The 203032-nt window shown below is 59.9% G+C and carries 195 protein-coding genes and 5 pseudogenes (1 of these 200 running past the window's edge); 86 read left to right on the top strand and 114 right to left on the bottom strand.

Annotated elements, in window-relative coordinates; genetic code table 11:
* The coding region (locus ABIB57_RS10535; protein ID WP_354040594.1) for a GNAT family N-acetyltransferase at positions 1-380 on the top strand (380 nt) is incomplete at its 5' end.
* Between the two features lie 467 nt (positions 381-847).
* On the opposite strand, the gene ABIB57_RS10530 is transcribed toward ABIB57_RS10535, so the two are convergent.
* Positions 848-1969 carry an alkene reductase gene (locus ABIB57_RS10530; RefSeq protein ID WP_354040593.1) on the bottom strand — a complete coding sequence of 374 codons (1122 nt, stop codon included), beginning with the start codon at positions 1967-1969 and terminating at the stop codon, positions 848-850.
* A 152-nt stretch (positions 1970-2121) separates the two neighbouring features.
* Here ABIB57_RS10530 and ABIB57_RS10525 point away from each other — a divergent pair, with 152 nt between their 5' ends.
* A complete protein-coding gene (locus tag ABIB57_RS10525; RefSeq protein ID WP_354040591.1) occupies positions 2122-2481 on the top strand; it encodes a winged helix-turn-helix transcriptional regulator in 360 nt (119 codons plus the stop codon).
* 48 nt (positions 2482-2529) lie between these two features.
* Here the strand turns inward: ABIB57_RS10525 and ABIB57_RS10520 are convergent, their stop codons facing one another.
* From ABIB57_RS10520 to ABIB57_RS10505, 4 genes are all read right to left on the bottom strand, one after another.
* Positions 2530-2814, bottom strand: a complete 285-nt coding sequence (locus ABIB57_RS10520; protein WP_502914368.1) for an RES family NAD+ phosphorylase — start codon at positions 2812-2814, stop codon at positions 2530-2532.
* A 107-nt stretch (positions 2815-2921) separates the two neighbouring features.
* Complete coding sequence (locus tag ABIB57_RS10515; RefSeq protein WP_354040590.1) at positions 2922-3881, bottom strand: zinc-dependent alcohol dehydrogenase family protein; 960 nt, start codon at positions 3879-3881, stop codon at positions 2922-2924.
* Positions 3882-3942: 61 nt separating this feature from the next.
* A complete protein-coding gene (locus tag ABIB57_RS10510) occupies positions 3943-4245 on the bottom strand; it encodes an ArsR/SmtB family transcription factor (protein WP_502914367.1) in 303 nt (100 codons plus the stop codon).
* Between the two features lie 106 nt (positions 4246-4351).
* Positions 4352-4948: a TetR/AcrR family transcriptional regulator gene (locus ABIB57_RS10505; protein WP_354040587.1), complete on the bottom strand. Its 597-nt coding sequence runs from the start codon at positions 4946-4948 to the stop codon at positions 4352-4354.
* Positions 4949-5055: 107 nt separating this feature from the next.
* On the opposite strand from ABIB57_RS10505, the gene ABIB57_RS10500 reads away from it, so the two are divergent.
* Positions 5056-5451: a RidA family protein gene (locus ABIB57_RS10500; protein WP_354040585.1), complete on the top strand. Its 396-nt coding sequence runs from the start codon at positions 5056-5058 to the stop codon at positions 5449-5451.
* Between the two features lie 44 nt (positions 5452-5495).
* Here ABIB57_RS10500 and ABIB57_RS10495 read toward each other — a convergent pair whose 3' ends face one another.
* From ABIB57_RS10495 to ABIB57_RS10475, 5 genes are all read right to left on the bottom strand, one after another.
* Entirely contained in the window at positions 5496-6503 is a 1008-nt protein-coding gene (locus ABIB57_RS10495; RefSeq protein WP_354040583.1) for a Rossmann-fold NAD(P)-binding domain-containing protein, read from the bottom strand.
* A gap of 18 nt (positions 6504-6521) precedes the next feature.
* On the bottom strand, positions 6522-6899 hold the full coding sequence (locus ABIB57_RS10490) for a hypothetical protein (RefSeq protein ID WP_354040581.1): 378 nt from the start codon (positions 6897-6899) through the stop codon (positions 6522-6524).
* A gap of 329 nt (positions 6900-7228) precedes the next feature.
* The gene (locus ABIB57_RS10485) at positions 7229-7885 is read right to left on the bottom strand and encodes an outer membrane protein (protein ID WP_354040579.1); all 657 of its coding nucleotides are present in this window, start codon (positions 7883-7885) and stop codon (positions 7229-7231) included.
* Between the two features lie 136 nt (positions 7886-8021).
* Positions 8022-9383 carry a sensor histidine kinase gene (locus tag ABIB57_RS10480; protein WP_354040577.1) on the bottom strand — a complete coding sequence of 454 codons (1362 nt, stop codon included), beginning with the start codon at positions 9381-9383 and terminating at the stop codon, positions 8022-8024.
* A complete protein-coding gene (locus ABIB57_RS10475; protein WP_354040620.1) occupies positions 9380-10054 on the bottom strand; it encodes a response regulator transcription factor in 675 nt (224 codons plus the stop codon). Before ABIB57_RS10475 ends, ABIB57_RS10480 begins: the two co-directional genes overlap by 4 nt.
* A gap of 303 nt (positions 10055-10357) precedes the next feature.
* On the opposite strand from ABIB57_RS10475, the gene ABIB57_RS10470 reads away from it, so the two are divergent.
* The 6 genes from ABIB57_RS10470 to ABIB57_RS10445 all read left to right on the top strand — a co-directional run bounded on the left by ABIB57_RS10470 (position 10358) and on the right by ABIB57_RS10445 (position 15062).
* The gene (locus ABIB57_RS10470) at positions 10358-12421 is read left to right on the top strand and encodes a prolyl oligopeptidase family serine peptidase (RefSeq protein ID WP_354040575.1); all 2064 of its coding nucleotides are present in this window, start codon (positions 10358-10360) and stop codon (positions 12419-12421) included.
* Between the two features lie 18 nt (positions 12422-12439).
* A complete protein-coding gene (locus ABIB57_RS10465; protein ID WP_354040574.1) occupies positions 12440-12754 on the top strand; it encodes a hypothetical protein in 315 nt (104 codons plus the stop codon).
* 104 nt (positions 12755-12858) lie between these two features.
* Positions 12859-13176: a hypothetical protein gene (locus tag ABIB57_RS10460; RefSeq protein ID WP_354040572.1), complete on the top strand. Its 318-nt coding sequence runs from the start codon at positions 12859-12861 to the stop codon at positions 13174-13176.
* A 514-nt stretch (positions 13177-13690) separates the two neighbouring features.
* The gene (locus tag ABIB57_RS10455; protein ID WP_354040619.1) at positions 13691-14158 is read left to right on the top strand and encodes a serine hydrolase; all 468 of its coding nucleotides are present in this window, start codon (positions 13691-13693) and stop codon (positions 14156-14158) included.
* A gap of 14 nt (positions 14159-14172) precedes the next feature.
* Positions 14173-14691: a hypothetical protein gene (locus ABIB57_RS10450; protein ID WP_354040570.1), complete on the top strand. Its 519-nt coding sequence runs from the start codon at positions 14173-14175 to the stop codon at positions 14689-14691.
* A gap of 95 nt (positions 14692-14786) precedes the next feature.
* Positions 14787-15062 (top strand): MFS transporter, encoded by a 276-nt coding sequence (locus ABIB57_RS10445; protein ID WP_354040568.1) that lies wholly within the window; start codon positions 14787-14789, stop codon positions 15060-15062.
* Between the two features lie 506 nt (positions 15063-15568).
* Here the strand turns inward: ABIB57_RS10445 and ABIB57_RS10440 are convergent.
* Positions 15569-16408: a LysR family transcriptional regulator gene (locus ABIB57_RS10440; protein ID WP_354040566.1), complete on the bottom strand. Its 840-nt coding sequence runs from the start codon at positions 16406-16408 to the stop codon at positions 15569-15571.
* Between the two features lie 88 nt (positions 16409-16496).
* On the opposite strand from ABIB57_RS10440, the gene ABIB57_RS10435 reads away from it, so the two are divergent.
* Positions 16497-17141: an FMN-dependent NADH-azoreductase gene (locus ABIB57_RS10435; protein ID WP_354040564.1), complete on the top strand. Its 645-nt coding sequence runs from the start codon at positions 16497-16499 to the stop codon at positions 17139-17141.
* The gene (locus ABIB57_RS10430; protein ID WP_354040562.1) at positions 17138-17476 is read left to right on the top strand and encodes a DMT family transporter; all 339 of its coding nucleotides are present in this window, start codon (positions 17138-17140) and stop codon (positions 17474-17476) included. Before ABIB57_RS10435 ends, ABIB57_RS10430 begins: the two co-directional genes overlap by 4 nt.
* 198 nt (positions 17477-17674) lie before the next feature.
* Here the strand turns inward: ABIB57_RS10430 and ABIB57_RS10425 are convergent, their stop codons facing one another.
* From ABIB57_RS10425 to ABIB57_RS10400, 6 genes are all read right to left on the bottom strand, one after another.
* Positions 17675-18166, bottom strand: a complete 492-nt coding sequence (locus tag ABIB57_RS10425; protein WP_502914366.1) for a hypothetical protein — start codon at positions 18164-18166, stop codon at positions 17675-17677.
* A 255-nt stretch (positions 18167-18421) separates the two neighbouring features.
* A complete protein-coding gene (locus tag ABIB57_RS10420; protein WP_354040560.1) occupies positions 18422-19276 on the bottom strand; it encodes an NmrA family NAD(P)-binding protein in 855 nt (284 codons plus the stop codon).
* A gap of 57 nt (positions 19277-19333) precedes the next feature.
* Positions 19334-20017 (bottom strand): helix-turn-helix transcriptional regulator, encoded by a 684-nt coding sequence (locus ABIB57_RS10415; RefSeq protein ID WP_354040615.1) that lies wholly within the window; start codon positions 20015-20017, stop codon positions 19334-19336.
* A 212-nt stretch (positions 20018-20229) separates the two neighbouring features.
* Positions 20230-20841 (bottom strand): YciI family protein, encoded by a 612-nt coding sequence (locus ABIB57_RS10410; RefSeq protein ID WP_354040558.1) that lies wholly within the window; start codon positions 20839-20841, stop codon positions 20230-20232.
* Positions 20842-21413: 572 nt separating this feature from the next.
* A complete protein-coding gene (locus ABIB57_RS10405; RefSeq protein ID WP_354040556.1) occupies positions 21414-21872 on the bottom strand; it encodes a hypothetical protein in 459 nt (152 codons plus the stop codon).
* Between the two features lie 87 nt (positions 21873-21959).
* On the bottom strand, positions 21960-22832 hold the full coding sequence (locus ABIB57_RS10400; RefSeq protein ID WP_354040554.1) for a DMT family transporter: 873 nt from the start codon (positions 22830-22832) through the stop codon (positions 21960-21962).
* Positions 22833-22905: 73 nt separating this feature from the next.
* Between ABIB57_RS10400 and ABIB57_RS10395 the strand changes: the two genes are divergently transcribed.
* Positions 22906-23799, top strand: coding sequence for a LysR substrate-binding domain-containing protein (locus ABIB57_RS10395; RefSeq protein ID WP_354040552.1), 894 nt, complete (start codon positions 22906-22908; stop codon positions 23797-23799).
* 81 nt (positions 23800-23880) lie between these two features.
* Here ABIB57_RS10395 and ABIB57_RS10390 read toward each other — a convergent pair whose 3' ends face one another.
* A complete protein-coding gene (locus tag ABIB57_RS10390; protein WP_354040550.1) occupies positions 23881-24486 on the bottom strand; it encodes a YdeI/OmpD-associated family protein in 606 nt (201 codons plus the stop codon).
* A 66-nt stretch (positions 24487-24552) separates the two neighbouring features.
* A complete protein-coding gene (locus tag ABIB57_RS10385; RefSeq protein WP_354040548.1) occupies positions 24553-24999 on the bottom strand; it encodes a VOC family protein in 447 nt (148 codons plus the stop codon).
* Positions 25000-25032: 33 nt separating this feature from the next.
* Here ABIB57_RS10385 and ABIB57_RS10380 point away from each other — a divergent pair, with 33 nt between their 5' ends.
* The 3 genes from ABIB57_RS10380 (at position 25033) to ABIB57_RS10370 (ending at position 27481) form a co-directional block, all read left to right on the top strand.
* Complete coding sequence (locus tag ABIB57_RS10380; protein WP_354040546.1) at positions 25033-25884, top strand: helix-turn-helix domain-containing protein; 852 nt, start codon at positions 25033-25035, stop codon at positions 25882-25884.
* Positions 25885-26123: 239 nt separating this feature from the next.
* Positions 26124-26672 (top strand): putative immunity protein, encoded by a 549-nt coding sequence (locus tag ABIB57_RS10375; RefSeq protein ID WP_354040544.1) that lies wholly within the window; start codon positions 26124-26126, stop codon positions 26670-26672.
* A 581-nt stretch (positions 26673-27253) separates the two neighbouring features.
* Positions 27254-27481, top strand: coding sequence for a hypothetical protein (locus ABIB57_RS10370; protein ID WP_354040542.1), 228 nt, complete (start codon positions 27254-27256; stop codon positions 27479-27481).
* 21 nt (positions 27482-27502) lie between these two features.
* On the opposite strand, the gene ABIB57_RS10365 is transcribed toward ABIB57_RS10370, so the two are convergent.
* Positions 27503-28540, bottom strand: a complete 1038-nt coding sequence (locus ABIB57_RS10365) for a carbohydrate ABC transporter permease (protein ID WP_354040540.1) — start codon at positions 28538-28540, stop codon at positions 27503-27505.
* Between the two features lie 381 nt (positions 28541-28921).
* Between ABIB57_RS10365 and ABIB57_RS10360 the strand changes: the two genes are divergently transcribed.
* Positions 28922-30103 carry an MFS transporter gene (locus ABIB57_RS10360; RefSeq protein ID WP_354040538.1) on the top strand — a complete coding sequence of 394 codons (1182 nt, stop codon included), beginning with the start codon at positions 28922-28924 and terminating at the stop codon, positions 30101-30103.
* Positions 30104-30127: 24 nt separating this feature from the next.
* On the top strand, positions 30128-30781 hold the full coding sequence (locus ABIB57_RS10355; RefSeq protein WP_354040537.1) for an alpha/beta fold hydrolase: 654 nt from the start codon (positions 30128-30130) through the stop codon (positions 30779-30781).
* Between the two features lie 1027 nt (positions 30782-31808).
* Here ABIB57_RS10355 and ABIB57_RS10350 read toward each other — a convergent pair.
* Positions 31809-33224, bottom strand: a complete 1416-nt coding sequence (locus ABIB57_RS10350; RefSeq protein ID WP_354040536.1) for an MFS transporter — start codon at positions 33222-33224, stop codon at positions 31809-31811.
* Positions 33225-33275: 51 nt separating this feature from the next.
* The gene (sigJ, locus tag ABIB57_RS10345; RefSeq protein ID WP_354040535.1) at positions 33276-34175 is read right to left on the bottom strand and encodes an RNA polymerase sigma factor SigJ; all 900 of its coding nucleotides are present in this window, start codon (positions 34173-34175) and stop codon (positions 33276-33278) included.
* A 230-nt stretch (positions 34176-34405) separates the two neighbouring features.
* Here sigJ and ABIB57_RS10340 point away from each other — a divergent pair, with 230 nt between their 5' ends.
* The 3 genes from ABIB57_RS10340 to ABIB57_RS10330 all read left to right on the top strand — a co-directional run bounded on the left by ABIB57_RS10340 (position 34406) and on the right by ABIB57_RS10330 (position 35848).
* On the top strand, positions 34406-34903 hold the full coding sequence (locus ABIB57_RS10340) for a DUF2165 family protein (protein ID WP_354040534.1): 498 nt from the start codon (positions 34406-34408) through the stop codon (positions 34901-34903).
* A 239-nt stretch (positions 34904-35142) separates the two neighbouring features.
* On the top strand, positions 35143-35490 hold the full coding sequence (locus tag ABIB57_RS10335) for an ArsR/SmtB family transcription factor (RefSeq protein ID WP_354040532.1): 348 nt from the start codon (positions 35143-35145) through the stop codon (positions 35488-35490).
* A 139-nt stretch (positions 35491-35629) separates the two neighbouring features.
* Positions 35630-35848 carry an SRPBCC family protein gene (locus ABIB57_RS10330; RefSeq protein WP_354040530.1) on the top strand — a complete coding sequence of 73 codons (219 nt, stop codon included), beginning with the start codon at positions 35630-35632 and terminating at the stop codon, positions 35846-35848.
* On the opposite strand, the gene ABIB57_RS26835 is transcribed toward ABIB57_RS10330, so the two are convergent.
* The 4 genes and pseudogenes from ABIB57_RS26835 to ABIB57_RS10310 all read right to left on the bottom strand — a co-directional run.
* On the bottom strand, positions 35752-36069 hold the full coding sequence (locus ABIB57_RS26835; RefSeq protein WP_502914375.1) for a hypothetical protein: 318 nt from the start codon (positions 36067-36069) through the stop codon (positions 35752-35754). The genes ABIB57_RS10330 and ABIB57_RS26835 overlap by 97 nt on opposite strands.
* Positions 36062-36502, bottom strand: a pseudogene (locus ABIB57_RS10320) (DUF6088 family protein); the annotation flags it as partial. The pseudogene ABIB57_RS10320 and the gene ABIB57_RS26835, both read right to left, overlap by 8 nt.
* Positions 36502-36741, bottom strand: a pseudogene (locus tag ABIB57_RS10315) (IS481 family transposase); the annotation flags it as partial. The pseudogenes ABIB57_RS10320 and ABIB57_RS10315, both read right to left, overlap by 1 nt.
* A gap of 57 nt (positions 36742-36798) precedes the next feature.
* Positions 36799-37014, bottom strand: a pseudogene (locus tag ABIB57_RS10310) (IS3 family transposase); the annotation flags it as partial.
* A 337-nt stretch (positions 37015-37351) separates the two neighbouring features.
* Between ABIB57_RS10310 and ABIB57_RS10305 the strand changes: the two are divergent.
* Positions 37352-39040, top strand: coding sequence for a diguanylate cyclase domain-containing protein (locus ABIB57_RS10305; protein WP_354040529.1), 1689 nt, complete (start codon positions 37352-37354; stop codon positions 39038-39040).
* A gap of 477 nt (positions 39041-39517) precedes the next feature.
* Here the strand turns inward: ABIB57_RS10305 and ABIB57_RS10300 are convergent, their stop codons facing one another.
* From ABIB57_RS10300 to ABIB57_RS10260, 9 genes are all read right to left on the bottom strand, one after another.
* Entirely contained in the window at positions 39518-40357 is an 840-nt protein-coding gene (locus ABIB57_RS10300) for an IclR family transcriptional regulator (RefSeq protein ID WP_502914374.1), read from the bottom strand.
* A 17-nt stretch (positions 40358-40374) separates the two neighbouring features.
* Positions 40375-41571 carry an aminotransferase class V-fold PLP-dependent enzyme gene (locus ABIB57_RS10295; RefSeq protein WP_354040525.1) on the bottom strand — a complete coding sequence of 399 codons (1197 nt, stop codon included), beginning with the start codon at positions 41569-41571 and terminating at the stop codon, positions 40375-40377.
* Positions 41572-41628: 57 nt separating this feature from the next.
* Positions 41629-42120: a RidA family protein gene (locus ABIB57_RS10290; protein WP_354040524.1), complete on the bottom strand. Its 492-nt coding sequence runs from the start codon at positions 42118-42120 to the stop codon at positions 41629-41631.
* A gap of 15 nt (positions 42121-42135) precedes the next feature.
* The gene (locus ABIB57_RS10285) at positions 42136-43095 is read right to left on the bottom strand and encodes an ABC transporter ATP-binding protein (RefSeq protein ID WP_354040522.1); all 960 of its coding nucleotides are present in this window, start codon (positions 43093-43095) and stop codon (positions 42136-42138) included.
* The gene (locus ABIB57_RS10280) at positions 43092-44111 is read right to left on the bottom strand and encodes an ABC transporter ATP-binding protein (RefSeq protein WP_354040520.1); all 1020 of its coding nucleotides are present in this window, start codon (positions 44109-44111) and stop codon (positions 43092-43094) included. Before ABIB57_RS10280 ends, ABIB57_RS10285 begins: the two co-directional genes overlap by 4 nt.
* Positions 44108-45328 (bottom strand): amidohydrolase/deacetylase family metallohydrolase, encoded by a 1221-nt coding sequence (locus tag ABIB57_RS10275; protein WP_354040519.1) that lies wholly within the window; start codon positions 45326-45328, stop codon positions 44108-44110. The genes ABIB57_RS10280 and ABIB57_RS10275 overlap by 4 nt, the downstream gene beginning before the upstream one ends.
* Positions 45328-46191, bottom strand: a complete 864-nt coding sequence (locus ABIB57_RS10270; protein ID WP_354040518.1) for an ABC transporter permease — start codon at positions 46189-46191, stop codon at positions 45328-45330. Before ABIB57_RS10270 ends, ABIB57_RS10275 begins: the two co-directional genes overlap by 1 nt.
* Positions 46191-47132, bottom strand: a complete 942-nt coding sequence (locus tag ABIB57_RS10265) for an ABC transporter permease (protein WP_354040517.1) — start codon at positions 47130-47132, stop codon at positions 46191-46193. Before ABIB57_RS10265 ends, ABIB57_RS10270 begins: the two co-directional genes overlap by 1 nt.
* A gap of 68 nt (positions 47133-47200) precedes the next feature.
* Positions 47201-48736: an ABC transporter substrate-binding protein gene (locus ABIB57_RS10260; protein WP_354040515.1), complete on the bottom strand. Its 1536-nt coding sequence runs from the start codon at positions 48734-48736 to the stop codon at positions 47201-47203.
* Between the two features lie 499 nt (positions 48737-49235).
* On the opposite strand from ABIB57_RS10260, the gene ABIB57_RS10255 reads away from it, so the two are divergent.
* Together ABIB57_RS10255 and ABIB57_RS10250 are read left to right on the top strand one after the other, a co-directional pair.
* The gene (locus tag ABIB57_RS10255; protein WP_354040514.1) at positions 49236-49676 is read left to right on the top strand and encodes a methylated-DNA--[protein]-cysteine S-methyltransferase; all 441 of its coding nucleotides are present in this window, start codon (positions 49236-49238) and stop codon (positions 49674-49676) included.
* A gap of 6 nt (positions 49677-49682) precedes the next feature.
* Positions 49683-49937 (top strand): Lrp/AsnC ligand binding domain-containing protein, encoded by a 255-nt coding sequence (locus tag ABIB57_RS10250; RefSeq protein WP_354040513.1) that lies wholly within the window; start codon positions 49683-49685, stop codon positions 49935-49937.
* A 201-nt stretch (positions 49938-50138) separates the two neighbouring features.
* Here ABIB57_RS10250 and ABIB57_RS10245 read toward each other — a convergent pair whose 3' ends face one another.
* From ABIB57_RS10245 to ABIB57_RS10220, 6 genes are all read right to left on the bottom strand, one after another.
* Complete coding sequence (locus tag ABIB57_RS10245) at positions 50139-50885, bottom strand: SDR family oxidoreductase (protein WP_354040511.1); 747 nt, start codon at positions 50883-50885, stop codon at positions 50139-50141.
* Positions 50886-50916: 31 nt separating this feature from the next.
* The gene (locus ABIB57_RS10240) at positions 50917-51885 is read right to left on the bottom strand and encodes a PfkB family carbohydrate kinase (RefSeq protein ID WP_354040509.1); all 969 of its coding nucleotides are present in this window, start codon (positions 51883-51885) and stop codon (positions 50917-50919) included.
* Positions 51882-52445, bottom strand: a complete 564-nt coding sequence (locus ABIB57_RS10235; RefSeq protein ID WP_354040507.1) for a glucose-6-phosphate isomerase family protein — start codon at positions 52443-52445, stop codon at positions 51882-51884. The genes ABIB57_RS10240 and ABIB57_RS10235 overlap by 4 nt, the downstream gene beginning before the upstream one ends.
* Positions 52446-52460: 15 nt before the next feature.
* The gene (locus ABIB57_RS10230; protein WP_354040505.1) at positions 52461-53264 is read right to left on the bottom strand and encodes an ATP-binding cassette domain-containing protein; all 804 of its coding nucleotides are present in this window, start codon (positions 53262-53264) and stop codon (positions 52461-52463) included.
* On the bottom strand, positions 53240-54316 hold the full coding sequence (locus ABIB57_RS10225; protein ID WP_354040503.1) for an ABC transporter permease: 1077 nt from the start codon (positions 54314-54316) through the stop codon (positions 53240-53242). The genes ABIB57_RS10230 and ABIB57_RS10225 overlap by 25 nt, the downstream gene beginning before the upstream one ends.
* A gap of 75 nt (positions 54317-54391) precedes the next feature.
* Positions 54392-55411: a substrate-binding domain-containing protein gene (locus ABIB57_RS10220; protein WP_354040613.1), complete on the bottom strand. Its 1020-nt coding sequence runs from the start codon at positions 55409-55411 to the stop codon at positions 54392-54394.
* 251 nt (positions 55412-55662) lie between these two features.
* Here ABIB57_RS10220 and ABIB57_RS10215 point away from each other — a divergent pair, with 251 nt between their 5' ends.
* From ABIB57_RS10215 to ABIB57_RS10200, 4 genes are all read left to right on the top strand, one after another.
* Entirely contained in the window at positions 55663-56640 is a 978-nt protein-coding gene (locus tag ABIB57_RS10215) for an ABC transporter substrate-binding protein (protein ID WP_354040501.1), read from the top strand.
* Between the two features lie 60 nt (positions 56641-56700).
* Complete coding sequence (locus ABIB57_RS10210) at positions 56701-57825, top strand: ABC transporter permease (protein ID WP_354040500.1); 1125 nt, start codon at positions 56701-56703, stop codon at positions 57823-57825.
* Positions 57825-58595 (top strand): ATP-binding cassette domain-containing protein, encoded by a 771-nt coding sequence (locus ABIB57_RS10205; RefSeq protein ID WP_354040498.1) that lies wholly within the window; start codon positions 57825-57827, stop codon positions 58593-58595. Before ABIB57_RS10210 ends, ABIB57_RS10205 begins: the two co-directional genes overlap by 1 nt.
* An 87-nt stretch (positions 58596-58682) precedes the next feature.
* The gene (locus ABIB57_RS10200) at positions 58683-59867 is read left to right on the top strand and encodes an ROK family protein (protein WP_354040496.1); all 1185 of its coding nucleotides are present in this window, start codon (positions 58683-58685) and stop codon (positions 59865-59867) included.
* Between the two features lie 64 nt (positions 59868-59931).
* On the opposite strand, the gene ABIB57_RS10195 is transcribed toward ABIB57_RS10200, so the two are convergent.
* Genes ABIB57_RS10195 through ABIB57_RS10185 form a run of 3 tightly spaced genes read right to left on the bottom strand, consistent with a single transcriptional unit; the run spans position 59932 to position 64550 of the window.
* Positions 59932-60936 carry a rhamnose ABC transporter substrate-binding protein gene (locus ABIB57_RS10195; RefSeq protein WP_354040494.1) on the bottom strand — a complete coding sequence of 335 codons (1005 nt, stop codon included), beginning with the start codon at positions 60934-60936 and terminating at the stop codon, positions 59932-59934.
* 45 nt (positions 60937-60981) lie between these two features.
* Positions 60982-61986 carry an ABC transporter permease gene (locus tag ABIB57_RS10190; protein ID WP_354040492.1) on the bottom strand — a complete coding sequence of 335 codons (1005 nt, stop codon included), beginning with the start codon at positions 61984-61986 and terminating at the stop codon, positions 60982-60984.
* Positions 61983-64550, bottom strand: coding sequence for an ATP-binding cassette domain-containing protein (locus ABIB57_RS10185; RefSeq protein ID WP_354040490.1), 2568 nt, complete (start codon positions 64548-64550; stop codon positions 61983-61985). Before ABIB57_RS10185 ends, ABIB57_RS10190 begins: the two co-directional genes overlap by 4 nt.
* Here ABIB57_RS10185 and ABIB57_RS10180 point away from each other — a divergent pair.
* Both ABIB57_RS10180 and ABIB57_RS10175 read left to right on the top strand, forming a co-directional pair.
* Entirely contained in the window at positions 64450-64686 is a 237-nt protein-coding gene (locus tag ABIB57_RS10180; protein WP_354040622.1) for a hypothetical protein, read from the top strand. The genes ABIB57_RS10185 and ABIB57_RS10180 overlap by 101 nt on opposite strands.
* A 59-nt stretch (positions 64687-64745) precedes the next feature.
* Positions 64746-66224, top strand: a complete 1479-nt coding sequence (locus ABIB57_RS10175) for a mannitol dehydrogenase family protein (RefSeq protein WP_354040488.1) — start codon at positions 64746-64748, stop codon at positions 66222-66224.
* On the opposite strand, the gene ABIB57_RS10170 is transcribed toward ABIB57_RS10175, so the two are convergent.
* Positions 66221-67441 carry an ROK family transcriptional regulator gene (locus tag ABIB57_RS10170; protein WP_354040486.1) on the bottom strand — a complete coding sequence of 407 codons (1221 nt, stop codon included), beginning with the start codon at positions 67439-67441 and terminating at the stop codon, positions 66221-66223. The genes ABIB57_RS10175 and ABIB57_RS10170 overlap by 4 nt on opposite strands.
* A gap of 102 nt (positions 67442-67543) precedes the next feature.
* Between ABIB57_RS10170 and ABIB57_RS10165 the strand changes: the two genes are divergently transcribed.
* Positions 67544-68620, top strand: coding sequence for a DUF4432 family protein (locus ABIB57_RS10165; RefSeq protein ID WP_354040484.1), 1077 nt, complete (start codon positions 67544-67546; stop codon positions 68618-68620).
* Here ABIB57_RS10165 and ABIB57_RS10160 read toward each other — a convergent pair whose 3' ends face one another.
* Positions 68621-69802, bottom strand: coding sequence for an ROK family protein (locus tag ABIB57_RS10160; protein WP_354040483.1), 1182 nt, complete (start codon positions 69800-69802; stop codon positions 68621-68623).
* 124 nt (positions 69803-69926) lie between these two features.
* On the opposite strand from ABIB57_RS10160, the gene ABIB57_RS10155 reads away from it, so the two are divergent.
* The 6 genes from ABIB57_RS10155 (at position 69927) to ABIB57_RS10130 (ending at position 75128) form a co-directional block, all read left to right on the top strand.
* Entirely contained in the window at positions 69927-70691 is a 765-nt protein-coding gene (locus ABIB57_RS10155) for an SDR family NAD(P)-dependent oxidoreductase (protein ID WP_354040481.1), read from the top strand.
* Between the two features lie 65 nt (positions 70692-70756).
* Positions 70757-71833 carry a Gfo/Idh/MocA family protein gene (locus ABIB57_RS10150; protein WP_354040479.1) on the top strand — a complete coding sequence of 359 codons (1077 nt, stop codon included), beginning with the start codon at positions 70757-70759 and terminating at the stop codon, positions 71831-71833.
* Complete coding sequence (locus ABIB57_RS10145; protein WP_354040477.1) at positions 71833-72660, top strand: sugar phosphate isomerase/epimerase family protein; 828 nt, start codon at positions 71833-71835, stop codon at positions 72658-72660. The genes ABIB57_RS10150 and ABIB57_RS10145 overlap by 1 nt, the downstream gene beginning before the upstream one ends.
* A 2-nt stretch (positions 72661-72662) precedes the next feature.
* Positions 72663-73472, top strand: a complete 810-nt coding sequence (locus tag ABIB57_RS10140) for an alpha/beta fold hydrolase (protein ID WP_354040476.1) — start codon at positions 72663-72665, stop codon at positions 73470-73472.
* The gene (locus ABIB57_RS10135) at positions 73459-74178 is read left to right on the top strand and encodes a ribulose-phosphate 3-epimerase (protein ID WP_354040475.1); all 720 of its coding nucleotides are present in this window, start codon (positions 73459-73461) and stop codon (positions 74176-74178) included. Before ABIB57_RS10140 ends, ABIB57_RS10135 begins: the two co-directional genes overlap by 14 nt.
* Positions 74178-75128 (top strand): ROK family protein, encoded by a 951-nt coding sequence (locus ABIB57_RS10130; protein ID WP_354040611.1) that lies wholly within the window; start codon positions 74178-74180, stop codon positions 75126-75128. The genes ABIB57_RS10135 and ABIB57_RS10130 overlap by 1 nt, the downstream gene beginning before the upstream one ends.
* A gap of 64 nt (positions 75129-75192) precedes the next feature.
* Here the strand turns inward: ABIB57_RS10130 and ABIB57_RS10125 are convergent, their stop codons facing one another.
* From ABIB57_RS10125 to ABIB57_RS10100, 6 genes are all read right to left on the bottom strand, one after another.
* Positions 75193-75753, bottom strand: a complete 561-nt coding sequence (locus tag ABIB57_RS10125; RefSeq protein WP_354040473.1) for a 5' nucleotidase, NT5C type — start codon at positions 75751-75753, stop codon at positions 75193-75195.
* A gap of 188 nt (positions 75754-75941) precedes the next feature.
* Positions 75942-77045, bottom strand: coding sequence for an ABC transporter ATP-binding protein (locus tag ABIB57_RS10120; RefSeq protein WP_354040471.1), 1104 nt, complete (start codon positions 77043-77045; stop codon positions 75942-75944).
* Positions 77045-78094, bottom strand: a complete 1050-nt coding sequence (locus tag ABIB57_RS10115) for an NAD(P)-dependent alcohol dehydrogenase (RefSeq protein WP_354040469.1) — start codon at positions 78092-78094, stop codon at positions 77045-77047. The genes ABIB57_RS10120 and ABIB57_RS10115 overlap by 1 nt, the downstream gene beginning before the upstream one ends.
* Before the next feature lie 9 nt (positions 78095-78103).
* The gene (locus tag ABIB57_RS10110) at positions 78104-78910 is read right to left on the bottom strand and encodes a carbohydrate ABC transporter permease (RefSeq protein ID WP_354040468.1); all 807 of its coding nucleotides are present in this window, start codon (positions 78908-78910) and stop codon (positions 78104-78106) included.
* Positions 78910-79770, bottom strand: a complete 861-nt coding sequence (locus ABIB57_RS10105) for a carbohydrate ABC transporter permease (protein WP_354040466.1) — start codon at positions 79768-79770, stop codon at positions 78910-78912. The genes ABIB57_RS10110 and ABIB57_RS10105 overlap by 1 nt, the downstream gene beginning before the upstream one ends.
* Before the next feature lie 77 nt (positions 79771-79847).
* On the bottom strand, positions 79848-81119 hold the full coding sequence (locus ABIB57_RS10100; protein ID WP_354040609.1) for an ABC transporter substrate-binding protein: 1272 nt from the start codon (positions 81117-81119) through the stop codon (positions 79848-79850).
* A gap of 171 nt (positions 81120-81290) precedes the next feature.
* On the opposite strand from ABIB57_RS10100, the gene ABIB57_RS10095 reads away from it, so the two are divergent.
* The gene (locus ABIB57_RS10095) at positions 81291-82199 is read left to right on the top strand and encodes a helix-turn-helix domain-containing protein (RefSeq protein WP_354040464.1); all 909 of its coding nucleotides are present in this window, start codon (positions 81291-81293) and stop codon (positions 82197-82199) included.
* A gap of 596 nt (positions 82200-82795) precedes the next feature.
* Positions 82796-82915 (top strand): annotated as a pseudogene (locus ABIB57_RS10090) (transposase); the annotation flags it as partial.
* On the opposite strand, the gene ABIB57_RS10085 reads toward ABIB57_RS10090, so the two are convergent.
* The gene (locus ABIB57_RS10085) at positions 82909-83121 is read right to left on the bottom strand and encodes a TetR/AcrR family transcriptional regulator (RefSeq protein WP_354040462.1); all 213 of its coding nucleotides are present in this window, start codon (positions 83119-83121) and stop codon (positions 82909-82911) included. The pseudogene ABIB57_RS10090 and the gene ABIB57_RS10085 sit on opposite strands and share 7 nt — an antisense overlap.
* A gap of 104 nt (positions 83122-83225) precedes the next feature.
* On the opposite strand from ABIB57_RS10085, the gene ABIB57_RS10080 reads away from it, so the two are divergent.
* A complete protein-coding gene (locus ABIB57_RS10080; RefSeq protein ID WP_354040460.1) occupies positions 83226-83633 on the top strand; it encodes a PfkB family carbohydrate kinase in 408 nt (135 codons plus the stop codon).
* A gap of 60 nt (positions 83634-83693) precedes the next feature.
* Here the strand turns inward: ABIB57_RS10080 and ABIB57_RS10075 are convergent, their stop codons facing one another.
* The 3 genes from ABIB57_RS10075 to ABIB57_RS10065 all read right to left on the bottom strand — a co-directional run bounded on the left by ABIB57_RS10075 (position 83694) and on the right by ABIB57_RS10065 (position 86105).
* Positions 83694-84566 carry an amidohydrolase family protein gene (locus ABIB57_RS10075; protein ID WP_354040458.1) on the bottom strand — a complete coding sequence of 291 codons (873 nt, stop codon included), beginning with the start codon at positions 84564-84566 and terminating at the stop codon, positions 83694-83696.
* Positions 84563-85024, bottom strand: coding sequence for a MaoC/PaaZ C-terminal domain-containing protein (locus tag ABIB57_RS10070; protein WP_354040457.1), 462 nt, complete (start codon positions 85022-85024; stop codon positions 84563-84565). The genes ABIB57_RS10075 and ABIB57_RS10070 overlap by 4 nt, the downstream gene beginning before the upstream one ends.
* A gap of 100 nt (positions 85025-85124) precedes the next feature.
* Positions 85125-86105 (bottom strand): LacI family DNA-binding transcriptional regulator, encoded by a 981-nt coding sequence (locus tag ABIB57_RS10065; protein WP_354040608.1) that lies wholly within the window; start codon positions 86103-86105, stop codon positions 85125-85127.
* A 304-nt stretch (positions 86106-86409) separates the two neighbouring features.
* Between ABIB57_RS10065 and ABIB57_RS10060 the strand changes: the two genes are divergently transcribed.
* The 11 genes from ABIB57_RS10060 to ABIB57_RS10010 all read left to right on the top strand — a co-directional run bounded on the left by ABIB57_RS10060 (position 86410) and on the right by ABIB57_RS10010 (position 98908).
* Complete coding sequence (locus ABIB57_RS10060) at positions 86410-87636, top strand: CaiB/BaiF CoA transferase family protein (RefSeq protein WP_354040455.1); 1227 nt, start codon at positions 86410-86412, stop codon at positions 87634-87636.
* A 2-nt stretch (positions 87637-87638) separates the two neighbouring features.
* The gene (locus tag ABIB57_RS10055) at positions 87639-88655 is read left to right on the top strand and encodes an ABC transporter permease (protein ID WP_354040454.1); all 1017 of its coding nucleotides are present in this window, start codon (positions 87639-87641) and stop codon (positions 88653-88655) included.
* 17 nt (positions 88656-88672) lie between these two features.
* Positions 88673-89650, top strand: coding sequence for a sugar ABC transporter substrate-binding protein (locus tag ABIB57_RS10050; RefSeq protein WP_354040453.1), 978 nt, complete (start codon positions 88673-88675; stop codon positions 89648-89650).
* A gap of 45 nt (positions 89651-89695) precedes the next feature.
* Positions 89696-91138 (top strand): sugar ABC transporter ATP-binding protein, encoded by a 1443-nt coding sequence (locus ABIB57_RS10045; protein ID WP_354040451.1) that lies wholly within the window; start codon positions 89696-89698, stop codon positions 91136-91138.
* A gap of 4 nt (positions 91139-91142) precedes the next feature.
* Complete coding sequence (gene rbsD, locus ABIB57_RS10040; RefSeq protein WP_354040450.1) at positions 91143-91634, top strand: D-ribose pyranase; 492 nt, start codon at positions 91143-91145, stop codon at positions 91632-91634.
* On the top strand, positions 91627-92691 hold the full coding sequence (locus ABIB57_RS10035; RefSeq protein WP_354040448.1) for a Gfo/Idh/MocA family protein: 1065 nt from the start codon (positions 91627-91629) through the stop codon (positions 92689-92691). The genes rbsD and ABIB57_RS10035 overlap by 8 nt, the downstream gene beginning before the upstream one ends.
* A complete protein-coding gene (locus ABIB57_RS10030) occupies positions 92688-93827 on the top strand; it encodes an extracellular solute-binding protein (protein WP_354040446.1) in 1140 nt (379 codons plus the stop codon). The genes ABIB57_RS10035 and ABIB57_RS10030 overlap by 4 nt, the downstream gene beginning before the upstream one ends.
* Entirely contained in the window at positions 93820-95739 is a 1920-nt protein-coding gene (locus ABIB57_RS10025; RefSeq protein WP_354040445.1) for an SUMF1/EgtB/PvdO family nonheme iron enzyme, read from the top strand. Before ABIB57_RS10030 ends, ABIB57_RS10025 begins: the two co-directional genes overlap by 8 nt.
* A 70-nt stretch (positions 95740-95809) precedes the next feature.
* Positions 95810-97054, top strand: a complete 1245-nt coding sequence (locus tag ABIB57_RS10020; RefSeq protein ID WP_354040443.1) for an ABC transporter substrate-binding protein — start codon at positions 95810-95812, stop codon at positions 97052-97054.
* Between the two features lie 76 nt (positions 97055-97130).
* Positions 97131-98060, top strand: a complete 930-nt coding sequence (locus ABIB57_RS10015; RefSeq protein ID WP_354040441.1) for a carbohydrate ABC transporter permease — start codon at positions 97131-97133, stop codon at positions 98058-98060.
* Positions 98061-98113: 53 nt separating this feature from the next.
* Positions 98114-98908 (top strand): carbohydrate ABC transporter permease, encoded by a 795-nt coding sequence (locus tag ABIB57_RS10010; protein ID WP_354040439.1) that lies wholly within the window; start codon positions 98114-98116, stop codon positions 98906-98908.
* Positions 98909-99003: 95 nt separating this feature from the next.
* Here the strand turns inward: ABIB57_RS10010 and ABIB57_RS10005 are convergent, their stop codons facing one another.
* Positions 99004-100179 (bottom strand): hypothetical protein, encoded by a 1176-nt coding sequence (locus ABIB57_RS10005; protein WP_354040437.1) that lies wholly within the window; start codon positions 100177-100179, stop codon positions 99004-99006.
* Positions 100139-101365, bottom strand: coding sequence for an ROK family transcriptional regulator (locus ABIB57_RS10000; RefSeq protein ID WP_354040435.1), 1227 nt, complete (start codon positions 101363-101365; stop codon positions 100139-100141). Before ABIB57_RS10000 ends, ABIB57_RS10005 begins: the two co-directional genes overlap by 41 nt.
* A gap of 119 nt (positions 101366-101484) precedes the next feature.
* Between ABIB57_RS10000 and ABIB57_RS09995 the strand changes: the two genes are divergently transcribed.
* The 10 genes from ABIB57_RS09995 to ABIB57_RS09950 all read left to right on the top strand — a co-directional run bounded on the left by ABIB57_RS09995 (position 101485) and on the right by ABIB57_RS09950 (position 111654).
* Entirely contained in the window at positions 101485-102720 is a 1236-nt protein-coding gene (locus ABIB57_RS09995) for an extracellular solute-binding protein (RefSeq protein WP_354040433.1), read from the top strand.
* A 124-nt stretch (positions 102721-102844) separates the two neighbouring features.
* On the top strand, positions 102845-103690 hold the full coding sequence (locus ABIB57_RS09990) for a carbohydrate ABC transporter permease (protein ID WP_502914373.1): 846 nt from the start codon (positions 102845-102847) through the stop codon (positions 103688-103690).
* Positions 103691-104536 (top strand): carbohydrate ABC transporter permease, encoded by an 846-nt coding sequence (locus ABIB57_RS09985; protein ID WP_354040430.1) that lies wholly within the window; start codon positions 103691-103693, stop codon positions 104534-104536.
* Positions 104537-104560: 24 nt separating this feature from the next.
* Positions 104561-105574 (top strand): SIS domain-containing protein, encoded by a 1014-nt coding sequence (locus ABIB57_RS09980; RefSeq protein WP_354040428.1) that lies wholly within the window; start codon positions 104561-104563, stop codon positions 105572-105574.
* Between the two features lie 3 nt (positions 105575-105577).
* Positions 105578-106501 (top strand): carbohydrate kinase family protein, encoded by a 924-nt coding sequence (locus tag ABIB57_RS09975; protein WP_354040427.1) that lies wholly within the window; start codon positions 105578-105580, stop codon positions 106499-106501.
* Positions 106501-107559, top strand: coding sequence for an ABC transporter ATP-binding protein (locus ABIB57_RS09970; protein WP_354040425.1), 1059 nt, complete (start codon positions 106501-106503; stop codon positions 107557-107559). The genes ABIB57_RS09975 and ABIB57_RS09970 overlap by 1 nt, the downstream gene beginning before the upstream one ends.
* Positions 107560-107822: 263 nt before the next feature.
* Positions 107823-108848, top strand: coding sequence for an ABC transporter substrate-binding protein (locus ABIB57_RS09965; protein ID WP_354040423.1), 1026 nt, complete (start codon positions 107823-107825; stop codon positions 108846-108848).
* A gap of 70 nt (positions 108849-108918) precedes the next feature.
* Positions 108919-110007 carry an ABC transporter ATP-binding protein gene (locus tag ABIB57_RS09960; protein ID WP_354040421.1) on the top strand — a complete coding sequence of 363 codons (1089 nt, stop codon included), beginning with the start codon at positions 108919-108921 and terminating at the stop codon, positions 110005-110007.
* Entirely contained in the window at positions 110000-110854 is an 855-nt protein-coding gene (locus tag ABIB57_RS09955; RefSeq protein WP_354040419.1) for an ABC transporter permease, read from the top strand. The genes ABIB57_RS09960 and ABIB57_RS09955 overlap by 8 nt, the downstream gene beginning before the upstream one ends.
* Positions 110851-111654 (top strand): ABC transporter permease, encoded by an 804-nt coding sequence (locus tag ABIB57_RS09950; protein ID WP_354040418.1) that lies wholly within the window; start codon positions 110851-110853, stop codon positions 111652-111654. The genes ABIB57_RS09955 and ABIB57_RS09950 overlap by 4 nt, the downstream gene beginning before the upstream one ends.
* A gap of 249 nt (positions 111655-111903) precedes the next feature.
* Here ABIB57_RS09950 and ABIB57_RS09945 read toward each other — a convergent pair whose 3' ends face one another.
* Positions 111904-112725 carry a Crp/Fnr family transcriptional regulator gene (locus ABIB57_RS09945; protein WP_354040416.1) on the bottom strand — a complete coding sequence of 274 codons (822 nt, stop codon included), beginning with the start codon at positions 112723-112725 and terminating at the stop codon, positions 111904-111906.
* 721 nt (positions 112726-113446) lie between these two features.
* Between ABIB57_RS09945 and ABIB57_RS09940 the strand changes: the two genes are divergently transcribed.
* Positions 113447-114358: an NmrA family NAD(P)-binding protein gene (locus ABIB57_RS09940; protein WP_354040415.1), complete on the top strand. Its 912-nt coding sequence runs from the start codon at positions 113447-113449 to the stop codon at positions 114356-114358.
* Between the two features lie 163 nt (positions 114359-114521).
* Here ABIB57_RS09940 and ABIB57_RS09935 read toward each other — a convergent pair whose 3' ends face one another.
* From ABIB57_RS09935 to ABIB57_RS09910, 6 genes are all read right to left on the bottom strand, one after another.
* The gene (locus ABIB57_RS09935; protein WP_354040413.1) at positions 114522-115205 is read right to left on the bottom strand and encodes an N-acetylmannosamine-6-phosphate 2-epimerase; all 684 of its coding nucleotides are present in this window, start codon (positions 115203-115205) and stop codon (positions 114522-114524) included.
* 452 nt (positions 115206-115657) lie between these two features.
* Positions 115658-116644 (bottom strand): ABC transporter permease, encoded by a 987-nt coding sequence (locus ABIB57_RS09930; protein ID WP_354040411.1) that lies wholly within the window; start codon positions 116642-116644, stop codon positions 115658-115660.
* Entirely contained in the window at positions 116641-117615 is a 975-nt protein-coding gene (locus tag ABIB57_RS09925; RefSeq protein WP_354040409.1) for an ABC transporter permease, read from the bottom strand. Before ABIB57_RS09925 ends, ABIB57_RS09930 begins: the two co-directional genes overlap by 4 nt.
* Complete coding sequence (locus tag ABIB57_RS09920; protein ID WP_354040606.1) at positions 117612-119144, bottom strand: sugar ABC transporter ATP-binding protein; 1533 nt, start codon at positions 119142-119144, stop codon at positions 117612-117614. The genes ABIB57_RS09925 and ABIB57_RS09920 overlap by 4 nt, the downstream gene beginning before the upstream one ends.
* A gap of 88 nt (positions 119145-119232) precedes the next feature.
* A complete protein-coding gene (locus tag ABIB57_RS09915; RefSeq protein ID WP_354040408.1) occupies positions 119233-120270 on the bottom strand; it encodes a substrate-binding domain-containing protein in 1038 nt (345 codons plus the stop codon).
* Positions 120271-120344: 74 nt separating this feature from the next.
* A complete protein-coding gene (locus ABIB57_RS09910; protein WP_354040406.1) occupies positions 120345-121259 on the bottom strand; it encodes a sugar phosphate isomerase/epimerase family protein in 915 nt (304 codons plus the stop codon).
* A 253-nt stretch (positions 121260-121512) separates the two neighbouring features.
* Here ABIB57_RS09910 and ABIB57_RS09905 point away from each other — a divergent pair, with 253 nt between their 5' ends.
* The 3 genes from ABIB57_RS09905 to ABIB57_RS09895 are packed head-to-tail and all read left to right on the top strand — an operon-like array spanning position 121513 to position 125026.
* Positions 121513-122307 (top strand): SDR family oxidoreductase, encoded by a 795-nt coding sequence (locus ABIB57_RS09905; RefSeq protein WP_354040405.1) that lies wholly within the window; start codon positions 121513-121515, stop codon positions 122305-122307.
* The gene (locus tag ABIB57_RS09900; protein WP_354040403.1) at positions 122304-123824 is read left to right on the top strand and encodes a mannitol dehydrogenase family protein; all 1521 of its coding nucleotides are present in this window, start codon (positions 122304-122306) and stop codon (positions 123822-123824) included. The genes ABIB57_RS09905 and ABIB57_RS09900 overlap by 4 nt, the downstream gene beginning before the upstream one ends.
* 32 nt (positions 123825-123856) lie before the next feature.
* Positions 123857-125026 carry a Gfo/Idh/MocA family protein gene (locus tag ABIB57_RS09895; RefSeq protein WP_354040401.1) on the top strand — a complete coding sequence of 390 codons (1170 nt, stop codon included), beginning with the start codon at positions 123857-123859 and terminating at the stop codon, positions 125024-125026.
* 118 nt (positions 125027-125144) lie between these two features.
* Here the strand turns inward: ABIB57_RS09895 and ABIB57_RS09890 are convergent, their stop codons facing one another.
* From ABIB57_RS09890 to ABIB57_RS09840, 11 genes are all read right to left on the bottom strand, one after another.
* Positions 125145-125957, bottom strand: coding sequence for a MurR/RpiR family transcriptional regulator (locus ABIB57_RS09890; protein WP_354040399.1), 813 nt, complete (start codon positions 125955-125957; stop codon positions 125145-125147).
* 217 nt (positions 125958-126174) lie between these two features.
* Positions 126175-127281, bottom strand: coding sequence for a Gfo/Idh/MocA family protein (locus ABIB57_RS09885; RefSeq protein WP_354040398.1), 1107 nt, complete (start codon positions 127279-127281; stop codon positions 126175-126177).
* The gene (locus ABIB57_RS09880; protein WP_354040396.1) at positions 127278-128354 is read right to left on the bottom strand and encodes a Gfo/Idh/MocA family protein; all 1077 of its coding nucleotides are present in this window, start codon (positions 128352-128354) and stop codon (positions 127278-127280) included. The genes ABIB57_RS09885 and ABIB57_RS09880 overlap by 4 nt, the downstream gene beginning before the upstream one ends.
* Positions 128355-128368: 14 nt before the next feature.
* The gene (locus ABIB57_RS09875) at positions 128369-129118 is read right to left on the bottom strand and encodes an ATP-binding cassette domain-containing protein (RefSeq protein ID WP_354040394.1); all 750 of its coding nucleotides are present in this window, start codon (positions 129116-129118) and stop codon (positions 128369-128371) included.
* A gap of 3 nt (positions 129119-129121) precedes the next feature.
* Positions 129122-130147: an ABC transporter permease gene (locus ABIB57_RS09870; protein ID WP_354040393.1), complete on the bottom strand. Its 1026-nt coding sequence runs from the start codon at positions 130145-130147 to the stop codon at positions 129122-129124.
* Positions 130148-130229: 82 nt separating this feature from the next.
* On the bottom strand, positions 130230-131132 hold the full coding sequence (locus ABIB57_RS09865) for a substrate-binding domain-containing protein (protein ID WP_502914372.1): 903 nt from the start codon (positions 131130-131132) through the stop codon (positions 130230-130232).
* 99 nt (positions 131133-131231) lie between these two features.
* Positions 131232-132002: an enoyl-CoA hydratase/isomerase family protein gene (locus ABIB57_RS09860; RefSeq protein WP_354040389.1), complete on the bottom strand. Its 771-nt coding sequence runs from the start codon at positions 132000-132002 to the stop codon at positions 131232-131234.
* Positions 131999-133144, bottom strand: coding sequence for an extracellular solute-binding protein (locus ABIB57_RS09855; protein ID WP_354040387.1), 1146 nt, complete (start codon positions 133142-133144; stop codon positions 131999-132001). Before ABIB57_RS09855 ends, ABIB57_RS09860 begins: the two co-directional genes overlap by 4 nt.
* Positions 133141-134334: a CaiB/BaiF CoA transferase family protein gene (locus tag ABIB57_RS09850; RefSeq protein WP_354040386.1), complete on the bottom strand. Its 1194-nt coding sequence runs from the start codon at positions 134332-134334 to the stop codon at positions 133141-133143. Before ABIB57_RS09850 ends, ABIB57_RS09855 begins: the two co-directional genes overlap by 4 nt.
* Before the next feature lie 19 nt (positions 134335-134353).
* Complete coding sequence (locus ABIB57_RS09845; RefSeq protein WP_354040384.1) at positions 134354-135124, bottom strand: SDR family NAD(P)-dependent oxidoreductase; 771 nt, start codon at positions 135122-135124, stop codon at positions 134354-134356.
* A complete protein-coding gene (locus ABIB57_RS09840) occupies positions 135121-136302 on the bottom strand; it encodes an aldose 1-epimerase family protein (RefSeq protein ID WP_354040383.1) in 1182 nt (393 codons plus the stop codon). The genes ABIB57_RS09845 and ABIB57_RS09840 overlap by 4 nt, the downstream gene beginning before the upstream one ends.
* Before the next feature lie 319 nt (positions 136303-136621).
* On the opposite strand from ABIB57_RS09840, the gene ABIB57_RS09835 reads away from it, so the two are divergent.
* The gene (locus ABIB57_RS09835; RefSeq protein ID WP_354040381.1) at positions 136622-137638 is read left to right on the top strand and encodes a LacI family DNA-binding transcriptional regulator; all 1017 of its coding nucleotides are present in this window, start codon (positions 136622-136624) and stop codon (positions 137636-137638) included.
* A gap of 159 nt (positions 137639-137797) precedes the next feature.
* Here the strand turns inward: ABIB57_RS09835 and ABIB57_RS09830 are convergent, their stop codons facing one another.
* The 16 genes from ABIB57_RS09830 to ABIB57_RS09755 form a co-directional block, all read right to left on the bottom strand.
* Positions 137798-138079, bottom strand: a complete 282-nt coding sequence (locus ABIB57_RS09830; RefSeq protein WP_354040379.1) for a hypothetical protein — start codon at positions 138077-138079, stop codon at positions 137798-137800.
* On the bottom strand, positions 138073-138411 hold the full coding sequence (locus tag ABIB57_RS09825) for a hypothetical protein (protein WP_354040378.1): 339 nt from the start codon (positions 138409-138411) through the stop codon (positions 138073-138075). The genes ABIB57_RS09830 and ABIB57_RS09825 overlap by 7 nt, the downstream gene beginning before the upstream one ends.
* Positions 138404-138739, bottom strand: coding sequence for a type 2 periplasmic-binding domain-containing protein (locus ABIB57_RS09820; RefSeq protein ID WP_354040376.1), 336 nt, complete (start codon positions 138737-138739; stop codon positions 138404-138406). The genes ABIB57_RS09825 and ABIB57_RS09820 overlap by 8 nt, the downstream gene beginning before the upstream one ends.
* 1046 nt (positions 138740-139785) lie before the next feature.
* Positions 139786-140859: an ABC transporter ATP-binding protein gene (locus ABIB57_RS09815; protein WP_354040375.1), complete on the bottom strand. Its 1074-nt coding sequence runs from the start codon at positions 140857-140859 to the stop codon at positions 139786-139788.
* Positions 140859-143015 carry an ADP-ribosylglycohydrolase family protein gene (locus ABIB57_RS09810; protein ID WP_354040373.1) on the bottom strand — a complete coding sequence of 719 codons (2157 nt, stop codon included), beginning with the start codon at positions 143013-143015 and terminating at the stop codon, positions 140859-140861. Before ABIB57_RS09810 ends, ABIB57_RS09815 begins: the two co-directional genes overlap by 1 nt.
* Positions 143016-143041: 26 nt before the next feature.
* Positions 143042-143875, bottom strand: coding sequence for a carbohydrate ABC transporter permease (locus ABIB57_RS09805; protein WP_354040371.1), 834 nt, complete (start codon positions 143873-143875; stop codon positions 143042-143044).
* Entirely contained in the window at positions 143872-144717 is an 846-nt protein-coding gene (locus ABIB57_RS09800; protein WP_354040369.1) for a carbohydrate ABC transporter permease, read from the bottom strand. Before ABIB57_RS09800 ends, ABIB57_RS09805 begins: the two co-directional genes overlap by 4 nt.
* A 58-nt stretch (positions 144718-144775) precedes the next feature.
* On the bottom strand, positions 144776-146101 hold the full coding sequence (locus tag ABIB57_RS09795; RefSeq protein ID WP_354040368.1) for an ABC transporter substrate-binding protein: 1326 nt from the start codon (positions 146099-146101) through the stop codon (positions 144776-144778).
* Positions 146102-146140: 39 nt separating this feature from the next.
* Complete coding sequence (locus ABIB57_RS09790; RefSeq protein ID WP_354040366.1) at positions 146141-147142, bottom strand: LacI family DNA-binding transcriptional regulator; 1002 nt, start codon at positions 147140-147142, stop codon at positions 146141-146143.
* 181 nt (positions 147143-147323) lie between these two features.
* Complete coding sequence (locus ABIB57_RS09785) at positions 147324-148091, bottom strand: glucose 1-dehydrogenase (RefSeq protein WP_354040364.1); 768 nt, start codon at positions 148089-148091, stop codon at positions 147324-147326.
* On the bottom strand, positions 148091-149353 hold the full coding sequence (locus ABIB57_RS09780) for a CaiB/BaiF CoA transferase family protein (RefSeq protein ID WP_354040362.1): 1263 nt from the start codon (positions 149351-149353) through the stop codon (positions 148091-148093). The genes ABIB57_RS09785 and ABIB57_RS09780 overlap by 1 nt, the downstream gene beginning before the upstream one ends.
* A complete protein-coding gene (locus ABIB57_RS09775; protein ID WP_354040361.1) occupies positions 149354-150142 on the bottom strand; it encodes an enoyl-CoA hydratase/isomerase family protein in 789 nt (262 codons plus the stop codon).
* Positions 150139-151062, bottom strand: a complete 924-nt coding sequence (locus ABIB57_RS09770; protein WP_354040359.1) for a hypothetical protein — start codon at positions 151060-151062, stop codon at positions 150139-150141. Before ABIB57_RS09770 ends, ABIB57_RS09775 begins: the two co-directional genes overlap by 4 nt.
* 7 nt (positions 151063-151069) lie before the next feature.
* Positions 151070-152116: an ABC transporter permease gene (locus tag ABIB57_RS09765; protein ID WP_354040357.1), complete on the bottom strand. Its 1047-nt coding sequence runs from the start codon at positions 152114-152116 to the stop codon at positions 151070-151072.
* A gap of 25 nt (positions 152117-152141) precedes the next feature.
* On the bottom strand, positions 152142-153641 hold the full coding sequence (locus ABIB57_RS09760) for a sugar ABC transporter ATP-binding protein (protein WP_354040356.1): 1500 nt from the start codon (positions 153639-153641) through the stop codon (positions 152142-152144).
* Between the two features lie 74 nt (positions 153642-153715).
* Entirely contained in the window at positions 153716-154696 is a 981-nt protein-coding gene (locus ABIB57_RS09755) for a substrate-binding domain-containing protein (RefSeq protein ID WP_354040354.1), read from the bottom strand.
* Between the two features lie 147 nt (positions 154697-154843).
* On the opposite strand from ABIB57_RS09755, the gene ABIB57_RS09750 reads away from it, so the two are divergent.
* Complete coding sequence (locus ABIB57_RS09750; RefSeq protein WP_354040353.1) at positions 154844-155614, top strand: SDR family oxidoreductase; 771 nt, start codon at positions 154844-154846, stop codon at positions 155612-155614.
* Between the two features lie 11 nt (positions 155615-155625).
* On the top strand, positions 155626-156525 hold the full coding sequence (locus ABIB57_RS09745; protein ID WP_354040351.1) for an SMP-30/gluconolactonase/LRE family protein: 900 nt from the start codon (positions 155626-155628) through the stop codon (positions 156523-156525).
* Between the two features lie 30 nt (positions 156526-156555).
* On the opposite strand, the gene ABIB57_RS09740 is transcribed toward ABIB57_RS09745, so the two are convergent.
* Together ABIB57_RS09740 and ABIB57_RS09735 are read right to left on the bottom strand one after the other, a co-directional pair.
* Entirely contained in the window at positions 156556-157641 is a 1086-nt protein-coding gene (locus tag ABIB57_RS09740; protein WP_354040349.1) for a glycoside hydrolase family 88 protein, read from the bottom strand.
* A gap of 20 nt (positions 157642-157661) precedes the next feature.
* Positions 157662-158453 carry a FadR/GntR family transcriptional regulator gene (locus ABIB57_RS09735; RefSeq protein ID WP_354040348.1) on the bottom strand — a complete coding sequence of 264 codons (792 nt, stop codon included), beginning with the start codon at positions 158451-158453 and terminating at the stop codon, positions 157662-157664.
* A 151-nt stretch (positions 158454-158604) separates the two neighbouring features.
* Between ABIB57_RS09735 and ABIB57_RS09730 the strand changes: the two genes are divergently transcribed.
* Complete coding sequence (locus tag ABIB57_RS09730; RefSeq protein ID WP_354040346.1) at positions 158605-159501, top strand: dihydrodipicolinate synthase family protein; 897 nt, start codon at positions 158605-158607, stop codon at positions 159499-159501.
* Position 159502: 1 nt separating this feature from the next.
* On the opposite strand, the gene dgoD is transcribed toward ABIB57_RS09730, so the two are convergent.
* The gene (gene dgoD / locus ABIB57_RS09725) at positions 159503-160660 is read right to left on the bottom strand and encodes a galactonate dehydratase (protein WP_354040345.1); all 1158 of its coding nucleotides are present in this window, start codon (positions 160658-160660) and stop codon (positions 159503-159505) included.
* Between the two features lie 148 nt (positions 160661-160808).
* Here dgoD and ABIB57_RS09720 point away from each other — a divergent pair, with 148 nt between their 5' ends.
* Complete coding sequence (locus ABIB57_RS09720; RefSeq protein WP_354040343.1) at positions 160809-161855, top strand: Gfo/Idh/MocA family protein; 1047 nt, start codon at positions 160809-160811, stop codon at positions 161853-161855.
* Between the two features lie 3 nt (positions 161856-161858).
* Here the strand turns inward: ABIB57_RS09720 and ABIB57_RS09715 are convergent, their stop codons facing one another.
* Together ABIB57_RS09715 and ABIB57_RS09710 are read right to left on the bottom strand one after the other, a co-directional pair.
* Positions 161859-163007: an ABC transporter substrate-binding protein gene (locus ABIB57_RS09715; RefSeq protein ID WP_354040341.1), complete on the bottom strand. Its 1149-nt coding sequence runs from the start codon at positions 163005-163007 to the stop codon at positions 161859-161861.
* Positions 163007-163765 carry an enoyl-CoA hydratase/isomerase family protein gene (locus ABIB57_RS09710; protein ID WP_354040340.1) on the bottom strand — a complete coding sequence of 253 codons (759 nt, stop codon included), beginning with the start codon at positions 163763-163765 and terminating at the stop codon, positions 163007-163009. Before ABIB57_RS09710 ends, ABIB57_RS09715 begins: the two co-directional genes overlap by 1 nt.
* Before the next feature lie 128 nt (positions 163766-163893).
* Here ABIB57_RS09710 and ABIB57_RS09705 point away from each other — a divergent pair, with 128 nt between their 5' ends.
* On the top strand, positions 163894-164583 hold the full coding sequence (locus ABIB57_RS09705) for a GntR family transcriptional regulator (protein ID WP_354040338.1): 690 nt from the start codon (positions 163894-163896) through the stop codon (positions 164581-164583).
* Positions 164584-164790: 207 nt separating this feature from the next.
* Here the strand turns inward: ABIB57_RS09705 and ABIB57_RS09700 are convergent, their stop codons facing one another.
* The 4 genes from ABIB57_RS09700 to ABIB57_RS09685 form a co-directional block, all read right to left on the bottom strand.
* Entirely contained in the window at positions 164791-166746 is a 1956-nt protein-coding gene (locus ABIB57_RS09700) for a glycoside hydrolase 5 family protein (RefSeq protein ID WP_354040336.1), read from the bottom strand.
* A gap of 270 nt (positions 166747-167016) precedes the next feature.
* On the bottom strand, positions 167017-167190 hold the full coding sequence (locus ABIB57_RS09695) for a hypothetical protein (protein ID WP_354040335.1): 174 nt from the start codon (positions 167188-167190) through the stop codon (positions 167017-167019).
* Between the two features lie 1177 nt (positions 167191-168367).
* Positions 168368-168763 (bottom strand): type II toxin-antitoxin system PemK/MazF family toxin, encoded by a 396-nt coding sequence (locus tag ABIB57_RS09690; protein ID WP_354040334.1) that lies wholly within the window; start codon positions 168761-168763, stop codon positions 168368-168370.
* Positions 168757-169173 carry an AbrB/MazE/SpoVT family DNA-binding domain-containing protein gene (locus tag ABIB57_RS09685; RefSeq protein ID WP_354040332.1) on the bottom strand — a complete coding sequence of 139 codons (417 nt, stop codon included), beginning with the start codon at positions 169171-169173 and terminating at the stop codon, positions 168757-168759. The genes ABIB57_RS09690 and ABIB57_RS09685 overlap by 7 nt, the downstream gene beginning before the upstream one ends.
* 294 nt (positions 169174-169467) lie before the next feature.
* Here ABIB57_RS09685 and ABIB57_RS09680 point away from each other — a divergent pair, with 294 nt between their 5' ends.
* On the top strand, positions 169468-169602 hold the full coding sequence (locus ABIB57_RS09680; RefSeq protein ID WP_354040330.1) for a hypothetical protein: 135 nt from the start codon (positions 169468-169470) through the stop codon (positions 169600-169602).
* Between the two features lie 307 nt (positions 169603-169909).
* Here the strand turns inward: ABIB57_RS09680 and ABIB57_RS09675 are convergent, their stop codons facing one another.
* Complete coding sequence (locus tag ABIB57_RS09675; RefSeq protein WP_354040328.1) at positions 169910-170965, bottom strand: LacI family transcriptional regulator; 1056 nt, start codon at positions 170963-170965, stop codon at positions 169910-169912.
* Positions 170966-171237: 272 nt separating this feature from the next.
* Between ABIB57_RS09675 and ABIB57_RS09670 the strand changes: the two genes are divergently transcribed.
* The 3 genes from ABIB57_RS09670 to ABIB57_RS09660 all read left to right on the top strand — a co-directional run bounded on the left by ABIB57_RS09670 (position 171238) and on the right by ABIB57_RS09660 (position 174116).
* Positions 171238-172215, top strand: a complete 978-nt coding sequence (locus ABIB57_RS09670; protein WP_354040327.1) for an ABC transporter substrate-binding protein — start codon at positions 171238-171240, stop codon at positions 172213-172215.
* 100 nt (positions 172216-172315) lie between these two features.
* Positions 172316-173374, top strand: coding sequence for an ABC transporter permease subunit (locus ABIB57_RS09665; RefSeq protein ID WP_354040325.1), 1059 nt, complete (start codon positions 172316-172318; stop codon positions 173372-173374).
* Complete coding sequence (locus ABIB57_RS09660) at positions 173367-174116, top strand: ATP-binding cassette domain-containing protein (RefSeq protein WP_354040323.1); 750 nt, start codon at positions 173367-173369, stop codon at positions 174114-174116. The genes ABIB57_RS09665 and ABIB57_RS09660 overlap by 8 nt, the downstream gene beginning before the upstream one ends.
* Before the next feature lie 428 nt (positions 174117-174544).
* On the opposite strand, the gene ABIB57_RS09655 is transcribed toward ABIB57_RS09660, so the two are convergent.
* From ABIB57_RS09655 to ABIB57_RS09645, 3 genes are read right to left on the bottom strand one after another with little or no spacing between them, the layout of a single operon-like run.
* Complete coding sequence (locus ABIB57_RS09655; RefSeq protein ID WP_354040321.1) at positions 174545-174682, bottom strand: hypothetical protein; 138 nt, start codon at positions 174680-174682, stop codon at positions 174545-174547.
* Complete coding sequence (locus ABIB57_RS09650; protein ID WP_354040319.1) at positions 174679-176352, bottom strand: trypsin-like serine protease; 1674 nt, start codon at positions 176350-176352, stop codon at positions 174679-174681. The genes ABIB57_RS09655 and ABIB57_RS09650 overlap by 4 nt, the downstream gene beginning before the upstream one ends.
* Complete coding sequence (locus ABIB57_RS09645) at positions 176353-177069, bottom strand: DUF1353 domain-containing protein (protein WP_354040317.1); 717 nt, start codon at positions 177067-177069, stop codon at positions 176353-176355. It abuts the gene before it with no gap.
* A gap of 654 nt (positions 177070-177723) precedes the next feature.
* Between ABIB57_RS09645 and ABIB57_RS09640 the strand changes: the two genes are divergently transcribed.
* On the top strand, positions 177724-177987 hold the full coding sequence (locus ABIB57_RS09640; RefSeq protein WP_354040315.1) for a hypothetical protein: 264 nt from the start codon (positions 177724-177726) through the stop codon (positions 177985-177987).
* Between the two features lie 161 nt (positions 177988-178148).
* On the opposite strand, the gene ABIB57_RS09635 is transcribed toward ABIB57_RS09640, so the two are convergent.
* Complete coding sequence (locus ABIB57_RS09635) at positions 178149-180038, bottom strand: AAA family ATPase (RefSeq protein WP_354040314.1); 1890 nt, start codon at positions 180036-180038, stop codon at positions 178149-178151.
* Positions 180031-180372 carry a DUF6634 family protein gene (locus tag ABIB57_RS09630; RefSeq protein WP_354040313.1) on the bottom strand — a complete coding sequence of 114 codons (342 nt, stop codon included), beginning with the start codon at positions 180370-180372 and terminating at the stop codon, positions 180031-180033. The genes ABIB57_RS09635 and ABIB57_RS09630 overlap by 8 nt, the downstream gene beginning before the upstream one ends.
* Positions 180373-181273: 901 nt before the next feature.
* Here ABIB57_RS09630 and ABIB57_RS09625 point away from each other — a divergent pair.
* The gene (locus tag ABIB57_RS09625) at positions 181274-181525 is read left to right on the top strand and encodes a helix-turn-helix transcriptional regulator (protein ID WP_354040311.1); all 252 of its coding nucleotides are present in this window, start codon (positions 181274-181276) and stop codon (positions 181523-181525) included.
* 585 nt (positions 181526-182110) lie between these two features.
* On the opposite strand, the gene ABIB57_RS09620 is transcribed toward ABIB57_RS09625, so the two are convergent.
* The 4 genes from ABIB57_RS09620 to ABIB57_RS09605 all read right to left on the bottom strand — a co-directional run bounded on the left by ABIB57_RS09620 (position 182111) and on the right by ABIB57_RS09605 (position 186446).
* Positions 182111-184366, bottom strand: a complete 2256-nt coding sequence (locus ABIB57_RS09620; protein WP_354040310.1) for a hypothetical protein — start codon at positions 184364-184366, stop codon at positions 182111-182113.
* Positions 184363-185226, bottom strand: a complete 864-nt coding sequence (locus tag ABIB57_RS09615; protein WP_354040308.1) for a recombinase family protein — start codon at positions 185224-185226, stop codon at positions 184363-184365. The genes ABIB57_RS09620 and ABIB57_RS09615 overlap by 4 nt, the downstream gene beginning before the upstream one ends.
* Positions 185227-185342: 116 nt before the next feature.
* Entirely contained in the window at positions 185343-185750 is a 408-nt protein-coding gene (locus ABIB57_RS09610) for a recombinase family protein (RefSeq protein WP_354040307.1), read from the bottom strand.
* A gap of 303 nt (positions 185751-186053) precedes the next feature.
* On the bottom strand, positions 186054-186446 hold the full coding sequence (locus ABIB57_RS09605) for a hypothetical protein (protein WP_354040306.1): 393 nt from the start codon (positions 186444-186446) through the stop codon (positions 186054-186056).
* Between the two features lie 375 nt (positions 186447-186821).
* Between ABIB57_RS09605 and ABIB57_RS09600 the strand changes: the two genes are divergently transcribed.
* Complete coding sequence (locus ABIB57_RS09600; protein WP_354040304.1) at positions 186822-187775, top strand: helix-turn-helix domain-containing protein; 954 nt, start codon at positions 186822-186824, stop codon at positions 187773-187775.
* A gap of 26 nt (positions 187776-187801) precedes the next feature.
* Positions 187802-188839 (top strand): hypothetical protein, encoded by a 1038-nt coding sequence (locus ABIB57_RS09595; protein WP_354040302.1) that lies wholly within the window; start codon positions 187802-187804, stop codon positions 188837-188839.
* A 253-nt stretch (positions 188840-189092) separates the two neighbouring features.
* Here the strand turns inward: ABIB57_RS09595 and ABIB57_RS09590 are convergent, their stop codons facing one another.
* Complete coding sequence (locus ABIB57_RS09590; protein ID WP_354040604.1) at positions 189093-190487, bottom strand: FGGY family carbohydrate kinase; 1395 nt, start codon at positions 190485-190487, stop codon at positions 189093-189095.
* 21 nt (positions 190488-190508) lie between these two features.
* The gene (locus ABIB57_RS09585) at positions 190509-191294 is read right to left on the bottom strand and encodes a DeoR/GlpR family DNA-binding transcription regulator (RefSeq protein ID WP_354040300.1); all 786 of its coding nucleotides are present in this window, start codon (positions 191292-191294) and stop codon (positions 190509-190511) included.
* 29 nt (positions 191295-191323) lie between these two features.
* On the opposite strand from ABIB57_RS09585, the gene ABIB57_RS09580 reads away from it, so the two are divergent.
* From ABIB57_RS09580 to ABIB57_RS09545, 8 genes and pseudogenes are all read left to right on the top strand, one after another.
* A complete protein-coding gene (locus ABIB57_RS09580) occupies positions 191324-192745 on the top strand; it encodes an NAD(P)/FAD-dependent oxidoreductase (protein ID WP_354040298.1) in 1422 nt (473 codons plus the stop codon).
* A complete protein-coding gene (locus tag ABIB57_RS09575) occupies positions 192742-193959 on the top strand; it encodes an FAD-dependent oxidoreductase (protein ID WP_354040296.1) in 1218 nt (405 codons plus the stop codon). Before ABIB57_RS09580 ends, ABIB57_RS09575 begins: the two co-directional genes overlap by 4 nt.
* Before the next feature lie 31 nt (positions 193960-193990).
* A complete protein-coding gene (locus tag ABIB57_RS09570; RefSeq protein WP_354040294.1) occupies positions 193991-195277 on the top strand; it encodes an ester cyclase in 1287 nt (428 codons plus the stop codon).
* Between the two features lie 434 nt (positions 195278-195711).
* Positions 195712-196176 (top strand): hypothetical protein, encoded by a 465-nt coding sequence (locus ABIB57_RS09565; protein WP_354040293.1) that lies wholly within the window; start codon positions 195712-195714, stop codon positions 196174-196176.
* A 671-nt stretch (positions 196177-196847) separates the two neighbouring features.
* On the top strand, positions 196848-197213 hold the full coding sequence (locus tag ABIB57_RS09560; RefSeq protein WP_502914365.1) for a helix-turn-helix transcriptional regulator: 366 nt from the start codon (positions 196848-196850) through the stop codon (positions 197211-197213).
* 231 nt (positions 197214-197444) lie between these two features.
* Positions 197445-198607, top strand: a pseudogene (locus ABIB57_RS09555) (IS256 family transposase).
* 688 nt (positions 198608-199295) lie between these two features.
* Positions 199296-200276 (top strand): AAA family ATPase, encoded by a 981-nt coding sequence (locus ABIB57_RS09550; protein WP_354040290.1) that lies wholly within the window; start codon positions 199296-199298, stop codon positions 200274-200276.
* A gap of 52 nt (positions 200277-200328) precedes the next feature.
* Positions 200329-202857 carry a S8 family peptidase gene (locus ABIB57_RS09545; protein ID WP_354040289.1) on the top strand — a complete coding sequence of 843 codons (2529 nt, stop codon included), beginning with the start codon at positions 200329-200331 and terminating at the stop codon, positions 202855-202857.
* Between the two features lie 46 nt (positions 202858-202903).
* Here the strand turns inward: ABIB57_RS09545 and ABIB57_RS09540 are convergent, their stop codons facing one another.
* Positions 202904-203032 carry the final stretch of a CHAT domain-containing protein gene (locus ABIB57_RS09540; RefSeq protein ID WP_354040287.1) on the bottom strand. The gene runs 1683 nt beyond the window's last position, so only the last 129 of its 1812 coding nucleotides appear in the window; its start codon lies off the right edge, out of view; the stop codon is at positions 202904-202906.

Here is a 203032-nt window from a genome sequence, read left to right as displayed (position 1 = left end):
TCCCCCGGCAAACAGCCTGGGAACGATCAAAACATGGGTCAAATCTCAGTGAAAATTTACGCCCTCAGAGGGTCAGTTCTCAGTGGCAATCAACAGGAGGCCTTCTCATCGCGACGGCTATGCTGGCCTGCTACGTCGATCTTGAAGTTGGGGAAGTCGCCATAACTGTCAGGTCCGATCACAAAAACCTCGGCATCGGCTGGGAGCTGCTCGGGCACCTCACGAAATATGCCGAGTTAAAAGGCGTCAGACGCCTGCAGTCGCTCGAAAACAGAGCGAACGGCGCGGCGATTCAATCGGAGAAGGAACTGGGGTTCACGTCCGAGATATATCAGGGCGACTCGACCTTGGTCCTGCTCCAGAAGATTCTCGTGCAATAGTCATCCGCTCGATCCAAATGATCGACGTCACCGATGCGCCTCTTGGCCGACCGCCATGAACCAGTCGTCGCCGGTGCAACTCGAAAACTTCCAGCGACTTGATCTCAGCTACGACGTCGGTCTTTCGTGATGATCCCACGAAAAGTCCGTTCGCCCAACAAACCATCCCCCGATTAGTTCTGCTCTGCAGCTCGCGACCGCTTCGATCGGGGCATTCGCCGGCGATCTCGGGCTGTTCGCGCTCCGTCTTGGACCACATTGGCCGATCATGTTCATCGTGTTCCATCGCGATCATCCAGGGATTTTCCACTTTTCAAGTCACTGGTCTATTGGCGGACATGCGCGAAACCAATCCACGTTCCCAGTCGGTAGACGACCCCGGGGTGAGGCTCGACTTTCAGTATTGAGTTGCAACGACGGACCCAAAAGTGCCCGTCGCTGGACGTGGGAAAGGGGATGTGTGCGACCTATAGGCTAACGGCGCTTTTTGCAGCTTTCGGATAGTCTACATAGCCAGCACCGCGGCCGCCATAATACGTGTCGCGATCGCTTGGGCTGAGCGAAAGACCGGTGCTGAAGCGCTCGACCAGGTCGGGGTTCGAGATGAATGGCGCCCCATAGGCGATGGCATCGGCGAACCCATCGCGGACCCGCGCGTTGCCAGTCTCGAAGGTATACCCTCCATTGGCAATCAGAGCCCCGGAATAAAGGGACCGGAAATGCCTGGTGACGTCCTGCCCGAGAACCTCAACGGGTGTCCCCGTCAAATCGTTTATGGGGTTCATCAGTTGGAGATAAGCGAGGTGACGCTTCGACAATTGACCGACCAGATATTCGAAGGTCGGCAAGGTTTCGGCTCCGACGATGAAATTTCCGACACCGGTCAGACCCGGACTGAGTTTGATGCCGACGCGTCCCGGTGACCAGGAGGCGACCACTGCGTCAATGATCTGCAGAGGAAGCCGGGCGCGGTTCTCAACCGAGCCACCATAGTCGTCCGTCCGCTTATTGAGGTTTTCATAGAGGAAGGTGGGGATCAGATAGGTGTTGATGCCATGCAGTTCGACGCCGTCAAAACCGGCTGCCTGTGCCAAGCGGCCGGCCTTGGCATAGTCTTCCACAGTCCGGGCAATATCGCTCAGATCCATCGCCTTGGGAGTCACAGTGTCTTTGAAGCCGTCAGGCGTAAACGCCCGCAAGCCGGGGTTAACCGCCGATGGGGCCAATGGCAAGGCGCCATCGAGCAGATCCGGATGCGATGACGACCCGATATGGCCAAGCTGGACAAAAATGCGCCCGCCCGCTTCGTGCACTGCGTCCGTGACCCGGCGCCACCCGTCCACCTGCTCCGGCGTGTAAAGGCCAGGCACATTGATAAAGCCAACACCCTCGCGGCTTGGCCAGGTCCCCTCGGTGAGGATAAGTCCAGCCGAAGCGCGCTGGGCGTAATATTGCGCCTGCAGCGCATTGGGAACAAAGCCGGGATTGTCCGTTCGGGCACGGGTCATGGATGCCATGATGATGCGGTTGGGTAGATCGATGTCGCCCAGGCGGATTGGATCCAGCAAGGGGTGGTTTGGATTTCTCATGTCTGCTCACGATGTTGGCAGCGCTATCCGCGGGTTCGCGCCTCGATAGTTCAAACGAAGCCCGTCGACATCGTCGTCCAATCCAGATAGGACTGCACATACCAACAATCTAGTACAGACTATTTAGTAAGTATCCGAATTCGGAGATCACAATGACCGAGACGAACTTCCAATGCGGCCTGGAAGCGGTGATCGAGATCCTCGGGGGCAAGTGGAAACCGCTCATCCTCTTTCACTTGACGAGTGGCGCCAAGCGCACCAGTCAACTCCGACGGCTCGTGACCAATGTGAGCGAGAAGATGCTGATCCAGCATCTCAAGGAAATGATGAATGATGGCATCATTCGTCGGATCGACTTCCAGACCGTACCGCCGCACGTTGAGTACGAGCTGACCGATTTTGGTCAAAGCCTGTCCAAAGTGCTCGCCCCATTGTGCGAATGGGGAACACGTCACAGCGCCGAGGTTGCTACGATCGTGCAAAGTCGGAAACGCGGATCAGAAGCGGCATAAAGGCGTAATCGCAGCCTCCGTTAGGTTGGGTACCTCGATCGAAGAGTTTTAAGGACAGTCGCCCGCTTCTGGCGGTTGGGGGTCCGGTGACTCGGCAAAGAACAGTACGCGATAGAAGGTCAGTTCGGCGATCGCCGTTTCGATGGCCTCGGCCCCATAGAATACCCCAAGAGTTCTGCCTGCTCTTCGGAAGCGGGAGCCATGGGGATAGGCAGCGCCGTAGCCGAACGGCGCTGCCAAGAGGTAATCCAGTCCCCGACATCCTGCCGGCACGACAGGTTTGCTCTCGTCGAGGATCTCCTCGAGCAGTTGCTGCTCGGCCAGGCGTTCCACCAACCTCAGCGTCGAAACGCGGCGCTGGGCCTCGACCAGGCGCCAAGCCGTCCCAGAATATGGTCGGGCGCTAGACGAGAGCGCGGCGGGCGTCCAGGTAGGCAAGGCTAGTCAACTGCGATCGCGATTTTTCCCCGGATGCCGTTGTTTAGGCTTTCAAGCCGGGTATGGGCGAAAGGGATGTCAGCGAGGGCATAGACAGCCCCAACGTGCGGCCGCAACTGACCACGCTCTACCAGTGTGCTCAGTTCATCAAGCTTGCCGCGGTTTTGTCTTGTGAAAACGAAGTGAAAACTAGCGTTCTTGCCCCATGCTTCCATGAGGTTCTGTGGCTGCGCTATGTCCACGATCGTGACAACGCGGCCAAGTTGTGCGAGCACATTCGGGCTGCGGGACAACGTGTCGCCACCAACGGTGTCAAACACAACGTCGACTCCCCGGCCACCCGTTTCCCGCATAATAGCGCTGAGATAGTCTCCTTTCCTGTAGTCGATGACTACGTCCGCTCCAAGACTTCGTACAAACTCAAAGTTATCTTCGCGCACAGTCGTGAACACCTTCGCACCTAGGGCTTTCGCTAGCTGGATCGCCACATGACCGACCCCTCCCGCGCCGCCATGGATCAGGATGCTTTCCCCCACTCTTGAAGCTGCACGAACGACTAGGGCCTCCCACGCCGTCCCGCCGACCAGGCTCAGGCTTGCTGCTTCAAGATGGCTTAGCGAGCCGGGTTTCCTGCCGATAATGTTTTCATTCGCTACGTGGTATTCAGCATAACTTCCCGGCCCGGCAAATATTTGCGGGGTGTACCAGACTTCGTCTCCAGGAGAGAACATCGTCACGCCTGGTCCGACTGCTTCGACAACCCCAGACACGTCATGACCGGTAATGGTCGGCAATGGTACCAAGTCACGATAGTCGCCGCGCCGGACCTGGAGATCCAATGGGTTGATCGAAGTAGCATGTACGCGCACCAGGACTTGTCCCGCTTGTGGAGCAGGCGTTGGTACCTCGCAAAGCTCGAACGATTCCGGGCCACCAAAAGAGTTAAGTTTCATCGCATTCATGGCACATCCTCGTTTCGATAAACAGGAATATCGCGAATTGACGATATATCGTGATAAATGATCAGAGTTCTTTTCCTATGATCTCGGCAAGACCACTGATAGTCGCCTCGTTCCGCTTGTAGTAAGTCCATTGACCGATGCGTCTGACTTCCACCAGGCCAGCCCGGTGCAGCGTTGCAAGGTAATCGGACACCGTCGACTGCGACAGTCCAACACCTTCTTGAATGCTACTGACGCAGACCCCCACTATATGAACGTCACCTTCATCCTGCGGGGGAAAGTTGTTCACGGGATCCTTCAAACCCCGCACGATTTCAAGACGTGTACGGTTTGAGAGAGCTTTGAATATCTCGAGCACATCCATAACCAATTCATATCGAGAATAAGCGATATGTCAATACATAGGGATGGCAGCCGGGTCTTTAATTTGATTGAGGGACCAAAGGCGGTGGAACGATCGGCGTGTGACCTCATGGCGTGCTTTTCAGAAGACCTGTCGTCATAGCATGAAATGCGCTGACGGCTTTGGGCAACACCTCCGCTGGATCGTCGCTGGAGGCAATCCAGAGCGCCGCGTTGAGCGCGGCACCGTTTAGCAGCCTTGCAGCGGCCTCGGCATCGATCTCTTTGACGATCCCTTGCGCCATCAGCTTCTCCACGGTTGCTTTCGTCGCCTGGAGACAAGCATTCTGGCTTGGCCATTGCGATGGATCGCCCAGAACCGCTGGTCCGTCCAACAGAACGATGCGCTGCACCTCCGGATCGAGCGCCATCTCGATGTAGGCGACGCCTTCGGCCCGAAGTCCCTCCCAATCGTCCTGCGAGCCGGCGCCGATTTCTTGCGCGCGCGCCGCCATTTCGGCGTCAATCTGATTGACCACGGCGGCCATGAGACCCCGCTTGTCACCAAAATTATGATAGAGCGCGCCACGCGTCAGGCCGGCTTCTGCTGTAAGATCGTCCATCGAGGCTGCCGCATAACCCTTTTCGGCAAATGCTCTCCTCGCAGCTTTGATCAGCTTGGAGCGGTTCTCCTCCATCGTTTCCTGGCGTCGTTTCGCAGCCATGGCCTACCTCTCTACATACGAAGCGTATATGATTTGACATACACACGGTATATGTGCGATGTGACATACGCAACGTATATCAAGGTTGCGTAGAGAAGGAACGAACAATGGCCAAGCGCGAAGCAATTTTTCCTGCCGACCGGCACGCCCTCTATAAGACCCACGGCTACTCGGCTGCGATACGCTCCGGCGATCTCCTGTTCGTCTCCGGACAAGTGGGCAGCCTGGCCGACGGAACGCCCGAACCCGACTTCGGGCGGCAGGTGCAACGTGCCTTTGAAAACCTTGCGTCAACGCTCAAGGCCGCAGGCTGCGACTTCGGCGATATCATCGACGTAACGACCTTCCATACCGACCCAGAAAAGCAGTTCGAGACCATCATGGCGGTCAAGAGCCAGAACTTCGTCCAGCAGCCCGATCCGAACTGGACGGCCATCGGCGTGAACTGGCTCGCTGGCTTCGACTTCGAAATCAAGGTGATCGCGCGCATTCCGGCGAACTGAACGCAGCCCATTGGGTCTGCCGGGATAACGCCGGAGGCGCGAGGTCAGAGCACCTCCAGTTGGAGCACTGTTCCCCCACTTTTCTTGAGGCGGGCGAGATAGGTCGCGGACTCGAGCAGTTGGTAGGGGAAGAAGAGCCCTGCCGGGGTTGCCGGATTGCCATCGAGACCGATGAGCCGTTCCAGAACCATGGCAACCCCGAGCCCCGTCAACGGCATCTGCCCTTGCGGGTGGACGACCGCGTGGCGGGTGCGAAGGGGCCGACCTTCCATATCCTCTCCTGCGAGTTCGATGATGATCTCGGTCGACATCGGCTCGCCGCGGCGGCGCGTTGAACTCATCCCCGTCGCAAGGTTGAATTGAACATTTGGCGCGCCAGTCGCCGTTGCCAAAGCGACCACGTCATACGGCGCAAGGGCGGATGCCTGCATCCTCCTGCCATCAATGGCACGGAACGACGCCTTGGCATCGTCGCCGACACGCCAGACGTAGCGACCGTCGCGACGGGTCAACGCGGCGGGCATCGCCCGCGTCAGGCGCTCGACGTCCACTTCTGACGCCGGTCCGCCAACATCGTGCTCATCGACCAGTGCCCCGATGACGATATCGTCGACCCTACCGTATGCCTTGGCGAACTCGAGGGCTGGAACCGTTGTAGCACCAACGAGCCATTCGGCGCCGAGCACGACCGGGCCCGCATCCGGCTTGTGCATATAGCTCGCCACCTCGGGTCCGATCTCGTGGATGCCCGAAGAGACGCTGATATGGGGCACGCCGCGCGATTGGGCGAACCGAAGTGCTGCAATCGCGTCATCCTTCAGAAGGACTGCGACGGCGCTGACCGCGCGATCGCCAAGACCAAGGTTCTCGGCGTTCAAGTCGAGCGCCATTCCCTCCGCGTTGCCGACCTCTGCTGCGGCTTCGTCGCTCTTCGCGCGATCGCGGCCTCCGATCAGGATCAGCGCATTCGGATGAGCGGCGCGAAGAAATCGTGCCGTCCAGCGACCGATGACGCCTGAACCGCCGATGAGCAGGATGGGATCTGTTTGCATTGAGCACGTCTCCTTTTATCAGGGCCAGAGAGTAAACATGGGTTGGCCGGCCGCGAGCCCCGCGGCCGCATAGCCCACCATGCCGGCAATGCCAGACCAGGCGGTGAAAATCAGAGCCTTCATCATTGGATCAAGGTATAGCCGAGCGAGTTGAGAGCTGCCACCGAGGCCGACGACGGCGGATGCAAGCAGGCCAACCAGGATGTCGGACCAACCCAGGCGGGGCCGTGACTGAGAGGCCGACCACGCTTCCTTTGGCGGCGGCACCTCATAGAGCGGCCCCGCGCCCCATGTCGGCGGCAGATCCAGATCCGCCTGATCCCACAGGGTGTGCCGTACGGTCCGGTATGCATCGCTCTCGACGAGTTCGGAATGCACAGTTCGCATCGCGAGCATCAGCGGCTGGTCCGTCCTTGCCGGAGGCGTACCCACTAAACCCTCGATCCGGCCACACCAGCGACCAGGGACACCGGAACTCTCCGCCGGGGGCCGGGGCAGGTTGATAAAAACAAGCGACCAGTTCGGCCCCGTCCATCTTGAACCTGCGCTCTACAAAAGCGGCGTCGTGCATCTGTCCTATATTCCCGATTTGCTCCAAACGTTCGGGGCGTCGCCGGTGGTGTCGCGGCAGTGAGGACCGGACAGGTCTGGCTCACGGTGATGTCCCCATAAGCGGGGGAGTCGAGCCCTACCTGCCGGATGCTGGGAAAAAAAACGCCTTAGCCTTAGAAGCTGTAGTTCAAGCCAGCGGTCACGGAGTGATTGACGAGATCATCATCACGAGCGACACCCGCCACGCTATCGACGCCGAAGAAACGGGTCTGCAGATACTCGGCGCGCAGGCTGAGGTTGTCGCCGAGCTTATGCTCGACGCCGCCGCCGAACACGGCTCCGGTATGCCAGTCGGCCTGCGAGGACGCCCCGCCTGTGGGCTTGAGTTCGGAAAAAACGGCACCACCCGTGCCATAGATCAACAGATTGCCCAACGCCACGCCTGCCCTGCCCTTGGCGGCGATCGACCAGTCCTGCTCCAATCCGGCGCCGGGGGTTAGGGCATAGTGTAGCTCGTCCGTCCATAGGCCTTGAACTTCAGCGCCCAGCACGAACATGCCAAGCTGCTGGAGATAGCCGATCTGGGCTCCGGCGGTGAGGCCGTAGTCGTGGAAATCAAGATCCAGGTCGCCGGCAGTACGGCCCCCTATGCTTGCGCCGATGTAAGACCCCGACCAGGTGTCGGTGGCGATCGCCAAGCCGGCGTCGCTGTACGACGAGACAGGCATCCGGGCGGAGAAACCGAGATCTGACGCCTGGGTTGCCGCTGCGGAAAAAAGAGCGGCAACACCTGCGAGCAAGGTGGCCAGGGGGAGGCGGCGAGTAGGCATTGAGAAGCTCCTGACATTATGTCGCGAGCCATGCACGGCCCGCATACGGACACCCTGATGGGTACCGTCGAGAGCAAAGATGCTGTGCGAAGCTTGCCTCAGGCTTGCGGACTGAGCTCTGTAACGATTTTTTCTCTCACGCCGATTTCAGCGGCAGATTGATGACGAACATGGCACCGCCCGAGGCAGAATCGCCCAGGGAAAGATGGCCGAGATGGCGTCGGATGATCATATCGACCAAGTTGAGCCCGAGACCGGTTCCACGCGTGGTGTGGGTCACGCGATAGAATGGCTCTAACACCCGATCGCGTTCGTGCTCGGAGATGCCAGGGCCTTCGTCACTGACGGAAATGCTGCCATTGCGATCCACCTGCACCAGGATTTCTCCGCGCTGGCCACCATAGGCGACTGCGTTCTGCACGATATTGGTCAGGGCCCGCACGAGGCTACCAATGTCGCCGTCAACAACCACGCGATCCGCCGCGGCAATGAGCGACAGTTCATAGCCAGCCGCACTGGCCAGCGGCGCGAGATCTCCGACCACTTCGCTCGCAACCTCGTTCAGATCAACAGCGACGAAGCTCGTGCCGGTCAGATCCATGCGTTGCAGGTCCAGCAATTGATCGGCTAGGCTGGATAGTCGAGCCACGTCCACGAGTAGCCGCGTCTGGGCAGGAAAGGGATCCTCCGCCTCTATACGGGTTTGCATGATGGCAATCGGCGTCCGCAATTCATGGGCCGAATCGGCAAGAAAACGCTCACGAGCGACATAGGATTCGTCGAGACGAGACAGCGCGTCATTGACCGATAGCACCAGCGGCGCAACCTCGTCGGGCACGTCGTGAAGGGAAAGGCGGGCGCCACGAGCATGGCTGTGGATCAGTCTTGCCTGGGCGGCAGCTGCCTTGAGGCCGCGCATTTCCCGTCTCACGACGATAGGAATGACCACGGCGCTGACGATGACCACCGTCACGGCAATTCCCGCCCCCAGCGCGCCCAATATCCATCCGATCAGGCTGGCCGCGCTGACCACCGGCCCGTTGCCCGTCATGACGCGTACTGTGCCGACGGGGGATTCTTCGGTTCGTAACCCCATACCGCCGGTGCCGCTGTTCAACGTCCTGGCGTCGAAGCTTTCGAAATCCCAGGATCGCTGAGCAACCTCACGGTAGATCGCGGGCATCTCGCCAATGCTGACCGAGGCGCCCGATTCCGTGCTTGCATGGAACCAGATACGGGGAAATTCGGCGAAGAGCTGCTGCAGCCGGGCGTTCGGGGCCACGACAATGGTGCGTCCATCGGCCGAGCGCAGGCTCTGCGCGAACTGCTCGGCGACGGTGACGTCCAATGTCTTGGCATCGCCGAGTTCGTTGAAGATCGGATAGACCACCAGCGGGAAGACGCACGCGCCGAAGAACAGTAGCAGCGCCAAGATCTGGACCTGGACCATGCGAAACGTGAGCTTGCGCTCCAGCCTGTTGGTTTTCGTCCATTTCATGGCGTGCGCTTCAAGAAATAGCCGACGCCGCGAACCGGCTGGATCGAGACGAGCGCGCCCGCCTCGCTCAATTTTCGACGCAGCCGCGAAATATGGGCTTCAAGGGAATTGGACTGGATTTCGTCGTCGGAGCCATAAACTTCCTCTTCCAGAACGGCCCGCCGCACCGTGCGACCAGCTCTTCGCATTAGGCTTTCCAGCACCAGGTATTCCTTTCGGGGCAGGTCGAGACGCGTGCCCTCGATGAAGACTTCGGCCTGGTTGAGGTCAAAGCTGAGGTTGCCCACTTCAAGGCGCTCGGATGCCATCTGGGTTGGCCGGCGCAATACCGCTCGCAGCCGCGCCACCAGTTCGTTGATGACGAAGGGCTTGGCGATATAATCGTCGGCGCCAAGATTGAGGCCCTCGACCCGATCCGCGGCGGCACCGCGCGCCGACAGGATGACGATCGGCACATTCGGTCGACGCTTGCGGAGATAGGCAATGAGCGTTGCTCCATCGCCATCGCCCAATTGACGGTCCAGCAGGACGAGGTCGTGCGAGATCGTCTCGATGGCTTCGATGGCAATTTCGATGGACGGTGCGCTGTCCGTGACGAAATCGTGCTTCTCCAGGACGCTGCGCAGGAGCGCCGCCATGTCGGGCTCGTCTTCAACCAGCAGCAGTCGCATTTTCACCAGCCTCTCGTGACAAACGGTCTTATGAACGAGAAGGCTTGCCTCAACATTGCGTCGTCATCCCGACGACAGGGCGTTTAGCCGGCTGGTGGCCCGGCCAGTTGCAAGGTTGACGCAAGCTTAGCGGTCTACCCAAGCAGCAGATCGCCGCGCTGTTCGGTGGTCAATGACGGATTTATCTCCGCAGAATTCGAACATCTTGATCGAAGGACAATCATGCAGAACACCGCAGTGCTCGCAATTCTTTCACTCGTTCTATTGGGCACAGCTACCGCCCACGCAGATGAGGCTCAAAACATGGCAACCATTACTTACCCCGAGACCAAGCGCAATGACGTCGAGGAAAACCATTTCGGCCGCACCATCGTCGATCCCTATCGCTGGCTCGAGAACGATATCAGCCAGGATAAGGCGGTGGCTGACTGGGTCGCGGCCCAGAACACGGTCACCCAAGACTACCTGACGACCCTGCCCGGCCGCGACATCTTCCGCGAGCGGCTGGCGGCGATGCTGGACTATGAGCAGGTGACCGCACCAATCAAGCGCGGCAATCGCTATTTCTTCACAAAAAATCCCGGTCAGGACAACCAGCCGACGCTTTTCGTGCGCGATGGCGATAGCAGCAAGGAGCATGTGGTCATCGACCCAAATGCCTGGTCACAGGACAGCGCCGACGCCTTGGCGGATTGGTCGCCCTCCGACAACGGCACCTTGATCGCCTACGCGGTTCAGACGGGCGGTACGGATTGGCGGACAATCAAGGTTCTTAATGTCGATACCGGTGTGGTGCTGCAAGATGAGGTCCAGTGGGCCCGATTTACCTCAATTACGTGGACCAAGGACGGCTCTGGCTTCTTTTATTCGCGCTATCCAGAACCTGAGGGTGGGGCACGGTCCACTGCGGGCATTGCCAATCATGCGATCTATTTCCACGCACTGGGTAAACCCCAAGCCGAGGATCGCCTGATTTATTCCAATACCGAACGGCCCGAACTCCTGAATTTGGCCGACATCTCTGAGGACGGTCACTATCTAATAATCGCATCCACACCTGGTGCAGGCGTCAACGGGCTGGCCGTTGTCGAACTGACCAGCCAGGATTGGACGCCGCGCATCCTGATCGAAACCTTTGATGCCGAATGGTCGGTCATCGGCAGCGAAGGCGAAACGCTTTATGTGCTGACGAGCCATGATGCCGAGCGGCGCAAGATCGTCAGCCTGGATCTGTCGCAGGCCGAACCTAAGGCCGTCGAAATCGTCGCGGAAGACGAAGCGGTCCTCACGACCGCAGCACTCCTTGGAGGGCGTCTGCTGACCACTTACCTAGTCGATGCCAATACCGAAATCCGCCGCTTCCAGACCGACGGCGCGCCTGATGGCATCGTCGAACTTCCTGGCATCGGCAGCGCCGGCGGCTTCAGTGGCGAAGGAAGCGACGACGAGGCCTTTTTCATCTATTCCAGCTTTGACACGCCGATCAGTGTCTATCGCTACAATGTGGCGACCAACGGCTATACGGCTTGGGCCAAGCCAGTGGTTGTCGCCGATCTCGACAGAACCGTAGTCGAGCAGCGCTTCTACCCATCCAAAGACGGAACCAAGATTCCCGTCTTCATCATCCGCCGCAACGACGTCATCGCTCCGGCGCCGACCTTACTCTATGGCTATGGCGGCTTCGGCATCAGCCAGGTCCCCTTCTACAATCCAGCGCACATGGCCTGGGTCGAACAGGGTGGCGTCGTCGCCGTGGCCAATATCAGGGGCGGCGGTGAATATGGCCGTGCCTGGCACCGGGCCGGGCAGCTCGAAAACAAGCAGAACGTCTTAGACGACTTCACCGCTGCCGGCGAATTCCTCAAAGCCGAGGGCATCACAACCGAAGGCGGCTTGGCGGTCCAGGGCGAGTCGAATGGCGGCCTCCTGGTGGGCGCAGTCGTCAATCAGCGCCCCGATCTGTTCGCGGCGGCACTGCCGGGCGTCGGGGTGATGGATATGGTGCGCTATAACCAGTTTACCGGCGGACAGGTATGGATGTCCGATTTCGGCAATCCCGCCGAAGAGCGGCATTTCAACAACCTGCTGAGCTACTCGCCCTACCACAATATTCGTCCTGGCCAGGACTACCCGGCAATTCTGGCGACCACGGCCGACACCGACGACCGTGTCGTTCCCGGGCACAGCTTCAAATATGTGGCCGCCCTTCAGGCCGCTGACCTTGGGACCAAGCCGCGCCTCATCCGTATCGAAACTAGGGCGGGCCACGGCGCGGGCATGCCGCGCGACAAGGTCGTCGCCCTTTACGCCGACATGTGGACCTTCGCCGCCAAGTGGACGGGTCTGACCGTCACACCGGTCGAATAATCATTACATCAAACTGAAATGAACACCATGAATACGCATTTTTTCGCCGGCCGCTCGCGGTCCGCACTGTCGCTCGGTCTTTTTATGGCGCTCAGCACCGCCCTTGCAGGTTGCGCGACAACGCAGGAGCAACTGAGTCAGGACTATGGCACCTGCGAAAGCTTTGGAGCGCAATACGGCTCCTCCGAGTACTCACAATGCATGCTGGTTCAACAGCAGCGCCGCGACAACGAGACCCTGAGATCCTTGGAGGAGGCGCGCCTTGCTACTGAACTCTCCAGAAACAGCCAGGAGATCATCGATAGCCGTCGCAATCGCCAGGACGGCTACTGAGCCACCTAGGCTTGACGCAGAATGAGCGCAGGGCTGCCAGTCTCTGCGCCAGTCATCGTTTCGCTATCATCAGTGACCATTTTTTCTGTTCTAAGGATATTCCCATGCGCGCTCTCGCGATCGCTTTAAGCCTCATGCTCGCAACAACTGCGGCTCACGCCTCCTCCGATGAAGCGCAGGCGCAATTTAGTCTTGCCGTGGCGGAAACGTGCGCAGCGTCCAGCGGGCTCGACCACGCTCGTGTGTCCGAGCTCATCTTGTTCGACGACACGTTGAACAAGGTGGCTACGCTGGTGACCGGCATTTATCCCCAGCCGTTCATGAAGGGCGCTACGGGCAAGGTGCTATGCATCTACGACAAGCTGACGCGAAAAACCTGGATCGATGAAGCCACGGGTTGGAGCGCTCCAGACATGCTGTAGCCACTTGAGACACTACGCCAACAATGACCGCATTCTCGGTCTATCGGCCTGCGTTTGCCCGAGATTGGACGATCATCGGGTCGATCTGATTGCACGAAAGCCGCCCACTTGGCGCGCAAGGACATAGCTCATGGTAAGGAAATTTTCAGTTCTGGCACTGCTTCCCGCGCTCGTCTTCGGTGCCGGCGTGCGATCAGCGCCGACGACCGCATAGCCGACGCAGCCCAGAAAATAGAAGCACGACTGGGCGCGCGGGTCGGCGTGGCGGTCTACATGCCGGCGGGGAACACTTGGTGGCTCCACAATGCCGATCAGCGATTTCCCATGGCCAGTAGTTTCAAAGTTTTGGCCTGCGCGACGCTCCTCGACAGCGATGTCTCTGACACACCGGCTTTGCTGGTACAAAATTTGCAGGACTATTCCCGGTGACCAAGGACCTCGTGGGGCAAATGGTTTCTCCCTACCAGCTTTGCGACGCCACGATGCGCACCAGCGATAATACGGCCGCCAATCTCTGCTGGAGGCGATTGGGGGCCCGCGTGCTGTCCCGCAATTCGTCCGGAGGCTGGGCGACGAGACCACAAGGTTGGATCGTATGGAGCCAGAACTCAATCAGGGCACGCCCAGTGATCCGCGCGATACCACGACGCCAAGGGCGTTCGCGACCACGCTGCACGCCCCAATCTTCGGCGATGCGTTGCCGGCACAAAAAAAGCGAGCAATGTTGACTACGTGGATGCGGTCCAACGAAGTGGGCGGGCCGCTGCTGCGCGCAGGCGTGCCAAAAGATTGGATCGTCGCGGCTCGCACCGGTGCCGGCAGCAACGGCACGCGAGGCATCGTCGCCGTCATGTGGCCTGGGCAACCAGACCCCATCGTGGCGGCCATTTTCCTGACAGAAACCACTGCATCGATGGATCAGCGCAACGCCGCGATCGCGAAGCTGGGCCGAATCATCGCCGAAGCCGTTTCGAAACAGTGACGAGGCGGAAGATCTTGCGCACATTCGCCACCGCCGCTCTTGTTTTCTTTGTGCTGTTTCCTGACGTCAGCGCTGCGCAGGATGACACGGCTCTATCGGCCTGGCAGGCGGAGAAATGCCATGTGTATCGGCAAAGCTGGGAGAAGGCCCTCGGCTTTTTCGACACTGAGAACGTGAGCCAAGCCTTCATTAGCCAGAACGAGACCTTTATGGCGAGTGGCTGCACCGCGCAACCTGTGGTCTGCGCGCAATCGAGACAAGAGCTCGACATCGCAAATGCGCTCACTATCCAGAAGATGAATGCAGGTGCCGCGAGCACCTTCATGCCGTTCCGCTGCCAGAACACTGGGACGTCAACGCCGTTTCCGGCAGCAACCGGCGCCGCCCCAGACTCCCAACTCTGCCGATCGCAACTCGATCCTCTAAGCGCAGGTGAAAAGTTCACGGCGGAGGAAGCCGCCGTCTTTGAAGCGCAGTGCGCCCGCCTTGAGCTGAAGGAACAGGATGGGAAGGACATCGAATGCGCCCTCTAGAGTGCAGCGCTTGGTTGCTTTGCAGCCATCCGAAGCACGGGCCACTGCGTCCGGGTGCTTATGCGATCGCTGCCTTTGGCCTTGGCGGCGCATTCGTGGCGTCGACGACGACGGCGCTATCGCATGTCGAACATCACAAGGCCGGTGTGGTGTCGGGGTTGATCAACACCTTCCATGAGGTGGGCGGCGCACTTGGGGTTGCCGCTGTCTCAGCGATCGCAGCATCAAGTTTGGCTTCGCCCCTTCTCGAGAGCGGCTTCATCCAGGCCCACCGTATCTCCGCCGTGGTCGCGTTGGCAACAGCAGTCACCGGCGCCTTGCTGGTGCCACCGGGCAAGCCTGCGGCGGGCACGCCGCGTTTCGCTCACTAGACGTCGGACGAGGGGAGGACCCTGAAAGGGTACGGCGCCGCTCCCGGAGACGACCAAATATTGTGGGCGAAAATTCAGGGTGGCGGCTACTGGCTGGGCAGCCGCCGTCACGGTCCTTTGGCGAGCGAATTGAGCTCGGCATCCGGGAATTGCGATACACGCGCTTTGAGAAATCGCCGGCAATGGCCGCATCAACCACCTCGCCGAACGCTGTTTGCAGCGCCACCATCATGTCGGAGCGCTTCCCACGCCGGCGCACCGCCGCTGCATTTTCTTGCTCAGTCATCGGGCCGAATCCGTTCTCGCGGAATACTTCCGCGGCACGCCCCAGACTGCAAATCTCATCGGTCCGGGTAATCCCCTTTATCGCGACATCGTAGCTGCCGTGGCGCTGGCAAAAACGGACGAGAGCGTAGTTATGCCGGATACGGTGGCTCGCACGGGGTGGAATGCAAGGCGTGGCAACCCGTCGTACGCACCAGGCCAAACGGTCATTATTTTCTCCGTCAAAAGTCCAGGGACGCGCGCAAGTAGGGAGCGCCAAATCCGAGGAAAGCGCGGATCTTGGAAGTACGTCGAAGATCGGGATGAATCAACATCCAGACCTCTGATTGCAGGACGTCGATCGTTTCGCCACAAGGGACGAGGTCCAGTTCGCGCCCGAGATAGCTGGGGAGTAAAGCCTGTCCCAGCCCGGCGGAGGCCGCCTGCGCCGCCGCCCACATGCTGTCCACGCGTAAGACGATGTCATCGGCATCCACGTTGTCGGTAATCCAGCGTGCTGCCGGAATCGAGGCCACGTTCCCTTCCAGGGCGATCCACCCCCTTGAAACAGGGTGGTCGCCGCTGCGGAACGGCCAGTAGGAGAAGTTGCCTGCTTGCCTTCCCACCAATGCTTCTGGCGGCGTCTTGGTCGGTCGAATGGCGACTTCGGCTTCATAGCGCGTCATATCGGCAAAGCTATTTGACACCGCGAGCGAAAAGCCAATTCGCGGTTGTTGCTCGCGAAAACTGGCCAGAAGGCGCGAGACCAAAGGCACTAAGGAATCTGCGGTGGTTATGGTGATATGCCCATCCAACCGGGCGTCCTCCCCCGCGAGACGACGGTTGGCATCGGCGAGATGAAGGTCGATGGACTCTGATGAAGCAGCAAGAGCTGTTCCGAGTGGTGTCGGCTCGTAGCGACCTTGAACCCTTACGAATAGCTGCTGCCCGGCCAGCAATTCGAGCGATCTAAGTCGGCGATACACGGTCGCTACGTGGGTGTTGAGCGCACGTGCAACACTGCTGGCACTTGAAAACCTTGCCAGGACAGCGATGAACTTCAAGTCGTCGGACGTCAGCATTTCGCACCTATGCGAATCAGATTGGCAAAATTGCACAATTCTTTCGCGCTTCCGCGAAGTACCATGGCTCTCACAATCCGAGGTGTCCATGAAAACGTTGTTGCATGTTGTCGCGTCGCCACGTGGCGAGCGTTCCCACTCGTCCCGCGCGGCTGAGAAGTTTGTCGCCCAACTGGTCGAGCAAAAACCCGGTTTCGGTATCGACCGCCTGGATCTTTGGGAAGTGAGCCTTCCGGCGTTCGACGGAGAGTTGCTGGATGCGAAATATGCTGTGCTCGGGAAAACGAAATTCTCCCCGGAGCAGGAGTTGGCCTGGCAGGCTGTGGAGGCAATGGTGCGCAGATTGGACGCGGCGGACGCGCTGCTGATTTCGACTCCGATGTGGAACATGTCCATTCCCTACCGGCTCAAACACTATTTGGATTTGGTCACACAACCTGGCTTGAGCTTCGCCTTCAATCCCGAAGCCGGTTACCGCCCTCTGCTACGGTCGCGCCCTGCAATCGCAATTATCGCCACATCGGGAGATTTCTCGACCGGCTCGAGTTGGGGACGTCCAAATCTTGCGGGGCCGCACTTGCAGCAGGCTCTCAAGTTCATTGGCTTTTTAGATCCCGAGGTGATGTTGGTCGGCCCCACCGTCGGCGAGCATGAGAAAATATCCAATGGTGTAAGCCGCGTCGAAGCGCGGCTCGCCGAAGTCATGCCCGATATTCGGGGGGCGCTGTCATGACCGCATCGACCGGCTGGCTATTGCTTGTTCTGTCGGGACTGCTCGACGTGGGTTGGGCATTCGCCACCAAGAAGGCCGATGGGTTTGCAAATGTGGGTTGGACTGCTCTATCCATCGCGCTCCTGGCTGCGTTCGTCATCGCCCTGACTAAGGCGCTTTCCGTATTGCCGCTGGGAATGGCCTATGCAGTTTGGACGGGCATTGGTGCTGTCGGTTCAGTAGTTGTCGGCGTTGCAGCCTTTCACGAGCCGCTCGGTGCCCAGAAAATTACTTACCTCGTCATAATCGTATCGGGCATTATCGGGCTGAACCTAGATACTGGCTCCCCCGCTTGATGCCCAATCCAGGCACTCGATACCGGTGAGCTAAGACGCCCCGCAACGGCCCGTTACGAATGACCGTGCTTGCAGGAGGAGTGGGGGTGCGGGGCCGCCCGTCAAAGGTGGGACGCAATCCTGCCCAGTGGGCCCACAGCCAGGGTGGCGCGGAGCTTCGCCAGAAGATCCAACCGCCTCAAGCGTTAGCTCGACCCGTTAATTCCTTATATTTGTTAGAATGTTAAGGGGCACGATTCCGCCGGAACTTTCCGATGCTTCCAGCGCCTCGACGGCAAAAACCCAGTTTCCGTTCGAACTGACAAGCGCAAAAGCCCATGCACTGTTGGCAGGCCCAAAGGACGCGAGGGGAATCTCTGTCCAGCTCGGTTCCTGGCTGAGACGATCGGAGTAGTGGGCCTTAATGGCCTGGGGGGTGATCCGCACGTCGAGATTTCGGGGGAGTATCCGGATGGACTTCTCGCCGAACCGGCTTTCCAATTGGTCGAGCACCGTGACCGTTGCGCGCCAGTCCGCCGCCTGGGTTACCGAGCCAAACGAATATTCTGCGGGCTGGGTGATGCCCGCGGCCTCGGGTGGCAAAACAGGTGGCTCTTCCGACCATGCCGAACAGCCCAGAATCGCCGTCCAAAACAAGTTGATCATGGGCACTGACAAAAATGGCCTGTCGAGACGGACCGCGGAAGTCATACCGGTTCTCCTCACCCAGTTTCAAACAGTCTGGCAGCCTGGCCCGCTTTCATGACATTATTGCGACTTCATAGCATTTCCGGTTCGGGCGCGGCGGATTGGCCATCGCGATGTGCGCCGCCCCTCATAAGGATGCCTCTGAAGGCCTCGTGTAAGGCGGCGTCGCGCCGATTTTGGGCATAATTAAGCAAGTGCAAGACAGGCCAGTTAAAAGCGTCGGCATCGACTTCGAGCGCCAATGCCGACTAATTCAGTCTAACCCGCGGGTTCGCGCATGAAATCCTGCAGTCGCACTGATCCGCGTATCGGATTTTGCGGCATATCATAATCGCCATCGAAGGTAACGCCGGTCATGCGAGCATAGGATTGCGCGGCCGGATCGGAGAACCCTAGTTTTTTGAATTCATCCACCCAACTCTCGCGCGGGGCGATCGAGAGCGAAACCTCGCGGCCCAGCGCATCGGCGAATGCCTGCGCGACATCAGCCGAGGAATAAGGTTCAGGCCCTTCTACATAGTGCGTGCCGATCTCTTCCAGCGGCGCCATTAGAAGTTCACCTGCCACCTTTCCAAGATCGATCGGCGCGACCATTGGAATCTTCAGGTGCGGCGGATACATAGTGGCGATCTTGCCGTCGCTGCGAGCGAGTTCCAACATCGCATCCCAATTGCTGAAGTAATAGGCGGCCCTGATGATCGCTGCAGGGATGGGTTGGGCAAGAAGGCCCTCCTCCAGCTCGTACAAGACATTGAGGTCACCGCACCGCTCACCAGGCTGCGCCCCATAGGTCGATTCCGCGACCACTTTTTCCAAACCCGATCCATCAAGCGCTGCAACTATAGATGCTACCGTGGCGCGCTCTTCGACATCAGTGTCGGTCGCAGGATCGGCCGGGGGATTCAAGAGAAACGCCCGTTTACCGGTCTGAAACACCCGGCGCAACGCCGTGACGTCGTGAACATCGACTTCGGCAAGCACGGCGCCACGACGCGCCCAAGCTCCAGCTCGGGATGCGTTTCTCGTTATAATGGTTACTTGTTCTCCCCGGTCCAGCAAAAAGCTAGCTGCCGCACCACCCACGTGTCCCGTGCCACCCATAATTATGTACATGTAGATTCTCCTTTCAGAGGTCAGCCTACACCGGCCCTCTGTCAGTTTCCGTCAGGGTCAAAGCTCCACACCGCTCTCGATTTTGCCCCATTCAGCCAGCAGGAGCCGACGCGGCGTGGGTACGCGATCGTCGAGTAGAGAAAAGGTCGAAATCCGGTCCAGGCGAAAGTGCCGAAAGTCGCCCCGGAGTTCGCACCAGGCTGCCAGCACTTCAGCGCTATCAAAAAAGCCCAGCGCGATAGGCCAGATGGTTCGCTCAGTGACGGCCCCGGCAGCGTCAAGGTACCGGATGCGAAGCTTGCGTTCCGATTCTATAGCGTCCCGGACTTCACTCAATGGGTGCGAGGCGCTTCCTTCCGATGGCGCTACGACCAAGCCGTTGATGCGCACGCGACGCTCGACCGTCTCCGGTAGAATTGCTGCAATCTTAGAGGCAGCGCGGCGCGCAGCGGTCGTCAATGCAGGGTCGCCGCGTCGCATGACGAAGCGCAACCCAAGCAGGACGGCGCTGGCCTCAACATCATCAAACATCAATGGAGGAAGAAAGAAACCGGGTCGCAGCACGTACCCGAGACCTGGTGCGCCTTCAATTGCCGCGCCTTGCCCCACAAGCGAACTGATATCCCGATAAATTGTGCGTTCGGAAATACCGAATTCAGCAGCCAAAGTAGCGGCGCTCGTCGGCTGTCGCCGAGTGCGGAGTGACTGAAGCAAGGCAAGCAGGCGTTCGCTTCTAGACATCATTGGAAATGGCTTGAGCCTCCAGTGATCTGCGTTTTTTTCGGCATCTCATATTCGGCAATTAGTCAGTCGCCGTTCCTCACCAAGGCAGCGCCGCCGAAGCGCAGCCTCACAACAGCTGTTTACGGCAACCTGCTTCATAAACGGTTTTTGCGGCTGGCGCGCGCCGAGCATCCAGCCGTCTCGCGGGCGCGAAGCGGGTAATTCCGGCGTTACCTGTCCTCGTCTGGCCGTCCGCCGAAGCGCCATCGATGGATTTCTATCTCTTGATAGAGGTCGGCTTGATTGTAGGGGTCCTCGGTCTGCAGCACCTCGACCTTCATGCGCGACGGTAGTTCAACCAACATGGCAGTACCGAGCCAGTTCTGCCCGTCATCCGTTAAGAGCGGCCCGCCGAGAATCAGGCGTCCCTGGTAGTGATTTTCAAGTACGTAACCGTCAAAGGACTTCTTCAGCGCGTCTGTGGTGTTGGAACCAAATCTGCCGTGCGCAATAATGAGGAAGCGGTGATTGGCGTGGGCGGTGCTTCGAAAATCCCACATCTTGCGACCGATAACGTTGTGCCAGCGCCTGACCATAACGTCCGCGAAGACTCCGGCCCGAAAAGTCGGCTCTTCAAACGCGAATACGCGTGCCGCCGCGGCGTCCTGCAAATCTACTATATGCATGCTGCCGGTTGGGATGACGCCATCACTGGTCAGTGTCGGCCCACGGGCAATCATGCCCTCGGCGTAGTTGTCCATGAATGCCCAATGGGACTCTACCACCCGCATGCGCTCTACGAGAGTGCCGGGTTTGTCGCGGCTGTAAAAAAAATATTCCAAGACGTCCCCTTTCCGCTCGAACAACGCGACGTCCGTTGACCTATGCAAAACTGATCAGCATCGAGACGCTCTGCGGTCCAACCGATACACGCCCAGACGCTGATCAGCAGCATTAATGACTTAACTAATTTCAAGCATTGATCCAGCTTTTATACACCGCTTCCTGAATTTATTTCAGTCTTTATTAATGCTTTTCACTATCGAACACTATTGTTTAGATGTTTTTCTTGCAGCGAGTCAGGTGTTGTTTCCGGATGAGACTGGTCGAGCGAAAAGTCCTCAAGCCCGAGATCACGTAACAGATGACGATTGATGAAATTGATATTCACATGGTCACCACCTACGCGCCGAACCCTTGATAGCACTATCTGCAGAAGTGTCCGCAATTTCGTCTTCCGTCATTTTTAGTTTCGAGTCGCGCCAAAATGCGGGAACCATTAATTTGCGACTGAAGAGATTTTCAAGGTGGCCTCAGCGGCCTTTGATTTGCATATAGTTCCGATAGTCCTGTCACCGCCACTTAGCCGGCATCGGTCTTGTGCGCCCAATCAATGACGATCGGGCGAGAGGGCCTAGGCAGAGCTCTTCTGGGGGCCCACAAAATAGTCTGCTGTATCGGGTCCAAACATCGCGATGACAGCCGCCCAAACGCAGGCAACATGGGCGACACGGCTGACGGTTATTACCCAGATGCTAATGTCGGCCGTGGCGATAAAATGGGAGATTGAGCCGCCTTCGAGCAGCCATTGAACCGGCTCTACAACTAGAGACAGCGTCCCCAGCCCGCCAAAGATGACTAGAAGTGCCCATCGGGACCAAGAGCGGCCACTGAGCATCAAAAGGCTAAGCGAAAGCAGCACGGCATACGCCGTGCAGCGCACCGTAACTTCCGTCGCGCCTTCGCTCAGCGCCATCCAGAGCCCGGCGGGCGCAGACATAAGGCGCGTCAGTAGCTCAACGATTGCTGCAACGATCGCACCAACCCACAAAACGTGGCTAGCCCATACCGATTTGGGCTTTTGACCATACATGTTTTTGATCCGTTTTGGGGCTAACAAGCCGCTGGTGGGAAGTAGCTTAAGGACGTGAGCGGCGCGCCTAGCGTCGACCCCATTTGTTCACAATGAAAACACCCAGCTCGCGATCAGGCCGCCGGCAATCGTGGTTAAAGCGGGCACATCGCCAAGCAGAACCCATGTCAACAATGTTGCGAGCGGCGGGATGAGATACAGAAATTGACCGGCTCGCGCCGCTCCATAATGCCTGATTGCATAGCTCCAGCACATCTGGCCAATCGCGGCCGGTGCGATTGCGAGGAATAATACCGCAGATTTCGCAGGTACTCCTGCTGCCGAAAACTGAGCTATCCCTGCAGGCAGCCAGGGTAACAGTGCCAGAGCGCCGATGGTCAGAACCATAGACGCCACCGAAAGTGGCTCGATCCGGGCAAGCAGCGGTCGTTGTAAGACTGAGAATATCGCCGTGGCAAAGGCGGCGCCAAAAATCAGGCTGGAACCCGCGCCGAAGTGCAGGCCTCCGGGCTGACCCCAGGCAACGACTGAAAGCCCCGCAAAACCAAGCACTGCACCAAGCCAGCTCCAGCGATTGAAGGTTTCCCTAAGAAACACGACCGCGAGGATCGCCATCAAGATCGGCTGGCAATTGATGATGAAACTCGCGGCGCCCGGAGAGACACTCTTCTGCCCCAGATTTAACAGGACGTTGTAGACTGCAATACCTAAGACGCCGCAGACAACTAGAACAGCGATATCCCCGCGGGCAGGCAACGCTGGTCGTCGCCAGAGCAGCCAGGATATTGAGATTACCGCCGCCAGGGCAAACCTGACGGACGCCATGGGTAGTGGGTCCATGTTTCCCAGTGCCAAGCCAATCGCAGGGAAAGAAGCAGCCCAACTCACAACCGTTCCGGCAACAGCAAAAGCTGGAAGCGAGGAGGTCGGGCGGACTGACGTGCTGGGTATTGTTGACATGGCAGGATGTGTCCCACATTCACAATGTGTGTCATATCCAGTTAAAAGATAATCAGATGTGCGGAATTATCACATGCTGCAACTCCCGCCGATCGAAGCGTTGGAAGCGATCATCGAGTCTGGCAAACACGGATCGTTTTCCGGAGCTGCCGCCGGCCTTGAGTTGACCCACGGCGCCGTGAGTCGAAGGGTGGCCGCCGTTGAAGCCTGGGCCGGATACCCCATATTCGAGCGTCACGGACGAGGCGTGAAGCCGACCGAAGCGGGACACGCTCTCATCGCCCATATCGAGCATGCCATTGCCCTTCTTAAAGATGGCCGAAGCCTGCGCAAAGATGCTCAGGCCCTCGATGTGGTTCGCTTGGGCATTGTCCCTTCATTCGCGAGAATGTGGCTGTTTCCTCACATGGCGCGATTGGAAGGCACGCCTCCCGACCTGCGAATTGAGCCTGAGATCGACAATGACTTCATGGCACTATCGGAGGCGCGCATCGCCATCCGGTATGGATTGGGTGACTGGCCTAATGTCAGATCAGTTCCCATGTTCGAAGAGTTAGCTGTCCCCGTAGCCTGCCGTGCAATCGCTGAAACACTCAGAGAAACGTCCGATCCGCAAGAGCTCTTGAGCTGGCCGCTTCTTCACGATGCCGCATCGTCTGACTGGACGCATTGGCTGGGACTTTCAGGGGTATCCTATGCGCATCGGGGTCAAGACCGAACGTTTCAAGCCTATGATCTCACCCTTCAGGCCGCTGCACAGGGTCTGGGTATCGCGTTGCTGCGCAAGCCTTATGGATTGAGGATGTCTGAAGCCCTGGCGCTCGTGCCAGTGACCATGCCCGACCATGCTCTGCCTCGAAGGTTCTACATTGTCGTCGGAACAAAGGCACCGACCCTGGCGGCGGCGCGAGTAATCGATAGAATTTCAAACCTGGCAAAAAGCCTTATTCAAAGCGCCGGCAGTTGAACGAGTGGGGGGTCCCTGACATGCGCACTTTCGGCTTCGTCTCCTCGAAAGGGGGTCAAAAGCAGGTTCGGAACGCAAATTCTACGGTGATGTCTTACTAGCCTGCGGATAAACCGTGCGGCCCAAGGCAAGCATGGCGACGAAGCTGGCGATCTTGCGCTGGCGGCCGGCCTCGGTTTTCATGTTATGGGTTTGGAATGCCAGCGCAAAACGGTTTTGCTCGGTGAGACGCCCAAGCATCTGCCGGGCGGCTGGATTTGCGTCGATTGCCACTTGCAGATCATCGGGGATTTTCATGTCCTTGCCGCTGGCATAGGCGCGTGCCCAGCGACCATCGGCCTTGGCGGCATCAACCTGGGCGAGGCCATGTTCGGTCATGCGACCCTCGGCAATCAAGCGCGCGACGGTACCGACATTGATCCGGCTCCAGGTGCTCCTGCGCCCACGATGGGTATAGCGCTGGAGAAAGCTGGTCTCGTCGAGGCCCTTGCGGATCGCGTCGATCCAACCCCAGCAGAGGGCGACCTCGATGGCCTGGGCGGGATTGATCGAGAGGAGGCCGGATTTGACCTTGTGGATCTTGATCCAGACTTCGTCTTCGGTGCGGTTGAGCGCCAACCAGCTATAGAAGGCGTCCTGCGTAGCAAATTCGTGGGTCTTGGCGGGGTCGACATTGAACGATGGCATGGCTGTTGCTCTGTTGGTCGGGCAGCCGCCCGCGCCTTGGGAGAAGGCGCGGGCGGGTGAGCGGGATCAGGCGGCCTCGGCGGCGGCGCGGGCGTTCTGCAGGGCGACGTAATGGGGGTTGTACATGATGCCTAGGACGTTGCCGAAGGGATCGACGACCGAGGCGGTGGCAAACCCGGTTTCGCCGCGCTTGGTGATCGGGTCATATTCCTTGGCCCCGAGCGCGATCAGGCGGGCGAAGGCGGCTTCGAGATTGTCGACGTGCCAGAGCAGAATGGAGCCACCGGGGCCGGCCTGCATGCCTTCGGGCGCATAGCGGCGATCAATAATGCCGAACTCGTCTTCGTCGTCGCCGATGCGGAATTCGACATAGGCCGGGTTTTCGCGGCTGGGCATCTGGAAGTAGGCTTCGACGCCGAAAAGCTCGGCATACCAGTCGCGCGCAGCGATCATGTCATCGGCGAAGTAGTTGACGGTGGCCATGCCGCGCAGAAAGTGCTTGTTGTTGGTCATTTGGTAGTTCCTTTCCCTGTTGATGACACCACAATGACGCATCCCTCCAAGTCCGTATTTCAAAAACCCGCAGAGGCATACGAGCCGCGTGGCAGGCTCGATCCGGCGGGATTCGAGCGACATGTGCAATTCCGGATGGAGCCGGCGCCGACGGACCTCGCGCCGTTCATCGTGCATTTCTGGGTGATCCGCTGGGACAGCTCGAAGGGGCATTATGACTCCAGCGAGGTGATGCACCGGCCTTACGTCGATGTGTTCCTGTCGGCGCAGGAATCGGGCATCCAGGGCACGTTTCGCGGCAAGCGCACCTATTCGGCGGCGGGCAGCGGGCGGATCATCGGCCTGCGCTTCCGGCCAGGGGCATTCCATGCGTTCTGGCGCGGCGAGATGGCCGACCTACAGGACAAGGTGGTGCCGCTGACGCAGGTTTTCGCCTGGGCCGATGCGCCGGGCATAGCGGCGATACTAGCGCTGGATGACGAGGCGGCGATAACCGAGTTGCAAGCGCTGATCCGGAGCAAGCTACCGGGGCCGGACGAGACCATTGGTTTGATCAACGAGATCATCGGTGAGGTCGAGACCGACGAGGAGCTGACTACGGTGGCAGCAGTGGCCGCAGCCTATGGCAAGAGCGAGCGCTGGCTGCAGCAGGTATTTCGCGACTATCTGGGGATCAACCTCAAATGGCTATTGCAACGCAAGCGCTTGCTGCTGGCGGCCGAGCAGATCCGGGACAGCGAAGAACCCAACTGGGTCGGCATCGCTTACGATCTGGGCTATTCCAGCCAGCAGCACTTCATCACCGACTTTCGGACAGTGCTGGGGGCAACGCCGGTGCAGTACAAGAAAAGCCTGTCCGGCCCTGCGCCCACACCTGCGCAATGAGGTTTAATCCAGCACGCACGTTTGGCCATACAATGCCGGCCGTAATCACAGCTACGAAGACTATCGCCATGCGCCTATCGGCTGAGTTAACAGCGATGAGCCAGCGACGCTTACCCCCTCCTGATTGGTTACTAGCAGCCGGTCAGCAAAGGGGTAGGAGCCTGTCTGGATTTGGCGGCGTGATACTGTAAGCTGCCCCACTATGTCAGTTTCACCAATGCACCACAGGATGGAGGCAAATGACACTTTCAGTACAGACGCTAAGCCAAGCCGACCGGCGCTTGGTCGCTGAGTGGGCAGCAGCGTGCGCCGAGCGCGTACTGCCGTTGTTTGAAGCTGAATGCCCCAATGATGACCGCCCTCGTGACGCCATTGCTCGAACGTGGGCGTTTGCTCGCGGAGAACTGGACACTGCTTCAGAAATACGCCGTCGGTTTGGGGGTGGCAGCGCCGCTTCTAATGCGACGTCTCTTGCCGCTGCCGCAGCAGCAAGGGCCGCCGGACAGGCCTCGGCTGTCTGCCACATGGGCGCACATGCGCTCGGTGCGGCAGCATATGCTGTCAAAGCCGCAAGCCTTGCGGCTCTAGACCCACCGAAAGCTGCCGAGGGCGAGCTTCGCTGGCAATTCGCAAATATGGCGGCAGACGTCCGGGTCGCGCTTCGGTCACTCCCTCCAGTTGGCGAGGACCGGTCAGGCCCTCTCGGCCCAGGCCTGCTCGCATCAGGTCAAATGGGCAAGATCATCCGTCAACTCCAAGCCGTTATCGCCGGAACCGAGGCACTCTGAGTATCGCCTAATTGCTGGAATTGAGCTTTTGGAATGAACGTCCAAACACATAGGCGTCGACAACCCGGCCCCATGGCGTCACCAGTCGCCGCTCGGACTTGTGGGGATGCGAGGGCTTATAGGCGGCCCTCGGCCCGCGACACGAGGGCCCTGATGATTGACGTCTTGCCGTGATTATTATCGGCGAGGGGACGACAAGCGTCGCGCTATTCGCTTGGCATTGTTCTTGTTGGGCGGGAAGCATGCAGAATATAGGCGCGATCGAATTGTTCGGTTGGCGCTATTAATTTCGATGAATCCCGAGACTGAACAACGACTGAATTGATTGTGATTGCTCGCACCCAATGTGACTTACATTGCTGATAGCAACATTGTCATCAAGTGGGTCCTTCCCCAAGATCCGACAGGTCAATGCCCGTGCTCCGTCCAATCGAAGACGCACCGAACGACTACCGGCTCGCGGCGTGCGCGCCGCGGGTTCAGCTATCGCTGTAGGTCAAGTGCGCTTTCTTCAAGGATGCCGCGTCCCGGCAGATTGTTTAGTGCAGCACAAGCCCCTGATTCTGACGCGGGAGATACCTATGGCGGCGCTGGCTATTACTCAGGACCATCTTCTCGCTTCAATCGCCGATGGCACCCTGCCGAGCCGACTGGACATGGACGCCGTCGAGCAACTCGGCCGAGGCTTGGCCAAGCTGCGCAATGGACGCACTGCCGATGTGATCAGCTACTTTCTCGAGCTTGATTGGAAGAGCCTGACGCACCATCAGGCCTTCAGATTTCAGGCAGTGCTACGTCGACGACCTTGACACGTGCAGATCGCTGAGAGGCTATTTCAGCAGCCCGGGTGACACTGAGCCCTGCAACTGGCGCTGGAAGATGATGTAGGTGACGAGCACCGGCAGCACCGTGATCACCACCGCCGCGAACAGGGAGCCGAAGTTCACGGCATAACCGGCCTGCGATGCGAACGACGCCATGCCCTGCGACAGTACGTAATTGTTGGAATTGGTATTGAGCGCGATCGGCAGCAGGAACTGGTTCCACAGCCCGAGGAAGTTGAAGATCGCCACCGACGCGATCCCCGGCTTGGCCATGGGCAGCATGATGGTGAAAAAGATGCGCCACGGGCCTGCGCCATCAATCATGGCCGCCTCGGCGACCTCTTGCGGCAGTGTCTTGAAGAAGGCGAACAGGAAGAACACCGTGAATGGCAGCGCGAAGGCCACATAGGTGATGATCAGGCCGGGAAAGGTGTTCAGCAGGCCAAAGCCCTTGAGCGTCTGGAACAACGGCACGACGGCTAGAAAGACCGGGAATGTCAGGCCGGCCAGCATCAGGTAATAGATCACCTTGCTGCCCTTGAACTCGTAGCGCGCCAGGTAATAGGCACACATCGAGCCGAGCAGCATGACGATGACGAGCGCGCAGCCAACGACGATGACCGTGTTGACGAAATAGGTGCCGATGCTCGCCGAGGTCCAGGCCGAAACGTAGTTGTCGAAGTTGAAGCTGGTGGGCAGCGTGAGGGGCGACTGGAAGATTTGCGAGGTCGTCTTGAACGAGCTCATCAGCACCCACAACAATGGGGCGCAGATGACGAGAACCCAGACGATCAGGACGATCTGCGAAATCGTGGCGACGGTCGTGTCCGTCCAGATGGTTGCGCGCGTCACCGCGCGCTTGAACGGGACCGCAGCCTTTGCCGGCGTCGCGACATGCGCGACCTGAACGACAGGAGCCACCCGCACGACAGGATCGGCCGTAGCGCTCACCTTAACCGTCTTGGGCGGACGACCAGTCCACCAGAATACGAAGAACACCAGCGCTGCGAAGACCAGCGTGATGACCGCCAGCGTTGCACCCATCGATGTCGCGTAGCCGAACTTGCCCTTCTTGAAGGCCGTGTTCAGCAGGTGCTGGGAAATCGAGACGTGATGCAGTCGCCGCGCTCACCGCCGCAATGCAGGGCCGGGAGACAAATTGGCCGGCAGCAGAGCCTACGACGGCCATACCTACGCCTGAGCTATCAACGTATTGACGCGCGATAATTCCTGTGGCAATAGCCGAGCATGCTTCCAAAGGATAATATACCTTTTGTCTCCCGTTTGGCCGGTCCCCTTCCTCAGCGGGGTGCCGGCATTCGGTGACGTAAAACGTCAGACCGTTAGCCAGAGAACCTCGCCCGATTTTTCGGACGAGTTTTCCACGATTTAGGTTGCTCGTCCTTCATTTGTATGGAGAGACTTTTGCTAACCTTCCGTCATAGCGATGGCTCGGCCGTCGCATTTTTACGCGTTCCATTTTTTACACCAGTATTGTTGACTATCATTCTCGCCATGCTCGCAGAAGCAATGGCGGTCAGCTATATGGCCATACTTGCCGTAGATAAAATCGGCATGGCGCCACTGGAACTAGGCTCCTTCATTGCCGTATCGGCGATCTCCGGCATCATCGGAACAACCATCTTCGGTCATTTGCATGACCGGACGCGGGTGACTTGGCCATTAATAGTTTCCCTGCTGGCCAAGATAGTCGCATTCGCGATCTGCGCGGTGGCAACCGAGACGTGGATGCTGCTGCTAAATGGCGCTCTGCTATTTGGCGTGAGTTCCGCTTCATTCGCTTTGTTGTCCGCGATGGCCAAAAGCTATCTGGATGGAAGTGATGAGCAGACGGCCGCGCGGGGAATGGCAGCTCTCAGAATGGGCAATTCGTTTAGTTGGGCCGTTGGGCCCGCTATAGGGGTGGGCCTAGTTGCCTATTGGCGTCTCGATACAATCTACCTAGGGGCAGCAATTCTTGCTGGCCTAGCGCTTACAGTAGTGTTGTTGAGCCGTATCCGCGTCGTGCCGATCCCCAGCAATCGGCAGTTGCTGACGCCGAAGGTTTTTTTCTCGGCAGCTCCCGCGGTAGGCGCACTCGTGGCGTTTCACGCGGCAATGTTTACCGGTTCTAACGCCATGACGATCGTGGTCGCCCAGCAGTTGGGTTCTGAGGTAGATGTCGGCATATTGACCAGCGTGTGCGCCATCCTTGAAGTGTTCGTGATGGGTCTCTTTGTAATTCGACCCGTTCGCCGCGCCGAAAAACGTTGGTTGGCCATTGGCTTTCTGTTCTTCGCAATGTGTTTTGTGCTTCCGGCACTATGGCCGACTCTACCGAGTATTTACGTGGCTCAAATACCCCGTGCTATCGGCATAGCCATTATTAGCATCGTCGGGCTGGCTCACCTGCAAGGATTTTTGCCCGGCCGGCCGGGTATGGCCAGTGCACTGTTTGGAAACAGCGGAAGTGTCGGACTTCTGTTTTCGGCGATCAGCACCGGAATATGCGGGCAGTTATTTGGTTATATGTCGTTGTTCAGTTTGTGCGTCGGGCTGTGCGTAATCGGAGCTTCACTGGCAATAGTGGGCAAGCCACAGGGCTAAGGCACATAAGAATGGATTGATGACATGGCAACGTATATTTTAGTGCCGGGCGGCTGGCAGGGTGGTTGGGCCTTCGACAAGGTGGCCAAGATCCTTACTGATAACGGGCATCAAGCGCTGCAGCTGACCCTTTCAGGGCTCGGCGACACCCCGGCGCCCAAGGCTAATCTTGACCTTCATATTGGCGAGCTTGTCGACGCTGTAAAAGCGTCCGCCGACGATCCAGTCGTTGTCGGACACTCTTACGGAGGGATGGTGCTGAGTGGCGCCGCAGACACCTTACCATCCAGTATCAAAGCGCTAGTCTACGTGGACGCTTATGTGCCGACTAACGGCGACTCCGTTTGGTCGTTGACTACTCCTCGGTTTCGCGACGCGTTCATCGCTGGTACCAGGGCGGATGGACTAAATTGTTTACCGTCACCAACCATGGACGTGCGATGCCGACCGCATCCAATCGGGACGTTTCTCCAAGCTATTGCTCTAAGCGGGCGTTGGCGCGACGTGCCACAAAAGACCTTCATCGGTGCTCACGGATGGGAAGGGAGCCCATTTCTCGACCTTTATGAAAACCTAATAGCGGATGCCGCATGGTCGACTTACTCCCTTGACTGTGGGCACAATATTGCAAGGGAGCGACCGGAGGCACTCTGTGACATTCTGATGGCTCAGCTTTGAGCCATCAGTGAATATTTTGTGGATGCGCTAACTGCGAATCTAGAGGTGATGGGTCCGGCATCACCTATCTGCCATGCCGGGCCGCCGCCATTGACGCGCTCGACGAATTTTGGCTGCAGACGCATAAGACCCGATACGCAGTTGGGGGCGAGCAAATCCTAAATCAGTCAGTTCCCCGTCAACGGCTCGTTTTCACCCCCCGATAAGAGAAAGACATTGCTAACCTTGCGGGTCGCGTGCACTTCAGAGGGTCGTCACAACCATAAACACCTGCTGACCGGTCCGGAAGCGATTACCCATATAACCTCCTGCGCAGCATTGGCGATGCCATCAGGCGGACGATAGAATGGAAAGAATTGGCGCCAGACGTCGCCCGTATCGAACTGACGCGGGCGTTGGGCAATGCCGCCTTTGTGGACAGTCGATTGCAGGCCTGGCGGCTTCGTTCGCGCATTTGCCTAAGCGCGTAGCCGATACCGTTGAAATGCTGATTTGACGCCCAGCAATGACCGCTCGGTCCTGGGCAGACCTCCATGAGAAAGATTTTCTCTAGTCTAGTGTATGAGAGCGTGCACTAAAATCGCGACTCGCCGGTCCGCAATGGGCATTATCAGCTATGAAATGCGACGCACCTAGCTGTGCGAATAGTCGACCGTGGTGCAGCTCGGCAGATGCCCTCAATATGTCGCTGGCGCCCGCGATATCACGGGTCTCGAGGTCTCGCCGCCGAATATCCATCGTGTCGGCTGCAGCGCCAGCGCGTCGTCTGTTGAAAAGACTATCAGCGGTTTGCCCATATGGCCCGGTCATGTCGGCCGAAATCTCCGCCGGTCCACTCAGCACAGCGTTTGCTTTATGGCATCCCACCTGGGAGCATCCAGCCCATTAGAGTCTGTGATGGCCGTGTGCGCGAGGAGCGGCCATGGCTGGCTCCGGGCAATTCACCCGAAGCCACATGGATCGGCCTAGAGCGCCACTTCCTGGTATTTGCCGTCGGCGAGGGCATAGAACACAAAGTCAAGCCGCTTCACGTCGCCCTTTTCGCGATGAGGATGCCGAATAGCGGCGCGACGGCGAAGGTTGCAAACAGCCACAGTGCCGCATTAGCGGCCCCATCGACGCCACCTGGGTTGGCAATGCCGGCGAGGTTGGCGATGGTGCCAGCCGCTGCGGCGCCGAGGGCGGTTGCGAAGAGCTGAACCGTGGTTACCGCGCCAGCGGCCAATTCCTGCTCGGCGACGGGCGCGCTCTGGAACACCGCCGTCACCAGATGCGGCCAGGCCATGCCAATGCCGAAGCCTACGGCAATGAGACCGAGACAGATGGGGCCAAGCACCATCCAGTCGCCAGCAGACTGCTTCGGCAGGAAGATGGCCAACAGGCAAAGACCGGCCAAGCCCAGAGCCGGGCCTAAAACGAAGACACGGCTCGCGGCTGCGCCTTGCCAGTTGCCGCTGCTAATCGAGCCGAGGGTCCAGCCGATCGCCATCAGCGCGGCGAGATAGCCGGCGATCAACGGTGATTGGCCATGCAGCACCTGCAGCAGATACGGCACAAAGATTTCCGGCTGCATGCCGATGACGAGGAGCGCGATGGCGCCATAGAGCTGACCCAGCCTGGAACCCCGGGCAAACGTGTTCTTGGGCACAATGCGCGTTTGGGCGCGCAGTTCGACGGCGAGCAGTAGCGCGATCACGACGATGGCGCCGCCGGCGCTGACAAGGCTCCAGATCGGGGTTTTGGCCAGGCTGCCAAGGGAAAGCGCAAGCGTGGCCGCCGAAAGCAGCAGCAGTTGCATCAAAGGCAGTCGCGTGGGTTTGTCGGTGTCGGTGCCGCGCTTGGGCAGCGTGACGAATGCCATGCCTGCAAACAGCACGGCGAATGGGATGAGCGACCAGAATGCCATACGCCAAGCGTCGATCTCGGCAAAAATTCCACCGATAGCCGGCCCGATCAACGTGGCTATGCCCCAGGTCGCCGAAATGAGTCCGATAGCCCGTCCCCACAGCTGCTCGGGAAAGATCAGTCGGATGACGCCATAGGCGAGAGCATAAAGGAATCCTCCGCCCAGGCCCTGAACCAGGCGGCCAAACAGCATTATCGGCATCGTTGGCGCCAGGGCACAGCAAAGCGTGCCTATGCCGAAGATCAGTGCAGCAATTGTGTAGGCGCCGCGCGCGCCGGCCCGCACCATCAGACTGGCCGAGAGTGCCGCACCCAAAATGGAGGCGACGACGAACAGCGTCGTGGTCCAAGCGTAGTAGTCGAGCCCGCTGATCTCGCGGATCGCCGAGGGCATTATGGTGGTGGCGATGTAGATGTTCAGCGCGTGGAGGGCGACGCTGCCGCCCAAGGCGATGGAGAAGATTCCGTTATTACCGGTGAAGAGATCGCCCCAGTCGCCGGATTTGGGCAAAGGGCTAGTACTGTCTTGTGCAGACATTTTGCGTCCTTGAGGTTGTGAGCGAAGTGCAGGTGCCGATTGGCGCCGGACTTAGAATGCCGACGCACGCTGCAGGATCGAAAGCTTGTCGGGATTGCGTACGATGAAGATGTCAGTCGCCTGGCCGTTGTTATCGAAGGCAAAGGTGACGGTTGCCACGACCGCGTCGCCGTCGCGCAAAATAAACGCCCGGCCGCCGTTGAGATCGGCCGCGCTCCACTCGAAGTTCGCCCAATACAGCCGCAGCTTGTCGATGAGGAACGGCACCACGTCGGCCTTGCCCTGCAGTGTGGCGCTGACCGTCGTCACCTTGCCGCCGCCATCGGCTCGCAGCTGGATATCATCGGCCAGCAATGCCGTCAGTGCCGCCGCGCCATTCCCGGTCAGCGCAGCGTGGAACGCTGCCAGCAGCTCGTTCTGCCGTTCGAGCGGCGTGCTATGGCGCACCTTACCCTGATCGATATTGGCCTTGGCCCGCGACACTAGCTTGCGACAGGTGGTCTCGGCGAGGCCGAGCGCAGACGCGACTTCGGCATAGGACTGATCGAACACCTCATACAGCAGATATGCCGCCCGCTCCTTGGGCGTGAGCCGTTCCAGCATCAGCATAAACGCCGTGCTCAGCGTTGCCGCGAGGTCCATACTCGTCTCCACATCGTCATTGACCGGGGTGTGCAGTGGCTCGGGCAGCCAGGTGCCGACATAGTTGACCCGCGTGCGATGCGCGGCGCGCAACAGGTCGAGGCACCGCCGCGTACAGATGGTCGTCAGCCACGCCGCCGGCTTATCGATGGCGCCGCGTTCCGCCGCCTGCCATTTGAGGAAAGTATCCTGCACCGCATCCTCGGCGTCGCTGCGCGATCCGAGAATCCGATAGGCCAGCCCCTGCAAAGTCCGCCGCGAACTCTCGAAAAGCTCGGCCCCCTCGCTATTTCTATCCGTCCCTATCATCAGGCTACCTCCCTATCAGATCGTGCTTCTGCCCCTACGACGATCCGGCGCCGCCATTTGTGACATGCCATCGCCGAAAAAAGACAGGCGCGGCACCCGCAGAAAATCCATGCCCGGCGTCACAAACAACCCCGCCGGATCGTCAGTTGAGCGTGGAGCCCAGCAGAACCGACCTGTGGCCGTTGGACAAAGCTCCGCGCTCTTTCAACTTTTGACGTGATGGTATCGAAGTGACCCAACTGATCTCGCTTGTCCTCCTCAAGACTGTCCTACTATCCGGCCTCGCGCTCTGGCTTGCCATAGTCGTTCTCAACAATGTCACTGCCTTCCGAAACGGCGTGTTTTCAATTGGCGCGCTGATGGGCATGCAGCTCTTCAACCAGGAACCGGCGATTGTTTCGCCACTCCTGTCCCGTCGCGTCAAAAGCGCTGCCTGGCATCGACTGATCTTCAGCATTATCGTGCTGGTGGAGGCTGCAGTAGCCCTGCTGCTGGCAACTGCCGCCATCATTCATGTCGGCATTCTGCTGGGCGGCTCGGACGCCGCCTCCGCCGTGGTCTGGGCAAATCTTGCGCTCTGCGGCTTCATTACCATGAGCCTGATCATGCTGCTTGGCGGCGCCTGGTTCGCCTATTACATCCGCCAGGAAGCCACGCAGATTACCCATCTGGTTCTGATCGGCCTTGGCATTGCCGGCGCGGTGCTAATGAATCTGCAGGGGCTTTGACCGGACCTTTCATCTCTATGGCGTCAACTTTGTTAGGATAGCATTGTCGAGTTTGCAGCTTGGCTAGGGCCATCGATCAGCGGCTGCAAGGAGTGAAGCAAGTCTTGTGCTGCTCTCTGCGGTCGCTGCTGCTCAGCCACAGAAGAAAATTCGAATGGCTGCGAAGAACCACAATTGACAGGTCCTACTGGTGCCGGTATTAAACCAATAAGTTAGTAAACCATATGGTTAGGTACAGCATGGCTCATGACCAGTTGAGCCTCACGTTATCTGCGGTCGCAGACCCGACGCGACGGGCGATTCTGGCACGGCTGACGCAGGGTGAGGCGTCGGTGAAGGAGTTAGCTCTGCCATTCGATATGAGCATTCCGGCTGTGTGCAAGCACCTGAAGGTTCTCGAGGGCGCGGGCCTGATCAGTCGAGGGCGAAATGCTCAGCTTCGGCCTTGTCGGTTAGAACCCGAACGATTGCGGGAGGCCGCGCAGTGGCTCGACGGATATCGCCAATTTTGGGACGAAAGCCTTACTCGCCTCGACGGTCTGCTCGACCGTCTTCAAACCGCGGACGAGGAAGCCAAGTCCAACTGACCGCCAGGGGGGAGACATAAGTGTACTACCCGGTCGTGAAAATGGCGGGCGAGCAGCGAGAACTGGTAATTGCCCGAACCTTGAAAGTACCGCGCCCGCTAGCCTGGCGTACGTTCGAGGATCCGTACCTGCTTGCCCAATGGTGGGGGCCGGAAGGCTTCACGTGCCGGTCCTGGAACTGGATTTTCGGGTGGGAGGGGAGTGGTACACTGTCATGCGGAGCCCAGACGGAAATGAATATCCCGCCGGCTATACGTTTGATCAGATCGTGCCGCCGAGCGCATCTCCTACCGCAGCGCCGTGTCGGATGGTGCAGTCTGGCGCGGCAATCCCCGGCCACAACATACCGCAACGGTGACCTTCGAAGAGGAAGTTGATGCCGAAGGCCTTGGAAAGAGACGTCCCACCCTTGAACACCAGGCTCGCCGCCGCGGCTTGCGGGAGGTCGAACAGGCGCTTTAAGTTCCAGCAGACCCAGAGGTCCTTCTCTATAATGGTGTTGGCGACACCGCGCCCCGCGCCAGTCTCGCCGAAAAGCGCGGCTCTGTCGGTAAGAGGAAGCCGGGCAACTTCATCCATTCGAGGCATCCGAGGCGGATCCGCCGATCGAGAGCAGCGTGGGGCGCATCCAGACGGGCGCCTGAACAGCGTCGGATGCTAATACCCGTTTGTCGCTTACTGACAGCCGACGACTGGCAATTTGCGTAACGTCTGCGGCCCGCACTTGACCGACATGGCGAAGCGCCTGGACAACCTTTCCGGCAGGGCTGCCCGACGCTATGAGGTTCTTAGGCGATGCATGCCGCAGATCGACCACACGCTTGCCCAGCACGATCCGGCGCGAAGGACCGTCGGTGAGATAGAGACTCTTTGCGGGAACCTGCATGGAGAGGCCAAGAGCATGGGCAGCATGGGCGCCGGCGATCTGCGCCTGCGAACCAGTCTCCCGCGCGAGCGCCCGGGCAACATCGTCTGGCGCGGGAGACAATGGCCCGAGCTTCGGATGAACTTTAGCGTGTGGCGTCGAAACGCGACGATCATCGCCTCCTCGTCGCGTGTGAGCACAGTGGATTTGGCATCCTTCGGCACGGTCGGCAGATCGGCAACCGAGGTCCGCTTGCGCCACTTCGCGATGGTCTTCTGGGTGATGCCGTAGCGCTTCGACAGCGCCCTCAGGCTCTCTTGACTATTCTGTATTGCTCGACGGATTGCCTCCGTCGTCGTGGCGCTGCCATAAAGAACCTGGCCCATAGTGCTTCCTTCCATTCGATGGAAAATATCGCACCATCAAAGTCCGGGATCAAACAGGTAGTGCTCAACGGCGGCCTCTTTCTGTGCTTGAGTGTACTTCGGGACTCGGACCGCAAAACCCACTGGCAAATCGAGGCGTTTTTCGTATTCGCGGTGCCAGCCCTTTAGGGCATTCTTGGTCGGGTAAGCCAGCTGCAGAATGGTCGCGCTGACACGTTCACCAAGCCTGATGTAGAGCTCGACCGCTCGGACCCGATCTTCGTATGAGTACATGAACTATCTCCTTTGATAGTCCAAGTTTTCGTCCGCATCCCCCTAGGGTCACCTCTCGGCGGAAATCAACACGCCTGAGTTGGCTTGGGAAGTCATGCCATTGGCAATATCGCCATAAAGGACGAGCAGCAGAAAAGGTTCAAAGGGTCAGCGCAATTCCTATTGGGATTTTTTTGCCCGCCGGCAGATTTTTGCGGTCACTAGGTTTTCGCACTGTTAACTTCTAACATTTTTTTGCATTCGCTGCGGCCTAAAGCAGACTTCTTAGGTTTTAGCGCCGATCTTAGCCCAGTGATCAGATGGCTAGCGCCAAAGGGCAGATCGGAGGCAACACATAATGACGAAAAATTCTGATGTTTTGCCCGGCAGTTATGCGATTGCAGCATTCCGGCCAGACGGGATGCTGTGCCTCAACAACCACGCGTTCGAGAAGATGGTTGGCGGCTGTACCGTGGATACCCACATATCCCGGTTCATCACGATCGATATGGTCGAAATACTTCGGGTGATGGCCAGCTTGCCCGACGCAAATGTATCCGGCATTCACATTCAGATAAAACGGCAAGACGGCTTGGCTGTGGACGCTCACGTAATACCGTCGCTTGCAGCGACGGCAGGCATGGCGGATCTAGTCTTGCAATTCACCCCAGCCGGACGGGCCTTGTCTCCACCGCGCGAATCCTCGCGCGGTGAGGCCCGACTGAATTTTGCTTTGATGGCCGCGCTGCAAGGTGTTTGGGATCACGATTTGAAAAACCGGCAACTGTATTTTTCCCCTAGCTGGTTCGAAATGCGCGGTATGAAGCCATCTGACCCCGTCGACGGCTCGTTGGAGTCCTGGTTGCAAAGAGTTCACCCCGACGACCATGAGCACGTAATTCAGGCTACACGGGCTCATGGCCCCTCCGAACGCGAGGTATGGGTGTTTGAATATCGAGAACGGCACCGAGGCGGACGCTACATGTGGATACAAAGTCGCGGGCGGCATGTTTCTTGGGACGGCGACGGTAACGCGACACGGACCCTTGGTACCGATACTGATATCTCCGAACGGAAAGAGGCCGAGCGTCAGCTCAGGTTATTATCCGGTCGGCTGGACGTAACGCTCCAGGCGGGCAAGATCGGCGTTTGGGAGCTTGACCCAAGTACAGGTATCTTCAAGTGGGATGCAAGGACGTGTCAGATATACGGCACCGAAGATCGCGGTGAAGCCGTGATACGATCGGAGTGGGAAGCGTTCATTCATCCCGGAGACAGAGCACGTGCCGAAGCCGACTTCTTAGCGGCGGTGGCCGTCGAGGCTAATTATAATTCCACCTTCCGTATCGTTCTTGCGGACGGCCAGACCAAGCACGTGCGCTCCGCCGGCCGCTACTTTCCCGACCAAGTCGCAGGAGGTAGGTTTCTAGGCGCCATTTGGGACATATCCAACGACGTGGCACGGGCCGATGAGCTAGAGGTTGCAAAGGCATTGGCGGACACGCAGTACTCAGAATTGCAGCGCGCCCAACAACAACTTCAACATGCAGCTCTGCACGACCATCTCACGAATTTGCCTAACCGGCGGTATCTCGAAATGAAACTGCTGGAGGTCAGGGCGCGACACCGTACCGATACAGAACACCTGGCGATCCTCCACATCGATCTCGACCATTTCAAAAAGGTCAACGACACGTTCGGACATGCGGCGGGGGACCAGGTGCTTTGTCACGTCGCTGACGTGTTGAGGAACAGGGTACGACCCGATGATTTCGTTGCCCGTGTCGGTGGGGACGAGTTTATCGTTTTATCCCACTACAGCGACGGTGCGGACGATCTACGCTCCACGGCCGCTCACATCATACAGGCATTGAGAAAAGCCATTACCATCAACGGCAGAGACCTCCACGTTGGAGCCAGTATCGGTATTGCGTGTTCTGAAGACGATAGTCTTCTTGACGCCGGCCTTTTTCAACGTGCTGACCTCGCCCTATATCGTGCCAAACACAGGGGGCGCAACCGCTACGCGTTCGCCCACGACGCCTAGCTTGCATCTAAGCAAGCCCCAAATTGACGCGCCCAGTCCGCACGGCTAAGCGAACACCCAAAATAGGGACCAGTGCTCGTTCACTAGCTTGACGAAAAAGGGCGCGTTACTTCGCGTTCTTGAACCCGAAGTCAAAACAGCCGCGCGATAAATCTAATGGGTATCTCACAGTATGATCAGGTGCTGCAGGGATGCCTGCCCGTAATGCCGGCATGCAGGTGGCGCCTGGCGCGCTTTAAAGGTCAGACAATATGGTCAATTGACCTGGACACTGTCTTAGCCATCGGCTGTGGAGATCCACATGCACGCTGCGCATGTGCCGTAGCGGAGACGATCGCTCGCTTGTCGTCGCCACGAATTTTCAAACCGTTGCCTGATCGAAGGTCTGCGCTCGGAATAGCCCGCCTCACCTCCCTGAAGCGCGCCGTCGACAGTACCAGGTGGTAGGACAACGTGGGTTCACAGGCTCGACGCCACCTAGTCGTGGGGGTGTCGCTTCGTGATTGCTCGGCCCCAGCCGAGCCGTTCCTCCACGCGCCTAGCGCTGTCCTTGACCAACGCAATCAGGTCAGGGTCTTTCTGCCTGACTTTGGGTTCCGGCACCACTATTGACATGGTTGCGTGGCAGACGCCGGCGGCGTCGCGGATCGGCGCGGCAATGCATGCCACGGCGAAATCGGACTCTCCGGCCTGGATCGACAGGCCCTGGGCCAGGGCTTCTTGCGCGTTGGCCGCGAGCACTTCGGGGTCGGTTACGGCTCGCCCGGTCGGCGAAACCCGCGCCGAGCTGGCGAAGATCGACAGCAATTCGGCTTCCGGGAGATGGCCGACCAGCAGACGGCCCGACGCGGTCCAGTTCAATGGGGAACGCGAGCCGACGCGCGAGGTGACGTGGAACTGCCCGCTCCCCTCTTCCATCGCCAGCACGACCATGGTCTCCTGGTCGCGCCCGCAAACCTGCACCGTCTCGCCCGATTGCCGGGCTAGTTCATGCATTTCGTGGGTTGCGGCGCTGAGCAGGTCGAGGCTGCGCGCATAGGACAGGCCATAGTGATAAAGCCGCGGGCCGAGCCAGATCAGGCCGTTCTTGTCGCGGTTGAGCAGGTCTTTGTCGACCAGGTCATCGATGATCGCATAAATCGTCGATAGCGGCGCACCGACTGCGCGGGCGATCTCATAGGCCGTCGTGGCCTGCTCGACTTGCTGCAGATAGTCGAAAATCTGCAGGGCACGATCGATCCCGCTGGTGCGCGACCTGCGGGCGGGCTCGGTCTGGACTTCTGTCACGGGATGCGCTCCAACCACCCTGCGTGGCATGGTGCCCATTTACGCGCTCAGTCCGGCCAATTCAATATCGCCGCTTCGTCATCGAGCCAGCGCTGGTGCAGATCGGTGCGGATCTGCTCGTTCGAGCGCAGGGCGCGTTCGAGCTCCTCGACCAGCCGCGCAGCGACGACATGCTCCTCGCCCGGATGCAGATTGCAGGGATCGAGGAAGAAGTGGCCGTGTTCGGTCTCATGGTCACGCACGACGACCGGGCGGTCGCCACTGGCCAGCGCGCTCGCCAGGTCCCAGGCGGTGATGCGGGCGACCTCGGGATCGATGGTGACCTTGATCCGATCGAGCGGATTATCGGTCGGGTCCGGGACGATGACGGCATCGACGCCGGGCCGGCCCGCCAAGGCTTCGACCCAGACATCCAGCGCTGCCTGCTCACGCTTGCGGATGCCCTCGTGATCGCGGGTCTTCCAAGCTTCAAGCGCAGCGATGACACCGATAATGCCTTCCTTTCCCACCTTCATGCCGCGGCCGATACCGCGGTTCTGCAGGTAGATATCGCGAATGAAGGTTTTCTCGCCGGCACAGATTCCCGAGGTCGGCCCGCCAAGGAATTTGTGGCCTGAATAGAGGACCACATCGGCGCCTTCAGAGAGGAATTTGCGGAAGTCATATTCAGATGCCGCATCGACGATGACCTTGACCCCCTTGGCGCGGCAGATCCTGGCGAAGGTGGTCAGCGGGATCTGGCCGTAATCGACAACATGGTGCGAGACCACGAAGACCGCCGCCGCTGTCTTGTCGGTGATCGACAGTTCCAGCTGATAGGCATTGGCCTTGGTCGCCTGCCCTACTGGTATCACCTTGCCGCCGGCCATGCGGATCGCCTGTTCCACGGGGGCGCCATAGCCCACCATATGGCCGGACTGGATCAACACTTCGTTCTTGAGCATGCCGGTATCGGGCAGTCGTTCGATGGCCAGCAGGTTGTCCCCAGTGATCGCCGCCGCCACCGCCAGGCTGATCGCGGCGGAGCAGGATGCGGTGACAAAACCGGCCTCGCCCCCGGTCAATTCGGCGATGGTCCGACTCGCCAGCTTGTGCAGATCGCCGATCTCGACGAATTGCGGCAGGAGCCGGGTGATGGCATCGACGGCGGCCGGGACGACAATGGACGCGCCAAGCGAGGTCATGGTGCCCGATGCATTGATCACTGGACGGAGGCCGTAATCGGCGCGGATATCCTGAGTCATGATTTTTGCCCTATAGGTAGCGGACCGTTGCCGCTCGATTTTGTCTGGGAACTTGCCTCAATCGAAAGCGACGACGGCCTCGATCTCGACGGTGATCTGATTTGGCAGCGAGCTGAATCCGACAGCCGAACGAGCGTGAATGCCGCGCTCGCCGAAGACGACATTCATCAGGTCGGAGCAGCCGTTGATCACGGCGGGGTGGTTGGAGAATTCGGGCGTGGCATTGACCATGCCCAGCAGCTTCACCACGCGCCGGACCCGGCTGAGATCGCCGAGCGCGACATGCATCACCGCGATCAGGTTGATCCCGGTCAACCGGGCATGACCATAGGCTTCTTCGATCGAGACGCCGGCCCCGACCTTGCCGGTGTGCAGCGTGCCGTCGGCCTCGCTGGGTCCCTGCCCCGACAAGAACAGCAATTTGCCTTCGACGACATGGGTGACGAAATTGGCGATCGGCGAAGGGGCCTCGGGCAAGACGATGCCCATGGCCTTGAGCCGCTCGTAGGGATTGGCATCCGGCCGCTTGGCTAGCTCGGAAATGCTCATAGACTATAACTCCAACTAGGCTAGTTCGGCCTGACGAATGCAGGCCACATGATGATCGCCGCCGATGTGCTCGACCGGCGGGACGATTTGCGAGCAGGCCTCGATGGCGGCCGGACACCGGGTACGGAACACGCAGCCCGAGGGTGGATTGATCGGCGAAGGAATATCACCCTGCAGCGGCACATGCGTGCGCTTGCGCGTCGGATCGGGCACTGGCGCCGTCGCCAGCAGTGCCCTGGTATAGGGATGACGCGGCCGGGCATAGACCTGCCGCGAGGGGCCACGCTCCATGACGCGACCCAGATACATCACCACCACGTCGTCGCAGAGATATTCGACCACGCTGAGATCGTGCGCGATGAAGAGCATGGTTAGGCCAAGTCGTTGCTGCAGCTCGCCGAGCAGGTTGAGCACCTGGGCCTGCACCGAGACATCGAGGGCGGAGACCGGCTCGTCGGCGACGATGAAATCCGGCTCGACCGCAAGCGCTCGGGCGATGCCGATGCGCTGACGCTGGCCGCCGGAGAACTCGTGCGGAAAACGGTGCGCATAGTCGACGGGAAGTCCCACCAATGTTAGCAATTCGCTAACACGTTCGCGGCGTTTGGCGCCTCTTGGGTAACCGCGTGCATCGAGCGCCTCGCCGATGATTGCGTCGATCCGCATCCGAGGATTAAGGCTCGAATAGGGGTCCTGGAACACGATCTGCAGGCGCTTGCGCCAGTCCCGCATCTCGCGTGGCTTGAGCGCAAAAAGGTCGGTGCCGTCGAAGATCGCCTTGCCGCCACTCGGCTCGACCAGCCGCAGAATGGAGCGGCCGGCCGTGGTTTTTCCGGAACCGGATTCGCCGACCAGGCCAACCGTAGTGCCGCGTCGGATATCAAAGCTAACGTCCTCTACCGCGTGGACAATCCGACCATTTCGGCCGACGAAATGCTTGGTAAGGCCCTGCACGCTGAGCAGAGGTTCGCTCATAATTCGCTCCTCCGAATGCAGCGCGACGCCGTCTCCGGCCCGGCTGGAAGCAGCGCCGGCAATGCCACGCGACAGGCCTCGATCGCCATGGAACAGCGCGGCTCGAAGGCACAGCCGGGCGGCAGATTGGTGATCGAGGGGACCGAGCCGGGAATGGAATAAAGCGCCCGCCGCGCTCCATCAGTGCCCAGATCGCGCGTCGTGTCCGGCGTGCAGGCCAGGAGGCCCCTGGTATAGGGATGGGTCTGGTGGGCGAAGAGGTTCAGCACGGGTGCCTGTTCGACGACGCGACCGCCATACATGACCACGACATCATGGGCGATCTCGGCCACCACCCCAAGATTGTGGGTGATGAACAGGATCGACATGCCGAACTGCTGCTGCAGTCGCCCAAGCAAATCAAGGATTTGCGCCTGAATGGTCACGTCGAGCGCGGTGGTGGGCTCGTCGGCGATCAGCAGCGATGGATTGCAGGCCAGCGCGATGGCGATCATCACCCGCTGCCGCATGCCGCCCGACATATGATGGGGATAATCGTCCAACCGCCGCGCCGCATCGGGAATTTCCACCCGCTGCAGCATTTCCAGCGCCCTGGCCCGCGCTTCGCCTCGGCTCACCGGCTCATGCAGCGCGATCATCTCGCCGATCTGGTCGCCCACGGTGAACAGCGGATTGAGCGAGGTCATCGGCTCCTGGAAGATCATGGCGATCTCCCTTCCGCGGAGGGAACGGGACTGCTTGGGCGCGAACTGCGCCAGATCGTGCACCCGCTCGGCCCGGTCGCGGAACAGGATCTGCCCATCGACGATCCGGCCCGGCTTGGCCAGCAGGCCCATGATCGACAGGCTGGTCACCGACTTGCCCGAGCCGCTTTCGCCCACCACCGCGAGCGTCCTGCCGCGCTTGAGATCGAACGTGACGCCATCGACCGCCTTGGCGGTCACGCGCTTACTGGCGAACCAGGTGCGCAGGTCGCGGACCGACAGGATGGTATCGGCGGGCAGGTCGAGGCTCATGAAGTCCACCCGCAATGAGGGCACTTGTGGCCCGGAGCGCCCGGCAGATGCGGATGGTGGCGGCTGGCGGGGACCGCCTCGGCGCCGAGCATGGCGAAGCGTGGCTCGAAGGTCTGATGCAGCGTGCTGGCGACGCCCTGGCTATCGGTGACGACGAGTTCGCCGTCCTCCAGATCGAACAGGGTGAATTCGGCCGGCTTGCCCTTGGCCAGCAGGTTGTCGGCTGGCCTGCGGATGGCGCGCTTGGGGGCGGTGGACGAAGCAATCACCACATCCTCGAACGCCATGCCGAGCGAGAGCAGCTTGCTCATCGTCGTTGCCAGATCCCACACGGCGGTGTCGAGCGAGCGGTTGTGCAGGTCGGTTGAGATCGTATTGGGCTTGAGGCCGCGCTCCAGTGCAGCCTTGCTGACGTCGAAGGAGAACGAAGCGCCGCCATGGCCGACATCGAGAATAATGCCGCGCTTGGCGGCGTCCTCGGCGAGGCGGTAGAGATCGTCATCTTCGATGATCGAGCCGCCCTGCTTGCCGTTGAAGCAATGGGTGACGATGTCGCCCTCGGTCAAAAGGCCCAGCACGTCATCATAAAGCGGCGGTGGCTCGCCGACATGGACCATGACCGGCAGGTCAAGAATGCGGCACAGCTTCTTGGCAAGCTTGAGCGGCACCAGGTCCCAGCCGCCCGAGATCACCGCGCTGGCGCGCACCTTCAGCCCGACGATGACGTCGCGGTTTTCCTTGATGACGCGGATGGTGCGGTCGAGATCGATCGAGCGCATGTCCTGCAATTCGGTGACGCGGTTGCACGCTACCAGCCCGATCGAGCCGAGATTGAGGAACGCGTAGATATTCTCGCGCGCCGGCTCGATGATGAACTCGCGCAGGCCGTGGAAATTGGCTTCGCCAGCCGAGCCGGCATCGACGATGGTGGTCACGCCGCGGGCAGCGCCGCCTTGTTCGGGGCGGATCGAGATATCGGTGCCGCCATACCAGACATGGGCATGCAGGTCGGTCCAGCCGGGCGAAATGAAAGCGCCGTTGGCCTCGATGGTCTTAGCGTCGCTGACGCTGAGGTCGGAGCCGAAATCGAGGATGGCGCCGTCCTTGCCGACCAGAATGTCGAGGCTGGATGGCAGACCTGGCTGGCCAAAACCAACCGGCTTGGCGCCCTTGATCAAAAGCCTGTCGGACTGCGGTTTGAAGCGGTTATCGAACATCAGACATCCTTGGCAAGACGGGGGTCGAGGAAGTCGCGCAGGCCATCGCCGACCAGTTGCAAGGAGAGGACAGTGACGATGATGGCGCCACCCGGAAACCACATGATCCAGGGCGCCTGCTCCAGATATTGGCGGCCGACGGAGATCATGGTGCCCCAGGTGGGAATATCGGGCGAAATGCCGACGCCGAGGAAGGACAGCCCGGCCTCGGCGAGAATGGCGTTGGCGAAAATGAAGGTGGCCTGCACCAGCAGCGGCGAGGTGACGTTGCGCAGCACGTGACGGACCAGGATGACCGGCGTGGGCACGCCGAGCGCCCTCGCCGCCTCCACATAAGGCAGTTCGCGGATCACCAGCGTCGAGGCCCGCACGACGCGGGCCAACCGCGGGGCGTAGACAGTGCCCAGGGCAATGACCACATTGGTGGCCGATGCGCCGAGCGCCGCGACCAGGGCGATGGCGAGCAGGATATCGGGGAAAGCCATCATCGCATCGATTAGCCGCGATACCGGGGTATCGAGGCGACGGAAGAAGCCGGCCATCAGGCCCAGGAAAACGCCGATGATCGAGGCGAAGATGACCACCGCAAAGCCGACGGTGATCGAAGTGCGGCCGGAATAGAGCACGCGCGTCAGCACGTCCCGTCCGAGGTCGTCGGTGCCGAACAGATGGAGCAGGCTCGGGCCCTGCATGCGGTCGCGAACGGCCAGTTTGGCGGGATCATAGGGCGACAGCCACGGCGCGAGCAGCGCTAGCGCGATCATGATGACCAATATTGTCAACCCGGCCATGGCGGCGGGCCTGGTGGCCAGTTTCTGCAGCAGATTGGGTTCGCGGAATGCGGCGGGGGCAATGGCGCTCATCAGTAGCGCACCCGCGGATCGACGATCAGATAGAGCATGTCGATGGCAAAATTAACCAGTACGTAAAGGCCAGCCACCACCAGCAGCGCGCCCTGGATCACCGGATAATCGCGCCGCAGCACCGCGGAGACGATAAGGTTCCCGACCCCTGGCAGGCCAAACACCGTCTCGGTGACGATGGCGCCGGAAATCAGCAATGCTGCGGTCAGCCCGATCACGGTCAGGATCGGGATCAGTGCGTTCTTGAGCGCGTGCTTGGTCACCACGCGCCACTCGCTCATGCCCTTGGAGCGGGCTGTGCGGACATAATCATCGTTCAGCACATCGAGCATTGACGCGCGGGTGAAACGGGTGATCAGCGCCGAACTGATCAGCCCCAGCGTCACCGCGGGCAGCACCAAATGGTGCATGCGCTCGCCGAAGTTGGCGCCCGGACCACCATAGCCGGAGCTATCGAACCAGCCGAACTGGACGGCGAAAATCTGCATGAAGACCAGCCCGAGCCAGAAGCTGGGAATGGAGGCGGCAAACATGGCTATCGCCGTGGCGACCTGGTCGAAGATCGAGCCACGCAGATAGGCCGAGAGCACGCCGACCGGCAGGGCAATCAGCGTGGCGATCGCCAAGGAGAAAATGGTGAGGAAGAAGGTCGGCTCGGCGCGCTGCAGGAGCGCTTGCGTCACCGGCTGGTTGAGGAAAATGGAGCGTCCGAAGTCGCCGCGCAGTATCCCCGCGACATAGCTCATGAACTGCTCCGGGATCGAGGCGTTGAGCCCCAGCCGTTCGCGGAGGCTGGCGATATCGGCGGGCGTGGCATCGGGCCCCAGCATCACCGCTGCCGGATCGCCGGGCGTGACCCGCACGATGACAAAGACGATGGTGACCACCAGCGCCATCACCACCAGCATGCCGATAATGCGATTAAGCGTGGAACGGATCATGGAATTCCTGTGCCTGCTGGGATCATCCCGCCGCGGCCGAAACCGCGGCGGGTGGCTCGACGGCCCGCTTACTTGGAGGTCAGATAAGCGTTCCAGAAGTATGGCCATGGTGCGGGGACCATACCATCGAGATTTGGTGCCTGGGCGGCCAGCGCATTGAAGTTGCCAACCTTGAACAGGGGGACTTCGTCGTAGATGACCTTCTGTACGGCTGCGAAGAGTTCGACGCGCTTGGCCGGATCGACTTCAGCGTTGAACGCTTCAACCGCCGCGTGCTTGGCGTCGGATACCCACCAGCCGGGCGAGGTATCGTTCATCACCCCCATCAGGGCCGGTTCGGAAAGGAACGGGCTATGGCTGATGTAGATGTCCCACAGCTTCGGATCGGCACGATTGGTGGTCAGCGTCGCCCATTCGACGACGTCCATCTGCACCTTGAAGCCGGCAGCCTCAAGGTAGGCCTGGGCCACCTGCGCCATCTTGTAGTGGAACTCATATTGGCGGCTGGTGAGGATGCGCAGCGGCGTGCCGTCATATCCGGCCTCGGCAAGCAACGCCTTGGCGGCTTCGGTATTGCCGGCGGGAACATAGGGTTCGGTGCCGGTTTCGGTGTGCCAGGCATATCCCTCAGGATAGAAGGCGCCGTCGATGGTGAAGAAATCCTCCGAACCATAGGCCGCAAGCATCATGTCTTCGGGCGCCAAAGCAGCTTGCACCGCCTTGCGGATCAGGATGTTGGAGCTGAGGCCTTCCTTGGTGTTGAAGATGAAGGCCGGCCAGCCGAATGGCTTCAGCACCACCGGCTCCGTCGCGCCGCCCGCGATGCGGTCGTAGGCTTCAACCGGGATAGAGTCGGCATAGGCGAACTGGCCGGACACTGCGCCCTCGACGCGGGTATTAGGATCGGGCACCGGTACGAAGCGGATTTCGTCCAGATATTGATGACGTGCACCGCCGTAGCCATTGGCTTCGCCCTCTAGCGGATGATAGCCGTCGAAGCGGGCCAGCTGGATATACTGATCCGGCACGCGCTCCTTGAGCATATAGGGCCCGGTGCCGATGAATGCCTCGAGCGGATCCTGGGCGGCATTTTCCTCTGGGATGATGATCGCGGCGGAGTTGTTGAGCGAGAGCAGCGCGATCAGTGGCGCATAGGGCTTCTTGAGCGTGATGACCACGCTGGCATCGTCGGGCGCTTCGATGCTGGCGATGATTTCAGCGGTCTGCTTGCCGCGCGAAGCCAGCTTCATCCAGCGGTTGAGCGAGGCGATGACGTCAGCCGAGGTCATGTCGCTGCCGTCGTGGAACTTGATGCCGCTTCGGAGCGGGATGCTGTAGGTCAGCCCGTCTTCCGAGATCGTCGGCAGCGCAGCCGCAAGCAGCGGCGTCGGCCCCCAGTCGGCGTCGAAGGTGTAAAGCGTCTCATAAATGTGCTGGGTGATGATGCCGACGAGGTCGGCGGTCGAGGCCATCGGGTCAAGCGTTGGCGGCTCGCCAATGGTCGCCACGTCGATCACGCCGCCGGCAGTTTGGGCATAGGCAAGAGAGTTTGCAGAACACAGCGCCACCAGGCTGGTAGCGATAGCCAATACAAAGTGCTTCATCCTCGTTCCCCTATCATATTCCTTAATATTGGAATATATACTCTTGTTACGGACGATGCTGGCACTTAGGTTTTCGGGCGTCAAGGAAATTATGGAAGTATGCGTGCGCGCGGAACTGTCTCAAAACGTTCGCCAACCCGACGAAAAACGAAGAGCCGGCCCTCCGCTCGTTCAAAGGCCGGGTATCCGCGCGGTGGCGTTGCGGCATTATGCCGTGCAGGAATAGTGTTGCCCCCAAGAAGCCGCTGCGTTCGGCTTAGTCGGGTTGCAGACCTGGAATCCTCCAACCAATTGAGCGCAAATTGTCGCAAATGAGGGAGTTCGATGCCCAGGGCATTTCACGTGATTGACTACACACTGAATTCGTCACTATCACCTGGCGGAGCTGGCTCGACGATCGAGATAATCAACCTGCTGAGCTGGGCGCCGAGGTGTCGGGCGACGGCCTTTCGTCGACGCAAGCCGTGTTGGCCATGCGGACCCCGCCAAGGCCGTGGTGATGGCGCGAGTCCGTCAGCTTGTGGCTAGCGGACATGCCGACTGGCGCCTGCTTGAAGACGAGGTTGACGCTCCTGCGCTCAAGGCACATACGAGCAAGGTTCTGCGGTTCGTCGGCTCCCCCGACGACACTCTCAATTTTGCTCTCCATATGCGCGGCACGCCTTTCCAGTGCCGGGTCTGGAAAGCCCTGCGTGCAATTCCAGTTGGCACGACGATCACCTATACCGAACTGGCTCGGCGCGTTGGCGAGCCCAAGAAAGTGCGTGCGGTCGCGAGTGCCTGCGCATCAAACGCGATCGCGCTTGCCGTTCCATGCCATCGGGTGGTGCGCCAGGTAATCGTGCGCGAGGTCGCGATCATGCGTCCGCGATCCTTAGGCTGGTCGCGGTCGATGATCGTGCTTGTAATGTTCGAACGTGAAGGTGCTCGTACCATCTAGGAGATCATGCGAAAGCTGCAGGAGGAGCCTGAGGTCTTGGAAGCTTGGCACCTGACTGGCGACTTCGACTTTGCCCTCAAGATTATTGCCCCGAGACATGGAAGGCGTTATCAAACTCGCTCAGCGCCTGTTTTCGGCGGACGAGTGGATCCGCAGTTTCAAAACGCTCGCGGTGATGCACGAAATGAAATCCCCAGGACCCATTCCTGTCACCTTGGACGGTGGGTTGACCGGGAAGCGATGATCGCGATCCAGCATTGAGCACACCGGACCCGGCGTGACGCACAGCCCGGTCGGCGACTGGCGGCGGTGTTGTTTAAAAGGGCCCACCTTGCCCCAGTCGGGCAAGCGCAAAAGACAGAAAAGCGATGTTGGGCTCAGGTCAACCTGACCACCCCAGCACGGGCATGACTTCTAAGAAATTGATCGATGCAGAGTTTCTCGGTCCGATGCCGTAACCACTTAACTGAGATATGAGCCACCATCTACATTCAGCGTCTGGCCAATGATATAACGGGCCTGATCGGATGCCAAATAGATCGCGGCGGCCGCGATTTCGTCGGTCGTAGCGAGGCGTCCGATCGGAATGCCAGCCAGTACCTGTTTCGTCTTTTGGCCGGGTTCGACGCCATCGCGTCGGGCGAAGGCATCATCGACGCTTTTCCACATCGGCGTGTCGACTACGCCGGGTGCAATCGAATTGACTCGTATGCTGCTTTTAACCAACGCGAGCGCTGCCGATTGCGTTAAACTGATGACGCTAGCCTTGGTCGCGGCATAGATCGGCGAGTCGGCTTCGCCGCGACGTCCCGCTTGGGACGATATGTTGACTATGGCTCCAGCTCGGGCGCGGGAGACCATGGTTTTTGCAACCGCTTGCATGACAAAAAATAGGCCCTTCACATTGACGTCAAACAACCGATCAAAGGCGGCTGGCGTCACTTCCAGAAGCGGCTCCATGCCCCAAACGCCAGCGCAGTTGAAAAGAACGTCTATCCCTTCGTATGTCGTGTCGATAGAATTTATCGTTGTGGCGATCTGATCCAGTTCCGTCACGTCCAACCGGCGAAAGTCCAGGCCGGAGCTAGCGTCATTGTCGCGATCGGCAACAACCACTTTTGCCCCCATTTGTTTCGCCATTTTGGCTATAGCGAGGCCGATGCCGCTTGCGCCACCAACTACAAGTGCAGTTTTTTTTGCAAGGCACATTAGATGCTCCAGCTCCGCACGCGCTCTGCGGTTAGTGATGGCCCGCCGGCCAAATATCTAAGAACGCCTCAATTTCGGACCGACTGGGAAGATCGGCGCCCTCGCGCGAACAGGTCACGGCCGCAGCAGCGGTCGCGAAACGCAGTGCGCGCTTCAGTCCTTCGGTATTGACCCGGTCGAGCAGAGCGCGCTCCAGTAGGCCCTGACCTGCAAGGTTGCAAAGCACCCCGGCAAAAAAGCTGTCGCCCGCCCCAACGGTATCCACGACGGTTATCGCTGCGGCGGACTGACACGCTTCATCTAAGTGCGAGAAAGCTTTTGAGCCAGACGGGCCCAGGGTAAGGAAAACGAGTTTCGGCCCCCGTCCCAATAGATCTCGAACCATCCGGTCCATATCTACCGATGGCCCATATAGGCTGACCAGGTCTTCGCTGCTGACTTTAAGAATGTCGGTGACCGGCAGCAATTGCTCGAAGGCACTTAGCCAGAGCGTTCGATCAGGCAGCAGGGAAAGACGTATATTGACGTCATAACAAACTAGCGAGTGCCGGTACTGTGCCGTTGCAATCCGACGGAACACCTCGCGCGTTTCCGGAATAGCAGTCAGATATGAACCCAAAGCCAGCACCGAAGGCGCAAGTGCTAGCGCACCCGTTCCATCAAGCTGTCGGTCGGCTCCGTTCGTTACAGGAAAACTATAGCTTGGATGGCCGTGATCGTCGGCTTCCACCAAACTAATCATACTCGGTGCCGCAGATCGCTCCGCGGGGGAAATATCCACGTGTTCCGCATCAAGAAAGGCGACCAGCGACTGGCCAATCTCGTCGGTGGAAATCCCGGAATAGAATTTGACCGCAAAGCCGAGCCGGGCCAACCCGACCGCAAGATTCATGGGAGCGCCGCCGAGCCGCGAACGCTCAAGCACCAGCCCATGCGGCGTGCGAAGGTAGAACCTGTCGACCAGCGCTTCCCCGCAAACCAGTACGTCGATCGGTTTCATTCGTACTCAGGACTCTTGACGACCGCAAACGACCCGGGAGCCTGGAACACGCGGTTGCGCATCCCGCGCCGAAGGATGTCGCCGTAGTCATGCCCGGCGGCCTGATTGCAGCACCAGACGAAGACGAGCTTTTCCGTACCGATGTTGACCGAGCGATGCGCCCAGTCTGGCGGGATAAAGGCGCACACGCCTGGGTTCATCTCCACCTCCCGGGTATGGCCGTCCCGCGACTCCAGCAGCAGCAGCCCATGGCCGCTTTGCGTATAGTAGATTTCGCCCATGTCGCGCCGCTCGTGAAAGTGACCACGCGTCATGTAGAACTCGCCAGCTACCGTCCCCGGATGCATGATGGTGGTGCCAAAGAAGATGTCGCTGCCTTCCTTGCGATATTCGACCACTTCATAGGCGACCGGATCGCCCTGATCTTCGACCGTGCGTTGTAAGGCGAGCTTGTCCGAGTATATCGCTCGCAACTCGCTGAGGCGTTTGGTATAGCGTCCAGTACTTGACGACAGTTCACCAGTCGCATTGGAGATAAATACGCCTTCGGGTTCCAACATTGAAGGTCCTCTTCACTAGGTTTTGGATTGCATGGCGCCGGTCATGATCGCTACGGCGTCAGACATTGACAATGTTTTTGGATCTACAACCGCAATGCGTTTGCCGAGCCGGTGAATATGGATCCTGTCGGCCACTTCGAATACGTGGGGCATGTTATGGGAAATCAGCACGATCGGCATGCCCTTGCTCCTAACGCCCAGGATAAGTTCGAGAACGCGGCGGCTTTCCTTTACGCCCAAGGCAGCGGTCGGTTCGTCCATGACGATAACTTTGGAGCCGAACGTAGCAGCGCGTGCAACTGCCACGCCTTGGCGCTGGCCACCCGATAAGGTTTCAACAGACTGATTTATGTTCTGAATGGTCAAAAGCCCAAGTTCGGACAGCTTGTCCCGCGCCATGCTGCTCATTTTGCGACGGTCAAGGGACCCGAACATCTGACCGAAAAGACTTCGGGATCGGATTTCGCGCCCGAGGAACATGTTATCGGCAATCGACAACGCCGGAGAAAGTGCGAGATTTTGATAGACTGTTTCGATTCCGGCCTTGCGGGCATCCATCGGCGAGCGGAAATGTACGGGGTTGCCGTCAAGCTCGATCGTGCCTCTGTCGGGAATGACCGCGCCGCACAACGTCTTGATTAGGGTGCTTTTGCCGGCACCGTTGTCTCCGATGACCGCCAGGATCTCTCCAGGCATCAAATCGAAGTCCGCATCGTCTAGCGCAACGACGCGCCCATAGCGTTTCTGCAAGCCCCGCGCCGACAGAACCGGCTTCAAAGATGGAGGTGACAGTGTCATGCCGAGGCCTTTCTGATCCATTGGTCAACGGCGACCGCCAGGATGATCAAACTGCCGACGCTGAATTCCTGCCACAGGACGTCAACGCCCGCGAGAGCAAGCCCGTTGCGAAAAGTGCCGACGATCAGCGCCCCGATGAGAGTGCCCACGATCGAGCCACGACCACCGAACAAGGACGTTCCGCCAATAACCACAGCTGTGATGGCATCAAGATTGGCGTTCTGCCCGCCAAGAGGTGAAATTGCACCAATGCGGCCGATGCTCACCCAGCCAGCAATCGCGCAGATCAAACCCGCCACCCCATAGACCGCTATTAAGATAGCGTTGGTGTTTATGCCAGCAAGGCGCGCCGCCTCCGCGTCATCGCCAGTTGCATAAAGATGACGCCCAAAAGCGGTGCGGTTGAGCACGTACCAGAGAACAAGCGCAACCAGCAGCATCGCGACCGTCCCCAGCGTCAGGACTGCGCCCGCACCGATTGGCATACGGGTTCCCAACCACTGCAGAAAGGGCGCGATTTCCGCAACATCCTGTGAGCGGATGGTTTCGGATTGGGACACGAAAATCACCATCGAGCCGTAGATCGACCAGGTGCCCAGGGTGACAATAAAAGGCGGCAACTTGATCAGCGCCACCAGGATGCCGTTAAAGAGGCCGCAGATCAGACCGGTCGCCAAACCAATTGCGAACGACGCTTCCACCGGCACGCCGACCACCACAGCCAGCCTGCCCATCACGATAGATGACAGCAGCATGATCGCGCCCACAGAGAGGTCGATGCCTGCGGTGAGGATGATCAGGGTCTGCGCAATACCCAAAACACCAATTACCGTAACCTGTTGCAGGACTAGGGAAAGATTAAACGGCGCAAAGAATTTGGCACCGGCCGTCACACTAAATATCGCGGTCCCGATAAGCAGGACGACAAATGGAATGGCGGTCGGATTGGCGTGCAGGTAATGCTGGATCCGCCGAATCGGAGAGGCCATGTCCTCATCGAACGAGGCTACGCTGGAAGCACTTCCTGCGAGGCCGCTTTCGGCCGAGGCTACTCCGAGTTGATCATCGCTCATCTAGGGCTCCATTAATATCGTTCCGGAGGGACAACAGGACGCCGCCCTCCGGAACGCAGGCTGAGGACGGGAGATTTAGCCCCAGCACAGCTCCAGGCCCTGTGTGGTGTCGATCGATTCAACGCCGGCTACTGGCTTGTCGGTGATAAGTTTTACGCCGGTATCGAAGAAGGACAGGCCGGGGGTCGCGACCGGCTTCTCACCGGACTTGATGTACTTGTCCAAGGCTTCGACGCCGATCGATCCCATGTTTTTGAGGAACTGCATCGAGGTCGCGCCAATGATTCCCTCCGCCACGTTGCGCACGCCGGGACAACCACCGTCAATCGACACCACCAAGACGCTGCCATCATCTTTGCCGACAGCCTTGAGAGCTTCCCAGGCACCGGCGGCAGAGGGTTCATTGATCGTATAAACCACGTTCACGTCCGAGCATTTCTGCAGCAGCGTTTCCATCGCGGTCCGGCCGCCATCTTCGGCGCCGCCGGTCATTTCGTGGCCGCAGATGCGTGCATCGTCTTCGTCGCCGTACTTCTTGGGATCTTTGATGTCGATACCGAAGCCATCCATGAAGCCCTGGTCGCGCAGATAATCCACACTTGGCTGGTTCACGGCCAGATCAAGAAAGGCAATCTTGGCACCTGCCGCCCTATCCCCCAGAGTGCCTGCTGCCCATTGTCCGATCAGCTGGCCAGCCTTGAAGTTGTCGGTGCCAAAGGTCATGTCCGCTGCGTCGATGGGCTCCAGAGGCGTATCGAGCGCGATGACGAGCACGCCGGCATCGCGGGCCGCCTGGACCGCGGGAACGATGGCCTTGGTGTCGCTTGGGGTAATCAGGATACCCTTGGCGCCCGAGGCGACCAGGTTTTCTATGGCCTGGACCTGGCTGTCGTTATCGCCGTCATACTTTCCAGCAAACGAGCGCAGCTCCAGACCGGCTTTGGCGGCAGCTTCTTCAGCGCCCTCCCGCATTTTGACAAAACCCGGATTGGTATTTGTCTTGGTGATGATGCCGATGATGTCATCGGCAACTGCTTGGGAACAAAACAGCGCGGCGAGACTGCCCGCCAGTGCGAGCTTCAGCGAATTTTTCAAGATTACCTCCACAAGTCTGCCCTCTAACGGGGCGATAAAATCAAATAAGCGCGCGCCTTGCCTTTTTGTCAATAATTTCTTTCTTAAAGATATAAATCTATTGAATCGGCCCTGAGAACGCCGTTCCCCCTCAAAACGCCTAGCTGCCGTGGCACCAAATTTATTTCTGTCTGAAATGAATTGACAACGTTTTGGGCCGCCTCCAGTGTGAGAGTGCAACCGGCAACGTCCGGTCTACAAGGGAGGTTATGATGCTCAGAGCATCTCACGCGCTTGCAGCTGCCGCGCTCGCAGCGCTTTCTATTGCTTCGCCGTCTGTTTTGGCTGCCGATATCAAGATCGGCTTTCTTCCTGGGGTGGTTGATCCTTTCTACCAAGTCATGCAACTTGGCGTCGAAGCGGCGGCCAAGGACTTAGGCGTAGAGGTCGTGACTCAAGTTCCTCCGACCTGGGGTGTCGAGGCCCAAACTCCGATCTTGGACGCGATGATCGCGCGTGGAGACCTCAGTTACCTGATCACCGCCCCGGTGGATAAGGACCAGATGATCGCTCCGCTTCAACAAGCCGTCGATGCCGGCATAAAGGTTATCACGGTCGATACGTTCCTTGGCGATGGAAACTACGCAACCGGCCCCGTAACCTTTCCAATTTCCTATGTGGGCTCCGACAATGTGGAAGGCGGTCGTATCGCTGCGCGCGGTCTGGGGAACGCCCTTGCCGGTAAAGGCACGGTGTATATCAATTCAACAAACCCCAATGTGAGTTCGGTTGAAGGGCGTGAACAAGGTTTCATAGAAGTCATGGCCACGGAATTTCCTGAGATCAAGGTGATTGGGCCGGACTACAACCTTGACGACTTGAACAAGGCTCAGCAGCAGACAGCCGCCGTTATCGAGCAGAATCCCGATTTGAAAGGGGTCTTTGGCACCAATGTTTTTAGCGCACAGGGTGCAGGTACGGCCGTGCAGAATGCCGGCTTGGGCGGGGCGGTTCAGGTTGTTGCCTACGACGCCACAAAAGACGCGATCGAGCTGATGAACAACGGAGTCGTGTCGATGGCCCTGGCTCAGAAGCCCTTCGATATGGGCTATCTGGCGGTGGAGTTTGCTGTTGCCGACGCAAAGGGAGTAACAAGCGTTCCGAGGCGTGTCGAAACCGGTTTTGCCATCATCGAAAAGTCAAACGTTACAGACCCGAATTTCTCCCGCTTCATCTACCAGACGAAGTAATTTGAACGCAGACGGGGGTGCACAACGCACCCCCTTTTTGTCCGCTACGCGGGGGATAACGTGACCGCTTCTCATGCCGGCGCCTCGGGTGCCAAAACTTCATCACCGCAAAATCTTCTCGTTCTGGCTAGCAGCCTGTGGGCCTGGGTGTTTCTTGGCTTGATGATTGCTTTTTTCGCAATTGCCGTCCCAGCAGTAGGTGGTGCCAGTTTTTTCACCCTGCGCAATTCCATGAACATTTTGGTCGCCATTACGCCAGTACTGTTGCTGGGCCTGGGCCAAACCTTTGTCATTATCGCGGCCGGAATCGATCTTTCGGTCGGCTGGGTCATGAGCCTTGCTTCAGTGTTTTCAGCCCTCTTCATCCGCGCCGCATTTGATGCGGGCGTTCCTCTCTTTCCCTCGGTGTGTTTCGGACTGGTGGGTGCCGTTGGAGTTGCCGCCATCGTGGGTTTCGTCAACGGCGTGATCATCGCAAAGCTAAAAGTCCCCGCCTTTATCGTCACGTTGGGGTCGTCGTTCATCGTACGAGGCGTCGCGCTGCTATTCTCTGAAAACACCACAGTAATCGGGCTTCCCCAAGGGATAAGGGATTACGGCAACGAGTCGTTGTTCTATGTTGTTCATGGTGATGGCGGAGGCTTTTATGCATTCCAGCGCCCGGAGGTCAGCGCCGAGTTGCTCCGCCAGATGGACCGGATCTTGACCTGGCCTGTAGTGCTGACGGCAGTAGTGGTCCTGCTTTGTGCGTTTCTACTGCGTCGCACCCAGTTTGGCCGGCACACCTATGCCATCGGCGGCAGCCTTCAAGCCTCGCTTCGAACCGGCATCCCGGTGGATCGCCATTTGATCAAGATTTACATGTTGTCCTCTATGACCGCGGGCGTAGCAGGGTTCCTCTCGACGTTGAGATTTACGGCCGGATCGGCAGTGATCGGAGACCCGCTATTATTGTCTTCCATTGCGGCGGTCATTATCGGCGGCGTCAGTCTTTCTGGAGGCGCTGGCACAATTCTCGGGACCGTTATCGGATCCCTGATTATCGCTGTGCTCACCACGGGCCTGGTGATGCTAAACGTGCAAGCCTTCTGGCAGTTCATCGTTGTCGGAATCGTCGTTATTGCGGCCGTGCTCATCGATCAATCACGTGACCTTTTTCTCGGACGCCGTGGGAGCCGCAACTAATGAACCAACCTATTCTTTCGGTGAAAAGCCTCACCAAGAGGTTCGGTGGCCTGACTGCCGTTAATGGCGTTGACCTCGATGTCTATCCGGGCGAAGTCGTGGCCCTGCTCGGTGACAATGGGGCGGGAAAGTCCACGCTGATTAAATGCGTGTCCGGGGTTTACCGAGCCGACGAAGGCGAAGTGCGGTTTGAAGGCAAACCCGTTAATTTCAACAAGCCCATCGACGCCAGGGCGGTGGGCGTCGAAACGATCTATCAGGACCTCGCCCTCGCCAACAACCTCGACGTCCCAGCGAATATTTTTCTAGGGCGCGAGGCGAAAAAATCGTTTTGGGGAGGCTTGATCAAGACGCTCAACGACAGATACATGCTGGACGAATCCAGACGGGGCCTTGCCGATCTCGATATTCAGTTTAGAAGCTTGACGCAGCCGATCGAGAGCCTTTCAGGTGGCCAGCGCCAAGCAGTGGCGATCGCGCGGGCGATCTACTGGAATGCTCGACTTATGATCATGGACGAGCCTACCAACAACCTCGGTGTTCCAGAACAGCAGAAGGTTCTCGAACTCATCAGCAAACTGAAAAGCCAGAACGTGCCGGTTATTCTCATAACCCACACGATGCCCGATGTTTTCGCTGTCGCGGATCGCGTTGTGGTCATGCATCGGGGCCGCAAGGTCAGCGACAAGCGGGTCACAGAAACCGACCACCAGGAACTCGTCCGATATATGGTCGGCGCGCTGGACGATTTCGGCACTACCGCGGTGTAAATAGAGCCGGCGCAAGGCTTGGGCATTGCATCGACCGGCGCCGGCCGGCTACCTGTCCGCGCGCGATTGAATAATGGGACATGGATGATGGCGGACCAAACTCTGGTACGTTTTGTAAATGAGCGCAATATATTGGCATCGTTGCGTGTGTCAGGTCCCACCACAAGGGCTGATCTTGCCCGCCTCCTGTCGCTGACCCCGGCCAGTATCACGCGCGTCGTGAATGATTTGGTATCGAGGGACCTAATCGTTCAAATGGCTCTGCCGAAAGCGCACCAAACAGCGCGCGAACCAGGACGGCCCGGTGTAGGCGTGGGCTTGAATGCGGGTGGTGCCTATTTTCTGGGGGTGGAGGTCGGTGTTGGTCTGTTGCGCTTCGCCGTCATTGATCTTGCGGCTGGCGTCGCGCAGACATCCCAAGTCGAATTCGACCCTGCCTCGTCACCGTCGGCCGTGGTCGAATTGATTGCCGCCAAAGTGGAGCAACTGCAGACGGCTCCTACGATCCACGCCAAGTTGCGAGGAGTTGGGGTCACCGTGCCCGGCCTCGTCGATCTCGATGGTCACGTCGTGAACCTGCCAATTCTTGGCTGGCGCAATATCGGATTTGGTGTGCTGCTCGAGGACAGGCTTAGCCTTCCCGTGTCAGTGGAAAATAATGCCAATGCGGCGGCGCTTGGAGCGGTTTACGCCGATCCGGAGATGTCCGCCGGATCGGCGATCTTCCTGAAACTGGGAACGGGTTGCGGCGGCGCGGCGATCATCAATGGGCAGTTATTGCGCGGTGCGTTCGGAACCGCCGGCGAGCTTGGCCACATTCGAGTTAGCGACGACGGCTATCCGTGCAGTTGCGGACAACTGGGATGTCTCGAGTCTTGGGTAAACCTATCGGCACTCGCGCGCGCGTTCGGTGCCGGCAACACGCTTGGAGCGGCCAAGCTTCAAAGATTACCTAGGACTGTCGCCGCGTCATTCCGAAACGGTGAAGAGCGCGGCAAACACGCCGTCGAGAGCATCGCGAAATATTTGGGGTTAGGGATCTCGTCGCTGGTCAATGTCTTCAATCCCAACACCGTCGTGTTGAGTGGGATCATGCGCCCGGTACTGGAGATTTGTCTTAAAAACATTCAATCCGACGTGGCTCGGCGGGTGATATTCGGAAGCCGAATTCCGGAAATTAGACTCTCGGGCCTCGCAGACAGCGAATGCGCCATCGGCGCAGCCACGGTTGCCTACCAACGTTTCTTCGAAATGTCGCCCGTCGAAAACTAGCGGAAGTATCACCTGATTTTGCGGTGCCGACAGCGCTCTGCCGCCGACACCTGTGCAGGGAGGTCTAGAACTTGAATTCGGTAACGTTTGCCGGGGTCACGATCTTTGCTGGCCCGAGGATGATTTCGCCGTTTTCACCCAGTGTATATTCGCCTAGGCGCCCAGCGGTGAATGTTTCCCCGGCCTTTCCGGTGATCTTGCACTGGGCGACGGCCTGGGCTGCGTAGTAGGTCAGATAACCAAGGTCGGTCACGTTCCACCAGATATCCTGAACAGTCCCGGCTTCGATGTATTTCTTGATCATCGAAGCGGGTGCTAAGCCACTAAGCTTGATCTTCCCGCTTAGGCCTGCTTCATCGAGGGCTCGCGCAGCGGCCGGCAGACCGATGCCCGCGGGGACGATTATCCCCTTGAGATCAGGATAGGCCTCCGCAAGCGCCAACGTCTGTTGCTGGTTGACCTGCTCGCTCTCCTCGCCATAGGCGATCTGAACGAGCTTCATCTTGGCGTAAGCCGGATTGCTCGCCAGTTCCGCCTTCATCTGGTCGATCCACGCATTCTGGTTGGTGGCGGTGGCGGTCGAGGACAGGATCGCGAAGTCACCTTCGTTGTCGATCAAGTCACCCATGGCCTGAAGCATCATCTGTGCGAGGCTCTCACCGCTGGCTTGGTTGACAAAGACGGCCCTCGCGTCGGCAGCGACATCGGAGTCATAGGAGACGACCCGAACGCCTTGCTGCATGGCCCGCTTGAGCGCGGGCGCCACGGCATTGGCGTCATTGCCCGAGATTGCAATGACACCGACCTGCTGGGCGACGAGATTGTTGATGAATTCGATCTGGGCTTCTGCCGTGGCCTGGCTAGGCGCGGTCTGCACAACCTCGCCGCCGATTTCGGCCGCAGCTTCTCTGGCGCCGTCACCGGCGACCTGAAAGTAGGGGTCGGTGTCAAGTTTGGGCAGGAAGCCGACCTTGACCGGGACGGTGGCACATTGCTGCGCTATTGCTGATGTGGTCAATGCCAGAGCCGCAAAAAGCGCCAGACAGACACGAATATTCGAATTTTTCATTAGATTTCCTCCACAATGGGACTTTTGTTTACCGAGCGGGCGTCCCTAGACCGCTGGCGTTTCACCGGTACGCTTGAGCAGGCGTCGAAGCCGCCCGCCACCCAGCGCTCGGGAGAAATTTCGGATGAGAAGCGCGGCTATCAGCAGCAAGCCGACCACGGTTCCCTGGGCATCGCCGCCGACGCCCGCAATACCGAGCTGATTGCGAACCACGGCCACCAGAACAAGAGCCATGACGACACCAACGATGCCGCCTTTGCCGCCGAATACGCTGATGCCGCCAAGCATGGCGACGGTGATGACGTCGAGTTCCATGCCGACGCCGTTATTAGCGCGGGCGTTGGCAAGTCGGGCCGTATAGACAACCCCCGCCAGCGACGACACAGCGCCGGATGCGACGAACAGCCAAAGCCGGATGCCGCTGACATTGATGCCGGAATAAAGGGCGGTGACCGGATTACCCCCGATGGCGTAGATCCGCCGTCCGGTTGGCGTCAGGTGCAGCATGACGCCGAAAAGCGGTGCCAACAGCAGGAAAGGTATGATGGTCAGTGGCAACCATGTGTAAGGGACCGAATTGACGCCGAAATTCGTCAAGCCCTCGGGAAGCTGGTTTACCGAACCGCTGCCGAGCAGAATGTAACCGACACCTCGAAAGAGGGCCATGGTTCCCAGGGTGACCACCAGCGACGGCAAGCCAAGAAACACCACCAGGGCTCCGTTGACAGCGCCGAGGCAGGCGCCCAGTGCAACAACGACAGGTATGGCGAGCGCTGGCGACACTCCGGCCGCCACCAACAGGCCAAGCACGACACTGCCCAGAGCCAGTATGCTGGCGACCGACAGATCGATTTCGCGGGCAATCAGCAGCAGCATCATCGGCAGCACGATCAAGGCCCGTTCGGACACTCCGGCAATGAGTTGAGAGAGATTGAAGCCGCTGAAGAAACCGGGCTGGGCCGCGGCGCCATAGATTAGTGCGAAAATTCCGGCGGCGGTTATCATGAGGTCCCAACCCATGACACGGCGAAGAGAGCCTATGCGCTTCATGGGGCAATTCTCCGACCGTTGGTCGAGGTCAGTGAACGCGCTCCCACAAAAGCGTCGACGGCGATGGCTACCAGTATGACCAGCCCGTAGACGCCCTGGAGCCACAAGGGATCGAGCCTGACCAGGGTCAATCCGTTTCTGATGACCAGAAGTGTCAACGCGCCAAGCACGACGCCTGCAATGGTTCCGGACCCTCCGCGAACTGCCACGCCCCCCACAACCACTGCGGCAATGACGGTCAGTTCATAGCCAGTGGCAACACGCGCATCGACGGTGGCATATCGGGACGCCCAGAGCGCACCGCAAAGTCCCGCCAGCGCGCCAGCGGCAATGAACGCGAACATCACGCGTCGACGAGTAGGGATGCCGATCAGCGAAGCGCCGCCGGGATTGGAGCCGATTGCATAAAGCTCCCTGCCCAGGCGCGTGGACGTCAAGGTGAATGCGGCAAGAGCCAGCAGTATAATCGCGAATATGATGATGATCGGCAGCCCGATAACCCTGCCGGTGGCGAAATCCAGCCAATATTGCGGGACCTTGTCGGCACTGATTTGTCTGCCTCCGGCCCAGAGGCTATTGATGCCACGAAACACCGACAGCGTGCCAAGGGTGGCGACGATCGAGGGCACCTCGCACAGCGCGATCAGGCAACCGTTCACGAAACCGGCGGCCACACCGATGACGCAGGCGAGAAGTATCGCAGGAACCACACCGACATCGGGCATCGCCATCATCAGGCTGGCCGCGCCATAGGCTGCCAGTCCCAACACCGCCGCCACCGAAAGATCGATGTTGCGGGTCAGCATCACCAGCATCTGGCCCAGGGCCAGAATGGCCAATAATCCGGCGTCGATCGCAAGCGATGCCAGGTTCGTCGGGCTCAGCATTCTGGCGTTGATCAGCGTGACCGGTACGGCCACGACGGCAATCGCTGCAACAAGGCCCGCCTCACGCTTGAGCAACAGCGATTTTAGCAGCGATCTGCGTCGCGCGGGGTCGTGATCGGCCACCAAGGCAGCACCAGGGTGGTTTGCCTGCGGCGAGATGGAGTCGGTCGCCGCTTTCAGAACTGCTTCCTGAGTGGCTTGGGCGCGCGTGAATTCTGCAGTCTTGCGGCCTTCGCGGAGCACCGCGATACGGTCGCACATACCCAGCAGCTCGGGCATTTCCGATGAAATGAGGATGATCGCCATGCCAGCGGCCGCAAGATCGGAGATCATGGCATGAACCTCGGCCTTAGACTCGATGTCGATGCCCTGCGTTGGCTCGTCCAATATCAACACCTTCGGATTGGTGGCCAGCCATTTTGCCAAAACGACCTTTTGCTGGTTGCCGCCCGAAAGGCTGCTGACCGGTTGCTCGAAGCCCGCGAAGCGCAGTTTGAGCCGTTCGAGCGTCGTCGCGATAAGCCCGATTTCGCGTGTGTGGTTCAGCAAACCATAGCGGCTCGCTTTCTCAAGCACCGTCAGCGAGCCGTTGACGCGGACGCTGAAATCCATGACCAGACTTTGGATCAGCCGGTCCTCGGAAACATAAGCGATGCCGGCCCGCATCGCGTCGCCAGCCGACGCGAACCGAACAGGCTTGCCGTCCAGTTCGACGGCGCCGCGTGTTGAGCGGTCGATTCCGAATAACACGCGAGCAACTTCGGTGCGTCCGCTGCCGACAAGGCCCCCAATCCCCAATATTTCCCCGGCCCTGACGCAAAGGTCAATGCCATCGAAACCTTCAGCGGACAGGTCGGTGGTCCGCAACACTTCCCGCCCGGGTGAGGCGTTCCGCGCGGGATAAATTGCCGAGAGTTCACGGCCTACCATCAGGCGCACGGCCTCGGGCCTGGGGAGATCCTGGGTCTTTTTGATGGCTATGACCGCGCCATCGCGCAATACCGCGATACGGTCAGCCACCCTATAGATCTCGTCCATCCGATGGCCGACAAACATCATCGCCACGCCGCGCGAACGCAGACCGTCGACTACGCCGAAAAGCCGGTCGACCTCGCGTTGGGACAGGGCGGCGGTCGGCTCATCCATGATCAACACGCGAGCGTCGCTCGAGAGCGCGCGTGCGACTTCGACAAGTTGCTGTTCGGAAATGCGCAACTGATCGAGCCGGGTGCGCGAAGAGACGTCAAGACCGATGGCGGACAGCAACTCCTGCGTCCGGCTCTCCATTTCTCCCCAGTTTAGGGTTCCACCCACGGTCCGAATAAAATGACCGAAGAAGACATTCTCGGCGAGCGTTAGATCGGGAAACAAACCCGGATGCTGATGCATGACGGCAATGCCGGCCCGCTGAGCGTCCTGTGGCGATCGGAAAGATACCGATGCACCGTCAAGCATAACCTGTCCGCGGGTGGGTTGGTACACCCCCGCCAACAACTTAACGCAGGTGCTCTTGCCTGCACCATTTTCGCCCAAAAGCGCCAAGACCTCGCCTGCCGCAAGGCCAAATGAAGCTTGCTTGAGCGCAACAGTTCCACCGAACCGCTTCTCCGCTCCGGAAAGTGCGGCAACGAGTTTGGGCGTTTGGTTTGCTGCAGAGTATGTCGCGATGCTGTTCACCGCCGCACGCGCTCAGGCTGCGATCGAATCATGTCAGGTGATTTCAGCACTGGGGCCTCCTCGCTCCGTTTTGGCAGCCGCTTTTCGTGATAAAAAACGGCTTCTCAGGCTGACTGTCAAGTTTCTTTTGCAGTGAATGAACAATTGATGCAATGAGGAGGTGGAGTGAAACCTAATGCTGAAGAAGGACAAGGAATGCCCAACACCATCACCCTGGACGCCAATGCCTTGGTAAGGTTGCCCGAACCGGTAAACCCGATACGCTATGATCGGCGTCGGCTCGTGGCCGGGATCGCCCATATCGGCGTCGGCAATTTTCATCGGGCCCACGAGGCGCTGTACATCCACCGGTGTTTGGAGCTTGGACAGAACGAGGACTGGGCAATCGTCGGTATCGGTATGGGTATCGGCGCCGCGTCCGCACAAAAAGCTGAAGATCTCATCGCCCAGGACTGCCTTTATACGCTTACCGAGTATGCGACGAACGGAACATCGACCTGTTCCGTGATCGGATCAATCATCGAATACCTGCACGCGCCCGACAATCCCGAAGCGGCAGTGGAGCGCATTGCCGATCCTCATATTCGCATCGTATCGCTGACAATCACCGAGGGCGGCTACAATCTCGACGAGAGCAGCGGCGCGTTCCTGATTTCGACGCCGTCAATTGCCACCGACTTGTTGTCACCGGAAAAGCCGCTAACGCCCTTTGGCCTGATCGTTCAGGCTTTAAGGCTGCGAAGGGACCGCGGAATGGGCGGCCTAACCGTGATGTCCTGCGATAATCTGCGAAGCAATGGCATCGTTTCTCGCCGGGCCGTTCTGGGTTACGCGACGGCACTCGACCCGGAGCTGGCAGCGTGGATAGACGAAAACGTCTCGTTCCCCAATTCAATGGTCGATCGCATCGCCCCATCGGTCGGACCCGCCGAAATCGCCCGCGCCAATACGGCGAGCGGCATAGCTGACCGCTCGCCTGTGGTCGGCGAAAGCTTCACGCAATGGGTGATTGAGGACAAGTTCATCGCCGGCCGGCCGCCACTCGAAAAAGTCGGCGTGGAACTGCGTCCGGATGTCGAGCAGTTCGAGACCATCAAAGGGCGAATGCTCAATGCTTCCCACATGATGATGTCTTATCCCTCGCTGCTGTGCGGGCACCGGCTGGTCGATGAGGCAATGAGAGATGAAAATGTCGTTGGTTACCTGAATGCCTTTTTGGAGGTTGACGTCATTCCGCGTTTGACCGGGCCAGAGGGAGTCTCGTTGCAAGAATACAAAGACATGGTGATCGACCGCTTTGCCAACAAAGCGGTTGGGGACCAGCTTCTGCGGATTGCGCACAACGGCATCGCCAAGTTGCCGATCTTTCTGTCCAAGACGCTCACCGAATTGACCGAGGAGAATGGCGACCTGAGGCGGGTAAGCCACTGCCTTGCGTGTTTTGAGACCTATCTCACCGGCAGATCGGCGCTGCCGGTCAATGAGCCGCTGCTGACCGCCACTGATAAAACCTTGTTGGACTCAGGCGATCCTTTGGCGTTGTTAAAACTTTCGGCGTTTTCTGCCCTTGGCCTCGACGCCAGTCCGAGTTTTGCCGAAGCTTTTACCATCGCCCAAAACCAGCTTGCCCAGCTCGGCCCGCAATTGGCGTTGGCGGCGACGGTCCGGCGCTAGTTGGTCGCCTTGGCTGAGGCGAATGTCAGGTGGAGCGGCAGAACTGCCGCTCCAAAAACTGGGGCATCCTCGCCGACCTGCCCTTCCAGGATCGGGGGGATCGCCCTGCCTTCTGGAGCGGCTGCGTTCAACTCCGCCGCTAGCCGGCTCCGCAGCCGGGCAAGCAGTTCCGGTGGTGCGCTCCCCGCCACAACGATGCCTTCAGGATCCAGCAGGCAAACCGCCGCGAGCATGGTCGGCACCAAGCCGGCCAGAGCATCGTCGATCCACTCCTCTACCAGATTGGCGTGTGGCGCCAACAATCCGGGCAACTTGCCATAGCTGGCATCAATACCGTTATGCCGCAGGTGCCGGACCAGGGCGCTCAGCGAGGCGGTACCAGCCAAGATTTGGTAGCGCGATTTTCCCAAACCGACGGCGGCCAACTTCGACGGCGGCACCGGCGTCAGTCCGAAGTCCCCAGCGGTTCCCGTCGAGCCGCGCCAATAGTCATCATTCAACACCACGCCGCCGCCGGCGGACGGGCCGATGAACAGGTAGACGAATGACGACAGCGTCCGCCCCAATCCGTTAAACATCTCGCCCACTGCGGCTGCGGTACCGTCATTTTCGACCGTAATCTCGAGCCCAGTCGCCCTCGCGAGCGCAGCGGGAAAATCGAACCCATTCCAGGCCGGCACAGCTTCGGCGGGAACGCTGAGTTCTGCCGCCCATCCCCCAAGCTGGTTCGGTATCGATAGACCCAGGCCCACAATCTTGGTGCGCTGGACGTCGGTAATACGGGCATCGATCTCGGCCAGCAACTGCTTGACAATCAGCAGGCTCTCCGTCGGCAGTGGATAATCTACCGAATGATGGCGCTTTTCGACGATTTGGGAGGTCAAGTCGGCGAGCAATACCTCAATCCTGTCGCGGTCGACCATGACCCCATAGGAATATGCGCCTTCAGGATCCAGTTCCATGACCGAGGGCGGCATACCCCGCTGTTTTTTGCGACGACCTCCATCCCGGACCAGCCCTCGAGACTGCAGGGAGTCCAGAATGCGCCAGGTCGTATTGAAAGTAATGCCGGCGTAGGCCGCGATTTCGGCTCTGGTTGCGGGCCCGTGGCGCCGTAGGGCGGAGAGGACTCGCCGTTCATTGGCCTCACGGACCCAGATCGAAGTGGCGCCCTTTCCTTTAGCCTGCATCGGAGCTCTGTCATTGCCGGCTGCCATTAGATTTCCTTGCGAAACTGAATCCATACCTGATGACAAGATATAGCAATCTGCGCTAGTGCAACTTCCTAAATTAATTCACTGCAAAAGATGGAGGAAAGCGTGCGCTTTAGCCTGTTTAATGGCCAGTTCGGAAATACCGACCGGGTGTTGCTCGAAGGCGTTCACTTCAAGGCTACAGCGAAGCGTTATTCTTCAGGCGTCGCGGCCCTTCTGGTTGAAACCCGCGATATGGCCATGGAGATTTTGCCGTTTCAAGGACAGCAAATCTGGTCCGTCACCGTCGGCGGCAGGAGGCTGACGATGAAATCAATGAACAGCGAACCGGTGAACAGCCAAAATTATTTAGAGGCCTATGGGGCTTTCTTCATCCATTGCGGCCTGACCGCCATCGGCTCCCCCGGACCGGAAGACCGGCATCCACTGCACGGCGAACTGCCCAATGCGTGCTACGAAGACGCGTACATAGAGCTGGGCGGATCGTGGCAGAACCCTAGCCTGTCGGTCGGAGGTGCATTTAGATACACCCTGGCCTTTGCGACCAGCTATCGCTTCGACCCCGAAGTCACCATCCCGGCCGAAGGTACTCTGTTCGACATGGAGGTGAAGGCGACGAACCTGAAGGCCAGCCCCATGGACCTAATGTATCTGGGTCACGCCAATTTCATGCCGATAGATGATGCCGAACTGAAATACTCGGCCAGATACGTACCCACCGATGTCGTCCTTCGAACCTCGATCCCGCCGCATTTACGCCCCAACGAACACTACCTCGAAGATCTGGCCAAACTCGCCGCCAACCCAGCGCTTCATCACCGGATAGGGAGCCGGGCCGCCTTCGACCCGGAAGCCGTGTTTATGGTGAAGTACCGGGCCGACAGCTCGGGATGGGCGCACAGCCTGCAAGTGCTGCCTGATGGTTCGTCCGACTATATCGCGTTTCGGCCCTGCGAATTTCCCGCTGCGATCCGCTGGGTTTGCCTCACGCCAGATCAGCGCGGTCTCGGATTGGCGTTACCGACCACTTCAGGCGTTGAAGGAGCCGCCAAGGAAATCGCCGCCGGCCGCAGCGTCAAGGTCCCCCCTGGAGGATCGTGGCAGGCGCGGATGCGCATGGGGACCTTGTCAGCTGAGGAAACCCGCACCATCACCACCGTCATCGAAACGCTCAATACCTGATCAGGCTTTTCCCGGGGCGGCGATACTGATCAGCACCTGCCATTCGGCCTCGGCGTTGTCGAGGGAGGCTTGGTGTGCCAAGGCTGCCGCACCGATGGCGCATTCGAAGACGCCGAGCCGGGAGAAGCCGATCGGCGGCACCGTCAAGCCTGGCACGACGTTGGCCGCCACGCCAGCGGCCAGCCGTTCGACGTTGGGGCGCAGCAGCGGGGCCAGCATGCCACCCAGAAGAATGGCGTCCGGGTTCAGGCTGTTGACCAGATCGGCCAATCCCAAAGACAGATGGGCGAGATAGGTCGTCATTGCCGGATGGCCGGTAAGTTCCCCGGACGCGGCCAATTTTTCGATCTGGTGCCCGTCCAAAACCCGGCCGAGATATTGCTCCAGCGCCCGCAAGTTGACTCGGGTTTCGAGACACCCGATTTTTCCGCAACTGCAAATCGGGCCGTCACCGGCAATGCGGATATGTCCGAACTCGCCCGCCAGGCCGTCAGGTCCCGTCTGCAAGCGTCCGTCGGCCACAATCGCACCACCGCATCCTGTTCCGAGCTTGAGGAACAACAGCATCGAGGTTTGCGGCTCGGGAAAACTGTAGCTGTGACCAAAGGCGGCCGCATTGGCATTATTGGAGAGCGTCCATGGCACCGAAAACGCGTCGTCGAGCACAGGTGCGAAATTTACATCTCGCCAGCCAAGGATAGGCAGATGGACGACGAAGCCGTTTTTGCGAACTAGTCCGGGCAAGGTCAGACCGACACCCCTGATCGGTACCGCCAAATTTTTCTGCATCATCCCGAGCCTGGCGACGATCAGTTGCACCACCTCTGCGGGGCTCAGGGCGAGGTCGAACGACACCGCTTCCTCGATGACAGGTACCAGTGCCAAATCGACTATTGCAAATCGCATGATGCCGACGCCGATTTCAACGCCCAGAAAATGCCCGCCCGAGCTATTCAGGGCAACGCCGATCCCAGGCCGGCCAATGTCAGATTTTTGCCGTTCGACCGGCTCCATCTCGCAAACCAGCTGCCGCCTCACCAAGTCTTCGATCTGATAGGTAATCGCCGATCGCGTCATCCCCAGGCGTCTGGATATCTCGGCGCGCGTGGTTGCACCCTCAATCCGCAGAAGATCGAGAATTTGACGTCCGTTTGAATGCTTGATCGATGCTTGGTTCGCCATGGCGCTCCTTGCCGGAGTTGTCCTATTTTTATCGCGATCAATCAACCTGTGTCGAAACAGCTTGACAGTCCATCGTCAAAAATTCAATTGTTTGCTCAATGAATGAACAAAAGAAAGTCGTGTAATGTACACGCAAAAGTTTGACCTCACTGGCCGGACCGCAGTGGTGACCGGGGGCGGCCGCTCGATAGGACTCGCCTGCGCCCAGGCGCTTGAGGAAGCTGGGGCGGTAGTGACCATTATCGACTACAGCCAGGATGTTCTGTCCGGCGGGCTGCATGCTCTTGGCCCGAACGCCAGTGGCATCCATCTGGACGTTACCGATATTGCGGCAGTCGAGACCTGCGCGGAAAATATCGACGCTAATAGAGGCGTCGACGTGCTGGTCAATTGCGCCGGCGTGGGCCGCCCAGGAGCCGGGGGCGAAGACATCTCCGACGCGGACTGGCACGACGTCATCGATGTCAATCTCAATGGCGTGTTCTGGTGCGCCCGCGCATTCGGCCGCAATATGCTGAAGCGGGGCCGCGGATCAATCGTCAATATCGGATCGATGGCCGGCGAAATCGTCGTCCGACCCCAAATGAATGTTCATTACAACGTTTCCAAGGCTGGAGTGCATCACATGACCCGGTCGCTGGCCGCAGAATGGGGTGCCCGCGGGGTGCGCGTGAACGCCATCGCGCCTGGATTTATAGACACCCCGATGAACGCTTACGCCATTCAGGAAGCGCCTGAGATGGCCAATGCGTGGCTCACCAACACGCCGATGGCACGCTTCGGCCGGATCGACGAGATTGCCTCGGTGGCGCTGTTCCTGGCCTCGGACGCATCGAGTTTCATGACCGGAGCGGTGGTCGTTGCAGATGGCGGCTACACGCTGTGGTAACCAAGGCGCCCACCCCATCCCCTCGACCGGCCTTCAAAGACCGCAATCAGAACCAGAGAGTGAGCATGTCCAAAAAGGAAGATAAACGCCTCAAAGTCGGAGTTCTGGGAGCGGGACCGATTGCGCAAGCCGCCCATTTCGAAAGTGCCACCAAGGGGCGCAACACCGATCTTTACGCAATCTGCGACGTTGCACCCGACCTGTTGGAGCGCATGTCATGGACACATTGGCCGGAAAAATCGTTCAGCGATTACGATGCCATGCTGGCGGACCCCGATCTGGATGCGGTCATCATCGCTACTTCGGACGCTTTTCACGTTCCAGCAGCAATTGCGGCCCTCAAAGCCGGAAAACACGTGTTGTGCGAAAAGCCACTGGGGATTTCGATAGAGGAGGTTGAAGGCCTGCGTGCCGCCGTATCGGATTCAGGCAAAATTCTGCAGGTCGGGCATATGAAGCGTTTTGACCCCGGCATCCAGGCCGCCAAGCAGTTTGTTGACACCACTATGGGCGAACAACTGGCGTTCAAGGCCTGGTACTGCGACTCCACCCACCGATACGCCGTTACCGACGCGGTTCAACCCCTATTGGTAAAGAGCGAAATGGCTCGAAAGCCCTCCTCCAATCCGAAGGCCGATCTGCAGCGCTACTACATGCTGGCTCATGGCAGTCACCTGCTTGATACGGCCCGCCATTTGTGCGGAGAAATCATCGAAGTCGAAGCGCGCCACAGCGAGCGTTTCGGGGCGCATTGCTGGTTCATCGACGTTGCATTCGCGAACGGAACCTTGGGGCATCTGGACCTGACCGTTGCCGTACGGATGGACTGGCACGAAGGATTTCAGCTCTATGGGGAGATGGGGAGCATTGTCGCCAAAACCTTCAATCCATGGTTGTTCAAGAGCAGCGATGTGGAGATTTTCGACGAGCGCACCGCCGAGACCCGTCGCGTGCTCGGCGCTGACGGGCATTTCTATCGCCGCCAACTCGAAGGGTTCGCGGAAACCATTCTGGATAGCAAACCCATGGTCGGCGCGAATATCGACGATGGTATCGCCTCGGTGCGCGGAATGGTCGCAATCGCCCAGTCGGCCGCCAGCAAGCAGTCGGTCAAACTGGCCGACGTCACCGGTGCTGTGTAATGGAACTGGGGATATTCGCTAAAACCTTCGAGGGTTCGTCGCCGGAAATAATTCTGCAGCAAGCAGCGACCGCCGGTTACCAGGCAGTTCAGTACAATATGGCCTGCTCGGGAATTGGTTCTCTGCCAACCCAAATCAGCGACGCAGTCGCCGCAGCGGTATCCGCGGCATCTGCGGCAACCGGGATTCGGATCGCCGCCGTTTCGGCAACTTACAACATGACCCATCCAGACTTGGCAGTCAGGGCAAACGGTCGGGGCGCATTTGCCGCGATTGCCTCACAGGCCCGAACAATGGGAACTGATCTGGTTACGGTTTGCACAGGGAGCATGGATCCGGTGGATCAATGGCGCCGCCATCCCGAAAACGACTCTTCGGAGGCGTGGATTGAAATGTTGCGAGAGTTTGGCCGCATCATTCCGATCGCCGAACAATACGACTTGGTCCTGGGTATCGAGCCGGAACTATCCAATATCATTAGTTCCACCCACAAGGCGCGAGTGCTAATCGATACGCTTAAAAGCGATCGTATCAAAATCGTGCTCGATGCAGCCAATCTTTTTGAGGTTGAGAGCGACCACCGCCGGGAGCACTTGATATTCGAAGCCATCCACGTTCTGGACGATGCGATCGTCATGGCGCACGCCAAGGACCGAAAGGCCGACGGGAGCTTTACGGCGGCGGGCAAAGGCGTCATCGACTTTCCACGTTATGTGGAACTGCTCGCCTCGATTGGCTTCAGCGGAACCTTGGTCACCCATGGCCTGGCTGCCGATGAGGCTGCCGGCGTCGCCCGCTATCTGGCGCCATTGGTAAAGACGGCCTGATCATGTTTGTCACCCAAGACGGCGTGTCGCTCAATGTCGAACAAGTCGGCATTGGGCAGCCCTTCGTATTTCAGCACGGGCTCGGTGGCGACTCTAGGCAAACGGCAGAGGTGTTTCCCCAAGGCCAGGGCTTCAGGATGGTGACTATTGAATGTCGCGGACATGGAAAATCCGAAGCCGGATCATCGTCCGCATTCTCCATTCAGCCATTCGCTGATGACGTCGCTGACTTCATCACAAAATCGCTCCCGGCCCCTGTGGTTCTGGGTGGAATATCGATGGGTGCAGCGATCTCGCTGAACCTCGCCGTTCGCCGTCCCGAACTCATCAAGGGCCTCGTGGTCGCCCGGCCCGCCTGGCTGTTCGACGACAGCCCCGAGAATATGGCGCCCAACGCGGTCGCTGGCCAAATCCTGGCGGCTAACCCCAGCGAAACGGCCCTGGAGGTCTTCGAACACAGTTCGACGGCGGAACAGCTCGGTCGCGTTTCGCCCGATAACCTAAACTCGTTGCGCGGTTTTTTTTCTCGCGCGAACCGGGACATCTTTGCGCAAATGCTCATGCGTATCGCGGCCGATGGCCCAAAAGTCACCAGGTCTGATCTAGCGTCGCTGACGCTCCCGGCATTGGTGATCGGCACCGACCAGGACTATGTACATCCGTTTTCTCACGCGCGCTCGCTGGCCGAGGCTATCCCGAACGCAAAATTGGTGAAGGTCACGTCCAAGTCGGTGTCGCGCGCCCAGTATGTCAGTCAATTTCAGGCCGAACTGGCCGTGTTTCTTCAAGAGGTGAAAGATGCAGCCCAATAGCAACTGGTTCTCTGATCTGCCGAGGGACCGAGTGCTCGCCGAGGTTTCACTGTGGAGCGCCGATCTTCTGGCGATCGGTGCCGACATGGATCGGATCGACCGGCACACCGACATCTACCATCTTGACGTATCGGACGGACACTTCTCCCCTGCCCTGTTGATTTTTCCAGATCTTGTCGCCGCCATTCGCAAGCGCACCTCGAGGCCGCTCCATGTTCATTTGATGGCGACCGACGACATCGTCGTGGACCAAATTGAGCAGTTCGCCGATGCCGGCGCCGACTTGATCAGTGTCCACGCCGAAAACAACAACCTGTACGCAGCGCTCGATGCAATCGACGCGCGCGGTATCTTGAGCGGAGTGGTGCTGCAGCTCGATACGCCCGTGTCGGACATCGAACGCTACAGCGCTCGTGCGTCGTTGATCACGCTGCTTGGAACCCGTATCGGCGTGAAGGGACAGGGATTGGACGAAGCCGCCGAGAGTCGATTGTCTGAAGCCAGAAATCGCATCGATAAGGCCGGGCGAACGCCTCAGACCCTGGTGGCAGCAGACGGCGGAATTCGTGAGCATACGGTGGAACGGCTAGCGACCGCCGGCGCCCAGACAGTAGTATTGGGATCCTTGGCGTTCAGTGCCCCCGATCTGGATCAGCGGATGGGTTGGGTGCGGAGCCACCTTGTGAACGATCGCGTTACTCGATGATCCAGAAGCTCGCAATCGGCATCGACCTGGGTGGAACCCAATTGCGGGTTGCCCTTGTCGACCAAGCAGGGTCGATTGTCGCCAGGGCCGCCGAAAGAACCGATTCTGAAGGTGGTCCTAGCGCTGTTTTTGCCCAGATCGATGCACTTCTCGACAAGATATCCACTGGGATTGGCCGGTCACGCTATATCGGCGTGGGCGTGTCGTCACCCGGGCCGCTCGATACCACTACAGGTGTAGTCCTTGACATTCCCACTCTACCAGGCTGGAACAACATTCCCCTGAAGGACATGCTCGCGAAAAAACTTCGCCTTCCGACAGTGGTTGAAAACGACGGGATCTCGGCCGCAATTGGTGAATGGCGGTTCGGCGCAGGCAAAGGCCTGCAAAACATCGCCTACCTGACGATCAGTACCGGAATCGGCGGCGGCGTAATTGCCGACGGACGGGTCGTTAGAGGACGGCGAGGCTTTGCCGGTCACCTGGGCCACATCATCATCGACTATCACTCCGACGCCGTCTGTTCTTGCGGTGCAAAGGGATGTTTTGAGGCGCTCGGCGCTGGGTCAGCGTTGACGCGACGCGCTCGTGTAATTGCTTCTACTCCAGCGGGCGCTACGTTGCGCTCAATCGCCGCTGGAGACCTAGTCGATGCAGGTCATGTCAGTGCAGCGGCGCGCGGGGGCGATCCTGCAGCGCTGGCGTTGCTTGATGAGGAGGCCGCTATTCTGGGCATCGGCTTTACCGGGATACTGCACGCATTCAGCCCCGATATCGTTGTGGTCGGCGGCGGCGTTTCGAACAGTTTCGATTTGATGGAACTGCGCATCAGTGCAACCGTGCGACGCAATGCGATGAAAGATTTCCGTGACGTGCCGATACGCCCCGCTCAGCTCGGAGAAAATGCAGGACTGATCGGCGCGGCATCCCTTATTTTTGAGCCATGCTAACGGCCAAAATACTGGTCGATAGCGCGCTTTTACTGGGATCTGGACGCTATAGGATGGCAATGGTTTACTGGCGGGTTTTATAATTCCGTACCAGGTCCTCAAGTACAGCGTGCGCATCTTCCCAACGAGACAAGCGCGGATAACCTTCTTCTTTGGCATTGTGAGGCGCAGAAAATAGAACGCCCTGCCCGGCGAAGCGCTCGAAGTGCCGTGAATTATCGTCGATGAGGAAATCAGCATGGATGATGCTCTTGTCTCCGCAAAATACGAAGTTCATCGGGTTCAGAAAAGAAAAATGTTCTGACAGCCACCGGTATTTGAAGTCCAGCGATCGGGGAAACTCCATCGCCGCCGTCGTAACAAAAATCTCGTAGTCCTCGCTCAGTTGTCGAATTGCCTCCTGGCTTCCCTCCACAACCTCGAGGTCGCCAAAGAAATGCCCTTGGTGCATGTGCTCTTGCAGCCGAGTGTAGTCCGCCTCATCAAGCAAAGCGCCCATCTTGAAGCCCGTCATGTCAGCGTCACGCCACTCCTTGGAAAGATTTTCCTTGACCCAGAAACGCATTGCCGAGCCTGCGTCGGCGATGACTTCATCCATGTCCACTGCGATGCGGATTTTTGTCATTTCACTCTCCTTTGAGCGCTGATGCTGCGTAGGGTTAGAGGCTGCAAGTGGCTCTTCTTATAGCTGAATTCCCTTAGGCGACCGTCACATCTTGCAGGTCGCAAACGCCCTGCCCAGCCCGAGCCCGGCGCGGTTATACGTCTAAGCAATGGACTGTTAGCAAGCCTCTATGAGGTAGGTTATTCGCCTCAATGGCCAGCTCCAGGCTCCTTGAACAGGCTGTGCCCACCGGCTGCATCAAAAAGATGAATTGCGGCTTCCATGACCGTGAACGCCACCTCGTCGCCTTCGGCCGGACGGTCGCGAGATGGCACGAATGCATTTACACGAACATTGCCGGCGGCAAACCCGACAAGCGTATGATCGCCATGGAACTCCACCATGTCGGTGGTGCCGGCGAGTAGATTGCCATCTGCATTTGGCTTGGTTGCCAACAGATCGGCCGGCCGCACGCCGAGCACCACCTGTTGGTCTTGCTTTAGGTCGAAGACGTTGCCGCTTATGCCAATCTGGGCCCCTGCACCCTCCAGTTTCCAACCGCTCGCGGAGCGCTCGACTGTCATTGGCAACAGATTCATGGCCGGTGTGCCGATAAAGCCGGCGACGAACAGGGTGGCGGGACGTTCGTAAATCTGTTGCGGCGCCCCGACCTGCTCGATCCGACCAGCATTGAGAAGCACAATGCGGTCAGCGAGGGTCATTGCCTCCATCTGGTCGTGCGTTACGTAGATGGTGGTGGTGCGCAGCTGCTTGTGCAAACGCGCGATTTCAAAGCGCATCTGGGCACGCAGCTTGGCGTCCAGATTAGACAGTGGCTCGTCGAACAGGAACACTTTGGGAGTTTTGATCATGGCGCGGGCAATGGCGACGCGTTGCTGCTGGCCGCCGGATAATTCGGTGGGTTTTCGGTTGATCACCGGACCCAGGCCGAGCATGGCAACCACCCCATCGATGCGCTTATCGATCTCGGGCTCAGGCACCTTCAGCCGGCGCAGCCCAAAAGCGATGTTGTCCCGAATGGTCATATGTGGATAGAGCGCATAATTCTGAAATACCATGGCCACCCCACGGTCGCGCGGCTCCAAATCGGTGACCACCTTGCTGTCGATCGAAAGGCTACCACCGCTAATATCTTCGAGTCCCGCGATCATCCGCAGGATAGTGGATTTGCCGCAGCCCGACGGACCGAGGAACACCACAAATTCATGGTCAGACACCTCGAGATTGAAATCGGGCACCACCTCTGTAACGCCGTATTTCTTATTGAGATTCTGGCAAATGATCCCAGCCATCACGCTTCCCCATTTTCCGCGACGACAATCTGCAGCTTCACGTCGGCAGGCAGGCCTTTGGCCGCTCGCTCGAACGCGGCGATCGAATCCTTGAATTTGAAGGTTTCGGTGATCAGCGGCTTGAGGTTGACCTTGCCGGAACCGATGAGCGCCAGGGCCCGGTCGAACACGTTGGCGTAGCGGAACACGGTCTCGATCCGCACTTCCCGGGCGATGGCATTGTTGACGTTGAAGTCAACCGGGCCAGGCGGCAGGCCGACCAGAACCAGCGCGCCACCAGGCCGCACGATCTTGAGGATGTCGCCATATACACGCGGACTGCCGCTGGCCTCGAACACGATATCGGCACCCCATCCCTCGGTCTCCCGAGAAACTGCATCGATCAAGCTCGCGTCTTTCACATTGACAGGCACCAGGCCCGGATATTTTGCCGCCAGGGCCAACTTGTCGGGGCTGATGTCGGAAATGATTACCTTGCTGCAACCGCCGGCCAATGCCGCCAGCGCCACCATGATGCCAATGGTGCCGCAGCCCGTAACCACTGCGGTGTCGCCGGGCACGATGCGCGCGCGCGCCGCGGCCTGCATGCCGACGGCAAAGGGTTCGACCATGGCGCCTTCGGCAAAGCTGACATTGTCCGGCAACCGATAGGTAAAGGCGGCCGGGTGCACCACGAATGGCGTCAGGATGCCATGCACCGGCGGTGTCGCCCAAAACTTCACCTTTGGATCAACATTGTAAATGCCAAGTTTGGAGGCGCGCGACGACAGATCGGGTATCCCCGGCTCCATGCAGACCCGATCGCCCACAGCAATTCCGGTTACGGCGGAGCCAACTTCGATTACAGTGCCAGCACCTTCATGACCTAGCACCATTGGTTCTTTGACGAGGTAATCGCCGATTCCGCCGTGCGTATAATAGTGGACATCGCTTCCGCAGATACCGACGGTGTGGACGGCGATCTTAACGTCACCTGGACCTGCAGCCTGTGGCAGTTCGATTTCCCGCAGAGTCAATTCACCGATGCGTTCTAGGACCAGAGCCTGCATGTCGTTCTCCTACCGAGACTTATTGGAAAAAATGGAATTCATGAAGCCGCTCAGCAAGCCAAGCAACAGAAGCGGTGGCAACGAGAGCAGCACCACGGCAGCATTAAGGATCCCCCATGGCACGTTCATACCGAGCTGGGACATTTCCGACGCGACAATCGGCAGAGTCTTAGCACTGCTGGTGGTCAGCATTAGCGCCATCAGGAACTCGTTCCAGACCAGCACGAAGCTGAAGGCCAACGCCCCGAGCAAGGTGCGCATTGCCACCGGAAGCGCCACCCGAAAGAAAACAGCATAGGCATCATAGCCGTCGACACGCGCCGCTTCCTCTATTTCTTTGGGTACTCTCTGGAATCCAGGGATGGCCAGCCAGACAGTGATGGAGATGGTCAGCAGCGAATAGGTGATGATCAGCGCGATCTGGCTGTCATAGAGGCCAATGCCGAGCCAGATCAGCATTAGCGGGATGGCGACGGCCACCGGCGGCATGAAACGCAGCGAAAGCACAAAAAACTGGATTTCTTCGGTCCAGCGATTGGGATAGCGCGCCACCGCATAAGCTGTCGGCAATCCAAAGACGACGCCGATCGCCACCGAGGATATGCAGATCACCAGCGAATTTATAAGGCCTTGCAAGACGCTGGGGCGACCCAGCACATAAGTCACGTTATCAATAATTGGATTGAAGAACAGCTTCGGCGTCGGGGTCAGCAGATCAACGTTGAGCTTGAAGGCGTTGATAATGGTCCACACCACCGGCCCCAGCACCAAAGCCGCCATCAGCCACAGGACAATGCGCGAGACAGTGCGGCCCATCACTTCACCTTTTTCCAAAGCAGGGTGAACCCGACCAGCGTCACGATCATCATGATCACCGCCATGCTGGAGGCGTAAGAAATCTTGCCGGACTCGATGAAGCCTTGGGAGAAGGCATACATATCCAGCGTTTCAGTGCTTACGCCCGGCCCGCCGCGCGTCATCACGTAAACGAGGTCAAACGAGCGCAACGACTCGATCATTTTGACGAACACTAGGCTGATCAACGCGGTCCGCAGCATCGGCAGGCTGACGAAATAATGGATCTGCCAGCCTTTGGCATGGTCGAGCCGGGCGGCTTCTAGTGGCTGTGGCGGCAATGCTTCGAGCAGCTTCAAAATGATGACGGCAAAGAAGAAGCCCCATTGCCAGACGTCGACAAACGCGATGGCAAAGATCGCAGCGTTAGGATCGGCTAGCAGATCGAGGGTTTTGCCGGTCAAGGCCCGGTATGGATAAGTCACCAGTCCATAGAGCGGGTGAAAGGCGAATTTCCAGACGAAGGCGGCGCAGACGCGCGGCAGCAGTACGGGGATCAAAAAAATCAGGGTCAGGGTGTTGCGCATTCGGGGACCGGTGGCATCAAACATCAGGATGCCCAGCACAATCGCCACCGCCATGGTGGCCGTCACGGTGATGACTTCCCATTTCAGCGATACCCAGAGCGCATTGAGAAAGCGCCGGTCGCCAAACAATTGCAGGTAGTTCTTGAACCAGACGAAGTCGGCGCCGGGGGCACTCAGGGTGCGGTCCTGTAGCGAGATGATCACGGCATAGATCGTTGGCACGAATGCCAGGATCGCCAGAACCACGAATGTGGGTAGAATGAACGTATAGGGCAGAGCTTGCCGTTGCTTCATCGTCCCCTCCCAGAGCGATTGTGGAAAAGGCGGCAGCCGTTAAGGGCTGCCGCCACCTGTTATTAGAAAGGCCAGGCTTATTGCGCGACGAGGTTCGTAGCAAAGGCGTTCAGTTCGTCGAGACTGCCCTTCACATCGGTGCGGGTACCGGCGATCAACTCTTCGAGTTCGATGCCCCATTGGTTGCCCAGTTCAGGCCAACGCGCGTCCTGCCAGAAATTGACCGCCGTGTGGCTGGCCGTTGCGGCCAACGCTGCTGGAAGCGCGTCGCCAAAGGTTTTGGCGAATTCGACGCTGGCGAAGATGCTCGAGCGATTGAGTTCACCCGACTGGCCCTTGGCGAGCCGCCGCGCCTCGTTTTCCTTGGACGTCGACCAGGCGACAAACAACCCGGCGCAATCCTGGCTGGCCTTGTCCGGATTGGCTTTGGAACCAATGGCAAAGCCATGGGCGAAACCCCCACCGGTCAGCGGCGCGGGCGGCGGCAGGAAGGCTACCTTGTCGGTCACCTGCGACACGGCCGGATCGATGGTCATTCCGGCCAAAGGCGCTGACTCTATGATGATCGCGACCTGACCGGAGAGGAACGCCCCGGTGGCTTCGTCCCAACTGCCGGTCTGGGTGCCCGGAGCCGAATACTTGAACAGATCGAGATAGGTGTTGGTGGCGTCGACCGCAGCCTGGCTGTTGAAGGCCGGCTTTCCGTCCTTGAACCACTCGCCGCCCATACCCTTGAAGTAGGTCATCCAGCGCCAGACGTTATCGCCGGATCCACGCTTTCCGCGCAGCGCGATACCATAAATCCCCTTCGCCGGATCATTTAGTTTCTCGACTGCGGCCTTGAGCTCGTCCAGCGTCGCGGGAGGAGCGATACCGGCGGCATCCAGCAGGTCTTTGCGATAGACCATGATGTCGCCACCGCCGAGAACTGGGGCAAACCAGATTTTGCCATCATAGGTCGCCGTTTGTTGGCGGCCTGCATCGAAGTCGGCGTAGTCATAGGCGGCGGGGTAATGGTCCATCAAAGGAACCAACCAACCCGACGATGCGAACAGCGGGAGATTGCCTTCGTCAACATAGTACACGTTATACTTACCAATGGTGGACGCGTCAGCTTGCGACTTGGAGCGACGATCTCCTTCATTGAGGTAGTCGATCTGGAAATCGGCACCCGACAGTTGCTTGAATTCGTCCCTGTAATCTTCCAACAAAGTCAGGCCGTCACGCGGCTGGGCGAGTACATGGACGGTGTCGGCACAGATAGGGGATTGGGCAAATGCGTTGTTGGTGCAAGCGAAAATAAGCGCAATCGCCGTCGAGGCGGCAAGCCCCGCGAACTTAGTCTTCATTTTGAACTCCTCCAAGGTCTTACGATGCTCGAACGACTGGGCGTCCGTTGCTCGTGACACATAGCCTGGGCGAATTTCAAGCGGCCAACTAGCGCTATGGATGCGCGTATTCTATACTATTTTGACAATCCGCGGTTTTTCAGTCCGCCCGATTAAAAATGGTTCGCCAAAATGACGAACGCTGCTTCGCATACGTTGCCAAACAACGCATATTACGAACATGTGCTGGTGCCGCCGGAGCATACGTTTCTGTGGCGCAAAGACGACTATCCTTGGCGCCGGATCGTTTGGAACTATCATCCAGAATTCGAAATACATCTTATTAGGCATTCGTCAGGGCTGGCTTACATCGGCGACTACGTAGGCCACTTTGAACCTGGACATTTGGTGCTGGTCGGCAGCAATTTACCTCATAACTGGGTCACCCCCGGCATTGGCAATGCCCGCCTCGCCGAGCGCGATATCGTGTTACAATTCGACCCCGAGCGCACTCTCCAGGCGATCACAATACTTCCCGAGCTTGCGCAAGTGGGCAGCCTTTTCCGCGCTGCTGCAGATGGCGTTGAATTCATGGGGGAGACCGCAAGGCGTGCCGCAGCGATTCTCGAAGACCTAGGCAATAAATCGGGATTGGCTGCGCTGGCAGAGTTTCTGCGATTGCTCGATGTGCTCTCAAACTCACAGGAATATCGAACGCTATCGAGTCCCGAGTTCGCGAGCCAGTTTCGACCGGGGTCGGCAAATGAAGCCGAACGGATCGAGCGCGCAATAGATTACATTTTAAGCCATTTCTTGGCCGGCATTTCCCTCACGGACGTTGCAGAGATGGTGGGTATGTCCGACAGCGCCTTTTCGCGGCTATTCAAAGCCCAAGTCGGCAACACATTTTCCGATCATGTCAATATTTTGCGGGTCTGGACCGCTCGCAAGCTATTGTCAGACACGGATATGCCAGTCACTAACATCTGTTTCGAAGCCGGTTTCAACAACATATCGAATTTTAACCGGACGTTTCTGCGGCAAACTGGCTTTAAGCCGTCGAGATACCGAGATGCCTCCCGGAGACGCTCTCCGTCTTGACTAACGGTGTTACGCACGCGGCTACGGAACGCGGTAGGCACCAATTTTCTTATGCAGCCGAGCGATTGGGTCGTTTACTTATGACGGGGTTTGAACTTTTCCCGCTCACTACGGATTTCAAAATTGCAGTCTTCGGCGAATTCACCGAAAGTCCCCCCCCCTTAAGACAAGTGGGACCCTCTGCTTGCCGTGTAGGTCGGCGGTTAACGTGGCCGAGCCGATCAACGCCATGGAGTTCCGTCTCCCGACCATGACGGGTTGTTTCCCAAGGTCCTTCAAATGTAGCGGCGATGGGCACCATGCTTGAGGGTGCAAAGGACCCATCGCTTCCATGATCGATGTTTCAGCCCGCCGGTACACCTTGGTAAGCGCACCCGTTTGGCTCGTTGTGGGCTGCCATACTAGGGTGCGACTCATGTGTAGGGTTTCTTCTCGCTGAAGCACAGCACGATGAAGCGGCAATTTCATCTGATCGAACTAGTCACCTCGCCATGGCCCGGCTCTGCCTCGTTATCACCTACGCGCATTTGGCGTGACGTGAGCCCTTAGATTTCCTCCAAAAATGAGTAGAGTCCGTCCACTGAAGGTGACGGACGATGAAGGCTTCTCGGTTCAGCGAGGAACAGATTATCGGCATGATCAAGGAGCAGGAGGCCGGGATGCCGACTGCTGATGTGTGCCGGAAGCACGGCGTGAGCAGCGCGACGTTCTACAAATAGAATGAATCGACAATGCGCCACGACGTTAGAACCAGGAGCTCGAGCGCGTCATCCGGGTCCCCCGCGAGATCGAGGGTAGAAAGTTGCGCCTCGGCGCAGTTGATCGTGCGCTCGAAGAGGACGTCGATGAGTTCTTCCCGGGACGCGAAATGGCCATAGAGCGTCACCCGGCCGACCCCGGCCGCTTGGTCGATTTCGGCCATGCTCGCCTGCCCGTCGATCCTGCGCCTGTGAGAGACCCGGAACAGGCTCTCGAACTGATCGCGATGAGTGACTTCGTCACTCCGAACGGGACTGAACGCTGGAATTGACCGGGATCGATCCATCGGACGAGCTACGAGCGCACCAGGCAGCCGAGAGGCTGATCGGCTTCGGAGCCAAAGTCGCAATCCTCAAACTCGGTGCGCGCGGCGTATTTGTACTAGCGGCGGGTGAAGGCAAGATGGTGCCCACTTTCCCGGTCGATGCGAGCGACTCGATCGCGGCAGGCGACTGCTTCAACGCCGGGTTCGGTGTGGCAATAACCAGAGGTTTTCCCCTCTCTCAAGCGCTCCGGCACGGTGCCGCCGCCGGCGCGTTGGCGACAACCAAGATGGGCGGAAGCCAATCTGCGCCGACTGACCTGGAGCGTTTCACGCTTATGCCGACGTTCCATATCCGACGTTTTGATATAGTTTGCGCAAATGGAAAGAGGATCACGCTCTCTGCTGGATGAATTTAGAGGCTCTGGTCGGCCTTTGGCGCCCCTAGATGCCGGCCATGTGCGTAATTTCAGTCAGATTCGGTACCACCCTTCTGCTGTAGTGCGGAATAATTGCCGCTGCTCTTCCGCCGTATAGCCAGATACTATCGTTCGGTAAGCCTTGATAAGGGTCGCATAATCACTGAACAGGCCATCAAGAGGCCAGTTAGTGCCGAACATGCATCTGCTCGGACCGAACGCCTCGATGCACACCTCGATCCAGGGACGGATGGATTCGACCGTCCATTGGTGATCGACCATGGCTAGCCCCGACAGCTTGCAGGCCACGTTCGGCGCTTGTGCCAGCTTGTGAATGCCCTTGCGCCATTCGTTGAAGTAGGGCGCCGTACGCTGCTTCGGGAATCCACAATGGCCAAGAATGATGGTGGAACGCGGGAAGGCGAGCGCCAAGTCATAAGCCTTGCCCATTTGGGGCCAGCCGGCATCCATGTCGTAGATGAGGTCGCGTTGCTGTAGAGCATTAAAACCCCTGCGAAAGTCTGGGGCGTCCAGAAAATCGAGGCCGACGAATGACAGCATTCGTACACCGCGGAAATTGGCAAACTGCGCGTGCCGGTCGAGTTGGGCGGCAGCATCGGATCCCGCCAGGTCGACGCGAGCGATGATGCCATTGGGCATGCCGCTACGATCGGCAAGCTCCTGCAACCATTCCGTCTCCCGAACCGGGTCTGTTTCGCCGTCCGCAGTCTCGATATGGACTGATTTGATCAGGTTGACCGGAGCGCCGTCGCGCTTGAGGTCGGTTACCAGATAATCCTTCATGATTGCCGAATAGTCGCCGGAAGGATGACCCAGAAACGGCTTGTCCGTCAGCCAGCCATAATACAGCCGCTCAAGATCCCACAGATGGTGGTGGGCATCGACGAACTCAAAGACCTCGCTCATGCCGGCATTTCCTGCTGCACAGGACGGCGCTTGACCATGGTGGTGAACGCCCCCTCCTGAACGACGTCGTCGTGCTGATTATAGACACTGATATGCCGCACCACGATTCCGCGGTCGGGCTTACTGGTGGCGCGCGTGCTTTCGATGGTCAGCTTCAGCCGGATCGTATCGCCAAAAAACACCGGCTTGCCGAACTTCCAATTGACCCCGAGCAACGCAATGGCCGAGCCATCAAGGCTCCCATCGCGATCTGCGAGCCCGGCGGACACGACCAGCGCTAACAACCCATGCGCGATTGGCCTGCCGAATGCGCCCTTTCGAGCGAACTCATAGTCGGTGTGAGCGGGGTTGTAATCCCCCGATAGCCCGGCGAACGACATGACGTCGGCCTCAGTGAGTGTCCGCCCGGGTGTCCAGTGCATAGCGCCCTGCTGGAAATCCTCTAGAAAAAGCGCCATCTTTCCTCCCTGGCATCGAGTCAACTTCAATACGCGTTCATTGAAAGATAGCGCTAACATCGCCGCTGATCAAGCCAGTTTATCAGACCACCTCACGTGCTCAGCAGCTTCCGCGACGGATGAGCTGGTGTTCCAGGGTCACGGTGCTTTCCTGAACCTGGCCTTCAAGGCTCGCCAGAATCATGGCTGCGGCGCGACGTCCCATGACCTCGGGCTGGATGCGCACCGTGGTCAGCGATGGCGTCACCAGCGCCGACAGATCGTAGTCACCGAAGCCGCAAATCGCCAGTTGGTGGGGGACGTCGATCCCGCGGCGGCGGCATTCAAGAAGGGCAGCAAGCGCCAAATTGTCCGCCGAAAACAAGATTGCATCCGTCATTGGCTCAAGCTCAAGCACTTGATCGAGTCCCGTGATGCCGTCGGTCGTGCGCATTGGCATAGGGAGTTCGACGCGTACCGGGGCGGCCAAGCCAGCGGCCTCTACGACCGATTGCAAGCCGCGGAAGCGACGATCCGAGCGTGAATCCTGATCTCTATTGCCACCGACGAAGGCGATTTTTTTGGCGCCGCGAGCAACCATAAGCCGACCGACATCGGCACCCGCATTTATGTTGGAAAAGCCTACGCATAGGTCGATTGGTGCCGCATCGGTATCCCAGGTTTCAACCACTGGCACGCCGGAACTGCGCAGCAAGTCGCTGGCCCGCTGGGTGTGCTGCAGGCCGGTCATGATGAACCCCTGGGGACGGCGTTCGAGCAGCGACTGCACGAGTTGTTCCTCCCGCTGCATGGAATACTCGCTGTTGCCGATGAGCACCGAAATGCCTCGCTCGTCGAGCAGCGCCATGACATTGTTGACGTGGGCGGAGTAGGCCGAACTTGCCAGAGTCGGAATAATCACCGCCACCATGCGGCTACTGTTGGAAGCAAGATTTCTCGCAGCTCCATTGGGAATGTAGTTCAATTGATCGATTGCGGCCTGCACCTTGAGGCGCGTGACTTCCGTGACCAGTTCGGGGTGCCCAAGAACGCGGGAGACCGTTTGCGGCGACACGCCAGCGAGTTCGGCCACCTTCCCCATGGTGACGCCGTTTCCGTTAGCACCGGTTCTCGTCATCCGCATCACCGACGCACCCCGCCCTCTGAAAAATAGACGATAGGCGGATTGTCAGCGCCGAAGCAACCAGACATCAGCCAAAAATTGGCCTTGACCGATCAATAATGAGAGCGCTAACAATAATTGCATGAGAGGGAGGCTCTCGAGACATTTTTTGGTACACTAACTCACATCTTTGGCTGAGTTATGGCCTATTTGCGTCGTTTCGACCGATGATCGCGTAATCACGCGACAGGGCGATGCGCGCTGCATAAGGAAGGAGCGCCGCTTGAGCGCCAAAGCTATTCTATCGCACTACAAGGTCGTCGACTGCACCGTTGCCATGGCCGGACCATTTGCTACCCAACGCCTGGGCGATCTCGGTGCCGACGTTATCAAGGTAGAACCGGTCACTGGTGAATGGCAGCGCTTTGCCTCGGCGGGTGGGGCGGGCCGGACCGGCATCAATGCCTCTTTCCTGTCGCTCAACCGCAATAAGCGCAGTCTTGCAGTCAATCTGAAGACGCCCGAGGGTCGCAAGATCGTCCAGCAGCTGGCGGCCAGCGCCGACGTCTTCGTGCAGAACTATCGCAATGGCGTCGCCGAGCGGCTGGGCGTCGACTATGCCACGCTGAGCAAACTCAATCCAAGACTGATCTACGTCTCTATTTCCGGCTATGGGGCAACCGGTCCCTACGCCTCCCTGCCCGGCCAGGACTTGCTGCTGCAGGGCCTCAGCGGGTCGATGTTCAGCACCGGCAATGTGGACGATGAGCCAGTGCCGAGCGGAATGTTCGTTGCCGATGCGACGACGGCCTATTGCGCGTTCGAAGGTGTGCTAGCTGCCTTGCTGTATCGCGAGCGGACCGGAGAAGGGCAGCTAGTCGAGGTCAATATGCTCGACGCCATGATCGCTCTGCAAATGCAGGAAATCTCCGTGACGACGATCGGCGGGCGCAGTCAGATCCGTACGGAAGAAAACCATGCTCATGTGCATATCCGCGCTCCGTATGCGGTCTTCCGCACGCTCGACAGCTTCATGATCGTGTCCATGCCGCCGCTAGCTGTCCTGGCCGAAGTCATCGGCGAGCCCGCTCTAGCCCAGTTCCAGGAGGAGCGCGATGGCTTCCCCGAGCGCGATAGCATCCACCGCCTGACCAGCGCCAAGTTAGCGGAACGCACCACGGCCGAATGGATCGCTGTTATGCGCGAACGCGATATCTGGTGCGGGCCGGTGCACGATTTTGAGGCGATGCTGCAGGATCCGCAGGTGCTCCACAATGGCAGCATGGTGGAATACGACCACCATACCGAAGGGCGCTTGCGGACTCCAGGCTTTCCAATCCGTTTCGAAAAGACCCCAGCCAGCATTGAACGTGGCGCGCCGCTCGTGGGTGAGCACAGCCGCGAGATTCTGGCGGAAATCGGCTATTCGAGCGAGCAAATCCAGTCGTTTCTTGTGGGCGATACGATTGCTGAAACCGTCATTCCATCCGCCACAGCGACAAGGGCTTAGCCATGGTCCAGGACATCAATCCGCAGCTTCGCCAAACCTCCAGCCAGCGATCGCCAGCCGCTTTGCTGCGCAAACTGCTTTTGACGCGCGAAGGCGGCGTGCTGTGTGCGGTCTTGCTGCTGGCAGTGATTTTCACGGCGATGAGCCCGGTGTTCATGACCGCGCCCAACATCATCAACCTGCTGCGCCAAATCTCGCTACTGGGCATTCTTTCGATTGGAGCAACGTTTGTCCTGATTATTTCCGAGGTCGATCTGTCGGTCGGATCACTTTACGGCTTTTCAGGCCTCGTCGCCGGCAGCCTGTTGGTGGCCGGCGTTCCGGAAGTCCCGGTGATCGTTCTGGTGCTGCTGTTGGGGGCGGGCATCGGCGCGCTCAATGGCGGAATTACCATTCTGGGCGGTATCCCCTCGTTCATCACGACGCTGGGCACGCTCTATCTCATCCGCGGCATCACGCTTGTCATCAGCAATGGCATGGCGGTTTCACTGCCATATGGCAGCGGAACGGCCCCGGTGCTCAAATTTCTGTCGCAAGGGCAGGTGTTCGGTCTGTCGATCCAGGTTGTGTTGCTGATTGTGGTCGCCCTGGTCGGATTCGTCCTGCTGCACCGCACGACATTTGGGTTTCACGTCTTTGCCGTCGGCGGCAATGAGCGGGCATCGCGGATCATCGGCGTGCCAACGGGCCTTGTCAAAGTGACGGCGTTTGCCATCGCTGGGAGCCTTGCGGCACTCGCCGGCATGGTCAATTTCGGATTTCTGGAAAACGTCCAGCCGGTGACCGGCTCGGGCTTGGAACTGGACGTTATCGCCGCCGTAATCATCGGCGGTACGCGCCTTGGTGGAGGCCAGGGCTCGATTGCCGGCACCCTATTGGGCGTCCTGCTGATCGGCATTGTCCGCAACGGGCTAGTGCTGCTCGGGGTGACACCCTTCTGGCAAACAACGCTAATCGGAGCCGTGGTCCTGGCCGCTGCCCTGATCGGTGGTGTGACATCGAAAAATCGATCCAAATAATAACAATGGAGGAGACTATGACTATGAAGAAGTATGCGATTATTGCTGCGGTGGGCGTCGCAGCGCTGCTGGCGGCAACCTCGGGTTTTGCGGCAGAGTTTAAGCTATCGCCCGATATTGCGGCGCATGCCGCAGCGGGAAAAAAGCCGGTATTTGTGGTGTCTTATCATGACCCGGCATTGACCGTGGCCGTTCCTATGCGGCGCGGCGTTGAAGCGGCCGCCACCGAGCTGAATGTCGACGCGCAGTTTATCGGGCCAGTGGGCGGGGGCGCCGAAAAGCAGGTGGCCGAGCTCGAAAACTGGTTGACCAAGGGAGTCGACGGCATCGCGGTTTCGTCCTCCACCTCCGATGCTTTGGCACCCGTTATCAACAAAGCCCTGGCCATGGGCGTGCCAGTGGTGACCTTCAACACCGACAATCCAAAGTCCGATCGTCTCACTTTTGTTGGCCAGGATTTGGTCTACTCGGGTGTGGTGATGGGTGACACACTGGCCAAGCTCATCAACGGCAAGGGAAAAGTGCTGATCTTCTCGGTCGACGCAATTGCCCAGTGGTCGCTCGACCGCGAAAAGGGCGCCCGTGAGGCTCTGGGCAAATTCCCGGACATCCAGATCGCCGCCATGGTCAACACCTCCAACGAACCCCAGCAGATTTATGCTGCCATCGAAAACGCGATGCTGGCCAATCCCGATATCACCGGCATCATTTCGCTCGACTGCTGCAGCTTCCCCGCGATCGGGCAGTATCTCGAACGCAACGGCAAATCGGGCGTCATCCCAGTCGTTGGCTCTGACCTGCTGCCACAGACCCGCGATCTCATCATCTCTGGCGCCCTGACGGCCACGATCACGCAAAATCCTCAGCGCCAAGGCCACGACTCCGTCCTCGTGCTCGACCAGATCTACGCCAAAGGCGTGATGCCTCCCACTCACACCGACACCGGCGTCGAGGTCATCGACAAGGCCAACGTGGCCGAACACGAAGCCGAGTAACGGAAAGGAGTTGCTGAAGTGGAACCCGCTCTCAGTCTGCAAAATGTGAGCAAGCGCTTCGGCAGCTTCTCGGCCCTACGCGATATCAACATCGATTTCGCGCGCGGCGAAGTTCACGCCTTGATGGGTGAGAACGGCGCGGGCAAGTCCACCATGGTGATGCTCATCGCCGGCGTACACCAACCAACCGAGGGGGCCCTGTTCGGCCCCCTCGGTCAGCGCCTCGAATTGATGTCCCCGCGCGCCGCGATTGCCGCAGGCATTGGGGTGGTCCATCAGGAGTTGGACCTGTTCGACAACATGACAGTGGCCGAAAACATTGCCTTGGGGCCGGCAACCGGCCACGCGATGCGCCCTGCCAAATCCATCATGCGGGCCAGGGCAATGGCCGCATTGGCATTGCTCGATGAAAACCGCATCGACCCGGACGCCCTGGTCGGCACCTTGTCGACATCCGACAAGCAACTGGTCGCTATCTCCAGGGCGCTCTCGGAAAATTCTTCGCTGATCCTGTTCGATGAACCGACCTCCAGCCTTAACAGCGCCGATGCAGCGCGGCTGCATGCCCAGATCAGGGCGCTGAAGGCCAAGGGCGTTACGGTCGTCTATATCTCGCACAAGTTGGGCGAAGTATTTGATATCGCCGACCGCGTGACTGTGTTGCGCGACGGCGCCCACGTGAGTACCCGAGAGATCGGCGCCGTCAGTTACGAGTCCCTCATTGCCGATATGCTGGGCCACAACCCGGCCAAGATATTCCCCAAACGGACGGCAGCTGAAGATGCACCGGTGGCGCTGCGCGTCAGCGATCTGCATGGCATCAACATGAATGGTGTCAGCTTTTCGGTCCGGCGGGGAGAAATCGTCGCCTTGGCTGGCTTGCCGGGCGGTGGGCCGACCAATGCGCTGCGGGCGGTGTACGGGCTGGACGATATCCGTTCGGGCTCCATAACCCTGCCGCAAAGGGACGGGCAGCGCGCCGGCGTTCCTGGTGCCATTCGCGCTGGCATGGCGTACTTGCCGTCCGACCGTTTACGAGACGGGATCATGCCATTGATGAGCGTCGTCGAAAACATCGAGGCGACCTCGGCAGCCATGGCTGATGGCAGCACAGCAGCGCGGCGCATCAAGGCCCTTGAAAGCATCACCACCCTCAACGTGCGCACCTCCGATCCAGGCAAGATCATCACCGCACTCTCTGGAGGCAACCAGCAAAAGGCGTTGCTGGCACGGTGGTTGATGATGAAGCCTTCGCTGCTGCTGCTCGACGATCCTACGCGAGGTGTCGACATCGGTTCCAAGGCCGAAATCTACCATCTCCTCGGGAAATTGGCCGACCAGGGGACGTCCATCGTCTTTACCTCTTCGGACTCCATCGAGTTGTCAGGCTTAGCTGACCGCATTTTGATCTTCCGCGAAGGTCGGGTCTTTGAAGATGTCGAGGGTGGAGTGGAATACGAACTGCTCGACAGAAAAATCACGGGATAGCGTCATGAAACGTGCTGGAATTTTAAACGTCGGACTGGCTGAAGCCATCGTATCGATTGGCCATGGCGACATCCTGATGATCGTCGATGCTGGCTATCCTGTGCCTGCGGCGACATGGCAGATCGACCTGTCGATCGTCGCCGGCGTGCCCGATCTGAAGACGGTCTATGCGGCGGTTGCGCCCGAGCTCATCGTCGAGAAAGTCCATTTTGCCCACGAGGTAAAACTGCATAACCATCCGATGTACGCAGCCTTGCGCCAGTGGTTCGATGAACGCGACTTCGAATCTGTCGATCACGCCAGAATCATCGGTGAGATGGGAGCGCGCGCCAAGGTCATAGTGCGCACGGGCGCACTCGATCCGTGGGGCAATATCGCGTTGGTCGGCGGGGTTGACTACCGCGCCTATTTCAGCGATCCGGCAATCGACGTTCCGGACAATTTCCGCAAGCTGATCGACCGCTCGACATTCATTCCCGGGGCACATCATGACTGAGGGGACACGCAAAGCCCGCATCGGCGTCATCGGCGCCGGTTTTTGGTGCACCGCCAACCACCTGCCGATCCTGCTGCGGCGCGATGATGTCGAGCTGAGCGCGGTCGCCCGCCTGGGTCGAAGCGAGCTAGAGCAATTGCGAGACAATTTCGGCTTTGCCTATATCACCGAAGACTATCGCGCCCTGTTGAACGACGTGCCACTCGATGGCGTGATCGTAGCCTCGCCTCATCACCTGCATGCAGAGCACGCTTGTGCCGCACTGGCCAAGAATCTGCCGGTGCTGGTGGAAAAGCCTATGGCCACCTCCATGGTTGATGCGCTCTCGATTTACCAGGCGGCAGAAGCTGTGGGACAGCCGATCCTCGTGCCCTATGGCTGGAATTTTCAGCCCTATTTCGGCAAGGCAAAGGAATGGATCGCGGCGGGTCGCATCGGTACGCTGCGCCACATCAGCGCGCAGATGGCGACCCCCATCGAAGATCTTATGTCGGGGGGAAGCCTCGCCGAAGCGACTGGTGAATTGTTCCAGCCCGACGCGGCGACCTGGGCACAAGTGGAAACCGGCGGGTATGGCTGGGGCCAGTTGGTGCATCTGCTGGGGGGATTGGCTTACCTGACCGATTTCGAACCCGAGACCGTCTACGCGCGCCTTGGCCTGTCGCGCATCGGTACGGATCTGTTCAATGCGCTCACCTTGACCCTACGCGGCGGTGCGACGGCGGCGATATCGGGATCCGCGAGCTTGCCGGTCGGCTCGCCTTTCCAGATCGATATCCGACTGTTCGGCACTGAAGGCGTGCTGCTGCTTGATACCGAACGCGAGCGGCTTGTGCTGCGGCGGGTGGATGGCGACGTTGAAGAGTATCCCATTCCGGCCGGCGCGGGCGCCTATTCGTGCGTGACGCCCGTTGAGCGTTTCGTCGATATTTGCCTGGGCAAACCGGTCGAAAATGCCGGCCATGCCATGACTGGCTTACGGACCGTCCAAATTGTGGAAGCAATGCATCGCTCACACAAATCTGGCCAACCGGTAACCATCGAGCACCGGCCATGACCGCAGAGCCAATTCACTTGCGCGGTATGACCTGGAGACACGACCGCGCCGTCGCCCCGCTCGAGGCATGTTCGCGGCTTTGGCAAGATCAGCACGGCGTCAGGATCACCTGGGAAGCCCGATCGCTGCAGGATTTCGAGACTTTTCCCGTCGGCGAGCTTGCGGCCCGCTACGACCTGCTGGTGATTGACCATCCCCACGTCGGAATAGCCGCCGATGCGGGATCCCTATTGCCGCTGGACATAAATCGCGTTCAAGCCTCCTCATACGTGGGGCGGTCGCTGAAAAGCTACGTATGGGCGAACACGCTATGGGCGTTGCCGATTGATGCCGCGGCACAGGTCCAGGCCTTCAATCCTCGACGCCTGAAGGCCCTCCTGCCCACCTATCGGGCCGCACTCGAACTCGCGCCGGGTGAGCTGGCAATTCCTTTGCTGCCGCCGCATGGCTTATTGAGCCTCTTTACTCTTTATCATCAGGCCGGAGCTGTGCTGGGCCGCGATGGCCTCGACCCGCGTCTTGGCGCTGCGGCATTCGAGTTGCTGGCTGCAATGGTGGATCGTATAGACCCCTGGTGCCATACAGCCGATCCTATAGCGGCACTTGAGGCGTTGGCGGACCCTGGCGCAACGATCGCCGCGTCGCCACTGATCTTTGGCTACGTCAATTATGCCATGCCTGACTACAGGGCAAATGCGGTGGCCTTCGCAGACTTGCCCGTCGTCAACGGGTCGAGCGTAGGTGGTTCGGTGCTGGGTGGAACGGGCATAGCGGTCTCCGCCGCTTGCGAACACCGCGCCGAAGCAGTCGCGTTCGCCCATTGGCTTGCGGGCAAGGAGACCCAGCGTGGTCCCTATGTCATAGCGAAGGGGCAGCCAGCCCATGCCGAGGCCTGGGACTCGGAGATCGCGAATGCGGCGGCAGGGCAGTTTTTCAAGAATACAAGGCAAACGCTTAAAGGTGCCTGGGTGCGGCCTCGCCATGCGGGGTTTATCGAGTTCCAGTCCCAGGCCGCAGAATATGTGAACACGGCATTGATCCAGCGTCGATCAAGCGAGGCGGTGATTGCAGCGGTCAACCTGATGTTCCAGCGGTCCATGGCGGAACCCGTTTCGGCGTTGCAGTCCAATGATTGACGACTTTGACCAACTGTCGATTGTCCCGGTAGATCCCGCTGAGCGCCCCAACTGGCTCGCCCGAATGCGGCGCTGGCGGGAGGATAGCCGGGCTGGACTTAACTACGACGGCAAACGGTATTCCGCACCGGCGACGGCATGGACGACAGAGACGTTCGTCTGCGGTTTGGTGATGCTTTGGGAGGAAGATTTTTATGATCCCACGGCGCGAAGTTTCACGGTGGACCATTACCTCGACAAGGCGGAGGCGGCGTTTGGTGGCTATGACGCGCTCATCCTTTGGCATGCCTATCCCCTGATCGGCTTTGACGAACGCAACCAGTTCGACTTTTACCGGGACATTCCCGGCGGAATCGGCGCTCTCACCGCGATCATTGATCGGCTACACGCCCGAGGCGTGCGCGCCATCCTGGACTATAACCCTTGGGACACAGGCACGCGGACGGAGGCAAAGGCCGACGAGCTCGCGCTTGTGGAGATGGTTCGCACAGTCGGCGCCGACGGCATATTCCTCGATACACTCGCCAACGCCTCCCAGCCGTTGCGGAGTGCACTTGTCGCCAGTAGTCTTGAAACGGTGCTACAGTCGGAAGCCTTCGTCCCGCTGGAGGACGTGGCTGATCACCTGATCAGTTGGGCTCAATGGCCCGCCAACCTCGATCGCAGGCTCGTGCTCCGCAATAAATGGTTCGAACCGCGGCAAATGCAGCACATCGTCCGTCGCTGGCATGACGACCATCGCGATGAGCTGCATGCTGCCTGGCTCAACGGGACCGGCATCGTCGTGTGGGAGAACGTTTTCGGCTCCTGGTTTGCCTGGAACACCGCCGACCGGCAAACGCTCGCGGACATGCGGCCGTTGCAGCGCCTGCTGGCCAAGCATTTTGCCCAAGGCGACTGGAAGCCTTTCGTTTCCACCGGTCACGGCGCCATTGACGCGTCCTCGTGGCAGCTTGAAGAATTATGGGCGTTCACAATCGTCAACCGCTCGTCTTCCGATTGCTCATTTGAGCTTTCAGGACTGGGTCTGGGGAGGGGTGTGACGGTTTTCGACGCGATAGCGCGCAAGACGATACCAGCGGAGACGCCGTCCCTTGAAATTCCGGCGCATGGGATTGCCTGTCTGCTTGTCGCCGAAGACCCCGAGGCTTTGGCAGATTGCGCGCTTGCTCTGGACGCTTTCGGCGCCCCGCGCCGCGTCTCGCCGCCGCAGGTTGAAGGGGATAACACCGTTCGTCCGGCGCCAGCTATCTGGCAGTCAATACTTCCGGAAAAGATGGCTTTGGTCGCGGGCGGCAGGCGCACAATCGAGTGCAAGTTTCAACTGCGCGAGTGCGGAGCCTACCACCGTGCACCTCTGCTCAATATTGCCTACCCCGACTTCAACCAGGACATTGTCGAAAAATGCTCGGTCACCATCGGGGATTTAGGGTTTGACTGGGCGACGGTAACCAACGGGCAATATCAACGCTTTGTCAATCAAACCGCCTATGCGCCCGCCGACCCGGATTACTTCCTTGCTCACTGGATCGACGGTGCCCCCGCTCCGGCAGAGGTCGATGATCCCGTTGTGTTTGTGAATCTTGATGATGCCCGTGCGTTCGCGGCCTGGTCAGGCCGCCGTCTGCCAACTGAACACGAGTGGCAGATCGCCATGACCGAGAGTTCGGTCGGCTATGGTTTGCGCCGGGTCTGGGAATGGACAGAGAGTGAGCAGTCGGACGGGCACACCCGTTTTTGCATCCTTAAGGGTGGTGCCACCGAAAAAGGCCATCGATCCGGCTGGTACGCCGAAAGCGGTCCCCTCGGTCCGGAGCGTAGCGCAAAGTTCATCCTGTTCGCGCCGGGTCTCGACCGGTGTTCAACGGTGGGATTCCGCTGCGTCGTAGATCTGGCTCGAAGCCAACGCTGATTTCAATAAATGCCGAAGAATTCGGCCCATGGAGGAGACGAAGATGAGACGGACGAACAGGACTAAGCTGATGGCTGCCGCAATGTCCCTGACATTGCTCGCGGTGGGTGGGAGCGCCGCGCAAGAGCTTGCCGGGGTCAAACTGACCATGTGGGTGGCACAAGCCAGCGCAACGCTGGCAAAACAACCTGCCGAAGCTTTCGAGGCAGCAACCGGCGCACATGTCGACCTGGTTGTGGTGCCAGACCCCTACGAAAGCAATATTCCGACCAAGCTGGCCACCGGCGAAAAGCCCGATCTGGCGTTCTACCAGCCCACGGTGAGCGCCTTGCCGGTGATCCAGCCCGCCAACAATCTGCTGCCGCTTGATGGCGAGCCCTGGGTGCAGAAAATCGGTACGACCGAACAGGGCCTCGGCATTATAAACGGGGTACGCTACGCGGCGATCGTCAAGAGCCCATCTATTTCGGGGGTGTATTACAACAAGGCAGTTTTCGCTAAGGCAGGCATAACCGCCATGCCGCAAAACTATGATGAGCTGGTAGCGCTAGCCAAGTCCATCAAGGCCGCGGAGCCGGACGTGGCGCCGTTTTATGAGGCGGGTGGCGACAAGTGGCCGGTGCAGTGGCATCTGCATGCCCTGCTATCGGGGTTAGACCAGGCGTTCTGGCAGGATGTGAATGCCAACGAGGCAAGTTGGACCGATCCGCGCTTCGTAGCAGCCGTCGCCAAGTACAAGGCAGACATCATCGACGGCGGATTGGCTCAGGCCAATTACCAGACTGGCACTTTCGAGGAACAGGCGAGCAGCCTGATTGACGGTACGGCGGCAATGATCTTCCAGGTCGATGCACTGACGCCGCTCCTTCTGTCCAAGCTCAGCGTCGCCGAACTCAACGACAAGATCGGCTGGTTACCGGTATCGGCGACGGCTCCCCAATCGCAGTTCGTTGCTGACCAGACCAATGGGGTTGTCGCCTTCAAGACGGGCGACGCAGCGAGGGAAGCGGCAAGCAAGAAGTTTATCGACTTCTGGCTGGGCGATGACTATGCCAAATTCATCCAGACCAACAATTACCCCTCGATCGAGCCGGCAGTGCCCTCGCCAGCGGGCCTGCCTGACATCACCGTGGCCCAGTCCGCCTCGCTGTCGAGCGCAACCGGCATGTGGTACCTCTATGTCCTGACCGCGCCAGACATTCATCTCTACCTCAACGATCTATTGTTCGGCGCCAAGACGCCCGAAGAGGTAGCCGACGCAATGCAGCGCCAGTTCGTTCAAATTGCCAAGGCTCAAGGCGCAGCGGGCTTCTAGCATCAGGCCTCCTCGATAAGGCCACCGGTCGGGCTCCTTCTTGGGGCCCGACCGAAAACGTCACGAAAGCAGTTCCATGAGCTCAGCCGAAACCGCCAACACATATTCTTTAGCGCAGCGCAGCCTGACGACGCGCAAGCTGCACGGCTCGTCGCATCCGTGGTGGTTCGCGGCGCCAGCCATTGCGGTTATGGCCGCGTTCTTTGTCGTCCCGAACGCCCTGAATTTTGTCTACCCGTTTACGGACTGGTCAAGCTTCAAGAACACCATAAATTTCGTTGGCTTCAGCAATTTTGCCGACGTTCTGGCCGATGGCACAGTGCTCAAGGCTCTGCGGGCAACCCTGATCTACGCGGCTCTGGTCGCAGTTTTCCAGAACGTCTTCGGGTTGGCACTGGCCCTGCTGTTCGAGCGCGACACGGCCCTCAACCGGTTCTGCAGAGCCATGTTCTTCCTACCCGTACTGATTTCCGCTCTCGCGGTGGGATATATTTTCCAGGCCCTGCTGGCGACGGGTGGGGCGCTTAATGGCACACTGTCGGCGATCACCGGGCAACAGATCAGCATCGCCTGGCTCGGCAATACGAGCTGGACCATCATCGTGGTGACGCTGATCCACACCTGGAAATGGGTTGGCCTGACCATGATCATCTACATTGCCGGCCTGAAGTCCGTGTCGGTCGATGTGGTCGAGGCAGCCAGTATTGATGGCGCCAACCGATGGCAGACCTTCTGGCGGGTTCGCTTTCCCATGATTGCACCCGCGGTCACTTTCAACGTCGCGACTGCCATGATCGGGGCCATGAACAGCTTCGACATCGTTCTGGCAACGACCAAGGGCGGCCCTGCCGACTCGACCCAAGTGCTCAACGTTTACATGTTCAAGATTTTTGGGCAGGGGCTGTTTGCGCAAGCGACAGTCACCAGCCTTTCCCTGTTCATCGTCGTCGTGTTGATTGCGATCCCGCTCATCGCCTATCTGCGCCGACGGGAGAACATCCTGTGAGCGGGGGCCGCAGCCCCAATGGGGCGAGCAGGCGCGGTGGGTGGCTGCAGCCGATGGTAGCGCTTTTGGTCACCGCTGTCTTTATCGGGGCGCCGCTATGGCTTGTATTGGTCACGTCGTTCAAGCCCCAAGGGGAGGCCCAACGCCCCAATCTTGACTTGCCCAAGGTCTGGCAACCCATCCAGAACTACTTGCAGGTTCTGTCGGAGGGACGCATCCTTCAAGGCCTTCTGAACAGCCTGCTTGTTGTGCTGCCATCCACTATTCTGATCCTCGTGCTAGGGGCCATGGCCGCATGGATCTTTGCGCGGCGATCCGGCAAAGCGGCGTCCGGTGCATATTACTTCGTGATAGCCGGCATGCTCTTGCCGCCTGCCGTGGTTACCCTGGTGCTCGAACTCCGCTGGCTGGGGCTAGCAAATTCCCAACTGGGGCTGATTGCCACCTACACATCGATGTATCTCCCCCTCGCAGTGTTCCTGATGACAGGATTTATCAGATTGCTGCCGATCGAACTTGAAGAGGCCGCGCGGATCGATGGAGCCAATCCGACCCGGATTTTCTTCTGGATCATCCTGCCCCTGCTGCGCCCCGTTATCGCTACGGCCACTATAATGGTGGTGCTTTTTTCATGGAGCGACGTTTTTTATGCGTCGTTCGTTCTGGGTGGCGGCGAGCGCGCTACGCTGCCTCTCAACCTCCTTCAGGTCGCGAGCGCCCAGCTCTACCAGAACAACTGGCATCTCGTGTTCGCTTACATAGTGCTTATGAGCCTGCCGATGGTCGTCCTGTTCCTTGTCGCGCAGCGCCAGATTATTGCCGGGGTTACAAGCGGAGCGGTCAAGTGAGCCTGATTCAGAATGACAAGGACTTTGCATAGCGAGCGTGCATCAAGGCATTTCAACTCGCCTATTGATCCAAGGTCTATTCACTATCGGATAAATCAAAGGAAGCTCGTGTCAAATCTGAAAACGGCGCTGACCCCGGCCTCGTCAGCGATGATCAACTGATCTTTTAAGGCGCTGACCTTAGCCACGCGCTGCCAACCATCCGATACGGGGACGGCACCAATGACATGGCGGACATCCACCTCGCCATGCCGATCGAGTTCGATCGCTGTTGGAATGCCGCCGGCGCTAAGGGGATTGTCCCCAATCGAAGCGCGATGTCCCTCGACCGAATAGGTGCAGCCGTCCTCCACGCCCAGGACGGTGGTGTGACGGCTGTTCCAAGGCGAATAGTGCCTGCCCCCATTGGAATACCAGAGATTAGTCACCGGCAGGCGGGCTGGATTCTTTAGAAAAATCGCCATGTCGCCCTGTTCAGGGCGAACGACGGTGGTCCAGCCCAATGTTGAACCCGGCTGTTCGATCAGCATGACGAAATCTTCGTGGGCACTGGCCAGGGGATAAGTGGTAAGGTCCATACTGCCGCCATTGGCGGAAGGAAAATGTTTGAGGTCTGTCGATTTTGCCGGATAGCTCAGCAGCGAGCGGCCTTTGGCCGGATCAATCTCGAGCGGCGCACCCGGCGTTTCGGCGCGCAGTTTGGGCGAGGTTGACAACAGACCGGTGTCGGGCACCTGCAACATGGCATGATTGGCAACCGGAAGCCGCCCGCTGCCGCCAACGAAAACATGCCGCTGATAAAGGAACGGATGGCCATCGCGCACCGTCAATTCCTTGCGGACCGTCGCGCCCGACACCTTCTGGCCGAGCGTGAATATCACGGTGCGCCCGCCGACAAAGGTGACATCGCTGAGCAATGACCACGGGCTGTTGGCAGGCCAGCCATGCGACGGCGCGGGCTCGATGTCGGATGCACAGAACGGGGCGCAAAAAAAATCGCCGGACATCCTTTCGAGATGCGGCGCTGTGGCGAAATCGAAGCCCGCTGGCGCGACTGCGTCGTCGGCCCAGGGAACGCGGTGAAATGGCGCAATGCGGAGCCCGTCCCGTTCGATTTCGAACAAAGCCAGGTGACCGATTTCGAGATCGAGTGTGATGGAAATGCCGTCAGCGCCGAAGCTGAACGTGGACGCGGTCGTCATGGTGCGATGGCCTTGATTGTCGTTGCAATTATTCGCCGAGATAGCGCTTTGCGGGATCGTCGTAGGCATATTTTAGGATCGCCGAAAGACTTGGATCGAACGCCCTGGCAATGGGATAGGCGGCGGCCCCCGCGGCCACCGAAAACACGTCTGACGAACCCATCAACAGCTTTGTCGTGGCAATGCCCGGCGCGGCAGCATTTTCGGTGACGGTGCGATTGACGCGATCGAAGAGCGCCTTCATCAGCCGTTGCGGCATCTGGCCACCGAGCACGACACATTCCGGATCAATGACGCGCACAAGCATGGCGACCAGCCAGGCGAGGCGGGGCGCCGCCGCATCCAGCCATTCCTGCACCACCGTGGAATGCAGATCCAGCGCCTTGTCGATCTTGTCAAACATGACCGACTCTTCCGGCCGCAGCCCAAGTTCGGCATAAAGCGGCGCCAACGAAGCGCGCTGTTCGATGGGCTCAAGGCCGTCGCTGCCGTAGATGGCTATCTGGCCGACTTCGCCCACCAGATTATTGCTGCCAACCATCAGCTCGCCCTTCACATAAAGTCCGGCTCCCAGACCGTAGCCAACGAAGACACGGATGAAATTTTCCATGCCAACTGCGCAGCCGTTAAGGCGCTCCGCAACGGTTGCGGCGCTGGCGTCATGGTGGAGGCTAACCGGTAATCCGGTCATCGCTTCAAGCGCTTCAATCATTGGATGCATGTTTCGAGGGCCATCCATCCATGGATCGCCTTGAACAGCGTGCACGCCCGTTGCCGCCGGCATCGCCACGCCCATGCCAATGATACGAGGCGTTGCGCTCCCGGCTCTGGCCCGAACTGGCGCCATGACTTTATCGATTGCGGTCCGGACGGCCGGCAAATTCTCTTCCATCGTGCCGGACGAGAACGCCAGTTCATATCCCGCCACCACGTCACCGAGCAGATCGACAGCCACCGTTCGCGTGCCGTTCTGGTCGATCTGCATCCCCAATGCGTAAGCCCCGCCCGGGAAAATACTGTACGGTGTAGCAGGTTGGCCACGCTTGCCCTTTAGCGGCTCGGCAGCAATCACCAGCCCGTCGCGCTCCAGCTCCTCGATGATGTTGGAGACCGTCTGCGGCACAAGACCCGTACCACGCGCAATCTCGGCGCGCGTCAAATGGCCGTTAAGGCGCAGGGCCTGCATGAGCACGCGCCGGTTGTGCGTCCCTGCCCCGCCGCTGTTCGCGCCCAGTTTGGTTTTCGGTTGCCGCATATTCCGTGTCCCTTGACCCCGCATTCGGCCCATGCATATAATCCACTAGATGGATTTAATACGCAACCTGCGATTTTGTGCATCGGAGCCGTCGTAAAGCAACACAGGGGGATTTTGTCGTGACAACAAGAAAAACTTTACTGGGCGCCGCAATCGCCCTCGGTTTGAGCTCCACCGCGGCCTACGCGGACACCGCGCTGAAGGCGCTGTTCATGTCACAATCGGCGTATAGCGAAGCCGACGTTCGGGCCATGACGGATGCCTACACTGCCTCACATCCCGGCACGACAGTGACGCTCGAATTCGTCCCCTACGAAGGTCTGCGCGACAAGACGATTTTGGCCCAGGGCTCTGGCGATGGCTACGATGTCATCCTGTTCGACGTGATCTGGCCCGCCGAATACGCTACCAATAATATCCTGCTCGATGTCACCGATAGGGTGACCCCCGAGATGAATTCGGGCGTGCTCAAGGGCGCCTGGTCGACAGTTGAATATCAGGGCAAACGCTATGGCATGCCCTGGATTTTGGACACCAAATATCTGTTTTACAACCGCGATATTCTGGAAAAAGCCGGCATCGCCGCTCCACCCAAAACCTGGAAAGAGCTGGCCGATCAATCCGCCATCATCAAAGCCAAGGGACTGGTCGAATTCCCCATCGTCTGGAGCTGGGCCCAGGCCGAGGCGGTGATCTGTGACTACACCACGCTGCTAAGCGCCTTTGGCGGCCAGTTCCTTGATGCTGACGGCAAGCCAGCCTTTGCCAGTGGCGGTGGCCTCGCTGCGCTGCAATATATGGTCGACACCACCACTGCCGGTCTCAGTAACCCCAATTCCAAGGAATATCTGGAAGAGGACGTGCGGCGCGTGTTCGAAAATGGCGAAGCCGCTTTCGCACTAAACTGGACCTATATGGACGATCTGGCGAACAACTCGGTCGACAGTAAAGTGGCCGGAAAGGTCGGCATCGTACCCGCACCCGGCGTCGAGGGTGTCAGCCAGATCTCGGCGATGAACGGCTCCATGGGACTAGGCGTTGCCGCCACCAGCAAGCATCCCGACCAGGCCTGGGATTTCGTCACCTACCTCACCTCGCAGTCGACCCAGAACGCCTATGCCAAGCTGAGCGTACCGATCTGGGCCTCCTCCTATCAGGACAAGGCAGTGACCGGCGGGCGTGAGGAACTGTTCGCCGCTGCCGGAACCGCGCTCGCCGCGATGTTCCCACGTCCCACCACGCCGAATTATCAGGAGCTGTCGACGGTATTGCAGGTGGCAATCCAGCAGGCGCTGCTCGGCATTGCCTCGCCGCAGGACGCGCTGAACCAGGCTGTCTCCGACAGCGGCCTCTGATCCTTTGGTGACGGGCCGGGCCCACCCCCCTGCCCGCCACCAACCCGCTCCCGCCTGAGCGGCGACCTTGACTGCCGAGGAGAATTGCTTGTTTCCGTTCTGGATCACCACCCGCGCCTGGCTGATGCTGCTGCCGCTTCTGATCGTCGTTCTCGGCGTGGTCGGCTGGCCGCTGGTGCAGACCGCCGGCCTGTCGATGACCAATGCCAAGCTGGTCGGAAATTCCGGCAGCTTCGTCGGCGCCGCCAACTTCATCGCCATGGCCAACAATGCCGGATTTCGCGGCGCATTCATTAATACAGCCGTGTTTGCCTTTGCCTCAGTCGGCATGGAACTGGTGGCCGGCGTTCTGGCCGCACTGCTGATGAACCAGGACTTTCGTGGCCGGATGGCGCTGCGGGCGCTGATGATCCTGCCATGGGCGCTGCCAACGGTGGTCAACGCCATTCTCTGGCGGCTGATCTACAATCCCGAATATGGCGCGCTCAATTCCGCTCTGCTGCAACTGCACCTGATCGACGGTTACCGCTCCTGGCTGGGCCAACCGGGGCAAGCGCTGTGGGCGCTGATCATTGCCGACGTCTGGAAGAACTTTCCGCTGGTGGCGCTGATCTCTCTGGCCGCGCTGCAATCGGTGCCCAAGGATACGATGGCGGCGGCGCTGGTCGATGGCGCCAGCGCCTGGGCACGGTTTCGCTTCGTCACCCTGCCCTATCTCGCAGGCCCTCTGATCGTGGCGCTGGTGCTGCGCACCATCGAGGCCTTCAAGGTCTTCGACATTGTCTGGGTGATGACCCGCGGCGGGCCGGCGAATGCGACACGTTCCCTGTCTATCCTCGTCTATCAGGAGGCCTTTTCATTCCAGCGTGCCGGGTCCGGCGCCTCGCTGGCGCTCATCATTACTCTGATCGTGGCGCTGCTCAGTGCTGCCTATGTCGCGATCATGCGGCGCTCGGCGAAGGTGCAGTAAATGGAACGCAAGTCCCTCGCCTTCACTATCTTCATCTATGCCAGCGCTATCGTTTTGGCTGCCAGTATCCTGGCGCCGCTGCTCTGGCTGTTCATCATGAGTATCTCGCCAGCGGCGGACCTGACCACCAAGCCGCTGCGCTGGTGGCCAAGCAATCTCGATCTGTCGCGCTACGGTATGCTGCTGACCATCGCCGGCAACACGTCCGGCCAGGCGTTTCTGAGCGCGATGCGCAACAGCCTGTTCGTCGCGAGCATGGCGACACTGGCCGCTGTTGTCATCGCAATCCCCGCAGCCTGGGCCGTATCGCGCACACCGAAACTAGAATGGTCACTCTATGTGGTCATCGCTACCTATATGCTGCCGCCCGTCGCGCTCTGCGTGCCGCTCTATTTCGGGCTGGCTCATTTCGGCCTTCTCAATAACCTGTTCGGGCTTGCCTTCATCTACCTCACCATTCTAGCCCCATTCACGACCTGGTTGCTGAAATCGGGTTTCGACGCTGTGCCAACGGCAATCGAAAGCTCGGCGATGATCGATGGCGCACGGCTCGATCAGATCCTGCGGGTGATCACCCTGCCACTGGCCGCACCAGCCATTGCGACGGTGACACTGTTCGCGTTCCTGCTCGCCTGGGACGAATTCTTTTACGCCATGCTGTTCACCGCCGATCAGAACGCCAAGACGCTCACCGTCGCCATCGCCGATCTCGCCGGCGGCCGCGTGTCGGACTACGGCATGATCGCCACCGCCGGCGTACTCGCTTCCCTGCCACCCGTATTGATCGGGCTGTTCCTGCAGCGCGCCATCGTGGCAGGCCTTACCACTGGCGGGGTCAAAGGATGACCCGCGCCCATTTCAGGTGATCCAATGAACGTTAACGTCAAACCTGCCGGCCAATTGGCTATCGAGCGCGAAATGGCCGTGCAGGAGCGCGATGCCCTTGCCTCCTTCGCCGGCGCCGAAGGCCGCGCACTGGAAATTGCCGCATCCCTGCGCCGTACTGGCCGTCTGCTGATGCTTGGCATGGGCGCGTCCCACTCTGTCGGCCGCGCCATGGAACCCTATTACCGGGCCGCAGGCGTGGACGCCGTGGCGCTGCCGATTTCAGAACAACTCGGAATGCCCCTGCCGTTGAATGGCCGCACGGTGCTGCTGTCGTCCCAATCGGGTGAGAGCGCCGAAATCCTGCGCTGGCTGAAAGAAGCCGGCACCCGCGCCGAAACCTTCGGGCTGACGCTTGACGGCACGTCCACACTGGCCCGCGCCATACCGTCGCTTGTCGGGGTCGGCGGCCCGGAACTGGCTTTTGCCGCCACTAGAAGCCTGACAGTTTCGTTCGGCTTGCATCTGGCCGTTCTGGCAGCGCTTGGGGTCGACACGGATGGCGCCCTGGATTTACTCAAGCACCCGGCCGAAGTAGAGGTTGCGCCCGCGGTTGCCGCGCTCGATGGCGTTACCGCGATCGTCACCTCCGGCCGAATGCTCCAGGGCGTGGCCGAGGCGATTGCGCTGGGGCTGACCGAACTGTCCCGCCTGCCCGCATTCTCGCTCGAAGGCGGCCAGCTGCGGCATGGACCAATGGAAATGCTTGGCCCCAAAATCGGCGTGGTGCTGTTCCGTGGTGGCGAGCCCACTGCCGGCCTCGTCGCGGGCATGGCCGCCTCTGCCCATGCAGCAGGCTCCAAAGTCGTCGTATTTGACGCCTCCGGCCTGCCCGCCCTGCCTGATGTGGTGTCGGTGCGTGTACCGGCCGCATCCGGTCCGACGGCGGTGTTTGCGCTGTTGCCCAATGCACAGCGCTTCATGGTCGCCTTCGCCGCCTTGCGCATTGCCGATGTCGGCACGCCGTGCCGCTCCACCAAAATTACCCGAACGGAATAGTCCATGCGTCCCCTCGCCGTCGTTGGAAACGTCAATGTCGATCTGATCATGGGGCCAACCGCTCCATGGCCGGTTCCCGGCACCGAAGTCTTGGTCGATCATGATGAGCTGCGTGTTGGCGGTTCGGCAGGCAATGCCGCGTTGGCCTTGCAGGCGCTTGGCATCGATTTCCAGATTGCCGCCAATGTGGGCTCGGATGCCTTTGGCAAATGGCTGGCGGAGGCCTTTGGTTCGCGCAGCGACAAATGGCCGGTGAACCCGACCTCGACCACCATTTCGGTGGGCATCACCCATCCCAATAGCGAACGCACTTTCTTTACCACGCGGGGCCATTTGCCCGATTTCAGCTGGGCCGACGTGCAGGCCGGCATCCATACGCCCTCGCTCGCTGGCGGGCTTTTGCTATTGTGCGGCAGCTTCATCACCAGTCGCCTAGCTACCGACTATGCTTTGCTGTTCGACTGGGCCGCTGCAAACCGGATCGATATTGTACTGGACACAGGCTGGCCGGTGGAGGGCTGGACCGAGCAGGCAATCGCCTTGACCAAAGCCTGGTTTGCCCGCTCCAGCCACCTGCTGGTCAGCGAAAACGAAGCCTTTGCCCTGACCGGCACCCTAGAGATCGGCAGCGCCCTCGAGGCCCTTGAAGCTCTGGCGCCGAAGGGCGCAACCGTGTTGATCAAGGCCGGGCCGCTCGGCGCCTATGCGCGCCGCGATGGCCAGACACTGCATGCCCCTGCTCCCAAAGTGGTGGTGATCGATACGATCGGCGCTGGTGACGTGTTCAATGCCAGCTATGTCAGCCGGATCGCCAGGGGCGAGGACTTGCTCACGGCATTGTCAGCGGGCGTTGCCATCGCTTCTACCGCCATTTCGTCCTCGCCACGGCGCTATGCCAGCCTGGCAATCCAGCCGGGGGTTCACTGATGGGATCGCTCAGCCTTGTCGGCCTGCACAAGCGTTACGGTGCGTTGGAGACGTTGAAATCGATTGATCTGTCGCTGGCCGATGGCGAGTTTCTCGTGTTGTTGGGGCCATCGGGCTGCGGCAAGTCCACCATTCTCAACATCATCGCCGGGCTGATCGAGCCGAGCAGCGGCGATGTGCGGATTGGCGAGCGCTCGGTCATCGGCTTGCATCCCAAGAACCGCGACATCGCCATGGTGTTCCAGTCCTACGCGCTTTACCCAAACCTGACGGTGGCCCGCAATATCGGCTTCGGGCTCGAAATGCGCGGCGTCGCCAGGGTCGACCGCGACATGGCAATTGCCAAGGTGGCCGATACGCTCCAGATCAGCAAATTGCTGGATCGCAAGCCTGCCGAACTATCGGGTGGACAACGTCAGCGCGTTGCCATCGGCCGCGCTTTGGTGCGCAATCCAGCGATTTTCCTGTTCGACGAACCGCTCTCCAACCTAGACGCAAAGTTGCGGACCGAGATGCGAACCGAGATCAAGCGGCTGCACCAGTTGCTCGGCACCACCATGGTCTATGTCACCCATGATCAGATCGAGGCCATGACCCTGGCGACCCGGATCGCCGTGATCAAGGACGGCCAGATCGAGCAATTGGGCACGCCCGAAGAAGTCTATCAGCGCCCCGCCAGTACATTCGTGGCAAGCTTTGTTGGCTCGCCGGGCATGAACTTGCTCACCGCGAATTTGAACGCCGGGCAATTACTGATCGACGGAGCCGATGCTGCGATCAGCCTACCAGGCACAGCGGCAAACGGACCTGTCATCGCCGGTATTCGCGCCGAAACCCTGCGGCTTGCGGCAGCGGGTGAACCAGCATTCTCGGCTCTAGTCGAAGTCGTGGAGCTGACTGGCCCTGAAAAGCTGGTTGTCGCCCGTGTCGGAGATCAAAAGTTCCTGGCAGGATTGCCGCCTGATGCACAGGTGGTGTTCGGTCAGACCATTCGGCTGGCTGTGGACGCCGAGAAGACCGCGCTATTCGATCCCGAAACGGAGCGCGCGATCGCCTAAAACGGCCGGGCAGCTGGGCCGGAGCGACTGCCATCGATCCACAATCCAATACTAAGTAAGTATTGGACTATATCTGTATTTCATCGATGATAATTCATTTTAACAACTTTGAATATTGTTTCGCTGTCGTAAAAATTCTTTTGCGTAATTATTAAATAGAAACTGGCTTTGCTTTCGCAAAACCCTTGACACACTGCCGATACATTATAATAGTCCAATTACTGGATTTAATCGATCCGCATCTTTGGCAATGGAGCATGGGCATGAACATATCACGGCGAACTTCACTGGTTCTGGGTGCGGGACTGGCACTCTCCACCCTGACCCGCACCACTTTCGCGCAGGAAAAGGGCACCGTGCGAATGCTGATCTGGGACGGGTACGCCGAGCAGGAATGGATCGACGAGTTTACCGCCCAGACCGGCTATAAGGTGGAAGCCACCTACGCCACCAGCGCTGACGAGCAGATCGCCAAGATGAAGGCGAGCGGTGGCAAGGACTATGATCTGGTCGCCGTCGACAGTGCCAGCATCAAGACCTTCGTTGACCAGAAGCTGATCACCCCGCTCGATCTGGCCAGGCTGCCCAGCTTCGACAACGTGCTGCCCGACTTCAAGACCGTGCAGGCACCGGTATTTGACGGTATCCGCTACGGCATTCCCCTAGCCTGGGGTTCGCTTGGCCTGGTCTATGACAAAAAAGAATTTCCCAACGGCCCGGACTCGTGGGGTGTCATGTGGGACCCGAAATATAAAGGCCGCGTGCTGTCTCAGGACGATGCCAACAACAACATCAACCTGGGCGCGATCATGATCGGGCTCAAAGACCCGTTCAATGTGCAGCAAGACGAGTTCCCCAAGGTCGCCACCAAGCTCGCCGATCTGCGCGAAAACCTGCTGAGCTATTTCGCCGGATTCGATGAAGGCACGACGCTGTTTGCCGAAAACGACGTGGTGCTGATGTTCTCGATGGGTGAACCCAGCGCCATCGCCTTGACCAAAAAGGGCTTTGATGTCGGCTACGCCATTCCCAAGGAGGGCGCGCTGGGCTGGATGGACAACCTGACGGTCAGCGCCGGCGCTGAAAATGTGGACGGTGCCTATGCGTGGATGAACTTTTTCCTCCAGGCCAGGATCGGTGCTGCCATGACCAACAAGTTTGGCTATGGCAGCACCACGTCGGCCGAGAACGCCCCCAACTACACCTCGCGGCTGATCTGGGCCAAGCCACCAGAAGACCTGGCGATGCGCCAGAAGGTTTGGAACGAAGTTCGCTCCGGCGCTAACTGATCATCTTGCGGCCAATGCAGCGGACGGGTTCGGCCGCCCGCTGCATCTCTCTTTCGCGTTTGGACAATCCATGAACGATAGTGCGCTGCTGCGCCTCGAAAATATTGGTAAGGACTTCGGACCCGTCACGGTGCTCAATGGCATCGATCTGGAGATCGCCTCCAACGAATTCCTGACCATTCTGGGGCCGAGCGGCTCCGGCAAGACCACGATCCTGCGGATGATCGGAGGCTTTGACCAGCCGACGCGCGGTCGCATTACCCTCAATGGCAAGGACCTGCATGGACTGCCGATCAACCGCCGACCCTTTAACACCGTGTTTCAGGACTACGCGCTGTTTCCCCATTATTCGGTTCGGCGCAACGTCGCCTATGGCCTGGTCGTACGCGGCCTTCCGCGCGCCGTGATCGACAAACGGGTGGAAGATACGCTCAAGATCGTCGGGTTGGAAAGCTATGCCACCCGCCTGCCCCATGAACTTTCCGGTGGTCAGCGCCAGCGCGTCGCTCTGGCTCGAGCCATCATCTGCGAACCGCGGGTGATCCTGCTCGATGAACCGCTGGCAGCGCTGGACGTCACCCTGCGCGCCCAGATGTGCCGCTTCCTCAAGGACATGCAGCGTCGGCTCGACGTGGCCTTCGTCTTCATCACGCATGACCAGCAAGAAGCCATCGCCATGTCGGATCGCATCGTGGTGATGCGTGACGGTTGCATCGAGCAGATCGGAACGCCCGAAACCATCTATGCGTCGCCCAATTCGCGCTTTGTCGCGGGGTTCTTTGGCGAGAACAATCTGATCGATGGCACGGTGGTGTCGATCGATGTCGACCATTGCCTGGTCGATACCGCCATCGGGCGGTTAAACTGTCGGTTCAGTGCGCTGGGACTGGCAGCGGGCCGGCCGGTACATGTCGCGCTGCGCCCTGAAATTATCGGGATCAGTCCGGATGAGGGTCACAGCTTCACTATTAAGGACGTGCAGTTTTCTGGCCCCTCCATCATGGTGGAAGCCGCAGACGCTGCCACGGGTGCGGTGCCGCTGCGTTTCCGCATTCAGGGCGGCAAGACCGCGCAATTGCCCAAGGCCGGCGATCTGGTCAACCTGACCTGGTCCGTCGAGGACGCCTTTGCCCTACCCGCCGGGTCAGCTCATGGCTAACCGCACAATTTCCCCGCAGCGCTGGCTGGTCAATTTTTTCTGCCTGGGCGTCCCAACACTGTTTGTGCTGGCGCCGATCGGCTCCTTCATCCTGTACAGTTTCTGGCAAAATCAGAACGGAGAACTGGTCCGCGAACTGACGCTGGAAAATTATCAGGCATTCTTCAGCGACAACGTGTTTCTCGGCGTTTTTGTGCAAACCATCGCCCTGTGCCTTGGCGCAACGCTGGTCAATGTCGTCACCGGCTATGCTATCGCGCTGTTCGCCGCGCGCCGGTCCCCCAAACTGCGTTTTGCCATGATCCTGTTGTTCATGCTGCCGCTGTTCACCAGCTACATCATCAAGATCTACGCCGTGCGTGGTATTCTGGGCCATCGTGGCGTGCTCAACGAGTTGCTGCTCGCAGCAGGGCTGATCGACCAGCCCGTCACAGCCTTCATTTTCAGCCAGACGGCGATCTTCATCGCCCTGGTGGTGCTCTATCTGCCCTTTGCCATTCTACCCATCTATCTGGCAATCGAGCGTATTCCGGAAAACCTTGGCGTGGCCTCGGCTGATCTCGGCGGCGGCGCCTTCGATGAACTGTGGCGCATCGTCTTGCCGCTCAGCATGCCCGGCGTCGTGATTGCCGCGGTTTTCACCTTCGTGATGACACTGGGCGATTTTGTCGCCCCGCAGATGGTCGGCGGCACCGGCGGCTTTACCTTCGGGCGCATCGTTTTTACCCAGTTCGGAGTCGCCCTCAACTGGCCGCTCGGCGCGGCGCTGGCTGTGGTCCTGCTATTCACCGCATTGGCTGCCGTCGGGCTGGCCGGCTTATCGTCACGCTGGAGCACCGCGCGTTGAAACGGGAATTTCATTTCGTCGACCATCTTACCGGCCTCACCGCGCTGGCAGCACTGATCGTCATCTATGCGCCTTTGGCAGTCGTGTGGGTTTTCTCCAACTGGCAGCCTGTACGTGTGCGCGGCAAGCTTGGCCTGTCTGCGTTTTCCTGGGATTCTTATACCAAGCTCACACAGAACCAGGACATCTTGAACGCACTCGGCACCACGTTCCTGGTGGGGTTCATTGCCACCGTACTGGCAGTGGTATTGGCGACGATCTTTGCGCTCTATTACCTGCGAACCCGTGGTTGGATGCGGCAGCTCATGCAGGCGCTGATCCTGCTGCCATTCCTGCTGCCGCCGATCATCGTCGGCCTGTCACTGCTCATCGCGTTCCGGGAGCTAGATCTGACGCGTGGATTGCCGACCATCATCGTGGGCCACGTTATTCTCGTGGTGCCCGTGGTCTATCGAATAGTGCTCAACCGGCTGGTCTCGTTGAGCCCCAGCCTGACCGAGGCATCGCTCGATTTGGGCGCCAGCCAGAGCCAGACGTTCTTTTTCATCCTGTTGCCACAGCTGCGCACGGCCTTCGTGGCGGGCGGTTTGCTCGCCTTCGCCATCTCGTTCGACGAAACCATGGTGACGCTTTTCCTGTCAGGCTCCACCAACACCCTGCCGATCCGCCTATGGGCAATGATGCGGCTGGGTTTTGTGCCCGAGATCAACGCATTGGCCACGCTCGTCGTCGGAGTTGCCGCCATCTGCACCATCATTTTTGGAGTTATGCAGCTGCGCAGCACGGTGGCCCGGCACTAGTCTAGTGCGGGTTGCCGCAGGTCTCGCGATCAAAATGCATGCGGCTGAGCGGACTTCTAACCGTCGCCGCTCCGTCTGGCCTGCGAATGCGCTGCGCTCTTTCACCCAAGAGCCGTCGCAGCGCAAGGCGACCTCCAAAATGGGAGGTGGTTGCCTACCGGGTTTCGGTCTGCAAAATCCGGGAACTCATTATAAGCTTGGACGATTTCGGCACCGGCCTGAGCAATTTGAGTATTTGCGCCGAACCCACTACCCTTTTTTCAAGAGCGGATGTACTGGCAGAGATGCCGGGCGGTGCAACGCGGCCGCCTCGTCCCCGTCACTTACAGGCAGCGGCTCTCTGGCCGTAATTGCTTTGCCCACCGAGCCGATGAGACGTTCGTACTCTGCCTCCGGGGTGCCATAGGCGCCCTCAGCGAATTTTTTGAGTCTTTCGCGGTCCAGGATCAGGAGCATCGATCGACGGGACACAATTAGGTGCTCGCCTTCTAGAAAGTGCAGCGCCACTGTCACGCTAGGTCGACGGCAGTGCAACATTGCAGCGAGAAGTTCGTGGGTAACCCTGATTTCATCAGAGCGCATCCGGTCCTGCACCATCAACAGCCAGCGCGCAAGCCTAGCCTCGACCCGACGGCTGCCTTGAATCAGCGCGGTACATGACGCCTGAATCCACAGCACCCTGGCGTAGCGTAACATCAGTTCCTTGAAAGACGGATACTTATGCAAGCAATTGCGGAATTCGTTTGCCGTCATGCGCCAGCCTCGGCCGGGGATTTGAACAATTGTTTCCAGTGATGGAAGGTCATCGCCGAGGGCCAGCGCTGAGCCTGTTGCGCCTTCATAGCCAATCATCCCGACGTCGGCTATCCGTTTTCCATGTTCACTCGCGACTACGGAAACCAAGCCTGACTCGACAAAATACACGTGATCGACGACCCTGCCAGGCATCTCGATGGGCGTTTTCAGACCTAGGACAGCCGGCTCAAGTACTTGGGCAATCGCGTGTAAATCGGAAATCGGTAAAGCTGCCAGCAGTCTGTTTTCAGTTTGCAAATTTAATAGATCAGACATTGATTATTCCAAGTCTGCGAATCAAATAACAAGACGTTTCAACGTTGCTACCGTCTTCCGAACTGACCCAAGCTATATCATTGTATAACAATGTTGCCAGACGTTATTGCGCCTCAACGAGTTTTATCGCAAACTCGAGTTTCCGTCGTCAGCGTTTCGAATTGAAATTGATGACGGCGTCAGGCAAAGCCAAGACAGTATGTGATCCGATATTGTAGCGGTATCGCAACCTAAGGCGACATCGGCAGCACAAGCAACTCTGCCTGGTTTTGATCCTCTAACCGCGTGATAAACACATTACTTGCATCCTCTGCCATCCTGAACGGCGAGGCCTTCGCCTCCCGACAGGAGTTCGGCAGCTCCTTCCACCGCCGGCGGTGACGCCAACGGCTTCTGATAAATTCTGACACCACCTCTTTTTTCTCACAGATCTGGCCCCAATTGTTCAATCGCCCCATGGGTAAGTTGGCTTAGGCCGCGCACAAGGTCTTCTCCAACAACAAGTCGTGCGGCGTCTTCCGCAGTTTCGGCTACTATTCGAAATCCGGCCGGCTGGGCGACCACCGTTCGGCAGTCTATAACTCGAAATTCTTCCGCCACGACCACCCTCGCTAAGTCAAATAAGTGAGACTGCCAAACCCTGTTGGGGCAATGATTGGTGGCCAAGTATCCGCCGCCGGCACGCGTTGGAACAGGTACTCAAGGAACAGAGCGAGGCATAATGCTGCTAGTGACAGGCGCGACGGGACGGGTCGGCGCGGCGCTGATTGCCGCAATGAGGGGAAACGCGCTGCGCGCGGCTGGCCGCGAGACAAGGCAGGCCGATGGACCGGTTGAATGGGTCAAGTTCGACTTCACGGCCCCCTCCTCCTACCCGTCGGCCCTTGACGGGGTGACCGCCGTCTTCCTGATCCGCCCGCCCCAGATGGCAGATGCCAAGGCCTTCATCCCGTTTTTGGACGCTCTGCAGGAGCGCAAGATACAGCGTGTTGTGCTCCTGTCAGTGAAAGGCGCCGACACAAATCCAATTCTGCCCCATCATGGCTTGGAAAAGCTGGTTCAGACGCCCGCCTTCGACTGGACCATTCTGCGCCCCAGCGATTTCATGCAGAACCTCGAAACGGTCCACCGCGACGACATCCGCGATCGCGACGAGATTGCCGTACCCGCCGGCGACGGCAAAAGCGCCTTCATCGATGTTGATGATATCGGCGTGTTCGCTGCCAAAACGCTGCAAGAGGACGGTCATGTCGGCAAGGGATATGTCCTGACTGGCCCGCAAGCCCTGTCCTGGGACGCAGTCGCTGACGTCCTGTCGCAGGTACTCGGGCGCCAGATCAGCTATCGTCGGCCCAACGTGGTCCGTTTCATCTGGGAGCAGCATCGCAACGGTGTTCCCCTGCCCATGGCCCTGATCATGACCGCCCTTTATACCGTCCAGCGATTCGGTGGCGCCGCAGAGACTACAGGCGAGTTGGAGACTCTATTGGGGCGACCGTCAACGCCGCTTATCGACTATGTGGCCCGCCAGAAGCAAGCTTGGCAATCATTGCGAGCGCATCGTGAAACTCCTAATCGTGCCGCATCAGGCAAGACAGGGCACCATCAAACTCCGGATCAAACACCTAAATGAATCACTTCTCTAACCGCTCTCGCGTTCGTGGGATCGGGTGTTGCGCTGTTCACCGACAGGACACACTCGCTTGACGGGGGCACATGACGATCGACTGTCAATCGGCGTCGGATAAAACATCTTGGAAGCCGATTACCCCGAAAACGAGGGCCTTATCCCACGCCTAGTGACGTTCTAACGGTATCGCCTCGCCCAGACGACGCGTAATCAGATCAGGTGCAGTGACGGACGAACCACTGACCACCGCGTGCGCACCGGCCGCAAAACTGCTGGAAACGTACTCGGGGGTCCACACGCCACCTTCGACAATCACCGGGCAGGTCAATTGCGCGCAGAGCAGGCGCACCAGATCGAAGGGAGGCCGCTCGACGCCTGCGGTCGCCCTGGTATATCCCACCATGGTGGTGGCAACCACATCGGCGCCAGCCTCGCGCGCGGCACGAGCCTCATCAAGCGTGTCGATATCGGCCATTACCGCGACATTTCTGGCATGAGCCGCCAGGGCAAGCGCGGCAAAATCGGGCCCCGGACGGGTGCCATCGGTGGCCTGGATCGCCACCATATCGACACCACTGGCGCACGGGGCCTCGACATCCTCAAGGCTGGTGGTGATGTAATTGTCGAACCCCTCGCGGGTGTCCTTGACAATGCCGATGATCGGCAATTTTGTTACCGGACGCAAAGCCCGGACCACGTCGGCGCCGTTGACGCGAAAGCCGCCCGCGCCGCCGAGTTCTGCCGCCCGCGCCAGGAGTGCCAGGGTTTCGGGACGCCCCAACGGGCTGCGCGGGTCCATCGCCTGAGACGACACGATCAGTCTACCCGCAAGGCGGTCCAGGACGCTCATGGGCCAACCTCGGTCAGAACGAAATTGATCTCAAAGCTGCGGTGCCAGGGGAAGCTGACCTCCGCGAGACGGATATCGCCCGGCGCGATCCGTTGCAGCAGTGCGTTCAGGAGCGGGCGCGTAAACCCTTCAGCCTTCTCACAGGCGACATTCCCAGCTCTGTGCGGCCATTTTCCTTTGAGCCACCTTCGGCCATTTACCGCGATGTTGGAGCTGGGCACCTGGTGGCAGAACTTTCGTGACGCTCGATCGACGCCAGATTATCGGCCTAGTTCACTTCTGCCCTTTCAGTTTGCCGTCGCGAGTCCATTGACGGGATCATATCCGAAGCCGCCCACGTCGGCAGAGCCTCCAAGCAATGCTTTGGCGCCGGCTTACGGAAATGATGGCTGGTTTATCTGCTTCATCGATCCCGCGCCGTGACGACCCGTTAGCAGCACGTGTTCGACCGGCTAACTGTCTTCGATTATCCTCAAGTAGATGGCCGTGACGAGCAGGATCACCAGGCCAAACAGCCCCTGCCGCAGTCCTTCGGGCATTTGCAGCACGGTCAGAAGCGTCGTGAGCACGCGCAGGATGAGGGCGCCGAGAATCGCGGTGGCATAGCTGCCGCGGCCGCCGAAGATCGAGGTGCCGCCGATGATGGTTGCCGCCACCGAGGGCAGCACCAAGGGCTCGAGCAGCGTCAGCGACGGGGTGCGGATCACGCCCACATAGAGCAGGCCCGCAATGGCGGCGAGCAGCGAGGAGGCGACGTAGAGCGCCAGGATAACTTGCCAATAGGTCGAGCCCGACAGGCGCGAGGCCTTTTCGTTATCGCCAATGGCATAGACCTGCCTGCCGAAGCCGGTGCGGCGCAGCACGAAAATGATCAGCGCCGCGATCGGCACGAACAGCAGAAGCGCATTAGGCACGCCGCAGGTAAGGCCAGTGCCCAGCCAGACGATAAAGGGCGGGATCTCCGAGCCGGAGGCGATGACGGTGCGTTGATAGACCTGCAGGATGCCTGAACCCACGAGGCCCGTGCCGAGTGTCATGATCAGGGGGTGCACCCGGAAGATGCCGACGCCGACGCCGTTGGCAAGCCCGATCAAGACTGCGGGCAGCAGTGATAGCGCCAGCGTCGTTGCGGGGTCGTGGTGGCCGATCTGCGTCGCCATGATGAAGGCCGCCATGGTCCCCACGGTGCCCACCGACAGGTCGAGGCCGCCGGTGAGCATGGTCAAGGTCTGGGCGCCCGCCAGTAATGCCAGGGGAATGGCGAATTTTATCGTATTGGCAACCCATAGGGGGTTGATGATGCCGGGGCTGAGCAGTTGTAGCACCGCGCAAAGCAGGATCAGCAGCACGATCAGCGGAATGATCGGCTGATCCGCCATGAGGCGGCGCAGACGTCGGCCCAGGTGAGGCTGCGGCAATGGGCTGGCGACTTCGCTCATGTCGAGCGGGCCTGCATGGCCAACAGGGCGCCGAACATGACGACGGTGACCATGATCACCCCCTCGATGATGGTGGTAACGTTGGGATCGACCGACAGCAAGGTCAGGTCGGTGCGCACGAGGCGCAAGACGAACACGGCGACGATGGGGCCGACCAGTCCGCCGCGCCCACCAGTAAGCGCCACCCCGCCGAGCACGACCGCGGCAACGCTCGCCAGCAGGTAGGGTCCGGGGATCGGTGCGCCGATGCCCGTGCTCATGGTCAGCGTCAATCCGCCCAGCGCGGCGAAGATGCCGCCGATGCCATAGGCGAGAATGCGGGTTCGCGCCACGGGAACGCCGCTGCGGAACGCGGCGAGTTCACTACTGCCGATCGCATAGATGCTGAGGCCAAGTTGCGAGCGCTTGAGGGGTATCCACACCACGCACACCGCAATGACCACCAGAAGCAGCGCATGCGGTATCCAGGCCGATACGCTCTCGGGGATGCCCGGCACCGACAACGAGCCCACGACCAGCGCCTTGAGCCAATCGGCGGCGCCGCCGCCCGGCGATGGCAGGATGAGCAGGGCGACGCCTTGCAGCACGAACATCATCGCCAGCGTAACGACGATGTCGGGCACACGGGAGATGGTGATGAGAATGCCGTTGAGCGCGCCCAGCGCGAAGCCGAAGGCGAGCACCAGCGGCACCGCGTAGAGCGCCGATGCCGCGCTCTGGTCCTTCATCAACAGCGCCGCCGTGACGCTGGTCACGGCCATCATCGCGGCAATCGACAGGTCGATGCCGCCGGCCAGCACGATGACGGTCTGCGCCGCCACTGCGAACGCGTAAGGCAGCGCGGCCTGCGTCAGCGACGCGAAGTCCCTCGCGCCATAGGCCGGCTGGATGAAGCGGGTGATCACGAACAGCGCGACGAACAGCACGACGAGCCCGATAACCCAGCTCTGGCGCAGCGAAAAGGCGATCATGGCGCGGCCTTCGGACGGGTTGGGTCGGCCAGGATGCCTAGATCGGCAGCCGCATCGCGCGGCAGGCCATAGGCGGCCCGCGTCAAGGCGAGTTCGTCGGCGATCTCGACCGGCAGCACATCGACAACCCTGCCGCCGAAAATGGCGATCGCACGATCGCAGACCAGCTGAATTTCCTCGAGTTCGGAGGTGTAGTAGAGGACGGACTTGCCCTGCGCCGCCAGTTCGCGGGCCAGCGCATAGATTTGCGTCTTGGTGCGGACGTCAATGCCACGTGTCGGGTCGAAGCACAGAATGGTCTTGGCGTCGGCGGCGATCCAGCGGGCGATCGTCACCTTCTGCTGGTTGCCGCCGGAGAGCCGCCGCACCTCGCCCTGGGCGCGGGTGTCGATCTGCAGCCGCTCGATGGCGCGCAGTACGGTGGTGCGCTCGTTGCCCATATTGATCGGGCCCCAGCGCCGCACCCCGGCGCTGAAGGGCAGGGCGATGTTCTCGCGCACGGAGCGGTGCATCAGCAAGGCGTCGCTGCGGTCGCCCGGCACGTAGGCGATGCCCCGTTCGATGGCGTCGCGCGGCTTGCCGAATTTCACCGCTTCACCCGCGACCTCGATGACGCCCGCGCTCGGACGGATCGAGCCCGCCAACGCGGCGAACAGCTCGTCCTGCCCTTGTCCTTCGAGGGCGACGACACCGAGGACCTCGCCATCATGCAGATCGAACGACACGTCGTTGAGCTTGGTGCCGACGCGCAGGTTGCGCACGCTGAGGCGGGTTTTGCCCTGCGCTTGCGGACGGGCCTCCGCGGCGACCGCCGCGCCGTGCTTGCGCAGAATGCGCTCGCCCAGCATCAGCTCCACGATGCGGTCCTCGACATCAGGCCCGATATCGACGACCCCGACGGTTTCCCCGTCGCGCAGGATGGTGGCCCGGTCGCACAGTGCTGAAATTTCCAGGAACCGATGCGAGATAAAGATCACCGATCGGCCGGTCTGGGTTTGCCTGCGCACCACCTCGAGCACTTTTTCGGCCAGGTTGGCCGGCAATGCCGCGGTCATTTCATCGAGCAGCAGCACATCGGGTTCGATGGCCAGAGCGCGGGCAAGATCGAGGATGCGCAAGATCGCCAGCGGCACGTCGCGCGCCCTCTCGCCGAGGTCGAGCTCGGGTACGCCCAATTCATCAACCCAATGGCGGAACGCTGCCACCGGCGTGTGGGTCAGCCGCAGGTTGGACAGCACGTCGAGGTCGGGAATCAGCGAGGGTTCCTGATAGACCGAGACCAGCCCGGCACGCCGCGCATCGGCGGGCGAGCGCACCTTTCGCTCCACGCCACGAATGGCAATCTTGCCGGCGGTCGGATGCAGCGCACCGGTCAGGATCTTGACCATGGTGGATTTGCCGGCGCCGTTGGCCCCCATCAGGGCATGCACTTCGCCGGGCCGCAAAGACAGCGACGCGTTGCGCAGCGCGCGCACTGCGCCATAGGTCTTCACCAGGCCGGTGGCTTCAAGCAGTGGGCTGGTCGTCACGGCCATGGCGAGCAATAATCCGTGGTAACGAAGGGGGACGCCGGTGCCTGACCGGTGTCCCCGCCCAACAAGTGTTTGCGACCCGAGCTTATTCGCCCGGGCCTTTGCACGCGATGATCTGTTCTTTTGTATAGGTGGTCCAGTTCGGGATCGAGATCGACACCGGCCATTCCTTGTTCAGCGACGGATCGGCGGCAGCCAGCAGATTGGCCTTGCCCTCCGGGGTGACGTTCTCCCAGAGTACCGGGGTGACAAAGTTGCTCTTTTCGGCAGGAGCCTTGCCGTCCAGCACCTGCAGCGCCAGCGTCACGCCGGCGCCGCCGACGGAACCGGGGTTGGTCACCGCGGCGCCGGAAAGGCCGGCGACGGTGTTGAGCTGCTCGACGAAGCCTGCATTGTCGGCGCCGACGACGGGAACGAGCTTGGCGCCCGATTCAGTCAGCGCATCGACGATGACGTTGTCGATGCCCGAGGTCCAGATGCCGTCGAATGGCACGCCCGAAGCGATGAAATCGAGAATCTGCTGCTTGCCCTGGTCCTGCTGCCAGCCGGTGAAAGTCTCGCTCACCACCTTGACGTCGGGGAACTCGGTAAGGGCCTTCTTGAAGCCGGCGTCGCGATCGGTGTCGGCCGAAGCGCCGGCGGCGCCACGCATATAGACCACGCCGCCCTTGCCGCCCATTTGCGTGAACAGCCACTTGGCGCCCAGATAGGCATAGTCCGACTGATTGTTCTGGATGGTGTAGATATTGGGATCGGTGACCGACTGGTCGACGACGACGACGGTGATGCCGGCGGCCTCGGCTTCCTGCAGGGCGGGCGCGATGCCAGCAGGATCCGACGGATTGACGATGATGGCGTTGACCTTGGCGCTGATCAGGTTGCGGATGTCTTCCAACTGGCCGGCGGCATCGGTATTGCGGTGGGCGATATTCAGCGAGGCAATTTCGCCGGAAGCCAGGGCCTGGGCCTTGATGGCGCAGATCATTTCCTCGCGCCAGCCGTTGCCCTGCACGGTGTTGGAGACGCCGATCGTGTAGGGACCGGCGGCAAAGGCCATGCCGGACGATGCCAGGATGGCCGCGCCGGCAAGCAGTGAGATGACAGAAGTCTTCGCAAGTCGCATGGGGTTTCCTCTCCCTTTGTGGGCCTTCCGGCCCCTTGATGTCTGCGGTCCTTATGGACTCTCGTTGCAGGATTTCATTTTACGAATGGTCGCAGCACGTCGCGGGCCAGCAGGAAGCCACGTTTCACCTTGTCGTCGCTGCCTTCGAATTGCCGATCCTCGTGCTCGATGACCACCGGGCCATCGTATCCGGCCCGATAGAGTTCGGAGAAGAACACGTTCCAGTTCACTTCGCCAAGCCCCGGCATGCGTGGAATCTGCCAACCGATGCCTGCGGACATGACACCGCGCTCGTAAAGGCCGTCGCGATCGATCAGCAAATCCTTGGCATGCACATGCAGCATGCGCGAGCCGAACTCACGAATGAAGCGTGCGCCATCGATCATCTGCCAGACCAGGTGGGAGGGATCGTAGTTCATGCCCACATCGGAGCCCCAGGCCTCGAAAATGCGGCGCCAGATCATTGGCGAATAGGCGATGTTATGGCCGCCCGGCCATTCGCTGGCGCTGAACAACATCGGGCAGTTCTCGAATGCCAGGGTGACGCCCTTGCCGCGCGCGAAGGCGATGATCTCGGGCCAGACCTTCTCGGCCTCTTGCCAGTTGGCTTCGACGCTCTGTCCCGCATCGCCACCCATGAAGGTATTGACGACCGGCAAGCCCATCAGGCTGGCGGCATTGATGACGGCCTTGAGATGCTCGATCACCGCCTGGCGGTGGCCAAGGTCGGGATGCAGCGGGTTGGGATAGTAGGCCAGCGCCGAGATGGCGAGTTTTCTTTCCTTGAGCGAAGCCACGATGTCCTTGGCCTCGGATGCGCCGAGGGTCGCGACATCGATATGGCTCGTCCCCGCATAGCGGCGAATGGCGCCCGACGACTTCGGCCAGCAGGCGATTTCGAGCGTTTCAAACCCGACCGAAGCCGCCCAGTCGGCGACGTCATCGAGCGGCGTTTCCGAAAAAGGCGCGGTCAGAATGCCGAGCTGCATCAGTGTTCCTCGCCCCTTGTTCCCGCGGGTCTTATGACCTTTTCTGTCGGAACAGGATTTCCATTTCCATCAATATGGATGGTAGTTTTCACAACGTCAATTGAGCATATTCTGCTTTATGGTTTGAACGATATAGAAAAAAGCCAGCTTTTCCCGGCCGCTCGCTGGCCGCGTGTTCAAGGCGGCGGAATTTGACAGCGCCGGTTGGAAATGTAATTCCATATTGCGCTATTTGAAATTGTGGCGGGATACGATGGACGTTCGGCTCGATGGAATGGTCGTTCTTGTGACCGGTTCGACCCAGGGCGTGGGGGCCAAGGTCGCTGCGCTCGCCGCCGCCAGCGGCGCTGCCGGCATCCTGTTGACTGGCCGGGATGACGTGCGCGGCGTTGCACTGGCCCGTGACCTGACGACCGCCCACTGCGCCGTCGATTTCATTGCCGCGGACCTCGCAGGGCCAAAGGCCGCGGAAACCGTTGCCGCGGCGACAATCCAGCGGTTCGGCCGCATCGATGCGCTGGTCAACGCGGCCGGCGTTACCGACCGGGCGTCCTTCCTTGACGGCTCGCCTGAGTTGTGGGACCGGCTTTTCGCGGTCAACGCCAAGGCGCCGTTTTTTCTGATGCAAGCCGCCATCCGCGACATGCTGGGCCGTAAGGCACCGGGGGCCATCGTCAATATCCTGTCGATGAATGCGCATTGCGGCTCGCCCGACCTGGCGATCTATTCGGCGAGCAAGGGGGCGCTGGCGACCCTCACACGCAATGCTGCCCATGCCCATTTGCCCGACCAGATCCGCGTCAACGGCATCATGATGGGTTGGGCCGCGACGCCGGGCGAAAACCAGATGCAGGGCGTTACGCTGGGCAAGGGCGCCGACTGGGCGGTGCAAGTGGCCGCCAATATGCCGCTCGGACGCATGCTGACCGATGACGAAGTCGCCCAGCTCGCGCTGTTCATGCTGAGCCCAAGTTCGGGGCTGATGACCGGCGCGCTGGTCGATCTCGAACAGACTGTGGTCGGCGCGCCGCCTCGAAGCCCAAAATGAGCCTGTTGTCGCTTTCCGGTGCCCAGCGGCTGACTGCCGCCACGGCGGCCCACTTGCCGGCATCCGTGCAGCGCCCCGGCTATGATCGCGAAAAACTCAAGCCCGGCATCCTGCACCTCGGCGACGGCGCCTTTCATCGCTGCCACCAGGCCGAATGGACCGACGATGCGCTGCAGGTCGCGTTCGGCGACTGGGGCATTGTCGGCGTCAACCTGCGCGCCCCCGATATCGCCAACGTGCTCGGGGTCCAGTCGGGGCTGTTCTGCCGCGAGCTGCGCGAGGACGGCGCCGTCACAAGGCGGCTGGTCGGCTCGGAACTGGGCCACATTTCGGTGCTGGACGAAGCCTACGACCCCTATCGCCTGTCGCTGCAGGCGGCCCTCGAAGCCGCTGCCGATCCGGCGATCCGGCTGATCACCATGACGGTGACCGAAAAGGGCTATTGCCACATTCCCGCGACCGGGGAACTGGACGTCGATCATCCCGATATCGTGCACGATATCGCCGAGCCCCATGTGCCGCGCTCGGTGCCGGGCTTCGTGCTCGAGGCCTTGACGCTGCGGCTGCAACGCGAGGTTGACCTGCCGGCGATCATGAGTTGCGACAACGTGCCGGACAATGGCGCGACGCTGCGGCGGGCGGTACTCGGGCTGGCCCAGCGCGTCGACCCCGCAATTGCCGATCGGATCGCGCAGCAGGTACATTTTCTCAACACCATGGTCGACCGGATCGTGCCCGCGACCCAGCCTGGCGATATCGCGCGGTTTGCCGAGCAAACCGGCATTGCCGATTTCGGGCTCGTCGTCGGCGAGCCGTTCCGCATGTGGGTGATCGAGGACACGCATCGGTGCGCGATGCCGGCATGGGACCGGGTCGGCGCGCTTGTGGTCGATGACGTGCGCCCCTATGAAATCCTCAAGATGCGGGTGCTCAACGGTATCCAGTCCAATGTTTGCCAGCTCGGCCTGCTGTCCGATCTGCAATTCATGTCCGAAGTCATGGGAAGCCAGACTTTCGAGGCGTTCGCGCGCCGCACCATCATCGATGAAGTGGTGCCCGGACTGCCGCAGGTTTCCGGCATCGAGGTGCCGGCCTATGTCGAGCAATCGATCCGCCGCCTGAAAAATCCGGACCTCAAGCATGGCACGCTGCAGATTTCGACCGACGGCTCACAGAAGATCAGGCAGCGCCTACTCGAACCGCTCCGCGCCTGCCTCACGGCTGGTCGCTCGGCCAATGGCCTGCTGCTCGGCGTGGCCGGATGGATGTGCTACGCCGCCGGCCTGCACTGGCAGAACAAGCCTGTCGATGTGCGCGACCCCAAGGCTTCGGTGACCACGGAGATCGGTCTCCGCCACGGCAGCGATCCGACGGCCTTCGTCGCTGAAATGCTCAAGCTTGCGGACATTTTCGGCACAGACCTGGTAGACAATGAGCCGGTCAAAGCCAGGCTTGCCCAGTTCGTCGGGCAGCTGCGCGCCGCGCCAGCCATCGAAGTCGTTGCCGCGCTGATTTAGAGCAAGCCAGTCTGCCAGGGGGAGTAGTAAAAATGGTTGATGCACGCAGCGACGCCCGCGCCACTCGACGCATGAGGATCGGCATGGTCGGGGGCGGTCGCGATGCCTTCATCGGCGCCGTGCACCGCATGGCGGCGCGGCTCGATGATCGCACCGAACTGGTCGCTGGCGCCCTGTCATCGGACCCGGACCGTGCCCGCCTTTCGGCGGCCGATATCGGCATTGCGCCCGACCGCGCCTATTCGAGCTTCGCCGAAATGGCCGAGCGCGAGGCCGCGCGTCCTGACGGCATCGAGGCCGTCATCATCGTGACGCCCAACCATCTGCACGCGCCGGTCGCCAAGGCGTTCCTCGCCGCCGGCATCGACGTCATCTGCGACAAGCCGCTTTCGGCAACGCTGGCGGAGGCCGAGGAGCTTGCCGTCCTTGCCAGGGCCTCCGGCCTGGTATTTGCCGTGACCTTCAACAATACCGGCTATGCGATGGTCCGCGAGGCCCGCTCCATGGTGGCGGCAGGCCAGCTCGGCACCCTGCGCGTCGTCCGCGTCGAATATATCCAGGATTGGCTGACCCAGCCGATCGACGCTGACGGCCAGAAGCAGGCGGAATGGCGCACCGATCCGGAGCGCGCCGGCCGCTCGGCCTGCCTTGCCGATATCGGTGTACACGCCTTCAACCTGGCCCAGTTCGTCACCGGCATGGCGCCGGAGTTGGTCGCGGCCGACCTCACCACCTTCGTTCCGGGCCGCCGGCTGGACGACAATGCCCATGTGCTGCTGCGCTACGCGACCGGTGCCCGCGGCGTATTGATCGCCAGCCAGGTGTCGCCGGGCAATGGCAATCGCCTGGCGCTCAAACTCTATGGGGACAAAGCTGGCCTCGAATGGCTGGCGCATGAGCCCGAAGTCATTCGCTTTACCCCGTTCGGCAAGCCGACCCGTATTCTCGTCCGGGGCGGCCCCGGCCTCGGCCCAGCCTCGGCCGACGTGTCGCGCATTCCCGCCGAGCATCCCGAGGGCTATATCGAGGGGTTTGCCAATCTCTACCGCGATGCGGTCGACGCGATCCTGCGGCGGCGGAGCGGGGCGGGGGACGGCAGCAGTGGGCATGTGCCCAGCGTCGAGGATGGCCTGCTCGCCATGCGGTTCATCGAGGCGGCGGTGAATTCGAGCCTGACGGGCTCCGCCTGGACCAGGCTTTAGGACCATCGCCATTCAAGTGATGCTAGCCTGCAAATGCCGGTTCCCTGCGCTTCCAGTCCTCACGTACCCAAATGTACGCCCCGGTTCTCGGTCATCCCGAGCCGAATGGCTACTCGTCTTAGGCGCGCTCGATCAGCTTTCCCAGGCTGATGATGATCGACTGGCACAAGACCATGGCGGGCACCTGCGAGCGGAAGTGACCGAGCCGGGCTTCCTTGACGAACAGCGTGTGCGTCCCGAGCTTTGCCACCGGGCTGAGCTCGTTGTCGGTAATCACCAGGAGCGTTCGCCCCCTCTGGTGCGCCGCTTGGGCGATTTCGATGGTTTCGGGCGTGTAGTCGTCGAATGTCAGCACCAACAGCACGTCATTCGCATCGACGGCGGCGAGCTGTTGCTCGCGCATCGAGCCGACATTGTCGATCAGGTGGGCGCGTTTGCCGACGCGGGACAGACTGTAATAGCAGTACGTGGCGACTCCGTAGGCGCCGCGCGCACCCAGGACATGAACCGCGCCAGACTTTGCGAGCACATCCACAAATCCCTGAAGCTCGAGGCGATCCACGTCTTCGCGCAACCGGATTAGCGTATCCATGGCGGCCTGCACGAAGGTGTCGAAAACCAGGCTCGGCTCGTCGAGATGCAACACCTTGGATTTTGTGGGCCGCGGCGCATCGGCGAAGGACTTCATGCGCTGGTCGTAAGTCATCCGGGGTCCGAGCAGGCGCTGCCGGAACACGCTCTGCAAACTGTTGAAGCCGGCAAACCCCATTTCCTTGGCGAAGCGCGTGATGGTGGAGGGCTGCACCCCAGCCTGGCGCGCCAGTTCGACGATGGTGTGGATCGCCACATCCTCTGGATTATTGACGAAAAAGCGCGCCACCTGCTGCAGGCGGCGGCTGAGCTTGCTCTCGCGCTCGGTCAGCTCGGCCATAAAGGTTGCAAACTCGGTCGCCGACGGCCTGTCCCTCGTCTTGTCTGCCAATGCGGCTCCTGCAGTTTTACGGGCTCGCAGGTGCGCGCACATTCGTAGCCCGCGCTGCAAATCCGTAGTGAGGGAACAGCATCATCCATATGACGGCTCAAGTCGATGTTGTTCGTGACGGGCGCTGTTCCGGGGCGCTGCGAATAGGTTTCCGGGCGGGCAGCGATCAGCGCGCAACTGCCGTCGATTGCCCGGATCGAGCGCTGGCGATAGCAGCGTCGACAAGGCGCAGCGATAGAAGGTTGCCGCGCGCCGCGTTGCTTGGGACCTCGCCGGTTTCTATGGCGACTAGCAGAGCACCCATGGCGCCGGCAAAACCGTCGTTGAACCAGGTGCCAACCAGCTCTGGCTGGGCATGTCCGGATTTGGTATGCAGCGTCACTTGCTGATGTCCCAGATCTGGGCCGACGCTGCGTATCGTGCCTTGAGTGCCAACGATCACCGTGGTGTCCTGCGCGCCAAAAGTAGCATGGCCGTCAAAGACCAGGCTGGCGTGGCCGCCGGCAAAACCCACCAGGGCGTGAGCAAGCAGCCCGGCCTTGGGGCGCTGACCATGGGCTTTGCCGGCTGTTGCGAAAACTGTTTCGGCGCGATCGCCGATGATGCTGGCGAGGAAATCGAACCAGTGAATGGCGAAGTCGTCGAGAATGACGTGGTCGAGTTCGTTGAATGGCGTGCCTGCGATCCAGGAGTGATCCCATTGGATATTGACGTGCACCGAGGTGACCTCACCCACTAGACCAGCGGCAACAGCCTCGCGCATCCACGAAAGGTGTGGCGCCCAGCGACCGTTTTGGTTTACCGCCAGTTGTAGCCCACGCGCTTCGGCCAGAGCTACTAGGTCCTCGCCGAGCGCGAGGTCGCGCACGAACGGCTTTTGGGACAGCACGTGCTGGCCTGCTTCCAGCGCGCCGCGAATGAGGGGCGCCCGGCCTTGCGGGTGTAGCGTCAGATCAACGACAGGGATGGCCGCGTTGCCCACGATGTCATCGACGCGGCCGGTGGCGAGAGCTTGGGGAAAATATTGATCGCGCCGGGCCTCAGCGCGGTCGAGATGGCGGTCGCAGATGGCGACGACATTCAGCCCGTATTTCCGGTAGGCGTCGAGATGGGCAAAACTGATGCCGCCAGCGCCGATCAGGCCGATCGGTATCGAGCGATCCCGGGGCATGGGCGGCAGATAGGGCAGGTCGGGCGCAGCAATGAGTTTGGATTCCCGGGCGACCAGCGCATAGGCGTCTTCGCTTGGCAGGCCCTCCGGCGTATGGCTCATGGCAAAAGTTCGAGCGTGCGCTTCTGGCTGGCGGACAGGGCTGCGGTATCGACGATGCGCTGGCCAATCCGGCTCAATGTGGGGTTCAAAGGGCCTTGCACATCCATACCCCGGCGCCACCGGTCGATCACATATTCTACCGGCTTGCGGAACGGGGCCTGCAACTGGTCCACGGGGATGGACCGGACCTCAGGATGGGTGCGCGTTTGCAGGCCAATGTAGGATTCGAAATCGTAGCTCGAAATTGAGCCCTCGGTGCCAACGACGACGAAGCCGCATTTGGGTTGTGGCTGCAGGGTCCAGGGGTCGGATAGCGTGCCCCAGCGGGTTTCGAATTTGGACAGGCCCGTGTCATAGTGGCAGATGGTGATGGAGTGCTCGTCCACTTCAAGCCCGGCTGGCTGATCGGCGACGCTGGTAACGCTGAGCGGCGCGCGGCCGCTCATGTACCAAGTGCCCAGGGTCGCGCCATAGCCCAGGTAATCCAGCATGCTGCCGCCGCCGGATGCAGCCTTGTACCACCAGGAGCCGGGCTTGGCGTCCTGCACACCGGTGTCGGAGACTTCAACCTTGTCGGCAAGATGATAGAGTGGACCGCGATTGCCGTCATAAAAATGCACTTCGATGACATCGCCAATCGCGCCTCGGTCGACCAATCTTTTAGTGGTTACATGCGGCGGATACCAAGCTAGCGGCCAGTTAATCGCCAGACGTCCGCCCCCGAGCGCCATTGCCGCAGACATGCGGTCGGCGTCGGCCAACGAGGCCGCGAACGGCTTTTCAATGAGGATATTGACGCCATGGGCGGCGACTTCGTCGACGGCCGCGGCGTGGTCGGCGGTGGCGGGGCAGAGAATGACCATGTCCGGCCGGGTAGTCTGAATGCAGCGGGACACTTCGGTAAAGACCTGCTCCGGCGCGATGCCGAAATTGTCGATCGCGGTGGCCATGCGTTCCGGCCTGGTGTCGCAGATACCAACGATTTCGGCATCCTCATGTTCAGCCACCTCCCGCAGCAGATCGCCCATGTGCATATGGTCGAAATTGATCGCGGCCACGCGATACCTGGTCATAGTCGTTTCCCTGGTCAATGGTCTTCGCCGGTGATGACCCGCTCCACAGATTCGACCGTCGAGGTCTTGGGGTCGATATCGTCGGCGACTACCGTGCCGCGTCGCATCACCACGATGCGGTCCACCACCTGAAAGACATGGTGGATATTGTGGGCGATGAAAATGCAGGAATGTCCCGAGTCGCGGGCGCCTCGTACGAAGCGCAGCACGCCTTGCGTTTCGGCCACGCCCAGATTGTTGGTGGGTTCGTCGAGGATGATGAGGTCGCTATCAAAATACATGGCGCGAGCAATGGCGACCGCTTGGCGCTCGCCGCCAGAAAGCGAGCCGATATTGGTGGTGGGCGGGATATTCTTGGAGATGCCGACACGCTTGAGCAGGTCGCGGGCCACCTGGTTCATCATCGCCTCGTCGAGCCGCCCAAGGAAATTTGGTCCCTTGATCGGCTCCCGGCCGAGGAACAGGTTGCGGGCGATGGACAGTTGCGGCACCAGCGCCGAGTCCTGGTAGATGGTTTCGATGCCGTGAGCGATGGCGTCGGTGGTGCTCGTAATCGCCGCCTTTTTGCCCTTGATATAGATATCGCCGCTGGTGATCGGCACCGCCCCGGACAAGACCTTGATGAGGGTCGATTTGCCGGCGCCGTTGTCGCCGAGCAGACCGACGATCTCACCCTGCCTTACAGTGAGATTGACATCAGTCAGCGCCTGGATGCGACCATACGACTTGTGGATGTGCTCCATGCGGATGAGCTCTTCAGCCATGGCTCACACTCCTGCCTGGTGGCGGCGATCGAGCCATGAATGAAGAGCCATCATGCCAAGGATAATTGCGCCGATGAAGATGTTGTAGGCAAGGCCAGGCACGCCGATCATGACGATACCGTTGCGCATGAACCGCAGGATGAAGATGCCGAGCACCGTGCCGATAATGGTGCCGCGACCGCCGGCCAGCGCCGTGCCCCCTATCACCACCATGGCGATGACTTCGAGCTCGTATCCGGTGCCGCTGTTGGGATTTGCGGCAGAGGTTCGAATCGAGGAAATGATCCCCGCAAATGCCGCGAGCACGGCGCTCAGCATGAACAGGTAAATCTTGGTGCGACCGACATTGACGCCGCGGGCAAGCGCTGCACCGGGATTGCCGCCTGAAGCGAGAATCCAGTTTCCGGCCTTGGTTTTGGTCAGGACGTAACCAAGGACGATGGCGGCGAAAATGAACCAGAACAGCGACATGTAGACGCGAAACGAGCCGATGTAGAAATCGCCGACCAAGGCTTCGGCGAGCCAGACGCCTTCGGCGCTCCAGGTACGCTGGGGAAAGCCGTCGGTGATGAACAGCGCGGTGCCGCGCACGACGAGCAGCATGCCGAGTGTCACGAGAAATGACGGTATCCTCATCCGTGTCACGAGCAGACCATTGGCGAGCCCGATCAGCGCGGCAACCACCAGGGCAATCACAAAACCCACCTCGAGCGAGGTCGCCCCGCTATTGGACAAGGTCCACATCAGAACAGGCGCGAAGCCGAACAGCGAGCCAACCGACAGGTCGAACTCGCCGGACGTCATCAGCAGCGTCATCGCCAGCGCAATGAGGCCGAGTTCGACGGTGAATGCCAAAGTGTTGCTGATGTTTTGCAACGACATGACATTGGGATTGATCGCAGTAAAGATGGCAATTTCCAGCACGAGCAAGACCAGAGGCCCGAACTCGGGGCGGCCGATGAAGCGGCGCAGCGACCCGTGGCTTTCCGCAGGCGGTGCTTTTTCTAGCGAGGCAGAGTTCGACTGCATGTCATGCACTCCCGGCAAAAAAGGTCATAATTGGGCGCCAACCTCCGCGACGCATTGAGCGCCGCGGAGCAGGACGAGACGCTTATTTTTTCCCAGACAGGATGTCGTCGTAGACCTTCGCAGTGTCCTTTTCATACAGGGCGCCCGTGATCACGTTGAAACCCGGAGGAATGCCGCTGGCGGCCATGGCGGCAAGCGATAGCGCGACGTAGCTGGTGGCCTGCGGATCCTGCCACTGGGCGGCGTTGACATAGCCGGTAAGGACTTCCTGCGTGGTGTCGGTCGAGTTGCCCCAGCCCACCACTGGGACTTCGCCCGGCTTGATGCCAACCTGGTCGAACACGCGCTTGATCGATCCCATGACCAGATCGCCCATGCCGATAACCGCCTTGATCTTGGTGCGGTTGGCGGTCATGTAGTCGGTCATGCGGGTGATGATTTCACCTTGATCGAGGGTTGCTTCAGTCACTTCATAGGTGATGCCGAGCGGCCCGAAGACGCTCTTGATGCCTTCTTCCTCTTGCACGCCATAGGTGGCGCCAGGAACTTCGACGGGCATCCAGACGAAATCGCCTGCTTTCACCAGCTTTTTGTCGACCAGATACTGCGCCCAGGCGCGTCCGAAAACGACGTTGTCGCCACCGACATAGGCATCAAAGTTCGCGGTGGGATCGGACGTGTTCATGTTGATGATCGGAATGCCTGCAGCATTGGCTTCCGAGACGACTTCGACAAGACTTCCGGGATCGGGGCTGCTGGTCACGATGCCGGCGGCTCCTGCGGCGATCGCAGCGCGAACGGCTTCCTGATGCGAGGGCACGTCGCCGCTGTGGAACGAGGTATTCACTTTGTTGCCGGTATCGGTGGCCCACTGTTCGGCACCCGCCAAAAAATACGTCCAGACCGGATCGGCGGGGGAGCCATGCGACACCCAGTAGAACGTACGCGCCTCCTGCGCCAACGCTCCCGATACGGTGACGATCATGGCCGCGCCGGCCAATAGCAGTTTGATTGCCTTTTTCACTGTATTCCTCCTATGTCCGCCATTGTTGGTTTATCCGGTGCGAACGTCCCGGTTTGGTGCTTACCTGCGCCGAAACACAGCTTGGCGCTTCTCGGCAAATGCCCGGCGCCCTTCCGCCGCGTCCTCGGTCGCAAAGCAAATGGTTTGCAGATCGCGCTCATAGGTGATGGCGTCCTCGACGTTCATCCCCCAAGCCGCGCGTAGATTGACCTTGGCAGTTTCGGCCGCGATCGGCGCCCTCGACGCGATGGTCTGCGCCAGGGCAATAGCCGCCGCACGCAGTTCGGTCGACGGGACCACCCCCGATACCAGGCCCCACTTTTCGGCCGTCAACGCGTCGATGGGGTCCCCAGTCAGGATCATCAACGCGGCATTGGACGGGCCCATAGCGTGGCTGAGATTGGCCGCCATGCCGCCACCGCCGATCCAGCCCAGCTTGATTTCGGGGGAAGCAAAGCTGGCCGTGCTCGAGGCGATGCGAATATCGCAGCACATCGCGGTTTCGAGCCCACCGCCAAAGGCATAGCCGTTGACGGCGGCGATAGAGGGCTTGAGCAGGGCGCGGATAGCGTCGCAATAGTCTGGACGGTTGCGAAAATTCCACGGGGTGATGTAGCTATCGAGCACCTTGATGTCGGAGCCGGCGCAGAAGGCACGGTCGCCAGCACCGGTCAGCACGATGCAGCGAACGGCGTCGTCAGTGTTGAAATCGTTCACAGCCGCAATCAACGCATCCGCCATTTCCGGCGTGACGGAATTGAGTTTTTCCGGCCGGTTGAGCGTGATGATGCCGACAGCACCGTCGCGCTCGACCAGGATATTGTCGGTCATGGTGTGAAACCCTCCGAACTGGATTTGAGCCTACGATAGAGGCGATTGAGGCGGTCGATCAAGGCCGGTCCGCTTGACCGCTCAGCTAGGGCGGCCCGAATTGTTGCCGCGGCCTCTAGTTGCAGCGGCACGAAGCCTTGTAGGCGTGGCCGCACATAGGCAGATTCGAGGGTACGGGCAGTCGCGGCGTAAAAGTTGGGCCATGCTGCGTTGACGGCGCCATCGGCCCACGCGTCGCGGCGGCTGGGTTGCCCTTTATGGTTGGGGATGAACCGGGTTTGCGCCTCGGCTCCCAGCAGCCAGGCCAAATGTGTCACCAAATCTGGCGTGACCTGGCAGCGTTTAGTGATGCCGATGCCGGTGCCGCCCAGCACACTGCCGGGGCGGCGGCCTCCTGCTGCAGTGGCCGGGGCGTTGGCAAAAGCGATAGGGCGACCATGCTGCGGCGCGGTGTAATTGACGTAGCCGAAGACCAGCGGACACAGCGTGATATCGTTGTTAATCGCCATATGGTCGAGCAGGCCAACGGGGTTCAGCGGCAATGCTGCATAAACTGCATTGGCATAGAAACTGGCAAGGATCCCATAGGCTTCAGCCCCGTAAGCGGGCTCAAAAAGCGCGTCATCATCGGCTGGCGCTCCGATCGCGGCAGAGATCGACATCAGCGTCAGCAGGGCATGCGGGCCGGCCAGCGACAGCGCCACGCCACCGCGTTCGGCCAAGGTTGCAACCGCGTCCCAGGTTGCCGGCGGTTCGCCTTCGAGCAAGTCGGGCCGATACGCCATGACCTGGGTCGCGGCGTCCAGCGGCAGCGCCCAAAGTTTGCCGTCGAGGCGATAGCTTTCAGCGCAGGGGCCAATCGTGGCTTTTACGATTTCGCCAATGACCTCAGCACCCAGCACCTCGTCCAGCGGCACGAGGCAATCGGCGTCAAGGGCATCGCCGAGATGGGGATGATCGAGCACTAAAAGGTCATAAAGCGCTGCCAGTTCGGCAATCGGGCGGGACTCAAAGCCCTCGAGCGGCTGGCGATCCCATCGGATCGACAGGCCCTGTTCACCCGCCAACGCCGCCGCCGCGTCCAGCGCGCGATAGCCGCGCGGATGATCCCAGGTCAGGCCCATGTACGACGGCTGGCTCAAGCTGAACCCTCGCTAACAGCGCCGGATGCGACCAGCGCCTCGATGCGGTTTTTGTCAAAACCAGCTTCGGCCAGCACATCGCGCGTGTGCTGGCCAGCCAATGGTGCGCCACGCTCGACCTGCGACGGGGTTTTGGAGAATTTGATCGGAAAGCCCGGCGTCTTCACCCGTCCTTCAGTGGGGTGGTCATATTCGATAAAGGTACCGTTGTGCTTGATCTGCGGATCGTCGACCAGATCGGCATAGCCATAGACCGGGCCGCACCAGATATCGGCGGCGCGCAGCAGCGCCAGCCATTCGGCCGAGGTCTTGGTCTTGAGGCGCTCGCGCGTCTTGGCAAAGATTTCGTCGCGACGGGTCCAGCTATCCACCTCGTCCTGCATGGAGAGGAACGAGGTTTCGCCAATGATTTCGCCAAACAGTGCCAGCTTGGGGAAGGCGACGATGATGTAGCCGTCACTGGTGGCAAAGGCGCCATAGGGCGCACGGATATAGACATGAGCATGGGGTTCGGCCGAGCGCGTCTGCGGCTTGCCGCCAACGGTATGGACCGACAACTCCTGCATCTGCAGGGTGGTGATGGCGTCGAGCATGTTGATCTGAACCTGCTGGCCTTCGCCGGTGCGTTCGCGATGCAATAGGGCTGCGAGCGCTCCTTCGAAAGCTGTATAGGCGGTGATAGCATCGACGAGATATTGCCCGGCGGCAGTGGGCGCCTCTCCATCGCGACCGGTGCTGAGCATGGCGCCCGATAGGCCCTGCAGGATCAGGTCCTGGCCGGGATAGTTCACATAGGGGCCGTCCTCGCCATAGCCTGAGATGGAGATGTAGATGAGGCGCGGATTAATGGCCGAAAGCGTCTCGTAATCGACGCCGAGACGCTTTGCGACACCGGGGCGATAGTTTTGCAGGAAGACATCGGCCGTCTTGACCAGTTCGAGCAGCACTTCCTTGCCGCCGGACGATTTGAGATTCACCGCCAGCGAGCGCTTGTTGCGGTTGAGCGAGAGGAACGACACGTTGATCTTGTTGCCCGTCGCCCTGCCGGCCGAAACATGGCGCTGCCACTCCCCGGTAACGGGCTCGACCTTGACGACGTCGGCGCCCAAGTCGCCGAGACGCTGCGCCGCGAACGGGCCGGACATGGCGATGGAACAATCAAGGACGCGATAGCCGGACAGGATGCCCATAGGTAAAACAGCTCCAGCGTTACTGCATGACCCAGCCGCCATCGATATTGATGGTCTGGCCGGTGATGAAAGATGAGGCGTCCGAGGCTAAAAACATCAGCAGGTTGGCGATGTCGTTGCTGGTGCCGCGGCGTTGCAGGGCCTGGTGATCGAAGATGCGCCGCGTATAGCCTTCAAGATCGGGATGGATCTTTTCGGCGTCGGTGGGAAAGGCGCCCGGCGACACGACATTGACCGTGATGCCGTGCTTGCCGAATTCGCGCGCCCAGGCGCGGGCCAGCCCGATCAGCGCGCCCTTGGATTGCACGTAAGGCGTCAGATTGGCCCAGCCGCCGGAAAACGTGATTGAAGCGATATTAATAATGCGTCCGCGCCCTGCCATCTTCATATGCGGTAGCGCCACCTGCACGCAGACGATGGCAGCATCGACATTGACCAGCTGGACGCGTTGCATTTCCTCGATAGTGTACTCTTCGAACGGCTTGCTGGGGTAAATGGCGGCATTGTTGATGACGATGTCAAAGCCCCCGACGCGAGCCGAAACCGCTTCAAGTGCGCGGCGCAGGTTGGACAGGTCCGACAGGTCCAAAGCTTCTATGCTCAGTCCGTCCAGCGCCTCATCCGCAACGGCCTGCTTGAGGGCCGCGATCTTGGTCGCGTCGTTATCTACAGCGACGACGCGGGCGCCACTGCGCAGCATTTGCAGCGTGGTTTCATGCCCAAGGCCGCCGGCGGCACCGGTGTAGAGAATGGTTTTGCCGGCGATGGAGCCGAAGAGGTCGCCGCTCATGCTCGGCCTCCGAGAGAGCGGTGATGGCCCGAAGGGGTCGGATAGTCATCGATCGGTTGCGCAGCGATAGCGTCAATGCGGGTGTCGGCCGCGGCGATGGCATCGGCGCCATCGAGGATGGTGAACAGGGTGTCGTAGCGGCGCTCGTCGCCATGTTCGAGCCAGATCACTTCGCCACGCTCGCGGGCAGCTTTGGCGCCCAACACGTGATGGGTGGATGGCTCGATGCCGAGCGCATATTGGCCGGCCTGGAAATTTTGCCATTCATACTGGCAGGCGAACTGATCCTGCCGCGTGGTCACCTGCAGACCCAGGCCCAGCGCGTCGTTGATCAGCGCCACGGGGACGAGACCATCGGCATCGGCGGCCATGTCGTGCTGCCAGACCTGTTCGTGGAAGGATTGCTGTGGCCCCGGTAGATACTGGTAGCCAACCCCCTGGCTGCGATAGCCCTCTCCGGCATGGCTTGCCCAAACGACGTCGCGGATTGGCGCCACATAGCGCGAACCTTCGTCCAGCAGCGGATGAGCCAGGTTGATGTGGTAACAGAACATGTGCGGCGTACGATAAAAGCCCTGGTTGACGACGCGGTCGCTTAAGCGAATTTCGTTGGTGCCGACCTCGGCCTCGATGCGCCGGATGAGATGCAGGTTCTCACCAAACACTGCAGCCTGCTGCACCACGCCCTCGGCCCACATGAAACAGCGGTCCCCTTCCCAGCGCTCGCCATAGCCGGTGAGGTGGGCGGGGATGGTCGAGACGCGGCCGTGGATGGATTGGGGGGCGGTCTGGCGCGGATTGTAGGTATATTGCGGGGTCGGGGCTTCATCCATGAACAGGATATGGTCGAGCCCACAGGTCACCAGCAGGCCGGAAAACGAGCGGAGCCAAGCTAGCCCACCCTCGCCCTCATATTCATGCAGCGCGGGGTGGCGAAAGCCCGAGGGGGAGTGCCAGCCGATCGAGCGCCCCTTAAAGTCGCAGTCGGCGATGTCCATTGCGCGGTCGATCAACACGGTGAAGCGCAGGCCCGTGCCGGTGCGAAATTCCAGCATACGGATGCCACGCTCCAGACCATCGCCGAGCGTCATAAGCCGCACGCCGGCAAACTGACTTTGCGAACCGGCATGCCCCGCAAGTTCCCGTCGTGTGAACTCTCGTCCGAAAAGTGCGACCACCAGATGCCCCTCGACCCGTTTCGGTTATGCACCGACGGCCCTCCAACAGCTGACGCGCAACGACAGGTCTATGCCTGTTGCAGTTGCCATCGGCCAACCGCACGGCTTGCCATGCGGAATAGTGTCATCTTGTCGACCCAATCAGATGATGTCAATCGGTACGTCAAAACAAATCAAAAAACACATCAAATTATGCGATGACAGTACGCGACGCTGTTATAGGCGCGGATGTTGCGTCATAATGTGCTTGGTAGCTTGTGGTTTGGCGCGGTAATCAGCCGGGCTGCGGCAAGCGGTGACGATTTACGGAGGCGCGGGCATGCGCTCGACCCTAAGTGATATTGCGCGTGAATCTGGTGTTTCGAATGCCACGGTGGACCGGGTGCTGAACAACCGCGCGGGTGTCCATGCCCGAACTCGCGATAGCGTCCTATCGGTGGCCGCCCGACTAGGCTATATCGCCGGCGAAGAGGACGACTTGGCCTCAACACAAAAGACGCTCCTCGATTTCATCCTGCCAGCCGACGACAACCGGTTCATGAAAAAGCTGCATGACGAGTTGGAAGCGCAGGGCATGATGCGCACGGATGCCCTAGTGCGATTGCATGCAATCGAGGGGATCGACCCGATCAGCCTCGTTGCCAAGCTGCAAGAGTTGGAGGGCAAGAGCGAAGGCGTCGGCATCGTGGCCATCGATCATCCGGCCGTGCGTAATGCCATTCGTCGGCTTGCCCGCACCGGCACCAAGGTGATGACGCTGGTTTCCGATGTGCAAAACGTGCCACGCGTGGGTTATGTGGGGATCGACAATCGCTCGGCGGGCCGGCTTAGCGGCTATCTTTTAAGCCGCTTCCTGGCGCCCGGCCGACGGAAAGTGGCGCTGTTTGCCGGCTCGGTTTCCTACCGCGGGCATGAGGAACGCGAGATGGGGTTCCGGCAGATGCTGGGCGAAAATCGCGAGCGCCTCGAGGTCGTGGGGTTCTCCGAGATCAGGGACGACGACGAAATGGCTTATACGGCAGCCATCGCTCATCTCGATGACCATCCCGATCTTGCAGGGATTTACAATATCGGCGCCGGCAGTCGCGGCATAGCTCGCGCCTTGACCGAACTGGGGCGTCAGGATGTCGTGTTCATCGGACATGACCTGACCGACGATACGCGGGACTTTTTAATGTCGGGTGTGATGGACGCGGTCATCGATCAAAATCCGCGCATCGAGGCCCGCGAGGCCATCGAACAATTAGTTCGCTCTATTCACGGCGACAGCTGGAATGCTCACCCAATGCGCACCCAGGTCATTCTGCGGGAAAACATTCCAGAGGAACTTGAATAGCGTTAATTCGAGTCCGGCTGGCGTTTTACCTGCGGTGCTATCGCTTTGCGCGGATGGATATCTGTTGATTGCCACTGAGATCTGACCCTTTGGGGATGCGGATTAAAACTTGGACCGGTTATGCCGTGATGCCAAGACTTTGTCGGTATTCAATTGGGCTTAGAGTGCATTGCGCAACGGCTGGGATGCATTGGCCAGGGTATCGAGAAATATACCATCGGCGCGAACGGTGCGTACCATTTCGACCAGTGCGACCTCGTCGGAGCCCGGCTCCTTCGCGTGCCGATGTCCCAAGGATTGTAGTCCCCGCAACCCGCGGGCGTGAAGGCGCTCGATAATCGCGGCACGCGCGTCGAGGCCGCCGGGAATAACGCGATAGAAATCGAACTGGTTGCGCTCATCAAAACCAATGCGAGGATAAGCGTGCCAAAGGATCAGCACGTCGAACCGCCGAATGCCTTCTCCGCCTGGTCAAGAAAACGATCGACGGTAAACTCTCGTGTGGCGGGATTATAGAAGCCTTCCTCCCAAAGCATCACCAAACCGCAAACGAAAGCAGTCTGGGTCCATGCAGCAGGCTCGGCATGGTAGCGTGATCCATCATAGGCCAGCGTGTGCCTGGCGTTCTCCCGCCAAGTCCAGAGGGCTTTGCGCCATGGCGTGCGCGCGGCTTCGTCGTCAGGGCAGACCGACAACAGCTCGAAGTCTTGAGCCGGTGCTGCTGGCTCGTCGTCGTTCTCGATCGACACGTCGAGGTCAGCCGTATCATCCATCGATAGACCTCCCGAGCATATCGTTGAGCTGACGCACGACAGCGTCGCCCGAACGTTTGGCGAGCAGTGCGGTGTTGACTAGTTCGGCGGCCTTTGACTGGAGCTCGATAAAACCGGCATGGCGTGGCCGTATCCAGGCGCCTTCGAGCGTTTTCCGTGTTGCGCGAAAGAACTGTCCGGTCACTGCATTGGCCTCCTCGGACGCCCATGCCGCGACATGGCCGGGCTGACCGGCTGCCGGCACATAGGGGCCGGCTTGGACTGCGCGTCCAGCCAGCCAATGCGCGAAGGCAAATGCCTCGGCGGGGTGAGAGCACGATGCGGACACGGCTAGCCCCGTCGGTCCTCGAACGGCGCCATATTCGTCAGTGGTACACACAAGTCGCGACTGTCTTCGACCTCCTTTGCCTAAAATCTGTCTGGCCGCTGCCGGCCCGAAACGGCCGGTCGGTTTCGCGCCCATTCCAATCGTTCCGTCACGTGTTATCTGTTCCCGAAAGCACCTGTAATCGGGGCTTACCCTGAGTCTGAGGCATCCTGATTTGATTTTGTGGTCGCTCTGGCCACACAAAGCCGGGAGAGATTGTGATGGGCTATTTTGCAGGTGTGGACGTCGGCCCGCGGTCCTCGTCGCTGTGCATTGTCGACGAGCAGGGCCTGGCGTGCCTGGAACGGGGGAAGCGTTCCCTGCCCTCACACCCGTCAGGCTGTTAAGAGTGCCCATTTCGAACTTTGTCGCGCTTACCGAGGCCTTGCCGGAGCAGACTTCTCTGCCCCGCAATGGCTACCTGAATTGCGTGGTTGGACTGGCTTTTTCTTGCGCTGATTTGTCAAACGCTCTTCACGGTCGTGTCGAAGTCGTACCAAGAGATGTCGCCACTTTGTCGGCGCCATCTCTTTCACACATTACGCACCTTCGATGCCCAAAAAAGACCGAAGACGAGCTTAAGTCTCTGAAAAAGGCGAGAATATCAGTCGCCATTCCGCGTGAGACTATCGAAATTGAAGTTTTGCGATTAGCGCACGCGATCGATCGAAATTCAGGAAAAGACCGTTCCCGAATGTCGGACCATCTCGTTGCTTTCGCTACGGTTTCGATAACACTTCATTATCGAAACCATAGCCGATCTTGCGAGCGGTGAGGACTCCTCCGTCATGTGGGCCCTTCTGTTCAACCACTGGGCCGCGTCGCTCTGTATTATGCGTTCGTGCCACGCCGCAGGAATTTTCGATGGCTGGCAAATCAATGTGGGCAAGCTGTGCAATGGCGAAAGCCGGTGCTCCAGATGACTCTTCTCGCCCGTATCAGCTCAAATACCTTGGTTACGCAGATGACCCGGGGGATTGGGGTCTCGCGGCACCGACGCCCTGAACTCACGTTATGGCAAGTCCCGTCGCGTAGTCGAAGAGATGAATCTTGCTGACGTCAGCGCGCAGGTGGATGATCTCGCCTGGATTGGCGTTGATACGCTCCCGGAAAACACCGACGGCGGGAGTTCCCGCGATCGTCAGGTGCACCTGAGTTTCGGATCCCATCGGCTCGGTCACATCGACCCTGGCCGCCACTCCGTCGTGCGGCGAGGCAACCGACAAATGCTCTGGGCGGAACCCGTAGTTGACCATTCTGCCCTTCGCCACCGCGCTATGAGGACTCAGTGGGAAATGCGTTCCGTCACTGGCCCGGACAGCCAGCGCGCCGTAGTGCTCCACAACTTCACCAGGGATCAGGTTCATCGATGGGGAGCCGATGAACGTGGCGACGAAAACGTTAGCGGGGTAATCGTAGAGACCAAGAGGCGTGCCGATCTGCTCGACCCGACCGCCGTTCATCACGACAATCTGGTCGGCCATGGTCATGGCTTCTATCTGGTCGTGGGTTACGTAGACCGTCGTGGTTTTCAGTCTTTGGTGGAGGGCCTTGATCTCCGCCCGCATGGCCACGCGCAATTTTGCATCCAGGTTGGAGAGCGGCTCGTCAAAAAGAAAGACCTGGGGGTCTCGTACGATCGACCGGCCCATAGCCACACGCTGTCGCTGTCCACCGGAGAGCTGCCGCGGATAGCGGTCGAGCAGCGGTTTCAGCGACAAGATTTCCGCGGCGCGGGCAACGCGCGCCGCTTTTTCTGCCTTGGGCGCCTTTGCCAAGGTCATCGAAAACGCCATGTTTTCAGCCACTGTCATGTGCGGGTATAGCGCATAGTTCTGGAACACCATGGAGATATCGCGCGCCTTGGGCGGCAGATCGTTGACCACCCGATCACCGATGCTGATGGTGCCCCCAGAGATATCCTCGAGCCCGGCAATCATACGGAGCAGTGTGGATTTTCCGCACCCAGACGGGCCGACAAGGACGACGAAAGCGCCATTGTCGATGTCGATGGTCACGCCGTGTATAACGGGATGGCCGGCATAATTCTTCTCAACCGCAGCAATTGAAACCGAGGCCATTAAAATTCTCCTTGCAGGCTGGGTGTGCTGGCAGTGACGTGCACGGCGTCGGTGGACAGGGCCCCTTCGAAAACGAGCAATCCAAGCGCTCCGTCCGCGAAAGTATCGTCATCGGCTTCGATGATGATGTCCCCGGCCACGGCCCTGATGCGGTGACCCCGTGCATCGACCATCATGGCGACCGGAGTTTCCAGTTCCACCGGGAATGGGGCTTCTGCCAGCACGGTCAAGGTATCATCCTGGCGTCTCACCAACTGGAACTTGCCTTCGCGGGTGATGCGTGCGGCGTAGTATCGCCGCAGACCCTGGGCGCGGATCGCCACCCCACCATATTCGCCCAGATGCAGCGTCACCGCGCAGCCCACGCGGTAGTCGGTCCATTGCCGGGTTCCATGAAGGATAATGCCTTCCCCGGTCTCCTGGGAGATCCGGAAGTCGGGCGGGAACCGCTTGGAAAACAGGCTGGCGCCGTTGACCCATGCCATGCGCCAAAAATCGCAGCCTTCGCCGGGCGCAAGATTCCGAAAGGAATCGCCCTGCCCCCCTGGGCGATGCAATACCAACGCTGGCGCGCCGTCCCATGCCATGGAATCGAGGAGCACGGCACCATGAGCCACGCTGTCGGCGGCAACGATCGCAATGCCGATTTCGGCAATCGGCTGGCCATCGAGTTGCGGCAGAACCCAGACGAGTGTCGTTGTTTCGCCCGATGCCAGCAGCGTCGGCGGGCCGTCAAGATCGGCCAGCTGATCGGCGCTGTCATAGGCCCGAAGCCGCAGGCACACAGACACCGGGCCGATATTGCTTTCGGGAGCGGAAACCGTGGCGCGCAGGGCCTGACCTGGATAGACCAGCGGTGTCGCCATCAAGTCGTAGGTCCGCATTTTCAGCATTTCCGGCGGCGAGAATGTCGGGGTGGTCACTGCCGCGACCTGCCCCCTTCCCAAGGCCCGGTAACCGATCCTGAGCGCCCGGCCATTGCTGGTTTCGACATTGTCGGTCGTTGGCAGGTTAAGGCCAAAGCCCTGTTGCGGTCTAAAGCCCTGCTGGCTGCCGGGCAGCGCGAAGTGGAACTGGGCGCCATCCTTGGGTGCCTGCAGTTTGGGCTGTCCGTTCAACTGCCGGCCAAGATTGGCGATATAGTATGCCATGCGGACGGCGTCATTGATGGAATTGCCACCATCGGCCGAGGAGATCAGGAGACGGTCGGCAATGGGGCCCCGCCAATCGGGACCCGCATCGAGCCCGTCCAGTCCCAGCATGATGCCCATCAAACAGCCCACATTGCCGGCATTGCAATCGGTATCCCAGCCAGAGGTGTTGACGATCATCTGGGCGCGCTGGAAATCATGGGGCGCGTAGAGCATCGTCATGATCATCAGTGCGTGGTTCGGCACGACATGGCAGTTGCCGGGATATTTGGCATAGCCGTAAATGTCTTCGATCAGTTGGCGCGTCACCAGCCAGTCAGGGTTGTGGCGATGCCATTGCCTGATGTCGGCGATGACCGCAGCGATATGACAATCGGCCGGGATAACGGAGAGACCGACATCGAGCAGGTGGTCGATGTCTTTCGACAGGAAAGCCTCGGCCTCCATGGCTGCCCACAATTGGGCAGCATAAACCGACTCGCCATCATGGCTGACGCTGCCGGCCCGCCCGGCAAGTCGCGCTGCCAGTTCAGGCTGCCCTGGGGCGACTAGCGCCCAACCGTCGATGAAAATCTGGGCGCCGATCTGTTCGGCAACCGTGGTGCCGTTCGTCTGGATCGACCCGCTGGCCGGCGCCGGAATACCCTTCTTGAGATTGAGCCAGGCGGTATGCTCGGTGGAGTTGCCGTTGCCACCCCACCACAGGATCGAGCGATCCTCCACAATATAGTTCAGCCACGCTTTGCCGATGTCTTCCGCGCTGAGGTCTGGCGAAATGCCGTAGTCGTCGAGAGCGCGAATGAAGGTAAACGTGCCCGCCACGTCGTCATCGGTGACCACCAGCGGATCACCGAGCCGCTCGTGGACGTAATACTCGATCGGTCCGAGCTCCTTCATGATGCGTTGATGGGTCCATTGCTCAAACGGGCGGCCCAGGTAGACGCCGATCAGCTTGCCGAGGACGCCGGCATAAACGCGTTCGAGGTAGTCAGCAGGAATGGTCAAGGCAATGCTCCGATTGGTTTGTGGTGTCAGCCCTTGACCGACCCGCCGGCCATGCCTTCGATGAAGCGGCGCTGCAGGAAGACGAAGAAGATGACGACAGGCAGGACGATAATCAGCGCGGCAGCCATGATCTCGCCCCAGTCCGAACTGTATTGCCCGCTCAACAGGAAAAAAGAGACGACGGCCGTGAGCTTGTCCTGCTGCTGCAGGAAGGTCGTGGCGATCAGGAACTCGTTCCAGGAGTAGAGGCCGATGATCAGCGCGACTGTCAGGATGCCCGGGGAGACGATGGGGAGCATCACCTTGGTGAAAACTTGCCAATGGGTAGCACCGTCGATCAGCGCTGCCTCTTCCAGTTCCTTGGGTACCGCTAGGAAATAGGTGCGCAGCAGCATGATGGCGAACGGGCTATAGATCGCGGTGTATACGACTGCCACGGCAAAGACGTTGTTGATCAGGCCCAGTTTGGCGAAGGCGAAATACAGCGGGAATAGGAAAAGTTGAATCGGCGCGGTGGTGGTGGCTAGCAGGTAACCGGTGACCAGCCGCCACGACTTTATCTTCTTGCGAGCGAGCACATAGGCCGACGCTGACGCGGTTGTGCAGACTAGAACGATGGTCAGGGCGGTGAGGACAACCGAGTTGACCATCGATTGGCTGAACCGGGCGTCTGTCCAGGCCCTGGCGAAATTGTCCCAGCGGATGGCCTTAGGAAGCGCCAACGGATTCTGGATAATCTCTGGCGCCGACTTGAGAGCATTCAAGACCAGCAGAGCTATCGGAAACAATGCCGTAAAGGCGCCGATGGCCAAGATGACATAGGTGATGGTAAGCGTCGTGCGGCTCTCGACCAGTCTCATTGCTCGCCCTCGCTCGATTGGACCCGGATGTAGAAGTATGTGGCGACGAGACCGAAGATGCTGATCACCAGCGCGGTCGCGGCCGCCTGCCCGACGTTCAGGTCATAGAAGGCTTTTCGGTACGCCATCGTTGACAGCACCTCACTCGAGAATGCCGGGCCGCCCTGGGTCAGGATGTAGACGAAGTCGAAAACCAGGAATGACCAGATGACCGTCATAATCATCATCAGGGTTATCGTGGGTCGGATGCCGGGCAGCAGCACGTAGCGCATCATTTGCCAGAACGTTGCCCCTTCAATCCGCGCTGCTTCGATTTGCTCCTGCGGCACTTGGCGCAGGGCGGCGAAGAAGATGACGCACAGGAAGCCCCACCAATGCCACAGATCGACCGTCGCCACGCCAAACAGCGACATCGACGGCTGGGACAGCGGGTTGGTTACTGGCAGCCCGGTCTTTTGCAGCAAACCAAACAGGCCCGTCACGGGGCTGTAGATCATACCCTGCCAGATACGAGCCGTGATGACCGTGGCGATAATGACAGGGAGGAAGTAGACGACCTGGAAAAACGTGCGTCCCCTGGGGACGATCAGCAGCATGGTTGCTGCCAGCAGCCCCATGGCGATCGGAATTACCAGAAAAATTGCGGTCCAAATGATGTTGTTCGTCAACGCCGACCAGAACACGCTGTCAGCGGCAAGGGCCTGAAAATTACCCAAGCCGATGAAGACAGGCTTACCAATGCCGTCCCAGCGGAAGAACGCCAAGGCTACCGTCAACAATGCGGGTACAAGAATGATGGCGAAATTGATCGCCAACGTGGGGACGAGATAGAGCCGGTGCATGAAGGTCTCCGATGATGGGGTGACGACCTAGGCCATCACCCCGGCGTGGTCGGGAGGATTACTGGCGCGCAGGAACGGCGGGAACCTTGCCGGCGTCGAACTCTTCCTTGAACGTCGACTGCAGGGTTTCCAGGAACTGGGCGGTCGTGATCTTTTTGAGCCAAACTTCCTCGATGCCGCTCACCAAGTAGGTATCGGTGGCCGGCGGCATGAAAGTCCAAGTGGTATAGCCGTATTGGTTGGCGTCTACCGCAGTGGCCAGGCTCTTCATCGCTTCACCGTATAGCGGGGTGACGCTGTCACCGATCTTGACCTGGCTCAAATCCGCAAGGGGCGTGTTCCACTCCCCTTGCCAAACAGTATTCATTTTCCCGTAGAAATCGGGACTGAAAACATAGTCGATGACCGCAGCGGCGCCATCAGGCTGCTTGGAGGTTGCGGCAATGGAGAAAGTCGAGCCGATGCCGAGCGCATAAATGGGATAGGGCACGCCCTCGCCGCTCGGGAAGCCAACGAAAGCGGGGTCGGCATTGTTCTGCGGAAAGTAGGTCGGGACGTTCGAGAAGTTCCAGGTCCCGGTTGGCGCCATGCCAGCCTGATGCGTCGCCACCTGGGCAAATGCCTGTTCGCCGGTCAGCGAGAAGTAGTTCGGGCCGAAATAACCCTTCTGCCACCAACTATCCAGCGTATCGATGGCCTTCACGAACGGTTCGGAAGTCCACGGGATTTCGCCCTTGAGGGCCTTGTAGACGTTGTCCGGACCAGCAATGGAATTGAGGATGATCGAGACGTAGTGCTCGTTGGTCGGACGCCAGTCGGCGTTGCCGGCAGCAAAGGGAACGATGCCCTTGGCGAGCATGGCATCAGCCAAGGTTTCCAGCTCGGGTATCGTTTTCGGGGCGGCCCAGCCGTTCTCGGCAAAGAATTTCTTGTCGTAGAAGAGGCCAAGCGTTTCATAGGTCTTTGGCAAGGCATAGAGCTTGCCGTTATATTTCCCCAGCTCCAAGAACACCGGCAGAATGCGGTCATTCCAGCCCAGTTTGGCGGCGTAGTCATCCAGGGGCAGAAGCTGACCGGCCTGGGCCATCGACGCCACATAGCTGGGGCCGGGGGTGTAGACGACATCAGGGCCGCTGCCCGAAAGCATCGCGATGCGTAGCTGCTTGTCGAGTTCGGCCCCGCGGAAATCGATGGACAACTTGTATTGCGGATTTGCCTCGTTGAACGGATCGACCAGAATTGTTTTCAGGTTTTCTTGATTGGCGGGCGAAGCGGTCTCATACCACCAGTTGACCGGAGCGGCCTCCTGCCCCATGGCAGTCGAGCCGAGCAAAAGCAAAGCCAGACCGGCTGCGGTCCATCCAAGAGTTGTATGTTTCGTCATAAAGGTCTCCTCCCTAGTCGAGCTTCGCCCACCTGACTGTCAGGCAGATCCCCGCTCGATGATTCTGAATGGCATCTCGTGCGCCGTGCCCGTTGTCGGACCTTTTCCGTGCAGTCGCTCCATCAGGATTTCTGCCGCCTTGACGCCCATCTCGTATTGAAACTGCGCCACGGTCGTCAGGCCCGGCCAAACCAGGCGGGCCGCTGAAATATCGTCGAAACCAGCAACGGCGATGTCCTCGGGTATGGACAGGCCACGCTCGCGGATGGCTTGCATGGCGCCGATCGCCATAAGGTCGTTGGCGGCAAAAATCGCGGTTGATCGCGTGGGATTGTCCAGGACCGCCATAGCGGCCCTGCCTCCGCCAGTTTCGTTGAAATCTTCGTCGATGGTCACGAAGGGGACTGCCCCGGCCTCTTCCATCGCGGCCTTGTAGCCCTGGACGCGCACGCCTTGCGGGCCGCCATGGCCAGCGATCATTGCGATGTTGCGATGCCCCTTTGCCAACAGGAGCTGGGTCATTTCGTAGGCACCGCGCCGGCTATCGACGAAGATATTGTCGATGGCGATATCGCCGCCTTCCTTGCGGGCGTTCTCGAGGCGCACCACCGGTATGCCTTCGCCGATCAGCGGGGCAAAGTCGGGCGCCCTTAACGTCCAGAATACGCCGACCACTCCATCAACCCGGCCCTGTCGCGACCAGTCCAAAAAGTGCCGCTCACGCTCGGCAAGCCCATCCGTATTGACTGCGATAACGTCGTATCGCAGCGCTTCCGCGACGGACTGAATGCCTCGCATCAACGATGGGTAAAACGGGTTCGAGATATCGGGAACGATGCAGGCGATCGTCATAGTCCGGTTGGTCTTGAGCGCCTGAGCAAATCTGTTGGGCACATAATCGAGTTCACGAATGGCATCGTTGATTTTAGCCAGCGTTTCGGGAGGCGTCTCACCTGCGGCGCCGCTCAGGACCATCGACACCGTCGCTTGGGACAGCCCGGCGACACGCGCTACGTCCTTTTGAGTTGCCCGGCGCGCCATTTCGATTCCTCTGATACGTATCAGTGATACGTATCAACCGCAAAGCGCCGGTCCGGTCAAGGGAAATCGCTCTGGCGTGTTCGTGTTTGGGCGGTCGCGGAATCCGGGGTGATCGCGAAACAAGGCGCCTAACTTTGGACGTCGGATATCGCTTACGTTGACGTGGATAAGCCCAAATGGCTCAGCCGGCGAAACGCGCGCCCATGCCGCCGTCCACGCGCCAATTGGCGCCGGTTACGAAGGAAGCTTCGTCGGACAGCAGGAACACCGCGCAATTGGCGATTTCCGATGGCTTGGCGATGCGGCCCATCGGATGCACGTCGAGGACCTTCTGGCGGGTGTCCGCAGGCTGTCCGGAGAAATATTCGGCGACGAGGAAAGTCTCGGTCCAGCCTGGCGAGAGGGCATTGACGCGGATCTGGTGGGCGCCGACTTCGAGCGCCAGCGAACGGGTCAGGCCGACGAGGCCTGATTTCGCAGCGGCATAGGGGAAGTAGCCGATGAAGGTGTGATCGGCATGAACCGAGGCAATGTTGACGATCGAGCCCGACTTTGCCGCGATCATCGCCGGCAGAACTTCGCGAGCACAGAGCCATGCCGACTTGAGATCGACCGCGAAGACCGCGTCCCACTCTTCCTCAGTCATAGTCACCGGATCGGCGTTGGAATTGCGGCCGGCATTGTTGACGAGGCCTGTCACCGGACCAAAGCGCTTCACTGCTTCGACGTGAAATGCTTTGATATCGGCGGCAAGCCGAATGTCGCCACGAGCAAAATACACCCTGTCCTTCGCCTCAAGCCCGGCGACAAAAGCGCGGCCGGTTCCCTCCTCGACATCGATGATGGACACCGAGGCGCCTTCGGCCAGTGCCTTCTCGACGATGGCCGCGCCGATGCCCCGGCTGCCGCCAGTGACCATGATGTGCTGGTTGGGTAGGCGCAGGACCATCAGGCGTCGACCACTGGCGAGACCGCGACATTGTCGGCGAACAGCTTGTCGACTTCGGCCACACTGAAACCGGCTTCGAGCAGCACTTCACGGCTGTGCTCGCCGTAGCGGGGCGAGCCGCGCAGCGACGGAGTGGGGTCTTCGGAAAAGCGGATGGCCGGCGCCACAGTGCGATATTCACCGCCCTTGGAATGGGTCATCGTGGTCAGGTAGCGCTGCGTTTGCGGATGCGCGAGGAAGGTCGCATAATCGTTGACCGGACCGCACCACAGCCCGTTCTGCGTCAGCAATTCGTCCCAATGCGCAGCGGTATTCTCGCGCAGGCGGGTCGCCACCGCGTTGTAGATGTCATCGCGCCACGCCATCAGCTGGTCGCTATCGGTCTGTCGTGGCCGCGAGGCCTTGAGCTGTTTCAGCACCGGCACCTCGATGACATCGCTCAGCACGTTGAGATCGACCTGTGCCAGCGCCAGATGTGCATCCTTGCACTGATAGATGCCGTAAGGCGGCTCCATATAAATCGAGGCCTGCGGGCTGGCCGAACGGCGGGGCGGGCCTTCGCTGGACATGAAAGAGGTCAGCTCCTGCACCTGCATTTCCATGATCGCCGACACCATGGTGACCCTGATCTCCTGGCCTCGCCCGCTCGTCGCGCGGGCCACCAATGCCGCGAGCACGCCCTCAGTCAGGTGATGAGACGCGGAAACGTCGACCATGTAAAGCGGCGACGGATGCGGCAGTTCGGTGGAGCGGCCGGCGTTCATGGTTAGCCCGGCAAAGCTCTGCAGCAGCAGATCCTGGCCAGGCCGATCCTTGAGCGGGCCGTCTTCGCCATAGCCGCTGATCGAGCCATAGACCAAGCGCGGATTGATGGCGCTGAGCGTGGCGTAATCGATGCCAAGCTTGCTGGCGACGCGCGGGCGGAAGTTTTGCACCAGCACGTCGGCGTCCTTGACCATGCGATAGAGGACTTCGCGGCCGGCATCGGATTTGAGATCGAGGATCAGCGAGCGCTTGTTGCGGTTGAGCGTGACGAAGGTGGTGGCGTCGCCAAACTTGGTGATCCCCGCCATGGTCGAGTAGCGCGAAAAGTCGCCGCCGCCGGGCGCTTCGATCTTGACGATATCGGCGCCCATCTCGCCCATGCGCTGGGTGCACATCGGACCGGCCAGGGCAATGGTGAGATCGAGGACGCGGAGGCCCGCGAGGGGACCGGATTTGGACATGGCTTGGCCGTTCATGTTGGACTGGATCTGGTTCATTCAGCGCCCCCGGAACACGGGTTCGCGCTTTTCGCCGAAGGCCTTGATGCCTTCGGCGGCGTCTTCGGTGGACATGCAAAACGTGTAGCCATCATTCTCCCACGCGAGGCCCTGGGCGATCGAGGTACCCTGGCTCTGCTTGATAATGTTCTTGGCCGACTGCACGGCGATCGGCGGGTTCCTGGCTAGCCGCGCCGCGATGGACATGACGCGCGGGAACAGCTCGTCGACGCCGACCAGATCCTGCACGAAGCCGACGCGATGCGCCTCGGCGGCGGGGAAAACGTCGCCGGTCAGGATCCAGCGCGCAGCGTTGCCGTAGCCGATCAGCCGCGGCAGAATCGAGGTATTGCCGGAGCCGGCGTGCCAGCCACGCTGCACTTCGGGGGCGCCGAAACGCGAACGATCGGTCGCGACACGGATATCGCAGCTCATCGCCACTTCCAGCCCGCCGCCCAGGCAATAGCCATCGATGGCCGCGATGGAGGGTTTGCGCAGCTTGAGGAGCGGCGCGATGTAGTCGCGGTCATATTCCGCGCGGTTGCGCTGTTCCCATGGCTCGCCCAGGTCATCAAGCGCGTTGACGTCGCTGCCGGCGGAAAAGGCCCGGTCGCCAGCGCCCGAGATCACCAACACCTTAATATCGTCGCGAAAATCGACATCACGACAGATGCGGACGAACTCACTGCCCATCGCGGCGGTGATGGCGTTCAGCTTAGCCGGGCGGTTCATCACCATGTGGGCGATGCCGTTTTCGACGGTGTAGAGAATGTGGGCTTCGTCGGTCATCTGGTCGTATCCGTACTGGTGGAAGTGTCGGGCGCGCGCAGAGTCAGCGTCACGCTCCAGGTTTTGCTTGCGCCGGCTGCCAAGAGGACCGCCGTGCCCTGCTCCAGCGCCTGGCCGAGGTGGTCGGCGGGTGCGGTTGTCGGCTCCAGCGCGATGCAATGCCCGTTGCCGGGCTCCGGCCAACCGCCATAATTGAGCCAGAGCCCGAGATGGGCGATCTCGCGATTGTCCCAGCCGATATCGAGCCAACCATTGCGGCCGCCAACAGAGGCCGTGGCCGCCGGCACCTGGCTGGCATAGAGCTTGGCGGCGACATGGCTGGCCGCAGACTGGACAGCATCCAGCGGCACGTCGAGCGGCGCGCCCGGACCGGGCCAGGCAAGCTCGGGCGACACCAAGGTCTCGCCATTCCGTGACAGATAGCTGGCACTGACCTTGTCGACGCCGGCCATGGCAATACGATCCTGCGGCGTCACTGCCAGCAGTCCGTGCAATGCCCACATGAAGGGCAATGCGTCATCGCTCAAATTCTCGATGCAATACCGCGCAGTCAGCGTTTCGCCGGCCAGCGATAGCTCACGGCTGAAACGGAAGTCGGCATCGCCATAGCTGCAGGCGAGCCGGTCGGATGCGTGCGCGTCGACACTCCAGCGCCGACCCCACAGATCGCCATGGTCGCGCAAGGTCCGGCCCCATGCGGTGCCGCTGGCGTCCCATGGCGAGACCGTGGGAAAGCACTCGTCCCAGCCCACCGCTTCGTCGGCCAGATAGACGGCACCCTCGCCAAAATTGGCGGTTTGCGGGCCTTTGGCCATCCAGTCGCGGCCGGAGCGCCGGTCGAGCAGGCTCAGCACCCGGGCGCCGAAAGCCGGATCGATCACGACGCGCACAACCGCGTTTTCTATTGCGAGGGGAGCCATCGCGCCCTCAGCCGGCTGCTGCGGCGCGGGCCTGGGCCCGCTCGGCCCGCGCCATGCGCCACTGCCCGATTGCCACGGCCACCACCAGCAGGAAGCCCTTGGCCACAAGCTGGTAGAAGGTGGGGATATTGAGCAGGTTCATGCCGTTGCTCAGCGTCGCCAGCAGCACCACCGCGAGCATGGTGCCAACGATGGTGCCCTTGCCGCCGGCAAGGATGGCGCCGCCGAGAAACACCGCGGTAATGGCTTCGAGTTCAAGGCCCTGGGTGCCCGAAGAGGGTTGCCCGGAGCTAGTCCGCGCCGTCACCAGCACGCCGGTCAGCCCGGCCAGTGCACCGGAGATGGTGAAGATATAGAACTTCATCCGCGTCAGGTTGATGCCGGCGAGGCGCGCGGCGATGGGATTGCCACCCATCGAATAGATCGAGCGGCCGAACACGGTCGAGCTCATGACGAAATGTCCGATCACCGCGATGACGATCAGCAGCAGCATCGCGACGGGAATACCCGGGAAGCCGCCGCTTTCAAACACACGACCCGAGCCAAGGAAGGCGAAATTCTGGTCGAGCACGCCGATCGGGCGGCCTTCGGGGGCCACGAGAAAGGCCAGGCCTCGGTAGGCGGACAAGGTTGCCAAAGTCGCCACCACGGCATTGACCCGCAGGTATGAGATGATCGCCGCATTAACCACGCCAAGCAGCGCCCCGGCCAAGATGCCCATGAAGATGCCGCCCCAGACGGTACCCACATAGGTGACGAAGATCGCCGACACCACCGAGGCGACGCCGGCAATCGAGCCGACGGAAATATCCAGCGCTCCCGAGACGATGACCATGGTCATGCCGACACTGAGCAGGCCGACCACGGCTAGGTTCATGCCGATATTCATCAGGTTGCGCGGTGCAAAGAAGAACGGCGTCTGGCTGGCAATCAGCGCCACCAGAATGATCAGCGCGATGATCAGCGACAAGTTCTCTGCGCCAACGAAACGGGTGGCGGCCTTGAGCGGATTATCGGTGCTGCGTTCGGTATTGGTCTGGGTCATATGGGTCATGGACGCCCTCTTGATGGGATGGTCGCTACGCGGCTTGCTGGCCGAGGGCGACATTGAGGATGCGCTCTTCCGAGGCCTCGCTCTTTTCGATTGGGGCTGACAGCAGGCCGCCCTGCATCACGACGATGCGATCGGCCAGCGCCAGCAATTCAGGCATTTCCGAGGAGATCAGCATGATGGCGATACCGCTTTTGGCGAGGTTGTCGATCAGCCGGTAAATTTCGGCCTTGGCGCCGACGTCGACAGCGCGCGTCGGCTCGTCGAGGATCAGCACCTTGGGCTTGGCCGCCAGCCAGCGCGCCAGCACAACCTTCTGCTGATTGCCGCCCGACAGCTTGCCGACTTCCTGTTCCAGCGACGGCGTCTTGATTTCGAGGCTGGCGATCAATGGGGCCACCGTATCGACCATCATCTTGGAGCGTAGCACGCCCCAGCGGCTCAGCCTGGAAAACACCGCCATCGAGGCGTTCTCGATCACCGAGCGCACGAGGATCAGGCCCTCGCCCTTGCGGTCTTCGGGGGCGAAGCCGATGCTGGCGCGAATGGCATCCGAGGGGGATTTGATCCGGGTGAGTTCGCCCATGATCCGCACATCGCCGCTGCGCTTGTGCAGGTCGCCGAAGATGACCTTGGCAAGCTCCGTGCGGCCGGCACCGACCAGCCCGGCGAAGCCGAGGATTTCACCCGCGTGAATCTTGAAGCTGATGTCGCGGTGATAGCGGCTGGTGAGGTTGGTGACTTCCAGCACCACTTCGGACCGCGTCGTCTCGCTGCGGCTGAAGCCGTAGGACAGGTCGCGGCCCACCATCATGCGGATGATTTCGTCCGGCGTAACCGAGGCAGTTTCCTTGATGCCAACCAGCCGTCCGTCGCGCAGCACCACGATACGGTCGGAAATCTCCATCACTTCATGCAGACGATGGGTGACGTAGATGACCCCGAGCCCGCGCTGGCGCAGTGCGCGGATCAGCGTGAACAATCGCTCGGTTTCGTCAGCGGTCAGCGACGACGTGGGTTCGTCGAAGGCGATGACCTTGACACCGGGTTTGAGCGCGCGGGCGATTTCGACCACGTGCTTTTGCGCCGGCGACAGGGTATCGCCCATGGCTTCCGGGTCGATCAGCCCGGCAAAGCCGCATTCTTGCAGCAGCGCCCTGGCGTCGCTGCGCAATTGGCTGAAGTCGATGATGCCGCGCTTCTGCGGCAGTTCGCCGACGAAGATGTTCTCAGCGGCACTGATGTGAGGAACAATCTCGGGTTCCTGGCGCACCAGACGAAAGCCGGCACGGCGCGCTTCGAGCGGGCCGACGTGACTGACCTCCTGGCCATCGAGCAGAACAGTGCCCTCGTCGAGACGATAGTCGCCAGAGAGGATTTTGAGCAGCGTCGACTTGCCAGCACCGTTTTCGCCGACAAAGGCCACGACTTCGCCGCGCTTCACGTCAAAGGCCAGATTGGCCAGTGCCCGCACATTGGGGAAGGCTTTGCCGACGCCGCGGATTTCAAGAATGGGTGTATCAGTCATGGTCATGGCCAGTTGCTGGACAAAGCAAGGGTGGGACGGACAGCAGGAAGTCCGTCCCGGCGAGGCTCAGGCCCTTACGGGCAGGGCATCACATCCTTGTAGTTTTCCGGCGTCACGATCGAGGTATCGGCGACCGTGTTGAGCGGCAGAGGCGTGCCGTTTTCCAGCGAAGCGATCAGGGCCTTGGCGGCGCCAGCGCCCACATCGGTGCCGCTAATATAGAGCGCGGCCTTGAAACCGCTCGGCTGGCCGGCGGCCCAGGGATGGCAGGCTTCATAGGCGCCGAGACCGACACCGATGATGTCATCCGGCGAGAAGCCGGCATTGTTGAGCGCATTGAGCGTACCAAGAGCGCCTTCGTCGTTGCAGGCGAACACGACCCACTTGTCGACGTCAGGGTGCGCGGTGATCACGGGGCCCGCCGCTTCCAGGGCGGAATTTGTGGTGCCATCATAGGTGATCGGGAAGATCTTGGCGGCATCGGCGCCGGCCTTGGTCACTTCATCGCGCGAGGCATTGGTGCGGTCGTTGCAAACCGACAGGGTCTGCACTTCGACAGACAGGATGCCGTAGCTGCCGCCATTGAGCCAGCCGGACTTCTTGAGCAGGTCGCCGGCAGCGACGCCGACCTTGGTGCCCATGTCCTTGCCGTCGAAGCCGACCAGTGGGATCGGGTTGCCGGCAGCGTCGGCGATATTGTCGTTGGTGGCGACGAGCAACAGGCCCGCATCAGCGGCGGCCTTGGCAATTGCCGGGCCGACGGCCTGATCGGGGACGGTGATGGCGATGCCCTTGGCTCCGGCAGCAATCGCATCGGTGATAGCGCTGATGGCCAGGTTGGCGTCGAGTTCAACGTTGATCACCGATGCCTTGTAGCCCAGCTCTTCGGCAGCCTTGGTGAAGCCGTTGCCCTGGTCGATGAAGTACTGCTGGGTGCCGCTCTTGTTGATGTTGACGATTAGCTTGTCCTGGGCGGCGGCACCACCGGCGAAAGCCGTGCCGATCAGGCTGGCGGCTACGATTGTGCAACCGAGCAGGCGCGTAAACTTGGTCATTTGGTCCTCCCTGACCGATAAGTATCCAGCCGGGCGATTATTCTCCACCTATGGGTGGGTCGCTTCCGGTTGACGAAGAATAGGATTATCTGTTTATCATACAAAGTCAACGCGCCATCGAAACATCGAGTTGCGTACGGAGGAAATATGCAGCGTCTTACGGGCAAAATTGCCATTGTCACCGGGGCCGGACAGGGCATTGGTGAAGCCATTGCACGTCGGTTTTCCACAGAAGGCGCTCGTGTTGTCATCGCCGAACTGGACTCTTCGCGCGGTGAAGCGATCGCGGAAAGTCTGCGATCTGCCGGCGCCGAAGCCATCGCCATCCCGACCAATGTCGCCAACGCCAACAGCGTCGATGAAATGATGGCGGAAACCGTTTCGCAGTTCGGCCCGCCCGATATTTTGGTCAACAATGCCGGGATCGCCGTATTCGGGGACCCATTGTCGATTACCGATGCCGACTGGCAGCGGTGCATGTCGGTCGATCTCGATGGCGCCTGGTTTTGCTGCCGCGCCGCGCTGCCGCATATGCTGGCCAAGGGTCATGGCGCCATCATCAATATCGCTTCCAATCACTCTTTCCAGATCATCCGCAACACCTTTCCCTACCCGATTGCCAAGCATGGTCTGCTCGGGCTGACGCGCTCGCTGGCACTCGAATATGCTGATCGCGGCGTCATCGTGAACGCCATTTCGCCGGGCTATATCGATACGCCGCTAAACCGAAAATTCTTTGACGAGGACCCCGATCCGCAGGCCCGCGCCAAGGTCGAGGCCAAGCAACCGGTCGGCCGGCTGGGCAAGCCGGAAGAGATCGCGGCGGTCGCCGCCATGCTGGCCTCGGACGAGGCGCGCTTCATCGTTGGCGCCAATATCGTGGTCGATGGCGGTGTCACCATCCGCATGTACGAATAGGGAGAAAACCCATGAGCATCGAAGTATCGACCGCCGTCGCCTGCCACAATGTCCTCGGCGAAGGCTCCTGGTGGGACGCCAAACGCGGCTTGCTGTGGTGGCTTGACGTACCCATGCCGTCGCTGCTGCAGTCGCTCGATCCGGCCACCGGGCAGGTCAAAAGCTGCCCAATGCCCGAAATGATCACCAGCATGCGTGCCAAGAAGGACGGCACCGGTTTGATCGTCGCCTGCCACAGCGGCATCAGCAGCTTCGATTTCGCCACGGAAACGCTGACCCATCTGCTCAATCCAGAGCCGCAATTGCCCTATAACCGTTCCAACGACGGCGGCACCGATGCGCGTGGGCGCTTCTGGTTTGGCACCATGCAGAACAATATCGCGCCCAATGGCGCCGGCATCGATCTGATCGGCGGTTCCGGCTCGCTCTACCGCCTCGATCCGGACATGACACTGACCGCGCTCGAAGGCGGCATCTGGGTGTCCAACACCGTATGCTGGAGCCCCGACAACCGCACCATGTACTTCTGCGATACAGCGTCGGAAACGATCTTCGCCTATGATTTCGACCTGGATGCCGGGGTCATCAGCAACAAGCGGGCATTCGCCAAATTCGATCGTGGCGTTCCCGATGGCTCTTGCGTCGATGCCGATGGTTGCGTGTGGAATGCGCGCTGGGATGGCGGCTGCGTCGTTCGGTTCAATCCGCGCGGCGAAGTCGATACCGTTATCGATCTGCCGGTGAACAAGGTGACCTCTTGCGCCTTTGCCGGGCCAAATCTGGACCAGCTTTACATCACCACCGCCCGCTATGGCATGAGCGACGCCGAATTCGCCGCGGCGCCGCATTCGGGCAACCTGTTTGTCTGCCGCCCCGGCGCAAAGGGCTTGATCGCGCCCGAGTTCGGGTAAGCGGCGGGGCGCAAAGCCCCGCCTTCTTTCCTACAAATCGACCTGCTGGCGGGCGAGAACGGCCGTCAGCACCGGGCCCTGCCCCCATGGCACGATGTAGTTGAGCGGCACGTTCCAGTAGTGTTCCTGCGTCAGCGCCGCATAGACCGCGGCGGATACGCCGGTCAGGTTGCCCTCGGCATCGAGATTGACGAACATGGCGTCATAGGCCCTATCGGCGGCCGGGCGGAAGGTTTCAGCTGGCAGAAAGCCGAGCTTGATACCGCGGTAGAAGGCGCAGGCCATGAAGGCGGCAGTCGAGGATTCCGGGCCCGACTGCGGCTCGTGCACCATGGCCCACCAATTGCCATCCGGCAGCTGCCACTTGCGCATGGCCTCGGCCAAATCCTGCGCATTGCGCACGACGGTGTCGTAGCCATTGCTGGATTTGTCGGCATGTTCGGCGACATCGATCAGCCCGAGCAGGCCCCAGCCCTGCCCGCGACCCCAGCCGCGGATATAGGAGCGCTGAGTCTTTTCCAGCCAGAAATGGTTGTACATGCCCAGTTCGGCATCGAACAACAACTCGCGATAGGCGAGGATTTCATCCACCGCCCGCTGCGACCATTCCGTGCCGCCGCCGATCTTGGCGAGATGGGCATAGAATGGCGGATCGAAATGCATGCAGTCGAGCCACGTCCCGGCGCCCGGATCCTCCATCAGCGCTCGCTGTTCGGCATCGAGTCCGCCCCCGCCATAAGGTTCGCGCAGCGCCCGCAGCGTATCCTCAAACGTGATCGCCACGCCGCGCACCCTGCGACGTGAATAAAGATGCTCGGCCAGCTCGATTACCGCCTTGCGCAACACCTCGTCGCCGGTGCGTTTGACGATCTCGCACATGACGTGGCCGGGCGCTGTATTGTCGTCGAGCTGGAACGGCCGCATGCGCGTCGACCAGGCGCGGAAAAACCCTTGGGAAAAATCCTGCCATGTGGAAATTCCAAGCAGGTCGCCGGCGGCGATCAGCCCCTCGAAGCCCACCGAGTCGCCATAAAACCAGCCCTTGAAGTCGTGCTGCTGCAGCCGCTCGGCCACCCGCTTGAACAGCTGGCGTTCGGCTTCCGTTGGTTGTGTCATTTGCGTCCTGTGTGGGGCGCTTACTCGGTAAGCGAAAAGCCCCGATTGGCGTCGATGATGGCGCTCTGGATGAGGAACCGCATAGCCTTTTCGGCCTTGTCGGCGTCGCCAGCGGCAAAGGCGTCATAGACGTCTTGGTGCAGCTGGTTGGTCTCCTCCATCCCGACCAGCGCCGTGGTCGATCCGCGCGCCTGCATCTGCACGTCGATCATCAGCGACAGGGCCGCCTCGATCACCGAAAAGAGCTGCTCGAGAATTTCCGACCCGACCGCTGCCAGGAAGGCGCGGTGAAATTCGAGATCGTGTTCGATGAAATGTAAGCGCTGTTGTTCGGGAGTGCTTCGCTCGTGCAGAACTTCGATCTTGGCCTGCCAGGCGCGATGGATACGCTCCTTGGCGGACGCGCTGCCATTGGCCGTCGCGGTCCACACCACTCCGGGCTCCAGAGTCAGGCGCACCTGCAGCAAATCCTTGAGCAGCACCTTGCGGTCCGCCGCCTGCATCCGCCACTGGATCAGGTCCGGATCGAGCAGGCGCCATTCGGCGCGCGGCAGGACCGTGGTCCCTGCCATCTGCCGGCTGCGTACCAAGCCCTTGGCGTTGAGAATGCGAATCGATTCGCGCACCACCGAACGGCCGACATTGAGCTCATCCATCAGCTCCGCCTCCGTCGGCAGCGCTTCACCCGATTTCCATTCGCCCGCAACGATGCGCCGGCCCAAGCCGCTGACTACAGAGCCGAGAATTCCCCGGACCTGCATCAGCCCACCGAGATGGGCTTCCTCACGATTTGCGACTGCGCTTCTTGCCATACCAATTCGATCCGTGTTTCGAAGTTCCCCGTCAAGAGCGCACTTGCCCCTTGTCCCTCCCCGATTGTCCTCGGTGTTTATGCATGTCAGATTATCATACAAAGTAACAGGATGACCCGCAAGGCAATCGTCCGCGCGAACGAGGCCAAAAGTGTCTGCTCCACACGGCATCTTCCCCATGCTCTATGCCTTCTTCGACGAGGCTAACGCCTTGGATCGACAGGCGTTTCGCCAGCAGGTCGAGGTCTGCATCGCTTCGGGCGCCCATGGCATCGCGCTGCTCGGCCTGATCACCGAGGTCAAGACGCTGACCCCGACCGAGCGCGAAACGCTGGTGCAATGGGCGGTAGAGGACATTGCCGGCCGGGTGCCACTGATGGCAACGATCGCGGGGGCGACGCTTGACGAAGTGGGGGCGCTGGCGGCTTCGGCAGAGGCGGCCGGTGCAAACTATCTCATCTTACAACCGCCGCTGGGCCAGAAGCCGGCCAGCGCCGACCTGCTCGAATTCTATTCGTCGGCCATGGGCAAGATCACCGCCGAAGTGGGCATCCAAAACGCACCGGAATATCTCGGCGTCGGGCTGAGCCCCGATGAGGTCAAAGCACTGCGCCGCCGCCATGCCAATTTCACCCTGATGAAGGGCGAAGGCCCGATGATCCAGGTTAAACCGTTCATCGATGCGTTGGGTTCGGACTTTGTGATTTTCAACGGTCGCGGCGGGCTGGAACTGCCCGACAACCTGCTGGCCGGTTGCGCCGGGATGATCCCAGCTCCCGACTGCGCCGATGTGCAAATCACCATCTATGAGGCGGTCAAAGCCGGCGATCTGGAAACCGCGCAGCGTCTGTATGGGCTGGCCCTGCCCTACATCGTCTATGCCATGCAATCGCTGGACGTGGCGATCCTCTATGGCAAGACCATGTTCGCCCGCCGGGCTGGCATCGCCAATGCAGGAGCCTGCCGCGCGCCGACTATCATGCGTGAACCGTTCTTCGAGGCGGCACTGGATCGCTGGTCAGCCGCGTTAGGCCCCTACGGCCGCTAGATCACCAGTCCGCCACGCTGCCATCATGGTGATACCACTGAATCGGCTTGACCTCTTCGAACGGGTGCTTTGCCGCCGCCTCGAAGTTGATATCGACGCCGATGCCCGGCGCCTGGCTGGGCTCGACATAACCGCCCACGATCGGCGTCACGCCAGAAATGATCTCGTCGCGCCACGGCACATCCGAGCGCATCACCTCCTGGATCAGGAAGTTGGGCGTGGCGAAACCGAGATGGATATTGACCATGGTGGCGATCGGCCCGAGCGGGTTATGCGGGGCCATCGATACGCCAAAGGTGTCGCACAGGGTCGCGATCCGCCGCGTCTCGGTAATGCCGCCAGCATGGCACACGTCGGGCTGCGCCACAGCGATGGCGCCCGCCTGCAACAGGTGCAGAAACTCGTGCCGATGCACCAGCCGCTCGCCCGCCGCGATTGGAATAGTGGTGGACGCCGCCACGCGCGCCGTACCCTGCCAATCCTCGGGCTGGCACGGCTCCTCGAGGAAAAACGGCCGGTATGGCTCAAGCACCTTGGCATATTCGATCGCCATGGCCGCCGTGGTGCGGCCGTGCAGGTCGACCATGATATCCATGTCGTCGCCCGCGCCCTCGCGCGCCATCAGCGCCTCGGCCTCCTTGAGCGCGGCGTTGCCATCAAGCGGCGCGGTCTTGCCGACGGCCAGGATCTTGACCGCGGAGAAGCCATCGGCCTTTGAGCGCGCGACCTTTTCGGCGAAAGAAGCCGACGCGGCGCTGTTATAGACGGCAGTGGAGTCGCCGCCACCCAGATGATCATACATCCGCAGCCGCTTGCGGCTCAGCCCGCCGATCAATTGCCATAGCGGAATGCCCAGGCTCTTGGCCTTCAGGTCATGCAGCGCCTGGTCGATGCCGGACAGAGCCGACATGGTCACGATGCCACCCTTGAAGAATGGGTGGCGGAACATGATCTGCCAGAGATGCTCGATATTGCGCGGGTCCTCGCCGATGATCAGCATGCCGATATCCTCGACCGCTCCAATCACCGCACGGGTCTGGAACTCCATCGTTGCCTCGCCCAGCCCATAAAGCCCGGCCTGATCGGTTTCGACGCGCACGAAAATCCAGTTGCGCAATCTGGCGTTGACGACAAAGGTCTTGATGGCGGTGATCTTCATGCGATGTTCCCGGAATTTCGCTTGAGCATAGCGGCCGACCAGTCGTTCGTCCGCCAGCACTTTTCGTTTATCGGCTCATACCGCGCGTTGATCTACAAAGATCGATCATATATGAATTTGCCTCCAATCACGCTGGCGAGTTTCTTCCATGACTGAGCGCAAAACCCGGATCGGCATTGTCGGCGTCGGCTGGTGGGCGGCGTCCAATCACCTGCCGATCCTTAAGGCGCGCAGCGATGTGGAACTGGTCGGCGTCTGCCGCCTCGGCCAGGCCGAATTGCACCAGGTGCAGGAGCAGTTCGGCATCGCCTACGGCACCGAGTCTTTCGATGAGCTGCTCGGCGCCGTGCCGATGGATGGCATCATCGTTGCCTCACCGCACCGCTTCCATGGACAGCAAACCCTCAAGGCTTTGGACCAAGGCCTGCACGTCCTCGTCGAAAAGCCGATGACCGTCGATGCCGCCGAGGCCCGCGCCATCGTTGCGCTCACGGCGGAGCGCAAGCGTCATGTCGTGGTGCCCTATGGCTGGAATTTCCGCCCGTATTTCGCCGAGGCGAGACGCTTGATCGCATCGGGCAGCATCGGCACCATCAAGCACGTCTCGGCCGTCATGGCGTCACCGATCGGCGAGCTGATGTCCGGTCACGCCATGCCCGGCACTGAGAACGAACTGTTCCGCCCCAATCCCGAAACCTGGGCCAATCCGCAGAATGGCGGCTATGGCTGGGGGCAGTTGGTGCATCTGCTCGGTGGGCTGTTCTACCTCGCCGATCTGGCGCCCGAGCGGGTGTTTGCCTTTACCGGCAAGTCCGATCTCGGGGCCGACCTGTTCAATGCCGTCTCGGTCCAGTTCGCCAGCGGCGCGACCGCTGCCCTATCCGGCGCAGCGACGGTACCCGATGGCAAGCCGTTCCAGGTCGATCTGCGGTTTTACGGCAGCGAGGGCATGCTGCTGCTCGACGTCGAGCGCGAGCGTTGTGTGGTGCAGCGCCTTGATGGTCACGACATCACCGTTCCAATCGAACCGGGCACCGGTGCCTATGCGTGCATCGAGCCGGTCAACCGCTTCGTCGACTTGTGCAGGGGCTTGCCGGTTGAGAATGCCGGTCCGGCGTTGGTCGGTGCCCGGGCGGTGGAGGTGGTCGAAGCCATGCTGCGCTCGGCAAAGTCGGGCAATGCCGAGCGCATCTGAAGGCTAGCGGTTGACCTTGTCGGCCAGCGCCATGATCGCATCGAGCCCCGCCTCGGTGGCGATCTCGCGCGCCAGCACACGGCGAACGACGATCCCGGCCTCCTTCTGGAAATTGGGATAACCCTGCAGGCGCGGCCTGATCCAGGCCGTGTCGATGGTCGAGCGGATCGCCGAAAAGAAGCCGTTGAAACGCGCATCGGTCACCGCATCGTCCCAAGCCGCGGCTATTGCCGGCTGCCCGTGATGGGCCGCAATGATCTCGCGTTGCGCGACATCCGACAACAGGAAAGCGATGAACCGCAGCGCCGCTGTCGGATCCTTGCAATGCCGCGACAGGCCAACGGCGGTGCCGCCGATTGCCGTCCCGGCCTGATGGGGTGCTGTGGTGCCGGGAAACGGCGCGAAGCTGAGGCGCTTGCGCATGTCCGCCTCGCCATAGGTGGCGTAGCCATAAACGCAGGGGGCGTAGACTACATCGTCGCGCGCCACCATTTGGTCGTGTAGGTCGATCGAGTTCCAGCCGATGGCCTCAGGTGGGCAAAATTCCAGCGCTGCTGTAACCAGTTCAAGCGCCTCGCCGAGACCCACGCGATCAATCCTAAACGGCTGTTTTGGATCGGTTGACCACGGCTTGCCGGCATTGGCCATCAGCGCCGCGATCGTTAGCACGGCGTGCGGCGTTTCGCAGGCCATGCCGAGGAACAACCCGTCCTTGCGCAGCATACGTCCGAGATTGAGCACGTCGTCCCACGATACCGGCAGCGGCCGATCCGCCATTAGGTCGCCGCGATAGAGCGCATGCTGCGTCGCCCCGTCGATCGGCGCGCCCCAGACCGCATCGGCATAGCGATAGCTGGTCAGCGAGGCCCCTGCAAAATGCCGGTCATCGGACGGGTTCAACCCGGCCAGATTCCGGTCCAGCGGCACGAAAGCGCCACTGGCGACCACATCGCCACTGAACGGATGATCGTAGATGATCAGGTCGAACTGCTCGGCGACTGCGGCCAGGCCCTGATGCTCGAAATCGCTGAGCGGGCGAACCGTCCACTCCACCGCGATATCGGTATTATCCTGGCAAAACCGCTCGACCAGCGGCTGCAACGGTCCCGTCGCCCGCCGATGCCCCCAGCTCAGCCCCTTGAGCGTGGTCATCAGGCGTCCTTGCGGCCGACGAACTCGTCGATGCCCTTGCGCTGGTTGCCGAGGGCGAATGCCAGTACCATCAGGTCGTTCTCATAGCGCGAGGCCCCGTCCAGCGTGCCGTTCAGTGCGGCGCGGATACCCTCCTTGACCGTCATGGTGGCGATCGTCGTATGGCCGGCAATCCGTGCCGCCATGTCCCGTGCGGCCGCCACTTCCTCGCCCTCGCCCACCATCTGCTCGATCACGCCCATGCGGTAGGCCTCGTCGCTGCCATAGGTATCGCCGGTCAGGCACATCATCATGGCCTTGCCGTAGCCGACCAGCCGCGTCAGCATCTGCGTCTGCCCGCCGCCGCCGAGCCAGCCATGCTTGACCTCAGGCGCGCCGATCTTGGTCGATGGCGCGGCGATGCGGATATCGCAGTTGATGGCGATTTCCAGCCCACCGCCGACCGCCCAGCCTTTCAGCGCCGCCACCGTCGGTTTCTTGATGCGGCGGAATTCGGTGGCGTAGCAGATGCGATTGCGGAACGCCCAGGCGTCCTTGAAGCTATCGAGCTGGGCGATATCGGTGCCAGCACAGAAAGCCCGCTCGCCCGCGCCACGCACCACCACCGCACGGATCTCGTCATCGTCATTGATCTGTCGCCGCGCGTCGCGGATCGCAGCAGCCATTTCCGGGCTGATCGCATTGTGCTTTTCCGGGCGATTGAGCACCAGTTCGGCAATGCCATCGCCATGGCGTTCGAGCAATATTTGGTCCGGCATGCTAACACTCCTTGAGCGGAACGCCTTCCGCATCATAAATAATCGATTATATATGATTATGAGCTGGGCGATGATTTCGCAAGCGGAGTCTGCCTACCCCTGCGGTTTCGTGACGAAGGAATGCCGAAATGGTCAAATCGATAGCGAGCAAAACCAAGCCGGAGTCGTTCATTCGCAGCCGCAGCCTAGTCGATCTGGCGCACGAGGAAATCCACAAGCGCATCACCAATGGCGAAATCCCCCAGGGCGAACGCCTGGTAATCGATGCCCTGGCGCAGGAATTCGGCACCAGCCTCATTCCGGTGCGGGAGGCGCTGGCGCGGCTGCATGCCGAACGGCTGGTGTCATTCGAGGCCAACAAGGGCTATCGCGTCGCCGCGCCGCCCGATGCACTGGAGCTGCGGCACCTGTTCAGCGCCCGGCTGATTCTCGAGGTCGGAGCGCTGGAGACCGCCCTACCCCTGATCAATCCGCAACTGATCGCCGAACTGCGCAAGATCAACGAGCAGATGGGCGCCGGCACCTACGGGACGACGTTCGAAGGCTATGTCGAGTTCGTTAAACTCAACGCGGTGTTCCACGAAAAGGTCGTCGGCCTGTCTGGCAATCCCTTCATCATCGATGCCTACCGCAAGCTAGCCTATCACCAGCGCATCATGCAGGCCCTGCATGGACGCGGCATTCCCGATATCGCCAAGCTCGTCGCCGAGCACGAGGCGATTATCGAGGCGCTACAAAACGGCTCACCTGACGGGGCCCGCAGCGCCATCCGCCAGCACATCCTCGATGGGGGACAGCGCCTCCTCGAACCCGCCTGACCCTGCGAGCTCCCGAAGCGCCCAGCGCACGGCAGATCTGCCACGGCGATATCCTCAGACAGGGGACCGCCGGGTATGTCTCAAGCCAAATTTGGCGTGAGATGTCGCTCCCACAGCGCGCACGGCCGCACCGATCCGCCGGTGGCGATGATGCGGCCGGCGTTCGTATCTGAAATCAATTTGCGGTCGATTCAAAACTGGGAGCCCCTAGTGTGCCGGCGCACCCGACACTTCAAACAAAGCCGCATCATGCGCACCGATCACCATTGCTGCTTTGTCTGCTGCTGCCCCACGCCATATCGTTGTTACGGTCATCCCCGCATCGAGTTCAACGCTGATATGGCGCGATTGGCCGCTGTGGTTGATGGCACAGATGATCCACCGTCCTGCCCCAACGTCATGACATGTAACGGCGATATTGGGATCGACAATCCGGACAGGACGACTTTGGCCGGCATTTTCGGCAACTGCGGCGTATATTTTCCAGTAGTCCGGCGATCCATCGCCAAAGGCGCGAGGCGTCGTGGTCAATTGCGATTCAAGCGGCGCAGCGACAACGAAAATGGTCCCGAGGCCATACTGGTTTTTCCAGTAAAGTGGCGAACCGTTGTCCCCCCGCGTGCCCAATATCTGAGCCGATTGCGCCTCGATGTGAAGCTCGTCACCTCCGGGCAGCACCATCACCGTGCCGTCGGACAAAGCCATAGAGACCCCACCCGCCGATTTCGCTCTGGTATGCAGCACGACGCCGGTCGCTTCATTGAAGCCCGACACAATGCCGTCGCCAAGCGAGACGTACAGCGTCGCCCCCGACTTTACGCGCTCCAGCAACTCGAGCCACTTGCGGCGCGGCACGCCATTGGCGCCCTGAAGCGAGGGTAACAGGTAGACTTTGGCCTCGGGAATGGTCTGCTCGATATGCCTGAAGGCGATCTCGAGCTTGGCCTGTTTGGCAAGCACATAACTGCTATAGGCCACGGCCCAATCGTCCTGGTTGTGGGTCAGCAGGCAGATTGCCTCGCTAGCAGGGCTGGGCAGCGTGTCGAAAGGCAGCTCATCGACGAACTTGCGGAACGCCGACATTTCCTCGAGTACCGGCTTGGCCGTCCCGTCGTTGCGCAGCAGGCCCAGTTCCAGTTCCACGCCGTTCCAGTCATAAGGCGCGGCGGACAATTCGGTCTGATCATGCCCGCACCACCACGCCATGGCGCGGCAATCGTTTGCCCAGAGCGAAAACATGTTGGCCCGCACAAAGCCGGTCGACACCAGATCGCCGCCCACCATGGGCCCCATCGTGCCAATCTCCTCGGCAATGCAAGGCTTGCCACTAATGTCGGCGTAAAACCGCGACTCTGCCGTCGCATGTAGGGTGACCCGCAAGGAGTTGACAGCGTCAAGGTTGGTATGACGGATCCAATACGGATAGGGGTGAGTTGTCATCAGGTCTGTCAGCTCGCCCTGATGCGTTATAAGCCATGGATTGCCGATGCCGTTGCGAGGCACCGAAAGCGAATGCATTCCCGACACGATGATGCGGGAAGGATCGGCCGCGCGGATGGCGTTGGCAATGGCGGCGGTCCAGAGATAGGCCGCCTCGGGCGTTGGGGCTACCCCCATGCAATTGCATTCATTCCCCAGGTCCCAGGCGGCAATGGCATTCTGGTCGCGCAGGGTATTGACGAACTCGCGGACAAACCTCACTTGCCAGGTGATGCTGATGGGGTCTGTGATCGGGTCGAGCGCTGCAAGCGCCGGCGGCACAAACAGCCGGCCGCTCATCCATCCGGTTATCAGCCCCACGACGAGCTTGAGCCCATGTCGTTCAGCGATGCGGCAGAATTCAGCAAAACGCTCCAGCATGACCAGCGACAGGCCCGCCTGACCGATGCGATCTTCGGGTAACGGCTCTTCCTCCAAGCGAATTTCGACGGGTACGCCGCCTTGGCCACGAAGCTGGGTGATCGGCTGAAAGTCTGGCCAGAGCGGGAATACCCGCAGCCAGGTCAGCCCTGCCTTTGCCAGTTTTTCCAGGTCCTGATCGACGATTTCAGGCTGCCAGTTGCGCCACATGAAGGTGCCGGCATGGGAGGCCCAATAATTGCAGCCGAGCGACAGGCGAGCGGACGGAAAAACGTCGTCAATGCTGGAAACAATCGGCGGCACATTCAGCTCCAACGGCAATAGAATTCGGATGGACACGGATCGGCCGCTCTATACGCCGCTTAGTTCCGCACCGGCACCCTAAAACACCCGCAAGCCGATCGACCGACGCCCGGCCGTCTGCCACCGGGGCAACCGGCAGTCAACAGAAACAGCAAGTTCACGCCGTTATGGCATTGCCTTCCGCGTTGAACAGGTGGATGCGGGCTGGATCGATATGGACGACGATGGTCGGACCCAAGGGGCGATTTGAGCTCAACAATAGGCCCTGAACTAATCAAAACCGATCTTCGGTTGCGGCAAAAACCTGCCGATCAGCATATCGGGCACTTCGGTCGTGGTAAGATCGATCACCGCATTGAGCAGGCCGGCGTCAGCAGTTTCTCCATCGACCGTCCACAACAGCGAGCACCCGCGGTGCCCTTGATTGGTTTTCGTGTGCGACAATCCAAGTGTCCAGGGTACCGACATTGAACGTCGGGATTACACGCACAAGTCGCGAATCCCGTTCGCCTACATGGGCCTGGCAGACAGCAAACCGAGTCCGGACCGAGCGGCAGCGATCTGCGCATGGCTGTCGGTGCGCAATGTATAGCGATCGAGCGCGAAGATGGGCCCTAATTTTTGGGCGATCGCCAAGTCTATCGCATCTCGATCAGGTCCAATGAGCCTGTGCGTTGCCAGGTCCTCTTTCTTCTCCGGCCTGCCATATTGCGTCAGGTAATGAGGCGAGGCGAAAAGGCCAACCGCAACAGTAATGCCATGACCAATCTCACTCGTCGATCCATTCCAAGGTTATTGGCCGCGTCGGCTCGAGTGCCGATCTTGCCACAGGCCAAGCTTTACCGGCACGGTCGCCGGTCGCGATCCCCGGAAACCAAACTGAGCTTGGCCGACCAGCGAGACAGCTCAAGCTGGCTTTCGATTTTCAATTTTTTCTCCGGAAGCTAGTGAGTTCCAGCTCAGCCGGCGATGGCAGTTGGCCCAAGACATGGCATCACATTCGTTAACCCGCGTTAATCTCTCTAGGGGTTCCCCCCCGGACATCTCCACAGAGTTCTGACCCCGGCCATGCACAATGCCGGGGAATTTTTGTTCCACACCCACCGTAATATTAAGCGGGTAAGCTAGCTGAGCGTTGCACCAAGGCCCGCCCCCAGCGTCGATTCCGACAGCCCGCAGCGGACATGCGAGATCGCTTTGCCCGGCACCCCCAGACAACCCATACGATCGTACCCACGATCCATGCCCGCCAAAGGCCGCGCTCTATTGGCAAAGCACGAGGCCTACGTTGATCCAAGGCCCCACATTGTTTTTGGCGCCGCCGCCCTCCGGAGAATCCAGCCATATTGGACGCGGTCCGCGAACGTGGCCTTGGCGTTGCCGTTCAGTGCGTAAGAGCCCTTTCCACTGACGAAAAACACGTCGCCTTCGCCGGGCGCCCAGCCGTTGCACCGGATTCCCATGCGCTCCACATCGAAGGGCAATCGCACGTTGCCTCGGACCTGGTCAGGGTCTTTCCGTTCAAATTGCCTACGCAGGCCAGAACCTTTTCGGCATCCGCTTGAGCCGCGACCGGCCAGCTCCCACAAGCATTGTCGCGGCAATGCCAGCCGCCATGAACCTACGCATGGTCGTCCCCCTCCTCCTCAGATTCCAGAACCCCGAGGCCCAGCACCGGCGCGAACCGTTCCAACACTTCAATCAGAATGGCCGCAGGCACCACGTCCGTGCTACGCTTCCCGCCCCGGTCGCGCCAGTCGAACGAACGGATTTGGTCCACTTGGATGACGCCGGTTGTTTCAGTGCCGGCGCCGGTAAGGGACACGGCGAATCCCGTGCCGCGAGCCGCATTTCCGACAGTTGTAATCGGGGCAAAATAGGCAAAGCCGGTCGCCTTGTTAAACCGGAAGTCGGACAGGCACAGGGCGGGGTGCTGCCCCTTTTGTTCCTTCCCGGCAGACGGCGACATGTTCATCCACCAGATTTCGCCCGGCGCAGGGATATCCGGCTTTACCAAATCTCCCGCCCGACCGGCGCGGCATCATACCAAGACCGTTCTTCTTCAGTCATTGGCGCTTCAGGATTCATCCCTGCGACCAATTCATCCAGGGTATATTTCGGGCGCCGGACCCGTTGCATCACCGTTGCCGTTACCGGCTCCATGACGACGCGCGAACCCTCAACGGCCAAGGACAATTCCGCACCTTCCGTCAGACCGAGCGCTTTGCGGACAGCAGCCGGCAAGGTCATCACCAGCGAACCGCCCGCCTTCTTGAGGACGGCGCTGGCCCTGATCTGGTTATTTTGGGCGCGGATCACGTTGTTGTAAACGTCCACCTTCTTTTTGGCGCCGACATCTGCCAAACCAACTCCGGGCAAGCGCATTGCGGGGGAAGACGACAGCACCGAGGCGGCTAAGGTCTTCACCGAGCGCCCCTTGGCGGGCGCGGGCGCGACTTCCATGTAGCGAACAGACTTGCCGGTCCGGGCAGCAGCAGCCTTACCGACACTCCCTCCCGGCCTACCGGGTTTCCTTACCGCCATCGTCAAACTCCTATGAATGTCGGACTATATCTAACATTCGGGAGCCGGGGCAACAAGGCCGTCCCCCCGTAGCCGTGTCGTGCGACCGTCACCGAACCGGAACGCTGCCCCCTGTAGGAGATTACGGGGGACATAAAGATTTCCAACGGCCTAGCCTGGAGCGCCGACGGGCGGACCATGTATCATTCGGACACACGAGGCCCCTGGATCGACGTATGGGATTTCGATCCCGCCACCGGGGGTCGCCAACAACAGGCGCCCGTTTGCCAAGCTAGACGACGCCACCGGCCGGCCCGCGGGGGCAGCGTGTGACATGGACGGCTATTATTGGTCCGCCGGTGCCGCTTGGCCGAGTGACGATAGTCGGGACTGGCCTCGTTGATCCTCGGTACCTATCAGTGTTGATTGTCGTCAGACATTGGCCCCGGAGGGCTGCAATAAGGTTTTCGAACGGGTCACCTCCACGACGCTCGTCCGCAGGTGGCTAGCCCAGCAACACACCATTGTGGCAGGAATTGCGCTTCGATACATCGCCGAGAGCGCGAGTGGTGTGGCCGCAATTATGCGGCCGCTCTGGGTCCTTCGGAAAGGAACACTCGAGCAATGCCGAAGACACCGGTTATTTAGACGTGGGTACGCCGAACCGCGGAGCTTGAAGGATTTGTAGATCGGTGCCGGTCTCACCGCTGAGCTGGCGAATAAGCAGTTGGCCCATCTGTTCGCCTGCCGCCGCCAGATCCTCGTAGATCGTTTCGACGCGCGGTTGGATATGGCTGAGCAATCGGGACGTCTGTTTGGCCACGATATCGAATTCTCGGCCCAGTACCATGCCGCGGTCATTGTGCCCGGCGATGGTCGCTAACGCCGAAACTTCACCGCCGCACACGAACCCATCGGGAGGATTGGGCTCGGCCGCGCGCGCGTTTACATAGTCGCGGATCATGCCCGCCGAACTATCCAGCGTCACCGCCTCGGGAATTTCATACTCGACCCCGGCTTCGCGCACGGCCGTCATGAAGCCGTGCAGCATGTGTTGGGCGAAGGTCAGCCGCTTGGGCGGTAGGATTATCGTTACCCGACTGCGCCCCTTGGAAATAAGGCGCCGCGTGGCCTCATATGCGAACGCGGAATTGTCGAAGTCGACATAGGCATGCTGGGTTGAAAAATCGGTCCGGCCGTGGCTGACGAAGGGAAAGCCGTTTTCCATCAGCAACCGCACGCGGGGATCGAACGGTTCGGTGCGCGAAAAGATTATGCCGTCGGCCAGCTTGTTGCGGATGATGAAATTGACCGGATCGATAGCGGGCTCGTCTTGAAAATTGGGCGTAGCAATCAGGTGATAAGGCGTGCCGCGCAGCGCCAGGGTCAGCCCGTGCAGCAGGGATGTCCCAAAGCCCAGGATTTCCTCATGCGGGTCCAGCAGCAGGCTGATGACATGGGTCCGGCCGGTCTTGAGGCGTTGCGCCGCACGGTCTGGCAGATAGCCGACTTCGCGCGCCACCCTCTGCACGTTTTCGCGGGTGTCCAGCGCTATCTGGGCATGGTTGCTAAGCGCTCGCGACACCGTCGTCACGGCCAGCCCCGTCAACCCCGCAATGGTGCGCAAAGTCGGCCTGCCGTGTTTTGGCGAGAGCACTGTTTGGCTGGCAGAACTCTGCGGTCTTTTCGCTTCCATGCTGGTTCAATATAGCAGTCCAAAAATTGTGGCAACGCTGCCCTTCTTGCCGGAAACGTTTTAAATTTCTTCACTCCGATATGATCGCCTCACTGCCGACCGTAGATTTAACGTTTGTACAACAACATGTTAGCCTATACTTTTCGCCGTCTGTCCGATGATGCCTTGACACACCACCGGCATGTAACGTTTTAAATAGTGGCGAAGCATGCAAGCGCCCGAGATAAGGACGCTGCGTCAAGCCGGCTTCGGCAGCAAATGTGGAGGGTCTTATGAAGAAGCTTGTTTCCGCCTTGGCAGTGATTGCCATTGGCGCATCGGCGCTTGCCGCGCCAACGTTCGCTCAGGACAAGAAGTTTACGATTGCCCTGGTTCCTGGTCTGACCACCGACGCGTTCTACATCACCATGGAAAAGGGCGCCCAGGCGGCGGCAGATGCCCTGGGGGTGAACTTAGTGTTTCAGGGTGCGCCCGATTTCAATCCGGTGACCCAGGTGCCAGTGCTCGACGCCGTGATCGCGCGCGCCCCCGATGCCATCCTAATTGCGCCGACCGATACGACCCAACTGGTCGAACCCCTGCGAAAAGCCCATGACGCAGGAATACCCGTTATCACCGTCGACACCTTCATCGGTACCGGCGTCTATCAGACCGGCGCCGGCGATGCCGATTTCCCGCTCTCCTATATCGCGTCGGACAACGTGCTGGGTGGCCAGATCGCCGCTCGCGCCCTGGCCACCGCAATCGGCGACAAGGGCAAGGTCTACGTCTCGAACGTCAAGCCGGGCATTTCGACCACCGACCAACGCGAGCAGGGCTTTAAGGAAGAACTGGCAAACCATCCTGGCATCACCGTGCTGGAAACCCAGTACAACGACAACGATGCCAACAAGGCCGCTTCGCAGTTGCAGGCCGTGTTCGCCCGCAATCCCGATCTGGTCGGCGTATTTGGCGCCAACCTGTTCTCCGCGATCGGCGCTGCCAATGGCGTTCAGCAATCCGGGCAGACCGGCACCATCAAGGTCGTGGCGTTCGACGCGCCCACCTCAATCATCGACAATCTCAGCACCGGCCTCGTCGATCTCGCGATCGCCCAGCACCCGGCCGAGATTGGCTATTACGGTGTGGTTTCCGCCTATGCCCACCTGACCGGCCAGTCGATCCCGACCGCCATCGGCACTGGTTTCACCGTGATCGACAAGACAAACGTCGCCGATCCTGAAATCGCCAAGTACATCTACTCGAACTAGCTCTGATGGGTCCTCCCGTTTGCCGGGGGGACCTTTTCGCATCCTAGTGTCCCATCGCGGACGCCATGCATGAACGCCCCGGCGTAGATCGGACAAGACGATGACTGTTGTTACGGATCAGCCAAGCGGGGGTCATGTTGCGCCGCAGGCCGACCATGCCGAAGCCGGCAGAACTTGGATTTCCGCGATCGCGCAGGCGCGCGCCTGGATTTTCCTGATCTTTCTCATTCTGGTTTTTGAAGTCTGGGCACGCACCAGCTTCGGCGCGACCTTCGCGCTCAATCCCTTCAATGTACAGTCGATCGCCATTTTTGCCGTCGCGCCATTGCTGTTGGCCACCGGGCAAACCTTCGTCATCATCTCGGGTGGTATCGATCTGTCGCTGGGCTTCATCATGGGATTGGCCGCTGTAGTCGCGGCCCATATCACCAATATTACCGGTGCCTATCTGCCGCTACCGCTGTCGATGATCGCCGGTATCGTTGCAGCCATTCTTGCAGCTGCTGTTCCCGGCATGATCAATGGATTGCTGATCTCGCGGCTGCGTGTTCCGCCGTTTATCGGTACTTTGGGCATGTTCGGCGTGGCGCGCGGGGTCGCGTTCCTGCTGGCCGACGGCACGACGGTTTCAGTCAAGAACGAAGTCTTTGCCGCGCTCGGCAATGGCCGCTTCTTCGGCGTGCCGTACCTCGCTATCGTGGCAGCGGTGTTTGTGATGGTGATGCACTACATTCTCAGCCAGACCCGGTTCGGGCAGCACAATTACGCCATTGGCGCCAATGTGCAGGCGGCGCGCCGCGCCGGTATCGATGTTCGCGGACATATTCTGCGGCTCTATACGCTTTCGGCGATGTGTGCCGGGCTCGGTGGCGCGCTTTATGCAGCGCGTTTTACCGCTGGTGCGGCCCAGGCGGGCGAGCCTTTGTTGCTAGACTGTATCGCGGCTGTGGTTATCGGCGGCGCTAGCCTGTTCGGCGGCTCCGGCACCATTCTGGGTACTGTCGCGGGCGCCTTGGTGATCGCTGTCATCCAGTATGGCCTGGTGTTCGTCGATGTGACTCCGTTCTGGCAGTTCATCGCCGTCGGTTGCGTTATTATTATTTCGGTTCTCATCGACCAGGCGCAGCGCCGGTTCAGCGGAAACAGGCAAGATGAATAGTTTGACTCCCCCGCTGCTCGAAGTGCGCAACCTGTCCAAGCATTTTGGCGCCGTGCAGGCCCTGAACGACTTTTCCATGACCGTCGCGCCGGGCGAAGTGGTGGCGCTGGCCGGGGACAACGGCGCCGGCAAGACCACCATGATCAAGGCCGTGTCGGGCGTTTATGCCCCCAGCAGCGGCGAAATCCTGCTTAAGGGCCGGCCGGTCAGTTTCGCGACGCCGCAGGAAGCGCGCGAACAGGGCATCGAAACCATCTACCAGGACCTGGCGCTGGCCGATAACCTGTCGATCGGAGGCAATATCTTTCTCGGCCGCGAACCGATGCGCCGCGCCTTCGGCTTCCTGCCGGTGCTCGACCGAAAGGCCATGGCCGACGCCGCCCGCAGCACCATGGCGCTGCTGGATTTTCACGTCAGCCGCATGGATGCCCCAGTGAGCAATTTCTCCGGCGGGCAGCGCCAGGCCGTCGCCATCGGTCGCGCCGTCTATTGGAACGCCCAGATCCTGATCATGGACGAGCCGACCGCCGCGCTTGGCGTGCCCGAGCAGCGCAAGGTGATCTCGCTGATCCACCAACTCAAGACGCAGGGCCGCGGCGTGATTTTTATCTCTCACAACCTGCAGGACATCTTTGCGGTCTCGGACCGCATCGTGGTCCTGCGCCGCGGTGTACTGGCCGGCGAGCGCAAGATTTCCGAAACGACGCATGACGAGGTAGTCAGACTGATGGTTGGCGGATAGGAGCCTATCCGACAGGCATGCGACGGCTTAGTTCTGTCCTCTGAACCTTACCAAATACGAATTCCAACCGTTCCGGACCCCGATGCCGACGGAAAACCGCAGGCGGAGGCCGTTTCTATCCCGGCTAGCTAACCTAAGAGGAAAATATCCCACCGGGGAGCACTGCCCTGGTCGGAGCGCTTGTAGGCGGTGCTGGTCCTGCATTGTCGCAAAAAATCCGCATGTGACTGCTCTTTTGGGCGGCCAGGTCTCCGCGCCCACCTACTGAACCGGTGTTGGTCTATCGACAATCACCAGCGGGCCATATTTTCCGCGGCGCAAGTCGCACTTAGTTGGGAGCCAATTCAGCAGTTCACTCATTGCAGCACCTCCGCTCACAATGAATCACCTGCTGGAAACCCGAACAACCTATTTAACGGGTCCTGACCTTAGCGACCGGATCGGGCGAATTCCGCGATCTGGCGGATCGTCGCGCCGACCTGGCGGCCACGCTGCGCGATGCGCTGGGTGAGTTCAGGGCGTTGGTGCAAGAGCGATCCAACCGGCAGTGCTTGGATCTCCCTCATCGGTCCCAAATCCCTCCCGCGCAATCGTCGCCAATGCATAGGTCGGAATCGCTGGCTTGGAGATTCGACGACGTCAGGTCGAGCACTGGGTAGATCTCATGTAGAAAACTAGCGTATCGTTCGTTGGCGATTTCCACGTATGTCGCTGCCGCCACGTTGGAGCATTCGCGATCGCCACGTGATAGCACGCCGAAGACAGCAAGGGTCCCGTCAGCCAAACGCACGTAAGCGCCAGACCCGCTGTCACCCTGGCAGGAGTCCCCTACGTCCCCTTTGACTTGTAGCATATCTCCCGCGATCCCCGTGAAGGTTGCCGAGAGATAGCGCTTCACGTTGCGCAGTTCCGGAGCCGCGGCCGAATTCGACGTGTGCTCCCTCTCGTCCCGAAGGTCCCGACCGAACCCCGCAATATTGATGCGGGCGCCCGCCTTGGGATGGCTTGCAAATCGGGCCCACAAGGCGGGTGGAAAAGGCGTGTCGAATGGCACTTTGATGAGAGCCAAGTCGTGGCTCTGAAGTCGATTCAGACAATAACCTTCGTAGACTTCCACGCTCTCCACTGCGACCACCACCGACGATTTGTCAGAACCTTCGCTCAGATCCGCAATTCGCACCTTGGCGCCATGGAGCGGAGAATCGAGGTAAAACGCGCGGGAAAATCCCCCGTGCGTACCGAGAAGGACGCCGCTCGGGTTCATCACCCGGTTTTTCCCGGGGACGCAAACGCAGTGGGCAGCGGTCAGGACGTGGTAGGGGCCAACCACCGTTCCGCTGCAGGTCACATCGCCTTCGGCGGTCGGCGATACCAGACCTATGCTCGGCAGGAAGCAACTATCGAGGCTCTCCCAAGTCAGGGAGTGGCAGTCGCGGTTCGCCGGTTCCTTCGGGGCGGCCGCCGATGCGGCATCCATGCGCAGGACGCCGCCACCGGCAGCAGTGCCCAGCGAGGCGACGAGTTGAGCCTGAAGCGCGGGTGCCTGCCCGGGGTCGGGCTCCGTGCCACCTGTCATTTGAACGTCTTCGTCCCGTCCAGGCAAATACCGGCGCCCGAGCGCGCTCAATTGCTCGCAATCGATCTCGATCGGTTCGGCCCATACTTTGAGTGGCAATCCGCGCTGGAAATCCGTCCATGGTCGTGGCGCGGCAAGCTCGGGCCGAACAAGGCGCGGGAATATCCCCGACTCGGGAACCGCTGTCATCGAGGGCAATGGAGCGGCCGGCCGCTCGCCGGTGTCGAACACCGTTGGTGGCGATTGGTCTCCGAAGTCGTCCAGCCCCCGCAGGTTGAACGCACCGGCCCACGCTCCGCCTGCTTGTGGTCGCGTTCTCATTATATCGTCGATGACGGCACGGCTGGGATCGATCGGTATGAAGTTGTAGTCGAGTTCCTGTCGATTCAGCACCCGCGGCATGGCCGTCGAGCCCGGCTCCAAAAGCTCCCACAAGCGTCTTTCAGGCTCGACGTAGTTCTCGACATCGAAAAGACCAAGGGCGACTGGAGGCCGCGATCCGAAATCTCGCAGAGTTCCCGTGATCGAGGCCACCGGCGCGGTTGCACAAGCAAACCCGACATCAGGAGCTGTAAATTGCCCCTGGGCGGAAGCTGGTATCGCCGCCGACGTCGTCATCGTGGCGATGAGTAGCAGGAATACTGCGATGCGCCTTGCCATCTATGGCGCCACGACGGCAAGACTGGGCAAGGAGTAACCAAGCTCGATCCTGCGGCCGAGGGCCATTTGTTGGATCTCCTCGGGCGTCAGTTTCTCGCTTTCGATCCTTGCAGCGAATTCCTTCGTCAGCGCCTCCATGGGAAGCTCGTCGTATTTCGCCTCTATGACATTGGTCGAAGGCTTAGCGCCGTCGATGGTTAGTACCGTCGGATTCGCACGGACGCAGATATCGTTGTCCAGGACTTCGCATTCTTCGCCGGGAACGAGCTGCGACCATTTCGGTCCTCCGACTAGCACCGCCGCGTACATCACCCCTGCCTTCACCGAGTCCATGCCGGAGTCGATCAACGCGTCGTAGAACATGCGATGCGTCGACAGATAGTCACGAACCTGGTGGTTCTCGCGGCAATAGTGATCGTGCAGCGTCGCGGCCTTGGCGAATGCCTCATCGAGCGGTTGCCCGATCAACCAGCGGCCCCAACTCGGGATCGAAGCCCCATCCGTTATAAGGCCCTTGCCGGCTTCCCAGCCGACGCCGTTCTGCGTGTAGCCGAACGACGCGGCCAACTGGCGGCAGATAGTGCCAGGCTCGTAGATAGCGTCGCAAGGCACGGATTGCGGCAAGAACACTGGGCCGCGGGTGAACTCGCCACCGCATGAGGGCACTATCGAAGCCACTGCGGACAAGAGCAAAAATGGAACAAAACGAGTGTACAAGGGAGACACCTTTGTCTTTCAATCGTCGCGTATTCGATCCGCGAAATAGATCGACTGGAGGTTATTTCCAATCGACTTGCTTTTCAAGCGACGGTGGATCGAATTGCCAGACAATCGAAACCGAATTCACCTCGCCCTCCTGTCGTTTGGACCAAAGCCCGGATATGAGCACGCGTTGACTTGCCGGCGGAAGTCTTCCGCTCTTGGCGCACGCATTGTGGGGATGAGCGGAGTGTCGACGACAAATCGCTTGAATACATCGGCCCGATCGAGAAGGCGCCGCTACTAGAAAAAGAGGACCGTGGCCGGTTCGCCGAGGGGACTTGGATCGACCGTCGCAATCGTGCAATACCCGCGGGGCCTCGAAATTAACCATGACGCTCTAATGTCTTCAATCGAGCTGCGTGGCACAGGAGTGTTGGTGACCAGCGTCAGAAGACGTTCTAGTTCCTGCTCACGCCAAGCGCGTCTCGAAGGAAGGGGTCCGCGTCCGTTGATTTGGTCGCCAAAACGAAATCCGTGGGCATCCCATTGCCAAAGACCCGGCTCAGTGTATTTAGGGATCGATATTCCAATTCACGCCGTGCCGGTAAAGGACAAGGTCGCTGGGCCGAGTTGCGACAACGCGTCGATTCCGCTTTTCTGGCCATAGCCATGCTGGACGAACTCGTCATCAGGACTGGCAGCCTCCCCTCGCAACTTGTCGAAGCCTCAAGAAATCATCTGTTCTATGCAGTGCACCCCCGCGCACGCAGCGACGATTTGATTGCCAGGATTGCGGATGGGCTGTTGCACTCCATAGACCGACAAGCGGCCCGTGCCTTGGGCTTAGAGATCGAGGAGCTGGTTCGATCCACTCGCAACGAGGTGGAGAGGGTCCGACTGCTCGCGATCGCCAGGGCCTTGAAAGCATCTTGACCGACTGAACGCCGGTCACGGCCAGAACTTCGTGGCGATTCGGCCCTATGGAGCGCTTGGCGACAAGGGTTGCGACGGCTAGGCGGGCCTGTCTCCCGGGCTGGGCAGTCCAATGCTCTCGACCAAGAGGTCAAGATTATTCCCCGCCTTGACGCTCAATCTTACGGGCGGCTAGCAGGCCGCTCCTTGATTATAGCATCGCCAATCAAGTTTACGATCTCTGCGCCGTCAATCGAGCCTTTGGCAATCAATGTGTCGGCGATTATTGCGAGTTGGCTGTAGTGTGCAACCATTATTCCGAGGGCGATTTGGTAAAGCCGCTTGAGGTCTGCGTCGACCGCCTCCCGGAGGTCTTGATCGAAGTCGACCGCGCTTGGGGTATCAGACCGCCAAACAAGGTGGTCAGCGAGGCCGTACCTGGTATGCCATGACGTTACCATCCTCGTAGCCAAAGAAAGGTCCGAGCCCTCCGGACCGCCTGATCCAGTGCTGATTTTGTCCCCATAGCAGGCTTGCTCGGCGGCGCGACCGCCAAGCAACATCACCACGATGCTTTCCAATTCGGATTTCAAAAGCACGGTGGAATCCGTCCGCGCGAGTGTGGTTTTTCCTGCACTGGCAGCAGTCTGAATAATGGTGGAAGCCTCAACCTGTAGCCCTAGGGCGCTCGCAGCGATCACATGTCCAGCCTCGTGCAGAGCGACACGGCGGATGGCTGATGGCGAGCGCGTCTCCTCGCCCACGATTACCTGCGTTAGATCCTCGATTGCGATCGCACGCCCCTCGTTCCTGGCCCTGCGCCTAGCGCGTTTCACCCAATCGACCACGTGGGCTCCGGTAGCTCCGGCCCGCGCGGTGACAATCGAGCGAAGGTCCGCGCTTGGGAGGTCCCCCTCAAGATAGTATCTCAAGATTCCGGCCAGCTCGTTCAGGTCCGGAGGACCAATCAAAAGGTGTCTGTCCATCCTACCGGGCCGAAGCAACGCTGGCTCAATGTCTTCAATCCTGTTTGTAGCCCCGATCAGAACGACGCCTTCCTTCTGTAAGATGGCCGAGTCTAGCAACATCAGCAGGTCGTTGATCACCGGGCGCCAATAGTCTTCGTTGTTTCCAGAACCCCCGCGGCGCGGCAGCGCATCCAGCTCGTCGACGAAGAGCACGCACGGAGCCTGAGCCGCCGCTCGCGCGAAAGCCTCCCGTTGTTGCTTGACGATAGCATCCAGATGGCCGGATCCGTTCGCGAAGAAATCGGCGATTGAGGTCACGACAATGCGCATCCCGGCGGCCTTGGCCACAATCCTTGCAAACAAAGACTTACCAGTACCAGGAGGACCGTAAAATAGTGCCGCTCGGTCTATGTCGCGCCACGCGAGCCCCCCACGACGATACAGTTCCAGATCGCGCACGAGGTCGTGCGACCATGTTGCGGCCTCTCCGTATCCATGCACCTGTTCGAGCAATGGTATTCGCTCCTCGAAAGGGCTCGGGTCTTTGGCAGCGATGGCGCTCTTTAGAAGGATAGCGGCGTTCTTGGCAGTCTCAGTGGCCACAATGCAGCAACACATGGTATCGAAGTCCAGCGCGCTTAAGTCCAAATCCTTAAAGTGCCGCCGGACCTGCCCTGTTAGAACGCACTTTGCCGCAGCGATTACCGTCTCCGAATCTGGTTGGGGAATGACGATGCGGATGGTTGCGGCCACCACCATGGCAGGGGGCAGAGACCCTTCCGCATCATGGGTGACGACGATCGGCGCCAGGCCTGCTGCAATGGTCGTCAGAAGCTCGGCAAGGACGGGGTCGCCACGACGTGGAGGTTCGCGCGTTTCGACGTGACGTTTCGTGTATCGTCCCTGAATTGCCTTGGCGACATCGACATTCCATGCCTCGGATGGGGTGCGGATGATCGTCAAACCTTTAGTGGACGCCAGCGCCTTAGCTTTTCCAGAGAGAGCCCGGTTAAGCGCGGCAGTAGCCAAAGCATTGTTGAACCCCTGGGGCACGCGTTGAGCTGTGCCGCGAGCAGTCACAGTTTCGTCCACAGCATCAGTCATTGCGATGAGCCTCGTGCAAGGGGGATAGGAGCCGGTAATACCGACTTGAGGTTCTGGCCCAGCGAAACCTGCAATCAATTGCGCAAAGCGCCGACGTAACCACGAGGCCATTTTGGCGTATTGGGTGGCTCGTCACAAAACCCGTGAGCTGAATCACGCCGGGACCCACTATGGACAACCATTTGTCGAGCGAAGGCGCGGCGGCGAGCGTGAAGGCAGTGGGTAGGGTGCCGCCGGAAAGAAGGGCGATGTCCCTGCGCAAATCTTTGGCAATTTCGGGTCGCTTCAAAGCGACCTGGTCAACGATGCTCTCGAATACGATGATCTCTCGCATTTCCTAAACCAACGCGAATAGGACGGTTTGGGGCCCGATCGGCTTGTCAGCGGGGAGGCAAAGCAGTCTCCGAGAGACCATTGAGAGTACGGCACCGGCGGGATCGGAATTGTCGATTAAGCTGGCGGCGTCTTGAAGGGTCAGTCCACCTGTCTGCAAAGCGCGACTGACTACCGTGACCTGATCGGTTAGTCTGACCGACAGCCCGCTACATGCGGCAACGAGCTGCGCGTTGCGGAGTCGTGGCTGTTTAGTGGCGGCGGAGGCGGGAGCCACCAGACACCTGATCCCCTGGCCACGCATGTAGTCGCGGAATTCTATTGCTCGCCGATGCCACATTGGGCGGTACCAAAGGCGTAGCGGAACTAAGATAACGGTGAACGTGGCCATTTTAGTTCGGACTTTCAGCCCGACCAAATCATAGCTAGCGAACGCAGTCTTCGAGATCAGCGCCAAGACTCGGGAGTCGATCTCGAATCGCTCGATGGCCGGACAAATTGCAGCCACGCTGCAGGCCGTCCGGGTTAGTTTTTTGTTCTCGATCTGGTAGCGGCGAACGCGCGCCGTAGCTTCCGCATCCATGTGCATTGTTAATCCACAACTGCATTTGCCTAAACTTGCGCTTGATAAGTCAAGTAAAGATATGGATTCGTCGTTTAATCCATGATCCAGCGAGCATGAATAAACGCGAAATTCGAAGTGAAAACATTTTTCACCTCGAATGTTGCTGTGTTTTATACAGTACAGCTACGTTACGCCGCGAGCAATGGAAAATGATGCTGACTACATACCCATTTTGGGTAACTAGTTAACAAGCACACCCAAATAGTGGTTTCAATTTTTTCCATGTGGCCAGCAGGCGTAACTTGACTGAACTCACAACTACCGTTCTGAGCGACATATGGACCAGTCGCGAGACATTTCTTCCGCACAGATAAAGGCTGCTCGAGCGCTTTTGGGTCTGTCGCAGGATGACTTGGCCAGCGAAGCCGGTATAGCCCGCAAAACGCTATACGAGATGGAAAACGGTTCTGTTGTCCGTGTCAGCAATTTGTCCGCTGTTCGGGGGGTGCTGGAAGCGAGAGGGTTGCTGTTTGTGGTACATGAAGGCCGAGCCGGCGTCTTGGGACCTCGCGGCAATTTGCGGACGTAGTCGAGTGAAGTCAAATCTGACGCGCTGCGACAGGCGAACATAGGCCAGGCACCTTAGTGATGCTCCGCCGCATTCCGGCGGTGAAAGCTCGCCGGTCATGCCAATCGTAGTCCTGTATGCGGGGCAATACGTCAATCGCGCGCGCCACATACGCCGGCGCCCGGACAGTGACATCCCCCTTCTGAATCCTCGATCATCTCGGTAAGATTTACGCGGAACGCGAGCTCGTTGGCGAGCACGGCAACTCATCACTGTCGGCTTCGAGAATGGAGATCGATATCGCCTCCGACGAGGGTGTCGTCGGCCTCGATCCAAAAAGACGGACCGCAGCATTGGCGCCAAAATGACGCCTGGTCAGAACCTTGATTGCGCGCACTTCGAACTCGGCACCGGCAGTAACGTGCAGCGGGCCTCGAATTCGGCAGACTAGCAGCTGCCTGCTCAAGCCGCTCGACGATATCAGTGGCTGCGTCCAATCGGTCGAACTGGTGCGATGTCTTGCAGGCGAGGTAAAAAAATTGTCTTTGTAATTTGCAGCGCACAAAGCCCTCGGTAGCCGCCGACAATAACTGGCGGCTGGCTTAACTAGCTGCCAATCTGGGGCAACCCTAAAGCCAGTCGCACCCGCTTCCCAAGCTGGGTGGGCAGGAACTGCAAGTGCGTAACCCCGTCGTGGGTCCGGCGGACGCGTGACAGATTATAAAGTGGATTGTTGCTTAGAGGATAGACGCGGACCAGAAGCTCGTTGACCTCCCGTATCCGACGGCGCAACTGGGTGTCTCGGACGCGACGGGCCTCGCCATTGCCCAGGAGGAAATCGAGGTCTACCAGGCGATCCTTGTTCTTGCTCAAACCGGTCAACGCAGCGACGATGGACTGCACCAGTGTTGTCGGCGCTGGGGGCGCAACATAGTAGGTTACAGCGCGCTCCGCCTCGATGCCCTCGATTATTGTGGGACGGGACGTGGACATGAAGCCTCTGTCGACACCGAGGAAGACGATACCTAGCTCTGCCTCGCGGCAGTATGGACGCAACAGGCGACGCAACAGATAAACTTCACCGCGTGCCGTGTCGGTCAGCGGCCTGCCAGGTCTCAAGATCGTACCAATTTCGCTTAACGAGAAAGCCTTCTCGGGATTCTCGAAAAAGTGTTTTAACATCCATACCAAGCGCTGAGGGAGACGAATAATCTCGCCGTCAATGGTGGAGACAGTGTCGTGGTTCATGTCTACGAGGATATGTCCGACACGTAGCTTCGCCGATGTGAGCAAAACGGGTTCAGCGTACCCTTTCAGGGGAACGCGACGGCGGAGAACTTCGCGAAGATACTCCAATTTAGGGATGACGGACTTGTCCAGCGTTCCATCGGGGCGCTTGGGCATGACGTAGTCCGGAGGAATTTCGTATCCTTCGAGCGCCAAAAGCACTTCGACAATCCGATTAAACAGACCGGATTTGTGGAATGCCACAATCCTCGCGGCATGGGGAGGTTTCAATCCGACGAGGAGAGCCTGACTCAGGGCGTAATCGGTGCGCAGCAATGCGAAATAACCGTCAAGTGCGACGCGGTCATCAAGGGGGATGCTGAATTTTTTCGCTTTGGGAAGTAGATGCGCAATTGCCAGCCACTGTGCGTCATCAAGACATTCCGACCCAGCATTTGAAACGCTCTGGGGCAACAGGAAAACCGGGTGAAAGACCGAGCACAAGCGCTTAGCCTCACCTCCGGTTACGGCGGGCATGGGCATCCGAATATTGAACTCCGCCCCCCGAGTGCGGCGCAAATAAGCGATCAGGTCGCCGCGCATTAAAGGAAGCATTGCAATCGAGCGCTTTGCTTTTAACTCCGGGTAGCCAACTTCCCGCAAGTATCGGTATGCCGGAACGTCGTTATCGCTCCACAATAGAATTGCATCAATGCAGTCCCGGATGAAAGGCGTCTTCTCACGCACCCCGAAGATCTTTGGCAGCTTCTTCCATTCAGCATCAGTCAGCCTAGCCGTAAACGTGGCCATCTGCTCACCGAACAAGGCATTAGAAACCGCAGTGTTGTGACCGCGAATGCTAACATTGTAGCCCTTTCCGATCACAGTGATACTCGGGGCGGAATCACCGGCCACGTCCTTGAAGGCAATCTCTAAATCGAACATGCCGTTCTTCCCGGTTTGGATCGTCACCGAAGAAATGTACACGGCCAGCTTTTCCATAACCCATTCGTCTTCAGGCGTGTCAGGGCGCAGTGGCAACGACCGAGCCAAGCTGTCGAGTTCCTTGCTCAACTGTATAGCCGCGTCTTCGTCTGCCAAGACCATGGTCGGCATGCGGGCGGTGTCGCGAAGGCGCTCCTCCAAACGTCCTTTTTGGTCGAGCATTTCCTGCATGAGCTCGTTGCCCAGCGCCATCGCGCGCTGGTCCATGGCCATCAAGTTACGGTATCCGTCCTTGATTTTGACGTCGATTGCACTGACTTCCGCGCGGCGCTCCGCCTCCTTTGCCTGGAAGGCCAATTCCAGTTGGATCACCTCCTCTTGTGCCGCTTGGAAGAATTGACTGGACAATCCTTCCAACCGTTTTTTGGTCTCACCCAGAACCCCGCGCTCAATTTCCTCGATAAAGAAGCGGACACCATGGTTATTTGGGCAATACACTTCGTGATGACGAGCGCCGGGCTTGCTGCGTGCCATCAGCTCACCACACTCGCAACGAAGTTTTCCGATTAGGAACGAGGGATAGACCATCCCATAAGTCGCTCCTTTCCTGCCGCTTTGCGCCCTAAGATAGAGATCCCACGTAATCAGAGAACGCTTGAGCTCGACCACAAATGGCGCATTTCCGTTCATGCGAGATCTCCCTCAGCGAAGTTGAAAGCGTTGAAGTCGCTCAGATTTGGAACATCGACAGGCGGCTGTTCCCAGGCCAGCGCGCCCGGGCGGTGAAGGACCCGACCGGCATAGATGGGGCTCTTAATGACCAGACCAATGAATGTTCCATCCCATTCGCGGTCAGAAGCGGGACCCGGGACACCGGCGGCAGTCAAATAGCGTGCGATGTTCGCGAACCGCATGCCCCCGGCGGCCAACTGAAACATCTTTACAATGATGGGTCCGGTGATCGGATCGAAATCGATGTAGCCGAGTTCATCAGCAATCACGCCGTACCCCAGACGCCGGACAGCCTTCCCGGCGGCCGCGGCCTGGGAGCGTCCATCGCGCATGACCTCAAGCAGGTTGCGATACTCATAAGCTGCCAGAGTCTGAAAGATGCCCTCACGGAGATCATCCATTTCGCCGAGTCCAACAACGTGGGTGACGGCCTTAGTTTCACGGCGGCGAGAGAAGAATTCTTGGTAGGCACCACCATCGCGGCTGATGCGGGACATATTTTCGACGATAATGGGCGTCGACGGATTGCGCCGACAATGATCGAACATGGCGTCGAATTGCTCACGGGAGATCTTGGTCCCGCTAACTGCCTCATCGGAAAAAATGATGGGACGGCACCAGCCCTTGTCGTCCGAGTACTTGATGATCTTGGATACCTGCCGGGACGTGCTGGTGGTCTTCTGCATTTTCGTTGAAAAGCGGGTGTATCCGACCGGCTGGATCTCGTGCGCCGCGCCAGCACGCTTGAGAAAGACTTTGACGCTGCCTGGATAGTTGGTCGCGCTGAATACCTGAGGGTCGGCTTCTATCTGAGCCATGCTGGAGGTCCTGACTATTAGGCGCCGTGGGCAGCCTTGAAAATTTGCAGTCTATGATCGGGGTCTACGAGGTGCTGGTGAGGGCACCGGAAAAGGTGCCCCCAGGAGACGGCCGTCTACTTCCACCGCTTGCGCTTGCGGAACTCGGCGATCTCCGAACTCAGCATCAATTCCGCAATCATTTTTGACTCGTCGAAGGGCTTACCATCGGTCGAATACACTGTGGCACCGACGCGCGCGCACGCTTCGAGGCAGCGATAGTATTCCACCCCGAAGCGAGCGAACCGGGAGGGTTCGGCGACGATGACCTTAGAACCTGGCGCCGCCTTGCAGTGTTTGATCAAGGCATTGAAGCCGGAACCCTCCTCGTTTGCCTTCACATCAATGTCGGTGAAGATGATGGGCACGCTCCAGCCTGCACGGGCGGCAAACGCGGCCACCCTCAGCTTTTGGCGTTCCATGCTGATCTCGCTGCGGGAAATGCAGCGGATGTATCCGTAGGTCTCAGTTTTTGGATTGGTCATCACTTGGCTCCTCTCGAATAATCTGAGCTGTAAGGTGATTCCTTTTTTTGGTCAATCCACTGTTTTTCGCTCGTTCGCATGATCACTAGGCGACGTACGTGGCGGGCGGCGAGCGCGCGAACAAGTTCTACGGCCGGGGAATGCCCAGCTTGGTCCTTCAATGTCGATTTCATGAGTTGGGTCTGCGTGTCTAAACGCGAAGGCAGCGCACTGCCCCGTATTGAGCCCGTGCGGCCCAAGAGTTCAATCACTTGATAATGTGGCTAGAGGTTAAGATTTGCCAGAGACGGGAGGGAAACAAAGTTAATTAATCGTCTCACCTGTTTGGTCGTACCAGCGATCACCGCTTCGACGGATCAGACCCGCTTCCGAGAGCCGCTGCATCTGGGCGGGCAACGATGCCGAGCTTATCACGTGATTAAACCGCTCGAGAGCCTGTTGTCTCAGCTCCCCTTGAGACCAGCCCTGTTTCGATCCGCCCATGATCTCAAGTACCGACTGTTTGATCGTACGGCGTTCCGTGGACGCCGCCGCGGCCATAGACCGCCTCCAATCCTTTAGGGCGCCTAACGCGAACTCTCGTTCACTTTTCGCTCCTTCCAGATCCTTCTCAAGCCCCAGAATCTGCGCCTCTAAAAATTTGATCCGCTCGCTGAGAAGATCATCCACCGAACGGCGTGCGAAGTCGGGGAACATCTGAACACCTAGATATCAGCACGGATATCAGTATGATACAGAAAGATATGTAACGTGGCTAGAACCATTTAGCGGGCAAATTTAGGTCCTGAGTTGGTAAGCGGTCGCTCAAAAAAACACCCAAATACGACAGGCTCGGGCGACAGATCTTCGCTTTACGTTTAGATTTCAATACGTTCGACAAACCTTGCGATAAGATATTTGGGGGCCCCTTTAGTAATAAAGTCCAAATTTTAAGTGGGACGGGGTCAATTGCTATAAGTCACTGTAATAATATGTTTTTTTACAAATCAGCCTCCCGACGCCTACGAAATAGGGGGAGGACGAGTTTTCACTTATTTTGTTGCCAAATGAGCAGAAAAACGATATCCCTACATGCCGAACATCCTAGAGATAGCAACAGATATGCCAACAGGTCAACGGATTCGTGGGGCAAGGATACGCGCCGGTTATCTATCCGGTGTCGACGTCGCCGCTGCTCTCGGCCTATCCAAGAGCAAGTACCAGAAGCTTGAGGCCGGCCTCATCGTACTCAACGCTATCGATCGTGCTGCGATCGCTCACCTTTTCAACGTGAGCGACGCATACCTAGGAGAGGGGCACGTTAAGACACCGCGAGACGAAGCTTCTGCTCGACTCGCCGCAATTCTCGAAAGGGCTGGAGATGTAAGTCCACCCGAAGCTGGCGGGAGGCTTGCTGCAGCCCGAATAAAAAGGGGTTTCCGCAGCGCGAGGGCCGCAGCTGAACATCACGGATGGGGACAGCAAACCTACGGGGGATACGAGCGGGTCACGCACCCTTTGCCTACCGAGCGTCTAATAGGCTTTGCATTGGGCTTCGGCGTTCGGCCTGAATACATAATTTTTGGCAATGAGCCTATCGAACCAGCGACACACGAAAAAATTGAAGAATGGATTGACGTTCGCGGTCGTAATCAGAAGTCCCGCCCCTCCGAGGCTGTGGCTTGGCGCTGGCTTAAAAGGCAAACCGCCACAGACACAATTACCATCGGACTAGTTGAGTCTTCTGTTGGCGGCCTAAGCCAATCAAAGCTGCGGTCGATGGTTTTGCCAATTGAGGCGTTTAGGACCCAGCCCGTGACCCCCTACGGTATCGTAAACCGCATTGAGGGAGGCGGCATAGAGGTACTCATCGTGGATCCATCCACTGCCGATGGAGCAGATACCGTTCTACTGATTGACGGAGTGGTAAAAATTGAAGCCTCAGGCAACTCCGGCGCAGCCAAGTTGGACCCACTGTCCATTGTAGCCAAGGATAGCTCGACAATCCTTCTCGGTTCACTAATCGGGAAGGTCTCTATCGGATAGTCATCGCGTTCAAACCGCGGCGACACATGATCATAGACCTTCCTTGCAACTACTGGATTCACGGCTACTTTCCGTATAGGCAACGTCCCATTCTAAGGGAAACAGTCAGCGAACCCTTCTATCTTGCCGAAATCCATGATGCCGATTTCCCCCTCGTGGTTAGTACCGAGTTTGCGGGTGTCGGTCATTCTTGGCGCGTCGGTCCGGACGACCTTTACTACCGGCATTTGCTCACGCAAGAGGGGCTGCCGGCAACGATAGATGACCTGAAGAATGCCGACGGAGAGCAGCTTTTCGGACATTACATTCGCCGAGACTGGTGGCGTGACCATCCATCTTCAGTGGACCTTGCCCTTGAAGCCGATATTCGCCTCGCGTGGGCTCCCCCAGCCGGAGAACCGGGAACATCGTTTGATCCGGCGAAGGGAAAGCACATCCAATATCGGCCGCAAACCAGAGACGCGGTCCAAGGCCGAGTACAAAGGCGTGTTGACTTACTAACCAATACGAAACACGGGCTGCTTGTGCGATCCCCCCTACCCGGATTTGTCGTTCAGAAAGCGGGCGACAACATAACCGTGGATCGCTGGCTTCCTCCGATCAACGAAGGCGACGGACCAATCCGCTTGTATTTCGCTGCTGAGAACGAACTAGAAGCCCAAGAGTGCGCGCGACTGCTTGCCAATGTCCCTTGGACCGAGTCCGACTGGGGCGAGGAAAGTGAGGAACATTTTCTTGATGAGGATTTGGTTGCCTACGGCCAGCTTGTAACGCCTCCGACGGCTATCCCAGCGGCCAAGATGGGCGTCGTCGACTATCCGTACCTTTGGCACCCGCTGCGATCCAGTTTGGCTGCAGTATACGCCCAAGTCGCCAACCGCATCCGGAGCGGCGACCTTGCATCCCAAGATGTCGCCTTGATCGAGGGTCGGAGCGGAATTGTCGATTTTTATAGCATCGCGTGGTGCGTGAGAGAATTAAGAGAGTGTGGACCCGTTGCTGGCGTTCCTCAGGAGGCCATCGAAACGGTTATCCGCAGCGCAGTGGGCGATGAGGGCTGGTAGCGCCACGGTTGACGAGCGAGGGCGGAACAAACATGACCACTTCGCAGCAAGCAAAATACTTATTGCTGCCGCCTAGTGCTTAGCGCCAGCCGAGCAGCTGGCTCTTGGGAACATGTCACGGACAAGCGGATATAGACCAAGTGGCAGTTTCGGGGCCGACAGCGGTCTGGCAGCTTCTGGTGTCGAACGGCCAATAGCCGACGATCAACCGACAACCAGGGGTCGCGAATAAGCAAAACTGCCAATGTTCGGTCTACCGCCAACGGAGCGATCGCGATAATGCGGAGTCAAACAGCGGTCGAAAGTCGGGCAGACCTTCCACAGGCAAAGTCAGCGACGGCTCGCCCAGCACAATGTCGAGCACGCCTCCCGCCGCCAGTTGGGCCAGCCCAACGCCCGTGAGTTCCGAAAACGCAGCAGCCGCCACGGTCCGACCGGTCGCGTTGGCCAGCATCTGGCAGAAATAGCGGCTTTGCGAGAGTCCGCCATCGATCGAGATGCGCTCGCCGACGGGCGTTTTGGCATCCAGCGCGGCGATGACGTCGGCGGTGAGATAGGCCAATCCCTCCAGCAATGCCTGGCACAAGTCGCGCCTGTCGGTGTCTGCAGTCATGCCGATGAACAGGCTGCCCGCGCTGCGGTCCCAGTGGGGACAGGCCAAGCCCGACAAGGCTGGTACACAGGCGAGCCCGCGGCCTATCGCCGGCGACCGCTCAAATTCGTCCAGCTCGCCAAAATCATCAAAGAGGCCAAGGCGCCGCGCCCATTCCAGCGCCGATCCGGCATCGTACACCCCACCATCGGCGGCCCGAACTGTTCCGTGCGGACCCGACCAGCCAATCGTGGGCAAAATACCAAGCTCGGGAGCTCGCACCAGCGTGTCTCCGGTGACGACCAGCGCAAAAGCACCGGTGCCGAACGTCACCTTGGCGTCGCCCGGCCTGCGGCAGCCATGGCCATAAAGCGCCGCCTGTTGATCAACCACGCTGGCCCGAACAGGCACCCCGTCAATTGCGCCGAAATCGCCCATGGTTGGCACGATTGTCGGCAAGGTCTCAACGGGAACGCCGTGCAGCGCGCAGAGCTCCGCATCCCAGGCAAGGCTCTGGATATTCATCAGCCCAGTGCGCGAGGCTGTGGTCACGTCGGTTACGCAGTGTCCGGTGAGATTGTGCATGAAGTAGGCATCGGTGGTGCCGAGCCGCAGTTGACCACTCTGGTGAGCCTCCGCAACGGCCGCATTGTTCCGCAGCAGCCAGCCCAGCTTGGACGCGGAAAAATACGCCTCCGCCGGCAGCCCTGATAGCGCCAGCATCCGCTCCCGCAGCTCCGGCGGCAAAGCCACCAGGGCATCGGCGGTGCGCATATCCTGCCAGACGATGACAGGCGACAGGGCCTCGCCGGTGCTCCCGTGCCAGGCAAGGCAACTCTCACCCTGGTTGGCGATGCCGATCGCATCCACCGCGCCCGCTTCGGCCAGGCAGGCGCGGATATCGGCCAGCAGCTCGGCCGCGTCGTGCTCCACCCAACCGGGATGTGGATAGCTCTGCCGGTGCCGCCTGCGACCAATGACGATGGGCGCGCGACCAGTCTCCACCAGCAAGGATCGCGTCGACGTAGTGCCTTGATCGATAGCCGCAATCCTCACGGCAAGCTCCTCCGCGCCCACTCAGTCATCGCCGACTGCCGCCACGATCATCTCGACCCCCGCCTCTCGCAAGCTTGCGGAGAGTTCAGCGCCGGGTGCAGTATTGGTGACCAGCCGGTTGATCTTCCCCAGCGGCGCGATGGGAAACAGCGCATGCTGCTCGAACTTGCTGTCATCGGCCAGCACGGTCACCACGCGCGCCTGCCGCAGCATGGCCCGAGCAATCTGTGCCTCTTCAAGGTTGAAATCCTGCAGGCCCATCTCGTTGACCGCCCCCACCGTCAACACGGCATGCGCGGCATGAAATGTGCCGATCTGGTCGACCGCAAGTGAGCCCAGCGTTTCGGACGCATCCTCGCTGAACGCGCCGCCCAGCAGATAGACCGCGTGCCCGTTTCCCGAGCGGCCCATGATCTGGGCGATTTCAAGCGAATTGGTGATCACCGTCAGCTCGTGGCGCCGCGCCAGTTCCTCGGCGAAAGCCAGGGTGGTGGTCCCGGTATCGACGAACAGGGTATCACCCGGCGAGAAAAGTTGCGCCGCCTGACGGGCTATCGCGCGCTTTTCCGCAGCGCGCTCGCCCATGCGCACCGCAAAGGCGCCTTCGCCCTGCAATTCGGGGAGCGTCGCCCCGCCATGCACCTTTCGGAGGAGCCGGCGGCCGGCCAGCTCGGTCAGGTCGCGCCGGATGGTTTCGCGCGAGATATTCAGGCTTTCCGCAAGCTCATCCACGCTCACGCGGCGCCGCGCGCGCACGAGATCCACAATCCGCTCTCGTCTGTCCAAAGGCCTCACTGAACTCTCCATTTGACAACTCGGTCATTAAAAATTACCGAATGGTCATTCTCGTTGTGGAAATGAACGTGGCAGACCCGACAGCAAAATGCAATTCCTACGATGTCGCCGTTATCGGCGGCGGCGTAGTCGGATGTGCGGTAGCGCGCCGCCTGACGCTGGACGGCGCCCGCGTTATTTTGGTCGAGAAGGGCGCCGACATTTTATCGGGCGCCAGCAAGGCCAACAGCGCTCTGCTGCATACCGGCTTCGACGCTCCCCCTGGCAGCCTGGAATTGGCCTGCATGCAGCGGGGCTATGCCGAATATCTCGCCATCCGTGCCGAACTGAACCTGCCCCTGCTTGAAACCGGCGGCATGGTCATCGCCTGGACGCAAGAACAGCAAGCCAAGTTGCCGTCCATCCTGACGCGGGCGCATGCAAATGGCGTTGCCGACGCCCGTTTGATCGACGCCGACGCTATCCATGCCCGGGAGCCAGCGCTCGACACGAGGGCGTTAAGTGCCGTGTTCGTCCCGGGTGAACATGTCATAGACCCCTGGAGCGCGCCGCTCGCCTATCTCACACAAGCAGTGGCCAATGGCGCCGAGTTCCGGCGCAGCACCGAAGTCGTCGGCGGCCGTTTCGCAGACGGCGCCTGGTCCCTGGACACCGACACAGGTCCGATAGCTGCGCGCTATGTGGTCAATTGTGCTGGCCTGTTCGGCGACCGCCTGGAAGCGGCGCTGTTGGGTGACGCCAGTTTCACCATCAAGCCGCGCAAGGGTCAGTTTCTGGTGTTCGACAAAATGGCAGCGCGGCTGCTGCGAACCATCATCCTGCCGGTGCCGACTGAACGCACCAAGGGCGTCGTGCTGGCCCGCACCGCATTTGGCAACGTGCTGGTCGGTCCCACCGCCGAAGAGCAGGACGATCGCGAACACGCCACGGTCGAGCGGGACACGCTGGAAGACTTGCGTCAGGCCGCCATTGCCATGGTGCCGGCTCTGGCCGATGTCCCGGTCAATGCCGTCTATGCCGGACTACGCCCAGCCAGCGAGCAGAAACACTACCGCACGCGCCGGGATGATGATCGCAATTTCCTCAGCCTGGGCGCAATCCGCTCCACCGGGCTCACCGCGGCTCTGGGCCTGGCTCAATATGCCAGCGGCCAGTTGGCGCAGATGGGGCTCGACACGGTCCCGCTTGCCGCCCCCGCCGTCACACTCGTTCCCAATATCTCCGAAATGGCGCCGCGCGACTGGCAGGCCGATGGGCATGGCGCCATGGTCTGCCACTGCGAACTGGTGACCGAGCGTGAAATCGCCGCCGCCTTCGCCACGCCCGTCCCCCCGGGCGACCTGGGTGGGCTGAAGCGGCGCACCCGCGCCTGCATGGGACGCTGCCAGGGCTTTTATTGCAGCGCCCAGGTGGCGCGCCTCAGCGCGCCTCATCTCACCCCGGCCATGGCGGTGGCCTCATGAGTGCCGCCCGCCACGTCGATGTCGCCATTGTCGGCGGCGGCCCGGCTGGCCTGGGCGCCGCGATCGCCCTGCGCCGTGCGGGCATAAAAACCGTCGTGGTCATCGAACGCGAGGCCGAAGCCGGAGGCGTGCCGCGCCATTGCGGCCATCCCGCCTTCGGCGTGCGTGAGTTTGGCAGACCGATGGGCGGTCTCCGCTATGCCCGAGCCTTGGTCAACAAAGCCCGCGCGGCCGGAGTCGAGATACTGGCCCGCCATTCGGTGGTGGCGCTCGAGCCCGAAGGCCGATTGGTCATCGCCAATCCGGACGGCGCGCTGGCAATTACTGCCCGCCGCGTCATCCTCGCCACCGGAGCCCGCGAAAGCACGCGCGCCGCGCGCCTCGTCAGCGGCGATCGTCCATTGGGCGTGCTCAATACGGGGGCGCTACAGGCCTATCTCTACCTGCAAGGCCTAGTGCCCTTTCGCCGCCCGGTCATTGTCGGCAGCGAATTGGTCAGCCTGTCGGCAATCTGGACCTGCCTCGCCCATGGCATACGCCCTCAGGCCGTGATTGCCGAAGGCGACCGCGCCGTGGCGCGCTGGCCGATGGGCCTGTTCCCGCATCTGCTCGGCATCCCGGTCCACTACGATGCGCAGGTCGAGGCCATCACCGGCACCAGCCGTGTCGATGGCGTGCGGGTCTCGCGCAACGGCCGGACGTCCCTCGATATCCCCTGCGACGGCGTGCTGCTGACTGGCCATTTCGTGCCCGTGGCGAGCCTGATGCGATCAGGCCATATCGCCGTCGATCGCAACAGCGGCGGCCCCGCAGTCGACCAGTTCCATCGCTGCTCCGACCCCACCTATTTCGCCACCGGCAACCTGTTGCGCGGCATCGAAACCGCCGGCTGGTGCTATCGCGAGGGCCAGTCCCTCGGCCGGCGCGTCGCGGCCGACCTCGCCGCCACCCCCGCACCCACTGCCACGCTCTCGATTGACGTCGCCCCGCCGCTCAAATACGCGGTGCCACAGCGCCTCGCCCAGGTCGCCACCGGCAGCGCGCCGGCCCTGCAGTTGCGGCTTTCCGAGCCGTTCTCCGGCGAGCTCGTAGTGACCAGCGGCAACCGCGAGCTGCTGCGACGGCCCCTGAGGAGCCGCCCCGAGCGCCGCATCCTGGTGCCATTGTCAACCCTCGCCGACGCCCACGATCCCATCACCATCCATCTTCAATAGCCCCCACACACCATTGCGAACGAGACAAGCCATGGCTACCGATCCCAAGAGACCGTCCGATCCGTCCGAGACCGCCGTCGCGCCAGCGCCCGCCAAGGGCAATAAGCGCGCTGGCAAAAGCTCCCCCGATCGCCTCGCCAATTGGGGTAATCAGCCCATGGAAGGCTGGATTCCGCCCGCCGATCTCGCCCGCGCGCAAATCCGGGATCTGATCCCCAACCCGCTGAACCGCAAAAACCCGACCGACTATTCCATCTCGCTGCGCGGGCGCATGAGCACCGATCAGCAATTGCTCTATCCGGGCGAGCGCCGCCAATCCATGCGGGGCTTCGAGGATCACTATACCGACATCGTGGACTTCACCATTCGCGGCACCCACCGCGCCTGGGAAGAAAAGGACATCGGCTATGTCTACGATTTCTACCGCAACAACATCCTGATCCAGGACGAATTCGGCACCCGCTCCGGCCGGGACGCCGTCATTGCCGGCTCGCTCGGGTTGATGAACGCTTTCCCCGACATGCGTTGGATCCCCAGCGAAGTGATCTGGGCCGGCGATGACGAGAAGGGCTTTCACACCTCCCATCGTAGTTTCTTTGTCGGCACCAATACCGGCTGGAGCGAGTTTGGTCCGCCGACGGGACGGCGCTGCACCTGGTGGGTCGTCGCCAATTGTGTCTGCATTGGCAACGAATACTACCAGGAATGGGTCATCGAGAATTCAGCCAGCCTGGTCCAGCAACTCGGCCTCGATGTCCGCGCCGTCGCTCGCGAAAAGGCGAACGCGCTCGATACCGATAGCTTCGCCCAAATCGGCGTGGGCGAACCCGATCGCCTGCGCGGGCAGGGCAAGCCCGTCCATATGCCCCCCGCGCCCGAGGGTCCATTCGATCCCGAAGACTTCGTTCGTCGCATGCTGCACTATGTGTGGAACTGGCGCCTGATCGGCTCGAGCCGCGAGTTCGTTGCCCCCAATGTGCGCAGTTTCGGTCCGAGCGGGCGGCAACACTACGGCATCGGCGACTATATGCAGAACATCGTCGCGCGCCTAGCCATGTTCCCCGATCTCGCCCACTCGGTCGACGACGTCTACTGGATGGGCAATGATACGCAAGGCTATCAGGTCGCGGTGCGCTGGTCCCTGATCGGGACCCATACCGGCCACGGCATTTACGGAACGCCAAGCGGTCGCCGGGTGCGCATGTGGGGCATCAGCCACTTTGCTATCGAGGGCGGCAAGATCGTCGAGGAGTGGACCATGTTCAACGAGTTCTTCGTGCTCCAGCAAATCCTGCGAGACACCGCCCTCAGCGCTTAGCTTATGCCGCAAGAAGCCTATGTCAGGAGGTAGCCTGCGTTGTCATCCGCATCCGGCTCGGTGAACGGAAGCGAGGTTGTCGATCGGGCTGCCAGGCATTAAAACCAACAGTGATCGGAGAAGTCTTGAGATTTACCTTGTCCGGATTCTTGTTGGCGTTGGTGATCGCTGGCTGCGCTAGAATGCCAAGCTCGCTCGTTTCTGGAAACGGTTCGTCCCTGAATTTTTTTTCTAGCAATACCCGCTTTGTTTATGTCCGACCAGGACACCTGTCCGTCAAATGTGAGCGGGAACCTGATAAGGACTGGAATTCAATTTACGACACCGGGTTGGCCACGTGTGATGACGCAACCGGGGGGCAGTTTGAACGACAGACTGGTGTCTATTCACTGCCTCGGGGCGGTAATTTCCTCGGGGCAGAAGTAGGGTAGATCATGAAATCCATCGACGCCAATGCAGCAATAATCGCGCTGTTCGGTATTAGCCTGGCCATTGTACCGGCGATCGCATACGATGCCTTCACCCCTGTAATGTCATTTCCTGCGTCCCCGGCGACAATGCCAGGACGGGCAATTGATGTCCTCCAGCTCGTCCCTGGGATGACCGTGGATGAGATGAACGCAGCTTTGACCGAGATGGGTCTGGTTGGCGATATCGAAGCCCCCGAGACGTCGTACCGGGTCAACGAGCGCGGGGTCACTGTTCAGACCACACCCTTTGTTGCGCACGTCTCAGCGACGACGCAGCAAGGCAGCTTCACCGTCGATTTCGCCGGCCCAGCTGCCGGGAATCAGGCCGTCGAATTCACGCGGGAAGTCGGGTACGCCGACGTGTTGACGGCCCAAATTTTGATTCCGTCATCGAGGCACTCAATGCCAAATACGGCGCCCCTTCGATGAGCAGAGCTGCTGGTACGGAGGGTGGACACCTGAAGCGACGTTGGTTTGGACCTTTGCTCGCGGTGAGCAGGTCTCATGTGTTGCCTTCAGCTTCAACACTGTAAAATCAACCGGGACCCTCTGCCCAGCTACGGGCGTGAGCTACGGCCCCTCTCAGCTACAGAGCCTAGCAGGCGATGCGCCAGTATTTGACTATGCGATCCTGGTGGACGTTTTCCCTGCTCCGGCGGACTGCACCAAGGTGTCCTCTCTTCGAACTAGGGTTGTCGACTTCGTCAGGGCAACCGCCGCTGCACAGGCCGATGCCGGTGCATTGATGGATGAGATCGAGCGCATGCATGCGCTTTCGTCCGCGCCCATCGAGGCACCGGCTCTTTGATAGCTGAGCGTTAACCGGCGGTCTGTCCGGAAGGCTGCAAAGGATTCGAATATCAATTCATTAGGTGAACGGCAGAAACCGACCCCGTTCCGGCCATTCAGGCCATTTTTGCGATTTCCGAAAAGCAGACATCAGTTCCTCGTATCCATGACCTGCGACCTCACACGTCTGAGACAGCGAAATTCTTCAGATATCGGTTGGTTTTGAGATGGTGAAATCAACCCCTCCCGCCGCCAGCCACCAACTAGATCGCCGGGCTATTTGTATTTCAAAACATACGGTATAAAGCCTAATGTATCTTTTGAGCTACAATCGTGGATGGCCAATGCTCGTTCCGAGGACATACTCCCATCTGGCAGCTGATGCCGCTGCTATCTTGGGAAAACAAATCCGCCTAGCACGAAAGCAGCGCAAGATGACTGAGGCCGACTTCGCCGAGCGCGTTGGTATCGCACGAAGCACCCTGCGTGCCATCGAAGGCGGAAGCCTGAAGTCAGAAATTGGCCTGGTCTTTGAAGCAGCCTTTGTCGCAGGGGTCGACCTCTTCCGCGACGATGGTCGTCATTTGGTGCCGCAGCTCGCGAGGCTCGACGACAAGTTGGCACTCCTGCCACGGCGCGTTCGAACGGCACCTGCTGAGCTCAAGGATGATTTTTGAGGGATGAGATAGCCGCCAGCCTTAGCAAAGGCGGCTATTATGCGCCCCATTCCGGCCGTGCAGACATGTTCGGTACGTTTCCAAAAGCAGACGTCAAACTGCAGCAGCCAAGGACCACTAGTGGGCGGCGGGGTCGTGTCCCCGGACGTGGTGTAGCTGAGCGCGGTAGTCATCGGCGCTTTCCGGTAGGGTCTGGTTGCTTGCACCAAGCTGATACCGGAAGGACGACCGATGACCGACGATATGATGAACCTGCGGGAGCTGGTAGAGAAGACCCCCGACGCCGATATTCTGCGCGAGATGATCGGCTTTGCCGCCGAGCGGCTGATGGAGCTGGAGGTGGGCGCGGCCACCGGCGCCGGCTATGGCGAGAAGGGCGGGACTGGGAGACGCGCGCCGGCACGGTCGAACTGCGCATACCCAAGCTCAGGAAGGGCAGCTACTTCCCCGGCTTCCTTGAACCGCGGCGGCTGGCCGAGAAGGCGCTGACGGCGGTGATCCAGGAGGCCTATGTTCAAGGCATCTCGACCCGGTCCGTCGACGACCTGGTCAAGGCCATGGGCATGAGCGGTATCTCCAAGAGCCAGGTGAGCCGGCTGTGCGAAGACATCGACGGCAAGGTGAAGGCCTTCCTCGACCGCCCCCTCGAAGGCGACTGGCCTTATCTATGGATCGATGCCACCTACCTCAAGGTTCGCCGGGGCGGCCGCATCGTCTCAGTGGCCGCGATCATCGCCGTGGGCGTCAACAGTGACAGCCGGCGCGAGGTTCTGGGCATGCAGATCGGCACTTCGGAAGCCGAGCCGATCTGGACCGAGTTCCTGCGCAAGCTCACCCGACGCGGCCTGCGCGGGGTCAAGCTGGTGGTCTCGGACGCCCACGAGGGCATCAAGGCCGCCGTCGGCAAGGTGCTGTGCTCCACCTGGCAGCGCTGCCGCGTCCACTTCATGCGCAATGTGCTGGCCCATGCCGGCAAGAGCAGGCGGCGGGTCGCCAGCGCCTTCATCGCCACCGCCTTCGCACAGGAAACACCAGAGGCGGCCAGTAGCCAATGGCGGGCCGTCGCTGATCAGATCCGCCCCAAAGTGCCCAAGCTCGCCACCATCATGGACGAGGCCGAGACCGACGTGCTGGCTTATATGACCTTCCCCAGGGAGCATCGGGGCCAGCTCCACAGCACCAACCCGATCGAACGGGTGAATGGCGAGATCAAGCGCCGCACCGAGGTCGTGGGCATCTTCCCCAACGACGACGCCATCATCCGGCTGGTCGGCGCCATCCTGCTCGAACAAAACGATGAGTGGGCCGTCCAGAGGGCGCGATACATGACGCTGGAATCCGTCGCCCCATTGAGCGATGATCCTCTCGTCAGCCTGCCAGCCGTGGCAGGATGACCAACCCGGCCCATGCCGGAAAAGCGGTGAGGCCCAGCCTCAGCTACACCACGCTAGGGGGCACGATCATGGCAGGTCTTGGCAAGCCCGTGAATTGGACAGGCGGAGCTCCGGGCCAATCAGCTCCAGCAATGCAGCAAAGGGCTAACAGCTCGTAAAAGCAAACCGGGCCGATCAGTCTTGAAGCGTCAGGAGATCATTAGGGGGGCTCACGTCCTGCCTTGACCGTAGAGTTTTTGTTCTTTATTTGTTCCGCCAAATCCGAATTTCGAGTGGAATACGCCGAACGGGCCACAACGGCGTATTGTGCTTTCTTCAATATCTGCAATATATGCAATATGGTTGGTAGGCCGAAAAATAGACCCAATGCGCGGCTATGGGAATTACTCCAGGCACGCAGGGCCGAAAATAACATGTCCGCTCGACAGCTGGCGCAAGCGCTTAGTGTTCATCCTTCGGCGCTTTCCCGGGCCAAGGGTGGAATGATGTCGTCTGACTTCGCCGACAAAGTTAACGCTTATCTGACAATCTCACCGCCAGTCGTCAGCATAGAACATGCGACGATGAGCCGATCAGACGCGTTGCGAATATTGCAAGAATTGGCAACTCTGCTGCCAGAGGTTGGCAGGGCTCTCAACGTAGTTTTCGACCCACCAAAGTCGTCTAAACAAGAAGGGCGGAGACAAGCATGACCAGCTCAAAGCAGATTCTGGAGATGATCCGCAGTCACGTGGCAGGCGACAGTCAGAGATTTTTCTCGGTCGTCGCTCATATCGCGGACGACGCCGGTAAGTCGGGCAAAACCAAAGTGGCGGACGAGCTGAAGGCCGTCATTGAATCTGCGCAGGCCGCCGTCTCTTCTGCCCCTAGCAGCAGGCCGATACCCATTGCTGCGCCGCGCGGCGAGCTCGCTGGTCTTGTTCGGGCGAGCTACTCTGAGACGTACCTGTCTGATGTCGTGCTCAATCCTGATTTGAACCGTCGTATCCTTCGGCTTATTCGCGAGCATCGCGAACGAGATGCTCTGGCACTCAAGTCGCTTACCCCCCGGCGCAAATTTCTGTTTTCGGGTCCTCCTGGCACGGGCAAGGGAATGACTGCCGCAGCCGTTGCCGGCGAGCTGGGCCTCCCATTGTTCACGATCCTGCTCGATGGCGTGATTACCAAATTCATGGGCGAGACGGCATCAAAGCTTCGCCTGATTTTCGACGCCATGCAAAATGTCAAAGGCGTTTACTTCTTTGACGAAGTTGACGCTCTGGCCTCCAAGCGCGATGTTGATAACGACGTGGGTGAGGCTCGGCGCGTGCTGAACTCGTTCCTGCAGTTCCTCGAAGAAGACCAATCGTCGAGCGTGATCATTGCTGCGACCAACCACAAGGCCCTGCTCGACCCGGCCCTTTTCCGTCGCTTCCACGGTGCGTTTGTGTACTCCAAACCCTCCAGCGAAGAGGCTCGGCAGGTGCTTCGAAACCACTTGCTCCAGTTTGACAGGGACAGCATAGATTGGAACAGCGTTGACGCTGTTTCCGACGGCCTCAGCCAAGCTGATCTCGTGGCCGCGGCCGACGATGCGGCGCGAGACGCAGTGCTGGACAATGATAGTGAGCTGACGTCGCAGATCCTTGTTCAGGCATTAAAGGATAGAGGAACTATCCATCCCGATTGACTGAAATAAATTGAGCCCGCATAGAACTAAGATATTTCTATGTTGGATTCTTATGGCGACCTTCAGGCATTTGCATATTCGCGGCCTCGGCGTGGCACCCACCGAATTTCGCGCGCGGCCGGGGCGTAGCGCTCCAAAGGACATTCCCGCAGTTCCAGATCGGCGCGCGCATGCCGAGAAGCTTCGCGAAGATCTGGATCGCGCCGTTGCGGTGCTGTCGACCCACGCAAAGGCCCAAGCTCGGCACGGTGTCGACGAGCGTCAACGCGGCGTCGCCATCACCATCGACGGCCGCCCGAATATGCCGTTCGCTGCTGGAGATAGCTCGGCCAGAAGCCCTGGCATCAAACTTCTGAGCGTACGTCGTTCACCACGCGTCTCCGATGTCGACGAAGAGCGGCGAAACGAGCCAGAAGAGGTTATGGCGGACAGCGCGACCTTTTTCGTGACTGCCAACAACATCAAAACCCTTCGCGCCAATCTCGAGAGATACGCAGACTGGGATGACACTCTGAGGTCAGTGAACGCGAAAGACGATGCTCCAAGACGACCTAATGGTTTCTGGATGTTTGAGACCGGCGGATCGATGCGGGCCTCCTCCATAAAAGACCTATGGACTGACGGCGAAGATCGCTTTCCTCGCGCCCAAGCCTCAGTCGAGTGGGAAGTCTGGACCAAAAAAGGGTTCGAAGGCTCGTTTGAGTCCGCCGTCAGAGAGCTCGAGATTGAGCTCGATGGTAAGCCGACAGAATTTGTCGGCATCAACGTGCGCACCGTGGTTGCGACGCACGAGCAAATACAAAAACTGATTGAGGACAGCGCGGCTGTTGTGGAGTTGCGCGGTGCTTCTTCATTCGGATCGGACTTCCTGACATCTCCACCAGAAGCCAGGGCCAGCGTCGCAGCACTGCTGGCTTCGCGCGTGACAGCGCCAGACGCTTCGGCGCCCAGGGTCGCCGTACTTGATACCGGGGTTCAGTTTTCGAATCCACTTCTGGCAGCCGCTTTGGCCCCCGCAGATTGCCATACCATTGTGGACGGCTGGACCGCATCAGATCACAGCGGGCACGGTACAAAAATGGCAGGGGTGGTCCAGTACACCGATATTGGACGCCATGCTCTGTCCATCGCGCCAATCCCTCAATGGACCAGGCTGGAATCGGTTGTCGTCAACGCCCCAGCCAACGCGCGCCCAGTCTCGGCTCGTGACGCCATCGCGCGAGCGGTAAATTTGCTCGAAAGGACGCCGGCGCCAAGGGTCTACTGCCTGGCGCAAACGGCTCGGGGCGAGGCAACCGACGGCAGGATCACATCTACAGCCGCAGCACTTGACCTGCTTACCTACAGCGATGGCAAAGCGCCTCGACTTTTCTGCGTGGCTGCCGGCAACGTACCATACTCGGCGCAAACCCCGTACCTGGCATCGGACTATGCTGATCGCAACCGCATGCACGGCATGGAATCCCCCGCCCAATCTTTCAATGCCATCGCCGTGGGTGCCAGCACTTTGAAAGCGGGCGGTCAGGATACTCTGGTTGCGCCTGCTGGAGATCTGAACCCGACTTCGAGAACGTCTGAATCCTGGCGTGGTTCTCACGCCAACAAGCCCGACATCGTCATGGAGGGAGGCAACTTCGCCATGGCGGATGGAGGCGTCTGGGCACATCCATCGCCTGAGAATCTCATTTTGACGACCTCGCATGCAGCGCCAAAGAGTCCATTGAGCAGAACTGGACAGACCAGCGCAGCTACAGCGCAGGCATCCGGTCTTTTGGGACGCCTCATGGCCCAATATCCAAACTACCGGATGGAATCTTTGCGCGGGTTGCTTGTTCATTCGGCGGAGTGGACGCCGGCAATGGCGGAGCAACTGGAGCAGCTTGAGGATGCGACATCGCGCTCCATAGCCTTGGGCAAAATGCTTGCTCGCTACGGTTGGGGTATCCCAAATGAGCAACGCGCATATTTGAGCACAGATAGCGCGCTGACCATGATCATCGAGGACCATCTGACGCCGTTTGGGGACGGCAAAAATGGCATTGTCCTCAAGGAAATGAAGTATTTCAAGTTGCCATGGCCTGTAGAAACACTTCGGGCCCTCCGGCAACAAGAGGTCGAGCTTCGCTGCACTCTATCGTATTTCGTTGAGCCAGATCCCAATGCGATCAGCCGTGACCACTACGAACGGTATCCGTCGTTCCGTCTGAAGTTCGGCGTGAAACGGCCGAATGAAAGCCATGAGGTTGCGGAAGCTAGGTTTAACGATGCCTCTGACGAGGTTGCCCAGCGAGGCGATCCAGGCTGGCTCCTTGGCAGCACGGCATCGCATCGCGGGTCGCTCCACCAAGACGTTTGGCGAGGACCTGCTTACCAGCTCGCCGATCGGGACGGCATTTCGGTGGCGCCGATCGGCGGTTGGTGGGCAGATCGGCCCGATCTCGACAGATACCGACGGGCGGTGAACTTCTCGTTGATTGTCTCGCTCAGGCTGCCGGTTTCCGGAACCAACCTCATCACGGAAACCGTGCGAGCAGCTGCTCCTGCAGTGGTGGTTGAGTCACCCGTTGTGATTACAGTTTAAAGCGGACACCAAGTCAGTCGTCTTGAGGCCGGAGCCCAGCTGGAGTTCAAACCCCCTGCTGGGCTTTGGCCATTACATCGCCGTACGTCAGATAGGCATACGCGCTTGAAGACGCACTTTGGTGCTGCAGACGGGCCGCCAGCGCCGCCCTGCCAATAGTTGCCCCAGCGTCGAA

The organism is Devosia sp. UYZn731, from assembly GCF_040546795.1.
Taxonomy (GTDB): Bacteria; Pseudomonadota; Alphaproteobacteria; order Rhizobiales; family Devosiaceae; genus Devosia.
Note: the sequence above shows the minus strand (reverse complement) of the source record. Positions and strands in the feature narration are given on the sequence as shown.

Bases quoted from the DNA above. Each gene is read 5' to 3' on its own strand.
- ABIB57_RS10530 (WP_354040593.1), bottom strand. From the start codon at position 1,969: ATGAGAAATCCAAACCACCCCTTGCTGGATCCAATCCGCCTGGGCGAC.
- ABIB57_RS10525 (WP_354040591.1), top strand. From the start codon at position 2,122: ATGACCGAGACGAACTTCCAATGCGGCCTGGAAGCGGTGATCGAGATC.
- ABIB57_RS10515 (WP_354040590.1), bottom strand. From the start codon at position 3,881: ATGAATGCGATGAAACTTAACTCTTTTGGTGGCCCGGAATCGTTCGAG.
- ABIB57_RS10510 (WP_502914367.1), bottom strand. From the start codon at position 4,245: ATGGATGTGCTCGAGATATTCAAAGCTCTCTCAAACCGTACACGTCTT.
- ABIB57_RS10505 (WP_354040587.1), bottom strand. From the start codon at position 4,948: ATGGCTGCGAAACGACGCCAGGAAACGATGGAGGAGAACCGCTCCAAG.
- ABIB57_RS10500 (WP_354040585.1), top strand. From the start codon at position 5,056: ATGGCCAAGCGCGAAGCAATTTTTCCTGCCGACCGGCACGCCCTCTAT.
- ABIB57_RS10495 (WP_354040583.1), bottom strand. From the start codon at position 6,503: ATGCAAACAGATCCCATCCTGCTCATCGGCGGTTCAGGCGTCATCGGT.
- ABIB57_RS10490 (WP_354040581.1), bottom strand. From the start codon at position 6,899: ATGCTCGCGATGCGAACTGTGCATTCCGAACTCGTCGAGAGCGATGCA.
- ABIB57_RS10485 (WP_354040579.1), bottom strand. From the start codon at position 7,885: ATGCCTACTCGCCGCCTCCCCCTGGCCACCTTGCTCGCAGGTGTTGCC.
- ABIB57_RS10480 (WP_354040577.1), bottom strand. From the start codon at position 9,383: ATGAAATGGACGAAAACCAACAGGCTGGAGCGCAAGCTCACGTTTCGC.
- ABIB57_RS10475 (WP_354040620.1), bottom strand. From the start codon at position 10,054: ATGCGACTGCTGCTGGTTGAAGACGAGCCCGACATGGCGGCGCTCCTG.
- ABIB57_RS10470 (WP_354040575.1), top strand. From the start codon at position 10,358: ATGGCAACCATTACTTACCCCGAGACCAAGCGCAATGACGTCGAGGAA.
- ABIB57_RS10465 (WP_354040574.1), top strand. From the start codon at position 12,440: ATGAACACCATGAATACGCATTTTTTCGCCGGCCGCTCGCGGTCCGCA.
- ABIB57_RS10460 (WP_354040572.1), top strand. From the start codon at position 12,859: ATGCGCGCTCTCGCGATCGCTTTAAGCCTCATGCTCGCAACAACTGCG.
- ABIB57_RS10440 (WP_354040566.1), bottom strand. From the start codon at position 16,408: ATGCTGACGTCCGACGACTTGAAGTTCATCGCTGTCCTGGCAAGGTTT.
- ABIB57_RS10435 (WP_354040564.1), top strand. From the start codon at position 16,497: ATGAAAACGTTGTTGCATGTTGTCGCGTCGCCACGTGGCGAGCGTTCC.
- ABIB57_RS10430 (WP_354040562.1), top strand. From the start codon at position 17,138: ATGACCGCATCGACCGGCTGGCTATTGCTTGTTCTGTCGGGACTGCTC.
- ABIB57_RS10425 (WP_502914366.1), bottom strand. From the start codon at position 18,166: ATGACTTCCGCGGTCCGTCTCGACAGGCCATTTTTGTCAGTGCCCATG.
- ABIB57_RS10420 (WP_354040560.1), bottom strand. From the start codon at position 19,276: ATGTACATAATTATGGGTGGCACGGGACACGTGGGTGGTGCGGCAGCT.
- ABIB57_RS10415 (WP_354040615.1), bottom strand. From the start codon at position 20,017: ATGTCTAGAAGCGAACGCCTGCTTGCCTTGCTTCAGTCACTCCGCACT.
- ABIB57_RS10405 (WP_354040556.1), bottom strand. From the start codon at position 21,872: ATGTATGGTCAAAAGCCCAAATCGGTATGGGCTAGCCACGTTTTGTGG.
- ABIB57_RS10400 (WP_354040554.1), bottom strand. From the start codon at position 22,832: ATGTCAACAATACCCAGCACGTCAGTCCGCCCGACCTCCTCGCTTCCA.
- ABIB57_RS10395 (WP_354040552.1), top strand. From the start codon at position 22,906: ATGCTGCAACTCCCGCCGATCGAAGCGTTGGAAGCGATCATCGAGTCT.
- ABIB57_RS10390 (WP_354040550.1), bottom strand. From the start codon at position 24,486: ATGCCATCGTTCAATGTCGACCCCGCCAAGACCCACGAATTTGCTACG.
- ABIB57_RS10385 (WP_354040548.1), bottom strand. From the start codon at position 24,999: ATGACCAACAACAAGCACTTTCTGCGCGGCATGGCCACCGTCAACTAC.
- ABIB57_RS10380 (WP_354040546.1), top strand. From the start codon at position 25,033: ATGACGCATCCCTCCAAGTCCGTATTTCAAAAACCCGCAGAGGCATAC.
- ABIB57_RS10375 (WP_354040544.1), top strand. From the start codon at position 26,124: ATGACACTTTCAGTACAGACGCTAAGCCAAGCCGACCGGCGCTTGGTC.
- ABIB57_RS10370 (WP_354040542.1), top strand. From the start codon at position 27,254: ATGGCGGCGCTGGCTATTACTCAGGACCATCTTCTCGCTTCAATCGCC.
- ABIB57_RS10365 (WP_354040540.1), bottom strand. From the start codon at position 28,540: ATGGGTGCAACGCTGGCGGTCATCACGCTGGTCTTCGCAGCGCTGGTG.
- ABIB57_RS10355 (WP_354040537.1), top strand. From the start codon at position 30,128: ATGGCAACGTATATTTTAGTGCCGGGCGGCTGGCAGGGTGGTTGGGCC.
- ABIB57_RS10350 (WP_354040536.1), bottom strand. From the start codon at position 33,224: ATGTCTGCACAAGACAGTACTAGCCCTTTGCCCAAATCCGGCGACTGG.
- sigJ (WP_354040535.1), bottom strand. From the start codon at position 34,175: ATGATAGGGACGGATAGAAATAGCGAGGGGGCCGAGCTTTTCGAGAGT.
- ABIB57_RS10335 (WP_354040532.1), top strand. From the start codon at position 35,143: ATGGCTCATGACCAGTTGAGCCTCACGTTATCTGCGGTCGCAGACCCG.
- ABIB57_RS10330 (WP_354040530.1), top strand. From the start codon at position 35,630: ATGGTGGGGGCCGGAAGGCTTCACGTGCCGGTCCTGGAACTGGATTTT.
- ABIB57_RS26835 (WP_502914375.1), bottom strand. From the start codon at position 36,069: ATGGATGAAGTTGCCCGGCTTCCTCTTACCGACAGAGCCGCGCTTTTC.
- ABIB57_RS10305 (WP_354040529.1), top strand. From the start codon at position 37,352: ATGACGAAAAATTCTGATGTTTTGCCCGGCAGTTATGCGATTGCAGCA.
- ABIB57_RS10300 (WP_502914374.1), bottom strand. From the start codon at position 40,357: ATGCCACGCAGGGTGGTTGGAGCGCATCCCGTGACAGAAGTCCAGACC.
- ABIB57_RS10295 (WP_354040525.1), bottom strand. From the start codon at position 41,571: ATGACTCAGGATATCCGCGCCGATTACGGCCTCCGTCCAGTGATCAAT.
- ABIB57_RS10290 (WP_354040524.1), bottom strand. From the start codon at position 42,120: ATGAGCATTTCCGAGCTAGCCAAGCGGCCGGATGCCAATCCCTACGAG.
- ABIB57_RS10285 (WP_354040522.1), bottom strand. From the start codon at position 43,095: ATGAGCGAACCTCTGCTCAGCGTGCAGGGCCTTACCAAGCATTTCGTC.
- ABIB57_RS10280 (WP_354040520.1), bottom strand. From the start codon at position 44,111: ATGAGCCTCGACCTGCCCGCCGATACCATCCTGTCGGTCCGCGACCTG.
- ABIB57_RS10275 (WP_354040519.1), bottom strand. From the start codon at position 45,328: ATGTTCGATAACCGCTTCAAACCGCAGTCCGACAGGCTTTTGATCAAG.
- ABIB57_RS10270 (WP_354040518.1), bottom strand. From the start codon at position 46,191: ATGAGCGCCATTGCCCCCGCCGCATTCCGCGAACCCAATCTGCTGCAG.
- ABIB57_RS10265 (WP_354040517.1), bottom strand. From the start codon at position 47,132: ATGATCCGTTCCACGCTTAATCGCATTATCGGCATGCTGGTGGTGATG.
- ABIB57_RS10260 (WP_354040515.1), bottom strand. From the start codon at position 48,736: ATGAAGCACTTTGTATTGGCTATCGCTACCAGCCTGGTGGCGCTGTGT.
- ABIB57_RS10255 (WP_354040514.1), top strand. From the start codon at position 49,236: ATGGCGCGAGTCCGTCAGCTTGTGGCTAGCGGACATGCCGACTGGCGC.
- ABIB57_RS10250 (WP_354040513.1), top strand. From the start codon at position 49,683: ATGCGAAAGCTGCAGGAGGAGCCTGAGGTCTTGGAAGCTTGGCACCTG.
- ABIB57_RS10245 (WP_354040511.1), bottom strand. From the start codon at position 50,885: ATGTGCCTTGCAAAAAAAACTGCACTTGTAGTTGGTGGCGCAAGCGGC.
- ABIB57_RS10240 (WP_354040509.1), bottom strand. From the start codon at position 51,885: ATGAAACCGATCGACGTACTGGTTTGCGGGGAAGCGCTGGTCGACAGG.
- ABIB57_RS10235 (WP_354040507.1), bottom strand. From the start codon at position 52,445: ATGTTGGAACCCGAAGGCGTATTTATCTCCAATGCGACTGGTGAACTG.
- ABIB57_RS10230 (WP_354040505.1), bottom strand. From the start codon at position 53,264: ATGGATCAGAAAGGCCTCGGCATGACACTGTCACCTCCATCTTTGAAG.
- ABIB57_RS10225 (WP_354040503.1), bottom strand. From the start codon at position 54,316: ATGAGCGATGATCAACTCGGAGTAGCCTCGGCCGAAAGCGGCCTCGCA.
- ABIB57_RS10215 (WP_354040501.1), top strand. From the start codon at position 55,663: ATGCTCAGAGCATCTCACGCGCTTGCAGCTGCCGCGCTCGCAGCGCTT.
- ABIB57_RS10205 (WP_354040498.1), top strand. From the start codon at position 57,825: ATGAACCAACCTATTCTTTCGGTGAAAAGCCTCACCAAGAGGTTCGGT.
- ABIB57_RS10200 (WP_354040496.1), top strand. From the start codon at position 58,683: ATGGCGGACCAAACTCTGGTACGTTTTGTAAATGAGCGCAATATATTG.
- ABIB57_RS10195 (WP_354040494.1), bottom strand. From the start codon at position 60,936: ATGAAAAATTCGAATATTCGTGTCTGTCTGGCGCTTTTTGCGGCTCTG.
- ABIB57_RS10190 (WP_354040492.1), bottom strand. From the start codon at position 61,986: ATGAAGCGCATAGGCTCTCTTCGCCGTGTCATGGGTTGGGACCTCATG.
- ABIB57_RS10175 (WP_354040488.1), top strand. From the start codon at position 64,746: ATGCCCAACACCATCACCCTGGACGCCAATGCCTTGGTAAGGTTGCCC.
- ABIB57_RS10170 (WP_354040486.1), bottom strand. From the start codon at position 67,441: ATGGCAGCCGGCAATGACAGAGCTCCGATGCAGGCTAAAGGAAAGGGC.
- ABIB57_RS10160 (WP_354040483.1), bottom strand. From the start codon at position 69,802: ATGGCGAACCAAGCATCGATCAAGCATTCAAACGGACGTCAAATTCTC.
- ABIB57_RS10155 (WP_354040481.1), top strand. From the start codon at position 69,927: ATGTACACGCAAAAGTTTGACCTCACTGGCCGGACCGCAGTGGTGACC.
- ABIB57_RS10150 (WP_354040479.1), top strand. From the start codon at position 70,757: ATGTCCAAAAAGGAAGATAAACGCCTCAAAGTCGGAGTTCTGGGAGCG.
- ABIB57_RS10145 (WP_354040477.1), top strand. From the start codon at position 71,833: ATGGAACTGGGGATATTCGCTAAAACCTTCGAGGGTTCGTCGCCGGAA.
- ABIB57_RS10140 (WP_354040476.1), top strand. From the start codon at position 72,663: ATGTTTGTCACCCAAGACGGCGTGTCGCTCAATGTCGAACAAGTCGGC.
- ABIB57_RS10135 (WP_354040475.1), top strand. From the start codon at position 73,459: ATGCAGCCCAATAGCAACTGGTTCTCTGATCTGCCGAGGGACCGAGTG.
- ABIB57_RS10125 (WP_354040473.1), bottom strand. From the start codon at position 75,753: ATGACAAAAATCCGCATCGCAGTGGACATGGATGAAGTCATCGCCGAC.
- ABIB57_RS10120 (WP_354040471.1), bottom strand. From the start codon at position 77,045: ATGGCTGGGATCATTTGCCAGAATCTCAATAAGAAATACGGCGTTACA.
- ABIB57_RS10115 (WP_354040469.1), bottom strand. From the start codon at position 78,094: ATGCAGGCTCTGGTCCTAGAACGCATCGGTGAATTGACTCTGCGGGAA.
- ABIB57_RS10110 (WP_354040468.1), bottom strand. From the start codon at position 78,910: ATGGGCCGCACTGTCTCGCGCATTGTCCTGTGGCTGATGGCGGCTTTG.
- ABIB57_RS10105 (WP_354040466.1), bottom strand. From the start codon at position 79,770: ATGAAGCAACGGCAAGCTCTGCCCTATACGTTCATTCTACCCACATTC.
- ABIB57_RS10100 (WP_354040609.1), bottom strand. From the start codon at position 81,119: ATGAAGACTAAGTTCGCGGGGCTTGCCGCCTCGACGGCGATTGCGCTT.
- ABIB57_RS10095 (WP_354040464.1), top strand. From the start codon at position 81,291: ATGACGAACGCTGCTTCGCATACGTTGCCAAACAACGCATATTACGAA.
- ABIB57_RS10085 (WP_354040462.1), bottom strand. From the start codon at position 83,121: ATGGCCGAAATCGACCAAGCGGCCGGGGTCGGCCGGGTGACGCTCTAT.
- ABIB57_RS10075 (WP_354040458.1), bottom strand. From the start codon at position 84,566: ATGAGCGAGGTCTTTGAGTTCGTCGATGCCCACCACCATCTGTGGGAT.
- ABIB57_RS10070 (WP_354040457.1), bottom strand. From the start codon at position 85,024: ATGGCGCTTTTTCTAGAGGATTTCCAGCAGGGCGCTATGCACTGGACA.
- ABIB57_RS10065 (WP_354040608.1), bottom strand. From the start codon at position 86,105: ATGGGGAAGGTGGCCGAACTCGCTGGCGTGTCGCCGCAAACGGTCTCC.
- ABIB57_RS10055 (WP_354040454.1), top strand. From the start codon at position 87,639: ATGGTCCAGGACATCAATCCGCAGCTTCGCCAAACCTCCAGCCAGCGA.
- ABIB57_RS10050 (WP_354040453.1), top strand. From the start codon at position 88,673: ATGACTATGAAGAAGTATGCGATTATTGCTGCGGTGGGCGTCGCAGCG.
- rbsD (WP_354040450.1), top strand. From the start codon at position 91,143: ATGAAACGTGCTGGAATTTTAAACGTCGGACTGGCTGAAGCCATCGTA.
- ABIB57_RS10035 (WP_354040448.1), top strand. From the start codon at position 91,627: ATGACTGAGGGGACACGCAAAGCCCGCATCGGCGTCATCGGCGCCGGT.
- ABIB57_RS10030 (WP_354040446.1), top strand. From the start codon at position 92,688: ATGACCGCAGAGCCAATTCACTTGCGCGGTATGACCTGGAGACACGAC.
- ABIB57_RS10025 (WP_354040445.1), top strand. From the start codon at position 93,820: ATGATTGACGACTTTGACCAACTGTCGATTGTCCCGGTAGATCCCGCT.
- ABIB57_RS10020 (WP_354040443.1), top strand. From the start codon at position 95,810: ATGGCTGCCGCAATGTCCCTGACATTGCTCGCGGTGGGTGGGAGCGCC.
- ABIB57_RS10015 (WP_354040441.1), top strand. From the start codon at position 97,131: ATGAGCTCAGCCGAAACCGCCAACACATATTCTTTAGCGCAGCGCAGC.
- ABIB57_RS10010 (WP_354040439.1), top strand. From the start codon at position 98,114: ATGGTAGCGCTTTTGGTCACCGCTGTCTTTATCGGGGCGCCGCTATGG.
- ABIB57_RS10005 (WP_354040437.1), bottom strand. From the start codon at position 100,179: ATGCCTACGACGATCCCGCAAAGCGCTATCTCGGCGAATAATTGCAAC.
- ABIB57_RS10000 (WP_354040435.1), bottom strand. From the start codon at position 101,365: ATGCGGCAACCGAAAACCAAACTGGGCGCGAACAGCGGCGGGGCAGGG.
- ABIB57_RS09990 (WP_502914373.1), top strand. From the start codon at position 102,845: ATGCTGCTGCCGCTTCTGATCGTCGTTCTCGGCGTGGTCGGCTGGCCG.
- ABIB57_RS09985 (WP_354040430.1), top strand. From the start codon at position 103,691: ATGGAACGCAAGTCCCTCGCCTTCACTATCTTCATCTATGCCAGCGCT.
- ABIB57_RS09980 (WP_354040428.1), top strand. From the start codon at position 104,561: ATGAACGTTAACGTCAAACCTGCCGGCCAATTGGCTATCGAGCGCGAA.
- ABIB57_RS09975 (WP_354040427.1), top strand. From the start codon at position 105,578: ATGCGTCCCCTCGCCGTCGTTGGAAACGTCAATGTCGATCTGATCATG.
- ABIB57_RS09970 (WP_354040425.1), top strand. From the start codon at position 106,501: ATGGGATCGCTCAGCCTTGTCGGCCTGCACAAGCGTTACGGTGCGTTG.
- ABIB57_RS09965 (WP_354040423.1), top strand. From the start codon at position 107,823: ATGAACATATCACGGCGAACTTCACTGGTTCTGGGTGCGGGACTGGCA.
- ABIB57_RS09960 (WP_354040421.1), top strand. From the start codon at position 108,919: ATGAACGATAGTGCGCTGCTGCGCCTCGAAAATATTGGTAAGGACTTC.
- ABIB57_RS09955 (WP_354040419.1), top strand. From the start codon at position 110,000: ATGGCTAACCGCACAATTTCCCCGCAGCGCTGGCTGGTCAATTTTTTC.
- ABIB57_RS09945 (WP_354040416.1), bottom strand. From the start codon at position 112,725: ATGTCTGATCTATTAAATTTGCAAACTGAAAACAGACTGCTGGCAGCT.
- ABIB57_RS09940 (WP_354040415.1), top strand. From the start codon at position 113,447: ATGCTGCTAGTGACAGGCGCGACGGGACGGGTCGGCGCGGCGCTGATT.
- ABIB57_RS09935 (WP_354040413.1), bottom strand. From the start codon at position 115,205: ATGAGCGTCCTGGACCGCCTTGCGGGTAGACTGATCGTGTCGTCTCAG.
- ABIB57_RS09930 (WP_354040411.1), bottom strand. From the start codon at position 116,644: ATGAGCGAAGTCGCCAGCCCATTGCCGCAGCCTCACCTGGGCCGACGT.
- ABIB57_RS09925 (WP_354040409.1), bottom strand. From the start codon at position 117,615: ATGATCGCCTTTTCGCTGCGCCAGAGCTGGGTTATCGGGCTCGTCGTG.
- ABIB57_RS09915 (WP_354040408.1), bottom strand. From the start codon at position 120,270: ATGCGACTTGCGAAGACTTCTGTCATCTCACTGCTTGCCGGCGCGGCC.
- ABIB57_RS09910 (WP_354040406.1), bottom strand. From the start codon at position 121,259: ATGCAGCTCGGCATTCTGACCGCGCCTTTTTCGGAAACGCCGCTCGAT.
- ABIB57_RS09905 (WP_354040405.1), top strand. From the start codon at position 121,513: ATGGACGTTCGGCTCGATGGAATGGTCGTTCTTGTGACCGGTTCGACC.
- ABIB57_RS09900 (WP_354040403.1), top strand. From the start codon at position 122,304: ATGAGCCTGTTGTCGCTTTCCGGTGCCCAGCGGCTGACTGCCGCCACG.
- ABIB57_RS09895 (WP_354040401.1), top strand. From the start codon at position 123,857: ATGGTTGATGCACGCAGCGACGCCCGCGCCACTCGACGCATGAGGATC.
- ABIB57_RS09890 (WP_354040399.1), bottom strand. From the start codon at position 125,957: ATGGCCGAGCTGACCGAGCGCGAGAGCAAGCTCAGCCGCCGCCTGCAG.
- ABIB57_RS09885 (WP_354040398.1), bottom strand. From the start codon at position 127,281: ATGAGCCATACGCCGGAGGGCCTGCCAAGCGAAGACGCCTATGCGCTG.
- ABIB57_RS09880 (WP_354040396.1), bottom strand. From the start codon at position 128,354: ATGACCAGGTATCGCGTGGCCGCGATCAATTTCGACCATATGCACATG.
- ABIB57_RS09875 (WP_354040394.1), bottom strand. From the start codon at position 129,118: ATGGCTGAAGAGCTCATCCGCATGGAGCACATCCACAAGTCGTATGGT.
- ABIB57_RS09870 (WP_354040393.1), bottom strand. From the start codon at position 130,147: ATGCAGTCGAACTCTGCCTCGCTAGAAAAAGCACCGCCTGCGGAAAGC.
- ABIB57_RS09865 (WP_502914372.1), bottom strand. From the start codon at position 131,132: ATGATCGTCACCGTATCGGGAGCGTTGGCGCAGGAGGCGCGTACGTTC.
- ABIB57_RS09860 (WP_354040389.1), bottom strand. From the start codon at position 132,002: ATGACCGACAATATCCTGGTCGAGCGCGACGGTGCTGTCGGCATCATC.
- ABIB57_RS09850 (WP_354040386.1), bottom strand. From the start codon at position 134,334: ATGGGCATCCTGTCCGGCTATCGCGTCCTTGATTGTTCCATCGCCATG.
- ABIB57_RS09845 (WP_354040384.1), bottom strand. From the start codon at position 135,124: ATGAGCGGCGACCTCTTCGGCTCCATCGCCGGCAAAACCATTCTCTAC.
- ABIB57_RS09835 (WP_354040381.1), top strand. From the start codon at position 136,622: ATGCGCTCGACCCTAAGTGATATTGCGCGTGAATCTGGTGTTTCGAAT.
- ABIB57_RS09825 (WP_354040378.1), bottom strand. From the start codon at position 138,411: ATGGATGATACGGCTGACCTCGACGTGTCGATCGAGAACGACGACGAG.
- ABIB57_RS09815 (WP_354040375.1), bottom strand. From the start codon at position 140,859: ATGGCCTCGGTTTCAATTGCTGCGGTTGAGAAGAATTATGCCGGCCAT.
- ABIB57_RS09805 (WP_354040371.1), bottom strand. From the start codon at position 143,875: ATGAGACTGGTCGAGAGCCGCACGACGCTTACCATCACCTATGTCATC.
- ABIB57_RS09800 (WP_354040369.1), bottom strand. From the start codon at position 144,717: ATGCACCGGCTCTATCTCGTCCCCACGTTGGCGATCAATTTCGCCATC.
- ABIB57_RS09795 (WP_354040368.1), bottom strand. From the start codon at position 146,101: ATGACGAAACATACAACTCTTGGATGGACCGCAGCCGGTCTGGCTTTG.
- ABIB57_RS09790 (WP_354040366.1), bottom strand. From the start codon at position 147,142: ATGGCGCGCCGGGCAACTCAAAAGGACGTAGCGCGTGTCGCCGGGCTG.
- ABIB57_RS09785 (WP_354040364.1), bottom strand. From the start codon at position 148,091: ATGGTCCTGCGCCTACCCAACCAGCACATCATGGTCACTGGCGGCAGC.
- ABIB57_RS09780 (WP_354040362.1), bottom strand. From the start codon at position 149,353: ATGAACCAGATCCAGTCCAACATGAACGGCCAAGCCATGTCCAAATCC.
- ABIB57_RS09775 (WP_354040361.1), bottom strand. From the start codon at position 150,142: ATGACCGACGAAGCCCACATTCTCTACACCGTCGAAAACGGCATCGCC.
- ABIB57_RS09770 (WP_354040359.1), bottom strand. From the start codon at position 151,062: ATGGCTCCCCTCGCAATAGAAAACGCGGTTGTGCGCGTCGTGATCGAT.
- ABIB57_RS09765 (WP_354040357.1), bottom strand. From the start codon at position 152,116: ATGACCCATATGACCCAGACCAATACCGAACGCAGCACCGATAATCCG.
- ABIB57_RS09760 (WP_354040356.1), bottom strand. From the start codon at position 153,641: ATGACTGATACACCCATTCTTGAAATCCGCGGCGTCGGCAAAGCCTTC.
- ABIB57_RS09755 (WP_354040354.1), bottom strand. From the start codon at position 154,696: ATGACCAAGTTTACGCGCCTGCTCGGTTGCACAATCGTAGCCGCCAGC.
- ABIB57_RS09750 (WP_354040353.1), top strand. From the start codon at position 154,844: ATGCAGCGTCTTACGGGCAAAATTGCCATTGTCACCGGGGCCGGACAG.
- ABIB57_RS09745 (WP_354040351.1), top strand. From the start codon at position 155,626: ATGAGCATCGAAGTATCGACCGCCGTCGCCTGCCACAATGTCCTCGGC.
- ABIB57_RS09740 (WP_354040349.1), bottom strand. From the start codon at position 157,641: ATGACACAACCAACGGAAGCCGAACGCCAGCTGTTCAAGCGGGTGGCC.
- ABIB57_RS09735 (WP_354040348.1), bottom strand. From the start codon at position 158,453: ATGGCAAGAAGCGCAGTCGCAAATCGTGAGGAAGCCCATCTCGGTGGG.
- dgoD (WP_354040345.1), bottom strand. From the start codon at position 160,660: ATGAAGATCACCGCCATCAAGACCTTTGTCGTCAACGCCAGATTGCGC.
- ABIB57_RS09720 (WP_354040343.1), top strand. From the start codon at position 160,809: ATGACTGAGCGCAAAACCCGGATCGGCATTGTCGGCGTCGGCTGGTGG.
- ABIB57_RS09715 (WP_354040341.1), bottom strand. From the start codon at position 163,007: ATGACCACGCTCAAGGGGCTGAGCTGGGGGCATCGGCGGGCGACGGGA.
- ABIB57_RS09710 (WP_354040340.1), bottom strand. From the start codon at position 163,765: ATGCCGGACCAAATATTGCTCGAACGCCATGGCGATGGCATTGCCGAA.
- ABIB57_RS09705 (WP_354040338.1), top strand. From the start codon at position 163,894: ATGGTCAAATCGATAGCGAGCAAAACCAAGCCGGAGTCGTTCATTCGC.
- ABIB57_RS09680 (WP_354040330.1), top strand. From the start codon at position 169,468: ATGTATCATTCGGACACACGAGGCCCCTGGATCGACGTATGGGATTTC.
- ABIB57_RS09675 (WP_354040328.1), bottom strand. From the start codon at position 170,965: ATGGAAGCGAAAAGACCGCAGAGTTCTGCCAGCCAAACAGTGCTCTCG.
- ABIB57_RS09670 (WP_354040327.1), top strand. From the start codon at position 171,238: ATGAAGAAGCTTGTTTCCGCCTTGGCAGTGATTGCCATTGGCGCATCG.
- ABIB57_RS09665 (WP_354040325.1), top strand. From the start codon at position 172,316: ATGACTGTTGTTACGGATCAGCCAAGCGGGGGTCATGTTGCGCCGCAG.
- ABIB57_RS09660 (WP_354040323.1), top strand. From the start codon at position 173,367: ATGAATAGTTTGACTCCCCCGCTGCTCGAAGTGCGCAACCTGTCCAAG.
- ABIB57_RS09655 (WP_354040321.1), bottom strand. From the start codon at position 174,682: ATGAGGGAGATCCAAGCACTGCCGGTTGGATCGCTCTTGCACCAACGC.
- ABIB57_RS09650 (WP_354040319.1), bottom strand. From the start codon at position 176,352: ATGGCAAGGCGCATCGCAGTATTCCTGCTACTCATCGCCACGATGACG.
- ABIB57_RS09640 (WP_354040315.1), top strand. From the start codon at position 177,724: ATGCTGGACGAACTCGTCATCAGGACTGGCAGCCTCCCCTCGCAACTT.
- ABIB57_RS09635 (WP_354040314.1), bottom strand. From the start codon at position 180,038: ATGACTGATGCTGTGGACGAAACTGTGACTGCTCGCGGCACAGCTCAA.
- ABIB57_RS09630 (WP_354040313.1), bottom strand. From the start codon at position 180,372: ATGCGAGAGATCATCGTATTCGAGAGCATCGTTGACCAGGTCGCTTTG.
- ABIB57_RS09625 (WP_354040311.1), top strand. From the start codon at position 181,274: ATGGACCAGTCGCGAGACATTTCTTCCGCACAGATAAAGGCTGCTCGA.
- ABIB57_RS09620 (WP_354040310.1), bottom strand. From the start codon at position 184,366: ATGAACGGAAATGCGCCATTTGTGGTCGAGCTCAAGCGTTCTCTGATT.
- ABIB57_RS09615 (WP_354040308.1), bottom strand. From the start codon at position 185,226: ATGGCTCAGATAGAAGCCGACCCTCAGGTATTCAGCGCGACCAACTAT.
- ABIB57_RS09610 (WP_354040307.1), bottom strand. From the start codon at position 185,750: ATGACCAATCCAAAAACTGAGACCTACGGATACATCCGCTGCATTTCC.
- ABIB57_RS09605 (WP_354040306.1), bottom strand. From the start codon at position 186,446: ATGTTCCCCGACTTCGCACGCCGTTCGGTGGATGATCTTCTCAGCGAG.
- ABIB57_RS09600 (WP_354040304.1), top strand. From the start codon at position 186,822: ATGCCGAACATCCTAGAGATAGCAACAGATATGCCAACAGGTCAACGG.
- ABIB57_RS09595 (WP_354040302.1), top strand. From the start codon at position 187,802: ATGATCATAGACCTTCCTTGCAACTACTGGATTCACGGCTACTTTCCG.
- ABIB57_RS09585 (WP_354040300.1), bottom strand. From the start codon at position 191,294: ATGGAGAGTTCAGTGAGGCCTTTGGACAGACGAGAGCGGATTGTGGAT.
- ABIB57_RS09580 (WP_354040298.1), top strand. From the start codon at position 191,324: ATGGTCATTCTCGTTGTGGAAATGAACGTGGCAGACCCGACAGCAAAA.
- ABIB57_RS09575 (WP_354040296.1), top strand. From the start codon at position 192,742: ATGAGTGCCGCCCGCCACGTCGATGTCGCCATTGTCGGCGGCGGCCCG.
- ABIB57_RS09570 (WP_354040294.1), top strand. From the start codon at position 193,991: ATGGCTACCGATCCCAAGAGACCGTCCGATCCGTCCGAGACCGCCGTC.
- ABIB57_RS09565 (WP_354040293.1), top strand. From the start codon at position 195,712: ATGAAATCCATCGACGCCAATGCAGCAATAATCGCGCTGTTCGGTATT.
- ABIB57_RS09560 (WP_502914365.1), top strand. From the start codon at position 196,848: ATGTATCTTTTGAGCTACAATCGTGGATGGCCAATGCTCGTTCCGAGG.
- ABIB57_RS09550 (WP_354040290.1), top strand. From the start codon at position 199,296: ATGACCAGCTCAAAGCAGATTCTGGAGATGATCCGCAGTCACGTGGCA.
- ABIB57_RS09545 (WP_354040289.1), top strand. From the start codon at position 200,329: ATGGCGACCTTCAGGCATTTGCATATTCGCGGCCTCGGCGTGGCACCC.